172 protein-coding genes, 1 tRNA gene, 2 pseudogenes, 2 riboswitches and 5 other annotated features (1 of these 182 running past the window's edge) are annotated in these 186,078 nt (G+C 38.6%); of the genes and pseudogenes, 17 read left to right on the top strand and 158 right to left on the bottom strand.

Features of this window, described 5'->3' with window-relative positions; genetic code table 11:
• Window positions 1–680: IS3 family transposase (locus C1726_RS18160; protein WP_142385082.1), on the top strand; the 680-nt coding region annotated here is incomplete at its 5' end.
• Between the two features lie 124 nt (window positions 681–804).
• On the opposite strand, the gene dtd is transcribed toward C1726_RS18160, so the two are convergent.
• The 7 genes from dtd to C1726_RS18125 all read right to left on the bottom strand — a co-directional run bounded on the left by dtd (window position 805) and on the right by C1726_RS18125 (window position 10,538).
• A complete protein-coding gene (gene dtd / locus C1726_RS18155) occupies window positions 805–1,245 on the bottom strand; it encodes a D-aminoacyl-tRNA deacylase (protein WP_102274446.1) in 441 nt (146 codons plus the stop codon).
• Window positions 1,246–1,257: 12 nt separating this feature from the next.
• Complete coding sequence (locus tag C1726_RS18150; RefSeq protein ID WP_102274445.1) at window positions 1,258–3,459, bottom strand: RelA/SpoT family protein; 2,202 nt, start codon at window positions 3,457–3,459, stop codon at window positions 1,258–1,260.
• A gap of 233 nt (window positions 3,460–3,692) precedes the next feature.
• Window positions 3,693–4,205, bottom strand: a complete 513-nt coding sequence (locus C1726_RS18145; RefSeq protein ID WP_102274444.1) for an adenine phosphoribosyltransferase — start codon at window positions 4,203–4,205, stop codon at window positions 3,693–3,695.
• A complete protein-coding gene (gene recJ, locus C1726_RS18140; RefSeq protein WP_102274443.1) occupies window positions 4,196–6,562 on the bottom strand; it encodes a single-stranded-DNA-specific exonuclease RecJ in 2,367 nt (788 codons plus the stop codon). The genes C1726_RS18145 and recJ overlap by 10 nt, the downstream gene beginning before the upstream one ends.
• A 155-nt stretch (window positions 6,563–6,717) precedes the next feature.
• Window positions 6,718–7,641, bottom strand: coding sequence for a cation diffusion facilitator family transporter (locus C1726_RS18135; protein WP_102274442.1), 924 nt, complete (start codon window positions 7,639–7,641; stop codon window positions 6,718–6,720).
• Between the two features lie 120 nt (window positions 7,642–7,761).
• Window positions 7,762–10,023 carry a protein translocase subunit SecDF gene (gene secDF, locus C1726_RS18130; RefSeq protein ID WP_102274441.1) on the bottom strand — a complete coding sequence of 754 codons (2,262 nt, stop codon included), beginning with the start codon at window positions 10,021–10,023 and terminating at the stop codon, window positions 7,762–7,764.
• A 218-nt stretch (window positions 10,024–10,241) separates the two neighbouring features.
• Window positions 10,242–10,538, bottom strand: a complete 297-nt coding sequence (locus C1726_RS18125) for a post-transcriptional regulator (protein WP_102274440.1) — start codon at window positions 10,536–10,538, stop codon at window positions 10,242–10,244.
• Between the two features lie 166 nt (window positions 10,539–10,704).
• Between C1726_RS18125 and spoVB the strand changes: the two genes are divergently transcribed.
• Entirely contained in the window at window positions 10,705–12,267 is a 1,563-nt protein-coding gene (spoVB, locus tag C1726_RS18120; protein WP_102274439.1) for a stage V sporulation protein B, read from the top strand.
• 35 nt (window positions 12,268–12,302) lie between these two features.
• On the opposite strand, the gene C1726_RS18115 is transcribed toward spoVB, so the two are convergent.
• Both C1726_RS18115 and C1726_RS26620 read right to left on the bottom strand, forming a co-directional pair.
• Complete coding sequence (locus tag C1726_RS18115; protein WP_102274438.1) at window positions 12,303–12,953, bottom strand: DUF421 domain-containing protein; 651 nt, start codon at window positions 12,951–12,953, stop codon at window positions 12,303–12,305.
• A 175-nt stretch (window positions 12,954–13,128) separates the two neighbouring features.
• The gene (locus C1726_RS26620; RefSeq protein WP_235822798.1) at window positions 13,129–13,323 is read right to left on the bottom strand and encodes a hypothetical protein; all 195 of its coding nucleotides are present in this window, start codon (window positions 13,321–13,323) and stop codon (window positions 13,129–13,131) included.
• Here C1726_RS26620 and C1726_RS18110 point away from each other — a divergent pair.
• The gene (locus C1726_RS18110) at window positions 13,235–13,546 is read left to right on the top strand and encodes a TIGR04086 family membrane protein (RefSeq protein WP_235822871.1); all 312 of its coding nucleotides are present in this window, start codon (window positions 13,235–13,237) and stop codon (window positions 13,544–13,546) included. The two genes, C1726_RS26620 and C1726_RS18110, sit on opposite strands and share 89 nt — an antisense overlap.
• A 94-nt stretch (window positions 13,547–13,640) precedes the next feature.
• Here C1726_RS18110 and yajC read toward each other — a convergent pair whose 3' ends face one another.
• The 5 genes from yajC to ruvA form a co-directional block, all read right to left on the bottom strand.
• Entirely contained in the window at window positions 13,641–13,931 is a 291-nt protein-coding gene (gene yajC, locus C1726_RS18105) for a preprotein translocase subunit YajC (protein WP_102274436.1), read from the bottom strand.
• A 75-nt stretch (window positions 13,932–14,006) separates the two neighbouring features.
• Window positions 14,007–15,146 (bottom strand): tRNA guanosine(34) transglycosylase Tgt, encoded by a 1,140-nt coding sequence (gene tgt / locus C1726_RS18100; protein ID WP_102274435.1) that lies wholly within the window; start codon window positions 15,144–15,146, stop codon window positions 14,007–14,009.
• A 35-nt stretch (window positions 15,147–15,181) separates the two neighbouring features.
• The gene (gene queA / locus C1726_RS18095; RefSeq protein ID WP_102274434.1) at window positions 15,182–16,210 is read right to left on the bottom strand and encodes a tRNA preQ1(34) S-adenosylmethionine ribosyltransferase-isomerase QueA; all 1,029 of its coding nucleotides are present in this window, start codon (window positions 16,208–16,210) and stop codon (window positions 15,182–15,184) included.
• A gap of 18 nt (window positions 16,211–16,228) precedes the next feature.
• Window positions 16,229–17,233, bottom strand: coding sequence for a Holliday junction branch migration DNA helicase RuvB (ruvB, locus tag C1726_RS18090; protein WP_102274433.1), 1,005 nt, complete (start codon window positions 17,231–17,233; stop codon window positions 16,229–16,231).
• Between the two features lie 34 nt (window positions 17,234–17,267).
• Entirely contained in the window at window positions 17,268–17,879 is a 612-nt protein-coding gene (gene ruvA, locus C1726_RS18085; RefSeq protein ID WP_102275848.1) for a Holliday junction branch migration protein RuvA, read from the bottom strand.
• A gap of 138 nt (window positions 17,880–18,017) precedes the next feature.
• On the opposite strand from ruvA, the gene C1726_RS18080 reads away from it, so the two are divergent.
• A complete protein-coding gene (locus tag C1726_RS18080) occupies window positions 18,018–18,533 on the top strand; it encodes an endonuclease (RefSeq protein WP_102274432.1) in 516 nt (171 codons plus the stop codon).
• A 51-nt stretch (window positions 18,534–18,584) separates the two neighbouring features.
• On the opposite strand, the gene C1726_RS18075 is transcribed toward C1726_RS18080, so the two are convergent.
• From C1726_RS18075 to nadB, 7 genes are all read right to left on the bottom strand, one after another.
• The gene (locus C1726_RS18075) at window positions 18,585–19,130 is read right to left on the bottom strand and encodes an intercompartmental signaling factor BofC (RefSeq protein ID WP_102274431.1); all 546 of its coding nucleotides are present in this window, start codon (window positions 19,128–19,130) and stop codon (window positions 18,585–18,587) included.
• A gap of 143 nt (window positions 19,131–19,273) precedes the next feature.
• Window positions 19,274–19,978 (bottom strand): YhcN/YlaJ family sporulation lipoprotein, encoded by a 705-nt coding sequence (locus C1726_RS18070; protein WP_102274430.1) that lies wholly within the window; start codon window positions 19,976–19,978, stop codon window positions 19,274–19,276.
• 101 nt (window positions 19,979–20,079) lie between these two features.
• Window positions 20,080–21,033 (bottom strand): phosphotransferase, encoded by a 954-nt coding sequence (locus tag C1726_RS18065; RefSeq protein WP_235822797.1) that lies wholly within the window; start codon window positions 21,031–21,033, stop codon window positions 20,080–20,082.
• 16 nt (window positions 21,034–21,049) lie between these two features.
• Entirely contained in the window at window positions 21,050–22,537 is a 1,488-nt protein-coding gene (gene safA, locus C1726_RS26900; RefSeq protein WP_102274428.1) for a SafA/ExsA family spore coat assembly protein, read from the bottom strand.
• Between the two features lie 163 nt (window positions 22,538–22,700).
• Entirely contained in the window at window positions 22,701–23,807 is a 1,107-nt protein-coding gene (gene nadA, locus C1726_RS18055; protein ID WP_102274427.1) for a quinolinate synthase NadA, read from the bottom strand.
• Window positions 23,808–23,850: 43 nt separating this feature from the next.
• Window positions 23,851–24,690 (bottom strand): carboxylating nicotinate-nucleotide diphosphorylase, encoded by an 840-nt coding sequence (gene nadC, locus C1726_RS18050; RefSeq protein ID WP_102274426.1) that lies wholly within the window; start codon window positions 24,688–24,690, stop codon window positions 23,851–23,853.
• A complete protein-coding gene (gene nadB / locus C1726_RS18045) occupies window positions 24,659–26,248 on the bottom strand; it encodes an L-aspartate oxidase (RefSeq protein ID WP_102274425.1) in 1,590 nt (529 codons plus the stop codon). The genes nadC and nadB overlap by 32 nt, the downstream gene beginning before the upstream one ends.
• 125 nt (window positions 26,249–26,373) lie before the next feature.
• Between nadB and C1726_RS18040 the strand changes: the two genes are divergently transcribed.
• Together C1726_RS18040 and C1726_RS18035 are read left to right on the top strand one after the other, a co-directional pair.
• The gene (locus C1726_RS18040) at window positions 26,374–27,516 is read left to right on the top strand and encodes an IscS subfamily cysteine desulfurase (protein ID WP_102274424.1); all 1,143 of its coding nucleotides are present in this window, start codon (window positions 26,374–26,376) and stop codon (window positions 27,514–27,516) included.
• Window positions 27,517–27,583: 67 nt separating this feature from the next.
• Window positions 27,584–28,123 carry a transcription repressor NadR gene (locus tag C1726_RS18035; RefSeq protein WP_102274423.1) on the top strand — a complete coding sequence of 180 codons (540 nt, stop codon included), beginning with the start codon at window positions 27,584–27,586 and terminating at the stop codon, window positions 28,121–28,123.
• A gap of 43 nt (window positions 28,124–28,166) precedes the next feature.
• Here C1726_RS18035 and pheA read toward each other — a convergent pair whose 3' ends face one another.
• The 32 genes from pheA to C1726_RS17875 form a co-directional block, all read right to left on the bottom strand.
• Window positions 28,167–29,048, bottom strand: a complete 882-nt coding sequence (pheA, locus tag C1726_RS18030) for a prephenate dehydratase (protein ID WP_102274422.1) — start codon at window positions 29,046–29,048, stop codon at window positions 28,167–28,169.
• 115 nt (window positions 29,049–29,163) lie between these two features.
• Window positions 29,164–29,619, bottom strand: a complete 456-nt coding sequence (locus C1726_RS18025) for an ACT domain-containing protein (protein ID WP_102274421.1) — start codon at window positions 29,617–29,619, stop codon at window positions 29,164–29,166.
• Window positions 29,620–29,645: 26 nt separating this feature from the next.
• Window positions 29,646–30,935, bottom strand: coding sequence for a GTPase ObgE (gene obgE / locus C1726_RS18020; RefSeq protein ID WP_102274420.1), 1,290 nt, complete (start codon window positions 30,933–30,935; stop codon window positions 29,646–29,648).
• 57 nt (window positions 30,936–30,992) lie between these two features.
• On the bottom strand, window positions 30,993–31,526 hold the full coding sequence (locus tag C1726_RS18015; protein ID WP_102274419.1) for a sporulation initiation phosphotransferase B: 534 nt from the start codon (window positions 31,524–31,526) through the stop codon (window positions 30,993–30,995).
• Window positions 31,527–31,761: 235 nt separating this feature from the next.
• A complete protein-coding gene (gene rpmA, locus C1726_RS18010) occupies window positions 31,762–32,055 on the bottom strand; it encodes a 50S ribosomal protein L27 (protein WP_102274418.1) in 294 nt (97 codons plus the stop codon).
• Window positions 32,056–32,400, bottom strand: a complete 345-nt coding sequence (locus tag C1726_RS18005; protein ID WP_102274417.1) for a ribosomal-processing cysteine protease Prp — start codon at window positions 32,398–32,400, stop codon at window positions 32,056–32,058.
• 11 nt (window positions 32,401–32,411) lie between these two features.
• Window positions 32,412–32,720: a 50S ribosomal protein L21 gene (rplU, locus tag C1726_RS18000; protein WP_102274416.1), complete on the bottom strand. Its 309-nt coding sequence runs from the start codon at window positions 32,718–32,720 to the stop codon at window positions 32,412–32,414.
• 13 nt (window positions 32,721–32,733) lie between these two features.
• Window positions 32,734–32,829 (bottom strand) — a sequence feature (ribosomal protein L21 leader region).
• Between the two features lie 70 nt (window positions 32,830–32,899).
• Window positions 32,900–34,345 (bottom strand): Rne/Rng family ribonuclease, encoded by a 1,446-nt coding sequence (locus tag C1726_RS17995; protein ID WP_102274415.1) that lies wholly within the window; start codon window positions 34,343–34,345, stop codon window positions 32,900–32,902.
• 20 nt (window positions 34,346–34,365) lie between these two features.
• Window positions 34,366–35,232, bottom strand: coding sequence for a M50 family metallopeptidase (locus tag C1726_RS17990; protein ID WP_102274414.1), 867 nt, complete (start codon window positions 35,230–35,232; stop codon window positions 34,366–34,368).
• Complete coding sequence (locus tag C1726_RS17985) at window positions 35,225–36,007, bottom strand: M23 family metallopeptidase (RefSeq protein ID WP_102274413.1); 783 nt, start codon at window positions 36,005–36,007, stop codon at window positions 35,225–35,227. Before C1726_RS17985 ends, C1726_RS17990 begins: the two co-directional genes overlap by 8 nt.
• 282 nt (window positions 36,008–36,289) lie before the next feature.
• Window positions 36,290–37,093 (bottom strand): septum site-determining protein MinD, encoded by an 804-nt coding sequence (gene minD / locus C1726_RS17980; RefSeq protein WP_102274412.1) that lies wholly within the window; start codon window positions 37,091–37,093, stop codon window positions 36,290–36,292.
• Between the two features lies 1 nt (window position 37,094).
• The gene (gene minC / locus C1726_RS17975) at window positions 37,095–37,772 is read right to left on the bottom strand and encodes a septum site-determining protein MinC (RefSeq protein WP_102274411.1); all 678 of its coding nucleotides are present in this window, start codon (window positions 37,770–37,772) and stop codon (window positions 37,095–37,097) included.
• A gap of 308 nt (window positions 37,773–38,080) precedes the next feature.
• The gene (gene mreD, locus C1726_RS17970) at window positions 38,081–38,596 is read right to left on the bottom strand and encodes a rod shape-determining protein MreD (RefSeq protein WP_102274410.1); all 516 of its coding nucleotides are present in this window, start codon (window positions 38,594–38,596) and stop codon (window positions 38,081–38,083) included.
• A complete protein-coding gene (gene mreC, locus C1726_RS17965; protein ID WP_102274409.1) occupies window positions 38,593–39,477 on the bottom strand; it encodes a rod shape-determining protein MreC in 885 nt (294 codons plus the stop codon). Before mreC ends, mreD begins: the two co-directional genes overlap by 4 nt.
• Window positions 39,478–39,603: 126 nt before the next feature.
• A complete protein-coding gene (locus C1726_RS17960; protein ID WP_057761687.1) occupies window positions 39,604–40,620 on the bottom strand; it encodes a rod shape-determining protein in 1,017 nt (338 codons plus the stop codon).
• Between the two features lie 137 nt (window positions 40,621–40,757).
• Entirely contained in the window at window positions 40,758–41,447 is a 690-nt protein-coding gene (gene radC, locus C1726_RS17955) for a RadC family protein (RefSeq protein WP_102274408.1), read from the bottom strand.
• 55 nt (window positions 41,448–41,502) lie between these two features.
• Window positions 41,503–42,075, bottom strand: coding sequence for a Maf family protein (locus tag C1726_RS17950; RefSeq protein WP_102274407.1), 573 nt, complete (start codon window positions 42,073–42,075; stop codon window positions 41,503–41,505).
• A gap of 294 nt (window positions 42,076–42,369) precedes the next feature.
• Window positions 42,370–43,467, bottom strand: coding sequence for an SPOR domain-containing protein (locus C1726_RS17945; protein ID WP_102274406.1), 1,098 nt, complete (start codon window positions 43,465–43,467; stop codon window positions 42,370–42,372).
• Window positions 43,468–43,668: 201 nt separating this feature from the next.
• A complete protein-coding gene (locus C1726_RS17940) occupies window positions 43,669–44,883 on the bottom strand; it encodes a type II secretion system F family protein (RefSeq protein ID WP_102274405.1) in 1,215 nt (404 codons plus the stop codon).
• 26 nt (window positions 44,884–44,909) lie between these two features.
• Entirely contained in the window at window positions 44,910–45,965 is a 1,056-nt protein-coding gene (locus C1726_RS17935; RefSeq protein ID WP_102274404.1) for a type IV pilus twitching motility protein PilT, read from the bottom strand.
• Window positions 45,966–45,997: 32 nt separating this feature from the next.
• On the bottom strand, window positions 45,998–47,662 hold the full coding sequence (gene gspE / locus C1726_RS17930) for a type II secretion system ATPase GspE (protein WP_102274403.1): 1,665 nt from the start codon (window positions 47,660–47,662) through the stop codon (window positions 45,998–46,000).
• A gap of 37 nt (window positions 47,663–47,699) precedes the next feature.
• Window positions 47,700–49,253, bottom strand: a complete 1,554-nt coding sequence (locus C1726_RS17925; protein ID WP_102274402.1) for a hypothetical protein — start codon at window positions 49,251–49,253, stop codon at window positions 47,700–47,702.
• The gene (locus C1726_RS17920) at window positions 49,253–49,810 is read right to left on the bottom strand and encodes a hypothetical protein (protein ID WP_102274401.1); all 558 of its coding nucleotides are present in this window, start codon (window positions 49,808–49,810) and stop codon (window positions 49,253–49,255) included. Before C1726_RS17920 ends, C1726_RS17925 begins: the two co-directional genes overlap by 1 nt.
• Before the next feature lie 41 nt (window positions 49,811–49,851).
• Window positions 49,852–51,000, bottom strand: a complete 1,149-nt coding sequence (gene pilM / locus C1726_RS17915) for a type IV pilus biogenesis protein PilM (protein WP_102274400.1) — start codon at window positions 50,998–51,000, stop codon at window positions 49,852–49,854.
• A 26-nt stretch (window positions 51,001–51,026) separates the two neighbouring features.
• A complete protein-coding gene (locus C1726_RS17910; protein WP_102274399.1) occupies window positions 51,027–52,187 on the bottom strand; it encodes a hypothetical protein in 1,161 nt (386 codons plus the stop codon).
• A 49-nt stretch (window positions 52,188–52,236) separates the two neighbouring features.
• Entirely contained in the window at window positions 52,237–52,695 is a 459-nt protein-coding gene (locus C1726_RS17905) for a prepilin-type N-terminal cleavage/methylation domain-containing protein (protein WP_102274398.1), read from the bottom strand.
• Complete coding sequence (locus C1726_RS17900; RefSeq protein WP_102274397.1) at window positions 52,695–53,138, bottom strand: type IV pilus modification PilV family protein; 444 nt, start codon at window positions 53,136–53,138, stop codon at window positions 52,695–52,697. The genes C1726_RS17905 and C1726_RS17900 overlap by 1 nt, the downstream gene beginning before the upstream one ends.
• Window positions 53,139–53,150: 12 nt before the next feature.
• Window positions 53,151–53,900: a prepilin peptidase gene (locus tag C1726_RS17895; protein ID WP_102274396.1), complete on the bottom strand. Its 750-nt coding sequence runs from the start codon at window positions 53,898–53,900 to the stop codon at window positions 53,151–53,153.
• Window positions 53,901–53,987: 87 nt separating this feature from the next.
• The gene (locus C1726_RS26895) at window positions 53,988–54,380 is read right to left on the bottom strand and encodes a type II secretion system protein (RefSeq protein WP_322091004.1); all 393 of its coding nucleotides are present in this window, start codon (window positions 54,378–54,380) and stop codon (window positions 53,988–53,990) included.
• 110 nt (window positions 54,381–54,490) lie between these two features.
• Window positions 54,491–54,574, bottom strand: a riboswitch (cyclic di-GMP riboswitch).
• 429 nt (window positions 54,575–55,003) lie between these two features.
• Window positions 55,004–56,719: a sensor domain-containing diguanylate cyclase gene (locus C1726_RS17885; protein WP_102274395.1), complete on the bottom strand. Its 1,716-nt coding sequence runs from the start codon at window positions 56,717–56,719 to the stop codon at window positions 55,004–55,006.
• 94 nt (window positions 56,720–56,813) lie between these two features.
• Window positions 56,814–58,121 carry a bifunctional folylpolyglutamate synthase/dihydrofolate synthase gene (locus C1726_RS17880; RefSeq protein WP_102274394.1) on the bottom strand — a complete coding sequence of 436 codons (1,308 nt, stop codon included), beginning with the start codon at window positions 58,119–58,121 and terminating at the stop codon, window positions 56,814–56,816.
• Window positions 58,122–58,191: 70 nt separating this feature from the next.
• Window positions 58,192–60,837: a valine--tRNA ligase gene (locus C1726_RS17875; RefSeq protein WP_102274393.1), complete on the bottom strand. Its 2,646-nt coding sequence runs from the start codon at window positions 60,835–60,837 to the stop codon at window positions 58,192–58,194.
• Between the two features lie 102 nt (window positions 60,838–60,939).
• Window positions 60,940–61,212, bottom strand: a binding site (T-box leader).
• 196 nt (window positions 61,213–61,408) lie between these two features.
• Between C1726_RS17875 and C1726_RS17870 the strand changes: the two genes are divergently transcribed.
• Window positions 61,409–61,600, top strand: a complete 192-nt coding sequence (locus C1726_RS17870) for a hypothetical protein (RefSeq protein ID WP_082631697.1) — start codon at window positions 61,409–61,411, stop codon at window positions 61,598–61,600.
• A 17-nt stretch (window positions 61,601–61,617) separates the two neighbouring features.
• Here the strand turns inward: C1726_RS17870 and ysxE are convergent, their stop codons facing one another.
• The 8 genes from ysxE to hemA all read right to left on the bottom strand — a co-directional run bounded on the left by ysxE (window position 61,618) and on the right by hemA (window position 70,889).
• Entirely contained in the window at window positions 61,618–62,676 is a 1,059-nt protein-coding gene (gene ysxE, locus C1726_RS17865) for a spore coat protein YsxE (RefSeq protein ID WP_102274392.1), read from the bottom strand.
• 243 nt (window positions 62,677–62,919) lie between these two features.
• A complete protein-coding gene (spoVID, locus tag C1726_RS17860; RefSeq protein WP_102274391.1) occupies window positions 62,920–64,062 on the bottom strand; it encodes a stage VI sporulation protein D in 1,143 nt (380 codons plus the stop codon).
• 405 nt (window positions 64,063–64,467) lie between these two features.
• Complete coding sequence (gene hemL / locus C1726_RS17850) at window positions 64,468–65,757, bottom strand: glutamate-1-semialdehyde 2,1-aminomutase (RefSeq protein WP_102274389.1); 1,290 nt, start codon at window positions 65,755–65,757, stop codon at window positions 64,468–64,470.
• 215 nt (window positions 65,758–65,972) lie between these two features.
• Window positions 65,973–66,950, bottom strand: a complete 978-nt coding sequence (hemB, locus tag C1726_RS17845; RefSeq protein WP_102274388.1) for a porphobilinogen synthase — start codon at window positions 66,948–66,950, stop codon at window positions 65,973–65,975.
• A complete protein-coding gene (locus tag C1726_RS17840) occupies window positions 66,950–67,741 on the bottom strand; it encodes a uroporphyrinogen-III synthase (protein WP_102274387.1) in 792 nt (263 codons plus the stop codon). Before C1726_RS17840 ends, hemB begins: the two co-directional genes overlap by 1 nt.
• Complete coding sequence (gene hemC / locus C1726_RS17835; RefSeq protein WP_102274386.1) at window positions 67,738–68,673, bottom strand: hydroxymethylbilane synthase; 936 nt, start codon at window positions 68,671–68,673, stop codon at window positions 67,738–67,740. Before hemC ends, C1726_RS17840 begins: the two co-directional genes overlap by 4 nt.
• 24 nt (window positions 68,674–68,697) lie before the next feature.
• Window positions 68,698–69,531: a cytochrome C assembly family protein gene (locus C1726_RS17830; protein ID WP_102274385.1), complete on the bottom strand. Its 834-nt coding sequence runs from the start codon at window positions 69,529–69,531 to the stop codon at window positions 68,698–68,700.
• A 14-nt stretch (window positions 69,532–69,545) separates the two neighbouring features.
• Window positions 69,546–70,889, bottom strand: coding sequence for a glutamyl-tRNA reductase (gene hemA, locus C1726_RS17825; RefSeq protein WP_102274384.1), 1,344 nt, complete (start codon window positions 70,887–70,889; stop codon window positions 69,546–69,548).
• A gap of 245 nt (window positions 70,890–71,134) precedes the next feature.
• Between hemA and C1726_RS17820 the strand changes: the two genes are divergently transcribed.
• The gene (locus C1726_RS17820; RefSeq protein ID WP_102274383.1) at window positions 71,135–71,620 is read left to right on the top strand and encodes a LiaI-LiaF-like domain-containing protein; all 486 of its coding nucleotides are present in this window, start codon (window positions 71,135–71,137) and stop codon (window positions 71,618–71,620) included.
• A gap of 40 nt (window positions 71,621–71,660) precedes the next feature.
• On the opposite strand, the gene C1726_RS17815 is transcribed toward C1726_RS17820, so the two are convergent.
• The 24 genes and pseudogenes from C1726_RS17815 to C1726_RS26980 form a co-directional block, all read right to left on the bottom strand.
• A complete protein-coding gene (locus C1726_RS17815) occupies window positions 71,661–72,398 on the bottom strand; it encodes an amino acid ABC transporter ATP-binding protein (RefSeq protein ID WP_102274382.1) in 738 nt (245 codons plus the stop codon).
• A gap of 16 nt (window positions 72,399–72,414) precedes the next feature.
• Window positions 72,415–73,062, bottom strand: coding sequence for an amino acid ABC transporter permease (locus tag C1726_RS17810; protein ID WP_102274381.1), 648 nt, complete (start codon window positions 73,060–73,062; stop codon window positions 72,415–72,417).
• Window positions 73,063–73,142: 80 nt separating this feature from the next.
• Entirely contained in the window at window positions 73,143–73,919 is a 777-nt protein-coding gene (locus C1726_RS17805; RefSeq protein ID WP_235822796.1) for a transporter substrate-binding domain-containing protein, read from the bottom strand.
• A 290-nt stretch (window positions 73,920–74,209) separates the two neighbouring features.
• Window positions 74,210–74,791 carry a ribosome biogenesis GTP-binding protein YihA/YsxC gene (gene yihA / locus C1726_RS17800; protein ID WP_102274380.1) on the bottom strand — a complete coding sequence of 194 codons (582 nt, stop codon included), beginning with the start codon at window positions 74,789–74,791 and terminating at the stop codon, window positions 74,210–74,212.
• Window positions 74,788–77,115, bottom strand: a complete 2,328-nt coding sequence (lon, locus tag C1726_RS17795) for an endopeptidase La (protein ID WP_102274379.1) — start codon at window positions 77,113–77,115, stop codon at window positions 74,788–74,790. Before lon ends, yihA begins: the two co-directional genes overlap by 4 nt.
• A gap of 204 nt (window positions 77,116–77,319) precedes the next feature.
• Window positions 77,320–78,987 carry an ATP-dependent protease LonB gene (gene lonB, locus C1726_RS17790; RefSeq protein ID WP_102274378.1) on the bottom strand — a complete coding sequence of 556 codons (1,668 nt, stop codon included), beginning with the start codon at window positions 78,985–78,987 and terminating at the stop codon, window positions 77,320–77,322.
• A 199-nt stretch (window positions 78,988–79,186) separates the two neighbouring features.
• Window positions 79,187–80,452 (bottom strand): ATP-dependent protease ATP-binding subunit ClpX, encoded by a 1,266-nt coding sequence (gene clpX / locus C1726_RS17785; protein WP_102274377.1) that lies wholly within the window; start codon window positions 80,450–80,452, stop codon window positions 79,187–79,189.
• Window positions 80,453–80,889: 437 nt separating this feature from the next.
• Window positions 80,890–82,173 (bottom strand): trigger factor, encoded by a 1,284-nt coding sequence (gene tig / locus C1726_RS17780; RefSeq protein WP_102274376.1) that lies wholly within the window; start codon window positions 82,171–82,173, stop codon window positions 80,890–80,892.
• A 162-nt stretch (window positions 82,174–82,335) separates the two neighbouring features.
• Window positions 82,336–83,361, bottom strand: coding sequence for a tetratricopeptide repeat protein (locus tag C1726_RS17775; protein WP_102274375.1), 1,026 nt, complete (start codon window positions 83,359–83,361; stop codon window positions 82,336–82,338).
• 105 nt (window positions 83,362–83,466) lie between these two features.
• Window positions 83,467–84,057 carry a 3-isopropylmalate dehydratase small subunit gene (leuD, locus tag C1726_RS17770; protein WP_102274374.1) on the bottom strand — a complete coding sequence of 197 codons (591 nt, stop codon included), beginning with the start codon at window positions 84,055–84,057 and terminating at the stop codon, window positions 83,467–83,469.
• Between the two features lie 15 nt (window positions 84,058–84,072).
• On the bottom strand, window positions 84,073–85,491 hold the full coding sequence (gene leuC, locus C1726_RS17765; protein ID WP_102274373.1) for a 3-isopropylmalate dehydratase large subunit: 1,419 nt from the start codon (window positions 85,489–85,491) through the stop codon (window positions 84,073–84,075).
• A gap of 163 nt (window positions 85,492–85,654) precedes the next feature.
• Complete coding sequence (gene leuB, locus C1726_RS17760) at window positions 85,655–86,767, bottom strand: 3-isopropylmalate dehydrogenase (RefSeq protein WP_102274372.1); 1,113 nt, start codon at window positions 86,765–86,767, stop codon at window positions 85,655–85,657.
• A 72-nt stretch (window positions 86,768–86,839) separates the two neighbouring features.
• The gene (locus tag C1726_RS17755) at window positions 86,840–88,387 is read right to left on the bottom strand and encodes a 2-isopropylmalate synthase (protein WP_102274371.1); all 1,548 of its coding nucleotides are present in this window, start codon (window positions 88,385–88,387) and stop codon (window positions 86,840–86,842) included.
• Complete coding sequence (gene ilvC / locus C1726_RS17750; RefSeq protein WP_102274370.1) at window positions 88,374–89,396, bottom strand: ketol-acid reductoisomerase; 1,023 nt, start codon at window positions 89,394–89,396, stop codon at window positions 88,374–88,376. Before ilvC ends, C1726_RS17755 begins: the two co-directional genes overlap by 14 nt.
• Before the next feature lie 95 nt (window positions 89,397–89,491).
• Window positions 89,492–90,010: an acetolactate synthase small subunit gene (gene ilvN, locus C1726_RS17745; RefSeq protein WP_102274369.1), complete on the bottom strand. Its 519-nt coding sequence runs from the start codon at window positions 90,008–90,010 to the stop codon at window positions 89,492–89,494.
• Window positions 90,007–91,722, bottom strand: a complete 1,716-nt coding sequence (gene ilvB / locus C1726_RS17740) for an acetolactate synthase large subunit (RefSeq protein WP_102274368.1) — start codon at window positions 91,720–91,722, stop codon at window positions 90,007–90,009. Before ilvB ends, ilvN begins: the two co-directional genes overlap by 4 nt.
• Window positions 91,723–91,802: 80 nt before the next feature.
• Window positions 91,803–92,059: a binding site (T-box leader), on the bottom strand.
• A 439-nt stretch (window positions 92,060–92,498) separates the two neighbouring features.
• Complete coding sequence (locus C1726_RS17735; RefSeq protein ID WP_102274367.1) at window positions 92,499–93,209, bottom strand: DUF4274 domain-containing protein; 711 nt, start codon at window positions 93,207–93,209, stop codon at window positions 92,499–92,501.
• Between the two features lie 55 nt (window positions 93,210–93,264).
• Window positions 93,265–93,468, bottom strand: a pseudogene (locus C1726_RS26985) (DUF6678 family protein); the annotation flags it as partial.
• Window positions 93,469–93,699: 231 nt separating this feature from the next.
• Complete coding sequence (locus C1726_RS17725) at window positions 93,700–93,981, bottom strand: hypothetical protein (protein ID WP_102274365.1); 282 nt, start codon at window positions 93,979–93,981, stop codon at window positions 93,700–93,702.
• Window positions 93,982–94,260: 279 nt separating this feature from the next.
• A complete protein-coding gene (locus C1726_RS17720; RefSeq protein WP_102274364.1) occupies window positions 94,261–94,794 on the bottom strand; it encodes a hypothetical protein in 534 nt (177 codons plus the stop codon).
• 74 nt (window positions 94,795–94,868) lie between these two features.
• The gene (locus C1726_RS17715; protein ID WP_102274363.1) at window positions 94,869–95,435 is read right to left on the bottom strand and encodes a hypothetical protein; all 567 of its coding nucleotides are present in this window, start codon (window positions 95,433–95,435) and stop codon (window positions 94,869–94,871) included.
• A 247-nt stretch (window positions 95,436–95,682) separates the two neighbouring features.
• Window positions 95,683–97,332, bottom strand: coding sequence for a DUF6138 family protein (locus tag C1726_RS17710; RefSeq protein ID WP_102274362.1), 1,650 nt, complete (start codon window positions 97,330–97,332; stop codon window positions 95,683–95,685).
• 20 nt (window positions 97,333–97,352) lie between these two features.
• Window positions 97,353–98,153 (bottom strand): hypothetical protein, encoded by an 801-nt coding sequence (locus tag C1726_RS17705; RefSeq protein WP_102274361.1) that lies wholly within the window; start codon window positions 98,151–98,153, stop codon window positions 97,353–97,355.
• Between the two features lie 299 nt (window positions 98,154–98,452).
• Window positions 98,453–98,554 carry a hypothetical protein gene (locus tag C1726_RS26980; RefSeq protein WP_407642075.1) on the bottom strand — a complete coding sequence of 34 codons (102 nt, stop codon included), beginning with the start codon at window positions 98,552–98,554 and terminating at the stop codon, window positions 98,453–98,455.
• A 291-nt stretch (window positions 98,555–98,845) separates the two neighbouring features.
• Between C1726_RS26980 and C1726_RS17700 the strand changes: the two genes are divergently transcribed.
• Window positions 98,846–100,228, top strand: a complete 1,383-nt coding sequence (locus tag C1726_RS17700) for an SMI1/KNR4 family protein (protein ID WP_102274360.1) — start codon at window positions 98,846–98,848, stop codon at window positions 100,226–100,228.
• A 243-nt stretch (window positions 100,229–100,471) separates the two neighbouring features.
• Here C1726_RS17700 and C1726_RS17695 read toward each other — a convergent pair whose 3' ends face one another.
• The 21 genes and pseudogenes from C1726_RS17695 to C1726_RS17595 all read right to left on the bottom strand — a co-directional run bounded on the left by C1726_RS17695 (window position 100,472) and on the right by C1726_RS17595 (window position 119,427).
• On the bottom strand, window positions 100,472–101,146 hold the full coding sequence (locus C1726_RS17695; protein ID WP_102274359.1) for a hypothetical protein: 675 nt from the start codon (window positions 101,144–101,146) through the stop codon (window positions 100,472–100,474).
• Window positions 101,147–101,231: 85 nt separating this feature from the next.
• Entirely contained in the window at window positions 101,232–102,293 is a 1,062-nt protein-coding gene (locus C1726_RS17690; protein ID WP_102274358.1) for a suppressor of fused domain protein, read from the bottom strand.
• Window positions 102,294–102,482: 189 nt separating this feature from the next.
• A complete protein-coding gene (locus C1726_RS17685) occupies window positions 102,483–103,214 on the bottom strand; it encodes a YwqG family protein (protein WP_102274357.1) in 732 nt (243 codons plus the stop codon).
• A gap of 443 nt (window positions 103,215–103,657) precedes the next feature.
• Window positions 103,658–104,713, bottom strand: coding sequence for an ankyrin repeat domain-containing protein (locus tag C1726_RS17680; RefSeq protein ID WP_102274356.1), 1,056 nt, complete (start codon window positions 104,711–104,713; stop codon window positions 103,658–103,660).
• Window positions 104,714–105,094: 381 nt separating this feature from the next.
• A complete protein-coding gene (locus C1726_RS17675; protein ID WP_102274355.1) occupies window positions 105,095–105,412 on the bottom strand; it encodes a hypothetical protein in 318 nt (105 codons plus the stop codon).
• Window positions 105,413–105,510: 98 nt separating this feature from the next.
• A complete protein-coding gene (locus tag C1726_RS17670) occupies window positions 105,511–106,062 on the bottom strand; it encodes an NADAR family protein (RefSeq protein ID WP_102274354.1) in 552 nt (183 codons plus the stop codon).
• Entirely contained in the window at window positions 106,052–106,951 is a 900-nt protein-coding gene (locus C1726_RS17665) for an NUDIX domain-containing protein (RefSeq protein ID WP_102274353.1), read from the bottom strand. The genes C1726_RS17670 and C1726_RS17665 overlap by 11 nt, the downstream gene beginning before the upstream one ends.
• Window positions 106,952–107,051: 100 nt before the next feature.
• Window positions 107,052–107,285: pseudogene (locus C1726_RS17660) on the bottom strand (adenylyltransferase/cytidyltransferase family protein); the annotation flags it as partial.
• Between the two features lie 503 nt (window positions 107,286–107,788).
• Window positions 107,789–107,862 (bottom strand) — tRNA-Arg (locus C1726_RS17655).
• Window positions 107,863–107,988: 126 nt separating this feature from the next.
• Complete coding sequence (locus C1726_RS17650; protein WP_102274352.1) at window positions 107,989–108,510, bottom strand: metallophosphoesterase; 522 nt, start codon at window positions 108,508–108,510, stop codon at window positions 107,989–107,991.
• Entirely contained in the window at window positions 108,507–109,118 is a 612-nt protein-coding gene (locus C1726_RS17645) for an XTP/dITP diphosphatase (protein ID WP_102274351.1), read from the bottom strand. Before C1726_RS17645 ends, C1726_RS17650 begins: the two co-directional genes overlap by 4 nt.
• An 18-nt stretch (window positions 109,119–109,136) precedes the next feature.
• Window positions 109,137–109,892 (bottom strand): ribonuclease PH, encoded by a 756-nt coding sequence (rph, locus tag C1726_RS17640; RefSeq protein ID WP_102274350.1) that lies wholly within the window; start codon window positions 109,890–109,892, stop codon window positions 109,137–109,139.
• Between the two features lie 119 nt (window positions 109,893–110,011).
• Entirely contained in the window at window positions 110,012–111,091 is a 1,080-nt protein-coding gene (locus C1726_RS17635; RefSeq protein ID WP_102274349.1) for a GerMN domain-containing protein, read from the bottom strand.
• 227 nt (window positions 111,092–111,318) lie between these two features.
• Window positions 111,319–113,460 carry a DNA helicase RecQ gene (gene recQ / locus C1726_RS17630; protein ID WP_102274348.1) on the bottom strand — a complete coding sequence of 714 codons (2,142 nt, stop codon included), beginning with the start codon at window positions 113,458–113,460 and terminating at the stop codon, window positions 111,319–111,321.
• A gap of 76 nt (window positions 113,461–113,536) precedes the next feature.
• Window positions 113,537–114,331, bottom strand: coding sequence for a glutamate racemase (gene racE, locus C1726_RS17625; protein ID WP_102274347.1), 795 nt, complete (start codon window positions 114,329–114,331; stop codon window positions 113,537–113,539).
• Window positions 114,332–114,341: 10 nt separating this feature from the next.
• Window positions 114,342–114,800 carry a MarR family winged helix-turn-helix transcriptional regulator gene (locus C1726_RS17620; protein WP_102274346.1) on the bottom strand — a complete coding sequence of 153 codons (459 nt, stop codon included), beginning with the start codon at window positions 114,798–114,800 and terminating at the stop codon, window positions 114,342–114,344.
• 175 nt (window positions 114,801–114,975) lie between these two features.
• Window positions 114,976–115,200, bottom strand: a complete 225-nt coding sequence (locus C1726_RS17615; RefSeq protein ID WP_009333184.1) for a helix-turn-helix domain-containing protein — start codon at window positions 115,198–115,200, stop codon at window positions 114,976–114,978.
• Window positions 115,201–115,348: 148 nt separating this feature from the next.
• A complete protein-coding gene (locus tag C1726_RS17610; protein WP_102274345.1) occupies window positions 115,349–115,813 on the bottom strand; it encodes an acyl-CoA thioesterase in 465 nt (154 codons plus the stop codon).
• Window positions 115,814–116,208: 395 nt separating this feature from the next.
• Window positions 116,209–116,970, bottom strand: a complete 762-nt coding sequence (gene sdhB / locus C1726_RS17605) for a succinate dehydrogenase iron-sulfur subunit (protein ID WP_102274344.1) — start codon at window positions 116,968–116,970, stop codon at window positions 116,209–116,211.
• Window positions 116,971–116,988: 18 nt separating this feature from the next.
• A complete protein-coding gene (gene sdhA / locus C1726_RS17600) occupies window positions 116,989–118,740 on the bottom strand; it encodes a succinate dehydrogenase flavoprotein subunit (RefSeq protein WP_102274343.1) in 1,752 nt (583 codons plus the stop codon).
• Window positions 118,741–118,818: 78 nt separating this feature from the next.
• Complete coding sequence (locus tag C1726_RS17595) at window positions 118,819–119,427, bottom strand: succinate dehydrogenase cytochrome b558 subunit (RefSeq protein WP_102274342.1); 609 nt, start codon at window positions 119,425–119,427, stop codon at window positions 118,819–118,821.
• 388 nt (window positions 119,428–119,815) lie between these two features.
• Between C1726_RS17595 and C1726_RS17590 the strand changes: the two genes are divergently transcribed.
• Window positions 119,816–120,274, top strand: a complete 459-nt coding sequence (locus C1726_RS17590; RefSeq protein WP_102274341.1) for a YslB family protein — start codon at window positions 119,816–119,818, stop codon at window positions 120,272–120,274.
• 54 nt (window positions 120,275–120,328) lie between these two features.
• Here C1726_RS17590 and C1726_RS17585 read toward each other — a convergent pair whose 3' ends face one another.
• From C1726_RS17585 to zapA, 13 genes are all read right to left on the bottom strand, one after another.
• On the bottom strand, window positions 120,329–121,558 hold the full coding sequence (locus C1726_RS17585; RefSeq protein ID WP_102274340.1) for an aspartate kinase: 1,230 nt from the start codon (window positions 121,556–121,558) through the stop codon (window positions 120,329–120,331).
• Window positions 121,559–121,717: 159 nt separating this feature from the next.
• A riboswitch (Lysine riboswitch) is annotated at window positions 121,718–121,896 on the bottom strand.
• A 64-nt stretch (window positions 121,897–121,960) separates the two neighbouring features.
• Window positions 121,961–123,733 (bottom strand): excinuclease ABC subunit UvrC, encoded by a 1,773-nt coding sequence (uvrC, locus tag C1726_RS17580; RefSeq protein ID WP_102274339.1) that lies wholly within the window; start codon window positions 123,731–123,733, stop codon window positions 121,961–121,963.
• Between the two features lie 293 nt (window positions 123,734–124,026).
• Window positions 124,027–124,341, bottom strand: coding sequence for a thioredoxin (trxA, locus tag C1726_RS17575; RefSeq protein ID WP_102274338.1), 315 nt, complete (start codon window positions 124,339–124,341; stop codon window positions 124,027–124,029).
• A gap of 174 nt (window positions 124,342–124,515) precedes the next feature.
• A complete protein-coding gene (locus C1726_RS17570) occupies window positions 124,516–125,493 on the bottom strand; it encodes an electron transfer flavoprotein subunit alpha/FixB family protein (RefSeq protein WP_102274337.1) in 978 nt (325 codons plus the stop codon).
• 40 nt (window positions 125,494–125,533) lie between these two features.
• Window positions 125,534–126,307 (bottom strand): electron transfer flavoprotein subunit beta/FixA family protein, encoded by a 774-nt coding sequence (locus C1726_RS17565; protein WP_102274336.1) that lies wholly within the window; start codon window positions 126,305–126,307, stop codon window positions 125,534–125,536.
• 216 nt (window positions 126,308–126,523) lie between these two features.
• Window positions 126,524–127,297, bottom strand: a complete 774-nt coding sequence (locus tag C1726_RS17560; RefSeq protein ID WP_102274335.1) for an enoyl-CoA hydratase — start codon at window positions 127,295–127,297, stop codon at window positions 126,524–126,526.
• Between the two features lie 23 nt (window positions 127,298–127,320).
• On the bottom strand, window positions 127,321–127,905 hold the full coding sequence (locus C1726_RS17555) for a TetR/AcrR family transcriptional regulator (protein ID WP_053477230.1): 585 nt from the start codon (window positions 127,903–127,905) through the stop codon (window positions 127,321–127,323).
• Window positions 127,906–128,353: 448 nt separating this feature from the next.
• Window positions 128,354–130,057 (bottom strand): long-chain-fatty-acid--CoA ligase, encoded by a 1,704-nt coding sequence (locus C1726_RS17550; RefSeq protein WP_102274334.1) that lies wholly within the window; start codon window positions 130,055–130,057, stop codon window positions 128,354–128,356.
• Between the two features lie 280 nt (window positions 130,058–130,337).
• Window positions 130,338–130,745, bottom strand: a complete 408-nt coding sequence (locus tag C1726_RS17545) for a DUF350 domain-containing protein (RefSeq protein ID WP_102274333.1) — start codon at window positions 130,743–130,745, stop codon at window positions 130,338–130,340.
• Between the two features lie 19 nt (window positions 130,746–130,764).
• Window positions 130,765–133,119 carry an endonuclease MutS2 gene (locus C1726_RS17540; RefSeq protein ID WP_102274332.1) on the bottom strand — a complete coding sequence of 785 codons (2,355 nt, stop codon included), beginning with the start codon at window positions 133,117–133,119 and terminating at the stop codon, window positions 130,765–130,767.
• A gap of 23 nt (window positions 133,120–133,142) precedes the next feature.
• Window positions 133,143–134,861 carry a DNA polymerase/3'-5' exonuclease PolX gene (gene polX / locus C1726_RS17535; protein ID WP_102274331.1) on the bottom strand — a complete coding sequence of 573 codons (1,719 nt, stop codon included), beginning with the start codon at window positions 134,859–134,861 and terminating at the stop codon, window positions 133,143–133,145.
• Window positions 134,862–134,956: 95 nt separating this feature from the next.
• Window positions 134,957–135,496: a CvpA family protein gene (locus tag C1726_RS17530; protein WP_102274330.1), complete on the bottom strand. Its 540-nt coding sequence runs from the start codon at window positions 135,494–135,496 to the stop codon at window positions 134,957–134,959.
• 7 nt (window positions 135,497–135,503) lie between these two features.
• The gene (gene zapA, locus C1726_RS17525) at window positions 135,504–135,764 is read right to left on the bottom strand and encodes a cell division protein ZapA (protein ID WP_102275845.1); all 261 of its coding nucleotides are present in this window, start codon (window positions 135,762–135,764) and stop codon (window positions 135,504–135,506) included.
• A 131-nt stretch (window positions 135,765–135,895) separates the two neighbouring features.
• Here zapA and rnhC point away from each other — a divergent pair, with 131 nt between their 5' ends.
• Window positions 135,896–136,831: a ribonuclease HIII gene (rnhC, locus tag C1726_RS17520; protein WP_102274329.1), complete on the top strand. Its 936-nt coding sequence runs from the start codon at window positions 135,896–135,898 to the stop codon at window positions 136,829–136,831.
• 34 nt (window positions 136,832–136,865) lie between these two features.
• On the opposite strand, the gene pheT is transcribed toward rnhC, so the two are convergent.
• The 3 genes from pheT to C1726_RS17505 all read right to left on the bottom strand — a co-directional run bounded on the left by pheT (window position 136,866) and on the right by C1726_RS17505 (window position 141,609).
• Window positions 136,866–139,280 (bottom strand): phenylalanine--tRNA ligase subunit beta, encoded by a 2,415-nt coding sequence (gene pheT / locus C1726_RS17515; protein ID WP_102274328.1) that lies wholly within the window; start codon window positions 139,278–139,280, stop codon window positions 136,866–136,868.
• 23 nt (window positions 139,281–139,303) lie between these two features.
• A complete protein-coding gene (pheS, locus tag C1726_RS17510; RefSeq protein ID WP_102274327.1) occupies window positions 139,304–140,341 on the bottom strand; it encodes a phenylalanine--tRNA ligase subunit alpha in 1,038 nt (345 codons plus the stop codon).
• 509 nt (window positions 140,342–140,850) lie between these two features.
• Window positions 140,851–141,609, bottom strand: a complete 759-nt coding sequence (locus C1726_RS17505; RefSeq protein WP_102274326.1) for a TrmH family RNA methyltransferase — start codon at window positions 141,607–141,609, stop codon at window positions 140,851–140,853.
• A gap of 224 nt (window positions 141,610–141,833) precedes the next feature.
• Here C1726_RS17505 and sspI point away from each other — a divergent pair, with 224 nt between their 5' ends.
• Window positions 141,834–142,040, top strand: coding sequence for a small acid-soluble spore protein SspI (sspI, locus tag C1726_RS17500; RefSeq protein ID WP_102274325.1), 207 nt, complete (start codon window positions 141,834–141,836; stop codon window positions 142,038–142,040).
• Between the two features lie 69 nt (window positions 142,041–142,109).
• Here the strand turns inward: sspI and C1726_RS17495 are convergent, their stop codons facing one another.
• Window positions 142,110–143,195 carry a M42 family metallopeptidase gene (locus C1726_RS17495; protein WP_102274324.1) on the bottom strand — a complete coding sequence of 362 codons (1,086 nt, stop codon included), beginning with the start codon at window positions 143,193–143,195 and terminating at the stop codon, window positions 142,110–142,112.
• A gap of 198 nt (window positions 143,196–143,393) precedes the next feature.
• On the opposite strand from C1726_RS17495, the gene C1726_RS17490 reads away from it, so the two are divergent.
• The 3 genes from C1726_RS17490 (at window position 143,394) to C1726_RS17480 (ending at window position 146,268) form a co-directional block, all read left to right on the top strand.
• Window positions 143,394–143,963 (top strand): CotY/CotZ family spore coat protein, encoded by a 570-nt coding sequence (locus tag C1726_RS17490; protein ID WP_102274323.1) that lies wholly within the window; start codon window positions 143,394–143,396, stop codon window positions 143,961–143,963.
• 138 nt (window positions 143,964–144,101) lie between these two features.
• Entirely contained in the window at window positions 144,102–144,845 is a 744-nt protein-coding gene (locus tag C1726_RS17485; protein ID WP_102274322.1) for a CsxC family protein, read from the top strand.
• Between the two features lie 52 nt (window positions 144,846–144,897).
• Entirely contained in the window at window positions 144,898–146,268 is a 1,371-nt protein-coding gene (locus C1726_RS17480) for a hypothetical protein (protein WP_102274321.1), read from the top strand.
• A gap of 52 nt (window positions 146,269–146,320) precedes the next feature.
• Here C1726_RS17480 and C1726_RS17475 read toward each other — a convergent pair whose 3' ends face one another.
• The 6 genes from C1726_RS17475 to C1726_RS17450 form a co-directional block, all read right to left on the bottom strand.
• Window positions 146,321–147,160, bottom strand: a complete 840-nt coding sequence (locus C1726_RS17475; RefSeq protein WP_180968236.1) for a CsxC family protein — start codon at window positions 147,158–147,160, stop codon at window positions 146,321–146,323.
• Between the two features lie 1,036 nt (window positions 147,161–148,196).
• Window positions 148,197–149,111 (bottom strand): nuclease-related domain-containing protein, encoded by a 915-nt coding sequence (locus C1726_RS17470; RefSeq protein WP_102274320.1) that lies wholly within the window; start codon window positions 149,109–149,111, stop codon window positions 148,197–148,199.
• 122 nt (window positions 149,112–149,233) lie between these two features.
• Window positions 149,234–149,842, bottom strand: a complete 609-nt coding sequence (locus C1726_RS17465) for an ABC-2 transporter permease (RefSeq protein ID WP_102274319.1) — start codon at window positions 149,840–149,842, stop codon at window positions 149,234–149,236.
• Complete coding sequence (locus C1726_RS17460) at window positions 149,823–150,704, bottom strand: ABC transporter ATP-binding protein (RefSeq protein WP_102274318.1); 882 nt, start codon at window positions 150,702–150,704, stop codon at window positions 149,823–149,825. The genes C1726_RS17465 and C1726_RS17460 overlap by 20 nt, the downstream gene beginning before the upstream one ends.
• The gene (locus C1726_RS17455; RefSeq protein ID WP_102274317.1) at window positions 150,704–151,081 is read right to left on the bottom strand and encodes a GntR family transcriptional regulator; all 378 of its coding nucleotides are present in this window, start codon (window positions 151,079–151,081) and stop codon (window positions 150,704–150,706) included. Before C1726_RS17455 ends, C1726_RS17460 begins: the two co-directional genes overlap by 1 nt.
• Before the next feature lie 128 nt (window positions 151,082–151,209).
• Window positions 151,210–151,701, bottom strand: a complete 492-nt coding sequence (locus C1726_RS17450; RefSeq protein WP_102274316.1) for a dUTP diphosphatase — start codon at window positions 151,699–151,701, stop codon at window positions 151,210–151,212.
• A gap of 139 nt (window positions 151,702–151,840) precedes the next feature.
• Here C1726_RS17450 and C1726_RS17445 point away from each other — a divergent pair, with 139 nt between their 5' ends.
• The gene (locus C1726_RS17445) at window positions 151,841–152,257 is read left to right on the top strand and encodes a sigma-w pathway protein ysdB (RefSeq protein WP_102274315.1); all 417 of its coding nucleotides are present in this window, start codon (window positions 151,841–151,843) and stop codon (window positions 152,255–152,257) included.
• Window positions 152,258–152,348: 91 nt separating this feature from the next.
• Here C1726_RS17445 and C1726_RS17440 read toward each other — a convergent pair whose 3' ends face one another.
• The 24 genes from C1726_RS17440 to citZ form a co-directional block, all read right to left on the bottom strand.
• On the bottom strand, window positions 152,349–152,918 hold the full coding sequence (locus C1726_RS17440; RefSeq protein WP_102274314.1) for a TVP38/TMEM64 family protein: 570 nt from the start codon (window positions 152,916–152,918) through the stop codon (window positions 152,349–152,351).
• A 64-nt stretch (window positions 152,919–152,982) separates the two neighbouring features.
• On the bottom strand, window positions 152,983–153,255 hold the full coding sequence (locus tag C1726_RS17435; protein ID WP_102274313.1) for a DUF1294 domain-containing protein: 273 nt from the start codon (window positions 153,253–153,255) through the stop codon (window positions 152,983–152,985).
• A 77-nt stretch (window positions 153,256–153,332) separates the two neighbouring features.
• Window positions 153,333–153,692 carry a 50S ribosomal protein L20 gene (gene rplT / locus C1726_RS17430; RefSeq protein WP_102274312.1) on the bottom strand — a complete coding sequence of 120 codons (360 nt, stop codon included), beginning with the start codon at window positions 153,690–153,692 and terminating at the stop codon, window positions 153,333–153,335.
• A 25-nt stretch (window positions 153,693–153,717) separates the two neighbouring features.
• On the bottom strand, window positions 153,718–153,918 hold the full coding sequence (gene rpmI / locus C1726_RS17425; RefSeq protein ID WP_009333215.1) for a 50S ribosomal protein L35: 201 nt from the start codon (window positions 153,916–153,918) through the stop codon (window positions 153,718–153,720).
• Between the two features lie 15 nt (window positions 153,919–153,933).
• On the bottom strand, window positions 153,934–154,440 hold the full coding sequence (infC, locus tag C1726_RS17420; RefSeq protein WP_102274311.1) for a translation initiation factor IF-3: 507 nt from the start codon (window positions 154,438–154,440) through the stop codon (window positions 153,934–153,936).
• Between the two features lie 177 nt (window positions 154,441–154,617).
• Window positions 154,618–154,751, bottom strand: a sequence feature (ribosomal protein L20 leader region).
• A 195-nt stretch (window positions 154,752–154,946) separates the two neighbouring features.
• Window positions 154,947–156,878 carry a threonine--tRNA ligase gene (gene thrS / locus C1726_RS17415; protein ID WP_102274310.1) on the bottom strand — a complete coding sequence of 644 codons (1,932 nt, stop codon included), beginning with the start codon at window positions 156,876–156,878 and terminating at the stop codon, window positions 154,947–154,949.
• Between the two features lie 46 nt (window positions 156,879–156,924).
• Window positions 156,925–157,230 (bottom strand) — a binding site (T-box leader).
• A gap of 60 nt (window positions 157,231–157,290) precedes the next feature.
• Window positions 157,291–158,166, bottom strand: coding sequence for a putative sporulation protein YtxC (gene ytxC / locus C1726_RS17410; protein WP_102274309.1), 876 nt, complete (start codon window positions 158,164–158,166; stop codon window positions 157,291–157,293).
• 291 nt (window positions 158,167–158,457) lie between these two features.
• On the bottom strand, window positions 158,458–159,387 hold the full coding sequence (gene dnaI / locus C1726_RS17405; protein WP_102274308.1) for a primosomal protein DnaI: 930 nt from the start codon (window positions 159,385–159,387) through the stop codon (window positions 158,458–158,460).
• Window positions 159,387–160,808 (bottom strand): replication initiation and membrane attachment family protein, encoded by a 1,422-nt coding sequence (locus C1726_RS17400; protein ID WP_102274307.1) that lies wholly within the window; start codon window positions 160,806–160,808, stop codon window positions 159,387–159,389. Before C1726_RS17400 ends, dnaI begins: the two co-directional genes overlap by 1 nt.
• Before the next feature lie 79 nt (window positions 160,809–160,887).
• On the bottom strand, window positions 160,888–161,346 hold the full coding sequence (gene nrdR, locus C1726_RS17395) for a transcriptional regulator NrdR (protein WP_102274306.1): 459 nt from the start codon (window positions 161,344–161,346) through the stop codon (window positions 160,888–160,890).
• A 391-nt stretch (window positions 161,347–161,737) separates the two neighbouring features.
• Window positions 161,738–162,112, bottom strand: a complete 375-nt coding sequence (speD, locus tag C1726_RS17390) for an adenosylmethionine decarboxylase (RefSeq protein ID WP_053477268.1) — start codon at window positions 162,110–162,112, stop codon at window positions 161,738–161,740.
• A 321-nt stretch (window positions 162,113–162,433) separates the two neighbouring features.
• A complete protein-coding gene (locus C1726_RS17385) occupies window positions 162,434–163,468 on the bottom strand; it encodes a glyceraldehyde-3-phosphate dehydrogenase (protein ID WP_102274305.1) in 1,035 nt (344 codons plus the stop codon).
• 210 nt (window positions 163,469–163,678) lie between these two features.
• Window positions 163,679–164,278: a dephospho-CoA kinase gene (gene coaE, locus C1726_RS17375; RefSeq protein WP_102274303.1), complete on the bottom strand. Its 600-nt coding sequence runs from the start codon at window positions 164,276–164,278 to the stop codon at window positions 163,679–163,681.
• A 21-nt stretch (window positions 164,279–164,299) separates the two neighbouring features.
• The gene (gene ytaF, locus C1726_RS17370) at window positions 164,300–164,932 is read right to left on the bottom strand and encodes a sporulation membrane protein YtaF (RefSeq protein WP_102275844.1); all 633 of its coding nucleotides are present in this window, start codon (window positions 164,930–164,932) and stop codon (window positions 164,300–164,302) included.
• A 642-nt stretch (window positions 164,933–165,574) separates the two neighbouring features.
• Window positions 165,575–166,402: a DNA-formamidopyrimidine glycosylase gene (mutM, locus tag C1726_RS17365; RefSeq protein WP_102274302.1), complete on the bottom strand. Its 828-nt coding sequence runs from the start codon at window positions 166,400–166,402 to the stop codon at window positions 165,575–165,577.
• Between the two features lie 53 nt (window positions 166,403–166,455).
• A complete protein-coding gene (polA, locus tag C1726_RS17360; protein WP_102274301.1) occupies window positions 166,456–169,086 on the bottom strand; it encodes a DNA polymerase I in 2,631 nt (876 codons plus the stop codon).
• A gap of 97 nt (window positions 169,087–169,183) precedes the next feature.
• Window positions 169,184–170,119 (bottom strand): protease modulator HflC, encoded by a 936-nt coding sequence (gene hflC / locus C1726_RS17355; protein ID WP_102274300.1) that lies wholly within the window; start codon window positions 170,117–170,119, stop codon window positions 169,184–169,186.
• Window positions 170,112–171,077, bottom strand: coding sequence for an FtsH protease activity modulator HflK (hflK, locus tag C1726_RS17350; RefSeq protein ID WP_102274299.1), 966 nt, complete (start codon window positions 171,075–171,077; stop codon window positions 170,112–170,114). Before hflK ends, hflC begins: the two co-directional genes overlap by 8 nt.
• A 412-nt stretch (window positions 171,078–171,489) precedes the next feature.
• Complete coding sequence (pnpS, locus tag C1726_RS17345) at window positions 171,490–173,262, bottom strand: two-component system histidine kinase PnpS (protein ID WP_102274298.1); 1,773 nt, start codon at window positions 173,260–173,262, stop codon at window positions 171,490–171,492.
• A complete protein-coding gene (locus C1726_RS17340; protein ID WP_102274297.1) occupies window positions 173,259–173,975 on the bottom strand; it encodes a response regulator transcription factor in 717 nt (238 codons plus the stop codon). Before C1726_RS17340 ends, pnpS begins: the two co-directional genes overlap by 4 nt.
• Before the next feature lie 475 nt (window positions 173,976–174,450).
• Window positions 174,451–174,927 (bottom strand): MaoC/PaaZ C-terminal domain-containing protein, encoded by a 477-nt coding sequence (locus tag C1726_RS17335; protein WP_102274296.1) that lies wholly within the window; start codon window positions 174,925–174,927, stop codon window positions 174,451–174,453.
• Window positions 174,928–175,110: 183 nt separating this feature from the next.
• The gene (gene mdh / locus C1726_RS17330) at window positions 175,111–176,049 is read right to left on the bottom strand and encodes a malate dehydrogenase (protein WP_102274295.1); all 939 of its coding nucleotides are present in this window, start codon (window positions 176,047–176,049) and stop codon (window positions 175,111–175,113) included.
• Window positions 176,050–176,272: 223 nt separating this feature from the next.
• On the bottom strand, window positions 176,273–177,541 hold the full coding sequence (gene icd / locus C1726_RS17325; RefSeq protein WP_102274294.1) for an NADP-dependent isocitrate dehydrogenase: 1,269 nt from the start codon (window positions 177,539–177,541) through the stop codon (window positions 176,273–176,275).
• A 286-nt stretch (window positions 177,542–177,827) separates the two neighbouring features.
• Window positions 177,828–178,946, bottom strand: a complete 1,119-nt coding sequence (citZ, locus tag C1726_RS17320) for a citrate synthase (RefSeq protein ID WP_102274293.1) — start codon at window positions 178,944–178,946, stop codon at window positions 177,828–177,830.
• A gap of 666 nt (window positions 178,947–179,612) precedes the next feature.
• Here citZ and ytvI point away from each other — a divergent pair.
• Window positions 179,613–180,737 carry a sporulation integral membrane protein YtvI gene (gene ytvI / locus C1726_RS17315; RefSeq protein WP_102274292.1) on the top strand — a complete coding sequence of 375 codons (1,125 nt, stop codon included), beginning with the start codon at window positions 179,613–179,615 and terminating at the stop codon, window positions 180,735–180,737.
• 193 nt (window positions 180,738–180,930) lie between these two features.
• Here ytvI and C1726_RS17310 read toward each other — a convergent pair whose 3' ends face one another.
• From C1726_RS17310 to accD, 5 genes are all read right to left on the bottom strand, one after another.
• Complete coding sequence (locus tag C1726_RS17310; RefSeq protein WP_102274291.1) at window positions 180,931–181,317, bottom strand: FxsA family protein; 387 nt, start codon at window positions 181,315–181,317, stop codon at window positions 180,931–180,933.
• A gap of 83 nt (window positions 181,318–181,400) precedes the next feature.
• Entirely contained in the window at window positions 181,401–183,161 is a 1,761-nt protein-coding gene (gene pyk, locus C1726_RS17305; RefSeq protein WP_102274290.1) for a pyruvate kinase, read from the bottom strand.
• A gap of 88 nt (window positions 183,162–183,249) precedes the next feature.
• The gene (gene pfkA / locus C1726_RS17300; protein WP_102274289.1) at window positions 183,250–184,209 is read right to left on the bottom strand and encodes a 6-phosphofructokinase; all 960 of its coding nucleotides are present in this window, start codon (window positions 184,207–184,209) and stop codon (window positions 183,250–183,252) included.
• A 314-nt stretch (window positions 184,210–184,523) separates the two neighbouring features.
• Window positions 184,524–185,501, bottom strand: coding sequence for an acetyl-CoA carboxylase carboxyl transferase subunit alpha (accA, locus tag C1726_RS17295; protein WP_102274288.1), 978 nt, complete (start codon window positions 185,499–185,501; stop codon window positions 184,524–184,526).
• Window positions 185,495–186,078 carry the 3' portion of an acetyl-CoA carboxylase, carboxyltransferase subunit beta gene (accD, locus tag C1726_RS17290; RefSeq protein ID WP_216629085.1) on the bottom strand. 226 nt of this gene lie beyond the right edge of the window, so 584 of the gene's 810 nt are visible here — the last part of the coding sequence; its start codon lies beyond the right edge, outside the window; it ends in the stop codon at window positions 185,495–185,497. Before accD ends, accA begins: the two co-directional genes overlap by 7 nt.

Below are 186,078 nucleotides of genomic sequence, written 5' to 3'. Positions count from 1 at the left end.
GTTATGGTTACCGTCGGATTACATTAGAATTACGCAACAGAGGGTATGTAATCAATCATAAAACGATCCGACGTCTAATGAATGAGCTGGGATTAAAATGTCTCGTTCGAATGAAAAAATATCGGTCATACCGAGGACAAGTAGGCAAAACTACAGCTAATATATTAGAACGGGATTTTCATGCATCTAAGCCTAACAAGAAGTGGGTGACGGATGTGACAGAATTCCACCTGCATGGGGAAAAGCTATATTTATCGCCCATTCTCGACTTATATAATGGTGAGATAATAGCTTATAATATAGAGCAACGCCCTGTATATCCACTTGTTTCTAAAATGTTGGACAAGGCCATTGAGCGATTAAACGAGGGAGAAACCCCCATCCTCCATTCTGATCAAGGCTGGCATTATCAGATGAAGCAGTATCAATTTGCATTAAAAAAACATGGTATCATTCAAAGTATGTCCCGTAAGGGGAACTGCTTGGATAACGCAGTCATGGAGAACTTCTTTGGCTTATTAAAGTCTGAATTGCTTTATTTGAAGAAATTCGAGAGTGTGGAGCATTTTAAAATAGAGTTAGAAAAATACATTCACTATTATAACCACAAACGGATTAAGGCAAAGTTAAAAGGCATGAGTCCAGTGCAATACCGAACTCATGCCCAAGTAGCTGCCTAAACCCCATGTCTAACTTTTTGGGTTCAGTTCATGGATATCGCCCTTTTTTATTTGTCTAGCTGCAGAGCCTACCCCCGACGTACAGGACGTACTAGTGTCGACAATGCGACAGGATGTCGCTTTTCTATTTACTTTCCACAATTAATGTAACCGGTCCATCATTCGTTAATTGAACGTCCATCATTGCGCCGAAAATGCCGGTTGCTACGTTTATCCCTTTTTCCTCAAGGCAAGTATTTAAAGCCTCATAAATTTTCACCGCATGCTCAGGTTTTGCTGCATCCATGAAATTTGGTCTGCGTCCTTTGCGGCAATCTCCGTATAAAGTAAATTGTGAGACAGATAAAATCTCCCCGCCCTTGTCTAAAATGGAAAGATTCATTTTTCCAGCATCATCTTCAAAAACACGCAGATTAGCGATTTTCTCTGCTAAAAACTGCGCATCTTCTATTGTATCTTCATGTGTAACACCGACTAGCAATACAAACCCCTTTGCTATGCTACCAACGATTTCCCCTTCAACCGTTACACTTGCTTCCTTGCTTCGCTGTACAACAACACGCATAACAAATACTCCTTAATTCATAATTCTGCGAACAGCATATACATCCGGAATTTGTTTAATCCGATCGACAACTTTTTGTAAATGGCTGACATTGTGGATGGCAATTGTCATATTAATCGTTGCTGATTTATTGCGATCCGAACGGCCTGTTACTGCGGAAATATTCGTTTTTGTCTCATTTACTGCCTGAAGAACCTCGTTTAATAATCCTCGTCTATCATATCCGGTAATCTCAATTTCAACACTATATTCTTTACGATCATTTAAGGCCGTTTCCCATTCTACAGGAATCAACCTTGCTTTAGCATCCTCTGTGACAATATTCGTGCAATCAGCCCGATGGACAGAGACACCGCGCCCCTTCGTAATGAAACCAACAATTTCATCCCCTGGCACTGGATTACAGCAGCGCGACAAACGAATAAGTAAATTATCAATTCCTGCAACCCGGACGCCTGATTCTCGTTTTTTTGTAGATGGGAAAGCTTTTAATTCAGAAACAGCATTCGTAATAATGTCAGCAGTTTGCTCCATATCACGCTTTTTTCGCCACTTTTCCGTAAGCCTGTTCGCAACCTGCAGAGCTGTGACCCCATTGTAGCCAACAGCCGCATACATATCTTCTTCATTAGTAAAATTAAACTTTTCTATGACTCTTTTAACGTTCTCATTCGTTAAGATTTCTTTTAAATCAAAATCCATATTACGGATTTCTTTTTCAACTAATTCTTTGCCCTTTTCAATATTCTCATCACGTAATTGTTTCTTAAAAAATGCCCTAATTTTATTTTTTGCCTGTGAGGTTTGGGCAAGCTTAAGCCAGTCTTTACTTGGGCCATATGAGTGCTTGGACGTTAATATTTCAATAATATCGCCTGTTTTCAGCTTATAATCAAGCGTCACCATTTTCCCATTTACTTTTGAACCAATTGTTTTATTGCCGATTTCAGAATGAATCCGGTAGGCGAAATCAATTGGAACGGAACCTGAAGGAAGCTCGATTACATCTCCTTTAGGAGTAAAAACAAATACCATATCTGAGAAAAGGTCAATTTTCAGAGATTCCATAAATTCTTCCGCATTTACGGCATCATCCTGGAATTCTAATATTTCACGGAACCATGTCAGCTTATCTTCAATGGAAGGTGATCCTTCATTGACCTTTTTTCCTTCTTTATATGCCCAGTGGGCAGCAATCCCGAATTCAGCAATTCGATGCATTTCAAATGTGCGAATCTGCACTTCAAGAGGATCGCCTTTTGGACCAATAACAGTCGTATGAAGAGATTGATACATATTTTGCTTCGGCATGGCGATATAATCCTTAAAACGCCCTGGCATTGGCTTCCAGCACGTATGAATGATTCCTAGCACTGCGTAGCAATCTTTAATACTATTAACAACAATTCTTACAGCAAGCAAATCATATATTTCACTAAATTGCTTATTTTGCAAAGCCATTTTCCGATAAATGCTATAAATATGCTTCGGGCGGCCAGAAATCTCTGACTTAATCGATACATCTTCCATTCTCGACCGCATCACATCGATGACATCTTCAAGATATTGCTCCCGTTCAGCCCTCTTCTTTTTCATTAGGTTGACAATCCGGTAGTATTGCTGCGGATTTAAATATCTTAAAGCAGTATCTTCAAGCTCCCATTTGATTTTTGAAATTCCTAGCCGATGGGCAAGAGGTGCGAATATTTCAAGAGTTTCATTTGAAATTCTGCGCTGTTTTTCAGCTGGGAGATGCTTCAATGTGCGCATATTATGAAGTCTATCAGCTAATTTTATCAGTATGACCCGAATATCCTGCGCCATCGCTACGAACATCTTCCGATGGTTTTCGGCCTGCTGCTCTTCCTTCGATTTATATTTAATTTTTCCTAGCTTCGTCACGCCATCAACGAGCATTGCCACTTCCTCATTAAAGGCTTCTTTAATATCTGCAAGTGTGACATCAGTATCCTCTACAACATCATGAAGAAAACCGGCTGCAACTGTGGAAGGATCCATCTCCAAATCAGCTAATATTCCCGCAACTTGAATAGGGTGGATGATATAAGGCTCACCCGATTTTCGATATTGTTCACGATGTGCATGCCTTGCAAATTCATATGCCTTCTTCACTAGTGCCGCATGCTCATCATTTAAATATACTTTTGTCCTGTCGATGACTTGTTCAGCGGTCAGAACATGATCGTTCGCCATGGGATCACCTTTATCTAATAGTAGTTTTATCTAAATTTCCGTTTACATTTACTTTAAAAAATTATGATTGTTACTATTATCGAAAAAAAAAACGAAGATGTAAAGGGTTAGGAGGTTATTTTTAAAGGAAAAACAAAAAGTCTGTCGAATTTTGTCTGTTTGCAATATTATTTTCTCTCTTTTGGATAAAATCAAAATATAAAAAGAGCGCTTTTTTAGCGCTCTCATGAAAATTAAAATTCCATTAAAGTAAGTATATCATATTTTTCAAGCTTGTCGCGACCTTTTAAATATGATAATTCAATCAGGAAGGCAATTCCAGCTACAACTCCGCCAAGTTCTTCAACTAATTTAATCGTTGCCTCAATTGTTCCCCCTGTTGCCAGTAAATCATCGGTAATTAAGACACGCTGTCCAGGCTTGATTGCATCCTTATGGATCGTAAGAACATCCTTCCCATACTCAAGACCGTAATCAACCTTAATTGTTTCACGCGGAAGCTTGCCTTCCTTTCTTACAGGGGCAAAACCTACTCCAAGTGAATAAGCAACTGGACAACCGATAATAAAGCCGCGTGCCTCTGGACCAACAACAAGATCAATATGCTTTTCTCGTGCATATTCTACAATTTTGTCTGTTGCATAACGATAAGCATCGCCATTATCCATTAATGTTGTTATATCTTTAAATTGAATACCTGGTTTTGGCCAGTCTTGGACGATTGTAATATATTGTTTTAAGTCCATGCTTTCATTTCCTCCTCAATTTCACGTAAACCTTGGATCACTTCGTCAAACCATCCTTTTAATTGCTGATAGGAAGAATACACCAAATCCCTTTCAAGTGTATACTGTGCCAGCACCTTCTGATATGTTAATGAATCTGACAAATCACGTTTTTCAGTAGCTTTATTAACAGAAATGAATCCATTTTCTATTTTAACAAAATCGAGTTCAAAAAACACCTTTGACATGAAGTCAATTGTTTGTCTGCTCCAGCCTTTAAATTTTGCAATGTCATCCCCATACTTTCTAAGATCAAAAGGTCCCTTTTTTACTAATAGGGCATAGAACCATTTGAAATGATCTCTTGTAGGAATGGTACTAAAATATGCGTCATTTTCATTATAAAAATGTGCATACACTCTAGCTGGTTTTTTTCCAGCAAATACTGCAGACAATATTTCCTTAGAGGAAGGGAGATCTGTCAAAATCACATTTTCTTTCTCAATGTTCAGTGCTGATGCTTCCTCAACTGAATTTATTATTATTAAATTATCGTTTGTATATCCTTGAAATTTACTCACATTCTCTTGATTAAAAACAATCCATTTCGAACAATTATTCGGGACAAGCTCTGCTATACTTGCAATGCGCTTTACCCCTCTAATATCAAAAAGCTGCCATACATCAATAGCTATGTCTTGGAGAAACATTTGCGGTTTGCGAATATTATTCCATTCATTAATCGCTAATTCCCCGATAACCGATATTTGCGAACTTGGAGATATATGTTCGAATAATGAACCAAGTCCAAAACCGACCCCGTCTAATGTATGACCATTATTTTCAATCGTCATCTTTAGATGATTTTGATCCGAACCGATCTTTTTCATTGCAGATATATTAGCATTCTTAATCATAATTTTTGGTTTTGGATTATCCATTCCGTAGGGAGAAAGCATTTGCAGCTCTTCTAAAGAATTCAAATGAATATCATGTAATGCGATTTCCCCATCCAGTTGCGTGACAGGAACAAAATCCTCTTCTGATAATTGTTCTTTAGCAGCAGTGTTGAGTCTGTTCCGAAGTTCATTTACATCATCAAGCTTCAATGTCATCCCTGCTGCCATCGGATGTCCGCCAAAATGAGGCAAAATCTCTCTGCAATCTGACAGATTTTTAAAAAGGTCAAAACCTGCTATACTTCTTGCAGATCCTTTTGCAAGACCTTTTTCTAAATCATAGCTTAGAACAATCACAGGCCGATAGAATGTATCTACAAGCTTTGATGCAACAATGCCAATTACCCCAGCATTCCAGCCCTCTCTTCCAATAACAAGAACTGCATTTTCATTCACTGGGTATCTTTCTTCCACTTCACGAATGGCCTGCTCTGTAATTTCACTGACTAAAGTCTTGCGATCCTTATTTAATTGCTCAATTTCCTCAGCAATGGATTCCGCTTCAAGACTATCTTCTGTTAACAGCAGATCAACTGCAGGGTCAGCGCTTTCCAATCTTCCTGCTGCATTCAAGCGAGGAGCGATTAGAAAACCAACTGTTTCTTCATTTATTGAATTGGGTTCTACTTTATTTAATTTAAGCAATGCTTTTAAACCAACATTTGATGTAGACTGAAGTTTTTTAATCCCTCTTTTTGCAATTAAGCGATTTTCTCCTTTAAGTGAAACAAGATCAGCGATTGTTCCGATTGCAGCAACTTCCAGCAAATGTTCTGGAATTCTGCCTAACAGTGCATGAGCCAATTTAAATGCTACACCTACACCTGCTAAATCGCGAAAAGGATATTCACTATTATCAAGCTTCGGGTGAATGATTGCTAATGCTTCAGGCAACTCAGGACCTGGTTCATGATGATCAGTAATAATAAGATCGAGCCCTAGCTCTTTCGCAGCCTTTGCTTCATTTACAGCAGCTATACCTGTATCAACAGTAATAATCAGTTTAATACCTATTTCTGACGCATGCTGAAAAGCAGGTATATTTGGTCCATACCCTTCTGTAAAGCGGTTTGGTATGTAAAATTCTACATTCGCCCCAAGCTCTTGAAGTGTCTTCATCATAACGGTCGTACTTGTTACACCATCTGCGTCATAGTCACCAAATATTAATATTGCTTCTTGATTCTCGATTGCCTCTTTTATTCTTGATACCGCAGCATCCATACCTGTTAATAAAAAAGGATCGTGAAATTCTTGTTTTTGATCAAATAAAAAATGCCGTGCTTGTTCCGGCGTATCTAATCCCCGATTAACAAGGAGTGAAGCCACGAGAGGCGTTATATTTAATTCTTGGACAAGCAGATTTTCCTTTTCTTCATCTGAATTCTGAACCATCCATCGTGTTTTTGAATGTAACATTTGTTCACCCCTCAACTGCTTAATTATACAGGAGCGATTCTTGTGTTTCAATGAAAGAAAATAGGAAAAGCGCAAGTGCTGGAACTCAACGGTTCTTAAAGTCGAAAGATGCTATACTTACTCTGGAATAAAAAAACAGCGAATAACTCGCCGTTTCATAAGCTTTCTATATTCTCACCCTCATGCTTTCCATCATTATACGGATTAATATGAACAAAGACATTCTGAACATTTTCTATTTCTAATAGCCTTTTCTTTACTTTTTTTCCGACCCGGTGCCCTTCTTCTACCGTCATATACGGATCTACTGATATTTTTAAATCAATGATCACATAATGTCCATGCTCCCTTGCATGTAATTCATCGATTTGCTTCACTTCTTCAAATTCTTCAACTGCCCGCCTCAATTCAACTGTATCCTCTTCATGGAGGACATGATCAAGTGTATTATGTATCGATTCTTTCCCAAGAGACCAGGCCATTTTAAGAACCATCAGTGATACGATAATTCCTGCGACTGGATCAGCATACTCAAGCCACTCAATGCCTAGTTTCCCGCCGATAATGGCACTGCCAATCCCTGCTAATGCAGCAATAGATGAATAAACATCTGAACGGTGTTCATAAGCATTTACAATTAATGCATCACTATTTAATTCACGACCTAATTTATACTTATAGCGAAATAGGATTTCTTTTACAATAATTGATAGGACTACTGCGGCAATCGCAATGGTTTTAGGCGGCTCGATCGGCTGAAAAAATGCCTCGAAGGATGATTTTCCAATTTCAATACCAACTAATAATAAAAGGACTGCTACAATAATCGCTGCGATGGATTCTGCTTTTCCATGGCCATACGGATGATCTTCATCAGGCGGCTGCTTGGCAGCCTTCAAACCTAAATAAACGGCAAATGATCCAGCTACGTCTGAAGCGGAGTGAACTGCATCTGCTACTAAAGCGCGGCTTCCAGCATAAACTCCAATTCCCCATTTAACGATAGCAAGAACGATATTTACAATGATCCCAAGCATAGCAGCAAACTCGGCTTTTTTAAAGCGATCTTGATTACTCACTAGAAACTTCCTTCCTCCCCTAATCTTACTTTTAGTTTAACCCATTTGCCCCAATAATACCTTTAGTGAAAGGAAAAACCTCAGGAGATTCCTGAGGTTTTGTTTCTATTCTATGATCATTTATACTTGTGGCTCATCACTTGTTTTTCGCTTTTCTTTAACAGTTTTAATTACACCTTTTTTCTTAAGTTCCTTCCCTTTCCAATCATACCACCATTGGGCAGCTAGGAATATGGATGAATAAACCCCTACTATTGTACCGACTAATAAAGCAATAGAGAAATTACGAATGGACTCACTGCCAAAAATTAACAAGCCAAGAATAGCAATAATAACTGTTAAAACTGTATTAATTGACCTAGTCATTACTTGGCGTAATGCCTTATTTACAACATCAGCAATATCATCCATCGTTTTTAAACGCTTTTTCTTTTGCATATTTTCACGCATTCTATCGAACGTAACAATCGTATCGTTAATGGAATAACCAATAACCGTCAAGATCGCAGCGATAAAAGTAATATCAACCTCTAACCTCGTGATACTAAAGAAAACGACAATTAAGAATGCATCATGTATTAATGCTACTACTGCTGGAACTGCCATTTTCATTTCAAAACGGATCGATACATAAATAATGATCCCGATTGCAGCAATAATTAATGACTTTATCCCGTTTTTCGCCAACTCTTTTCCGACAGTCGGTGAAACCGTGCTAACTGTTGGGTCCGCGCCATATATTTTATGGAATTCAGTCTTTAAGGTTGCGATCTCTTCCTTCGTTAAAACACCTTTTAACCTTGCAACCCCAATATTTTTCTCGTCTCCAGAAATAACGATATTGTTAGTATCAATATCTAGCTTCGATAACTCTGATTTCACTTCTTCCTTCGTCAAGGCATGCGGCGATTGAATATCAATTCGCGTTCCGCTCGAGAAGTCAATTCCTAGATTTAAACCGAAGACAGACACTAAAACAATTCCTATAGCCATTAAAGCACCAGAAATAATATAATATATTTTCCTGGTTTTCACAAAATCTATTTTATCATATATGGTTGGCAGATCATGTGTATCTACATTCTCAGAAATATTTCTAATCTCGCTTTTTTTCACACCAAACCAGCCAGGTCTTTTATTAAATAGATTACTGTTTACCCATAGACCGAGTAATAGCCTTGAACCGTAAACAGCTGTTAAAAAGCTGACAAGAATACTAATGATTAGCATTGTTCCAAAGCCCTTTATCGAGCTATTACCATATACATATAAGACACCAGCTGCTAGAAGAGTTGTAATATTTGCATCAAAAATAGATGCAAACGAGTTTTGATTTCCCGCATTGAAGGCCGACTTAACTGTTCTTCCAACCTTCATTTCCTCTTTAATTCTTTCATAGGTAATAATGTTCGCATCAACTGCCATACCTACCCCAAGTACAAGTGCCGCAATAGCAGGCAGAGTTAATACGGCATTCATCCAATCAAATATGAGTAGAATGAGGAAAATATAAATTGATAATGTAACCGTCGCAATTAAACCTGGGAATCGGTAGAAGAAAATCATAAATAAATAAATGATTGCAATCCCAACAATTCCTCCAAAAACTGTCTTTTGCAATGCCTGCTCACCAAACTGAGCACCCACTGATGTTGAATATACTTCATCTAATTTTACAGGCAATGAACCTGCATTTAAAAGGTCAACTAAAGTATTTGCTTCTTCCATCGTAAAACGGCCTGTAATCGAAACAGAATCCTGGTTAAACACCTGACTCACTTGTGGAGCAGATAAATAAGCCGGATTTTCCTTTGCTGCTTCCGCTTTAAAGGAGTCCCCTTCTTCAAAGTCAAGCCAAATAACTAGTAAGTTATTTGGTGCACCCATATTAACAATTTTTTGTGTGACCTCTTTAAATTTACTTGCACTAGTCAGCTTAAGGGAAACACTTGGATTTCCATTTTCATCAAAGGTTTGTTTCGCGCCGCCTTCTGCAAGATCCGAACCATCCATGAGCTTCACATCATTTACATCTCTGAAGGATAGATTGGCTTGTGTTGCTAGCATTTCACGAGCTTTGTTTTGATCTGTAACACCCGCCAGCTGTACGCGAATTCTGTTTTCTCCTTCAATTTGAATGCTGGGCTCACTTACACCCATTACATTAACCCGCTTTTCCAGCGCCTTGGCTGTACTTGCTAAAGCAGTTTTATCAACCTTTTTATCGTCTAAGGTAGATACTTCATATAGGACCTCAAAGCCCCCTTGTAGATCCAGCCCAAGTTTAATGTTTTTTGTAATGCCATTAGTTGTTGTTCCTATTAAGCTTCCTATTAATAAAACAATCAGGAAGAAGGCAACAATGCGACCGCGCTTTACCATTATGTAATTGTCCTCCTTAAATACAAGCCCGAAAGGCTCCTTAGCGTAAACCGGCAGTGACATCCTTTTTGAACGCTGTGACAGCATACAACATATAAATGGATAAGTCGACCGGGAATTCCAATATTTTTATTATGAAACAGTTTATAAAAGCTGTCAATTATTGTAGAAGTCTAATGTCAGAAGTGTTAGCTGGATGATTGTCAGATTAAAATTTTCTATTTCAAAAGCTCCCGAAGCTCATCCTCATCATCAAAAGCAAACTCTGCTCCTTTAAAAGCTTCAATTGTTGCAAAACTAAAGAAGTCCCCCACTTTCACAGAGAGGATGTCATCAACAATCTCAGCAATTCGTTTATCCTCAGTTGTCTTACGCCATTTCTTAGTCGTTAAAAAATCCCAAAGCTGTTCTTCCTTCACATGACCGTACCCTAATAAAAAAAATTCTTCCAATTTACTTGCGATTGCGGGCTGAACTTGATAACGAAAAGAATCATATTTATGGCTTGCCTTCACGCTAGAACCCCCTTAGATTCACAGTTTACGAATGTAATGCATTATCCAATCTACTAAATAAATGACTGCTCTGAAAAATTAATGATTGCTTGTCATGCTTTGTCCTAGTTCATGCATATAGTTAATTGTATATGATAACACCTATTTTGAGAAGGCAGGGAAAGCAATGTCTAAGTTTTTAAGAGGTACGATGATCCTACTGGCAGCCGGACTTGTCACAAGGGTGCTTGGGTTTATAAACAGAATTGTTATTGCTCGATTCATTGGGGAAGAAGGCGTCGGGCTATATATGATGGCATTTCCAACATTAATGCTTGTCGTTACGATTACACAGCTAGGGCTGCCTGTTGCTATTTCCAAAAATGTAGCAGAAGCGGAAGCGCAAGGGGATGCAGCAAAGGTTAAGAAAATTTTAGTTGTTTCACTAGCAGTCACCATTTCACTTTCAGTCATTTTCACACCAGCTTTAATCTTGCTCGCCCCCATTCTATCTGAAACATTATTCACCGATCCGCGGACAAAACTTCCGCTGCTTGTTATTGCACCTATTGTACCTATTATTGCCATTTCTTCTGTCATCCGCGGCTATTTCCAAGGCAAGCAAAACATGAAACCAGCGGCTATTTCTCAAATGCTTGAGCAAGTAGTAAGAATCACCTTAATTGCCGCTTTAACCAAAGCATTTCTCCCATATGGGATTGAATATGCTGCTGCAGGAGCGATGATTGCTTCTGTTATAGGTGAATTAGCATCGCTAATCTATCTATTAGCAACCTTCAAGCTCAAAAAGAAATTTCGAGTAAGAAAACAATTTTTCAAATATGTTAAAACAGGAAAAAGAACATTTAGCGAGTTAATGAGTATTGCCTTACCAACAACAGGAAGCAGAATGATCGGTTCTCTGACATGGTTTTTTGAACCAATTGTCGTTTCACATAGTCTCGCAATTGCTGGAGTAGCTGCCATTGCAGCGACAAAACAATATGGGGCTCTCACCGGTTTTGCGATGCCATTACTCATGCTCCCTTCCTTTGTTACTCTTTCTCTTTCAACTGCTCTCGTCCCTGCAATCAGTGAGGCAAATTCAAAGAATAATAGCCGATTAATCGAGTATCGCCTGCAGCAGGCGCTTCGCTTCTGTCTTTTAAGCGGAGGGTTAGCCGTAGTCATTATCTATGTATTATCGGACGAATTAATGAGAGTGATGTATAACTCATCAAGCGGTACACAATTTATTAAGTTAATGGCGCCATTCTTTTTATTCCATTATTTCCAAGGTCCGCTTCAGGCAGCACTTCAAGCTTTGAATTTAGCAAGAGCCGCGATGATCAATAGCTTGATTGGAGCCGTTGTAAAAACAGCTGTCATTTATTTATTGGCTCGCCAGGCAGAGTTTGGAATAACTGGAGTAGCAATGGGGATTCTCGTTGGCTTTGTTCTTGTTACATTGCTGCATTTCGCAACGATTTTGAAAAAAATTTCTTTTACTTTTTATGTTCGTGATTATTTAAAAACTTTCCTTGTTATGGGGGTTTCAGGATATATTGGCTATTGGGCTCTGCAAAGCATGCGTGAAGACTTGCATCTCGCTACCCAGGTTTTACTTATCTCCATTCTTATTACTGTTAGTTATTCCATTCTTTCTTTACTGCTTGGATTAGTTAAACAGGATGAATTGAAACGGATTCCTTGGATTGGAGAGCATCTTTCAAAACTTGCTTTTAAATAGTATGAATAGTGTAGACACCCTAGAGCAGGTGTCTCTTATTTTTTTTCATCTTTCAAATCAATATAAAATTGCCCATTTTCAAAGCTGCAAAAAGAGATTTTGTTCATATCGTTATACCCTCTTTTCTTAAGCTGCTGCCGGAGCCAGAAGTTTGTTTCATTTATTACTTCTAAATTTTCCTCTTGAACGATCCCATCTAGAATAAGAGGAATCGTCATATTTCCCTTCTTCTTTTTTTCCTTTTTTAATACAGATAATTCCCCAGTTGTTTCGAGGATGGCAAACTCCACATCTGTAATATTACGAATATCTTTTCCTCTAAGCTGCAGCAGGAGGTCATCAAAATTATAGCGATGTTTCTTCATTGCCTCTTCATCAATTTTTCCTTTATTAATAATAATGGTTGGCTTTCCGTCCACTAAATCACGGAGCCGCTTGCTTTTAAGCGTTGCAAATGAAAAACTGATTTGGATGAGCATCAATATCAGCATTGGCAATATATTTGTAAACAATGGGCTCTGTGGCTTTTCAATCGCCAATACAGCCATTTCAGCAATCATGATCGAAACAACAAGGTCCACGGTACTTAGCTGACCAAGTTCCTTTTTTCCCATCATTCGAAATATAACCATGATAATGATGTACAAAAAAATCGTCCGTAAAATAATAATGGAATATTCCTCCATACATCATTCCTCCTTAAATGACATTCCTTTTTATTCTGAACAACGTAAGAGAAATTATGTTATAAACTTTTTCTTTTGCATTTCTTGTTTTAAGTTTTATATTCTATTTTTTCTTTATGTGAATATGCTTGTACTAAGGAATCAGGCAGTCTGGAAGGCTGTACTGATTAATCCTTTAAGTTAGAAAGGAGAGGAGCAAAATAGAAGATTCAAAAAATGTCGGCGGTGGAATTCTTATCGGTCTAATTGCAGTTTTTGTTCTTGCCATTATTTGCAGCTTAATCATTTCATTGTTATTAACATTTACATCTCTGCAGGAATCTTCCTTACAGTTTGTTGTTACGGCCATTTCTTTTGTTTCACTATTCATAGGGGGGTTCATATCTGGAGGAAAAGGCAAGCAGAAGGGATGGATGGTTGGAGGATTAACTGGGTTAAGCTATTCCATCATTATTTTTCTTTTTCAATATTTAGGTCAGGATAGCTTATTTAATTTGCAGCAGGTCATCTACCATGTATGTTACATCCTTACTGCTATGATGGGCGGGATCTTAGGCGTGAATATGTCTAATAATAAGTCTAGAGCAGCATAAGAAAAGCGCAAGCGCCTTGATTATAGCCGTATAAACTGTTATTATCCTGCCTTATAAAAAGAAGCGGAATCCTATGATTCCGCTTCTTTTTCTATTAAGATTTCGCTAGCATATCTCCGCCTGCAGATGCTTCTGTTACTTCACGAATCGCTGCGCGGTCGTATGTAAGACGGCTTCCATCTCCACACTTGATAACAACTTTCCCCTCATCGATCGCATCGACAAAGCCGTGTAGTCCTCCAATTGTTACGATTTTATCTCCCTTTTTCAAATCGTTCTGCATTTGCTGAACTGCCTTTTGGCGCTTCTGCTGCGGACGAATAAGCAAAAAGTAAAATAAAACAAACATTAACAGTAGTGGTCCTAATGTACTAATCATTTCCATATCATTTTCACCCCTTTCACCAAGTAACGAATGTTCAAAACTTATGGGCTTGTCCCATTTAAACATCCTTATTGTTTAGAAGTTTTTCGCATTTGGTTTATTAAACCCATATCTTTCGAAAAATTCTTCTCTAAAGTCCCCCAGACGATCCTCTCTGATCGCTTGTCTGACCTGTTCCATTAATTTTAACAGAAAATAGAGATTATGATAAGTTGTAAGTCTTATTCCGAATGTCTCATCACAGCGAATTAAATGGCGGATATACGCCCGGCTGTAATTGCGGCAAGTATAGCAGTCACAATGCTCATCAATCGGACCAAAATCTCTTGCAAACTTTGCATTTTTAACGACTAATCGGCCTTCGCTCGTCATCAATGTTCCATTACGGGCAATTCTAGTCGGAAGCACACAATCGAACATATCGATACCACGAATTGCGCCATCTATTAATGAGTCTGGTGATCCTACTCCCATTAAGTATCTTGGTTTATTTGAAGGAAGCAGCGGCGTTGTAAATTCAAGCACCCTGTTCATAATATCTTTTGGCTCACCTACTGATAATCCTCCCACAGCATACCCTGGAAAATCAAGCGATACTAAATCTTTAGCACTTTGCTTTCTTAATTCTTCATACTCACCGCCTTGAACAATGCCAAATAGGCCTTGATCATTTGGACGTTTATGTGCTTGTAAACAGCGCTCTGCCCAGCGTGAAGTCCGTTCTACCGATTTCTGCATATATTCATAAGTTGCTGGATACGGCGGACATTCATCAAATGCCATCATAATATCCGAGCCAAGCGAGTTTTGTATCTCCATCGCTTTCTCTGGTGATAAAAATAGCTTGTCCCCATTTAAATGATTACGGAAATGGACGCCCTCTTCCTCAATTTTACGGAATTCACTTAAACTAAACACTTGAAATCCGCCTGAATCCGTTAAAATCGCACGATCCCAATTCATAAACTTATGCAGGCCGCCTGCTTCCTCTACGATCTCCTGTCCAGGACGAAGCCACAGATGGTAGGTGTTGCTTAAAATAATGCCTGCCCCCATCTCCACAAGTTCTTCTGGGGACATTGTTTTCACAGTAGCTAGCGTTCCAACCGGCATAAATACAGGAGTTTCAAAAGAACCATGAGGCGTATGAACACGGCCGAGTCTTGCACCTGTTTGCTTACATGTTTTTATTAATTCATAACGAATAGCTGTCAATTGATTTGTTCTCCTTCCAACTTGTCACTTTCATCTTAAATTATAAGCATTGCATCTCCAAAGCTAAAGAATCGGTATTTCTCTTCAACAGCTTCACGATAGGCATTCAAAACATTTTCTCTGCCTGCTAATGCACTGACAAGCATAATAAGCGTTGACTTCGGCAGATGGAAATTTGTTATCATCCCATCAATAGCCTTGAATTCGTAGCCAGGATAAATAAAAATATCCGTCCAGCCGCTTGCCACATCAAAGCGCCCATTATTAGCTGAAGCAATCGTTTCTAGCGTCCTTGTCGATGTTGTTCCAACAGAAATAATCCTTCCGCCCGACTCACGCACTTCATTTAATAGCCTCGCAGTGCCCTCTGTCATTTGATAAAATTCAGCGTGCATTTCATGTTCACTTAAATCCTCAACATTCACAGGACGAAACGTGCCAAGTCCAACATGAAGCGTAATAAAAGCAATATGAACGCCTAATTCTTTAATTTCCTCAAGCAACTGTTCAGTAAAATGCAGACCTGCTGTCGGGGCAGCTGCCGAGCCGCGCTCACGGGCAAAAACGGTTTGATAACGATCCTGATCATCCAGCTGCTCTTTTATATATGGCGGGAGCGGCATTTCACCTAATTGTTCGAGTACTTCATAAAATATCCCATCATATTGAAATTCAAGTACTCTTCCGCCATGCTCGGATTCCTGTGTACATACAGCTGATAAATTCCCTTCGCCAAAATCAATTCGTGTACCTACTTTTACACGTTTAGCTGGTTTAATGAGCGTTTCCCAAGAATCGCCTTCCAGCTGTTTTAACAGAAGAACTTCTATTTTAGCACCTGTTCCTTCTTTTTCACCAAAAAGCCGAGCGGGAAGGACTTTTGTATCGTTTAGTACAAGACAGTCTCCTGCTTTCAGATGTTCTTTAATATGTTTAAAAATAGTATGCTGGGTTGTTCCCTTTTCCTTATCCAAAACCATTAATCTGCTGCTTGTTCTCTCAATGAGAGGAGTTTGGGCAATTAATTCTTCTGGCAAATGGAAATCAAATAAATCTACTTTCATGATGCACCAACTTTATTCTTATTCTGTTTTCGGTACCTCCATTTGGAAATGACGGTACACTAAGTCTGTTACAATCCTGCCCCTAGGCGTACGCTGAAGAAAACCAATCTGCAATAAATATGGTTCGTAAACATCTTCAATTGTATGTGCCTCTTCGCCAATTGTAGCTGCAATCGTTTCAAGACCTACTGGTCCTCCGCGGAATTTTTCAATGATCCCTCTTAATAATTTATGGTCAATATGATCCAGCCCTAAACGGTCTACTTGCAAAAGCTCTAACGCTTCTTTCGCAAGCTGCTCGTCTACTGCACCATTCCCTCTTACTTGGGCAAAGTCTCTAACTCTTCTTAAAAGCCGGTTGGCAATCCTTGGCGTTCCCCTTGACCTTCTTGCTATTTCTACAGCGGCAAGATCATCTATCTCCGTATCTAGAACATCTGCCGTTCTAATAACAATATCCGTTAATTGTGTTTCATTATAGTATTCCAGTCTGCTAAGCACACCAAACCGATCTCTGAGCGGTGCCGATAAAGAACCAGCTCTTGTCGTCGCTCCTACTAATGTAAATGGAGGGAGATCAAGCCGTACGGATCTGGCACTTGGACCTTTTCCAATGACAATATCAAGACAAAAGTCTTCCATTGCAGGATATAGGACTTCTTCAATTGTTCTTGGAAGCCGGTGAATTTCATCAATAAACAGGACATCTCCTGGCTCCAATGCAGTAAGAATAGCAGCTAAATCACCCGGTCTTTCAATGGCTGGTCCAGCAGTTGTCCGTATATTTACGCCCATTTCATTTGCTATAATTGCAGCAAGTGTCGTTTTTCCAAGACCTGGCGGACCATAAAGCAGTACGTGGTCAAGTGTTTCTTGACGAAGCTTAGCAGCTTGAATGAAAATTTCAAGGTTTTCCTTTACTTTATCCTGGCCAATATACTGTTTTAAGTTCTGTGGACGCAGGCTTTGCTCGAAGGATTGTTCTTGAATATCTGCTTCCCCAGAAATAATCCGCTCATCCATTTATTTATCACGCCTTTTATTCAAACGATTTATATTATTTTAATAGTCGCTGCAGCGCCTTTTTTATGTATTGGTCTGTTGTAAGCTGTTCTTTCTTTAGCTCAGGAGAAATCTTTTTAATTTCCTTTTCCGAATAACCAAGCGCTTGCAATGCAAGCATTGCTTCTTCGAATTCTGACGAATGGCCATTTTGCATAGGCTGTATTTTATCAACTGAAAATAAATCCGGAAAGAAATCAGGAACTATATTTTGCAGCTTCCCTTTTAAATCTAGGATAATTTGCCTTGCCGTTTTCTTCCCTACTCCCGGGAATTTAACAAGGAATGCTTCATCTTCATTCTCAATTGCGTGAACGACCTGCTCAGGTTCTCCAGAAGCAAGAATTGCTAATGCTCCCTTTGGACCGATTCCTGTTACATCTAAAAGCTTTATAAATAATGTTTTTTCCTCGCGAGAATGAAAGCCATATAGAGCCATGAAATCTTGCCTAACATGATGGTATGTAAATACTTTTACTTCCTGCCCATATTCTTGCTTAAAGCTAAACGGATTTGGTGTAGATATTTGAAAGCCTACCCCATTATTTTCAATTACGACAAACTCCGGTCCGATATATTCGACCCTTCCTTTAATGAATTCAAACAACATACTCGCTCCCCCGAGATTTTCTGTACCTCATTGTACCATACTTTAAATTAGGTTCGTAGAAAAAAAGGTTGCAAAAAGAGAATAAGAATTATTATAATTGTAAATGTTTTCAAAACACCATTGGGGGTCATATAAATGAAAAAACTATTAGCTATATTCGTAATTTTCGCACTCCTCTTTACAGCAGCAGGCTGTTCATCTTCATCAGAAGAGCCAGCTGAAAAAACGACGGAGAAAGAGACTGCTGGGCTCACTGATTCTCTTCAATCAAAAATATATAATTCAGTAAGAGTTGCAGAATTGAAGGTAAATGAAGTATTCCATAAAGAAGTCGCCGCTGACGAAACGACGCCTGTCATTAATGCTAATTTTGCAGACGAAGAAAAGTCAGTGGAATTTCTATCCAAATACTATAGCGAAGAATTAGCAAAAAATATTTATTCACATTATGCAACAGAAGAGAAGACCGCTGAAGGACAAATGATTCTAAATGCTGAACCTTACTTCAACCCTTCCTTCCTTGAAACAAAACAAGAAGCAGTAACAATTGAAGGGGACGAAAATAAAGCAACGGTCAAAACTGCAGAAAATGTTACATACCAATTGGAAATACAGAATGGACAATACGTAATCACTAGCATTGAAAAATAAAAAATCAAAAGCTCCGCCGCCTATTCTTTCTAGGTGCAGGAGCTTTTGATCTTATTTTGCTTGTTTATCGCCCTTTGAATACGTTTTAAAAGTTTCAAGCACTTCAACAAAGTTTTCTTTTGTCTTTATGGGAATTCCCTTTTTTAATTCCTCACATTTCTTGCTTTCAAGCCTTCCAAGATCAATTTGGAAAAAGGATTGAATAATATTTGTTTTCTGCGGTCTGCCGTTAAAAATGGTCAGTACCCCTTCTTCTGTAATCCCAAAATAACCATTTGCTTTTAATAAAGGTGATATATCATCCATCTGCATTTGAAACACAATTTTTCTGCCGTCCATATGAATAAGCTGCCATCCGCTATATTTAGCCCAAAACTCCTCCATATTTCCAATCGTTTCTTGTACTGTTTCCTGACTAACCTCACCATCCACATAAACTCTTTCCAGTATGACATCCCTTTGGATCGGATTCATTATCTCATTATTTGCATATACTATATTTTCTCCGGTCATTTTATATAAAAAACTATTCAGAAAAAAAACAGAAAAAAAGGCAGTTAAACAAAGGAGGCCAGGAGCCCACCAATTGGTTCTCATGTTCGGTCACCTCTTAAATAAATGGGACATTTAAGTTTAATATCAGTATTTAGTATGACCATTTTTTTCAAGCTTATCCGGATAAAATGAAACTTCTAGCATTAAAGGAAAAGACAGGACACATATGCCCTGTCTCTTTTCGCTTAATCAGTCATGTTTCGAAATAGATTTTTAACATCTAAATAAAGCTGGTCTCTTGGACCCCCATCTCGTAAATCATTATCAATTACTTTCAGGCGGTTCAATGTACTTTCATCTGTGACAACCCTGCTTGTTTTTCCATTTAAATAAGGCTGAACAGCCTGATTAATTTCTGCTATTGTCGCTTTTTTGCGTCCAGCATCGTTTAAGTCGGCTGCAATGATGACATAATCCCCATTCACGACCGATTGAACATCATTGACATTGTTTACGGCTGCTGCAGCCTGGTTTATTCTTTCAACCATCTCCCCATTATATGCCTCATAATAGGAGTTGCTTGCTCTTTTATTATAGCCTAAATGACCATGGAAATTAGCATCATCACGGCTAAAAAGATGTGGTTCCCTGTTATCACTTACCCTTTGAGGTGCTCGTTCTTTTGCATTCCCATTCTGGCGATTTCTATATTGCCCTTCCTCTCCAAGAGTGTGGTCCATCATCTCAGTCAGTGCACCATCATTGTCTGCCCCATCAAGAAATCGAACATTTCCACCCTTATTCTGATGGTTTTCATTCGAATAATACCCGATTGGCTGAGCGCGGTCGGCAGAACGCTGCTGACTTGCTGTTTCATCATTTGCTCCGCAGCCGGCTGTTCCAAATAACATGATCATTGAAAATGGAAGTGCTATTAGTTTCTTGTCCAAGCGAAAACCCTCCTTCGCTAATCAAACAAATGAGCATTATGCTCATCAGTAGGTTGCCAAAAAAGGAGGATATTCATTCTTAAAATGATTGCCAGCTTGCTCTACTTAACGTGCAAGAAACGTTGCAACTCTTTAATAAAGCTGTGTCTTTGCTGAAATTGTCCGACGGTCATTTCTAATAATTGCTGGATTTTTGTTGACTGTAAGTAAGTTTGTTCTCGAATCGCTCGATTCCACTCCCTGAAAATATCCGTAGGAAATGCAAGGGCGTAAATAAATCCTTTTTCATTCAAATAGGCTGCAATTTCTTTATAGTTTCCTAATTCCTGGAATGACCAATGGATAAATGGGAGAATGCGGTTGGCATATTGCAGGCAGTCAGAACGAGGGGTACCAATACTTATTAAATCAAAGTCAATTAAATATATGTCTTTATTCTTCGATCGTAAAAAATTATGGTGAGCTACATCTCCATGTAGAATAACCTTCTTGCCGTTTTCGAATACATTTAATTCTTTTTCTAGTCCTTTCAAAGACCAATCAGCCCAAATAAGCATATCATTTATTATTTCTTTTTGGACAAAATAGCGGATAACTGGGAGATTATTCAAAAAAGACATGGTTCTTTCCTGCCATTTTCCTAATTGATTAAAGCTTGGTATATTCCCTGTATATTGTTTAACTAGTTTTTCATTCACATCATGAAAATGTGAGAGAAGCTTTAAGCCATTTAAACGATCACTCTGCTTATAAAAGGTAAATTCATTCTTAGATGTTTCGATGAATTCAAGGCATCCATAATACGTTTGTTCAAATAATAGAGGGGGATTTTTCTCTAATGGATAAAACGAATAGGTTTTTTGGAATCCTTCCCGTTTTAGCCATGTTAAAAAGTCCTTCTGTAAAACAAGCTGATGATAAGAGGAAAAGCCTTTTAGGATAAAATCTATCCCTTCTGCATTTACTTTATATACTTGCTTCCTTATTTGCAAAATTTCCTTAATTGGGATATTGAGCTGTTTCTGTAAATAGGAGAAGAGACGATTTTGAAACAAATCGTCTCCTTCACCTTTAAACGTCAAATTCACTGCTTTCATCAAAGTTTCGCGGCATTCCAAACGCTTGCCCGCCCATTGGTCCATGCCCGTAAGGATTCATAGGGAATGGTTGCGCGTATCCCATTTGCTGTCCATATGGAGACCCGTACGGCTGTACACCAGGAGCAAATCCTTGACCGAATCCATATGGAGCCATTTGTGGCGCACCTCCGCCACATCCACAATCTGCTTCTGCACCCTTCACATTTTCAGTTGGCATTAAAGGCATTTGACTTTGTGAAGGCATCAATGGCATTTGTGCCATATTAGGCATTTCCTCCATTACACCTTGAACTTGTGGAGACATTTGTGGCATCGCATATGGCATTTGACCATATGGAACGGTACCACAAAAGCCAGATCCAGGCATAACTGGAGACACTGGAATTAAATGAGCTGGGTATGGCGGACAAGGATTTGGTGGGCATGGAAAGCCATAATTTGGCTGCATGGCCGGAGCTGTGTATGTTGGCTGAAGCGGCAATTGCTGCTGTCCCATATCCTGGGCACCCATAACAGGTGCAGGATTCTGTGCCTGAGTTGGCATAGTATATTCATGATTCATATGCGGCATTTGATGCATCGGCATGAATGGTGAGGATTCCTCATAAAACCCGTGGCTTTCTACTCCAGCTAGCCCAAAATTTTGGTGAGGCATTTGTGGCATTTGATGCATTGGCATTGCTGCTCCTTGAACTTGTGGAAAGCCCATTTGCTGAGGATATCCTCCTTGAAAACCAGATCCAGGCATAACTGGTGAAACAGGAAAAAGATGATTAGGATAATATGGATACATTGGCTGTTCGAAACCTCCTTGTTGTGTTTCAGCAAATAACTCGCTTTCTACTGCCTTTGGCTTTGGCGTTTTTTCAACTGGTTTTACTGGTTTTACCGATTTTATCGGTTTTACCGGTTTTGTTTCTATTGGTTTTGTTTCTATCGGCTTTACTTCCGGAAGAATATTAACTGGTTTCGGAGGCAATTGCGGCGCCGGCTGCTGAACAGATAAATTAGCCATGTTCATCATGTAGTAATTATTTATATCGATTTCCGGCATAATTGGTTTCGGCATTTTCGGAATAAATGGTTTCTTTGGGACTTCTTTTGGTATCTCCACTTGTGGTGCAGTTACTTTTGGTGCTTCCTTTTTAGGTGCAACTGGCACTTCTTTAGGCGCTTCTACAACAGGCATTGTTTTCGGCTTTTCTTTTGCAAAAGGGTGTTCTGCTTTTGGCATTTCTTTTTTAGCACCCATGTTAATTTTTGTATCCGGCATGCCTCCAATAGGAGCTTCCTTCTTTACAGACCCTCCTGCTCCAGGAACTTTTATTTTCATACCGGGCATAATCATATCAGGGTTGCTGAGCTGTGTATTCATTTTTTTCAGCTCTTCAAAATTCACGCCGTACTTTTTGGCGATCTTCCAAAGAGTATCCCCTTTTTGTACGATATGGATCTTCACTCTGATCCCTCCTACTAGTCATAAGTCCATATAGTGTATGACAAAATGGGCAAATTGCTAATACTTTACATAAAAACTTATGCTTTAATTTTGAAAAATATGTTTTAGTAACTAGTTGCAAAGTTTTTTTTGAAGAAAAAAAAACCTCCGGAAAAAAGAGGTTTTAGACATGTGCAAGCATTCTTTCCAATGCTAGCTTTGCATATTTTGCATCATTTTCTGCTACATTAATTTTGTTCATGTTACTTCCTTGTTCAATTGATTCCAGGCACCAAGCAAGGTGAGGAAGATCAATTCGATTCATTGTTAAACAAGGACACATATGCGGATTTAAAGACATAATATGTTTATCCGGATGCTGTTTAATCATTCGTTTAACGAGGTTCATTTCCGTTCCAATCGCCCATGATGACCCGATTTCAGCATTTCTAATTGCCTCAATAATATAATTCGTAGATCCCGCCATATCAGAAAGTTCAACTACTTCTCTTTTACATTCTGGATGAACAATGATTTTCATCGTTGGATAATTCATACGGATATCTGCCACATTTTGAGCTGTAAAATTTTCATGAACGGAGCAATGCCCCTTCCATAAAATTACCTTTACTTTTTCAGCTGCTCCATCAAACTCCAATTCATCAGTAATTGGATTCCAAACAGCCATCTCGTCTAGTCCAACCCCTAAATGAAAGGCAGTATTTCTCCCTAAATGCTGATCAGGTAAAAATAAAATTCTTTGCTTTTGATTAAACGCCCATTTCAACATTTTTGCGGCATTTGATGAAGTAACTGTTGCACCACCATGCTGCCCAACAAAAGATTTAATTGCTGCTGTTGAATTGACATATGTTAATGGTAGGATCGTCTCTCCAAAAAGTTCAACCAGCTTTGTCCATGCCCTTTCTGTCTGAAACATATCTGCCATATCAGCCATGGAGCATCCAGCCCGCATATCTGGTAAATAAACGTTTTGATTTTTTGCCGTCAATATTTCCGCTGTTTCCGCCATGAAATGGACACCGCAAAAGACGATATGCTCAGCTTCTCGATTTTCTTCTGACAGCTGTGCCAGTTTTAACGAATCACCAGTTGCATCTGCAAACTGGACCACCTCATCCTTTTGATAATGATGGCATGGAATAAATAATTTGCTGCCTAGTTTATTTTTTATTGCTTTTACTCTATCTTCCAGCTCATCTACTGCCATATTCCGATATTTTTCCGGAAGAACATTTGATTGCCGCTCTACAGTTTGAAAGATATTCATATATTTATCCCCTTGTTGTGAAAATTTGTTTTAATCTCGCATTTTAGTCTTCAACGGTTACTTTTACACTAATATCCAAGGCTTGAACCGAATGAGTTAAGAAACCGAGAGAAATGTAGTCGACTCCTGTTTCCCTAAACTCTGGCAGAGTTTCAAGCGTGATTCCCCCTGATGCTTCTGTAATAACCCGTTCAGGAACAGATGCAATCCATTCTTTAATTTCACTCGGAAGTCTATTGTCAAACATAATCACATCTGCCTTTGCTGCAATCGCTTCCATTAATTGTTCCTCTGATTCGATCTCTACCTCGATTTTCACCATATGGCCAATTGTTTCACGGACAGCTTTAACAGCCTTTGTAATTGAACCTGAAAAGGAAATATGATTGTCTTTTATCATTACACCATCATAAAGGCCAAAACGATGATTGTGCCCTCCCCCACATCGAACTGCATACTTCTCCAACATTCTTAATCCGGGAGTTGTTTTTCTTGTATCACAAATTTTGGTGTATTTACTATTTAAAACAGTTACTGCTTCCCTCGTTTTTGTAGCAATCCCGCTCATTCGTTGAATGAGATTTAAAATAACACGCTCTCCTTTTAATAAATGAGAAACACTCCCCTTCACAGTAGCAAGTATTTGCCCATTCTCAATTGGATCTCCGTCCTTCACTCTTAGCTCTGTCTTGATCTCATGATCAAGGAGTGCAAACCCCGTCCGAATGACTTCTTCCCCACAAAAGATTCCATTTGCTTTTGCTAAAAAAACAATTTTCCCTCTCTGTTCCTCGCCAAAAATTTGTTCACTAGTTACATCTCTATCCCCAATATCCTCTAAAAAAAATTGCTCAAGTTGCAAGCGCAGCTTTAATTTGTTCATGCTTTTCATCCTTTATCATTTTTTTACATTGAATAATTTGTTTTCTTAGCCATTTGTGATCATTTTCACTTGGGTAATCCTGACGAAAATGTCCTCCCCGACTTTCTGTTCGTTCTAGGGCAGAGTTTGTGATTAGCCATGAAGTTATCATCATAAAAACTTGAACTATTTCTTCAGTTGTTAAATGATCAAGTTTCTTTTCTGCCCAATTTTCTATATCAAAGCTTTCCAGCCATGCTTTCTGCTTCATCAACCCTTTCTTCGTACGAACAATTCCTGCATTCTCCATCATTGATGCCTGAATCTCCTTAATCGATGGCAAGGGACGGGAAATGTTCATATAACATTCAATATTTTCAGAGAAGGTAGAATCAACTGGCTGGGTTATTGTTTGAGCATTCACTATTTCAGCCAGCCTTTTCCCGAAAAATAATCCCTCAAGCAAAGAATTACTTGCAAGCCGATTAGCGCCATGAACCCCTGTACAAGCCGCCTCTCCAATTGCATATAACCCTTTCACGCTGCTCCTTCCATCTAAATCTGTTTTGATGCCCCCCATTAAAAAATGACTTCCAGGCACAACTGGGATAAGACCTTTCTTTAGATCAATTCCATTTCGTTCGCACAAGTTTGTAATTGTCGGAAATCGATTTTCAAAATGATCTACTTCTGAAATATCGAGGAAGATTTGCTTTCCTTTTTCTATAAAGCTGTATATGGTTTGTGATACGATATGCCTTGGAGCCAGATCACGAAGAAGATGTACCCCATCCATTATTGGGATTCCTTCCTTTGTAATTAAACGGGCTCCTTCACCTCTTACTGCTTCTGACACTAATCCAACCGCTTTCTTTCCTGTAAAAAGAAGGGTAGGGTGAAACTGAATAAATTCCATATCGGTTATTTCAGCTCCTGCCTGATAGGCTAGTGCAATTCCATCTCCTGCAACAGTTTCTGCATTTGAAGTGTAGCTGTATAGCTGTCCGCAGCCACCCGTAGCAATAACAATATGTTCGGCAAAATAATAATCTATTTGTCCATTAGAATATTTGCCTTTAGCTCCAATACAGCGGTTACTGCTTTCATCCATCAGTAATTCATAAACAAAAAAGTTTTCAATGATTTCGATATTCGGATTCATATTGGAAGTCATAAATTGAATAATCGTTCTTCCAGTGGCATCCCCGCCACCATGTACTATTCTATATTCAGAATGAGCCCCTTCCATCCCAAGCAGCAGTTCCCCATTTTCATTCTTATCAAAAGGGCAGCCTTGTTTATTTAATTCTTGTATCAGGAATGGAGCTTCATTTGTTAGTTCAAGAACAGCTTCTGGATCATTATGATGGCTTCCTGCTACAAGCGTATCCATATAATGTTTATCGGGATGATCCCTTTTTCCAATCGCTGCTGCAATTCCGCCTTGAGCTAGATTAGAATTGCTCTTATAAACATTTGACTTTGTGAGAACAATCACATTCAAATCATCTCGAAGGCTCCTTGCTAATTGCAATGATGCAATCCCACTGCCAATAATGATCACATTCGTCTTTCTCATTTCAACCTCCTGATCATTACACTTGTCTTGACACTTATATTTACATAGTTTTAAACTTATGACAAGTATTTTTAAAGAATTGCTTAATTTTTTATTAAACTATTTTTTAAGGCTGGGTGATTTAATTGAAATATTTTGATTTTGCTGCTACATGCCCGCTTGATCATGAGGCAGCTGAAGTATATTTGAAAGCAGCTACTGCCTATTACGGCAATACAAGCAGTCTACATGACACTGGCAGTCAAGCAAATGACCTATTGGAAAACTGCCGCAATGAAATGGCACAATTACTAGGTGTGCAGAAAGAAGGGATTTATTTTACTAGCGGGGGCTCCGAAAGTAATTTTCTTGCAATTCAATCTCTATTATCCTCAAGTTTAAAAGCAGGAAAACACATTATTACCAGCATGGCAGAACATTCATCCATCTCAAACACACTGATAAAATTAATAGAGGAGCAGCAATATGAGGCAACAGTTATCCCTCTTAATTCAGCAGGTCATATTGACTTGGAGCAAGTAAAAAATGCAGTAAGAAAGGATACAGTATTAATCAGTATCCAGCATGGAAATTCTGAAATTGGTACTTTACAGCCAATTGAAGATATAGGCAGACTTTGTGCAGAAAATCAAATTTTAATCCACAGTGATTGTGTTCACACATTTGGAAAGACAGATATAAAGCAAGTTGCACAAGCGGTTGACAGCCTATCTATTTCTGGGCATAAATTCTATGGACCAAAAGGAGCTGGGGCTGTTTATATTCATCCGCGCTTAAATTGGAAGGGATATTACCCAGGAGCAGCACATGAGAAAGGATTTAGACCAGGTACAGTAAATGTACCTGCAATTGCAGCAATGACAGTTGCTGCACAAAAGGCATACAAGTATCTCAATGAGCATCATTCACTTTATTTATGTCAAAGAGAGGCATTTCTTCAAGCACTAGAACCAATAAAGAAGAATTGTATTGTATATGGTTCCGATGCAATTGCACAGCTCCCTTCTACAATAGGCATGAGAATAAAGGGAATAGAGGGACAATTGATCATGCTTGAATGTAATCGCTATGGATTTGCAATTTCCACGGGAAGTGCTTGCCAGACAGGAATGCAATTTTCTTCAAAAACAATGAAGGCACTCGGAATTACTGGAAAAAGTGCAAAAGAATTCATTCGTATTTCTTTTGGTTGGGAAACGACAGTAAATGATGCACAACTGCTAGCTCAATCAATTGTAAAAATTGTTCAAGATATACTCCAAAGCTAATTGAGTTAAATTCAGCCTGTAATTATGATAAAATTATTTATTATTGGGATAAAAGGGAGTTCATACAATGAAGAATCAACGAAAGGTGCTCGGTGAAGAAAGAAGAGACATGCTGCTTCAGCTTTTAAAGGATAAAAGAGCACCAATAACAGGCAGTGAGCTTGCATCCATAACAAATGTAAGCAGACAGGTGATCGTCGGCGATATAACCCTTTTAAAAGCAAAAGGTGAACCAATTATTGCCACAAGCCAGGGCTATATGTATTTAATCCAAAATGGCAGCCATCCCCCTATGGTAGAGCGCATCATTGCCAGCAGCCATTCTCCTGAACGAACAGAAGAAGAACTTAATTTACTTGTCGATTATGGAGTCACTGTAAAGGATGTCCGCATTGAGCATCCTGTCTATGGAGATTTAACAGCTTCTGTTATGGTTTCTAATCGAAAAGAAGTCAGTCAATTTATGAAAAAAATAAAATCAACGAATGCCTCTTACTTATCTGAGCTTACAGGCGGCATCCACCTTCATACGATTGCTGCAGCAACAAACGAAAAACTCGATGAGGCCCAAAAAGCGTTAAAGCAAGCAAATTTTTTAGTTGAATAAGAAAGACTAAAAAAGGAGCACAAATGAAGTGCTCCTTTTCCTATTACAAGTAAGTACTCTGTTTAGAAGTCTCTAACCCCAGCTGATAATAAGGATAGCTTCCTAATATCTTTACTTTACAATCAAGTGCCTCTAATTCTGCGACAACACCTGGAATTAATACATCATCCTGTTTCATATCAATATCAATGATAAAAAAATAATTACCAAGGCCTGTTTTCATCGGTCTTGATTCGATTTTAGAAAGATTTAATTTTCTCCAGGCAAACGCAGATAGAACCTGATGGAGTGCGCCAGCACGATCAGAGGGCAACGTGATCATCACTGTTGTTTTATATCCTCTAAAAGCTGAACATTCCTCGCTTAGCGGCATTTTATTTTTTGAAAGAACAATAAATCGAGTATGGTTATAATGGACATCATGCACATCTTTACGAACGATGGAAAGTCCATATTCTTTAGCAGCAAGCTCATTAGCAATCGCTCCTGCCTTCACATCCGGATGTTCCTTAATAAATTGTGCTGCCGCTGCTGTTGAGGTTGTGTTCGTATACGGAATTCCTTTCAATTCTTTGTGTAAAAACTTGTGGCATTGTGCAATCGCATGGGAGTGGCTATAAATCCTTTCAGTTTCTTTCCAGCTATCCATATTGTCAGGGTGCACCATAAAATGCTGGCGAATTGGAGAAGTAAGCTCTGCGATAATTGGCAAATCCACTTCGTGCACTAAATAATCAAGTGTAATATTTACGGATCCTTCAAGAGCATTCTCTAAAGGCACAACAGCTAATTCAATTTCATCCTCAATTAACGCGTCAAAGCAGTCTGGAATCGTTGCATATGGCACAGATTCTTCTTTAGGGAACATTTCCCTAACAGCAATATCTGTAAAAGTTGCTTTCGGACCTAAGAAACCTATTCTCACAGTAATTTCTCTCCCTTAAAATGCACGTTATGTATCATTGATTACTAACACTCTACCACTTTACACAACATATGTAAAAATAAAAAAAGATGAAAGGAACAGGGCACGATATCAATCATGCACCTGAACCAAGCACCTCTACTTTTTCAACAAACTCTAATTTTCTTAGTCTAATCAATAACTCTTCAATTTCAATTTGCATTCCTGCTGTATTTAAAGAGAGCGTAACGTTTGCCCTTCCCATGAGCGGAATCGTTTGATGAATCGTCAACACATTGCAGCCTGACGATGCTACTTCCCCTAATAAATGAGATAAAGTGCCTGACCGATCTTCTAAATAAAAAAATAATGTGATTAACCGCTCTTTTACGACCGTATGAAAAGGAAAAACAGTGTCTCTATATTTATAAAAAGCACTGCGGCTTAAATCTACCTTTTGAGCTGCATCCCAAACAGATTCTGCTTTTCCTCTTTCAATCATTTCTTTTGCTTCTAATGTTTTTTTCATTGCTTCAGGCAAAACATCTTCTCGGACTAAGAAAAATTTTTTATCCAGTTTCTCATGTCTCATTTCTCCACTCCACCTGCCTCTAGTGGCTACTCAATAAACTCGAATTCATAATCAAGCAGCTTGACGATATCGCCGTCTTTTGCTCCTTTTTGACGGAGGGCATCATCCACACCCATTCCGCGAAGCTGTCTTGCAAAACGTCTGACCGATTCATCTCTTGAGAAATCTGTCATTTTAAAGAGCTTTTCAATCGCATCTCCTGAAACAATAAAGTCACCAGCTGAATCTCTTGTGATAACAAATTCTGTCTGCTCTGCTTCATGTTTATAAAGGACACGATGTACACCTGTATCTTCATCCTCTTGGATGAGCGGGAATTCAGGAGTTTCTTCAATTTTATTAGCAATCGCAAATAATAAATCCCTTAATCCTTGACGTGTAACTGCGGAAATAGGGAAAATCGGATAATCATCCTCCATCTGCTCTTTAAATTTCTCGAGATTCTCTTCAGCCCCTGGCATTTCCATTTTATTCGCAACAATTACTTGCGGTCTTTCCGTTAGCCGTAAGTTATACTCTTTTAATTCTTTATTAATCGTTAAATAATCCTCGTACGGATCTCTGCCTTCCATTGCTGCCATATCAATCACATGAACAATGACCCTTGTACGTTCAATATGCCTTAAAAATTGATGACCCAGCCCTACCCCTGAATGGGCACCTTCAATTAATCCTGGCAAGTCTGCTAAAACAAAGCTCCGTCCATCCTCTGTTTCAACCATACCTAAGTTAGGTGCAATCGTTGTAAAATGATATTCAGCAATTTTCGGTCTTGCTGAAGAGACAACCGATAAAAGTGTTGATTTTCCAACACTAGGGAATCCAACTAGCCCGGCATCAGCCAATAGCTTCAGCTCAAGAATAACTTCTCTTTCAATCCCTGGCTCCCCATGCTCAGACAATTCCGGTGCAGGGTTTGCTGGAGTGGCAAATCTTGTGTTTCCTCTGCCTCCACGGCCGCCATTAGCAATGACCGCCCGCTGTCCATGCTCAACAAGATCAGCTATCACTTCACCTGTTTCTGCATCCGTGACCACTGTACCAGGCGGAACCTTTACAATCATATCCTTAGAATTTCTGCCATGCATATTTTTGGACATTCCATGCTCTCCACGAGGTGCCTTAAAATGACGCTGATAGCGGAAGTCCATTAAGGTTCTCAAGCCCTCATTCACTTCAAAAACAACATCTGCTCCTTTTCCGCCATCCCCACCTGCAGGACCGCCATTTGGAACATATTTTTCACGGCGGAAGGCAACCATTCCATTGCCCCCATCTCCGCCTTTTATATAAATTTTGACCTGATCGACAAACATATTATTCCTCCTGTCTTGGCTGTCTTTTTCCTAAAAGACAGCAAGAACTGATTGTTTTCACTTATGTAGAAAAAATTCAAGCGAGAGTTCTTGATTTGTAAAAAGATGAAAATGAATTTTTGGAGCAGTAGCCGTTCTTTCAAAGAAACGTTCAATCTGTTCCTTATTTGTTATTATTCCTCTAAAATCGAAAAAGAAACGAGTACCTTCTATTTGAGGCTCAATTGTCACAGATAAATGGTTGTCATAATACTGCTTAATGGATGAATTTAAACAATCAAAAAACGATCCTGTCCAGCTAACAAGCCACTCGTCATCCAAATAATCACATTGCGAACCATCCAACACATCGTATTCCAATTGAAACATATGATTTTCCCAATTATATGTAAGAATCAGCGAGGCGAATTGAGGAATTTTCAAATTAGAAAGCTTTGCTTCCTGTTGGGCTTCAGCAACAATCTCATCGATAATTTCTTTTGCCCGATCAATTTTATTAAGTGCAAGATTACCTTTTATTAATTGGATTTTATTTAGCCAATCGTGGCGCGCATAGCGCAGCACCTCGATCATATTCCAGTCCTTGTTCATACATGCACTCCTACACGGTTATTTTGTGAAGACTGCCTGCTGTAAGTATACCAAAAAGATGAGAAAGCGTAAGCATTTATTGTTAAACAATTTTTTTGGTGCACATAATCGCCTTTGTTAATACCCATTCTCTAAGTTATTCATTCGAATAAAACTCGCTCACGTGTATATCAAAACGTATTTAATCCAAAAAGAAAACTCTAACCATAATGGCTAGAGTTTTCCCATCAATTGCTTATGCTTCTTGAGCTGCAGGGTATACGCTCACTTGCTTACGGTCACGGCCAAGACGTTCAAATTTAACAACGCCGTCAACTTTTGCGAAAAGTGTATCGTCGCCGCCTCTACCTACGTTTACTCCAGGGTAGATTTTTGTTCCACGCTGACGGTAAAGGATAGAACCGCCAGTTACAAATTGTCCGTCTGCACGCTTAGCGCCAAGACGCTTTGCGATTGAATCACGACCGTTCTTTGTAGAACCTACTCCTTTTTTAGAAGCAAATAACTGAAGATCTAATTTTAGTAACATTTATTCCACCTCCTGCTTTTTGAAGGTAATTTTTATATGCTGTCCGTATTCTTCTTCAATTGTCCTCAATGAGACAACCATTCCTTCAAGAAGAAGCTGAATCTTCTCATTTGTTTCTTCCGAAAGTTTGTCCGGAATTTCACAGCTGAGAAATCCCTCATCCTTCTGTTCAATCAAAGGGGTCACTCCTGTTAAGGCATGCACCGCATTAATTGCACCAACCGATACAGCAGAAACGCCTGCACAGACGATATCCTTGCCTCGATTGGCAAAAAAGGCATGGCCGCTAATCACAAATGATTGAATCATACCGGATTTATTACGAATAACCGTAACATCAATCATTGAGCATCGCCTTAAGCGTTGATTTTTTCAATCACAACTTTAGTGTATGGCTGACGATGACCTTGCTTTTTGTGATAGTTTTTCTTCGCTTTATACTTGAAAACAATGATCTTCTTTTGACGACCTTGCTTTTCAACTTTAGCTGTAACAGTAGCACCTGCAACAACAGGATTTCCTACTTTCACACTATCTCCGCCAACGAAAAGAACTTTATCAAAAGTAACTGTTTCGCCTGCTTCTGCGTTTAGCTTTTCAATGTAGATTGCTTGACCTTCTTCTACCTTTACTTGCTTACCACCAGTTTCAATAATCGCGTACATGAACTGCACCTCCTCTTAGACTAAGACTCGCCATCCTCAGGCGCTTTGCTCAAATGCAATAAGCCTTGAACAAAATCTTATTACCTGTTCTGAGCGGTTGTAGCACGGGTGCGCTACAAACATAACATGAAAATACTAACATAAATTATTCACCTATGTCAATATACTTTTCCTCTTTGCTACTGCTTTTCCCCAAACTGACGAATTTCATAAAAAGGTTTATCTTTATTAATCACGGTAAAAATTATTTTCATCCCGAGCTGTTCCTCTATCCGTTTTTTATGTATCCCGTGATCTCCGGAAAAGATCCTCTCTACCTCTTCAGTCACGTCGATATAGACAGCCTCATAATCGGTCCCACGATGCTCCCAAAGCTCTCTTTCTAAGCGAAAAGCAATGGTTTCTGAACTTAAAACCCTTCCCGTTCCTTCACAAGAAGCACATTTCACCGTCATTGCCTCAGAGATGGCTGGCTTCGTTTTCTTTCTTGTCATTTGGAGAATGCCAAGCGGTGAAAAACCAATCAGATTTGTTCTGCGTTCGTCTTTCTTCAGTGCTGCTTCCATAATAGTCAGGATAGATTTTCTATCACGTTCCTCTTTCATATCAATAAAATCTATCAAAACCATCCCTCCGATATCACGGAGACGAATTTGCCTCGCCACTTCCTCGGCTGCAGCTTTGTTTGTCTTTAATATCGTTTCACGCAGGTCCGTCTTTCCAGCAAATTTCCCTGTGTTCACATCGATAACTGTCAATGCCTCTGCTTCATCAAAGATCAAGTAAGCCCCATTTTCAAGCCAAACAATTCGTTTCATAGCTTTTTCTATTTCATGTTCAATCCGATAGGCCGAAAAAATATTTTCTTTCCCGGTATAATGTTTAACGGGAAGTTGGCTGTTTTTTTGAATGAGCCTCTTCATTTCTAGATCATCTACAATCACTTCACCTGTTTCAAGTCTTTTTACCTCTTCTATAATCTCTTCCGCAAAAGAATTGCGTTCAAGTACCCGACCCGCTTTCTTAAGCTGTCCAGCATTTGTTAGCAGTTCTTTGTATGCCAGTCGCAAATTTATCAGTTCTTCTAACAATTCTTCCTGTGTTTGATTTTCACAGGATGTCCGAAAAACGATTCCTTCTGCAGCGTCTTTCATTTGTTGGCCGAATCTGCGCCATTCTTCTCTTATTTGATCATTTTTGAACTTTTTCGATACAGCCACGTAGCGTCCATGTGGCATATAGATAAGGTGAGTCCCAGGTAGTTCAATGATGCCTGTCAATCTCGGTCCCTTCGTTCCAGCAGCATCCTTTTCCACTTGAACAAGAAATTTCTCTCCTTGATGGACATAGGAGGAAATGCTGCGTGCAGCTTTTACAGACATTTCATCATCTGATTGTATAAAGGAAGCCAGCTTATCTCTATGTAAATATCCGCTTTTTTCTTCCCCAATAGATACAAATGCTGCATTCATTCCTGGAAGCACCTTTTCTACTATTCCTAAGTAAATATTTCCTACTGAAGAATGCTGTTTTGGCTGATCAATGATAAGCTTTTCAACTTTATGATCGTTCAAAACAGCATAACGCTTTTCACGATGAATCTGGTTAATAATTAAGGTCTTCAATGTACTTCCTCACTTTTTAATTAATACACATATAGCAAATCCCCAACTCGTGCAGTCACAATTTTCTCAGCAAAATAAGCATGCAATAGCTCATTTTCATCTAAAGATCCTTTTTCTTGTCCGTCTTTTTCAATAATAATTGGATGTTTATACCCTCTCTGAAACTTCTCGAGCACATGAATCACCATCTCCTCCTCTTTTACAATAAGCGGCTTTAATGTACGGAAGGCTCGATTCTTCCCATAGTACCGTTCGAGGAGAAAGCGTATAAACACATATCTTCCCTGTTTCCATTCATGATAAAGAGCAAACAGCAAAAATGAAACAACCACCCATATATTTAAATTAAAGGGAGAAATGAATAAAGTAATCATGATAAAAACAACTATGCTCCCGACTGATAACAGTAAACATTTCCTATGTGCATCTGGAAATGGATAATAAAGCGAGAATAAAAGGAAAATGAGTTTCCCCCCATCAAGCGGCCAAATCGGAAGAAGATTAAATAGGAAAACCATTAAGTTGAATTGAATAAAATGCTGAAAAATTACTTCAGGCATCAAGGAAAACTGAAATAGACTATAGGCCACACCCATCATCCAAAGATGCTGAATAGGCCCTGCCAAAATGACAATCAGCTCTTCTTTTAAAGGGCGATTCCCATGCTCCTCCATTTCTGCAACCCCGCCAAATGGCAAAAGAGCAATTCTTTTAATCCTCCACGAAAAAAAAGACGCTGCACCTGCATGTCCCAGTTCATGTACAAGGATAATAAATAGAAATAGTGATAGCTCAATAAAGTGTGCAGTCATAATCGCTAGACCAATCACTGCCCACAAAAGCGGATGAATATGAATATATTTTATCAATCCTGCCAATTTAATCAAATGGGATCACCTGTATCGGGTCGATGAAATCATCCCCTTGCTTGATCGCGAAATAAAAAGATCCTTTGTTGCCGTCCTCTGTTGCAGCTGGCAACCCTACTTCCGTTCCACTTTCGATATATTCCATAAATTCCACACGAATTTCTTCTAAATTTCCATACCATGATTCACTATTATCCGCATGCTTAATGATCACCGTTTTTCCAAAGCCATCCTTTTTCCCTGCAAAACTGACAAGCCCTTCACTCATCGCTTTAACAGCAGCGTCTTTTCCAGTTTCAATTGTTATTCTTTGCCCATTCACACTAAATTCCTCAAGAATTTTAGCAGACGCTGGCAAGGCATATTCTGTATTTGAAGCGGTGCTCTTCTTGCCTTCCTCGTTTTTTTGATCTTTAAAAGGCAATAAAGCCAATGGCTTACCAAATTGCTCCTCATACCAATTGGAAACCGCGACAAACTGAAAGTCCTTTTCCATCGACGTCTTAACAAACTCTCTTGCAGAATCAAAGGTCGCCGCATTATTTTTAAACATGATCGCTACGATCAGAAATAAACAGGCTGACGCAAGCAGCTTGAATAAAAACCACTCCTTTCGAAATAAAGGATGATTCCCCTCTTCGCTGCTTCCATCATAGGAAGACAATTTATCAAAGCCATAACGCTCTTCATCTTCTGCCCAAAGAACACGATTATGAATATTTTTTGTCATTCTCTCACGTTCTCGTTTTCTCCGTGCCACCCGTTTCCGAATATCTTCCGCTCTATTGCTCATCTCTCACCATTCCCCTGCTATCTTTTGTACAAGTCTATGACCCGTCCGAATAGAGTATGACAACAAAGAAAAGCGGAGGCGACTGTACAGCCCCGACAAGCATAAGACAGGCTGGATGGAAGGTTGGTTTTTAACCTTCTAGCCAGACTGGCTTATGACCTCGAGGGGCTAGGAGCCGCAGCTAGACAACTTGAAATGCGGAAGCGGATTGCCCAGTGGCGACAAGCTTAAGACAAGCCAGAACATGAAAAAAGTCAGGGAGTCCCTGACTTTTTGACCTTATTATTTAACACCAAAAAACTTTTTCAGTTTCGAAAAGACACCTGGGTTATCCTCTTCCAGCGGCTGAAGAGGAATTGACTCACCTAAAATTCGGCGGGCTATATTTCGGTAAGCAATGGATGCCTTGCTGTTCGGATTTAACGCAATTGGCTCTCCATGATTAGAAGCTCTAATCACTTCATCATCATCAGCCACAATACCAATTAAATCAATTGATAGATGAGTAGCAATTTCATCTACATCAAGCATGTCCCCATTTTTCATCATTTGATTGCGGATTCGGTTAATTATGAGCCTAGGTGACTCTACATTTTCCTCTTTTTCAAGCAAACCGATAATGCGGTCCGCATCTCGAACAGCTGAAACTTCCGGGGTCGTCACAACTATTGCTTTATCCGCACCAGCCACTGCATTTCTGTATCCATGTTCAATTCCTGCAGGGCAATCGATGATGACATAATCATAATCCTGCTTCAATTCTTCGATTAATACCTTCATTTGCTCTGGTGTTACAGCTGTTTTATCACTTGTTTGTGCGGCAGGCAATAAGTATAAAAGATCTTCAAATCGCTTATCTTTTACAAGTGCCTGGTGAATTTTACATCTGCCTTCCACGACGTCAACAAGATCATAAATAATCCGATTTTCAAGTCCCATGACAACATCTAAATTACGAAGGCCGATATCTGTATCTACAAGGCAAACTTTTTTCCCTTGCAAAGCTAGGGCTGTTCCTACATTCGCACTTGTCGTCGTTTTACCGACCCCTCCCTTACCGGATGTAATCACAATGGCTTCTCCCATTCTAGAATCCCCCTTCCAATCTAGTAATATTTGGTCTGATATGCATTAAAACTTGTAATCTATCAACAGTTATTTGATCTAAATCATTTATGTAAGCACATTCCATTTCTCTTTTTTCATCATCCTGATAATGGTCAGGGGCTCTAGTAATACAATCACTAATTCGGATTTGCGAAGGCTTCATAATGGATGCTGTAACAATCGCTTTCTTATCTCCGCTAAAACCTGCATGAGCAATTCCTTTTAATGCCCCCATTATATAAATGTTTCCGCCAGCAATAACGGTACCTCCTGGATTTACATCTCCAATGAGAAGCAAATCACCAGGCACTTGAAGGACCTGTCCCGATCGAATAATTCTAGCAACAGGAACAATTTCATTTTCTTTCTTTATCTTCTCTGCTTCATCTTTAGTCATCACATTGGAGCTAATCGAATCTACGACAAGGTTTTTCTTTTGTCGAACTAAACCTTTTAATTCCTCTTCCTGTTCAGCAGTTAAATACCTATTGCCAACTTGAACATGGACAGAGATTAAACGGTCTTCACGAGACTGAGAGCTTTCTGAAAGCTTTCGATCTAATTCTTCCTTTAAATCAGCAAAGGAACAGGCATCATCAAGATGAAGAGTCAACCCATCCTTCGTCCCTTTAATCGTTACATTTTGGAATTTCTTCATAACAAGATGTTCACCTCATAAGAAAAGCGCAAGCGACTTGCAACCCTATTAAAAGGAAGGAAGCGCTTTAGCTAAACACTAAGAAAAAACGCATTGCGTTTTTTCGAAAAGCAGGAAGCTAAAGGCAATGGCAATTGTAAACAGCAAAAATCAGCCATTTCTACATTAACCTAGCTCCTAAACTTTATTTTACTACAATTCGACATGGACTTAAAAAAATCCTTTTTTGCTCCGAATAATTTGGCCAATCGTAAATAAAATCAATGAATCTTATGCAAGTTTACTCTTTTACATTGTTAATATTTATTTTATGCATCCAAGCTCATAGCTAATTTCTCAAAATGCTTTTTAAACGGATAGACAGTAAGAATAATAAAAATAAAATTGAGGATAAGTGTTGGTATTAAACGATCCGCACTATATGAACCAAAGGTCATATCTGTTCGATTGATTAATACATTCATTTCATATGCGCCCAGCTCTAATAGAGCTACGCCAACAATCGAAATGAATATCACAATCACAATATTCGTTTGTAAAACTTTCATTAATTTGTAACATATGTATGCCACTAATGGATACAAACATAAGTAAATTCCCATAATTTCTGTATAGACAATATCGAACAGCAAGCCAAAAAGAAAACCATAGAGAATGCCATAGTTTTTCGGTCCATATACTGTAAGGAGGATGATCGCAATTATTAAAAAATGAGGAACAAGAATATACTCATTTCCAAATACCTTGGGAGGCATTAACTCAACAAATAGACTTTCGATAATGAAAAAAAGCATTAATAGAAGAGGAAGAAGGAATTTTCTCACAGTTCCTCCTCCTTATCATCAATCATATCTTCTAGATCAGGCCGTATCGAACCTCTTTTTGCTATCATAACATGCTCGATATCATCGAAATTTGCACCTGGTTCAATGTACGCTGTTTGTGTGAGACCATACTCCGCAGGAGCAACCTCCACTACTTTCCCAATAAGAAGACCTTTAGGGAAGACGCCTCCTTTACCAGAACTAATTACCGTCTGACCCTTCTTAACCTTTGCATCTGATGGAATTCGTTTCATCATAAGAAGGCCTTTTTCATCGTCATAGCCCTCAATAAAACCAAATATACTTTCCCCATCCGCTTGGATTTCTGCAGATATCCGGTTCGTAGGGTCCATTGAACTAAGAAGCTGAACTGTAGAAGTAAAGGACTCGCTATTTTTCACCTTACCAATTAAGCCTTTTGCCGTAATAACTGCCATATTTTGCTCTATTCCATCCCTTGAACCTTTATTAATAATTAGCAATTCTGTCCATTTATCTGGATTTCGTCCTATAACTGTTGCCTGTTTTGGCTCAAAAGCACTTAATGAATCCTTTTTATCCAGAATTCCACGAAGCTCAGTGTTATCTTTCTTTAACAATTGAACCTCTGATTCTAGCCGAGCTAGCTCATCTAACCTTGATTTCAATTCTTTATTTTCCGTATATGTATTTTGCAAGTCTTGCAGATTTTCAAAAAAATTCGCAACATAATGAGTTGGGCGTGAAACGGCTGTTTGAACCCAGCCAGTTGTATCTTTAATAAATTGTTCAGGCCAGCTTAATTTTGAACGCCCACTTAAAGAAAACCCAATCAATGCCACTAGAATAATGATACTGACAAGCAAAATAATCAGGCGTTTATTCAAAAAGAACTGTGGCATTCCCTACACCTCGATATATTTTTTCTATCTTAAGTATATCTGTTCACAAGAATGGAGGGCTCGCCACAAATTCTTCGTGAACGAGCGCATATCATTACTTGTTTATTCATATTCACATGATTCTAATTAGCGTGAATCCTTCGCTTTGTTTTTAAATAAATCGATATGATCTAGTGCCTTTCCTGTACCGATCGCCACGCAATCTAACGGATTTTCTGCAATTAGAACAGGCATACTAGTTTCTTCGCTGATCACTCGATCTAAATTACGCAGCAATGCCCCCCCGCCAGTAAGTACAATTCCTCGATCCATAATATCGGCCGCTAATTCTGGCGGTGTTTTTTCAAGTGTAACTTTAACCGCTTCAACAATGGAGTACACCGTGTCATGCAAGGCTCGGGAGATTTCCTCCGCAGTGATTTCAATCGTTTTTGGAAGTCCGGTTAAAAGATCACGGCCGCGGATTTCGATATTATCAATTCCTTCTGGCTCACCAGCAGAACCAATCTCCATTTTAATGATTTCTGCTGTCCGATCCCCAATTAAAAGGTTATAATGCTTTCTAATATAATTAATAATTGCATCATCCATTTCATTTCCTGCAACCCGGACAGATTGACTTGTTACAATTCCTCCTAATGAAATGATGGCAACCTCTGTCGTTCCTCCGCCAATATCAACGACCATGCTGCCAGTTGGCTCCCAAACAGGCAGATTCGCTCCAATTGCTGCAGCAAATGGCTCTTCGATCGGATAAGCATCTCTTGCTCCAGCTTGGCGTGTTGCATCAATTACTGCACGCTGTTCAACAGCTGTAATTCCTGAAGGAACACAAACCATTACATATGGCTTTCCAGAGAAGAGTCCTTTATTTTTTATCGCTTGATTAATATAATATTTCATCATTACTGCTGTAGTCTCATAATCAGCGATAACACCATCTTTCATCGGGCGAAGTGCGACAATATTGCCCGGCGTTCTGCCGATCATATTTTTAGCGTCATTCCCAACAGCTACAATATTTTTCGTATCCGTCTGTAAAGCAACTACTGATGGCTCCCTTACTACGATGCCTTTTCCTTTAATATAAACGAGTGTATTAGCAGTCCCCAAATCGATTCCTAGGTCCTTTGTTCCAAACATAAGTGTATCTCCCTTTCTGATACGAAATGCAATTAAGATAAAATGTATTTTTTTAAGCTAAAAACGCTAATTTTATTTAATTAGACGTAAAAAAGCATAGATAATATTATAGCTTATCAGCAGACAAAACTAAAGTGTTATAAATACCCTTTTTCCTTCAGGCTCACAAATTTATTATCCCCGATAATTAGATGATCGAGCACTTCAATCCCAATAATTTTCCCACACTCAGCAAGACGTTTCGTCACTTCTATATCCTCTCTGCTTGGCGATGGGTCTCCACTCGGGTGATTATGAAGGCAAATAATTGATGCTGCGGAGCGCCTAAATGCCTCTTTGAATACCTCCCTTGGGTGTACAATGGATGCATTGAGGCTGCCGATAAAGATTGTCTGTTTATGCAGGACTTGGTTTTTCGTATTTAAATATAGGCAAACGAAATGCTCCTGAGAAAGAAATCTCATATCATTCATGACATATTTCGCCCCATCCTCCGGTGAGCGAATGACATATCGGTCATCAAAAGAAAGATTCGAGATTCTTCTGCCAATTTCAACTGCAGCAAGAAGCTGAATAGCCTTTGCCTTCCCAATTCCTTTAATGGAAGTTATTTCATCTAAAGATGCATCCTTTAATAACCTAAGACCTTCAAAATGATTAATGAGCCTGTTAGATAATTGCAGCACAGATTCATCTTTTGTCCCTGTCCTAAGCAGAATAGCCACAAGTTCATGCGTAGATAAACTTTGCGGACCATTTTGGATAAAGCGCTCCCGCGGACGCTCATCCTGTGGAAAATCCTTAATCATTAAGGATTCGGTTTGCATGAATTTTATTCCCCCCTATTACATTACGGGCGTAAGGGACCTGATGACAAAAAGATCAGATAGGAATCTCAAACCCTAAATTCCTTAATTCTCGAACTGTTTTTGAAACAGGCAGACCGACAACTGAAAAGTAATCACCAGCTATTTCTTTAACGAGTACACAGCCTTCGCCCTGAATGCCATATGCACCTGCTTTGTCAAACGGTTCACCGGTGTTAACATAAGCGTTGATTTCATCATCTGTAAGCTCCCAAAACACCACATCCGTTTTCACGTAGAAATTATTTTCTTTTTCAGGAGCAATAATTGACACCCCTGTGTAGACAGCATGTGTTCTTCCCTCTAAAGCCTTCAGCATTGAGAATGCTTCTGCTTTATCTTGCGGCTTGCCTAATATCGTCCCATCTAAAACTACAACGGTATCGGCTCCAATTACATATGAGCCTGGATGTTTCTTGCTCACCGCTTTTGCTTTTCTACTGCTGAGCTCCATGACAATTTCTCCCGGTGCTAATTCGGGATCAAAGCTTTCATCAACATCACTGCTGGAAACTTCAAATGTTAAATGAAGGTTTTCAAGAAGTTCTTTTCGTCGTGGAGAAGAAGAGGCTAAAATGAGGTTTTGCATTTTATCACCTTACCTTAATTTTTGTATCAATTTGGGAGATACATCATCATCGTACCAAAATTCAGCAGGACAAACAATTTTTAAACCGACAAATAGCGAAAAAGTTCATTATATAATGCCAAAAAATAATCGCAATCGCTAGCTGCTCTTTAGGAAGCCTGATTTCATCTACTAGTGTTTTCCCCAATCGAAAAGAAGCCTGTCGAAGATGCTCGAACAGACTCCAATAACATGTGTTATTTCCCAGAAAATATTCGAAAGGTGCAAGAATTTGTCCTATTTAAATCAAAAAATCTACAGAGAATGATAAGCAGCAAGAAAACCGAGCAAATGCTGCTGAAGCTTTGTTTGGATAGAAGGATCTGGCGACTTGTTATACGCTCTAAGCTGCTCAATTGCTTGATTAAGTTCTGTTTTAATCGCAATAACCCCTTCATGTTTAAGCTTGTCCTCATCAATCCCCTTCAGGATTGATGCTTGTTTTTCTGCTTTTTCAAGTGTTGGCGGAGATACAGTTTGACTTGCGGCAGCTTCTGAAGCCCCAGCAGCAATTGATTGATAAATGGCTCCAGCAGCCTCCATTATCTTTCTCTCTTCCCCTTGAAGGTCTTTCATTGCCTTACTGTCAAAAGTAATTGGCTTTGCAAATACTTCAATTCCTCTGCTTTTTAGCTGTGCACCGATATCCTTGGCAAGTTCAATGCTGTCTGCAACACTTAAGTATAAAATAGCCTGTCCGTTCATTTCTACTAATTGAGCGGGAGCTCCCAATTGAGCAACCCCATCCTTCATCTGTTCAGCTGCTTCTTTATTTGAGAACACCCCTCCTTGAACAACAAATGTAGATAACGGCTCAAGAGTCATTGACTCTGTGCCTCCTGCAGGTGTATCCTCCGTTTTTTCCGGGATTGGTTCGGCAATCACTGGCTGATCAGCCGCTATTTCATTTTCAGTAATCACTAGCTTAAGCAAAAGCAATCCAAAGCTTGTCCCCAAGAGAATAGCAAAAAACACCGTCAAAAACACAGAAGAAAGCATGCCATTGCGATTATTCTTCTTAAAGTTTTTACTAATCGCCCCTATGCCCATTTGATTTTGCTTTTTTGGCTGTTTAGCCATTTTGTATTCCTGCACATCCATATCGAAATCCGATGATTCATCCGGCAATATCCAGTCAAAGTTTTCTTCATCCGCTGCTTCTTTTGAAGCAGCCGCTTCAATCGCAGAGGAATAGTCGTACTTATTGTTATGGTCAGTCTCTTCTATCAAAAGATCTCTATGATTTTCCACTTTCATTCTTTCATTCTCATGTCTCACAATTTCATTGAACGTATGATTTTTGCCATTAATTTTAATTGTAATCGTTTTTCCCTTCTCCTCTCTGTCCACCATTTCCTCCTCCTCTCTTCCTATCAATTGCTAATTTTGTTCAATCCTATCATAATGGCAAAAAAAAATAACAAGACTTTTGTCGTCTTGTTACTTGGGATTTTCGTCAAATTTTTTATGAATCAGTTATATGTTTTCAGCTGGATAATTTTGTGTATAAAAAATATCTTGAAGAAGTAATATGAATAATAGTCTTTAGCATTCTTAATTAAAGTTCTCATATATTGAAAACATTGGCAGCATTGCAGCCAATACAATTAATCCAACAATTCCACCTAAAATTGCAATCATTAAAGGCTCAAGAATCGCACTTAATCGTGATGCCATTTGCTCAACTTCCTCTTCATAAAAATCTGCAATTTTCTCAAGCATTGTATCTAGCTGCCCAGTTTCTTCACCAATCGCAACCATATGACTGACTAACTTGGGAAATACCCAGCTTTGTGCAAGTGGCATTGATAGACTAGACCCTCCACGAAGTGACTCGAGTGACTGTTCTAGTACTTTAGCAAAAACTAAATTATTTGCAACCTCAGCACTCATTTTTAATGTTTGCAAAACTGGAACTGAACTGGAAAATTGCGATGCCATCGTCCTAGTGATTCTAGCAATAATTTGCTTTTGATTTAAGACACCGAATACTGGCATTTTTAACTTTATTAAATCCAGCATATATTGTCCCTTAGGATTACGCTTAATTGCTATATAAACAAGGGTTAATAACACTACAATCAATAAGCAGATATACCATTTTTCTATTAAGAAGTCTGAAATTGCCATTACTATTTTTGTAGGCAAAGGTATCTCTCCACCAACTGACAATAAGTTATTTAGTAAACTTGGCAATACTTTAGTAAGTAAAATAATTACAACGGTAATTGCAACAATTGTCACTGCAATTGGATACATCATAGCTGATTTTACTTTTTCTTTTACTTTATGTTCCTTTTCATAGAAGATTGCTAGACGGTTCATTACCCTTTCAAGATCGCCACTAGCCTCACCAGCGATTGCCATATTAATAAAGATTTTATCAAAAATTTTCGGGAATTTTTTACAAGCTTCTGAAAATGCAATTCCTGATCGAATATCTTGATAAATATTGAGAAGTGCTTTTTTAAAAACCTTTGATGAAACTTGATCAGTAAGCAACCGAATTGAGTCTACAATTGGTGTACCTGCATTTAACAAGGTAGCAAGCTGACGGCAAAAAACGACAAAGTCTTGATTTTTAACTGGCTTACCTATTATGATGTTTAAGTCTTTATTCAAGATTGACTCTTTTTTCTCAACTATTTCAATAATATAAAAGCCTTTTCTTTTTAACTCTTCTGTGGCTTCTGCTTTTGAAGAAGTATTCAGTTTTCCTTTTACTTCTTTGCCAGTTCTTGAATCAATTCCTTTATACTGATAAACCACTACCTTGCCCCCTTTCTAAGAGAAGTCTATTCATGTTTGTCCCAATTAGGTACATATTCATCCGCAATTGCACGAGTAATCATTCCTTGTTGTACAAGGTCTGAAACTGCTCTATTTATCGTCTGCATACCTATGTTTCTGCTAGTTTCTAATACGGTTTGTATTTGGTGGATTTTGTTTGATCGAATTAAGTTTGCAACCGCATGATTCGATACTAATATTTCTAGTGCTGCTATTCGCCCTTTGCTATCAACCGTAGGTATTAGACGCTGAGAGATAACTCCAATTAAAGTGCTTGCAAGTTGAGTCCGAATCTGCTGTTGATTTTCTGCAGGAAAAACATCAATAATACGGTCAACAGTTTGAGCAGCTCCCGTAGTATGAAGTGTTGCCAATACTAAATGTCCTGTTTCAGCTGCAGTTATAGCCGTTTGTATCGTGTCGAGATCTCGCATTTCTCCAACAAGAATTACATCAGGGTCTTGTCGTAAGGCTGCACGCAGTGCATTTGAAAATGATTTACTATCTTGACCAATCTCACGTTGATTGATAATACTACTTTTGTGACTATGCAAATATTCAATAGGGTCTTCCAAAGTTAATATATGCTTACTTGATGTCTCATTAATATAATCAATGATTGCCGCCAAGGTTGTTGACTTCCCACTGCCAGTAGGTCCAGTGACAAGCAGTATACCTTGTGTATGCTTTGCAAATTCTTTTGTAATTTTTGGCAGGTTTAATGACTCCAATGTTGGAATTTTGCTATTAATTACGCGACAAACAATTCCTATGGAACCTCTTTGCCTATATATATTCACACGAAATCTGCAAATCTCTGGCAGTGAATATGAAAAATCAAGCTCCCCTTCTTTTTCGAAACGCTCTAACTGCTCGTTCGTAATAATTTCTTTAGCCAACCGCAACGTATCATCTGGTGTAAAAATTTCAGTGCCGACTTTTTTTAGCTTGCCATTAATACGAACAATCGGGGTGACTCCTGTTGTTATATGCAAATCGGATGCATGATTTCTAAAAGCAAAATGCAGTAGTTTTTCCATATTCAACTCATTCGTAGTCATAATTACCTAGATCTTCCCCTTTATCTAATCTATCATACTGTGACTCGATAGATTTCCTCTATTGTCGTTTTTCCTTGTGAGACTTTTAATAATCCATCATATAACATTGCTTTAAATCCTTTTTCTTCCACATACTTGCGATAGACGGAATCTGCTTGTTTCTTTGTAATCATTTCTCGTAATTCATCATCAATCAAGACAATTTCGTGGATAGCCAGCCGTCCTTTATATCCAGTACTATTACAGTTGGAGCAGCCCATTCCTTTCAAAATTCCACTCGTTGGTAGTCCTCTTGATTCAAAAAGTTCTCTTTCTTCATTTGTAAGGTTATAGGTACTTGCACAATACGGGCAGACTTTTCGGACAAGCCGCTGTGCTAAAACACCCACTAAAGATGAAGCAACAAGAAATGGCTCAACCCCCATATCAATTAATCGGCTTATCGCACTTACTGAGTCATTCGTATGAAGTGTACTTAACACTAGATGACCAGTCATTGCAGATCGTAAAGCAATCTCTGCAGTTTCTGAATCACGGATTTCTCCAACCATGATAATATCAGGATCTTGACGTAAAATAGAACGTAATCCAGCAGCAAATGTCATTCCTATATTTGACTTTACTTGTACCTGATTGATTCCTTTTATTTGATACTCAACAGGATCTTCAACCGTAATAATATTTACTGTATCTGTATTCAACTCTTGAAGTGCTGTATAAAGTGTTGTAGATTTTCCCGAACCAGTTGGACCTGTTACAAGTATAATTCCATAAGCGTGATTTATCATTTTTTGAAAACTAGCTTCATTTTGTTCAGCAAACCCCAATTTCTCTATACCTAAAGTAACACTACCAGTATCAAGCAAGCGCATAACTACCTTTTCACCATACACAGTTGGTAAAATAGAAATCCGAAGATCAATCGTTTTTAATTCTAATTCCATTTTAAAACGGCCATCCTGTGGTAATCTTTTTTCAGCAATATTTAATTTAGACATAATTTTAATTCTTGAAACTAATACATTATTCATTTTCGTCGGTAATGTTCTTTCAGTCCGAAGAATTCCATCTACCCTAAATCTAATAAGTGTTTCTGTTTCATGTGGATCTATATGGATATCGCTTGCTCCAAGCTGAACAGCTTGGCTTATAAGTTGGTTAACCATTTTTGCAACTGCTGAGTCATCTGATTGCTGAGCCTCAAGGAAAGCCTGATCATCCTCACTAGTTGGCATTTCTTGTATCATTTGGTCAATGGACTTTTGCATCCCATAATAACGATTAATTGCTAAACGCAGTTCATCTTTTTTTGCAATTGCCGGATCAATTTCAAATCCAGTACTTAAACGCAGATCATCAAGTGCAAAGTAATCGAGTGGATCATACATTGCGACCATCAAACGGTTATTTGTTTTTCTGAGTGGCAATATTTGGTGCTTACGGGCCAATTCCTCACTTATTACATTGACCAATTTTCTGTCTATTTTCTGTTTATATAAATCAACATGCGGAATGCCTAATTGAAATTCCAACACTTCAATAATTTGCTGCTCACTAACTAGATTCATTGCGATTAACTGATCCCCTAGTCTGCGCCCAGTATCCTTTTGCTCCTGTAATGCATTCATTAGCTGTTCTTCTGTAATGACGGAAGTCTCTACTAATAAATCTCCTAATCTCTTTCGTTTTTGAATCATTAAATATCCCTCATTTTCATAAAACTAATAGATTAAATTACTTTATATTAACAGGAACATAACTATTAAAAATCAGCATGTAATCAAGTATTAATCCTTCTATTTCCCACAAGGATTCCAGTTGACCATCTGTTACACCATTTTGGAATATCTGTTCTATTTGACTTAAAATTGATATTGTTTCCAATAGCTCTTGCTTACGTCCTTCATTAACGCCTTTTTCCAACATTTGATGAATCTTTGTTTCATAAGAATTTCTTTTCAACTGAATTATATTTAATTGTTCTTCGGTAATTGAAATTTTCCCATCAATTATTCCATCTGTTAATAGTTTAGTAATGGAGGCTACTACTTCTTCCGCTTCAGGCAGAAGGTTCACTGTTTCATCTTCAGTAAGTCGATAAGGCAATGTTTTCACATATGATTCGAAACCTTGTTTTCTTAAGACGTCTACAATTTTTTGAGCGGATGCAACACTATTGTCTGTTGCAGTATAAATATAGCTCATTTCATCTCCAATAATTCTTGGATGTATTCCATTTTTCACTAGGTTTTCAATGGCTAAATTTAGATATTTCGTCGATGTGTATACACCTGTTTGAACAACATGGAATACAGGATCCCCATTCTTAATCCCATCAGTTTTACTATCTGGCCTCTGATAGATTCCAAAGTCTGCATTAACTCCAACTAAAGGTGCTTCTTCAAGTTCATCACCATTTATTTCTGTTTCCATATCTGTCATTGTTAAACTGTTATCTTCATTAGTTTGACTAGGCTTAGACGCCTCTAGATCTATATAACGCTTAATTTTTCTAGGATCGAATTCATAATCAAGCTCAAATTTTGTATCATCATCAATAAAGTTAGCAAAGTCTTGAGAATAAAATGCACGAATAGTAACAATTCCTTCCAAACGATTCTCCTTTTCTTCATTTATTGAATACTCATAAGTTTGGATATGAGTGGTCCTTTTCAAGTTTTCAAGCCCACTCACAAATCGATTAACATCTTCTACTTCACCGTTGACATCTATCATCATTTCAATATATGAGATATCAAGGTTATATAAATCCGGATACTTTTCCTTAAGGATTGCTAATAACTCAGCAGGCAATAGTTGGTCCCAATCATTACCTTCCAGATTCTGAATTGTGCCATTCACTTGTTCTTCATTAATATTTTGACTTTCTTCAGCAGGGGTTTCTGCATCCATTTCACTATTTTGCCGATTTTCTAAACCAGATGGATTTCCTGAATTAAGATTAAACGTAACACTATCTATAACCGCCCCAGTTTCTAATTCCGTTCTCTCTATATCTTTGATTAATTCCTCAACGTTCGGTCTAACAGGAATACTTGCAAGTAATTGCTGTTTTTCCTCATCAGTAAATACTTGTGACTCTAATTTGTTAATTGCTTGTTCATAAAATGAAGCATCTTCATTTATTCTATTCAATTCCTGCAATTGATTCTTTTCCTCAGCAGCTAGCGGACGAAGCATAAAAAAATAAAAGACAAATAATAATAGAAATAAAAACAGGATAGCAATTAATACAGTATTTTTATTTTTTTCAAGCCATTTAGTCATCATTGCTCACCCACTAACGTGTTAAGCTTAATTTGAAATAGAGTTTCATAAGCTATTTCTTCCTCATCAGCGATGATACTATCTACCTGTGCATGTTCAACAAAATTAGCATTAAGTAATCGATGGAGGAAAATAGCTGAATCACCTTTTGAGTTAAAAGTTACAGTCACTGTAAGTTCACCAGTATTCAGATACGTATACGCATTTACTTTTGCTTGATCAGGCAGTAATTGATTTATTCTGTCTTGTAAGGTAATCGGATTTTCATAGATATTATTTAAATACTGATCTAATAATCTATATCTCTCAGTATAATTATATTCCGTTACTCCAGTAGTATAAGATTGATATTCCTTTTGAAAGTCATTACGTGTATCTGTTTGTGTTGCTATGCTTTCTTTCAACGATTGGACAGCATTCTTAGTTTCAAAATAATTATAGGCAAAAAAAGAGGTTGAAGCTGCAAATGCTACAATGCCTAAAACTGGAATGAAATAGACTGATCTTTTTTCTTTACGGCTATTCGTTTGAGGTAATAAATTTATGCTAAATTCCACAATAGGCCTCCATTCTGACAAACGCTTTGAAAGTTCCTCTTTTATCTTTTTTTATTTTTTTCATTCGCTCTTATTGCAAGTCCGATAGCAACACTGCTTGCATCTAAAAGATCATGTTTCATAAAGTTATTTGCAAGAATTGAACTGTAGTCGATCCTGACAATCCCTTCTGTTTCCATACGTTCCTTTAGCGGCTCAAATATCTCGTTCGCTTTTTCCCCCGTAACAATAATTCTTTTAAATTCACTATCTCGTTCATTTAATGAATAACGGAAAAAGTTTTGTGCTCGCTCTATCTCAAGAATGATTTCGTTCACATAGGTCTCTTCAACCAAGTTTTTAGGCTCCTCTTTTGTAACTGCAACTTCCAGGTAGGAATCTATATGGGATAATTCTTCCTCTAGCAGCAGCACTTCATCATCGTGATTATCTTGAGGACTTGAGTAGTAATCATTGCGATTAATAGACATCATTCTCGAGAATACAATGATATTTTCTTTAAAAATATGAATATCAACTGATTCCTCTGATGCATCAACAATCATTTCAGTTTCTTTTAGCCAGCGTGGATGTGCATAAAAAAGTAATCGCTGAAGCGCTAAGCCGCGAATTTCAGCTGATAGTGGTTTAAGACCAGCAGATATACATAAATCGGCTAAATCCTGTGCTAATAATTGAGATGTAGCAAAAAGCAATAACTCACTTTTTGGTCCATCCATATTTTCTTCGATGCCTTTTGCAAGTTCATCTAGGGACAGCTCATCTTCTTCCTGATCCTCAGCATTTTCAAACTTGTCCAATTTATCCGATGCAAGCGAACCTATTTTCACAAAGTCATAGATTGGATTTTCAAATGGTAAATGAATGCTCTCGCCTATTTGAAACTGTAACAACTTTGCCAATTCATTTTCTCCAATATCAGGCAAAGAGGTAATCTTACGAACGAGAATATTTTGGGTTGGGATTGCTAGGTGGGCATATTTGGATATACTACCGTTTTTTAATAGATCTTTTAATTCTAGTAAAAGTAGGTCTTTATTTGTAGTACGACCCCCAACAATAATTTCCTGATGTATTTCTTTTTTGCCTATATTCTGTAGCACAGGCATGCCTCTTTCCATCTTTATGGTAGCATAGGAGATGGAAGTGTCGTGGAAGTCTATTCCAGAAAATTTGTTGTTGCGAAGCATTATATTCACCCCCATGTATTCTTCTGTTATTGCCTTAAGGTTTCATAATTAGTTACCTGCATACTTGATTCCCATAAACGATTTTCAGGATTAGATGTATCATTATCTGTTCTTATACATTTATCATCAGTTAACCCCAATAGTGAACAATCTATTCCTTTCGCTTCACCGCTGAAATTGTTTTTTCCATTAGTGGTAAAATTTTTCGCAATTATCCCTGAATTGATAATCATTGAATCATCGTTACCCCCACCACTTTTACTAAATTGATTAGTTACTATTAAGGCTCCATTTACCACTACAGTAGAATTACCACTCATATTAAAACTGTCTACTACAAGAACACCATCTATTTGAATTGTAACTTTTGTTTTTCCAGAACCGCTTATATTAACACTCTGGGCAAACACTGTTGAATCTTTTGGAATAATCATTGTATCCCCATTCCCTGAGTAAGTAATTTGAATAGGATTATGAATACCTGGTTTAAAACTGTATGAGTTATAAATAACCCAAGAATTATTATAAGTTACTGGATAGCCAATATTTTTTAAAATAGTATTATAAGTTTGATCTGATATTTCCTCATTATTATTTTTTATATCTATGTTATCGTGCTGCGAAGAACCACTATATGAAAAACTTTTATTGTAATAAACTGGTTTATTTAACGCCCCAGTCTCCGCCACAATAAAAGGATCTCTCTTTTCTACTTCTAACTCTACATATCTAGATATATTTGTACCATTAGCAGAAATACTGGCTAAATAAGTATCTGGATCAATAATCTTTTTATCAATTGTAATTGTTATTGGTGATTTATCCCCAATTGTTTTCTTAACTGTCAAAGGACTTTTATCCTTTAAGTAAAAATAAGGTCCCATTTGTTTAACCAAGACTGTTATTGGCTTACCATTTTTATCAGTTATTATTTTTCCCTGTTTATCCCGCAATTCAACTGGTACAGTTTTTCCTTCGTAAGAATTCATCTCTTCTAAAATTAAATCAACTGCACCCTCCACAGTATAAAAAGCGCCTTGATTTTTTTTATTCTTCTCATTGGATTTTAGACTATAAGTCGTTGATGCTAGGAGAGCAGCGCTAATAATTGATATAAATAAAACCACAAATAATACTAGCATAAGTGCAGCACCGGATTGAGAATTAACGTTTTTCCAAATTTTCATGTCACCACCACCGATATTCTTTCGGAATAAGGAAAGCATTTTTTAAAAATTAATATTTAAACCTTTGGTCACGGATTATCTCACTTTTTAATTCGAATTCGAATCCAGACTTTTCAATAATTAATTTTACCTTTACTGGATTTTCATTTTCACTCACAGTAAATTCCTTTATATTTTCTGATAATACTATACCGTCTTTTTTTATAATTCCTTTATTTCCCTCATGTTTCTCATACTCTATCAATACATCTTTATTTGATCCATCAATCAATTTCTTTGATCCTGAATCATTATTAAGTGGATACCAAGTAATATCATAATCTCTCATCTTTTCCGTTACATATTCCATAATTAAACGTGCTTCACGCTGAACATCATTTTTAATTGATACTTCTTTTTCTGTTTTTAAAGAAATAATAACTAAATTTGAAATTGGAACAAGGATTATTCCCATAACTAAGACAACTACAAGCAGCTCTAATAAAGTTACGCCTTTTTCGTTTTTCATTATTTTTTCACCACAGTAACTAGTTCAATTTCTCTACTTCTATCTTCTATTTTGCCACCGGAGCCATTTACAACTTTAATAGGAGTTTTTACAATTAATTTAACTTCATCGAAATTAGGATTTTCAGGAGATGTCTTAACCTCTGTTGAAATATATACGTGTAGATTTGTGTTTACATTAATTTCATTTAAAGGCCCTTTACAACTATTATCAATGTAATCTACATTGGTCCAACAACCATCTGACAGCAAAGATGGAGTATTTTTAAGTCTAATCTTCTCCATTACCTCCTGGGCAATATAAGCCATTTCTGATTCTTTTTCTTGACTTATTGTTCTTGTAAAAGTGCCTGTCATGATTGTTAACAAAGGGACAATTACGATTCCAGCAATAACAACCGCTGCTAAAAGCTCTACTAATGTTATACCTTTCTCATTCTTCATGAACATCCACCCCTACCAAAAGCTTATATACCATTTCCAAATTTCTTCACCGTATGTATAGGCGATGATGGTCCCAATTAATATAGATGGACCAAAGGCAACAGGCTGCCCTCTTTTGACTTTTCCTATCATCATTAGAAAAAGACCTCCAATTGCTCCAACAAAGGACGCAAGGACGAGACTCATGGCTGTTAGAGATGGTCCTAAAGTTATACCTATTGCTGCGTATAATTTAATATCTCCTCCGCCCATGCCTCCTTTACTGACAATTGCAATGAGGAATAATAAAGAAAAGCCGGCTATTCCGCCAAGTAAATAATACCAGAAAGGTTCAGATCCGATAAATAGCCGAGTAATAGCTAATAACCCAAGCATTGGCAATGTCACTTTATCTAGGATCAAATGTTCACGAATATCTGTTAAAACAGATATTATCAATAAAATAGTTAATATCAAAGCAGGGATAAGTTCTAGTGATACACCAATAGATTTGTAAATATAGAAAAAAGAGACTGCTGTTAGCAATTCTCCAAATGGATATAATGGGGAGATTACAGTTTTACAATATCGGCACTTTCCTTTTAAAAACAAATAACTTAGAACAGGAAATAAATCAAAAATACTTAATTTATGATTACAATGTGGACATTGGGATGGTGGGAAGATAACTGATTCTTTTTTTAGGAAACGAATAGCAACAACATTGAAAAAGCTACCTAATATCAAGGCATAGATGATCACAAAAATATCAACGAAAACCAATTAATCTCTTCCCTTCTATGTTGTATTTGTAACTTTTGTTTATAAAAAAAGCTGTCGCCGCCAAAAATGACGCGACAGCTTCTCGAACTATTTTACACAGGCAGGTGTTGTTGCAGAAACCTTGCCAGTTGCTGCATCATAAGCGAATGCTGTATCTGAACAACCTTTAAAATTTGAAGGTACAGGAACAGCTTCTATAAATGGACCACCTTTAGCAGATTTATCAGTTAAATTTGTTAAAGCAGCTGGATAAGCATCATTCATAGTGTAATATCTATTAACTGCATCTTGTAAAACAGAAACATTTTGAGCATTTGTATTTTTACCAGCTGTTTCCTTATTCCCCATCACCATTGGTATCGCAATCGCCGCAATAATCCCCAAGATTACAATAACTACTAGCAGCTCAATCAGCGTTAAACCTTTTTGGTTTTTCAAAAACAAAAACTTCATTTTTTTGTTCAAAAGTTTTTTGATCATTTGAACGAATTCCTCCCTTTTTATTAATATAATAAATGCATATTTTATGAGTTAATTAACCCTTAAAATATATAAAAATAGCCCTTACAAGCATGTACAAATAATACATAGTCTGTAAAGGCCGGTTGCACCAGTAGCTCTGTATGACTTAGGTGCCCAGTTACAAGTCATACTTCAACGCATCCTCTTATACTCTTTATTGCCTGTATTATATCTAGGATTACAAAATAAGTAAATAGATTTTTGTGACTTTTTGACTATTTAAGATTCATTTCATGTGGAAATGATCCATTTCTATAGTTATTTTATCATGTGATATACGAGGAAAAAAACATATTTCTATTAATAGTTTTTTAGTAATTTTAGTCTATTTTAGCAGTATTATGATTTTATAAAAACTTGTCTAAAACTTATAGTCCTATAATTCTGTTGTTATCTCTTTTTATACCTCTCTTCTAACTAAGACAAACTTATTTCTGATATTTTCTTTAGGAATATAGTTTCAAAAAAAATATTACTTATTCGAAGGGAATTATAGTGAATTTTTTTAAACGCAATAAGTTATTTTATATCGATAAGAATTATTTGGCAATAAAAACAAAAACCCCAACGACATTGGGGTCTCACCTCACATACTCCGCCACCCGATTCCGTCCAGCCCTTTTCGCGCCAACATACAGCGCCCTGTCGGCATGTCTGATTAACCCAAGTGAATCTTCTGCATCGGATGGGGCAGCTGCAACTCCAATTGAAGCTGTAATGTTAACACCAAGTGGAGTACGATCCCGCTCCATATGCTGCGTCAGGATGAATGTATGTAAAGCAATGGTTTGCCTGATGGTTTCAGCTGCTATAAGCGCTTCTTCTTTAGTCACATCTGGAAGAAGGATAACAAATTCCTCCCCCCCATACCGGGCAACGGTTCCTCTAACTCCTATCAGCTTTTGCAGTTCGTTGGCAAGCTGACAAAGGATTTCATTGCCGCTTTGATGACCGTATGTATCATTTATTTTTTTAAAGTGATCAACATCGAGAATGAGCAGTGATAGTTGTTCTCTTTCAAAAGTTTCAAGTCGGTCAAATTCTTTAGTTAATAGGTTTTCAAAATAACGGTAATTATACAGCTTCGTTAAGGCGCAACGCTCGCTTTGTGCCTTAGTTTCTTCATAATGCCTAGCATTCTCGATCGCAACAGCAAAGTGTGAGCAGAGAATATCAACAATCATAAGCTGGGATTTTTCATATGCTCTTTTCTGGGTTGAAGCAAGTAAAAGTACACCCATTACCTTGTTATTGCGTACAATCGGTACACAAATAACACTTTCAACTGTCTCAGGCATATACCCTTTAACAATATGCTTCCACTCTTTTTTCGTGTGAAAAAGCATCGCTTCCCCTTTATCCCAAACAAGGCCGCTAATTCCTTCATTTTTCTTTAGCGGGCGAATATTAGCCGATTTTTCTTTCCCGTTCTCAATACATCGCAGCAGCTGTAACTCATTCTCATCGACAACATCTAGAATGTAAGCGTAATCAACTGTAAGCATTTTTGTAATCTTTTCAATAAATAAATTGATTACCTCATTCACAACAAGTTTTTCTGCAAGCTGATGACCAATTTCTGTTGCTTTTTGCAAGTATGTATTAATTTTGTCACTTGAATAATAAAGATTTAATATGATTGATAGGCTTGCGAATGGAACACCCACAAATAGTAATGCGATGAGACCTACCTCTGTATACAATATATAAAGGACAAAACCAATTGGAAAGGTAATGAGAGTCGTTACCGTCTCCCAGATGAAGTCCTTGCCAAAAATCTTCTTTTTATTATTGTAGACTGCAAAATTAATAATAATGATGATGAAGTGATTGAGAAAATAGTAGAGTACAGGATAAGTAACAACTAGCCAAAAGGTCATTTTAACTTCGCTTAAGCTTACTCCCGTATTTCCTCCTAAGGAATAATAAAAAACACCGCTTAGTAATGAAACGAGGAAAAACATCAGCGAATTCAATGGAAGCCGAAAAAAAGCATTCCGCGGAAGTTTAACTCTGATAAATAATACAATCAATGCTATTTGTGCCATGACTAGCTCAACAAATAATCCAAATGTTAAAAAAGCAGCCCATGATATCCACTGAATTAAAAATACCGGACTTCCATTTATGACCATTGGTGTAGCTGCAACAACTATAGCCAACAGTAAATAAATAAAAACATCTATTTCCTGTCCAGAAATATATGGAGGATATGTTTGGAAAGTAAACCATAAGCCTAATGGAAAAATGACCAGCCAAAGCAACCATATAATCCATTTCTTTGCTCCACTTACCATATATATCCCCCTCTCACATTTATAGGTAATAAGTCATATAACATGAACATCGTATCAAATTTTCAATCAATTGTCACATGAATCCTTCATAAAATTACCTATTTACAACTTCTAACAAATACGGCTTTGCCTCAGACAGAAAGTAAAGTGACCCTGTAATAATGAGGATTTCATCTTTTTGAAGGGTGCGGATCTCCTCATCAACTGCTGCTTTCCAATCATTTGTGCAATATTTATTGTCATTTTGACTTATGTTGAATAACGCTTCTGCATTTGCTGCTCTCGGAAAATCAAAGCTTACAAAGGTGATTTTATCTGCAGCCGTGTCTAAATTTAGGATCATCTTATCCAATTTTTTATCAGATAGAGCTGTAAAGATGATTCTGATTTTTTTATCCGAATAGCGCTTGTTCAATTCATTTACTAACGCTGTGATTCCTTCTTCATTATGAGCCCCATCAATAATAATTAATGGATCCATCGAAATCGTTTCAAAACGGCCTGGCCAGTATGCCTTTTTTAAACCTGAATAAATATGCTCGTCCTCTATTAAGAAAGAATAATATTTATTTAATAGCTCCACCGCCATTATCGCTAAAGAGGCATTTTCTGTTTGGTGGTTTCCTGCCATAGAGATCTCTAAATTACTCCATTTACGAAAAGGTGTTTCTTGCGAAAATAGTTCCCCAGTTGCTGTTGAGTGATGATCTTCAATAGAAAACTGGCTGCCAAGAGAATACAATGGTGCCTTCATTTCAAGTGCCTTATTTTCAATCACTTTCTTAGCTTCTTCTTGCTTTACTGCCGTAATGATGTTCGTTCCCGGTTTAATAATACCTGCTTTTTCAAAAGCGATTTCTGCATGTGTAGATCCAAGTATGCCTGTATGATCTAAGCCGATATTTGTAATAATGGATAGGATCGGAAAGATGATATTAGTGGAATCGAATCTTCCGCCTAACCCAACCTCAAATAAAACAATATCAACCGGCTGTACATGTCCAAAATACTGCATCGCCATCGCTGTGATGATTTCAAATTCTGTTGGACCTCCAAGATCAGTCGCTTCCAGTTCAACGGAAAGCGGGTAAATATCATTTGCAAGCCGTACAATATCCTCGTCTTTAATCGGAACCCCATTCCATGCAATTCTTTCATTAAACTGCTCGAAATATGGTGAGGTAAAAGTCCCTACGGAACAGCCAGATTCCTGAAGAATATGGCGAAGATATGTTAATGTTGAACCCTTTCCATTTGTTCCACCAATATGGATCGACTTCATTCGTCTTTCAGGATGCCCCAGCTTCTCCATCATCCATTCCATTCTTTTCAATCCTGGTTTCACACCAAGTCTTAAGCGAGAGTGTATCCAATTAACTGCTTCCTCATATGTATTAAACATGTTAGCCCCTCCTAACTACACATAGGAAGACGAATCCAATCTAGTTTGGATTCGCCTTCAAATACTTTTGCTATTCGCCTTTTAATTCTTTTATTCGCGCTTCAACAGCCGCTCGCTTCTCACTATAGTCGAGCTCTTTCGCTTTTTCTTCTTCAATAACTTTTTCAGGTGCCTTTTTAACAAAGCCCTCATTACTCAATTTCTTTTGAACACGCTCTACTTCTTTGTTCAGTTTATCCCATTCTTTTTCTAGGCGGGCAATTTCTTCTTCAATATTGATTAAGCCCTCAAGTGGGAGAATAATTTCTGCACCAGTTACAACCGCTGTCATCGCTTTTTCAGGGGTTTCAACATCCGTTGCTAGGATTAATTCCTCTGGATTGCAGAAACGCTCAATATAGCCGCGATTGCTTTCTAATGTGCTCAGAATCGCTTCATCTTTTGCTTTTAAAATCATCTTAATCTTTTTACTCATTGGTGTGTTCACTTCCGCACGGCTATTGCGAACGGAGCGGATGATTTCAACTAATAGCTTCATTTCATCAGCAGCCTTCTCATCCGTGAATTCAGGATTCACATTTGGCCATGCAGCTGTTGTAATCGATTTGCCTAAGTGAGGAAGGTTTTGCCAAATTTCCTCGGTAATGAAAGGCATGAACGGATGCAGCAATCTCATTGTATTATCTAGTACATAAGCCAAAATAGAACGAGTTGTTTTCTTTGCTGCTTCGTCTTCTCCGTATAGAGGAAGCTTAGCCATTTCAATATACCAGTCACAGAAATCGTCCCAAATGAAGTTATAAAGAATACGGCCAACTTCACCGAATTCATAGCGGTCTGATAGTCTTGTTACGGTTTCAATCGTTTCATTCAAACGAGTTAAGATCCATTTATCAGCCACTGATTTTTCTCCGCTTAGATCAATTTCTTCATAGGTTAAGCCGTTCATATTCATTAATGCAAAACGGGATGCATTCCAAATTTTATTCGCAAAGTTCCAAGTCGCTTCAACCTTCTCCATGCTGAATCGTAAATCCTGACCTGGTGAGCTTCCTGTTGATAAGAAGTAGCGAAGTGAATCCGCACCGTATTTATCAATGACATCCATTGGATCAACACCATTGCCAAGTGACTTACTCATCTTGCGGCCTTCAGCATCACGAACGAGCCCATGAATAAGTACATCATTAAATGGACGTTCACCTGTAAATTCAAGCCCTTGGAAAATCATTCTTGATACCCAGAAGAAGATAATATCATATCCTGTAACAAGAGCTGCCGTTGGATAATAGCGCTTATAATCAGCAGACTCTGTATCTGGCCAGCCCATTGTCGAGAATGGCCATAGAGCAGAACTGAACCAAGTGTCTAAAACATCCTTATCCTGCTCCCAGTTTTCGATATCTGCTGGTGCTTCATGGCCAACGAAAACCTCACCTGTTTCCTTATGGTACCAAGCTGGAATACGGTGTCCCCACCAAAGCTGACGTGAGATACACCAGTCACGGATATTCTCCATCCAGCGGAGATACGTATTTTCAAAACGGTTTGGAACAAAGTTTACTTTATTTTCTTTCGCCTGAAGGGCAATGGCTTCATCGGCTAATGGCTGCATTTTTACAAACCATTGAGTGGATAGATATGGTTCAACTACCGCACCGCTTCGTTCAGAGTGGCCAACCGAATGCATATGCTCTTCAATTTTAAATAGTACACCTTGCTCCTGCAGATCTTTAACAATCTGCTTGCGGCATTCGAAACGATCCATCCCTTGGTACTTATCAGCCTTTGCATTCATCGTTCCATCTTCATTCATAACAAGAACACGTTCAAGATTGTGGCGGTTTCCGATTTCGAAGTCATTCGGGTCATGTGCAGGAGTAATTTTCACTGCACCTGAACCAAACTCCATATCAACATAATCATCAGCAACAATTGGAATTTCGCGTCCCACAATTGGCAGCTTTACTGTTTTGCCAATTAAATGCTTATAACGCTCATCTTCAGGGTGAACAGCTACAGCTGTATCGCCAAGCATTGTCTCAGGACGAGTAGTTGCAATCTCAATATGTCCTGACCCGTCTGCAAGCGGGTATCTCATATGATAGAATGCACCCTGTACATCTTTATGGATAACCTCAATGTCAGAGAGAGCAGTTTTCGTTGACGGGTCCCAGTTAATGATATATTCACCGCGGTAGATTAGCCCTTTATTATAAAGGGAAACAAATACTTCACGAACAGCCTTGGATAGCCCTTCATCAAGCGTAAAACGCTCACGGCTGTAATCAAGCCCTAGACCAAGCTTCGACCATTGTTGGCGGATATGGCTAGCATATTCCTCTTTCCATTTCCATGTTTCTTCAACAAATTTTTCACGGCCTAAGTCATAGCGGCTCTTTCCTTCATTACGAAGCTTTTCCTCTACTTTAGCTTGTGTGGCAATACCAGCATGGTCCATGCCTGGCAGCCACAATACATCATAGCCTTGCATCCGCTTCATACGTGTTAGAATATCTTGAAGGGTCGTATCCCATGCATGCCCAAGATGCAATCTTCCAGTTACGTTAGGCGGTGGAATAACAATCGTATATGGCTCCTTCTTTTCGTCATCCTTCGCCTCAAAATATTTTCCCTTTAGCCACCAATCATAGCGTCCTTGCTCTATTGCCTGTGGATCATATTTCGTCGGCATCGTCAGTTCCTTCGTTTCCATTTTGATCATCCTTTCATTCATAAATCGCAGCAGTTTAAAAAATGGTTCTGTTAAATAATATTGTTGGTGCAAAACCAGAAAATAAAAAAACTCCATTCGCCTTAAAAGGACGAATGGAGTTTGCTTCGCGGTACCACCTTTTTTTCAATCATATAAGAATAACAGAAGCACTAGGGCACTGACATTCCTTAAAGAAATGATTGACTCTTAAATAGATAACGGATTTCCCGTCTTTCACTACTTGGACGAAAGTCCTTTCGCGAAAGAAGCTCGAGGGCGACCTTCCAATAGTTATCGCTTAGAAACCTTTCAGCTGATGGTTTTCCTCTCTAAAAAGCAAATGGCTATTGTACTCTTCCCTGTCAACGCTTGTGATTTAATTTATAAATATACTACCGAAAAATGATGGCTATAGTCAATATTAATTGCCTATTTATTTATAATTTATTCATTTTTATTTTTTTCTTACATGTTTTTATAAAAAAGGCTCTTACAAATTATAGGCACTAACCATGAAAACCGTACATAGAATAAATATGAGAAAGGATTGTATAGAAAGGGGGCATGCCGATTGAAAAGAAGATATAATCCGTATATTCTCCCGCCGTGGTTAAGAAAAATTAGAGGAGTTTGCGCACAATTTATCATTCCTATTTGTGTTTTTCAAGGAATTCGAACGATCCTTTTTCCTTTTACGCTCGATGTATTACTGCTAACCGTGTTAATATTATTAGCTATTGCCTTCCACTTTGAATTGCTATAGGAGCCCAAAATTTTTATTCAATTCTGGGCTCCTCCTTGCCCTTCTGCCTCAGCCATTGCTTTTGCCTGCTTCTTTTGTGCCTCAATTTCTTCAATTCTCATCAAAATATACTCTGTGTTTTTCAGTTGCCAGTACTGTCTTTGGAAGTGCAGGACTGATTTTCTTTCCCCTTTGCGATCTGCGTCTTTAAAATAGTTTTCAGCTGATCGGATGACTGCACCTGGATGGGCAAAATAGCTCTGAAAAAGCAATAACTCATCCTCTTTAAATGGGAAATACTTCAAATACGTATATATCCACTCTATGCATTCCTCCGAACGTTTCGGGTACGTTTTTAATGTTCTTGATAAGAACGGCAGTAAATCATGAAGAGGAGAGCCTAGTCTGGACTTTTCAAAATTGGAGAAGTATCCGTGTCCTTTATCATCAAATAAGAAATGCTCGGTAGATACCTTTCCGTGTATAATCACTGTACGGGCTTTTTCACTTTCCTCCGTTTTTTCATACCATGTTTTAAATCTTTTGATGGAAAATTGCAATGCTTGGCTAATGTCGTGGTAGGATAAAGTAAACAATAGCTCGAAGGGAGACAAATATTCTCTTCTTTCACATGATTCAATAAAACCTATTAAAAATTCATTTTCTTTCTCCCATTCAAGCAATGTTTTTTCATAATGCTCCGCTCGATCCTCCTTGCTTATTGTTACTTCCCTAACGGATAAAGTATGAAGTCTTGCAAGTTCGCGAAACAGCTGCTGATTCCGTTCAAATCGATTTTCCGTTACTTCATTTGCCAACCAAGGCATTAAGTAATATAATTCATTCTCATGTAAAACCGCATACCTTCCATCAACGGCAGGAAAAATAGGAACAATTCTGTTGTACCCTTTTTGAAAAAGGGATTGGACATGACGGATGAAATCACCGCCATGCTTTGGATCAATTTTCTTTAAGGCAAAGACCCCTTTATTCGTATAAATTTTCCGTACACGGCCACGCTCCTCAACAAAATGCGGCTCAAGAGCATAGTTCCTTAATATCGGTGCAACCTTTAATAAACGATTCTCCTTTTCCATAAGAATCCACTCTCTTTCATAAGAAAAGCGTAAGCGCCTTGATCATCGCCGTACTAACTGGAGGGGCTTCGACTGAGATAAAGGAAACACGGTGAGCGCAAGCGAACCGATGTTGACTTATCGTAGGGAGAAGACCTGAAGTTTGATAGGCGATAGGCGCTGTAGCTAGACAGGTCCCAAATTAAAAAAGAAAACAGCCTAAGCAGGTGTCCGCTAACCCGCCCAGCCTGTTTTTGCATTTTTCTAACGGGCTACAACAGCTGGAATATAAAGCACTTGCCCTTCATATATATCTTGACTAATTTCTAAATGATTGACACTTAGCAGCTGGTGAACACCGATTGAATACCTTTCAGCAATTTGATCGATTGTATCTCCGCTCTGAACAATACACACTTTTAATTTTGCCACATGATCCGCATCTTCCTTACGGGCAAAAAATTCGGTTAAGGTCATGCTCTTCTTTTTCGACTTTTTCTTTTTCTTATCTGTTTTCTCAGGACTTTCATCTTTTATTTCTGGAGATTCCAGTTTTGCATCATGTTCAGGGCTTTCAACATCAACCATGTCCACATCCTGTACTGGACTTTCATCTGCAGGAATTTCAAAAATGTCTTCAGCAGATGGGGGTGACTCTTCATTTCTTTTTGCAGAATAAAAAGTGATTTCGGGCTCATCTCCCCTTACTTCTTCTTTCACCTCTGGCTCTGATTCAGGCTCTTTCCTAGCCTCTGCTTCAAAAGGGATATAGACTTTCTCTATAAACTCTTCCTGCTTTTCATTTTTGTCTGCTGAACTAACAAAAATTTCTGTACGATCTTCTTCCTGTTCATTTTCTTCTGCAAAGGCTTTTTCTAATGGACTCACATCTACTTCGTCTTCTGCAACAGATGATCGATCTAATAGGAGTTCTAATTCTTCTTCCTCCTGTGTGTCTGCTTCGAAAGCTGGCTGTTGCTCACCATATAAGCCAGTGATCATTAAATTAGCTGATAGCTTCATGCAGCTTCTTTCTGGAAATATATAATCAAAGGATTCTACTTGTACATCAATATCATTTAAGTTTTGAATTCTATTGATAGGTATCGTTATATCCACTGGGAAGTAATGTTTAAATTCACAAACTCCTTCTTCTCTTTCTTCGACCACTTGAATGAATTTTGGAGCGGCAAAAGTTTCTTCATCATCCACCGTCTCGGTTTCATTGCGTTTATATTCACCTGATAGCTCGAGCGCTCCTTGAATCGTAACATATTGATCATCTTCCTGAATAAAAATATCAGGGTCTAGCGAGATTGAAATCAAATCTAATACTTCCTGTCCTTTTTGAAACCAGACGGACTCTTCTAAAGAAAATCGTAAACACGATTGGCTCCCCTGAGACAAAGCGACTCCTCCTTTCATTACACAACACGCTTTATCACTATGTCATTTACACTTTATGAGAAAGTTTATTTTTTTATGACCGGAAAAAGGTTCGTGTGAAAGAAAAGCATACATAATAGGGAAGGAGCTATTAATTGGGAGGTTGCAAAAAAGTCTTGAATTTTTGCAAATATATTCAGAAATTCGCAAAAATACTTTGGGGGTTGCAAATATATTCGGGATTTCGAAAATATACTTATGGTTTGCAAATATATTTAGTTTTTCGCAAATATCTCTTGAGGTTTGCAAATATACTCGCTATTTCGCAAATATCCTTTAGAGTTTGCAAATATTTTCAGAAATTCGCAATTATCCTTTCTTTCACCAAAATAAAAGACACTCATCCTGAAGATGAGTGCCAAATTGTTATGCTTTAAGTTTTGAAAAAGCTATGTCGATCGCTTGTAATGTCTTTTCTATATCTTCATCACTGTGTGCAGTTGATAAGAACAAGCCTTCAAATTGAGATGGAGGAAGGAAGACACCTTGATTTGCCATTTCACGGTAATATGCTGCAAAATAGTCTAAGTTTGAAGCTTTTGCTTTATCATAATTAATAACATTTTCATTCGTAAAGAAGAAGCCGATCATTGAGCCTGCACGATTGACAGTATTCGGAATATCATACTTTTCAGCAGCCGCTTTAATACCAGCTTCAAGCATATCTCCTTTACGGGTAAATTCCGTATATGCCTCTGGTGTCAGTTGACTTAATGTTTCATATCCAGCTGTCATAGCTAGCGGGTTTCCAGATAATGTTCCAGCTTGATAGATTGGTCCGCTCGGTGCAATTTGTTCCATGATTTCAGCCTTGCCGCCGTATGCACCTACAGGAAGTCCTCCACCGATAACTTTTCCTAAACAAGTGATATCCGGTGTAACTTTGAAGTAGCCTTGTGCACAGTTATAGCCGACACGGAAGCCGGTCATTACTTCATCAAAAATCAGCAGTGCCCCGTATTGTGTTGTAATTTCTCTAAGTCCTTCTAAAAATCCTGGCAGCGGCGGTACAACGCCCATATTACCCGCAACAGGCTCTACAATAATCCCTGCAATATCTTCGCCAAATTGCTCGAAAGCATACTTTACGCTCTCTAAATCATTATAAGGAACAGTAATCGTATTCTTCGCAATACCTTCAGGTACCCCCGGGCTATCTGGAAGACCAAGTGTTGCCACCCCAGAACCAGCTTTAATCAATAAGGAATCGCCATGACCATGGTAGCAGCCTTCAAACTTTAAAATTTTGTTACGTCCTGTATAGCCTCGTGCCAGTCTTAGCGCACTCATTGTTGCTTCTGTTCCTGAAGAAACCATGCGAATGATTTCAATAGACGGGACTCTTTCAATAACTAGCTTAGCAAGCTCATTTTCAGTAACTGTTGGTGCACCAAAGCTTGTCCCTAACTCCGCAACCTTTTTAAGAGCCTCAACGACACGATCATTTGTATGTCCTAAAATGAGCGGACCCCATGACAATACGTAATCAATATATTCATTGCCATCGATATCATAGATTTTTGACCCTTTACCTCTTTCCATAAAAATTGGATCCATGTTTACCGATTTAAATGCACGAACAGGAGAGTTAACTCCGCCCGGCATTAATTTTTTCGCTTCCTTAAAAGCCTGAATGGATTTATCATAAGAGCGCATCTAATCCCTCTTTTCACTTTTTTATTGTTGAAAATAATACAGTTTTAGCAAAGGTTGATTTCCGCTACAGGATGCTCGCTTTCCGCGGGGCGGGCGCTGAGCCTCCTCGTCGCTTACTCTCCAATCAACCTAACTTTATTCCAACACATTCATCTATATTGCCGTACAAATACCCTTGCTTAGTACCTAAATCTATTAACTAAGTGTAAAAAATATTATTGTTCTTTCAGCCATCTTGCTGCATCTTTTGCATGGTATGTAATGATAAGGTCACATCCAGCACGTTTCATCCCAGTAAGCATTTCCATGACGATTCTTTTTTCATCAATCCAGCCGTTTTGAGCTGCTGCTTTAACCATGGAATATTCACCGCTCACATTATAAATAACGAGTGGAAGATTGAAATTATTTTTCACATCACGAACAATATCAAGATATGGCAAACCAGGTTTCACAATTAGGAAATCGGCGCCCTCCATTAAATCAGACTCCGCCTCACGCAATGCTTCCATCCGATTTGCAGGATCCATTTGATAAGCCTTTCGGTCGCCAAATTGCGGAGTACTGTCAGCCGCGTCACGGAATGGGCCATAGAAGGCAGAGGCATACTTCACCGCATAAGACATAATTGGCACATTTTCAAAACCAGCCTCATCTAAACCTGCACGAATGGCAACAACAAAACCGTCCATCATATTAGAGGGTGCAATAATATCCGCCCCTGCTTTTGCTTGGCTTACAGCAGTTTGAACGAGCAATTCAAGTGAGGCATCATTTAACACTTGGTCTCCTTCTATCAAACCGCAATGACCATGGCTAGTGTATTCACAAAGGCAAGTGTCAGCAATAACGATTACCTCTGGGAACTTCGATTTAATTAAACGAGTTGCTTCTTGGACAATTCCATGATCATGGTAAGCTTGTCCGCCGCATTCGTCCTTCTCTAAAGGAATACCAAATAATAAAACTGATTTAATGCCTAAAGCGACAACCTCATTCATTTCATCTTCAAGATGGTCCAATGATAAATTATAAACGCCAGGCATTGATGTAATTTCCTTCTTAATATCCTTTCCCTCTGCTACAAAAATAGGATAAATGAAATCATCAATTGTTAAATGATTTTCGCGTACGAGTGCACGCATATTTGCACTTTGGCGTAAGCGTCTATGACGTGTGAATTGTAAATCCATTATAATGCCCTCCGATATTCATTTTCTAAATAATCAATTGTACTTTTTATCATATGATGAACGGTGTAAACATCTGGTGCAATATGAACCTTAAGTCCGTATGCCTCAATTCTTTCCTTCGTAACTGGACCGATACAGCCAATGATACAAGCTTCTACCTTATCGTAAAGATTATTCTCTTTAACGACAGCCATCAGATGGTCAATTGTAGACGGACTAGTAAAGGTTAAGATATCTAATTGGCTGCAAGAAAGCTTGTCTTTAATGAGTTCTCTGCTATCTTCAGGGAAATATGTTTCATATATGACTGCTTCATCAACGACTGCACCATGCTTGGTTAAATGAGCAGCAATATAATTGCGGGCCAAATTCCCCTTTGGAATAAGTACTTTCATACCCATTTTTACATATGGTTTAAATTCTTCGACAAACCCCTCCGCAACAAATTCTTGCGGCGTAAAATCAACTTGCAGACCTTTAGCTAGTAAATAGCTTTCTGTCTTCTTTCCAATCGCGGCAATTTTTGGCATATGGTTTCTATCAGATGGATGAAGAAAGGAAAGAAACGTTTCAACCGTTATACTGCTCGTAAAAATAAGCCAATCATATGTATGCAGCTGATTGATAATTGCATGATTTTCTGCAGAACTAGCAGGCCTAAAGGCAAGCAGAGGGATTTCAACAGGATTCCCGCCGTATTTCTCTACTAAGTCTGAAAAGGATTGTGCCTGTCCCTTACTTCTAGGAACAAGTATATTTTTTCCTTTTAAAGGAAGGGATGAGGCTGTCATTTGCCTTCCATCTCCGCTTTAACCTGATCAATTAATTCTTTTCCCCCAAGCTTAATTAAGCTATTTGCGGCAGCAATTCCAACCTCTTCTGGATTTGAGCCAGTAATCTGCTCTTTATAAATAATTTTTCCATCTGGTGAACCGACAAGTGCGGTTAATACCACTTCTTCCTTGTCATTAAGCTCTGCGAATCCTGCAATCGGAACTTGACAGCCGCCTTCCATTTTATGAAGGAAAGCACGTTCCGCTCGAACTGTAGCATCTGTATTTTCACATGTGAATTTCTTTAATAATCCAAGCAGTTCTTCATCATCACCACGGCACTCTATAGATAATGCACCTTGTCCGATAGCAGGGAGACAAATATCAGGATCTAGAAACTCAGTTACCACATCTGATGCCCATCCTAGTCTTGAAAGACCTGCAGCTGCTAAAATAATCGCATCATATTCTTCGGATTCTAATTTTTCTAACCTTGTGTCGATATTTCCGCGAATCCATTTAATTTCAATGTCAGGACGGCGGGCTAAAAGCTGGGCAGCTCTCCTTAAGCTGCTAGTTCCAACAATAGCTCCCGGCTTTAGATCATCAAATCGGATATGATTTTTAGAAATAAGCGCATCGCGATGATCTTCTCTTTCTGGTATACAGCCAATTACGAGGCCATCTGGAAGAATGGCAGGCATATCCTTCATGCTATGTACGGCCATATCAATTTCTTTATCAAGCATTGCCTGCTCAATTTCTTTCACAAACAGTCCTTTACCGCCTACTTTTGATAAGGTCACATCAAGAATTCGGTCCCCTTTTGTGACGATCTCCTTTACTTCAAAATCGAAAGACGGGTCCAGTGCCTTTAATTGATTAATAACCCAATTCGTCTGTGTTAATGCAAGTTTACTTCTGCGTGAACCAACAATAATTTTTCTCATGATAGCCTCCTAATTTTAAAGCGATTATGAATACCAGAAATGGAAAGATGAAAGTTTTCCAAATAAGAAGAAATTAATTAGAACGACGAGAAAGGATGCAAGATTCCATAAAGCAAGCTTATTTCCTGTCAGTCCTTTGCCAACCTTTAAATATAAATAAATGCTGTAGATCACGAGTACGATGAACGAGCCAATTACCTTAGAATCGTACCAAATCATATCAGGAACCTTTATGTATGCCCAAGTTGTGCCAAGAATTAGACTTATAATCAGCATCGGAACCCCAATAAGATTTAACACGAAAGACATTTTATCAAGCTTTGAGAGGTCCGCAAGCCGTTTAAGACGGGTCCCCCACTTTTTCCTTTTTAAAAGGTCATACTGAATCAAATATAACACTGAAAACACAAATGAAATCGAAAAGGCCCCATAAGAAAGAATGGCCACAGTAATATGTATTAGCAGCAATTCAGAAATCAGCTGCTGTGCCATTACATGGGATTCATATTGTATGGGTGCGAATGTATGGATGGCCATGATCATAAACCCAAGCACATTTGTAAAAAAAACGATAAAATCCACTCGCAGCAAGCGATTAATGACCAAGGATAAGGTGATCAGCACCCAAGCATAAAAATAAAGCCCTTCAAATATCGTTAAGACAGGAAATCTCCCCGTCTTCAACATATACAAAATAAGGAATATCGTTTGTAAACCCCATACAAATGCAAGTAACCAGAAGGCAATTCGGTTTGCCTTCCGGTTAGACGTCAGAAAATCAACAAAATATAATAAGACACATAAGGCATAAAGAACGACTGTAAACTCATGCAGCCGTGTCATATAAATATCAAGCATGGACAGTACTCCTTTTATGATTGAAAGGAAGCCTGTGGCGATTGAGCAGCCGAGTGCTGCAGGTCAGCACTTACTTCCTGCCGCTCATTAACAAGTTCTCCTATATTAAAAATTTTCACGAATAGATCCAATGCCTTGTCTGCATCTTTTTGGCCGGCCATTTCTTTAGCCTGTAAAATTGGATCTTTCAATAATTGATTAATAATACTCTTCGTATGTTTATTTAACACCTTTTTATCTCGATCAGTTAAATTCGGCATTTTTCTTTCAATGCTTGTCATCGTTTCAGCTTGAATTGCCAGTGCTTTTTCACGTAAAGCAGATATAACAGGAACGACTCCAAGCAAATTCAGCCATTGTTTAAACTCAATAATTTCTGCTTCAATCATAAGCTGAATCTTTTCGGCTTCTTTCTTGCGTTCTTGCAGATTCGCTTCTACGATTCCCTCAAGGTCATCAATATCATATAGAAACACGCTATCCAATTCAGCAAGCTTAGGATCTAAATCACGTGGAACAGCAATATCAACCATGAATAACGGTTTGCCTTTCCGCAGTTTTTCAACCTGAAGCATCATGCATTTCGAAACAACAAAATCTTTTGCACCTGTCGAGCTAATAAGAATATCAGCCTCTAGTAATGCGCATTGAAGCTCTTTCAATGTTTTTGCTTGTCCTTCATAGCGGTTTGCTAGGTCCTGCGCCTTTTCAAATGTGCGATTGATAACCGTAACCTTGCTTGCACCGTTTGCATGAAGGTTTTGAATTGCGAGCTCACCCATTTTACCTGCACCTAAAATGAGGACATGCTTATTTTCTAAAGAACCGAAAATTTTCTTCGCTAACTCAACTGCTGCATAACTTACAGAAACAGCATTTGCACCGATTTCCGTTTCAGAATGGGCCCGTTTTGCAAGCGTGATGGCTTGCTTAAACAGATGATTGAACACGGTTCCAGTCGTATTCTCTTCCTGTGCTTGCAAGAAGCTTGAACGAACCTGTCCTAAAATTTGGGTTTCCCCAAGAATCATGGAATTTAACCCGCAGGAAACACTGAATAAATGCTCCATTGCACCGTCCTGCTCATATATAAATAAATATGGTGAAAACTCTTCCTTCTCTATTTCAAACCACTCTGACAAAAATTCTTTAATATAATATCGGCCTGTATGAAGCTGATCAACAACTGCATAGATCTCAGTCCGATTACATGTTGACAAAATAACGTTCTCTAAGATGCTCTTCTTGTTCTTTAATTTGTTCATAGCATCTGCAAGCTGAGACGGGTTAAATGTCAAACGCTCACGAATTTCGACAGGGGCTGTTTTATAATTTATACCGACAACTAAAATATGCATGTTTCAATTGACCCCCCCAATTAAATTGCACAAAAATACTACTATAATTGTAACATTTCTATCCTTTTATCTAATGGTAAAATGTGAACAGATAGTGAATTCATATGGTAAAATAAAATAAGAGTGCATGATGAAGAGAATCCAGTACTCTATCCACTTTCTATCATTCGACAAAATCCTCCCATATGTACAGTAACAAAAAAACATAGCAGATTCAAGTGAACCTTATTGGAAGCGGTGTAACGATGAAAAATCAGCGTTTTTTTCCTGGAATAATACTAATTGGCTTTGGTGCCTACTTTTATCTTGAGCAATCCAATATACCTGTTTTGCAGCCTTATTTCACATGGCCTTCCTTATTAATTATTATTGGTGTCGCTTTTTTGTTTCAAGGCTATGGTGCAAAAGAATACTATGCGATCCTTCCTGGAGTTATTCTTACTGGGTTTGGTTTGCATTTTCATGTGGTCAATCGGCTGGAATTATGGCCGGATCATATTGGCGTCTTTATTTTAATCCTGGCTCTTGGATTATTGCTGCAGCAACAAAAGACTGGATCAGGATTATTTCAAGGGCTTCTCTTCTTATTATTATCTATTTTGCTTCTCTTTTATGATCGTGTCATTGTCTGGCTAGGCTTATTAGAAAACGGAGTATCAAACGTTTGGAAATTTTGGCCTGTCATCCTTATTCTTATTGGCGGCTATTTCCTCTTTATCAAGAAGAAATAGAAAAGAGACAGGGATATATATTTTTCCCTGTCTTTATCAGTTACAATACAGAATCTAAAAAGTTTTTTGTTCGTTCTTCCTTTGGGCTTGAAAATAGTTCATTTGGGTGTCCGACCTCAACAATACGCCCCTCATGCATATATACAGCCCAGTCTGCCACTTCTCTGGCAAAGCCCATTTCATGAGTAACGACAACCATTGTCATTCCCTCCTCGGCTAATTCCTTCATTGTTGCAAGGACTTCTCCTACTAATTCTGGATCAAGCGCAGAGGTTGGTTCATCAAATAGCATAATTTCCGGTTTCATGGCAAGGGCCCTCGCTATTGCTACACGCTGCTTTTGTCCCCCGGAAAGTTTTGAAGGATATACACTCTCTTTATCCGAAAGACCAACTTTCCTTAATAATGCCTTTGCCTCCTCTTTCACTTCCTCCTTCTGACGCTTTTTCACATAAATAGGTGCCTCCATCACATTTTCCAGTACAGTTTTATGCGGAAATAAATTAAAGTGCTGAAATACCATCCCAACTTTTGCTCTAACTTCATTAAGATCATGGGTTTCCTTTTCAATTTTTTCTCCGCCAATCATCACAAGCCCGCTATCTTTTATTTCTAAAAAATTGATGCAGCGGAGAAGTGTGCTTTTTCCAGATCCGCTTGCACCAATTAAGCAAACAACTTCACTTTGCTTAACCGTCATATCGATATCCTTTAAAACGTGCAAATCACCAAAGGATTTATTTAGCTTCTCTATATTGATCATAATGGATTTAATCATACTCATTCTTCCTCCTTTAATCGCTGCTAGACATTTTTTTCTCAATCATTCTTACGATAATGGAGAAGAATAGAACGAGAACTAGATAGTAGACAGCAACAATAAGCAAGTAGCTCATATAGTCATATTTAAGAGACCCATGTGTAGTTGCAACATTAAAGAGTTCGTACATCCCTATAAACGAGGCGAGCGAGGAGTCCTTTAAGGCAATAATGAATTGATTTCCTAGTGGCGGAAGTGCTCTGCGGCTTGCTTGCGGCAAAATAATTCTTCTCATCGTTAAGCCCATTGTCATTCCAAGTGAACGGCCTGCCTCCATTTGGCCATGATCAATCGATTGAATAGCCCCACGGAAAATCTCCGCAATATAGGCCCCATTATGAAAGGCTAGTCCTAGAACAACAGCCAGAAAATCGGAAATATTAAAAGCGGTTAATCCAAAGTAGAAGATAAAGATCTGGACAACAAGCGGGGTCCCACGAACTAAGAAGATGTATAAATCAGCAATCCATTCTAGTATTTTTATATTAGATATTTTTAAAAAGGCAAAGAACAAACCGATAAAAATGGCAATAAAAATAGAGACGATTGTTAATTCAAAGGTGAGAAGCATCCCTTTTAAAAAGACAGGGTATGTGTCGATGAATTTTGTTAATAAGTCCACAGGTTTCCTCCTTTAAATTAGGTTATAGTTATGAAAAAAGACGAATGTATTTCTGCTACATTCGCCATGCATGTTTATTGCTACTCTGGAACGACAGTGATATCCTCACCAATATATTTTTTGCTAATTTCTGTTAGCGTTCCATTCTCATGGAGCTTTTCAAGCGCTTTATTTATTTTTTCAAGAAGCTCAGTATTTTCTTTTGCAACAGCAATTGCCTGTTCACTTCGGCCAAGCAATTCTTTACCGACAATATTCATGCCAGCGCCGATAGCCTCCTTGCCTGTGATAAAGTCAGTAATAACCGCATCATGCTTCCCTTTGCTTAATGCCTCAAGCGCTACTACATCGCTATCATAGAATTTTATATTATCAGTTGCTTTTTCTGCATCTGCTGCGTATGTTGTGCCTTTTGCTACAGCAACTTCCAGCCCTTTTAAATCATCAAGTGTTTCCACTGTACTATCCGGTCGAACATAGATTTGCGGACCAGAGAAATAATAAGGAATTGAAAAATTAACAGCTTCCAATCGTTCTTCTGTAATCGTATGACTTGCAACCGCAGCATCAAAACGGCCCGATTTTACTCCTTCAACAATTCCGCCAAACTTAAATTTATGCTGAACTGGTTCCAGTCCCAATTCCTTTGCAACAGCTTCACCAACTTCAATATCGAAACCGCTCATTGTTCCATCTTTATTCGTCACACTGAATGGATTAAACTCACCTGAAGATGCATAAGTAAACTTTCCATTATCTACTAGTTTCATGCCCTTATTTGAGACTTCTTTTGATCCGCATGCAGCTAGTACTACTATTAGCAATAGCAAGAATGCGCCTTTCCAAAAATGCTTCACTAGTATAAATACCCCCTCTATTTCTCTTTCAATTTAAATTCTCTCCTACCTTATCATATGTACACAATATTCCCAAAATTCATATTTTATGATAATTCCTAGTATCCTATCATATTCTTACTTCTCATTTACTGTCCTCCAAGATGCTTTCTATTCTGTCCTTATCCTGCTATCTCCTTTATATTCCTTCTTTTCCGACAAGAATAGCGGTTTCATTCATAGAAACAAAAATATTTTCATCTCATATCAAAAAAAAATCCCATCGCATATTTGCAATGGAATTCTTTTTCTTACATATAAGTTTGTAATAATGCCCAAGCCTGATCTTTACCTTGACCTGTCTCCGAAGAAAAAAGAATAATGTGGTCATTTGGGTCTAGCTCTAATGTTTCTTTAGCGATTTTCAAATGCTTCTGCCATTTTGATTTTGGAATCTTATCTGCCTTTGTTGCGATAATGATGCACGGAATTTCATAGTGTTTTAAAAATTGATACATCATTACATCATCCTTTGATGGCGGGTGGCGAAGATCTACGATTTGAACAACAGCCTTGAGCTGCTCCCTGCCTGTTAAATACGTTTCGATCATTTTCCCCCAAGCTTCTCTTTCCTTCTTGGAGACCTTCGCGTAGCCATAGCCAGGTACATCGACAAAATGCAGGATTTCATTTATCAGATAAAAATTTAATGTCTGTGTTTTTCCTGGTTTCGATGATGTCCTTGCTAAGTTTTTCCGATTAAGCATTTTATTAATAAATGAAGACTTCCCAACATTCGATCTGCCTGCTAATGCAAACTCTGGTAAAGCTTCAACAGGGTATTGGTCTGGTTTTACCGCACTAATTACGATTTCTGCCGAATTTACTTTCATCCTTGTTCACCGCCATTCAATGCATGTTTTAGAACGTCATCCACATGAGAAACAAGGACAAAATTAAGATCTTCTCGGACACTTTCAGGGATATCATCAATATCCTTCTCATTATCCTTAGGAATGATAATCTTTGTTAGCCCCGCCCGGTGTGCACTCAATGATTTTTCTTTCAAGCCGCCAATTGGAAGAACCCGGCCTCTTAAAGTAATTTCTCCAGTCATTCCTACCTCTTTTCGGATCGGTTTTCCGGAAAGTGCAGATACAAGTGCCGTCGTAATCGTAATCCCGGCAGAAGGACCATCTTTCGGTACTGCTCCTTCAGGGACATGGATATGAATATCATATTTTTCATGAAAGTCTTCTTCAATTCCTAATTCTTTAGCCTTTGATCGGACATAACTAAACGCTGCTTGTGCCGATTCTTTCATTACATCGCCAAGCTTCCCTGTTAAAACAAGCTTGCCTTTTCCTGGTGCAAGTGAAACTTCAATTTGAAGTGTATCTCCGCCAACCGTTGTATAAGCAAGGCCAGTCGCAACTCCAACTTGGTCTTCCAATTCTGCCTGCCCATAACGGAATTTTGTTTTCCCTAGGAACTCTTCAATGTTTTTCTCTGTTATCACTACTTTTTTCTTCTCACCAGATACTAAGATTTTTGCCGTTTTCCTGCAGACAGTAGCTAGTTGCCGTTCTAAACTGCGCACACCAGCTTCTCTCGTATAATATCGAACGATTTTTTGAATCCCGTCTTCTCTGATCTGAAGCTGCGATTTTGAAAGACCGTGCTCCTTAATTTGTTTCGGTAAAAGATGGTCTTTAGCAATATGAATCTTTTCGAGCTCTGTATAGCCGGCTATTGTAATAATTTCCATTCGATCACGAAGAGGACCTGGAATGGTTCCTAAATCATTTGCCGTTGCAATAAACATCACCTTTGAAAGATCATATGGCTCTTCAATATAATGATCACTAAAATTATGATTCTGTTCAGGATCTAACACTTCTAACATAGCTGAAGAAGGGTCGCCACGGAAATCATTTGACATTTTGTCAATTTCATCCAAGAGGAATACCGGGTTAATTGTACCCGCTTTTTTCATCCCTTGAATAATACGGCCTGGCATTGCTCCCACATAAGTCCTTCTATGGCCGCGGATTTCAGATTCATCACGAACTCCTCCTAAAGATATTCGGACAAATTTCCGATTTAGAGAAGCTGCGATTGAACGAGCTAGACTTGTCTTCCCAACACCTGGAGGTCCAGCAAGACAAAGGATAGGCCCTTTCAGCGAATTTGTTAGCTTCTGAACAGCCAAATATTCAAGAACACGCTCCTTCACCTTTTCAAGTCCATAATGATCCTCGTTTAAAATCCGTTCTGCTTTATGAATATTTAAATCGTCTTCAGTTGCATGACTCCATGGCAAAGCAACAAGCCATTCAATATAGTTGCGGATAACCGCACTTTCGGCTGAACTGGAAGGGATCTTTTCATAACGATCCAATTCCTTTAATGCTGTTAGTTGAATATGCTCGGGCATGCCAGCCTTTTCGATTTTTTCTGTAAGGTTAGCAATTTCACCCGTTTTTCCTTCTTTGTCACCTAGTTCTTTTTGAATCGCCTTCATCTGTTCACGCAAATAATATTCCTTTTGCGTCCGTTCCATTGACTTTTTAACCCGCTGGCCAATTTTCTTTTCTAAATGGAGAACTTCTTTCTCATTATGAATAATTTCAATTACTTGATTCATTCGCTCTTTTATATTGGTTGTCTCTAAAATTTCTTGCTTATCCTTTAATTTTAAAGGCAGATGGGAAGCGATAATATCAGCCATTCTTCCTGGCTCTTCAATATCTGCAACCGCTGAATATGTTTCAGCAGAAATTTTCTTAGAAACCTTTATGTATTGCTCAAAATATTCAAGCATCGTTCTCATTAATGCCTGATCCTCAACATCCTTTGTAGCTGGTTCTTCAAACACTTCCACACTGACAGCATAATGACTTGTTTCATCATAAAACTCAATAATTTCAGCTCTTTGAAGCCCTTCTACCAACACTCGAATTGTTCCGTTTGGAAGTTTAAGCATTTGTTTGACACGTGTTAATGTGCCTCTTCTATACAAATCTTCTTCTGCTGGTTCATCTATCGAGATTTCTTTTTGTGTAGTTAGGAAAATTAAATGGTCATCTACCATCGCTTTTTCAAGTGCCTGTACCGATTTTTCACGGCCAACATCTAAATGAAGAACCATTGTTGGATAAACAAGCAAACCCCGAAGCGGCAGGAGGGGGACGATGATTTCTTTCTTTTTCGCCAAACTAAAGCACCTCCAAATGCAAATCTTTATAGCATAAAATTGCTTATAATTTCTTTGTACAATTCTATCGTATTTACAAGATAGTGTCTAATTTGAAATGCGGAGGCGACTGATTAGCCCCGACAAGCAAAAGACAAATCCAAGAACGGCATAAATAAAACTTCGGCTTTTCGCATCCATTGCAAGCCGAAGTTTTTTCACCATCTAAATACTTTCTTTATTGGCCAGTTCGACTGAAGCCGTTATCGATTGCTCCAAATAAATATTCTTTAGAAGGGCTAAATCAAAAACTTCATTCAAATGGGTTACAGGAACAATCTTTATCCCTGTTATTTCTTTTAAAATGGATTGCATGTTTTCTTTAGGAATAATGACTGTTTTTGCACCAGCCTTTTTAGCTGCTTTTACCTTTGGATATACGCCGCCAATCGGTTTTACATGCCCATGAATACTTATTTCTCCTGTCATTGCTACTGTATGGTCAATTGGCTGATTATAAATGGCAGAGTAAATACCGGTTGCCATTGCAATTCCAGCTGAGGGTCCATCAATTGGAACACCTCCAGGAAAATTCACATGAATATCATAGTCATTTGCAGGAACGCCCATGGAACGAAGGACAGTAATTACATTTTCAATCGAACCTCTTGCCATGCTTTTTCTCCGTATCGATTTCCCCTGTCCGCCAATGCTTTCTTCTTCGACGATTCCAGTAATATTTATGCTGCCTTTCTCAGCAGCTGGAATAACAGTCACTTCAATTTCAAGAAGTGCCCCCGTATTTGGTCCGTATACTGCAAGACCATTAACAAGACCTACCGCTGATTTCTCATTAATTTTCCTTTCCATTCTAGGGGTAAGCTGACTTGATTGAATTACCCACTCAATATCTTCATCCTTTATGTAATCTCTATCTTCCGTTATTGCTAATCCAGCTGAAATCTGGATAAGATTAACTGCTTCACGTCCATTCCTTGCATACGAAGCTAGTATTGTTAATGCATTTTCACTAATTGTGAGATTGACCTTTTTAGCAGCTTTTCTTCCAATCTCTATAATTTCATCTTCTAATAACTCCCTAAAAAAAACTTCCATACATCTTGAACGAATGGCTGGAGGAATTTCACTGGGAGTCCTCGTTGTTGCACCAATCAATCTGAAATCAGCTGGAAGGCCATTCTTAAAAATATCATGTATATGGTTAGGAATCTGTGTGTTTTCTTCATTATAATAGGCACTTTCAAAAAACACTTTCCTATCTTCTAAAACCTTCAATAATTTATTCATTTGAATCGGGTGAAGCTCCCCTATTTCATCAATAAAGAGCACCCCTCCATGAGCATTTGTTACAGCTCCTTGTTTTGGCTGAGGGATACCTGCCTGACCCATTGCACCTGCTCCTTGATAAATAGGATCATGGACAGAACCAATAAGAGGATCAGCAATCCCCCGCTCATCAAAGCGAGCAGTTGTAGCATCTAATTCAATAAAAACAGAAGACGGTTTAAATGGTGACTTCGCTGTTTTCTTCGCTTCTTCTAATACTAGCCTAGCAGCTGCTGTTTTCCCTACGCCTGGTGGTCCGTAAATAATTACATGCTGCGGGTTCGGACTGCATAATGCGGCTTTTAATGATTTGATCCCATCTTCCTGACCAACAATATCCGTAAAACTAGATGGTCGTACCCTTTCAGCCAAAGGCTCTGTTAAAGAAATGGCTCTCATCTTTTTTAATTGATCCATTTCTTTTTTTGATTCCCGATCAATTGAAACCTTTTGAGTTCGCTGGTTTTTTAACAAGTTCCAAAAATAAAGCCCAATAACGATTCCAAAAAACAATTGTATAAATAAGGCGATCCCCGTCCAACTCATACTATTCCCTCCTGCATTAAAAGTTCTCGCTGATAATGCTAGTATCTCCTTCACAGAGTTGGAATAAACAAGAATCTGTTGTAAAAAATTGGTCTGTAAGAAAGGAACTGGAGCTGAACATCTCCAATGTTTTATATTCAGATTCAAGCAGCAAAAAGCCAAACCTTTATGGTTTGGCTTTTCTAACGTACTTTTTTATTTATGCAGAAGTTTTTCGTTCCTCGTCAATAATTGTACCATCTTCAAGAATCAGCTTTGGAGATGCATTATCAGTGATCGCTTCTTTCGTAATGATGCACTTCTTAATATCCTCACGTGAAGGAAGCTCAAACATAACATCAAGCATAATTCCTTCAATGATAGAGCGCAGACCGCGAGCACCTGTTTTACGCTCAATAGCCTTTTTAGCTATTTCAGTAAGTGCTTCTTCCTCAAATTCAAGCTCAACATCATCAAGTTCCAGCATTTTTTGGTATTGTTTAACAAGTGCATTTTTTGGTTTTGTTAAAATTTCAATTAATGCTTCTTCATCTAGCGGTGTAAGACTGGAAATAACCGGAAGACGACCAATGAATTCAGGAATTAGCCCAAATCTTAATAAATCTTCAGGCAGAACTTTTGAAAGCAGGCTCTTTTGATCAAGCTCATTTTGTTTCGTATCAGATCCAAAACCAATGACCTTCTGACCTAATCGGCGTTTAATAATTTGCTCGATCCCATCAAAGGCTCCACCACAAATAAACAAGATATTTGTTGTATCAATTTGGATAAATTCTTGATGAGGATGTTTTCTGCCGCCTTGAGGGGGTACACTTGCAACCGTTCCCTCTAATATTTTTAATAAGGCTTGCTGCACACCTTCCCCAGATACATCTCTTGTAATGGATGGATTTTCAGATTTTCTTGCAACTTTATCAATTTCATCAATATAAATAATTCCCTTTTCCGCTTTTTCAACATCATAATCTGCCGATTGGATGAGCTTTAAAAGAATGTTTTCAACATCCTCTCCTACATACCCTGCTTCTGTTAAAGAAGTCGCATCAGCAATAGCAAAAGGGACATTTAAAATTCGTGCTAACGTCTGAGCAAGTAATGTTTTCCCGCTACCAGTCGGTCCAATCATAGCAATATTACTTTTTGAAAGTTCCACATCATCAATTTTGCTGTTAGAGTTAATACGCTTGTAATGGTTATATACTGCAACCGATAATGATTTCTTTGCCTGGTCTTGACCAATGACATATTCGTCAAGAATATCTCTGATTTCTGACGGCTTTGGCACATCCTTGAATTCTACTTCTTCTTCCGTGCCTAGCTCTTCTTCTACAATTTCTGTGCAGAGTTCTATACACTCATCACATATATAAACACCTGGTCCGGCAACAAGCTTTCGTACTTGATCCTGTGTTTTGCCACAGAAAGAACACTTTAATTGCCCTTTTTCATCATTAAATTTAAACAAATCCTTCACCCCTTGAAAACTTCAAATCATTATATTAAGCTTGTGCGAATCATATGCAAACAAATATATTCAGCCGTTTGTAACTAAATGGATGCTAACGCGTAACCAAGTGCCCATCCTATTTAATTTTACTTCTCTTACAACAATTGTTATGTATTGCATTGTAACACATTTCCACTTTGGACAGGAAATGAAAACTCTTAATAATTGGATTAGATTATGTATGGATTGTTTGCATAGCGGATTCGCTTTAAGTCAGCTGAAAAAAAAGATATTCTAAATAAGCTTAACCAATTATGGTCAAGTTAAGTCAATAGATTTTATCCAAAAACTTCATATGTATGTGTATGTATAATTATTTCTTTTCTATTGTACAAAACAAGGCACGATTACTCGCGCCTTGTTCATTATGTTTTATCTAGCTTTAATAATATTTATTAAACAGTTTTGCTGTTTTCTACAATGAAATCAACTGCTTTTTTAACTTGAAGATCTGCTTTTAAGCCTTCAAGGCTGCCTAAAGCTTTTTGGATATTTTCAACTGTCATGTTGTACATTTCAGCCATTTTATTAAGCTCTGCAGTTACTTCTTCATCAGTTACTTCGATGTTTTCTGCTTTTGCAATTGCTTCAAGCGTTAAGTTCATGCGAACACGCTTTTCAGCATCTTCCTTCATTTGCTCACGTAATGCACTTTCTTCTTGACCGGAGAATTGGAAGTAAAGCTCAAGATTCATTCCTTGCATTTGCAGGCGTTGTTCAAATTCGTTCATCATACGGTCAATTTCAGTATCAACCATTACTGATGGAAGATCAATTTCTGCATTTGCAGAAGCTTTTTCCACTACAGTATCTTGAACAAAGTGTTCAGCTTCATGCTTCTTGCTTTCTTCAAGACGTGTTTTTAGTTTTTCTTTAAGAGCAGCCAAAGTTTCAACTTCTTCATCTGCGTCTTTTGCAAATTCATCATTTAATTCAGGAAGTTCTTTTGTTTTAATTTCATGAACAGTCACTTTGAATACTGCAGGCTTTCCTGCTAATTCAGCAGCATGGTATTCTTCTGGGAAGGTAACTTCAACATCTTTTGATTCTCCAGAAGCAACACCAACTAACTTTTCTTCAAATCCTGGAATAAATTGACCTGAACCAAGTTCAAGAGAATAATTTTCAGCTTTTCCGCCTTCAAATGCTTCTCCATCAACAAAACCTTCAAAGTCCATAACAACTGTATCGCCGTTTTCAGCTTTGCCTTCTTCTTTTACAACAAGCTCAGCAAGTCTTTCTTGCATAGACTTTAATTCATTTTCAACATCTTCATCTGTTACTTCAGTATCGAACTTTTCTACTTCTAGCCCTTTGTAGTCGCCTAATTTAACCTCTGGCTTTACAGTTACAGTTGCTTTGAAGATTAAGCTCTTGCCTTTTTCAATTTGCTCTACATCGATTTCAGGACGATCAACTGGCTCAATACCAGTTTCTTCGATTGCATTTGCATATGCTTCTGGAAGAAGAATATCAACTGCATCTTGGTAAAGTGATTCAATACCGAAACGCTTTTCGAACATTCCACGAGGCATTTTTCCTTTACGGAAACCTGGTACATTTACTTGTTTAACTACTTTTTTAAATGCAGCGTCTAAACCTTCGTTTACCTTTTCTGCATCTACTTCAATTGTAAGAACTCCTTGGTTCCCTTCTAGCTTTTCGAATTTTGCAGACATAAAATTAATTCCCTCCAACAATCTATTATCATTTCATACGTAACAAATGGATATGGATAAAGCTTGTTTTACAAGCATTATACATTTTTAACATAAAAAATACCATCTACATATACAACCATTATATTATACCACACGTTCCTTTTCTTTCAACAAGGAAGACTAAAAATCGGAAGATGAAATTTCTTCAAGCTGTCTTAATTCTAGCAGTGCGGCTTTCAGTTCTTCGATTTCCACTTGATACCGCATGAGCAGATCTTCATCCATAGCTGAACCTAAATATTCAGCTACGAGAGTATGATACGCGGCTGCCCAAACATTTTCTTTATACGTTTCTAGCTGAAATGGGTAAAGAATGAAAGAATGGCGGTTAATCAAGCTTTTAATATTTTCAAACAGAATTGGATCTTCATGTTCAATTTGACTGCTGAGAACATTAAGAAGTAATTCAGTCTCTGGCTGCTTATGAATAGGAGGGAGCTGAAAGGGTATGACTGAAAGTTTTCTTCCAAGTTTCTCAACGGTGACCTCTTTATCATAATCATGCTCAATTAAAACATTAAGGAGCATCGTTTTGAAGAAAGGTGACCCTTCCTTCGATTGGAGATATGTGTTTATTTCGCCAACATACGATCGAATATTTCTCTCTGCTAACTTGGCAGCCATATTCACTTGCTCTTGTTGAGTCTTGAGAGCAAACAAGTCTAGGTCTTTATCCAATTCTACTAAAGCCGCTTCTTCTTTAGCTTCCTTTTCAGGTTTTTCCTCTGCCATTCTCCTGCTGAATTCTAACATTCGAGTAAAGTTTTCGTATTTTTCCGTTGGAATCTCTTTTTCTTCTAATAGAATCTCTATCGTCGTTACAATTTCCTCATATTGATGAAGCTGGACAAGAATCATTAAGTATAGGTCAATAATTTGGATGTATTCCCCAATTCCTTTTTGCAGCATACTCGCTGCTATTTCCTTTGCCTTTTGCAATGAGCCCCATTCAAAATATGCGAGTACTAATCCGATATGAATATCGCTATTTTCAGGATCTAATCGTATTGCTTCTTCTAAGTGCTCGGTTGCTTCCCGAAATCTTTTCTGTTGCATTTTTTCAAGCCCTTTTTCAAGAAGCCTTTTTTCCAGATCGGGAAAAAGGATTACTTTATCATTTAATTTTTTCCGATCCCGTTTCTTCATGCAGTTCCCGCCCTACTTAATTTTGAAGTAAGTTTAGCATGAAAACTTTAAAAAAACAAAAAAGATCCACAGCCTTCTCCTTTGCTGTGAACCTTAAAGCAACGATCATCCGATATATTTAGAACTCTCGTATTGCACTATTTCATCTTCCAATTGAAGGGTAATTTCAATCTCATCCCAGCCATTTAACAGCATCTTCTTCCAATAAGCAGTAATTGGAAAGGAAGCTAAAAAGCCGTTGTCATCTGTTACCGTTTCCCTTTCGAGGTTTATTGTTAAGTGGCAAGGATGATTTTGAGATTTATCTAATAAATACGCTACTTCTGCCGCTTGCAGCTTTACTGGAAGCAGCCCATTTTTCAGACAATTTTGATGAAAAATATCTGCAAACGATGGAGCAATCACAACTTTAAAGCCGTAATCCGACAGTGCCCAAGGCGCATGCTCTCTAGAGGATCCACATCCAAAATTTTCATTGGCAATTAAGATTGAAGCACCCTGATTTTCAGGCTGGTTTAATTCAAACATAGGATTCTCCTTTCCTTCCTTTGTATACCGCCAGTCATAAAATAAATATTGACCAAACCCTGTTTTCTCAATTCGTTTTAAAAATTGTTTTGGTATGATTTGATCTGTATCTACATTCGCACGATTCATTGCAACTGCTTTTCCTTCTATCTTTCTCAACCCACTCATTTCTCCACTTCCTCCCTATCCTATATGACTTTTAGCAGATACCTTTTCACTGACATCAACAAACCGTCCATATAATGCGGCAGCAGCAGCCATTACCGGGCTGACTAAATGAGTTCTAGCCCCTGTTCCTTGTCTGCCTTCAAAGTTACGGTTCGAAGTGGATGCGCAGTGCTCTCCGCTTGGAACGATATCGTTATTCATGCTCAAACACATGCTGCAGCCTGATTCCCGCCATTCGAAGCCTGCCTTTTGGAAGATCAAATCTAACCCTTCCGACTCAGCTTGCTTCTTAACTTGCTGAGAACCCGGTACAACTAATGCTCTCACAGTTGGATGAATATTTTTCCCTTTTACAATTTCAGCAGCTTGACGCAAGTCTTCTAATCGTGAATTTGTGCACGAGCCGATAAAAACATGTTGTATTTCAATGTCAGCAATTTTCTGGCCTTCTTTTAGACCCATATAATCAATTGCTCTTTCTAGCGATTTTTGTTCCAGTTCATTTTTACAATCTTTTAAATATGGAATAGCTTCATTAATACTCGATGTCATAGAGGGATTTGTTCCCCAGCTTACCATTGGTGTAATTACATTTCCGTCAATCGTTATCGTTTTATTAAATACGGCATCCTCGTCAGAAGCAAGTTCTCTCCACTGCATGACAGCCATTTTAAACTCTTCTCCTTTTGGTGCGTGCTTCCTTCCTTCTAAATAGGAAAATGTCGTATCATCAGGGCTGATTAAACCAGCTCTTGCTCCTCCTTCAATTGACATATTACAAATAGTCATCCGCTCTTCCATGGACATTCTTTCGATAACCTCACCACAGTATTCAATAACATGCCCTTGCCCAAAATTGACACCATATTTGGATAGAATATAAAGGATGACATCTTTAGACGTAACCCCTTTTTGAAGCTCTCCATTTATTTCGATTTTTAATGTTTTCGGTTTTGTTTGCCAAAGCGTTTGTGTCGCTAACACATGTTCCACTTCGCTTGTACCAATTCCAAAGGCAATTGCGCCAAATGCCCCGTGTGTAGACGTATGACTGTCACCGCAAACAATCGTCATTCCAGGCTGTGTTAGTCCAAGCTCAGGACCTATCACATGAACGATTCCCTGATCCGGACTGTCCATCCCAGCAAGTGGGATGCCGAATTCCAAACAGTTTTTTTCCAAAGTCGTCATTTGATTTAAAGCAACTGGGTCATCAATCTTATACCGATTCACAGTCGGCACGTTATGATCCATCGTCGCAAACGTTCTCTCTGGTTTTCTAACTTTACGGTTTTTCATTCTTAACCCAGAAAATGCCTGTGGTGAGGTTACCTCATGTACTAAGTGAAGATCTATATAGATTAAATCAGGCTTTCCTTCCTCTTGATAGACAACATGCTTTTCCCATATCTTATCAATAATTGTTTTCCCCATTTTTTCCTCCTGCTTTCTTTTTTGAAAAGAAACACGACCATATTTGGTCGTGTTTTCTATTTAATAGCTTTCATTTCAGGTATGGCTGCAAATCTTTTTATCTATCCCCAATAGGACCAACAAATCGCTCAACTGTCGGGGCTAAACAGCCGCCTCCGCTTTTCTATGCGTACGCACTCATGATATGCATAATCGCTTCATTATCCATTAGAGTTGCTTTCACTTCTTCGGCCATTTCTTTTGTTGTTACAGCCTTCTTGCCGAATGACATAATGTCTTTTGTTCTGTATCCAGCATCAAGCACTTGATTTACTGCTTGCTCAACCGCTTCAGCCTCCTTCTTCATGCCAAATGATAGGCGAAGCATCATGGCAGCTGATAGAATCATCGCAATTGGGTTTGCCGTGTTTTTCCCTTCAATATCAGGCGCTGAGCCATGAATCGGTTCATATAGATATGGTCCATCTTCAGATAGACTGGCAGAAGGAAGCATTCCTAACGATCCAGTTAAAACCGACGCCTCATCACTCAAAATATCACCGAACATATTCTCAGTTACAATGACATCAAACCGTTTTGGATGTTTAATCATTTGCATGGCTGCATTGTCCACAAGCATGTGTTCTAGCTCAACATCTGGATATTGTTTAGAAACTGATTCAGCAACTTCTCTCCACATTCGGCTGGATTCTAACACATTCGCTTTATCGACTGATGTTACCTTCCCTTTTCTATCTTTAGCTAGCTGGAATGCTAGTTTAATCACTCTTTCCATTTCTGCCCTTTTGTAATACAGCGTATCTACTACTTCATCTTCTCCGTTTTTTCGTGTACGCTCACTCGGTTTGCCGAAATATAAACCGCCTGCTAATTCCCTTACCATGACCATATCGACACCTTCAATTACTTCTTTACGAAGGGGTGAGGAGTCTGCAAGACTTGAATAATAGCTCGTTGGCCTAAGGTTCGCATATAGATTAAGTTCTTTCCGGATTTTTAACAGTCCACGTTCTGGACGAAGGTGTGCTGGCTGACGTTCCCATTTTGGACCGCCAACTGCTCCTAGTAAAACCGCATCGCTTTGTTTGCACAGCTCGATTGTTTCATTCGGAAGTGGCGAACCAACCGCATCGATTGCTTCTCCACCGATTAATCCGTATTGAAAATAGAACTGGTGTCCGAAACGCTCTCCAACAGCTTGCAAAATTTCAATTGCTCCCTTTGCCACTTCTTTGCCGATTCCATCTCCTGGTAGTACTGCGATACGTTTTTTCATTGTTATCCCTCCGTCTTATGATTATGAATGAATTTATATTTGATAACTGTAGATTAAAATCGGTCTTTCTTATTATGGGGTAATGCTTACTGCCGGTTCAGGCCCCTTATCCTTCATGTAAATGACTCTGTTAATCGCGTTTAAGTAAGCTTTTGCCGAGGCCTCCAGCACATCTTGTGCAAGTCCCCGCCCACTTGTTTCAATATCCAGATAAGTGAGTTTCACATATACTTGGGCAAGTGCATCTCTGCCTCCTCCAACAGACTGAATTCGGTAATCTAAGAGATTGATTGATCCTTCCACACATTTTTCCAATGTATTATAGAGGGCTTCGATACTTCCTGCTCCCGTTCCAGCCTCTTGGATGACCTCTTTATCTGCCCCTGATAAAGTAACAGTTGCAGTTGGTATTTGATTTGTCCCATATTGGATCTGCAAATGAATTAATTCATAGAATCGCTCTTCCTTTGACAGCTCTTCCTCAAGAACAAGGGCAACCAAGTCTTCATCAGTCATTTCTTTTTTTCGGTCCGCCAAATCCTTGAATGCGCTAAATAGCGGCTTAATATTTTCCTCTGGAACGTTTAGTCCTAATTCATCTAGCCGGTTTTTAAAGGCATGTCTGCCTGAATGCTTTCCTAAAACTAATGAATTAGACTGGAATCCTACTAAGTCAGGAGAAATAATTTCATAGGTTGTTTTTTCCTTGAGTACGCCATCCTGATGAATCCCAGATTCATGCGCATAAGCATTTTTGCCGACTACCGCCTTATTAGCAGGAACAATCATTCCCGTAAGCCTGCTGACAAGACTGCTTGTGCGGCTGATCTCATGAAGGTTCAGACGGGTTGATGCCTGATAATAATCCTTTCTAATATGCAGGGCTACCGCAAACTCCTCAAGTGCAGCATTTCCTGCTCTTTCTCCTATTCCATTTATAGTCCCTTCCACTTGTGTTGCGCCATTTTCTGCCGCTGCAAGTGAATTAGCAATCGCCATTCCTAAATCATCATGACAATGTGTTGACAAGGAAACTTTATTAATAGAAGGAACATTTTCTTTCAGGTATTTAAAAATAGCTCCATATTCTTGAGGTGTTCCGTATCCAACAGTATCTGGAATATTGATTACTTTCGCTCCAGCCTGAATAACCTTTTCGATAATTTCTGCCAGGAAAGGCAGCTCCGTTCTCGATGCATCTTCTGCAGACCATTGAATAATTGGAAATTTCTTAGCAGCGTATTTCACTGTTTCTACTGCTGTATGGATGACTTCTTCTTTCGACATTTTCAGTTTGTATTCCCGATGAATCGGTGATGTTGCAAGAAAGGTATGGAGCCTTGGTTCTGCACCGTGCTTCAGCGCTTCCCATGCTGCATCAATATCTGAGATAACCGCACGTGCAAGTCCCGTGACAGAACAATTTTTTATCGTTTGGGCAATTTTTTGTACGGATAAGAAATCACCTTTTGACGCGGCAGGAAAACCAGCTTCCATAATATCTACATTTAATCTTTCCAGCTGCTTAGCAATTTCTAACTTTTCCGAAAAATTCAGATTCACACCGGCTGACTGTTCTCCATCCCTTAAGGTAGTATCAAAAATTTTAATGGTTTGCACTAGCAACAGCTTCCTTCTTTTTCCCGCTATTAACAAACGGCATCATTTTTCTAAGTTCTCTTCCCACCTGCTCAATTTGATGCTGCTTTTCTCTTTCATTTACTGCATTAAATACAGGGCGGTTTGCTTGATTTTCTAAGATCCAGCCTTTAGCAAACTTTCCGTCCTGGATATCTTTAAGAACAGCTTTCATTTCTTCCTTCACTCTTCCATCAACTACACGTGGCCCGCTTACGAAATCTCCCCATTGTGCTGTATCTGAAATTGAATAACGCATTCCTTCTAATCCGCCTTCATACATTAAGTCAACAATCAGCTTCAATTCATGCAAGCATTCAAAGTAAGCTAATTCTGGCTGGTACCCTGCTTCGACTAACGTTTCGAAGCCTGCCTTAACAAGTGATGTCAGCCCTCCACAAAGAACAGCCTGTTCTCCAAATAGATCTGTTTCCGTTTCCTCTTTAAAGGTCGTTTCTAATGCACCAGCACGTAAGGCACCGATGGCCCTTGCATAGGCTAGAGCAAGTTCCTGTGCTTCACCTGATACATCCTGGTAGATTGCGAAAAGGGCCGGAACACCTGCATCCTGTTCATATGTCCTCCTAACAAGATGACCAGGACCTTTTGGTGCAACGAGGAGCACATCGCTTTCTTTCGGCGGGACAATTTGATTGAAATGAATATTAAAACCGTGAGCAAACATGAGTGCTTGATTTGTTAAATTTGGCTCAATTTCCTCTTTATATACTTTCGGCTGGAGCTCATCTGGCAATAGAATCATAACTACATCTGCCTGTGCTGTTGCTTCTCCAACAGAATAAACTTGAAAGCCATCTTCTGCTGCTTTATCCCAGGATTTCCCTTTGCGGAGCCCAATAACAACTTCAACCCCGCTGTCTCTCATATTTAAAGCATGGGCATGACCTTGTGATCCATAGCCAATCACTGCTACCTTCTTCCCATTTAAATAAGCTGGATTTGCATCTCCGTTATAGTACATTTTCGCCATTGTTATCTTCCTTTCTTTTTTTAAATTAAAGACTATTCTTATAAAAATTATTACTAATTAATATTTAATTTGTAGAGGTTGATTTCAGCTTTTAATTAAACGATTGAGTAAGTTTTTTGCGTATTGACTGGTTTTTGTGTTCCTCTTGGGAATGCCGTCGTTCCTGTGCGAGCAAGCTCCTTAATTCCATAAGGCTTAATCAGTTCAATAAATGCTTCAATCTTTTCTGATTCCCCTGTGATCTGTATAACAAGGCTATCTTTGCTTACATCAATAACCGCTGCTCGAAATGGCTCGATTAATGCATAAAGTTCATTCCTAGTTTGCGGGGTGGAGAGCACCTTAATTAATGCCAGTTCTCTGGCAACAATTGCCTGATCACTAATATCTGTTACTTTTAAAATATCAATCTGTTTATTCAGCTGTTTCGTAATTTGTTCGGCTTCCCGATCACTTTCTACATGAATGATACATGTAATCCTTGAAATTCCTTCCTGTTCTGTCAATCCTACAGATATGCTTTCAATATTGTAGTTCCTCTTAGAAAAAAGGTTGGTAATTCGATTAAGAACGCCAGGGCGATTCATGACTGTCATACTAATGATTTTTTTCAAGGCTTTGCACCTACCATTTCATGCAGCCCTTTCCCTGGGGCAATCATCGGATAGACATTTTCATCAGGATCAATACGAATATCTAGCAGAACGGGCTCACGATTATTCAGCACTTCTTCTAAAATGACTTCAGCTTCTTCTGCTGTATTTATTTCATATGCTTTTATTCCATAAGCATCTGCTAGCTTCACAAAGGAAGGCTGAATAGGGATTTTACTATGGGCATATCGTTTGTCATAAAAAATTTCCTGCCATTGCCGTACCATGCCTAGAGCTAGATTATTGAATACTGCGATTTTAATAGGCAGATTTAGTTCTTTAATAACTGTTAGCTCTTGTGTAGACATTTGAAATCCGCCATCCCCAAGAACTGCAATGACACATCGATCTGGATCAGCAAGCTGAGCGCCGATGCTTGCTGGCAAACCAAACCCCATTGTTCCTAGTCCGCCCGAGGTTACCCATCGATTGGCTTGATTAAATTGATAATATTGTGCTGCCCACATTTGGTGCTGCCCTACATCCGTAACGACAATTGCATCACCAGTTGTCTTTTCGTAAAGCATCTCCATCACTTTTTGCGGCTTTAGAGCGGCTGACTCTCCGTAATAGTAAGGATATTCTTCTTGCCATTTATGAATTTGTTCCAGCCATTCCGTATGAACCGGAGGCTTTCCATTTTGTTTGATTAGTTCTTTCAATGCTTCTTTCGCATCTGCAACAACCGGTATGGCTGTTGGAACATTCTTCCCAATTTCAGCTGGATCAATATCAATGTGTGCAACCGTTGCATGAGGGGCAAAGAATTGTAAATTTCCTGTTAGCCTGTCATCAAATCGTGCACCGATATTAATTAATAAATCACATTCACTCAAACCCATATTCGATGCATAGCACCCATGCATGCCTGCCATCCCAACAAATAAGTTATGGTCTGCCGGAAATCCTCCTAATCCAAGCAATGTATGAATGACTGGAAGGTGCTGCTGCTCTGCATATTCTTTTAATTCCTTCGATGCCTTTGCAAGCAGAACACCAGCTCCAGCGAGGATGACTGGTTTCTTTGCTCGACTAACTGCCTCAGATAATTTTTTAATTTGCAGATAGTTGGGCTGAACGGTTGGCTGATAGCCAGGCAGCTTTATTTCTTGTTCTTCTGGAGGTTTTGATACCGATGCTGCAATGTCTTTTGGAATGTCTATCAAGACTGGACCCGGTCTTCCGCTTGAGGCAATATAGAATGCCTCTTTTACAATTCGAGGGATGTCTTCAATGTTTCGCACCTGGTAATTGTATTTTGTAATGGGTGTTGTAATTCCAAGTACATCCGCTTCTTGGAAAGCATCAGAGCCAATTACATTTGTTGGAACTTGACCGGTGAATACAACGAGCGGGAGAGAATCCATCATTGCGTCTGTGAGACCCGTAACAATGTTAGTTGCTCCTGGACCAGACGTGGCTATAACCACTCCAGGCTTTCCTGAAATTCTCGCGTACCCTTCGGCTGCATGAATTCCTCCTTGCTCATGCCTTGGCAGAACGTGAAGAATTTTTGAATCATAAAGCTTGTCATAGATCGGAAGCACAGCTCCCCCAGGATATCCAAAAATCACTTCCACCTTTTCCTTTTCCAAGGCCTCTAATAACAGATCAGCACCAGTAACCATTTCGGCATTGGTATTTGATTCTGTTAAGGCAGCTTGCTGCAACATTCGTATAAAACCTCCTCTTTTATCCTTTTATTCAAATATAAAAAGCCTTTCCACCCCTTAAAAACCTACTATTCCTAGGTATAAGGGGTGGAAAGGCTTTAAATCCCATTCCACGGTACCACCCTAAATTCATGCGATCTGCATGCACTTATGGACATCTGCTTTCTGTCCGTTTTGATAACGAGTGATAGACACCCGACCAACTCTACTCAATTGCCTCTTTCAAGCTGGTGCTCAGAGGTGAGTTCATCTTATGGTGGAATTACCGGTTCACAGCAGCTCCGGCTCTCTGTAAATTCCAATTCATAAAACTACTTATCCTCTTCTTCGCTTTTTTATTATTCATTTTTGATATTTTAATACTTTAAATCGGTAAATTTTCAGGTTAAAAAAAACTATGTATGGACGTTTTATCAGCCTAAAAATTCACCGGTTTATATTTCTTGAATTTTCTAATTTCTTATATTGAGGACTATCTTACGCCCATTTCATCAAACCGTCAACACCCTTTTTGAAAATTATTTGATAATTTAAATTAATCTGAATTGTTGTATCCGCTTACATCGTTGTGGTATACACAGTCTGCCAATTAAAAAATTTTTTATCTTTCCTTTAAAAATCATTGATTTAATAAAATACAAAACTCACTTTTAAGAAGTGAGTTTAAATAGTAAGATATGTAGTCTAACTGGTTAATTCATCACACTTAAAGAGAACCTAATAATAAAGCTAAGCGGAATATCTTCTTGTGATCTCCTTTGGGCCTTCATCAGTCATTATTCAACGGCGGTTCCCTTTAATCTTTCATTCAATGCAACAGCAAGTTCTTTAAAGCGTTTCTCCTCTTCCGTGTTCAGCAGATCATCCGAATTACTCTTCTCCATCCAATAATCTCCATCTAACAATTCATACATGTCGAGTAGTGTAATTTCTGGAGTGACTGGATTATGAAAAACGGACAGCATCGGTTCCGGGCCATCATCCCAGTTATATTCGTTCACAATGGCATGTAATAGTTCCGGCGAATTTATTCGTTCTATCTTATCGCACATCTTTTTCTGAGACTCCTCATACAAAACCTCTTCAACACCCCTTTGCTCTTCCTGTGTCAGAGAAAGGCGAACGGCTCCTTTTGTTTCGAGCAGAAGATCAGCGAACTTTTTATCTGCACGGGCCGCATTCCAAGCTGTAGCTAATATGCCTAGTGGCGAGTCCAGTTTGGCCCCAGCTTCGATGAGTGTTAACAGGGCTTCAATTTGCTTGAACTTTACAGCTTTTTTAAGTGGTGTATCCCCAAGTTTATCCTGTGCCTCAAGTTCTGCTCCATGCTTGATCAATATCTCTATCGCCTGAACAGGCATTCGATTGGTCAAAAATAGCATCAGCGGTGTTCTCCCCCGCTCGTCCCGTTCATTTACATCCAGTTCTGCTGCTGCCTTCTGTACCTGAGAAAGATCTTTTGTTTTGCTAACTTCCTTCCAATTCAAGAGTACTCCCCCTTTATTACGGTCCAATATACAGCTTATAGTTAACTCTATCTCTTTAATAGGTTTTATGTCGTACCCACTCAGCACTGTAAAATGGTACAATGGCCTCTTTCCAATCTCCCCAATACCAAACATCCGTTTCAAATTCTTCTGGGTGTAATTTATCTTCTAACAAAAACTTGCTTTGATATGGTGGCGGAAATAACAAAGTATTTATTACTGCATCTTGGAGTTCTCGCCACTTTGTATCATTCATGACAGAAACTAAATTTCATTCAGCAAGGGTCTCAATTACTCTCATTTTGTTTTGATTTTGCACCATATTGAAACCTAAGTTCGATAAGTGATTTGTTTGTGTAATGGTTGCGAAGATCTCGAATTGTGTATCAACCGCAACATTTCACCCCTTCCAGAACCTCTAATGACAGGAATAAATACTAAAGATTCCCTTATTCCATCTATACCACCAATAATTATTATTTTTTTACGGCTACATATCACGAAGCAGCGAATAATCCAACTCCTCTTTCCCCAAATAACCGCTACAGATGACAGGGCGGTTTATGATTTCATACATTTTTTTAAGATCCGATATATACTCTTGGGTCCAAGTTTCAAACGAATCGAATTCCTCCTTAGAAATTTGATGGTACTCCGGAGAGTCAGTTACCCCGGTTAGAACCTCATATGCATAAATATTATCGCCAAACTTTCCTACAGATTGGTATCTACCTGTTTTCAAACGGACATATTCGGTGTATCTCAAGGTCATCACTCATCCTTTCATTGATTTCCACGTGTTTATGGCAGCTCGCTACATGTGTGAAATGAAGTAAGCTTCCGCAATCCCCGGTTTCTCGGCTGAATGCTGCATGCCAAGGTGTCGAGCCCTTTCGCTCTTGGTATAGCCAGAACGCATCACACGCTCCGGTCAACACATTCTCTTGTAATAAACGGTCGAGAGATATTTCGAACAGTTGCTAATCCCCTTCGTGGTCTCCATTGGCGTTCCCAATATTTAATTGTTTCATTAAAATTCAGTCTTCGTATATTAATCAACTTCCGCTTCTTCATACTGACTTCCCAAAACTTTAGCACGAGTAAGAAGTACCCACTGATTAACTTCATCGTATCCAGATACTTCTGCGCACACTCGATAGCGTGGGTACATCCATTCAGCAGGGGTTTCAGATTTCAAAGCAGATGTGTCCGTAATACCTACGGTCTGAGGTTCCAATAATAAGTTAATCAAAGTACCTTGTGGAAAAAAAACTTCTATATACCCTTCCACTTGAGTCCCAACAGGGAACAGACTTTGGGTTCGATGCCAGTCTTCCAAACCGAGTTGAAGCTGCTCGTACCAGAGTTCCTCGAACTCCGCCTGACTAATTTCTTTATAATAGGATTCCTGTGCATCTAGTGGATGTTCTGCCAGCATAAAATGATAGAAATCATGCTGGCGATTCGATGTAATACAAGTGCCGTCATCATGATAAACCATCTGTCTGTATGCCACACCGTCGTTATCAATTTCAAAATACCAGGTCCCCATCCCCGGCTCCTGTATATCTTTTAAATATTTCAAAACAGTCACTCCAATCAGAAGAGAAGTTACTTCTTGATGTCCTATTCGTCTATATCAGCTTGCAAAATTCTATTTTAGTAGGCGGAACTTTCAATCTTAAAATCTGTAATAATATCAAATTCCGCAGGTCCCTTCCTCTCTGTCTTTCGCAAAACAAACTCAAATGTTGGTTCATAATCTGAATCTTGCAAAGTTTCTCCACCCAATATCTCTATGCTGTACCAGCCGTTTTCAATTTCAATCATTGGCCTTTTGTATTGCCGGTAATGATTAAGTAAAGCGCTGACTCTTTCGTTAGTGAATTGTTCTAATATTCGCCAAGTAAACAGCATAAGTATGTTGTTTTCAACTTTAAGCGAATAGCCAGCACGTCTGAATTGTAATTGGCTATCTGGTTTTAACAATTCCGGTGTATCACCAGAAAGATTAAATATGATGGTATAGGGATAGTTTTCAATCCCTGCCATTGGAAGTATGATACCATCAAGCACAGCCTTATCGCCGCTCTCGTTTGTTGTAAACTCCATTGCTAAATTATCTGAATGATTATTAGACTGTTTCCAGCTTTCCAGCAGCAAAATATCTCCGAGAATGAAATAGTTTATAAGATCATTCAGCACTTCGGTAAATTTGTATTTCACGTTAGACCCCTCTTTTCAGCCTTTAATCCCTAAGCTAACTTAAATTATCCCCATGTCTTATCCCGAAATCGCCATAGCTCTATCCCTTACCCCAAGCTTTTCCAGAAAACCACTCAAGGCTAAGACTTACTATTTCTGAGATGTCTCCTGCTGTCTTACTGTTCTAGGTTACTTCGTTAATTGACCAATAATCAGAATCGGAACATGCAGACATCATGTATACGTAAAGTGAGTGACCCAGTAACAATCAACTTACAAGAGCCAGCAGCTCCGCATAAATAGCCTTAAGCTCAAGCTCCGTTTGCTCTGATTTTGCGGCCTTTTTCAGCTTTTCAAGGCTTCCGAATATCCGGTATAGAACCAGCTCTCGTTCATATATTTCTTTAGATAACAGCTCTTGAAGAAGCGCTTTTGCTAGCTCGATCCGATCGATGACGAAGTTTTTCACAGGCCTTGCTTCCTCATTCCCTGCAAGCAAAATGTCTATCAGAACCGGCATAAGCTCAGGCTCCACGCCATGCGCATCAATAAAGACTTGCGCATAGTCATCCTGTATCATCTGGTGCTCCGTATCTACCATCTCCATATAACGAGTGACGAGTGAAAAATAGTCCCTGCTGTACAATCCTAATCCGAGTACCGCATAGGTGCCAGGCATGACTGACTTTTCACAGGGTTCTGTATCCTTATACCATGCATAGGGTTCCATAACGATGTTCGCATACGCATCCAATTTTGGAAAAAGGGCAGGATAGGTAAGTGCCCCTGCAAAAAAACGGTGCAGTCCCGATTTAGCCATCTTTTTTAAAGGAAGATAGTTCTTTTGTTTGCTCTTCAGCTTCAGGTTATATTCCTTCGGAAATCCTTTTTGCAGCAATTCGGTCATGTGATCCAGCACTTCTCCATAAGCTGCTTCCTCCTCGGCCAAAATCCGGACTTCAATGGTCTGGGTTACATCATTATTATGAATTTCTGCATAGTTCCCTTTATATACTGGAGCGAATTTCCCGCTCCCATGCCGGATATAATCTGCAGCCTGTTTTGACCCAATCTGGACTGCAAGTTTCAAATATTGCTCACGAGTACCCGGTCTTTTCCTTCCTATTTGCAGAGCAGTATACACAAAAAATGAAAGTTGATCTGCATTCGGATTTATAAGAGCCATATCCTCTTTGGGTATCCATTCTATCGCATAGCTGTCTGCACGATTAAAATAGCGAGGAAGATAATCATTCTGTATCCAATCATCCATAGCCGAAGTATATTGGCCAATCCATTCGTTCAAGCGTTCTTTGTTGCTGCTGAGCTTGTCGGATAAACGGCCGATTAAAGGGTCAACTGTATCTTCTTTTTGCTTGATTAGTTCAGGATTTATCAGATGACGAGAAAAGAAAAACTGGTCATCCACACTTGGCAATACGGGAAGATTAGATATGATTTTGGATGTTATAAACTTCTGTAATGATTGGCGGAGCTGGTTCAGCTTCTCATTATTTACGAACTGATCGCAAATCTTTATGTCTTCGTCTTCCATTTCAACGGAAAGTACAATCTGGAATCGATAATCAAAAAAATGAGGTCCAAGTTTATCCGATAAAAAGAGCTCCTCCACTTCCTTGCGAAATGCCGGATAAAGCTCAGTTCTAATTCGTTCTTCCGTGAGCTCAGCAACATAAGGACCTGCTTCGATTTTATAAGAGCTATCAGTCCAATCAAGCGGTTCTTCAATATCAATATGTATTTTCCCGTCATGCCAAGCGACCTGTAAATAATCCATTACTCCTGCCTGGAGCGGACGATGGGATACGAATTCATTTATTCTTTTGCTCTCTTTGTTGTATATAGTCATCAGCTTGTTCCACACATCATCTAAAAACCTCTGTACGGCTGTGTCCATTATTGCTCCTCCTCATTATGCTAAAGATACGTTCCGAATAGATATTCCATCCTTTCACGAGAATAACCATCTTCCCCGCGCCAGGTTGCTACAGACATAAAATCTGTGCCTCGTCCCCTCTCTTTACGAAAATCACTCCCAGCAACAAGCAGTCCGGCATATCCCCAAATTTCAAGCACCGAATCTCTTTCATGCTTATTCGATGGGAATACGTCTTTCCAGCGTTTCTCGAGGCCGCGTGCTGCATCCTGCTTATCGCACTTATCTATGGCTTCTATCATTTCTTTCAGAATGTTCACGTCATCTTTTGTCACTACAAGCTCGGGTTCCTTGCTTACCAATTCCAGATCCATTAAGCAATAGATGAGATGGTTGTGTCGAACGCCTCCCCATTTCACCCTCTCGAATTGAAGCACATTCAGATCATAATCGATGTATTGTTCATCAGACATTAGACGATTGTCGTTGCAATAAGCACATGAACTATACATCGGTTCCTCTGCTTGTTTGTCACTGTATGCATGCAGGCAGAGTTCACGGGTCAACGCCCAGCTTGACAAAGCGCTCCGTAAATAGACCTTCCGAGTTGTTAGACTATGCAGAAAAGCTCCAACCACTTTCTCCCGGTTCATTTCAACTTCGTGAATCTGCCGCAATCTGCTGATACATTCATCGTGTGTGACGGTCAGAGGATCAAACATCAGTCCTTTATTCTTCGCGTACTCAAAATCTTCTGCGCTGCAGTTTGCCAGCCCACCTTGTTTCCAGCCGCTGGCTGACCAAAAAGTGCTTGTTAATATCTTCTTTGCTTTAGAATCCATCATAACTCCCTCCCTATCTCCGAATTCAGCCTTAAATATTCCTTGAAATTGTCACCATGGTAAATGCTGTCTGTTTGATAGACTCTCTGCTCCTCAACACATATATTTACATTATTATACCAATTCTCTTATAAACTGACATGCCCGTAAGCTTAATAGGTTTCCTTAGGTAAATTATGGAGGAATACTTAAGAACTTGTACTGATAAACAAAATAGCCGCGAATTAAGTAACTAGTATGGGGCGATATCCTCTTTTAATTCAATTGATACATAACCTATTTCTTGCCTTTTTATCTTCTTAATCACCAGATTCTTGATAAGTGTTAGCGTAAGTATTTGAATCTTTAATAAGACCATCGCAGAAAGCCGCTGCGTCACTTCCTGTTACTTCAGTGGGGATTTTCCCTACGTTGCGCTCTCTTCAAAAAGATCGATTATCTCTGTGAGTAACCCAATTCCCTTGTTTAGCTCAACCTGGTCTACTCTAATGAAGTATTTTTTACACTCTGAACTAAATTTTTTGTCTGTATTGTTATCTATATCTAAAATCCTATATTTAGAATACTTGTCATTCCTTGGTTCCTAATTATAGAAGAATTATAGTATCCTCTATTATAGCTATTACTATTTTAAGGTAGAGACTGCCTAACACAATGAAGCTAGTATCTTAATAAACATTTTGGAGGTAGAAATGAATCAAATACTATTTGAACAACTGAACAAGTGGCATGAAGAAGACGAACATCAGAAAATTGTGGATTTGCTAATAGCTATTCCCGATGGAGAACAAAACTATGAATCAATCAGCCGTTTGGCAAGAGCCTACAACAATTTGGGACTGTATGAAAAAGCACTTTACCAACTTGAGAACATTGCCGAGGCTGGCAAACAGGATTCTCTATGGCATTATCGAATAGGTTACACGTTTTATCATTTGAGCCGATTTGAGGATGCTGCTCAAGCTTTCCGCAGATCTTGTCAATTAGAACCCGATGATCAAAGTACGGAGTATTTTTTAAGACGGAGTATTCAAAAAGCTGAGAAGCAGAAAAAAGAAGAACTCCGGCTTGCCAAGAAGAAAGCTTCCATGGAACGTGGCGGTTCAGTAAAGGAGAAGGTTCTTTTTTCTGATACGTTTTTAGCTGATTTTTGGGAGGACAGCCAGTATGCAAGAGAATCTTATCAATCTGAGCCACCTACGGATGAACTAATTGAATCAATCGAGAAAGAGCTTGGTTACAAGCTTCCATCCTCTTATATACATCTGATGAAGCACCAGAATGGCGGCGTGCCGAGGAACACTTGCTTTCCAACAGAGGAACCAACTTCCTCGGCAGAGGATCATATCGCTATTACAGGGATTATGGGAATTGGCCGCGAGAAAAGCTATTCCTTGTGCGGGGATCTGGGTAGTCCATTTATGATTGAGGAATGGGGATATCCTGATATTGGCGTGGTGATCTGTGATTGTCCTTCAGCCGGGCATGATGTCGTCATGTTAGACTACCGGGCATGCGGTAAAGATGGTGAACCTGAAGTCGTTCACGTAGATCAGGAAGATGATTATGAGATTACCTTTCTAGCCAATAATTTTGAAGAGTTTATAAAAGGATTAGTGAGCGAAGAACAATATGATACTTCTGAAGAAGACAAAGAAGAAGCCCTTGATAAAGTTGCGCACGGTAAATTTTCTCCTCTGCTGGGGGAGCTATGCTCTCGGGTAACCGAAGTGGAACAGGTCGAACAGAAAATCCGCAGGATATGTACACGAATTGTTGAAGAAAAAGGTCATTTTTCTTTTCATGCAGATGAATTATCGTATGTTATGTATGATGTACAGTTTTGGTTATATACGAAGTCATATTCAGATACAAGTCGCGATCAATATTTGGCAGACTATGAGAAAATAATTGCTTTTGGCGGGGAATTCGGCCAAGGCGGATACGGCCCTTCTTTTATTACTGATTGGCTTAATCACCGCATCAAGGAAGAACGGATCGTACAGGATCACGGGTTTATTCGTGTTGCCAATTCATATGCAGAGGAAGTAATTACTAAGTTAAAAGAAGCCTAATCGCAGATCAAGTTCATGCCTAACAACGAAGAAGAGCTCGCTGCCAAAGCAGGCTCTTCTTATTCAGATCTGCTCCAATGCTGAATCGATTGAATAGTTATACTTTTTGCTAGCCAACAGATGAAAAGATGCTTCATATTCGCATCTCCGAATTGTGTTAATGGTGATTCTGCTTATCTCTAGAAAAAGCACATGATGCACATCATTTGAATCACATACTCTTCATCATTCTATGGTCTGTAATTATGAACCAATATACAGTTTATTTTCTGAGAAGATCGCTGAGTATCCACGTCTGTACAGCTCAAAATATGCTGCGAACGGATCACCATTCAATCTATAACGGTGCCATTGAAGATAATATGAAATCCAGTAATCACAGGCAATTGAGTAATACGCCTCGTCCAAAACTTCAATCGGTTCATCGTACTCTTTCTGTTCGCTAATGATATCAAAAATTGTCTCATATATTTCTGGATCGTATTGCTGACGAATTCCATCTATTGATCCAGGAGGCAAAATTTTAATTTCTTCGATTCCAAGCAGGTAATCCGCTGACTCTATCGTAACCGCCTTCTCAGAAGATTCCAATATTAAATCCTTTAAGCCTTGAATAAACTGTCTGCCATAATCTATTAATATCTCATTGGGGACATTACTAGCTTTACTAGTAAAATATCCTGGCACTGCAGGTCCGCTAAAATCCTCAGGTTTTAGCATTTCATAGATTTGTAATATCCTCTGCAAATAAGCATGCCCATCTTCAAGAGGTTCAAAAGTAGCCTCTACGCCTATTCCATCTGGCATATACATTTGGAAATATCCATAGAACTGAGCTTCATCAATAGATGATTCATCGGAACCCATCTCTTCTTCCATAAATTGAAGCAAATACCTTGCGTAAGACTGTTTATCCATATGTACTTCTCCTCTTTCGCTTATCGGCGGCGTGTTGAATCATTTTCATCACCGTTCACCGATGCAATATTCAAATCCGAAATGTCTATCCGATAGCAGATACCATATTTCCATCTTGATCCTTGATGTATGTTTTAACGACTTGAAGTTTTAAATTTTTATAAGAAGACAAATGAATTTCTCCTTCTTTGGGCAGAAGTTTGTGCATGAGCTCGTTAACAACCGCTTCATCCAGTTTCAAATGGACGTTATGCTCATCTATTTCGATTCCAGTCGTTGAAGCGAGTTCCAATGTTACTCTTAGCTCATTGCTCATTAAAATCAAATCTTTTCCCTTGAGCAGTCGGCCACGCAGCAGCATTCCAACCGTACCCGCTTGCTTAGCTCCTAGTGTAAGCACAGACGGCTTTTTACTGAACACGCCATTCTTACCGGGTTCCCAGGCCAATTGATCCACAAATAAAAATCCGGTGCTCGATCCGTCACGATCTATTCCTATTTGCACACTTTCCTGCACAGCAGGGACTTGCAGAATTGAATTCCGGGATAAGTCCGTAATATAACCCGGCAGTTCTGCTTTTCCAGCTTCAAGTAAACCTCTTGTATTCCATGTTTTCATAGCATCCAGCTCATCCTCAGTAATTCCTACCATTTGAAGAAATTCAACACGTCCATTAGGCGTATGCAGCGTATCCAGTTCTGGATCTGGAATAAAAGCAAGAGCGGTCAGTAGTGTATCAGCTCCCAAGCAGATTGGTCCATTGGCATCCAAATAATCACCTGAAGCGAATATATTGCCGCTGTTAAACACATATCGTCCCATGTTTTGGAGTAGATTTAATGCCCATGCCGGAGGCTCCTCCTCATCCTTGCTACGAGCCACCCGGAAAGTAAGTTCAAACCCATAGCCACTATAATCAAGATTTTCTGATTCTTTCTCATAAAGCTCCGAGAAACCAAAAGTTACAATATGCCAGTGCGGAAAAGGCGACTCCGCTTTATAAGCGCTAAGACCATCTAATGGATCTTGCCCACCAAGCATATAAGGAATGGCGGTACCATAATGCTTCGGTTCCTGTTCCCCGTACAGCTTCGTTACTTCCTCTTCAATTGCATTCCATCCTGTCGTATTTACTTCTTCGGTCATTTTTTCTCCTCCAACTTGTAAATTTTGCAGTTACTTGCAATTATATTGAAAATAGAAACGCCTCAAAAGTGCCTTATTGCGAAGCCCTTACCACATTCTTCTGCTAATGCCACTTTTTCTTGCCCAAATACTCACACATTACTTGGAACTTTTCTAAAAGCTTCAAAACAGATCATCGTACGTATATCACTAACAGCATTGCCAATCATACACTACTTTTGAGAAATCCCTATTTTTCAAAGCATCCTTTGGAATAGAGAAAACACAATTCCCAGAATCCCCAAACATTATGCCGCATTCATCATCGATATCCAGTTGCAATAATAGAAAATCGCCATCATCAAAACTGATATAGTCATTCTGAACAAAATAGGGATAGCCGCCAATTCTGCTATCGCTGCTATAGCAATCATCACTCAGTTTCTCATATTCTACTTCTGATAGCTTATTCATAAAGATTTCCCGGAATAGATCTAATGATGAAGACATAGGCATTGCCCTTGTTTTAAAATACATTTTACCGCTGTGTGAAAAAGGAAGATTCTCCTTATATTCTTCATTTTCATAAGGATGTTCCATTACTAAATGTTCTTCATAATCTTCAATGTATTTTACTAGAATCGGGTCTTCCAAACCATACATATCATCGTTAGCAACATAGAATTGCAGTAATCCCTTTTCTGGTAATTCAACTAGATTTTCAAGGTCTGCCAGATTGATTTGTGCTAAAAACAACATAGGTACCCCAACTTCATCGGTTGGATAATCTTCCATATTTTTCATATAGGGACATCCACCTAATTTACTATCCCAGGGTTTTGTTTCTTCACGTTTAAAAGTTATCTCATTACTATACCTAAAAGTTTCTTTAATTAGTTTTTCATGCTCTTTCAAAAGTTCAGGAATATCGTATTTTATCAATATAAGTCCCCCATTCTGATAAACGACTCTTTACTTAACCGATTTAAACTATAACATTATTTGGTAATTTCCGTCATCCTACCCTAAATACCTAATTTTTCCAGCTAAAGATGTAAGGTTTCTCTTTAGATCTAGACAAGAACTCACATCTTTCATACAAAAAATAAGTGACTTCTTTCCCGTCTTCCTAAAATTCTTAAACTTCTCGTTTCTCACTTAGACTATAAATAATTCTTTTATAATCCGAGTCTCTTGAATCCATATCGCCCAAATCCTTCAAATATGTTTATGTTAATTCAACAACAGTGTTCTGCCATTCCTTAAATGTCCTTATATCGAATTAAAATAATATCCCCTCTTCTTAGCTAGTAAGTGCTTAGAAAAGGGGAAAATATAGAGCATTAGTAAAGCTTATTGTATACACTGAATAAGTCGTACATAAATTATCTTTTATAATCGGGCTGTTCCAAAGTAATAGGATTCGGATTATTGAGTACCCAATGCACTGCCAGTTCGCATAGTCTCGCAGGTTCATCATTGCCATGACCGTTGTGAAGTACCTTTACTAAAGTTTCTGCCTCCTGAAGTGCAGCAGGATGTAAAGGTGTACCCAAGCTAAAGTAATGGTTCAAACGATTGAGCATCTGACGAAATTGGTTATCCCAGTTGATACCGCCATTATCTAAAACTTCGTATGACACTTTGCCAGTAATACGGATCAGTTCACCCTGTACGGTGTTCGCATGTCCTTGTGAGGGAATTAATAAACTCCAGAGTTCATGATGCTGCGTCTGCCATCCCTTTGTTGATACTACTATTGGAGAGGTGCCGTCATGAATCTTTCGTTTCCCTACTGGGGGAACATCAAATAGCTCATATAGTTTGGAAAGTGCGTCATCCGTTTGATTCAAATATTCTTTATTAAAGCCTTCTCTGTGAAATTCAAAGTCGTTTCCGATTCGCTTAATCAAGTCTTTCATTTCTGGCGTTACAGTTGCTCCAGCGTTAAGCAAAATATCGGCAACTTCCGCCATATTGACGATATCTATGTTTCTACACATAGCCAAAGCTTTTTCTAAAGGAGTCTGTTTCATCATATTTTCTGCGCTGAGATTTGCGCCTTTAGCAGCCAACTTGTGAACCGCCTTTGGCTTAAATGAACCTGCGGCAGCAAATAAAGGTGTCTCGTTTTGATAATCCATAGCTTCTAGATCTGCCCCCAGCTCAAGCAGCAATTCAGTATTACCGCACCAACTTATTGCATGTTTATGTAGAGCCGTTCTTCCGTAACTGTCTCTAGCATTTATATCAGCACCTTGTTCCACGAGCCAGCGAACCAATTCATTCGGTATATTGAAGAAGCTCAAGGCTGTTGATTTGCTGTAACCGCCTCGGGCATCTAATTCGCATTGCATAAATACCTCTTTTAATGCTGTTATATTACCTGCCTCAATTAGTTCATCGAAATTTTTCGGTAAGTTTTTTTTCTTCCTCCCCATCTGTGCTTCTCTCCTTACGTCAGAGTTTATTAATGCTCTTCATTCCCATCATACTGGAAAAGGTTTAAGAATATTGGCGTGTTCTGATGTCTCCGTAATTTTTGATTTTGATTCAGCCAACTCTTCCAATCAAATACAAAGAGAAATCCTGTATTATCTAATTCATTATAGAACTCTCAAACTTCTTCACATTCAAGCAATACCTTTTTTCCTATTCACTAATCATTGCATCTGGCCTTTGGAAAAAAGCAAGAAATTTAAGTAGCTTATTAATCTCTTAATATTTTATTTCTGAAATATGTGACTTCATATTCACCTTAATTAATATCTATTTATACTAACTTTTGTGTTTTGCGCTGATTTTCTATCACTTTTCCTAAATTATTCTTCATATTCTTTATTGTCTATTAGCATTACTTCATTTATCCAGTTATCAAAAGAGTTAAATTCTCGTGTTTTAGGCCACCTTGAGTCAATTTCTTTACCCATCTTCCATGTTAGGTGTACTTGTACATACTTATGTGGATTCGTTTTGTATTGGTATAATACTTCATCTTTATCTTCTCTTCGAGCAATGACATCTAGATCAGCCCCATAAAGAATATGGTTTTCAGATATTTCTTTATGCAGTTCTTCAAGAAAAATCATTGAAGTTTCAGGTATCCACGGTTCTAAAAATTTCTTCTGTGGTCGGAGCATTAATATCCCCCCATCTCGTGTGAGAATGTTATTGAGGTTCTGCATTTATTTTGGAAGTAGGGGTCAAGCCCCCCATTCAGCTCGTCATTATAAAATGTCTAACTCCGCAGCAACTCGTCTCGCGCTTCCGTCAGCGCGAACCCCAGCAAATTTTCCCCCCGCCATTTCACAGGATTCTCCACATCTGGATTGGACTGGCCCATGCCGATCCCCCAAATACGGTCCCGCGGGCTAGCTTCAACGAGGATGCGGTTCTTCGTCGTGTTGAGATAGTCTGCAAGCTTCGGATTCTGCGAAAATTTGGCTAAGCTGGCTCTTTTCACAATACCGTAGCATTCCTTATCCCAAATATCTTTGTCAAAGTTTCGGACCGCACGTCCAAAAGCCTTCATCTCCTTTGGATGCTTAGCTTTAAGGATTGACTCCAGCATTTCGTCATCACCGAACAACCTTGCCTTCTCAGCCATCATAAACTGCTCGGCGCAGGAGTACTGCGTTCCCTCTACCGTGAACGGGCACATCCACCATTGGCTGAAGCAGCTTTTGTCGACGCTCCCGTCCTTAGGCGGCGTATGTCCCCAAAAAAATACAAATTTGAACTTTTTTCCCTCGTTATATGCTTTTTTTAACTCATCGATATTATAAATCATCGTTAATCCTCCAATTTCTCCGATACAAGCGGGATGGTCTATGTCCGGCATTTTCGGTGTAAAGATCGGTTTCCGCCACAAGATCGCCCACTTTACGCCGGAAGGCTGCCTTCAACAGCTCTTTATCCATAACTACCTCATAAACCTGCTGCAGTTCCGTTAAGGTAAAAAACTTCGGCATCAAATTCAGTGCAATATCGGTATAATTCACTTTTCCTCGCAGACGCTCAATAGCGCATGCTATGATCTTCGCATGGTCGAAGGCCAATCCGTCATTCGATATGATCTCATAATCCGTGCCAGCCGATGTATTCTCCGATGTCATAATCCTCGCCACGACCGCCGAAAGTTCTTTCTCTTCACTGCTTAGTTTGAGTTCGTACTCCAGCGTCTTGATGTATCCGTCCTCAATCAGCTCGTTTTGCTCCCGCAGCGGCCGATAGGATACCTTGAACCAGGCAGCATCTGCTGCATCATCTCCCGCCTTAAGCTCCAGCTTGTCACTGTTGATCAGAGCCATATAGCTGCAGCTTATCACCCAGGTTCGCGGGTCTCGCCCGATATCACTGAACGTATACAGCTGCTCCAAATAAACATCTTCCACGCCGGTTTCCTCGCTTAGTTCCCTTACTGCTGCCTGCTCAGTCGTCTCATTCGACCGGACAAAGCCGCCTGGCAGCGCCCATTTACCCAGGAAGGGGTGCCCCCCCCGGCGAATAAGCAGGACGCGCAGCTCTTTTTCCGGCAGTTTGCGATAACTGTCAGCCTCCTCTTCCGTCACAGTGAAAATAACCATATCCGTCGTCATCGAAGGCCGCTCGTAATCACCTGCCCTGTACTGCTCCAAAAATTCGCATTCCGTAAGTCCATCCTTATCTAACAAATCCAATTGGGATCGCCTCCTTTATTTATGATTTAACCATTCAACTCTCCGAAATAGTTTCCGTAAGATTCGAACTTCGCCAGCACCTCGTCAACCTTGCGCGTATATGCTCCCTATTATCCGAATACCCGTCCGGGCCATCCCAAGCTTCGATGACCCGGACTTCCGGGTAGAGCCTGCGAATCCAATTTGCCCGGACATGATGCGGGATTGGGGTGACCTTCGTCTCATAAATGACCACGATCAATTCATCAACCTCCTGCAGCGCCGTTTCGATCATGAACTGATGACCTTTATGCAGCGGGGCAAACTTCCCCAGTGTTAGTCCAAGCGTTTTCATACCGACCTTTTTCATCTTGCATCCCACCGCTTTTTCCACCCATTCATAGGACGAAAAACATAGCCACTTCTTAGTATCACTTTGTTACTAACATATTATTACTATCAAAATTAACAGAAAATCCTGAGAAGTTCAAGTAAATTTTTCCAATTTTCAAAAGCTGTTTCTTATTTATTGGTGGTGTTTCGTTGTGGAGTGGAACATAAATCTGACGAGACACAGATTTTATGTCTGTAGCAACATGGCACGAGGAAGATGGTTATAAACATAGCCGTGTTTGAAGAAGACCAGAAATTGAAAATAAGGTACCTTAGAGTTCGATTCGAAACAAGCAAGCAGCGTATTCATGCTACTTTTGTTTGTGTAAAAAATGTGTAGAAACATTCCGTTTTTTATCCTTTTCTATCGCATTCTCAAAAAAAAAAAAGCACCCAAACCCTTAATTCTAAAAGATTTGAAGTGCTTTTCAGTTGGTTCAAACTTATTCTATTTGAACATTGATACGTCCCAGGAGAGATTCGAACTCCCGACCGTACGCTTAGAAGGCGTATGCTCTATCCAGCTGAGCTACTGGGACAAAATAATATTTAAAAGTATTTCAAAGACAAGTTTTATTATATAAGGCAAATAATTAAAAGTCAACACAAAAAATAATATTTTTTGTTAGGGAAGCCTTTTTAGCTTCCCTAACAGTATATGCTGTTCAATCACTTTTTGGAAGTGTAAATACTTGTGTTAACTTATCTAGTTTCCCATGTGTAAGGTCATGAACATAAAGTTTCATTTCATTCTGGCTTACTTCAAGAATAACAAATGTCTTTTCTATTCTTCCCCTTGGCAGCCTAATACTCCCAGGGTTGATATACAGTATATTATCGATCATTTCTGCCCCAAGGAAATGAGAATGCCCGAAACAGACAATTTTCGCGGCCATTTCTTGCGCACGTAAGGAAAGATTTAATAATGTGGATTTAACTCCATACCGATGGCCATGTGTAACAAAAATGCGATGACCGCCAACATCTTTAACTATATCTTCAGGAAATGTTCCAATAAAGTCACAATTTCCCTGAACAACTACGAAGTTTTCAAGCGCTTCTTCATCAGCCTGCAGCTCTGAATCTCCACAATGGATCATCATCTGTACTTCATGTTTATAGCGAGCCTTTATTTCCTGCAGCTCTTCCGTTAGTCCATGACTATCACTGACTATTAATATTTTCACTTTTTTTCAGCTCCAGCTAAAAGAGAAGGCAGCTCGCTTTCTAATTTACAAAGAGCATGTGCACGGTGACTAATTTGTGCCTTTTCTTCTGGTTCCAGCTCTGCCATTGCTTTTCCTTTCTCGACTGCAAAGAATATCGGATCATAGCCAAATCCGTAGGATCCCCTTTTTTCTCGTAAGATTCTTCCTTCACAAGTCCCTAAGACAGTAAACGTTTCCTTTCCTGGAGAAGCAACTGCAAGGGCACAGTAAAATCTTGCATGCCGTTCGTTTTCAGGAACATTTTCAAGCTCTTTTAGGACTTTTTGCATATTGGCTTCATCGCTTTTTTCTTCTCCTGCATATCGAGCAGAAAAAATTCCAGGTCTCCCATCCAATGCATCAATTGCTAGCCCTGAATCATCGGCAATCACCATTCTGCCAAGAACTTTAGAAATCGTTTCTGCCTTTAATATCGCATTTTCCTCAAAGGTTGTTCCTGTCTCTTCTACATCCTGTATATCTGGAAAATCCAGCAGCGTCTTTACTTCAAAGCCGAGCGGCTGGAACATTCGTGCAAATTCCTTTGCTTTTCCTTGATTCTTTGTTGCAATAATCACTTCTGACATTCTTTTATGCACCTTCCCTTATTTCTCTTTTCTTGAGTTAATTTTACTAGTAATTTCTTCTCCGAGCGCTTCTTTCTGAATTTCAAATAATTGGACAATTCCATCCTGTCCAGCTTTTAGCAATTCTTGAAGCTCACTGTAAGAAAAAGTCGCTTCTTCGCCTGTTCCTTGCAATTCTACAAATTCTCCATTTCCCGTCATAACAATATTCATGTCAACATGTGCTTTTGAATCCTCAAGATAATTTAAATCGACAACGACTTGCTTATTTTCTAAAATCCCGACACTTGTTGCCGCTAAGAAATCTTTAATTGGATATTTTGCAAGTTTTTTTGTTTTGCTAACTTTTTCTAAAGCGAGTGCCATGGCTACGAATGCACCTGTAATCGATGCTGTTCTTGTGCCTCCATCTGCCTGAATGACATCACAATCTAGCCAGATCGTTCGTTCTCCAAGTGCCTCAAGATCAACAACTGCACGAAGAGCTCGTCCAATTAAACGCTGGATTTCCATCGTTCGTCCGGTAATTTTTCCCTTAGCTGATTCTCTAATGTTCCTTGTTTCTGTTGCCCTAGGGAGCATGGAGTATTCAGCCGTTATCCATCCTTTTCCTTCCCCTCTCATAAAAGGCGGCACGCGGTCATCAATACTTGCCGTACAAATTACTTTTGTATTTCCAACACTGATTAAAACAGAGCCTTCAGGATGCATTAAATAATTCGTTTCAATATGTATAGGTCTTAATTGTAGCTGTTCACGTCCATCTGCACGCATGGGATGATTCCTCCTAAATAGAAATGCTGAAGCTAGTCAGCCTCTAACACAATAAAGAAGAGGTGGCAGAAAATGCCTCCTCTTTTACTTATTCCTATAGTATATCAAAAATCAAATGATTAATAACTACCTGTGTTTACTTTTTCAGGACGAGTCACAGGTTCTGTCAGTTTTTCACCATCTTCATTCACTAGCTCTGCTTTTCCATCAACCGTTATTGCAACACTTTCAATGTCTTTTTGCTCAGTTAATGACAGGACTAATGCTGTCAATAAATGTTCAGAAATTATTTTTTCCTCACTGCTGTATACAGCTTCGTTAAAGTTCAAAGTAATTTTTCCATTTTCAATTTTCGGGTCATCTAATAGCTTTACTTCCGGTAAGAACACACTGTCAAGATTCGACACATAGCTTGGTCCCTTAATAAGTTCGTTAACGACAGCCTTGTAATTATTCTTCTCATTATTGGAGACACGTTTTGTGACGGGAACATAATAATAGGAGCCTTCACTTCCACCGATATAATAAACCGTAACAGGTCTTGTATTGTTCATATCAAGTACATCTTTTGTATCTAGATTAATTCCATTTTCTCTGCTATATGATTCCCCAATAGGTGTTCCGCCAACAGGCATTTCTTTTAGGTCATTTCCATTCAATTGAAATTTAACTTTATCAACAGAATCAAATTGAGTTAAAGTCCATGTAACAGCCTGAAGAATCTTCGTTTCTTCCTCCACTTGATAATCTTTAAATTCCTTGGAGAAATCTACCGTTGCAACTTTATCTTTAATATTAACCGATAGCTTTGTGTCAGCTGGCAGTACCGCCATGAAATCATTTGGAAGCATTTCTGTTACAGGTCCGCCCTTTACAAGATATTCAAGTGCTTGTGTAGCAACTGATTCTTTTTTGGGCAATTCCAATGTTTGCGGCACAACTAAGCCTTCCTTATTGATCAAGTAGAGCTCCGTTTGAATCGTACCTGTTACAGCTTCATCATTTCCTGCAGTGTCCGTCCCAATCTCTGTATTGGTTGTTTCCCCAGATAAGGCTGATTCATCATCCGTATATGTTACCGACGATTGGGGCGGATCGATTTTTTCTTTTCCACCGCTCCCAAACAACCCGCATCCAGACAGCAAAACGGATGAGACTATGACTGCAGACACGATTGTTGATTTTTTATTTATGGACATATTTAATCCCTCCAAAGACAGTTTGTACTAACATGTATACGAGCCTATTTGTAAATTAGACCGTCTTCGGAGAAAAAAATTTGATTTTTCAAAGCCCACTTTTTCTATATAAATATAAATTGTCGATCTGATTATTGAACAAACCTTTATGTGCGAAGTAATAATCAGCGCAGTGAAATTAGACCGACATTTACAAACTGGAAGTGAGCAGATGATCATGCATGTTTTTATAGACCATTCTTTACTAGAACTGCTTTAATTGAAAAATAGTCAATTTCTTCAGGCAGTTCTTCTTTAATCGGTTTAAGCTTTTCTGTCCCCACTTTTTGGACTGCATCTAATATTAGAGCTTCTGTTTGGTCATCAAATATTTCTTGCCAATTAATTTCCTGCCCCTCCCGAAAGGCTCTCAGGATATGTTCTTGAATCGTAATTGGAGAAAAATTACGCGCTTTCGCAATTTCATTAATTGACATTCCATCCATATAAAATTGGTATGATTGCAGATAGCTTGGCACATCTGATTTGTCCTGATTCTTCAAAGGAGTTCCCTGTTCTTCCTCTGGAATTCTCTTTTCCATTTCGATTTTATTCTCAGCCATATAATTTTTGATTTCTTCTATGAAAAATACTCCATATTTTTCATATTTCATTTGGCCAACACCTTTAATTCTCAGCATTTCATCTTTCGCTGTGGGATAATACTGGCTCATTTCTCTTAAAGCTGTATCTGCAAAGACAACGTATGGCGGGACCTTTTCCTGATCCGCCAGCTTCTTGCGAAGTGCACGAAGAGTAGCAAATAAATCGCTATTTTCTTCATTTGCAGTGACAGATGCATGAATCGTTGTTTTCATATAAAGCTTTTCCTGTTGCTTTAATACTGGCAGCGATTTCTCACTAAGCTTGATAACCGGATACTGACTGTCAGTCAATAGCAAATAGCCTTCAGCAAGCAAATAGTTAATGATATCACTTATTTCTTTTTCCTTATAATGTTTTAGCAGCCCATATGTTGATAATTCATTAAATCTCAGATCTTTAATTCGTTTATTTTGCGAGCCTTTTAAAACTTGAGCAGTAAGCGTAACACCAAATCGCTCACCCATCCTTTTAATGCATGAAAAGATCATCAAGGCTTCTTTCGTAATATCTGCTTGTTCACGTTTATCCTTGCAATTGCTGCATTTCCCGCAAGCCTCCATTTGACTATTGTCATCAAAATACTCAATAATATAGGATTGCAAGCATTTTTCTGTATGGCAGTAGTTCACCATTTGCTTTAATTTATTGTACTCCTGTTCCCTCTTCTGAAAATCTAGATTGGATTCTTCAATTAGAAACTTTTGGAGCTGAATATCTTGTGGGGAAAAAAGCAAATAGCATGCACTTTCCTCTCCATCTCTGCCAGCACGTCCTGCCTCCTGATAATAAGCTTCAATGTTACGCGGAATGTTATAATGAATGACAAACCGAACATTTGACTTATCTATTCCCATGCCAAATGCATTTGTCGCAATCATTATATCTGCTTCATCATAAACAAACTCATTTTGTGCCTGTTTACGAGCTTCTTCTCCCAGCCCAGCATGATATTTTGCAACAGGATGATTCAATGCCTTTAAATGATTGTATAGCTGATCTGTCTCTTTACGGCTAGATGTATAAATAATTCCTGATTCATTTGGATGTTTTTTTATAAACTGACTGATAAAATCTCTTTTATTCATACCTTTCATAATATGAAAAGCTAAATTATCTCTTGCGAAGCCGGTGATAAAACTATCTGTCTCTGTTATATTTAATAGATTTCGAATATCATCTGCTACATCCTTTGTTGCAGTAGCTGTTAAGGCAGCAATTACTGGTTTTTTATTTAATTTGCTTAAATTCATAACAACTGAACGGTAGCTTGGTCTAAAATCATGTCCCCACTGTGAGATACAATGTGCTTCATCAAATACAATCATTGAAATATCTATTGAATTAAGCATCTCTAAAAAGCTCTCAGATTCAAATCTCTCAGGTGCAGCATAAACGAGCTTGAAATGACCTTGGCGTATCCCATTCATTCTTTCCTGATATTCCTGGCTTGTAAGTGAACTATTAATAAATGTGGCATCTATATTTGCCGCTAATAATGCATCAACTTGATCTTTCATGAGAGAGATTAATGGAGAAATAACAACAGCAAGACCTGGGAGCATAAGTGCAGGGATTTGGAAGCAAAGGGATTTTCCGCCTCCGGTTGGAAGGATACCAAGCGTATTGGTCTGTGCCAATAAATTGCGGATAATCTCACCTTGGCCTGGACGAAAGGAGGAATAACCAAAATATTGCTTTAAATAATGTTCAGCTTCATTCAACAAATCTATCACCTTATTCTTATTCATTTTCTCTATTCTATCATGAATCTATAACAAAAAAACCTTCAGCATGAAGGTTTTAAAGCGTAATTTTCTTCACATTTATTGCAGGCAGCTGGAGCCATTCAGAAGCAATCTTTTTAAAAATTGTTCTTGAGCCTGTCGTAAAAAAATGATGCTCTGCTTCATTCTCGCTTGAATTTAGCATCCCATAATGAGAGAGAATGGCACTAGCTTCTCTTGCGGTCTCCTCACCAGAGCTAATTACTTTTACACGATCCCCCATCACATGCTGAATCGGCTGTTCCAGCAGCGGGTAGTGCGTGCATCCTAAAATTAAGGTATCTAACCCATTATTCAAAAGTGGCTGAAGCGTCTCAGTTACAACTTTTTTAGCTAAAGGACCCCCATACTCTCCACTTTCAACAAGCGGAACAAATTTAGGGCATGCAAGGCTATGCACGACTGTCTTTCTGTTAATTTGCTTTAACGCTTCTTCATATGCACCGCTTTTAACTGTACCAACCGTTCCAATTACGCCAATTCTATGATTTTCTGTCTTTTTAATAGCCGCTCTCGCTCCGGGAGAAATTACGCCAATGACAGGAATGGAAAGCTCATTGCGAATTTCATCGAGCACAACAGCTGTTGCTGTGTTACAAGCTATTATGAGCATTTTAATTTTTTTCGTTAATAGAAATTGAGTCAATTCCCATGTAAACGCTTTTACTTCCTCACCAGGTCTTGGTCCATATGGACAGCGAGCTGTATCGCCTAGGTAAACAATATTTTCATTCGGCAGCTGACGCATTACTTCTTTCGCTACAGTCAGCCCTCCGACACCTGAATCAATGATGCCAATTGGTTGTTTCAAACTTACCGCCTCATTCTCCGCGCATATCTTGGTGTAATTTCATTAAGTTAGTTTTTAGGAGCTGAACTTCTTCATTTGAAAAATTAACCAGTACCTCTTTTAAGTATAGCTGCCTTTTTCTTATCACTTCATCGATAATCCGCTCTCCCTCTTCAAGAAGATGGATGCGCACGACTCTGCGATCATTTGGGTCTTTCACCCGTTTTACAAGCGTATTCTTTTCCATCCGATCAACTAAATCGGTTGTTGTACTAAATGCAAGATACATTTTATTAGAAAGCTCGCCAATTGTCATATCTCCATCTTCAAAAAGCCATTGCAGAGCAACAAATTGGGGTGGAGTAATTTTATAATTACTTAAAATTTCGCGGCCTTTTTGCTTAATAATTCCTGATATGTATCGCAGTTCTTTTTCAATTACTGCCACAAAATCTACTTCTTCATTAATGATCACATCATCCAGCTCCATTAGAAACAACTCCCATAATTGCTTTACTAATCATCTATATCATAAAAAAAATACTTCTCTTTTTCATTTATTTTCGCCTTTTTTCGAGCAAATTTCAAGGAGAAATACATTCAAAAATAATTCCAGCCAAAAATAATTTTAACCGGCATCCAATAAAATGGATTGCCGGTCTAAATTAAAGTTCTAGCTCTCCCATTCGAAGGAGCTCTACAACAGCTTGTGATCGCCCCTTAACACCAAGCTTTTGCATGGCATTCGATATGTGGTTCCGAACTGTTTTTTCGCTAATAAACAATTCACCAGCGATTTCTCTTGTTGTTTTATCTTGTACTAACAGTTCGAATACTTCTCTTTCTCGTTTGGTGAGTAACGGCTTGTGAGTATATTCGTTCTCCTTCAAGTATTGTAACCCTCCTTGCCTTTCGCCAGCTATGAACCGCGGGGTGGGTATATATTTAGTCACCATATCATATGTCAAGCACGGACCCGAAGTGACTGCAATTCCTCCAAGGAGAACGTTTTATTTTTAAAATGTGTGTTTCATGTAATTAAGCTTTTATTTTCTCGTGATTTTCTAGCAATTTTCGCTGGTCTTCAGTCCAAGGTACACCTTTTCCTGCTTTTTTCGACATTTGCACCATCGCTCCTCTGCCTGTAAAGCAAATCGTACCATCTTCCTTTTTGCCCATATAGTGAATATCAACTGAAGATTTACCAATCGAATTTGCCTTCACATATACCTTCAGATTTTCATCAAAAAAGACTTGCTGCAGAAAATCGCATTGGAGATCCGCAACAACAGGGATGGTTTCGTTCATTGGTTTTACCCACTCCTGCATAAACCCTTTAAACTTGAAAAACTCTATTCTTGCCATCTCAAAATATGTGAAAGGGACTGTATTGTTTAGGTGACCAAACATATCTGTTTCTGAAAATCTGACTTTAATTTCATAATAAAATTCAAAATCCTTCTCCCACTCTGCCATATCAGGAATATAATTTATTTTTGACATTTTTCTACCTCCACTTTAAAATGAATGACCATTCATTATTTCTATTATAGATTAATTCGAATTATTTGAAAAGTAGAGCCGGATACATTCTTTCTACAATGCTATTCTTTTTCATATTAAAGGCTATATTTGCTAATACCTCCATATTTGCGCAAAGAAGCGTTGGCTTACAAATATAAATGGGATTTTGCAAATAAAAGCCTAGTTTTGCAATTATAAATGGGGTTTGCAAATATAATCTCAGATTTGCAAATATAAATAAGGTTTGGCAAATAAAAGCTTAGTTTTGCAATTATAAATAGGTTTTTGCAAATAATAGTCCAGATTTGCAAATAAAGTTTCCTTTTCCCATAAAAAAATACCCCGCTCCAATTATGAGCGGGGTATTCCTCTTATTATACCTGATCGCTTCCGAAGAAGTTCTTAAATGATTGAAACGTTGCATCACGGTTTACAGCCGCGATGGAAGTTGTAATTGGAATTCCTTTTGGACACGATTGAACACAGTTTTGTGAGTTACCGCAGCCTTGCATTCCCCCGTCTTCCATAAATGCATTTAAGCGTTCTGCCTTATTCATAGCACCTGTTGGATGTGCATTGAACAAACGCACTTGGTTGAAAGCAGCTGGTCCAATAAAGTCAGATTTGCTATTTACATTCGGACATGCTTCTAAACATACGCCACATGTCATACATTTTGATAATTCATATGCCCATTGACGCTTTGGTTCAGGCATACGCGGTCCTGGACCAAGGTCATAGGTTCCGTCAATAGGAATCCAAGCCTTTACCTTTTTCAAGGAATCGAACATGCGGCTTCTATCAACCTGTAAGTCACGGACAACAGGGAAGGTACGCATTGGTTCTAAGCGGATTGGCTGTTCAAGCTGGTCTACAAGTGCTGTACATGATTGACGTGGCTTGCCATTGATTACCATTGAGCAGGCACCGCAAACTTCCTCTAGACAGTTCATATCCCAAGAAACAGGAGCTGTTTGATTTCCTTTCACATCTACCGGGTTACGTCTGATTTCCATTAACGCTGAGATGACGTTCATATTCGGACGATAATCAAGTTCGAACTCTTGTTGGTAAGGGGCAGAATCTGGATTATCTTGACGAGTTATTATAAAGCGAACTGTTTTTTTGTCACTCATCATTACTCTCCCTTTCTATTAATGTTTTTTTGTATAGTCACGTTCACGTGGTTTGATCATGCCAGTATCGACCTCTTCATAGTGGAAGGCCGGAGCAGAGTTAGCATCAACGAACTTTGCCATCGTTGTTTTTAAGAACTCTTCATCGTTACGTTTAGGGAATTCTGGCTTGTAATGAGCCCCGCGGCTTTCATTACGGTTATAAGCACCAATTGTAATAACACGTGCCAATTGAAGCATATTTTGCAGCTGACGCGTAAAGAATGCACCTTGGTTGCTCCATTTTGATGTATCATTAATGTTAATATTCTGGTAACGTTCCAACAGCTCAACAATTTTTTCATCTGTTTTAAGAAGTCTATCATTATGGCGTACAACTGTTACATTGTCAGTCATCCATTCGCCAAGCTCTTTATGAAGAACGTACGCATTTTCTGTTCCGTTCATTGACATAATCTTATTCCATTTATCTTCTTCCTGCTTAACAAAACCGTCAAATACAGAAGAAGAAATATCTTCAGCACGCTTATTAAGTCCCGCCATGTATTCCAATGCCTTTGGACCTGCAACCATTCCTCCGAAAATAGCTGAAAGCAATGAGTTTGCACCAAGGCGGTTTGCACCGTGCTGAGAATAATCACATTCCCCAGCAGCAAATAATCCTGGAATATTTGTCATTTGATCATAATCTACCCACAGTCCGCCCATTGAATAGTGAACAGCAGGGAATATTTTCATTGGAAGCTTACGTGGGTCATCGCCAGTAAACTTTTCATAAATTTCAATAATGCCACCAAGTTTAACATCAAGTTCGTGTGGATCTTTATGTGAGAGATCAAGGTAAACCATGTTTTCCCCATTGATTCCTAACTTCTGACTCACACAAACATCGAAGATTTCACGTGTTGCAATATCACGAGGAACAAGGTTTCCGTAAGCAGGATACTTCTCTTCTAAGAAATACCATGGTTTACCGTCCTTATAAGTCCAGATACGACCACCTTCCCCACGGGCTGATTCACTCATTAAACGAAGCTTGTCATCCCCAGGAATCGCTGTCGGGTGAATTTGAATAAACTCACCATTCGCATAATAGACACCTTGCTGATAAACGATTGATGCAGCCGAACCAGTATTAATTACAGAGTTCGTTGATTTTCCAAAGATAATTCCAGGACCACCTGTTGCCATAATCACCGCATCGCCCGCAAATGATTTAATTTCCATCGAAGTTAAGTTTTGAGCAACAACTCCGCGGCAAATGCCTTCATCATCAACAACCGCACCTAGAAATTCCCAACCCTCATACTTTGTTACTAATCCAGCAACTTCATGACGGCGCACCTGCTCGTCCAACGCATAAAGCAATTGCTGGCCAGTTGTTGCCCCTGCAAATGCCGTACGGTGATGCTGTGTTCCTCCAAAACGGCGGAAGTCAAGTAATCCTTCAGGCGTACGGTTAAACATTACACCCATACGATCCAATAAGTGAATAATTCCTGGTGCCGCTTCTGCCATCGCTTTAACAGGAGGCTGATTTGCTAAGAAGTCTCCGCCATAGATTGTATCGTCAAAATGAATCCACGGAGAATCCCCTTCTCCTTTTGTGTTTACCGCTCCGTTAATACCGCCTTGGGCACAAACAGAGTGAGATCGTTTGACCGGCACTAAAGAAAATAGTTCAACCGGAGTCCCTGTTTCCGCAACTTTAATTGTTGCCATTAAGCCAGCTAGACCACCGCCGACAACGATAACCTTACCTTTACCCATTGTGACTCACTCCCTAATACTTAGTAAATCCAAACTTTATCAAAGACCGAACCGAGTTTGATAGTTTTTAATTTTCTATTAAACAAATGCAAAGATCGCACGAATACCCACAATTGAAAGGGCTACAAAAATACCCATCGTTACATAAGTCGAAATTAACTGAGAGCGTGGAGAAATTGTAATCCCCCAGCTTACACAGAAAGACCAAAGTCCATTTGCAAAGTGGAAAATTGCTGACACGACACAAATAATGTAGAACCATAGCATAAATGGATTAGACAAGATATTCTCCATCATTTGAAAGTTTACTTCTGCTCCAAAGGCTGCCTGCACACGAGTCTGCCAAACATGCCAAACAATAAATATAAGAGTTATAACACCAGTTACACGCTGCAGCAGAAACATCCAGTTACGGAAGAAACCAAATCTGCTCGCATTATTTTTTGCGGTAAAAGCAATATAAAGACCGTAAATTGCATGAAATAATATCGGAATGAAAATAATAAACGTCTCTAAAATGATTCGGAACGGAAGATGTTCCATGAAACCAGCCGCCTTGTTAAACGACTCTTCTCCTCCTGTTGCAAAATGGTTCACTACAAGATGCTGAATTAAGAACACACCAATCGGAATAACACCAAGTAATGAATGCAATCTGCGATTAAAAAACTCTCGATTTCCCGCCATGTTTTACCCCCCTAGTTTTTAAAGATGTTAAGGTATCATTTTTCATTTTTAGAAAAATATGTATAAGATTATTCCACCTAAACATCACCATAAAAATGTTACTGCATTTTCTTACAATTATGTGACATGTCCATTTTACTCCCAACACCATAGAGCGTCAAGGAAACGATTACATAAAATGTTCATAAAAAATAAAATTATTAAAATATATTGGTATTGCAAAATTAAAATAAAAAACCTTATTTTTCAATAAGTCGCTATTCATCCTATTTATATTAAAATAGCAATAATTTCCTTGTGCAAAAATAACCTTTTTTCCCTGAATAAATGTCTAATTTTCATCTGTTTTGTATATAATAGAAGAATACTAGAAAGAGGGGAATCAAGTTTGAGCGAATCAGCATCTGAAATCATTACACTTGAAAATACAACTGAAACCGTTCCCGTATTCGGCTATGAACTCATCCGGGAACTTCTTTTGCATGAACTATTAGGAGATGATGCACCTGAGATATTATACTGGGCAGGAAAAAGACTTGCACGTAAATATCCAATGGATACTTTTGATGAAATTTCAACGTTTTTTCAAAAAGCTGCTTGGGGCAGCTTAACCATCATCAAAGAGTCAAAAAATGAAATGGAGCTGGAATTATTCAGCCCTTTAATTAAACAGCGCTGCAGCGAAAATAAACATTCTACTTTTCAGCTCGAGGCAGGATTTCTTGCGCAGCAGATTGAAAACCAAAAGGAAGTAATCTGTGAAGCTTTTGAACATCCTAATAAAAAGAAAAAGGGAAAAATTCACTTTACTGTTAAATGGGATAAAAAAGATACTATTCAGCCTTAATCAGTATTTCATACAAAAAGCTTTCAAGCATTCGATTGCTTGAAAGCTTTTTTTCTATGAAATAACTGGCGACCCCGAAAGCTGAAAGGCATTATGCAATACTTCAACTGCAAGAATCATTTCTTCATGATCTACAACTGTTGATACCTTGATTTCAGAGGTACTGACCATTTTAACAGCAATATTATTCTCCGCCAATACTTCAAACATTTCAGCCGCAACCCCTGGATTTGATACCATTCCAGAACCCACAATCGATACTTTGGCAAGCCCAGCCTCAGATTCTATCCGTTCATAATTTAATTTCTTCTTGCTGTTTTCTAATACGCGAATGGTTTCAGCCAAATCTTCATTTTTTATTGAGAAGGATAGGTTGGTTAATTGTTCTGCCAGTGTGCTCTGAATAATAATATCTACATTTATATGGTTTTTGGCTAATTCAGTAAAAATAACAGATAGCCCTGTTAAGGAATTTGGCATACCAATAACAGTTACCCTCGTAATATTGTCTTCAAAAGCTACTCCCCGTACTACTAAGTTTTGTTCCATTGCCGCTTCCTCCTCAATAATCGTACCAGCTTCTTTTTCTGTACTTGACCTGACTTCTAGCTGTATATGATAGTTTTTGGCAAACTCAACTGCTCTTGGATGCAAAACACCTGCACCTAAATGGGCAAGCTCCAGCATTTCATCATAGGATACCGCCAAAAGCTTCCTTGCATCTTTTACATAGCGGGGATCTGTTGTAAAAACACCTGTCACATCCGTATATATCTCGCATTTATCTGCTTTCAGCGCTGCAGCCAAAGCAACCGCTGTCGTGTCCGATCCGCCTCTGCCTAAAGTTGAAATTGCCCCATCCTCTGTTATTCCTTGAAAGCCTGCTACAACAACGATTGTACCCTTAGCTAGTTCTTTTTCTACTCTTTCTGTATTTATATCTATGATTCTTGCATTGCCATGAACAGGCTCTGTCTTAATTCCTGCCTGCCAGCCAGTAAGCGATATAGCAGGATACCCTCTTTCTGTTAATGCCATCGCTAATAATGAAATGGTGATCTGCTCCCCAGTTGTTAAAAGCATGTCCATTTCTCTTCTGCTCGGCTGTGCAGAAATTCCTTTTGCGAGATCAACGAGATGATCAGTAGATTTCCCCATTGCTGATACGACAACGACCACATTGTTTCCTCTTTCTTTTTCCGTAATTACCCTACTTGCTACATCTTGAATTTTCTTCGCATCTCCAACTGAAGTTCCACCAAATTTCTGCACGATTACTCTCACTTTATTCCCTCTCTCTGCCTTTTCATGTGGCTGATTTCTTCTTACTATTATTCACCCACTAATAACTATCTAGGACGAATGAATTTTTGGCATAGAAAAAAGCAATGAGAATCTATCCCATTGCTGTGAGTCACCCGTATAAAAAGACTTACGTGCACACAGTGAGATAGCCCTCCAAGACATTGAATCTTGACAATCTTGCATTTGTTCAATACAAAACCAGCAAAGAAAGCGATGAGACCTTCTTCACTTCGGCAAACATTCCCTTTCAAAGCTTTTCATTGAAGCTCATTCTTCTCCAAGCTTTTACTTATGAAGTTTGCACCTCTACCTTCACTTTAACGTTATAAAGTGATATTAAATTTTCAGTAATTATAGCATATTCATTTTTTTCGAACAATACTATTCCTGTAATTTTTTCATTAACTCCTCAGCTGCATTTACTGGAATGCCAATTTTCGTAAACTCCTCAATTGTCGCTTCCTTCATTTTCTTTACAGATCCAAACGTTTTTAACAGCTGTTTTTTTCGTTTTTCACCAATTCCAGGGATATCATCAAGCATCGATTGAAATGCACTTTTTCCACGGAGCTGTCTATGAAAGGTGATTGCAAAGCGGTGCACTTCATCTTGAATTCTTTGCAGCAAATAAAATTCCTGGCTATTTCGTGCCAATGGAATAATTTCGAGCGGATTTCCGTATAGAAGCTGAGATGTCCGATGCTTTTCATCCTTAATAAGTCCTGAAATAGGAATATCAAGATTCAGTTCGTTTTCAAGTATATCTCTTACTGCTTCTACATGCCCTTTGCCTCCATCAATAATAATTAAATCCGGGAGGGCCAAACCTTCTTTCAACACTCGCGTATAACGCCTGCGAACAACTTCCCTCATAGATTCATAATCATCAGGACCTTGGACAGACTTTATCTTGTATTTTCGATATTCCCTTTTTTCTGGTTTGCCGTCAATAAAAACAATCATTGCGGAAACTGGATCTGTTCCTTGTATATTTGAATTATCAAATGCCTCAATTCGGTGCGGAGTATAAATACCAAGCTGCTGACCTAGGCTTTCTACTGCTTTTATCGTTCTGTCCTCATCACGCTCTATTAAAGAGAACTTTTCTTTTAATGCTATTTTCGCATTTTTATATGCAAGTTTTACCAATTCCTTTTTCGGTCCGCGCTGAGGGGTTAAAACTTTAACCTCCAAAAACTCTGCCGCCATTTCAGCATTTATGGAATCTGGAACCAAAATTTCCCTCGGCTTAAAATGGTTGGCTTTTGAGTAAAATTGACCAAGAAAGGTCAGCATTTCCTCTTCTGGCTCATTATGAATCGGAAACATCGATACATCCCGCTCGATTAATTTCCCCTGTCTGACAAAGAAGACTTGTACACACATCCATCCTTTGTCGACCGCATAGCCAAACACATCCCGGTCAGTCATATCTGTAGAAGTAATCTTTTGCTTTTCCATTGTCGCATCAATATGAGCAATCTTATCTCGAAATTCCTTCGCCCTTTCAAAATCCAGTTCTTCAGCAGCTGCTGTCATCTTCTCTGTTAAATCTTTTTTAATATCCTTATAGCCTCCGTTAAGAAACTTTGTGATCTCATCAACCATCTGTTTATATTCCTGTTCGCTTACTTCGTTCACACATGGTGCGAGACATTGACCTAAATGGTAATATAGACAAACTCGATCTGGCAAGGTTGTACATTTCCTTAAAGGATAAATTCGGTCTAACAGCTTCTTCGTTTCATTTGCTGCTTGTACATTTGGATACGGCCCAAAATATTTCCCTTTATCTTTTTTTACTTTTCTTGTTGTAATTAGACGCGGATGCCTCTCTGCTGTTAGTTTAATAAAAGGATAGCTTTTATCATCCTTTAGCATGACATTGTATTTCGGGTCATATTTTTTAATTAAATTCAATTCAAGAATGAGTGCTTCCATATTAGAAGAGGTTACAATATATTCAAGGTCTTCGATTTCATTTACTAGTCTTAATGTCTTCCCATCATGTGATCCTGTAAAATAAGAGCGGACTCGATTTTTTAATACTTTTGCTTTCCCTACATAAATGATCGTCCCTTGCCGGTCTTTCATTAAATAACAGCCAGGCTGATCAGGCAAAAACATTAATTTATTTTTTAATATTTCATTCATCCGATGTCACCTCCCGAGGTTATTCCTAATTTGATCATACAAAAATCCCCGGCTTAAATAAAGCCGGGGATTTTAATTATTTTTTATTTATACTCTTTTCCCATAGATTGTTGTTTTTGTTAATGAATTTAGCCCGTTGATTTCCGCTACGGGCACTTGCTTTCCGCGGGGAGGAACGGGAGCCTCCTCGACGCTTTGCGTCTGCGAGGTCTCCCGCTCCCTCTCCTCCCGCAGGAGTCAAGTGCCCTCCGCTCCAATCAACTCTGCAAATTTATAAAAACAGCCTTATTTATTTATGCATGTTTGCTAAGAAGTTCAACTAGTGCTTCTTTCGGCTGGAAGCCAACAACCTTATCCACAACTTCTCCGTCTTTAAGAACTAGTAAAGTTGGAATGCTCATTACTCCGAATTTAGCTGCTGTTTCCTGATTTTCATCCACATCAAGCTTAACAATTTTTACTTTATCTCCAATTTCAGCATCAACTTCTTCTAATACTGGAGCGATCATTTTACATGGTCCGCACCATGGAGCCCAGAAATCTACAAGCACTGCGCCTGAACCCGTTTCGTTAGCAAAAGTTTGATCTGTAACATTTGTAATTGCCATATTTAGTTCCTCCTAAAAATTCTACTCAAATTCTAACGACAGTATATCATCGTTTATGTAATGATGCTATCAATTTGCTCAAATTGTAATTTCCCCTTAATCCCACTTTAATATGCAGATGACTTGCGCCAGACTTAACAAGAAAACGAGCGGCACAGGCCGCCCGTATTGTAATTAAGCATTTACTAAAATTTTTCTAAACTCTTCTGTTAGAAGCGGCACTACTTCAAATAAATCGCCAACAATTCCATAATCAGCTACTTTAAAGATATTTGCTTCTGGATCCTTATTAATTGCCACGATTACTTTAGAGTTAGACATTCCTGCAAGATGCTGAATGGCTCCTGAAATACCACATGCAATATAAAGGTCAGGAGTAACTACTTTACCTGTTTGACCAATTTGTAGGGAGTAGTCGCAATAATCCGCATCACAAGCACCACGAGAAGCACCAACGGCACCATTTAACACTTTTGCAAGCTCTTTTAATGGTTCGAACCCTTCCTCGCTCTTCACTCCACGCCCGCCAGCAATAATCACTTTTGCTTCGGATAAATCTACACCCTCACTCGCTTTGCGCACAACCTCTTTAATAATTGTGCGAAGGTCTTTAATTTCAGCAGATAGAGAAGATGCCTCTCCAGTTCTAGATTCGTCCTTTTCTAAAGGGCTAATATTATTTGGACGAATGGTTGCAAAAACTAAACCATCTGTAACGATTTTCTTCTCAAATGCTTTACCAGAGTAAATTGGTCTAGTAAAAACTAAATTACCGCCAGCCACTTCTAAACCAGTTACATCAGAAATTAAACCTGAATTTAGTTTCGCTGCTACTTTAGGAGCAAGATCCTTTCCTAAAGATGTATGACCGAGTATTAGACCTTCTGGGCTTTCAGCATCGATAACTGCCATTAATGCTTGTGAATACCCGTCGGGTGTATACTGCTTTAATTTTTCATCTTCAACTGTAATCACACGATCCGCACCATAGTGGATTAACTCTCCGGATAAAGCGGTTACAGAATCGCCAATTAAAACACCGACAACTTCTCCGCCTTCAGATGCTGTTTTTGCTGCTGCTATTGCTTCAAAAGAAACATTACGCAATGATCCATCACGGACCTCACCTAATACGATTATTTTTCTAGCCATTCGAGTTTTACCCCCTGCGTTCATATTCTTGAATATTCGTTCAGACTACTTTCGCTTCTGTATGAAGAAGATTAACAAGTTCTTTTACTTGATCTGCAAGCTCGCCTTCAAGCACTTTCCCTGCCTCTTTCTTTGGCGGCAAATAAATTTCAATCGTTTTTGTTTTTGCTTCTACATCGTCTTCTTCAAGATCAAGATCATCAAGCTCAAGTTCATCTAACGGCTTTTTCTTCGCTTTCATAATACCTGGCAATGACGGATAACGAGGTTCGTTTAAGCCTTGTTGTGCCGTAACTAAAAGCGGGAGCGTCGTTTCAATAACTTCAGAGTCGCCCTCTACATCGCGTACAACTGTCGCGTTGCTTCCAGATATATCTAGCTTCGTAATAGTCGTTACATAAGGAATGTTCAAAAGCTCTGCTACACGTGGTCCAACTTGTCCAGAACCGCCATCAATTGCAACATTGCCCGCAATAATTAAGTCAGCATCCTTATCCTTTAAATATTCAGAAAGAATTTTCGCAGTCGTAAATTGGTCCCCATAATCTAAATCATCTTCTGTATTAATCAAAACAGCTTTATCTGCTCCCATCGCTAATGCAGTTCGCAGCTGCTTTTCGGTTTCTTCATTCCCTACAGAAACAACAGTAACTTCTCCGCCTTGCGCATCACGCACCTGGATCGCTTCTTCGATTGCATATTCATCATACGGATTAATAATAAACTCCGCACCATCTTCGTTTATTTGCCCACCTGAAATCGTGATTTTTTCCTCTGTATCAAAGGTTCTTTTCATTAAAACATAGATGTTCATGATTTCCCTCCTAATAATAAAAAGTGGAAGCTCTTCGACCGAGGCTGTAAATAGATAGAGACCTCTAGGTTTTAGAAGCTAGTAAGTGACAAATAGAAACATTTCACCACTTCGAAAGATTATGATAATTTATTGCATAAAAAGAGAAATAATTCTCCCTTTACAAACTATTATAATAGATAACTAGTTCTTTGAAAACGAATATTCATGCAATTTCTATTTGCCTGTAAAATTCGGCTCTCTTTTTTCAATAAAAGCAGAGATTCCTTCTTTTCCATCACTGGAAACGAACACTTCCCCAAAAAGCTCAGCTTCTTTTTTAACACCGTCTTGAAACTTATCTGTTTTGGAGTAATTTAATAGTTCGATTGCTGCTTTAATAGAGACGGGGCTTTTCTTGGCAATCTTTTTCGCCATTTTATAAGCATTTTCTAAAAGCTCGCTTTCCGGATAAGCATGATTAGCTAATCCATATTGAACAGCCTCTAGTCCAGTGATCGGCTCACTCGTAAACAGCATTTCAGCAGCTCTTGCGGTACCAACGTAGCGAGGCAGACGCTGAGTTCCTGCAAATCCAGGAATTAATCCTAGCTGCAGCTCTGGCAATCCTAGCTTTGCATTATCCGCAACTAATCTAAAATGGCACCCCATTGCAAGCTCTAAACCTCCGCCAAGAGCTGCCCCATGAATGGCTGCAATGATAGGCTTAGGAAATCTTTCCATTCGTTCAAAAAGGTCTTGCCCATATGTAGATAATTTAGCGAATGCATCGCCCGTTTCAATTGTTGTGAATTCTTTAATATCTGCACCTGCAGAAAAGAACCGTCCCTCGCCATGAATCAAGACTACACGAATTTCGTCATTTGATTCAACTTCGTCTAATACAGAAGATAATTCCTTTAACACTCCAGAAGAAAGAGCGTTTGCTGGCGGCCTGTTAATCGTAATCTCAGCAACCATATCTTGATAAGACCAATTTAAAAATTCCATTTCCATCCCCCTTTTTGACTATGCTAGCTCCTCATGAACCCATTAAGAAGTAACTTGTGGACCGGGTCTGCTAAAGCCGTGATGTCATACTTTTGATCATTCATCACCCATGTCGTAGCTGTCTCATCCATCGTACCAAAAATCATCTGCCTAGCCAACCGTATATCAAGAGTGGAAGAAAACTCGCCGCTTTCTTTTCCATTCATTAAAATTTGTTCGATTAAAGCAAGATACCCTTTTAGCACTTCGTTTATTTTATGGCGGAGATCGATGTTCGATTGTCTAAGCTCCAATTGAGTGACAATTGCCAGATGCCTGTCATCTGAAAGAATTTGAAAATGCGTTTCAACGATCATTCGCAATTTTTCTGCAGCAGATTCTGTTCCTACAATTTTTTCTTCAGCCATTTCTACAAAATTACCCATTTTTTCTTGAAAGAGAGAGATTAATATATCTTCTTTATTCTTGAAATATAAGTAAATGGTTCCATCAGCTACACCAGCCTGTTTAGCAATTTTTGAAACCTGAGCCTGATGATAGCCATTTTCTGCAATAACAATAACTGCCGCATCAATGATTTGGCGATATTTCGGTTTATTTTTTTTCAAACTTTCCCTCCTCCAAGAAATGCGGAAGCGCTTTGAACATCGCCGTTCAAACTGGAAGGACCGGTTCTTTCGATATAGGAGACACAATGAGCGATAGCAAATTGATGTCGACTTATCGTATGGAGGGGACCTGGAGTTTGATCGGCGATAGGCGCTGTAGCTGGACGCCAGCTTGTTATAAAGTTATCCAATCGTTAGATTATGAAATTTCATAAACTAGGAAAAAACAAAAACGATTTCAAGCTATTTCTTTGATGTACAATATAAAGAGCATTTTTAATAATGAATGAATCATCATTCATATTTTTATAATAGTGCCACTATTCATTTCTGTCAAGAAATTACGGGATAAATAATATTATAACCAATTTCATTTAGAATAACTACTGAATCTGATGGGACAAGCACATATATTCAAAAATAAAGAGCCGATAAATCGGTCTCTGAATTAAGCCCGCTTTTCCTGATCAGATTGAATCTTCTTTTTATCTTCATCCACTAATGCTCTTCTCAAAATTTTGCCAACCGCTGTTTTCGGAAGCTCATCACGGAATTCATAAATTCTAGGTGCCTTAAACGCGGCTAAATGCTTTCTAGCAAATTTATTTAGCTCTTCCTCAGTAACAGCCGCTCCATCTTTCAAAACAATATAAGCTTTAACTGTTTCTCCGCGATATGGGTCTGGTACGCCAGCTGCAACAACTTCCTGTACTGCTGGATGTTCATAAAGAACCTCTTCAATTTCGCGCGGATAGATATTATAGCCTCCAGCAATAATCATATCCTTCTTCCGATCAACAACATAGAAATATCCGTTTTCGTCCATATAACCAAGATCACCTGTTAGGAGCCACCCATCCCTTAATGTATCTGCAGTATCCTCAGGACGATTCCAATATCCTTTCATCACCTGCGGGCCTTTAACAGCTATTTCTCCTACTTCACCTGGCTGCAAGGGCTCCCCTGTTTCCATTGAAAAAATGGCAGCATCCGTATCTGGCCATGGCACGCCAATGCTTCCTTTCACACGAGGGCGATCCCATAGGAAGTTTGCATGTGTAACAGGAGAGGATTCAGTTAATCCGTACCCTTCTACTAGTTTTCCCCCAGTTACCTCTTCAAATTTTTGCTGGACTTCAACTGGCAGTGCAGCCGAGCCGCTAATACATGAATCAATTGAAGATAGGTCATACTTTTTCAAATCGGGATGGTTTAATAAGCCAATATAGATGGTTGGTGCACCTGGAAATAGTGTTGGCCGCTGTTTCTGAATCGTTTTTAGTGTCGTCTCTGCATCGAATTTTGGGAGCAATACCATTTTATTGGCATCCATTACGGATAAAATTAAAACAGTAGTCATCCCATAAACATGGAAGAACGGTAATATTCCCAAAACAACTTCTTGACCTGGTTTTGTTTTGTACAACCACGCACGGCACATGGCAGCATTTGAAACAAGATTCCGATGTGTAAGCATAACACCTTTTGGGAAACCTGTTGTTCCGCCAGTATATTGTAATAAAGCTAAATCCTCTTCAAAATCAAAGTCATGCTCCTTCAGCTTTCGGTTTGGCTGTTTTAATATTTCAGATAATAAATGATGATTGCCTTCATGCTTAACGTTCACAACCATTCCATACTGCTTTTTTTGGATAAATGGATAGATCAAGTTCTTTGGAAAAGGGAGGAAATCTTTGATAGCGGTTACAATTACATGCTGCAAATCCGTCTCGGCCATCACTTTTGTTACGCGCGGAAATAATATATCCATTGTGACTATTGCCTTCGCACCTGAATCCTTCATTTGGTATTCAAGCTCGCGTTCCATATAAAGCGGATTTGTTTGAACAACCACTCCTCCAGCCATTAATATTCCGTAATAGCTAATCACTGAGGCTGGCATATTCGGAAGCATAATCGCTACCCGGTCGCCTTTTTCAATTCCAATTCCTTGCAGGTAGCCAGCGAATTTAAATGCAGATTCATAGATTTCATTAAAGGTGAATTCCTTGCCCATAAAGTGAATAGCAATTTTATTCGGATGGTCTTCTGCAGCCTTTTTTAAATAATCCTGGACTGACTGCTTTATATAATTCAAAGTTGAGGGGATTTCATCCGGATAATTTTTAAGCCACGGCTTTTGTTCTAACATATTAGTCCCTCCTTTATACTAAATAAATTTTTCGAACATTCAAACTGTTCGCCCCTATTATAATATAATGAAGATTGCATGACAATTAGAATAAGCCTAAATGCATATATGAAAATTATTCACATATAAAAAAAATCGCCATATGAAAATGACGATTTTCTTATAAATAGTATATCTAAAATTAGGCTTTAAAAAACATATAATAAGCACCTAGAAGAATGAAAATACCACATAATACAAATAATATTTTTGCCAATTTTTCCACGTTAATGATCGCTCCTTAAGAAATTCCAGCCCCAATAATATAGGACAGGCCGATTGAAATAATCATTGAAATTAAGCCAACAGCCTTGTTATTGTTTTCGATTTCCTTGTCTATATTGAATTTTGGCGTTAAAAATTCAAATATAAAATATCCAACAAGCAATAGGAAAAATCCAAAGACTCCCCAGCTGATCATCATTAGCAAATTATCATTATGCATAATGGAATGCCGAAAAACATTAGCGATTCCAAAGATTTTCCCCCCGGTAGCCATAGCAACTGCCACGTTTCCGTTTTTTATTTCTTCCCAATTCTTATACTTTGTGACCAGTTCAAAAATTGCCAGAAAAACAATCATACAGAGGATTACAACACTGAAATACCCTGCCGTTTGCACAAACTCATTTTCCCAAAATTGGTTCATACCCATTCTCCCCGCCCAATTATTTAAATTCTACTACGGTGACACCAGAACCGCCTTCACCTGCTTCACCAAAGCGAATATTCTTAACTGCACGATGATTGCGTAAATATTCCTGAACTCCTTGTCTTAACGCACCTGTTCCTTTTCCATGGATAATGGAAACGCGAGGGTAAGCAGCTAAGAGTGCATCATCAATGTATTTCTCAACACGCATCAAGGCATTTTCATATCGTTCTCCTCTTAAGTCTAACTCAAGACTGACATGAAAATCTCTTCCCTTTACAATCGCCATTGGTTTTGTTTCAACTGGTTTTGGACTCTTAATAAATTCTAAGTCCTTCTCTGCTACTTTCATCTTCAGAATCCCTATTTGCACTTGCCACTCTTTTTCAGAAGTCTTTTCAATGAGATGTCCCTTTTGATCAAAGCTTAATACCTTTACTTCATCCCCTTTAGTAAAGGTATGTTTTTCCTTCCCTTTTACAGGTTTTTTCGTTTTATTTATTTTTGGTGCTGCTTCTTCCAAGCGTTTTTTTGCATCAATTAGTTCATGTTCTTTTATTTCAGCAGCTTTTTCAATGCGCATTTTCCTTAAGTCACTAATAATTTTCTCTGCTTCCGCCTTTGCTTGCTCAATAATTGCAGCAGCTTTTTCGGCAGCTTTTTCATGGAGAGTATCCTTCTGATCATAAAACTCAATCATCTGCTTCTGCAAATCTTTATGAAGCCGTTCGGCATCCTTCAGGAAGTCATTTGCTTCTTCACGCTCTGCCTCGGCAATTCTCTTGCTCTCTTCTAATGAGGCAATCATATTCTCAACCTGGTTGCTGTCTGCGCTTATATAGGAACGCGCAATACGAATGACCTCATCATTTAAACCTAATCGTTTGGAAATTTCAAACGCATTGCTTCGTCCTGGTACGCCAATTAACAGCTTATATGTCGGACTCAACGTCTCAATATCAAATTCTACACTCGCGTTTATGACTCCTTCACGATTATAGCCATATGCCTTCAATTCAGGATAATGGGTTGTTGCTATTACCCTTGCCCCCCGTTTATAGACTTCATCAAGAATGGAGATGGCAAGCGCAGCTCCTTCTTGCGGGTCTGTACCTGCTCCTAATTCGTCAAAAAGAACAAGGCTGTTATCATCGACTTTATTTAGGATATCAACAATATTCACCATATGAGATGAGAAGGTGCTTAGGCTTTGCTCGATGGATTGCTCATCTCCGATATCCGCATATACAGCCCCGAATACAGCTGTTTCAGACCCATCCAGTGCAGGTATCTGCAAGCCCGCTTGTGCCATTAACGTACATAAGCCTACCGTTTTTAATGTGACTGTTTTCCCGCCCGTATTTGGACCTGTAATAACAATGGTCGTAAAGTCTTTCCCTAATGTTACATCATTAGCCACTACCTCATCAGCCGGAATAAGCGGATGACGAGCTTTAAATAAAGAAATTCTGCCTTCGTTATTTACATGAGGCTTTGATCCCTTCATTCGTTTACTATAACGAGCCTTTGCAAACATGAAATCAATTTCCGAAAGGACGTCAACAATGATTTCAAGCTCTGCACTTTCTTCAGACACTTTGCCCGAAAGTTCAATCAAAATTCGTTCAACTTCCTGCTGTTCCTTCACACGTATTTCTTGAAGCTCATTATTTAATTGGACAATCGATTGAGGTTCAATAAATAATGTTTGCCCAGAGGAACTTTGGTCATGAACAATCCCGCCGTAATGTCCCTTATATTCCTGCTTAACCGGAATAACGAAGCGGTCATTTCGAATCGTAATTATTGCGTCAGAGAGCATCTTCTGAGCATTTGAAGAACGAATCATACTTTCCAGCCGCTCACGTACACGTGATTCTTTTGTACGTAATTGATTGCGAAGGGATCGAAGTTCATCACTCGCACTATCAAGCACTTCTCCATTATCATCAATCGCGTTTCTAATTGTTGTTTCTAAATTAGCTAGAATATTGTATCTGCTCACATAGTCTAACAATATTGGAAGGCTGCTTCTTTCATCCACAAATTCTTCAATGAATCTTTTGATTTGTCTGCTTGCATGGATCGTGCTCGCAACTTGAGTCAGTTCTTGCGGGCTAAGCATCCCGCCTATTACAGATCTTTTCACATGCGGACGGATATCAAAGATTCCACCGAGAGGCACATTCCCTTTTATTCGCAGTACTTTAACTGCCTCATCTGTTTCCTCTTGCCATTGTACTATTTCCTCAAAGTCAATGGACGGCATTAAACTTTCCGCTTTTCTTTTCCCTAATGAAGACGATACATGCTCAAGCAGCTGATCCTTTACCTTATGAAATTCGAGTACTTTTAAAATACGTTCCTGCATGAGGATTCTACCTCCTATTCCATTCATTCTTGCCTTTTGGACAAAAATGATAATAATTCTTCTGTATCCATGGCATTAAGAACAGTGTTTTTCTTTATCCACCCTTTTTTGGCTGTGGAAACCCCAATGCTCATATGGTTTAATGTTTCTATTTTATGTGCGTCTGTATTAATAACAATTTTCACTCCAGCATCCTGTGCCTTTTGAATAGACAAAGGTGCGAGGTCTAAACGATTAGGATTTGCATTTAGTTCAAGTACTGTACCTGTTTCTTTTGCCAATTCTATTAGCATATCAATATCCACTTCGTAACCATCTCTAATGCCAATCTTCCGGCCTGTAGGATGGGCGATGATGTCAACATGGGGATTCCTCATGGCATTTTTTAAGCGTTCCATTATTTTTTCCTTTGATTGTGAAAATGCAGAGTGGATGGATGCAATGACAAGATCCATCTCGGCAAGTAATTCATCATCATAATCAAGAGACCCATCAGGCAAAATATCCATTTCAACACCTGATAAAATAGTAATCTCCTCATACTGTTCGTTCAAACGTCTAATTTCTTCCTTTTGCATTCTTAATCTTTCTGGGGTGAGTCCGTTCGCAACCTTTAAATATTGGGAATGGTCCGTAATTGCCATATATTTATAGCCTTTTTGGATACAGGCCTTCACCATTTCCTCAATGGACACAGCCCCATCACTCCAGGTTGAGTGCATATGCAAATCTCCCTTTATATCAGCAAAAGAAATTATACCATATGCCTCAGAATACTCATCAACTTCTTTTCCATCTTCTCTGATCTCAGGAGGAATGAGCGGGAGTCCGAAATGGCGGTAAAATGCTTCTTCTGATGAAAAAGTTAACATCTTACCTGATTCAATATTCTCTACCCCATATTCACTAATTTTTTCACCGCGTTCCTTCGCTAACTGCCTCATGCGCACATTATGCTCTTTTGAGCCTGTAAAATGGTGAAGAGTTGTAATAAATTCATGCGGCTTAACTATACGGAAATCTACAGATATATCATAGCTGTATTCAAAAATAACAGAAACTTTTGTATCACCAGCAGCAATTATTTCTTTTATTTTTGCGAACTTTAATAGCTTGTCCCTCACAACTGAAGGATTTTCTGTTGCAATAATAAAATCTAAGTCCTTTATTGTTTCTCTCAATCTTCGTAAGCTGCCAGCCCGAGAAAACTTTTCAATTTCGTTAATATTCTGCAGCTGTTCTTCAATTGCTTCAGCAATTGGCAGCATATAAGCGATTGGAAGTCTATCCGGTCTTGTTCCTGCATTCCGAAGGGCAGCAAGTATCTTTTCTTCTGACTTCTTTCCGAACCCCGCAAGTGCTTGTACCTGTCCTTTAAGACATGCTTCCTCTAAATCTGCAGCATTCTCAATGCCTAGTTCTTTATTTAACTTTGCAATTTTCTTGCCGCCTAATCCAGGAAGCTGCAGGAGCGGAATCAGCCCCTTTGGAACCGCTTCCTTCAGATCTGTCAAGACAGTAGATTTCCCTTCACTCATATACTCGATAATCACTGCAGATGTGCCCTTTCCAATCCCGGGCAGCTTCGTAAAGTCAATTATTTCATTTAAGCTTTCATCATTAGCTTCAAGTGCGGCAGCAGCTTTTCGGAATGCTGCTGTTTTAAATGTATTTTCTCCTTTTAGCTCCATGTAAACAGCTATAGTTTCCAATAGCCTAATAACATCTTTTTTATCTACCACGTAAAAGCACCTGCCTTATTGACGAATTCTTTTTTAGTATTGTTTTCTCTATCTTATCTTATAAAAAGAAAACTTCTCTATTTCAGAGAAGTTACTCAACCTATATATTCGATCCACATCTCTTTAATTTGCTGTGAAAATATTGGCGTATGTTTAATGATTCCTTTAGCCATAAATGAATCATTTAAATGCGTTTGTATGATTTCTACTGGTACGAGTGCAGCTATGTATAATAGAATAAACATGATAAGATATACTTCTATAAATCCTAAAATGCCTCCTGCCCAAACATTTAACTGTTTTAAAACAGGCAGATTTGATACAAAATCAAGCATACTGCCAATAATTTGGAGAACAATTTTCACAGCAATGAAAATGGCTACATAAGCGATGGCACGATAGTATGCATCTTCAAGATTGGCTTGATCAAATAACATTTGAAAGGCAGATTGATCTCCAAAGCTTGGATAAGGAATCCATAATGTTAGCTTAGGAGCGAGTTTCTCATAATACATATTCGCTACGATAAATGCAAGGATGAACCCTATTAAATGGATAACTTGTAGGATAAAGCCCCTTTTCAAACCGATAAAAAACCCTAAAACTAAAATAATTATGATTGCGAGATCCAGCATGACTTATTCAGTCCTTTACTCTTTTTAATTCATTTTCAAGCAGCTCTATACGATCCTTCGCCTTAATATAATCATTAACTATATTGACAGCTGTTAATACGGCGAGTTTACTGGTGTCGAGAGAGGGATTCTTCGAGCTGATTTCACGCATTTTCTCATCAACCATCGAAGACACGAGGCGAATATGACCGGGGCTTTCAGTACCTATAATGATATACTGCGTTCCATATATATCAACACTTGTACGGTTTTTTTGTACATCTGACAACATTTATGCCCCCATTCTTAAGAATCCTACACAATATCATAACACGAACATAAAAACGTGGGAAGTAGAAGCTTGTCATAACTTAATAGAATCTGTCTTTTATTCATCTATTAATGAAAAAGGAGAAAGCTATGGGAAATACAGTTTTAGTAAAAAAAATGAATGAAATTAATGAAATGAAACGATACTATCAATCCTATCTTATCGATAAACTTCCTCCTGGAAGTGTATTTGCTGCGAAAACACCAACATGTTCCATTACAGCTTATAAATCGGGCAAGGTATTGTTTCAAGGCGGTGGCTGTGAAGTCGAAGCAGCCAAATGGGGGGAATTATCGGCAGCAAACACTGAGAAAAAAAAGAGAAATGCAGGTATTTATTTGCCAGATCAATTTGAAACCCTTTCTGTTATTGGCTCTGATGAAGTAGGTACCGGTGATTTCTTTGGACCAATGACAGTTGTTGCAGCCTATGTAAAAAAAGAACAGATTCCATTATTAAAAGAGCTGGGTGTAAAAGATTCGAAAAACTTAAAGGATGACCAAATTATAAGCATTGCTAAACAAATTAAAAATATCGTTCCATATAGCCTGCTAACCTTACATAATGAAAAATACAATATGCTGCAGAAATCAGGCATGTCTCAAGGAAAAATAAAAGCACTGCTTCATAACCAAGCGATCGGACATGTCCTTGGCAAGATTGCACCCGAACAGCCCGATGCCATTTTAATTGACCAATTTGCAAAAGAAGAGATTTATTATCAATACCTAAAAAATGAAAAAGTCATCCAGAGAAACAATGTTTTTTTCAGTACAAAAGCGGAAAGCGTACATCTTGCGGTTGCTGCCGCATCCATTTTAGCAAGATATGCTTTTGTCAGGCATTTTGAAAATCTCAGCAAGGAAGCCGGTTTTACACTGACAAAAGGGGCAGGGTCAAAAGTGGATGAAGCGGCTGCCAAATTGATACATGAAAAAGGAATTGACGCATTGCCGGCATTTGTTAAACTTCATTTTGCAAATACGGAGAAGGCAATGAGCATATATAGAAAAAAATACAGATAAAAAAGGCAGCCATGACGGCCGCCTTTTTTATCTTCTATCCTCTCAACACAGCACCAGCTTTTTCTTTCACTGCATGTAATACTTTTTCATGCGCTTTTACAACCTCTTCATCTGTTAACGTGCGTTCAGGATCAAAATATTTTAATGAGAAGGCAATTGATTTCTTGCCCTGCTCCATTCGTTCTCCTTCATACAAGTCAAACACATGGACTTCCTTCAGTAAAGCACCGCCCGCTTCCTTAATAATGGCATCTAATTCGCCTGCAGCCTTTTCCTTATCAACTACAAGAGCAATATCACGTGTAATAGATGGGAAGCGCGGGATTGTTACATAATGCAGTGGTGAAACTTCCGCTTCTAAAATCGCCTTAAGCGATAATTCAAACACATACGTTTCTTTTAAATCATACTCTTTTTCCACTGTTGGATGTGTTTGGCCGACAAAACCAACAGATTTTCCTGACAAATAGATTTCTGCCGTTCTTCCAGGATGCAGACCATCCTTTTCAGATTGACGGAATTCTACTTCGCCTGCTAATCCAAGCTTATCAAAAAGCCCTTCAAGGATTCCTTTGACAACAAAGAAGTCAACCGGCTTCTTCTCTCCCTGCCATGGATGAATCTGCCATAAGCCAGTTACCGCACCAGCAAGATGCTCTCTTTCTTCAGGCAACTCATCTGATCCATTCGCTAAAAATACAGCGCCTGTTTCATATACCGCCAGGCTGTCATGCTGACGTGCCGCGTTATATTTTAACACTTCTAGCAGCTGCGGAATGATGCTTAGACGAAGAATACTTCGGTCTTCACTCATTGGCATCGCCAATTTTACAGGCTCACGGTTTTCGAGTGCATATTGTGCTGCTTTCGCTTCGTTTGTTAAAGAGTACGTAACAGCTTGGTAAAGCCCCGCTCCTTCAAGGTAGCGGCGAACTAATCTTCGTTTGTTTTGGTATGGTGAAAGGTGCCCTGGTGTTGCAGAACCGATTGGAAGTGTTGATAACAGATTATCATAGCCATATAATCGTCCAACCTCTTCAATTAAATCCTCTTCAATTGTAATATCCCCGCGTCGTGTTGGCACAGTTACAATGATCGTTCCATTGTCAATCGCTGTTTCAAATTGAAGGCGAGCGAAAATATCCTCTACATTCTTCAGTGTTAACTCCGTTCCTAGTACACGGTTAATTTTCTCTAAAGTAACAGACACAACTGCTGGCTCGACTGTTAGTGAATCCGCTTCAACAGAACCTTTCAGCACTTCACCACCGGCATATTCTGCAAGAAGCTGTGCCGCTCTTTCTGCAGCTGCTCTAACACGATTAGGATCGACACCCTTTTCATAGCGCGCACTTGCTTCACTTCTTAATCCGTGATCCTTTGATGCTTTTCGAACAGGTGCTCCAATGAAATAAGCGGATTCTAATAGAACATTTGTTGTATCAGCCTGAACCTCAGAATTTGCCCCACCCATTACACCAGCAAGGGCAACGGGCTTTTCGCCATTAGTAATAACTAAATGATCCGCAGTTAACTTACGTTTTGTGTCATCAAGAGTAACAATTTCCTCTCCATCCTTCGCTCTGCGCACAAGGATTTCTTTTGAACCAAGACGGTCATAATCAAATGCATGCAGCGGCTGCCCATATTCAAGCAGGATATAGTTTGTAATATCGACAACGTTATTATGTGGACGAATCCCAGCTGCCGTTAGTCTCGCTTGCATCCATAGTGGAGAAGGACCAATTTTTACATTTTTAATCACTTTTGCCACATATAAAGGGTTATCTTCTTTCGCATCGACATTCACTTGAATATAATCTGCTGCTTTTTCTGAAGAAGTCTCAACTTCTGTAACAGGAAGCTTCACTTCTCTTCCTAAAATGGCTGCTACCTCATAAGCAACTCCAAGCATGCTTAAGCAATCTGCACGGTTCGGTGTTAAGCCAAGCTCTAACACTTCGTCATCACGATGCAATTGCTCGATTGCATTTAATCCTACCTCCACATCTTGTGGGAAGTTATAAATGCCTTCTGCAAATTCCTTTGCAACAAGCTTGCTTTCAAAGCCTAATTCTTGCAGGGAACAAATCATTCCGTTTGATTCTTCTCCGCGCAGCTTTGCCTTTTTAATTTTGAAGTTGCCTGGAAGCACTGCTCCAACTGTAGCTACTGCTACTTTTTGCCCTTTATCAACATTGGGAGCCCCGCAAATGATTTGAACTGGTTCTTCTGCACCGATATCAACTAAGCATTTATTTAATTTATCTGCATTTGGATGCTGCTCTCTTTCAAGAACATGACCAACGACAACGCCGCTGATTCCCTCATTCAGCGCCTCTACACCTTCTACTTCAATTCCGCTCTTCGTAATTTTTTCTGCCAGTTCCTCAGGAGTAACGCCGGATAAATCGACGTATTCCTGCAGCCATTTATATGAAACGTACATGTAAATTCCTCCTCTACCTTGTCTTATTCATGAATTGAAAATTGCTTTAAGAAACGAACATCATTTGTATAAAAATGACGAATATCATCTACCCCATATTTCAGCATGGCAATTCGTTCAACACCCATACCAAATGCAAAGCCTGAGTATTTTTTAGAATCAAAACCTGACATTTCAAGTACATTCGGATGAACCATTCCCGAACCCAATATTTCAATCCACCCAGTCTTTTTACAAATGTTACAGCCTTTCCCTCCACACTTAAAACATGACACATCAACCTCTACCGAAGGCTCTGTGAATGGGAAGAAGCTAGGACGCAAACGAATTTCACGATCTTCACCAAATAATTTCTTCGCAAAAACTTCTAACGTTCCTTTTAAATCAGTCATGCGGATATTTTCACCAACAACAAGACCTTCAATTTGCATAAACTGATGGGAATGTGTGGCATCATCATTATCACGACGGAATACCTTTCCTGGACAAATAATTTTCACAGGACCTTTTCCATCATGCTTCTCCATCGTTCTTGCCTGTACTGGAGAAGTTTGTGTACGAAGAAGCGTTTCTTCAGTTATATAGAAGGAATCTTGCATATCACGAGCTGGATGGTCCTTTGGTAAATTAAGTGCTTCAAAATTATAATAATCTTTTTCCACTTCAGGTCCTTCAGCTACCGTATAGCCCATTCCAATGAATAAATCTTCAATTTCTTCAATAATGCGTGTTAACGGGTGATGGTTCCCAGTTTTAACCGGACGGCCTGGCAGTGTAACGTCAATTTTCTCAAGCGCAAGCTTCTCCTGTACTGCCGCTTCTTCTAAATGCTTCTGCTTTTCTTCTATACCGGCTGCGATTGCATCCCTTACTTCGTTTGCAAGAGCCCCCATTTTTGGCCGCTCTTCAGCAGATAATTTCCCCATTCCTTTAAGGACTTCCGTAATTGGACCCTTTTTTCCTAAATAAGAGACACGAATATCATTCAGTTCTTTTAAATCTGATGCCTGGTTAATACTTTCCAGCGCTTCCGTTTGCAATTCCTTTAAACGTTCTTGCATCTTACTTCCTCCTTTAAATTTCTGTTTTTTGGCAAAATAAAAAACCTCTCCCAATAAAGGGACGAGGTTTTGGATTCGCGGTACCACCCTTTTTAACACAAAAGCAAAAAAACAGCTTATGTATTCGCTTCATTTCGATAACGGCGACAAGCCGGTACATCTTTACATTGAAATGCGGAAACGGCTCTTTCAGCCCTGACAAGCATAAGACAAATCGTACGGAAAGGTGTACTTTACCTTTCTGGGAGATTTGGCTTAGACCCAAGAGGGGCTAGCCGCTGGAGCTAGACAGTTATCTAACTCTCACCGATTTTTCAATGGTCCCGATGTCAACTCTGGAGGTGAATGTTCCTTTGCAATCCCTTAAGAATGCTTTCAGTCTAGGCATTCTCTCCCTGAAAAGTTCTTTCGCAAGCTACTTTTCTCCGTCATTGTTTTATAAATATAATTTGCTGTTTATTATAGTATATTCTTTGCATACTTTCAAACAGTTTCCGGTAAAATAATGCCTAATTTTTATTTCGTAGAGAATAAAGCAGAATTCCAGTTGCAACAGCGACATTTAATGATTCGCTTTTTCCCAAAATCGGAATATAAAGATTAGCAGTCGTTGCAGCCAATAGCTCTTTATTTACACCGCTGCCTTCATTGCCGACGATTAAAGCAAACTTTTCGCTTTGATGTATATCTGTGTACTCTTTCGCATTTTCCAAAGCTGTACCGTATATAGGGATTGCTGCCTCATTCAACTTCTTTACCCAATCAAAAAGATTGCCTCTAATGACTGGCAGATGAAAATGGCTTCCTTGGGCAGAACGCAGGACTTTCGGGTTATAAATATCTACACTGCCCTCCCCAACGATAACAGCATCAATTCCCGCTGCATCAGCAGTTCTAATCATTGTGCCCATGTTGCCTGGATCCTGAACGGCATCAATTAATAAAAGTTTTTTCCCATTAATCGATTCAATATTTATTTCCTGTGAACGGCAAATCGCTACAATCCCTTGTGGCGCTTCTGTATCAGAAAGCTGCATAATAATTTCATCGGTTACAACCGTTACAGAAATGGAACCATAATCCCAGCTTGGGGGAAGGTCCTTATTTTCACTTATAATAATTTCAATAATTTGATCCCCTAAAAGTGCTTCTTCTACAAGGTGAAAACCTTCCACTAAAAAAGTGCCGGATTTATCCCGTTCCTTTTTCGTTAATAGCTTTTTCCATTGTTTAATTTGAGGATTTTTTGCTGAGTGGATATGCTTCATCACTCTTCCTCCTTTATTAGTTTCTTTGTCTAGTTATGGCTGGCTAGACTCTCTTTCCTATAAGCCAATCTGGCTAGAAGGTTAAAGAGCAACCTTCCATCCAGCTCGTCTTATGCTTGTCGGAGCTAAACAGTCGCCTCCACTTTTCTTATTATATCTTACATAATAAATCCGAAAATAGAAAACATATTATTGAAATGATTATTTGGAGGGAGTATGAGCAGATGAACTTAAACTTGCGCAATGCAATTATACACAATGTTACAGGCAATTCTCAGGATGAGTTAAAAGAAACCATAGTTGATGCTATCCAAAATGGAGAAGAGAAAATGCTTCCTGGATTAGGTGTTTTATTTGAAGTCATTTGGAAAAATTCCTCTGATCAGGATAAGCAAGAGATGCTTCAAACGCTTGAAAGTGGTTTGAAATAGTTTAAGACTGGCGCCTGATTGCCGTTTTTTTAAAAAAATACCCCGGAATCCCCGGGGTATTAATATTTTTTATTCAAATGTAATCTTGTTAACCGTTTCTCTATCAAGGCGTTTGATTACTTCAGCAATAAGCTTAACAGCATTCTCATAATCATCACGGTGAAGCATAGCTGCATGTGAATGGATATATCGAGTTGCAATAGTAATGGAAAGGGCTGGTACTCCGTTATGTGTTAAATGGATCGCACCAGAATCTGTGCCACCTCCAGGAACGGAATCAAATTGGTAAGGAATATTCAATTCGTCAGCTGTATCTGTTACAAGGTCACGCAATCCTTTATGAGAAACCATGGATGCATCATAAAGGATAATTTGCGGCCCTTTCCCCATTTTGCTGAGGGCTTCTTTTTCAGTAACTCCTGGCGTATCCCCTGCAATCCCTACATCAACGCCGAAAGCAATGTCCGGCTCAATTTTTTGTGCAGATGTACGTGCACCGCGGAGACCTACTTCTTCCTGAACGGTTCCCACTCCATAAACAACATTTGGATGATCTACATCTTTCAGCTCTTTTAACACATCAATAGCAATCGCACAGCCGATGCGGTTGTCCCAAGCTTTTGCTAAAAGCATTTTCTCGTTATTCATCACAGTAAACTCGAAATAAGGGACAACCATATCTCCTGGCTTTACTCCCCATCCAGCTGCTTCTTCACGGCTAGATGCACCGATATCTATAAACATATCTTTAATATCTACCGGCTTTTTGCGTGCTTCTGGAGACAGAATATGCGGTGGCTTTGAACCGATTACTCCTGTTATCTCTCCCTTGCTCGTTACAATAGTTACACGCTGTGCGAGCATGACTTGAGACCACCAGCCGCCTACTGTCTGGAAGCGAAGAAATCCTTTGTCGTCAATGTTCGTGATCATGAAGCCCACTTCATCCAAGTGACCTGCTACCATAATCTTTGGACCATCTTCTTTTCCTGTCTTTTTCGCAATTAAGCTGCCAAGTCCATCCGTTGTTACCTCATCTGCATATTGGCTTATGTATTTCTTCATGACCTCGCGCGGCTCGCGCTCATTGCCTGGAATCCCTTTTGCATCTGTTAAATCCTTTAGCATTGTTAACGTTGCATCTAATTTCGTCATTTGTTTCGCCTCCCTTAATATGTATTCTTTATCATTATACAAAACCGAAGACTTACTGTGCAAAGATTCAATCAATATTGTGTACTTGTCATTCATAATAACTATCTAAATTATCTACTCATTATGGACAAGAACTCAATCATTTTGGCATGTTTAGCCGTATGCTACTTATGAACATGTTATTAAGGGGTGAAAGGTATGGATATGTGTAAAAAGTGCAAAAGTTCATATGAAAGAGACAGTTATGAATATCTTTGGGATCATGATGAAGTTGACCACGAAGAGTATAACAAAAAGGCATATAAAGATCATCATAAGGACAAAGAAACCTGTGTGGAAGAAATATTACATGCGATACTCATAGCACAGAGAAAAGCTGGAGATGACCATCATGGTAAACATTCATATGATGTATATGAGGAAGAAAAAAAACGAAAGAAAAACACGATCCCTTTTATACTTTACTGCGGCAACTGCAAACCTTTTAAAGCCACTGGAGCCACAACGTATACACCCTATTCAAAACAGAAAAAGTTTGCATGCATTTCTTCGTTCATTTTTAAAATTAAAGATCTTGATGACAAGTGTGCAACGCTTGAATTATTAATCATTAAATCTGATCAAAAATGTGATGATACTGAACCAAAATCGCCATGTAGCCAAATTGACGGCAAAAAGGTAGATGATTTAGTTAAAACAGGAATATATATTAATGTTGACCTCTCATGCTTCTGTTCGATCACATGCTTGCCAGCAGTATATTTATAGATTTGTTGATTAGGCCAGGCCCAATATTTGTATTGGGCCTTCGTTCTTTTATTGATCCCTAAAAACCCAGGTTCTTAATCGAAACATAAACTAATATCCTGCATAGGATGAATTAGTATAGATTGAGGAGGAGCCCAAATGTCTGAAGAAAATAATATGAATGACTATCATTTAACCTATAATAATCCTGATTGCGACTGTCATGATCAACCTTTAATACTTACAAAAATACCGGTCGTATTAGCTGAGGTTGACGTACAAATACATGTAGATGCCTTAATAAAGTTTCCAGCACCCGTATTAGAAATTAAAGATATTAAAAAAAATGTAAAATTAACTGAATGCAGACTTCTATTGCCAACAAACAAATTATTTTTAAAAGGATTTGTCCGTAAAAATATACAATATGCAAGCCCATGCAAAAATAACATAGATTACAGGAAAAAGAACATTGCATCCGATCTACTTTCACTCACTGTTGATGTTCCTTTTCAATGTGTAACAGAAATAAAAGACTTTTTATCAAAGCCCGACATGCCAGAGGTGAACATGCGGAATGAAGTTGACTTTCTCGTATCTAGGCATCTGCCTAATGGATGTCTAAAAAACAAAGAACTGCAAACGAATGATCTTTCCCAGTTTCATCAAGAAAGTACTCAATTTTATAATGAGCTGCCATACTGTGAACTAATCTCTAGCCATATTATTGAATGGGATCAAGCGATCGATCGGTGCCCTTTGCCATATCACCTCGGGGAAGGTACTTTCACAAAAATAGAAGAAAAAATGGTTATAGATATCATTATTAAAGTCCTGCAAAAGCAACAAGTACAAGTTTATCATATGAAAGCACATAAAGATGAGCATAATTGTGATTATTAAAGACATATACAGCAGAGAAAAGTGAGGAGGGCATTGGAGAGGATGCTCATATATGCATCACCTTCCAGAAGTGATGAAAAAAATAAACAATATCAGTACTCATCGTAAATCTAATGTTCATTCATATGGTTCAATCTACAGTAAAAATAATCAGCAAATTACCTCAAATCCCTTAATATATCCTCCTCCGATTATGACTAAAAATCAAATGGAGCAAGCAAATGCCGATTTTGAATTCAAACAAGAGGATCTATTAAATAATGAGGAGGAAAGCAGAGAGGAATTAAATAATACTTCTGTTCAAAGAAAGGAGAAAAAATCTTCGCTGCTGACTCCAACTTCGCCTATGAACAGAGAATCACATTTGATATACAAAGAGGCTGCAAGAAGTAAAGAAGATGCAATACAAGAGAAGGATATTGACCGTATAATCGATGAGGCTTTGTTCCAGGAATCTTCAGATATCAGCGATGAGGAACCTTTAAACGAATTGATTTTTGAAAAACAGGATGAATCTTTTTCCATACAAAATAATGACTCTTCTACTATTAAAGAAGATTCCCCTTTTCATACATCAATACTAGAAGAAGCTAGTCCAGATGATGAATTTTTCATCCTGGATGAATCATTTTCCAATCTAGATCAGCTGTTAGAACCTCCAACAGAGCAAAAAGATCTTCCGACAATTCTTGAAAGAATTTCCTCCATGCTAAGGGATGTTCATGCAGCAAAGGAGCAATTTCCTATCTTAGAAGAAGAACGTTTCTCTGAACAGGATAAACCTTATCTTTCATTAGAGGAATCTTCCATCATTAGTGATGACACAAATATACCTAGCCATTTTACACAGTACAAGAACACTCCAACCATGAACGCACAAAAAAAAATAGTAAAGTTCCCAATTTTGCTTGCTAAAGTAGACATAAATACTGAAATTTGGGAATCCTTCGATTTACTAAAGCCAACAGTCAATGTAACAAAAATTGAATGGTCCAGTCCATCTTTCGATTGTCATATCCTTTTCCCTTCAGATACTTTAGTATTGAACGGAACATTAATAGCTAATATTGAATATGTAAAGGATGATCCTTCTCGCGATATTTGTAACCTTAAGATTCCTATTTCATGGAAAAAATTCGCAAACATTCATTGGATCTCTCCGCCTATTTTGCCTATAAGCAACCAAAGGGAATTTTTGTTTTCATCTCCACTTGAAAATGAAATCAGCGTCCACCAAACATGTGAACAAGTTTTTGCTGATGACATAGAGTTTGAGCTGCGCAGCACGAGCATTACTTGGCATAAGGAGATTAGCTCAGAGAAAAAAACATCCTTTCTCCATATTAAAGGCAGCATCCAATTATCAATTGATCTCTTGCAGAAACAATATATAGACGTTCATTCACTTGAACCTTTCCTGTAAAAATTAGTGAAAGGGGTGCATTCAATTACAGCACCCCTTCATTCATTGATCATTATTGACCTGTAATGTTTTTAAACTTTTCCCAAACATTTAGTGGTGTTGCTTCCGTTTGAATTGTATCCAATGTCTTTAAATCAGTTACTTCCGGTTCACAAAGATCTCCAGCAGCTCCAGGAGCCCCTGCTCCATCGGCTACAATTTGTTGTCTTTGAGTCAATTTTAAAATTAGAATAACTTCCATTTTTTCTGTGATTTTATTGAAGCGTCCCCATTGATCGAAATTGTGCAGGATATCCCATTGATTCACAGCTGATGCAAGCAATTTGCAATTAATTGGTTCATTATTCACTTCAAATGTTAAGGAACCAAAATTGCAGCGATCAGCACCCATTCCATCCTTAGCAAGCTGTCTTCTTTCAAGAATATTGCTTTTTACGCTAAATTCACCGAAAGGAAAAGCAACAGGGTTAGCCAACTCTACTTGTTGAAAGCACTTAAATGGAACATTTACATTAAAGTCTCTTACAAATCCGCTGCAGCTATCGACAAATTGAATATTTTTGTGTACATAGCCTTCCACAAATAGCTTAACTAAAAGTGGGTTACCAACAACTGGAAGGGCTTTACATTGCGTTAATTTTACATTTTTTCGGATTTGTTTAATATCTCTTGCGGGAACAGGAAGGTGTACATCTGCTTCGGATAATGTTTGAATTAATACATCTGCAAGAACAACTGTTTCTTCTATTGTGTCTGCCACTGCAAACTGATCAGCTTCACAAAATAAGGTCTTTGATTTAGCCTCTTGACATGCAGGCAGTGGTGGGCAAACTTCATGCTTACTATTCTGTACCACACCTTGCCCACAACATCCATTATTAGTTCTTCTCATTCATTCCACTCCTTATTGGATATTGATATTGCTTTTTTGATTCTCTATAACTTATGTCAATAAATAAAATTGGAGTGGACAAGTAACCTCCTACCTTATATTTTTTAAAAAAATTTTTCATAAAGACCAAATCGGGCTAATGATTATACTCAAAGTTTCTGAAAAATAAAAATTAAAACCTCTTATTAGAAATAATGTGCTTATTAATAGCTCAAATGATTATTAAATTTGTTTAATGAATCTTGGGATTGTTCATTTAATGGATCTTTGGGAGTTAAGAATGATATATGGCTACCGATTTATACTGGGGATTCTAATTTCGGGCGGCATGATCGCTTCATGACTCCCAATTTATTCTGGGGATTCTAATTTCGGGCGGCATGAACGCTTCATGGCTCCCTATTTATTCTGGGGATCCTATTTTCGGGCGGCATGATCGCTTCATGGCTCCCTATTTATTCTGGGGTTCCTATTTTCGGGCGGCATGATCGCTTCATGGCTACCAATTTATTCTGGGGATCCTATTTTCGGGCGGCATGAACGTTTCATGGCTCCCTATTTATTCTGGGATCCTTTTTTCGGGCGGCATGAACGTTTCATGGCTCCCTATTTATTCTGGGGATCCTATTTTCGGGTGGCATGATCGCTTCATGACTCCCTATTTATTCTCGGGATTCTATTTTCGGGCGGCATGAACGCTTCATGGCTCCCTATTTATTCTGGGATCCTTTTTTCGGGCGGCATGAACGTTTCATGGCTCCCTATTTATTCTGGGGATCCTTTTTTCGGGCGGCATGATCGCTTCATGACTCCCTATTTATTCTGGGGATTCTATTTTCGGGCGGCATGAACGCTTCATGGCTACCTATTTATTCTGGGATCCTTTTTTCGGGCGGCATGAACGTTTCATGGCTCCCTATTTATTCTAGGGTTCCTAATTTCGGGCGACATGAACGCTTCATGGCTACCAATTTTTCATAAGCACCTTGGTTTGAGCTTTATGATCATGTTCTTATAGCAAGCTGTCAAATTTGCTTTACTTCTCCACATAATAGGTATACTTCCCATACCCTATTTTTTTGAAGTTCTTTGAAAGTACCCTTTGTATCGTCTTCTTAGATTGAATGATTTCACACCATTCTTGGATAGAATTAGTTGTAACTTTACAATTTGGAAAAAGAAATTTATATTCTTCTACACTGCGCATAACAGCTAAATAGGCAGCTTCTTTACAGCCACAAGATTCACAAATTAATGTTTCTAAAGTCAGAGCAGCCATAAAGGAATGGCAGGCTGCACAAGGAATTCCCTTGACCAACTGGTTATAACTATAATCAGGCAGTCTGATATATGGTGATTCTTTTAAATGGAGAGCGACTAATTTTTCAGCTAGTTTTAGCTGTCTGTCTTTAATTTCAAAAGTCTTCATATTTAATTTGTTTGCGAATCGATTTAGCTGAGAGGAAAAAATAATTGGAGTCTTAAGAGGAACTTGATATAAGTAAAAGGCAGGGTTAATAAAAATAATCTTCGCTTCAGTTAAAGTTTTGTATCCTAGATCTTGCAGCAAACGCCTGAATAAAGGTTCGTTTCGACTCAACTGGTGTATAGGATTCTTAATTTCAGCATTTGATATGGCATACCATCTTTCCCCATCAATATAAAAATCACCTTCATAATTTTTCACTTCAAAAAGGTAAATCAACTCTGGGGATATGATCAAAGTATCAATTTGAAATACGGTATGATTGTATTCCAGCAACAAATCATGTAATACTAGCCAACCCTTTGACAAGTTCGTCTGTATCCATTCATCAAACTTCTTCTCACCCAAAAAACCTTTTTCCATATTCAAATAGTAATTCATTTCTTTCTCTGATAAAATCTTTCTTCTATTTAAATATCTAAGAAGCTTTAATTCTGCTGGTTCACAGCGAGTTTTTACTAACACCTTCAACACCCTCCATTTTAAAATATAACAACGAGGAAGTAAGAGCCTCCCTTTAATTTTAAGACTATTCATGAAAAAAACAAGCATTTCAAAATAAAAAGAGGAGCCGTTCCTAAACTCCTCTAAAATACCTTTCTACTATATATACGGATCGAAAGCATCCATGAAAAACTGTAGAAAATCACTACCGATAAGAACAGCAATAAATACTGCTGAGAAGTACTAAAGGATAAGAATGTTTGAACTGCTTCTCTTATTCTATCATTTATATCAGGTATAAATTTATTAGCAATAATCATATAAATAACAAACGAAACGCCCATTGCTATCATTAAATACTGGCTCTTCAATAAGTAAGAAAATGGAAAGGACAGAGAAACAAATATCGCAACAATACTAATTATTAAAAACATTTGTTTCCACTGGATTATTTCTCTATGAATAATCCAATTTCCAAAAAAAATAGTCAAAAGAACTAGAATAATAAAAACGATAGCGCCAATGTATTTGGAACTGACAATTTCCTTTCGCGTATACGGCAAAGAATTTAATAAGAGATTGATTGAGGATTTTTCATCAATTGCAAAAGCATTCATAATAATAGCAATGCAAAATATAATAGCTACATAGCTAGGAGAAGAACCTGTAAATAAATAGAAGAATAATATTGGCAACAGAATCATTAAGGTTTTTTTCTGTAATAGAATATCCTTAAAAATTAGATTTAACATAGTTTTCTCTTCCTTTCTTTGTATACAGCATGATATCTTCAAGTGTCGGTTTCTCCATAATGACCGCCTCCCCAAAAATAGCTTCTGTTCTTTTTTTGTTCGTCGTTAATGCCTCAAATCCATGATTGGATTTTCGAATCGCGATAAATTCTTTCTCTGTATCACGATCTAATAGATTCGTTTCACCTTTCACAATTGCATATTCTTCTTCGATTTTATAATACTCTTTTGTAAAAATATGCTGTCCGTTATGGATAAATGTGATGTAATCTGCGATTCTGTCTAAATCTGTCGTAATATGCGTTGAAAAGAAGATGGTTCTTTCCCCATTCTGCATGAGGTCATGAAGAATATCTAACAGTTCTCTCCGAAATATTGGGTCTAAACCAGATGTTGGCTCATCCATAATAATCAATTCAGCATGGTGTGATAATGCCATTGTTAAAGATGTCTTCATCATCATGCCTTTTGAAAAGTCTTTTATATTTTTTGTTAATGGCAATTCAAACATGTCTACATACTGTTTAAACACTGCATCGTCCCAGTGTTTATAAGCTGGTTTTATCATTCGTTTCATTTCGGCCAATGTAATATTTTCATAAAAGACATTATCATCAAACACAAAGCCAATTCGTTGTTTTATTTCTTTTTCGTGCTTTTTATAATCCAATCCAAATATTGAAATCGTTCCGCTATCCGGCTGTAATAAATTCATAATCATCTTAATGGCTGTAGACTTCCCTACTCCATTCCCACCAATAAACCCTGTAACAAAGCCTTTCTTAACTGAAATCGATAAATCTTTCATTTGGAATCCGTTAAAAGCCTTATTTACATGCTTTAGTTCAATTACATTCTCCATCACACTTCCTCCTTATATAACATCGTGAGCAGTTCCTTTAATTCTGTTAAATCTATCCCTATTTCTTTACTATTTTGAACCGCAGCCATTAACTGCTCTTCTATTACTTTCATTTTTCGCTCCCGGATCAACTCATTATTTTGTTCAGACACAAACGAACCTTTTCCAACCACAGAAAAGATAAAACCGTTTTTTTCAAGCTCTTCATATGCTCGTTTTGTTGTTATAACACTCACATCTAAATCCTTAGCTAACTGGCGCATGGAAGGTAAAGACTGTCCAGCTTGTAATTCATTGGTCAAAATATGCTTCTTGATTTGGGCATAAATCTGTTCATAAATAGGTTCTTTTGAATGATTAGAAATGATGATTTGCATGCAAAACCCTCTTCTAGCAATATTGTATATATACTTTATATACAATATACACAAAATTTAAGCTGTTTACAATATATTTCCACAAAAAAAATAAAAGCTACCACAATACCTGTGGTAGCCAAACTTTCTCAATATCCTTCCTGCTGTCTCTGATAATTCACTTCATTTTTATCCAAATAGGCCTGTTCAGTCTCTTCCGAATGAAACCCTAATAGTTCACCTAAATGCAAATAGGCTTGGAATAAAATTTTATACTCCTGCAAAGACTTGCCAGCTCTAAATTTACTGATCAGTTCGTAAATCAATAAAAATTGATCATTTACTGATTCCGCTTTATGTATATTTGCCTTGTAATCTTTCTCCGTCTCGAATCCACATTCGAGCCCGAGGGACAATATAAAATGGATTCCATCCACATACTCCTCCAAGATTACTTTTCTTTCTGAAGGCTGTTTGAGGCTCCAAAACTTGAAGCATCTTGTTTCATTTGCCAATTCACCTAACTCTACTAACAAAGCAAGTGTTTTACGATCAAACAAATCTTCGTTCTCCAACTGATGCTGGCTTTCAATATGCTGATCAAGCCCCTTTTGCATAGCAAATAACTTTTGATAATTCATGAGTCACCATCCTGATTTTTCAACCTATCCGTTTACATATTACTTTATGAGGATATAAAAATTATAACAAATAAAAAAAAAGATGAAACTTTTTTATTGTCTATCCGTATTTAAAGGAAAATGCATTGGAGGGCTTGTTATGATGTGGCTGTTACGCTTTCTTTTATTTGCTCTTATTATCTTTCTAATATATACAACAGTAAGATATTTACTAAATCCAAAGCGCAAGCTGGAACTTGCCCATGAGCAGAAACGCTATTATTTTTTGGATGACCAAAACAATGTCAGGAAAAACTTTCTAATTACTTATAAAGGTGTATTATTTGAAGGAGAAAAGTATTTAGGCACGACTGATAATGCTTTTGAGGTCATATCCATCTTCGTTTGGCCTCACAGTACATCAGCCCTTAAAGGAATGGTCCGGGAGGATTTTCATTTCATTGAAAGAAAAATTATCGAGCAATACCCAAATGCAAGAGTAGATTGGAAAAGTCCTATAAAGGAATTTATGGAAAAGAGCCATTCTTCCTCTACTCCATTTGGCGACCTTATCTAAAAAACGTTCGGTTTTCAACTGCCCCCCAATGTTATTGTCTAACAATTGGGGGGCAGTTGAATTTTCCGAACGTTTATAGCTTCCGCATTTCTTATACCGTTTTAAAAAATTCCCGCCACTTTATGATCGTTACTTTTTCTCTTAAGATAAATACAAGAATGGCCAGCGAGAACAGGATTAACAGGATCATTGAAGGAGTAAATCTGCTTATAAACTCGCCAAATACAGTGTAAAAAACCGCCAATGGCAAGTTTGTAATCCACGAATGCTTCAAGTAATCTTGAAAACTTTTATTTCTCTCAATGAGGCAAAAATTTAATAGATGATAATGAATAAACGGAATTAACCGCAGTACTGCAACTTGGCCTACCGTTAAATTCCGGTATTCTCCAAACCAGCGCTTTTTTAATTTGGTTAGCTTTTTATGCGTTTTCGGCATTTTGTTAATAAGAACGTAAAAGAAAATACTGCTGAGCATTAATCCGATCATTGAAAATACACTGCCAAAGAAGCTCCCGAACAATATTCCACCCGTTAAGCAAACAAGCGGAACAGGAATAAATAAAAACTGCCGGAGAATATGAAATAAAATAAAGGCAATTGGAGCTAATATACCAGCTGTTTCAACCATCACAAACAGCATTGTTAGTTGATCATCCACCTTCACTCACCTCTTTAAGCTGTATTCTACTAGTCTTTTACAGCTTATTGAAGGGGCAAGCCGGTTATGACAAAAGAATAAGGAGGTACAGGCAAAGAGCGATTTCGATCAAAGCGAGAACAGGCAATCCTAATTTAAATTGGAGATGCTTTGTTTTATGTCTAAATGCTTTCATTCCAAAAGTCATTCCCGTTGCCCCAAGGAACAGTGCAACAAGCCATAATGTTTTTTCACTTATGCGATACTCGTTCTTTCTTGCCTTTGTCTTATCTGCCTTCATTATGTAAAAGCCAGCAAGATTAATAATAATAAAATAGATCATCAATATATAGAGCATTTCTTCTCTCCTTTAGGACGTCTTTATAGACAAAAAGCCATCCTCTTTCGAGAATGGCTTTTCTATATCAAACTAAATTATTTATTAAGGTTTTGCTTAGCAACTGATGCTAATTCAGCAAAAGCTTTTTCGTCAGCGATTGCTAATTCAGCAAGCATTTTGCGGTTTACTTCGATGCCAGCAAGCTTTAAACCATGCATTAAACGGCTGTAAGAAAGACCGTTCATACGAGCTGCTGCGTTGATACGAGTAACCCATAATTTGCGGAAGTCGCGCTTTTTCTGACGACGATCGCGATATGAATACATTAAAGATTTCATTACTTGTTGGTTAGCAACTTTATATAATGTATGTTTGGAACCGAAATAACCTTTAGCTAATTTAAGAACTTTTTTACGACGTTTGCGAGTAACTGTACCGCCTTTTACACGTGGCATATGATTTCCCTCCTAATTTCGAGCTTTACTTAAGATTTACTAGTAAGTTACGGATGCGTTTGTAATCGCCTGAAGAAACAAGTGTTCCTTTGCGAAGCTTACGCTTTTGTTTTTGAGATTTGTTAGCAAACATATGGCTTCTGTAAGCGTGTGAACGCTTAAGTTTACCAGATCCTGTTCTTTTGAAACGCTTAGCAGCGCCGCGGTGAGTTTTCATTTTTGGCATTTGGAATTCCTCCTCTTACTTGTCATTGTTTTTAGGTGCTAAGACCATAAACATGCTTCGGCCGTCCATTTTTGGATGTGATTCCACAACCCCAACTTCATTACACGCTTGTGCAAATCGGATTAAAACGCGCTGGCCAATTTCCTTATGAGTAATCGCACGTCCTTTGAAACGGATGGATGCTTTTACTTTATCGCCTTTTTCAAGGAATTTAATCGCATTGCGAAGCTTTGTATTAAAATCATGTTCCTCAATTGTTGGACTCAGACGAACTTCTTTAATACTAATGATCTTTTGATTTTTACGAGCTTCTTTCTCTTTCTTCTGCTGCTCGAATTTGAACTTTCCATAGTCCATGATACGGCCTACAGGAGGCTTTGCATTCGGTGCAACTAGAACAAGATCCAGATTTACACGAGCAGCAATTTCAAGTGCTTCGTTTTTTGTTTTAATACCTAATTGCTCGCCATTCTGATCAATGAGACGAATTTCGCGGGCGCGAATGCCCTCGTTTAACAACATATCTTTGCTAATAGTTAGACACCTCCAAGGTTTAATGCGAACACAATGTTTGGGTCAAGAATGACACGAAAAGCGCGGGGCGCTTTACTTTTATAAGAAGCTGCCAGCTGCACTAGACCAAAACTAAAGTCGCAAGTAATACATTTCATTCCGGCTCAGGTAGAGCAGATTGTTTTAAGCAAATAAAAAAAGTGTGGATGAAAACACCCACACTTTACGGACAAATTTAAACTTAAAATGTTCACGTAAAACCTGCTAACAGCTGACATAAGCGTCAATCAGGTGAGAAGCGGGTGCTTCTTCTTTTCCTCAAACTGTATTCAATTACCTTAGATACTATATCACAAAGCAGTATGTCATGTCAAACGTATCATTTTTATAACAACGAATTGAATTATAACAACAGAAAGGAAATCATGCAAGTAGTTTTTATGATTTAGAAATGTACTAAATTGTGGAATAGCCTTTTTTCACAAACAAAAGAGAGGCTTTAGCCTCTCTTAAAATTAATGTTTTACTTCCGCTTTAAGACCTGAAACAAAGTTCTCAAATGAAACTGTTTCTGAATTCTGTTCCCCGTATTTGCGGACATTGACAGCTTTTTCTGCCACTTCATTGTCGCCAACTACAAGCATATAAGGGATTTTCTGCATTTGTGCTTCGCGGATTTTGTAGCCAATTTTCTCATTGCGGTTATCAAGCTCGACACGGAAGCCTTCTGCCTGCAATTGCTCCTGAACTTGTTTTGCATAATCGAAATGAACGTCTGGAGAAACTGGAATAACCTGCACTTGTACAGGAGCAAGCCATGTTGGGAATGCCCCTTTGTATTCTTCAATTAAGAAGGCAACAAAGCGTTCCATCGTTGAAACGACACCACGGTGGATAACAACCGGACGATGCTGTTTGCCATCTTCGCCAACATATGTTAAATCGAAACGTTCTGGCTGTAAGAAGTCAAGCTGAACTGTTGAAAGAGTTTCCTCTTTTCCAATAGCAGTTTTCACTTGAACATCTAACTTCGGACCATAGAATGCCGCTTCTCCTTCTGCTTCATAATAATCAAGCCCTAATTCATCCATTGCTTCTTTTAACATGGATTGTGCCTTTTCCCACATCTCATCATCATCATAATACTTTTCTGTATCCGCAGGATCACGGTAAGAGAGACGGAAAGAATACTTAGTTAAATCAAAATCTTTATACACATCAAGAATTAAATGAACGACACGCTTGAACTCATCCTTAATTTGGTCAGGACGAACGAAGATGTGGGCATCATTTAAAGTCATTCCGCGCACACGCTGAAGTCCTGATAATGCGCCTGACATTTCATAACGGTGCATTGTGCCAAGCTCTGCGATTCGAATTGGAAGCTCACGATAGCTGTGGATGCTATTTTTGTATACCATCATATGATGCGGACAGTTCATTGGGCGAAGAACAAGCTGTTCATTATCCATATCCATGATAGGAAACATCCCGTCCTGATAATGCCCCCAGTGACCAGAAGTTTTGTATAATTCCACACTTCCTAAAACTGGTGTATATACATGGTTATAGCCAAGACGTTCCTCTTTATCAACAATATATCTTTCTATAATGCGTCGGATTGTAGCACCTTTTGGCAGCCATAACGGAAGCCCTTGGCCGACCAATTGGGAGTTTGTGAATAAGCTTAATTCTTTCCCGATTTTACGGTGGTCACGCTCTTTTGCTTCTTCAAGCAAGCGCAAATGTTCAGCTAAATCTTCCTTCTTGAAGAAAGCTGTTCCATAAATACGCTGAAGCATTTTATTGTCGCTGTTTCCGCGCCAGTATGCACCAGCAATACTCAATAGTTTAAATTCCTTTAGCTTCCCTGTTGAAGGAACATGAACGCCACGGCAAAGATCAATAAACTCTCCTTGCTCATAAAGTGTAACCGTTTCATCTGCTGGAATTGCTTCAATTAGCTCAAGCTTGTATTCATCACCGATTTCCTTAAAAAGCTGAACAGCATCTTCACGGCTTACTTCTTTACGGACAATCTCAATATTTTCATTAATAATTTTCTTCATTTCTTTTTCAATTAACGGCAGATCTTCTGGTGTGATCGATTCTTCAAGATCGATATCATAGTAAAACCCGCCTTCAATGACAGGACCGACGCCAAGCTTAACATTTTTATATAAACGCTTAATCGCCTGTGCCATTAAATGGGCAGAACTATGGCGAAGAATTTCTAAAGCTTCTTCACTATCTTGAGTAATAATTTCAATTGACCCATCTTCTAGAATGGGACGGCGAAGATCATACATTTGCCCGTCGAATTTGCCTGCAAGCGATTTTTTCTTCAGTCCTGGACTGATCGATGCAGCAATTTCTTCAGTTGTCGTCCCTTTAGGGAACTCTTTCACTGCACCATCTGGGAACGATACTTTTACAACTTCTGACATTTTTATTCCTCCATTTTCCATAATAAATAAAAAAACTCCTCCCTAAAAAAGGGACGAGTTTGTATACACGTGGTTCCACCCTACTTCTCATTTAACGAAAAATACGATAAATGACTTGTAGCAAGATAACGGCTTGTTCCGTCAACCTATACTATTTTGACAAATGATAAGCGGCGAATCCCTTCGTCAAAAAACAGGTCTAGCTGAAACGATCCGCATTATATTCAATCAAAAATTCAAAGTTGAAGTTCAAAGGCGGTAAGCATTTCAATCGTGTTAGGAAGGTTTCAGCCATGCCTTCCCTCTCTATAAACCGTTTTTTGAATGCCCTTGTCCTCATCATTACAATTACTGATTATCTTAATATGTACTGTATTATAGTTTGTTATTATCGGAAATGCAAGGGCTGACATTATATTTTTTCATCTGCAATAAAAGAGAACTGCCTTTTACTTTCAAAAAACTTTGCAATCGGAACAAAAATTAGCCTTTCTTCAAAAATATTATGAATGGTTCTGACAAGCGGCTGTTCCATATCGTCTGCGTAAAGATAAATAGTCGTCGGCGCGATTGAGAGCAAAGGAGCGATTGTAACAGAATCAACATATACTGGATGGTTAAATAAAAGCTTGCGGTCAATCATTCTTGTAAGGTCTGATCGCTTAATTTCATAAAATTGATCATTAAAAAAGTGAATCCCATCATCAATAAGTAAATGAATTTGGGTGAGCTTTGCTTCCCTGACAGACAGAAAGTCCCTTAATGTTTGAATGAACATCTGGTATTCCTGCTCCATCTTATATTCATCAATCGATATTTCCACATACTTTGCCAGTTGATCCATTAACGGACGCATCCTGAATTTCACAAAAGAATCAAAGGAAAAGGCGATATTTTCTTGAAAAATTTGGCTGATTGCTTCCTTCAAATTCTTTTCAACATCAAGCTCACTAACAAATACAGCAAGTTCCGCCCTGCTTCCTTCAAGGATGGAGTGGATGATCTCAAGTATTTGCAGCTGTTCTTCCTCGTCTTCATAATAGTAATGCTCTGCCAAAATTCTGCGGAACCAATGATCCTGTTTGCTTTTTATAATAAATTGGTAAAACGCTTCCTTTATAATTTCTATATACTGGGTGCCGTTTGACCCAATATTTATCTTAACTATATGTTGATCTTCAAAATGAAGAATATGATTAGATAATGCAGAAGATGCTAGGTAAAACTGCTGCAGATATTGGTAAAAATCCTTTGCATCTTCCTTCTTTCGGAAAATGATTTCGATCAACCAAATCCCCCCTTTTTTAAAATCTCTGTTTTAAATGTATATGGGGGACTTGGACAAAATAGAAGTATCCATAAGAAAGTCTTAAAAACAAATGCGGAAGCGCCTTGATCATCGCTGTACAAACTGGAAGGACCCCGACTGAGATAAAGGAGACACAATGAGACGAGCGAATTGATGTCGACTTACCGCAGGGAGGGGACCTGAAGTTTGATAGGCGATAGGACGCTTGCGCTAGACAGTTCTCAAATTAGAAAATGTTATACTTTCTTATTCTGTAAAATAAGAATTTGATTATACCCTCCGATTAGGTCCTTCTACTAATACCGGTTCAGCTAAGTATTTAATACGCTCCATAATCCGTCTTGCTTTCATTTTTTCTTCTTCGCCACGCTGACTGTATGATAAATGATGCTCCAGCTCATGAAAATCAAAGTTGGATGTAAAGAATGTCGGCAAGCTTTCAAGCATTCTAAACTGAAGAATCGGTCCGAGCACCTCATCTCTTGTCCAGCTCGACATAGTCTCTGCTCCAATATCATCAAACATCAAGACTGGAACCTTTTTAATGGCAGCAATTTTGTCATTTAATGTAGAATCAGCAATCGAGCTTTTCATTTCCCGTAAAAATTCAGGAACATAAACGATCATCGAAGATACATTCTTTTTCGCTAGTTCATTGGCAATGGCACCCAATAAAAACGATTTACCTACACCAAACATTCCATAAAAGTAAATCCCTTTTTGTTTTGAGTCAGGTTTGTAGCTCATCAGAAAGGATGCCGCTTTCTGGACAGCATCAATCCGGTCATCATCCTCGTAAATAGAATCAAAGGACGCATGGAGAATATCGCTAGGGACATACAAACTTTGAATCAGCTTTTCATTTTTGCGTTTTTCATCTTCCATCACTTTACGTGGACATTTATCATAATGAAGGTCAATGCTTCCCCTTTGAATGACAAGATGAGGGTGATATCCTTTCATTACATTATTACATCCCTCAAGGCTCGGACATTGGTTGCATTCCTTGCTCTGCTGTGCGTAATCAAAAAGTTTTATTAAGCCTTTATTTACCATATCAGCTGTTATTTCATCCTTATGGCTTTTCAAGAACGCTTGCACATCAGGGTTATTTAAAGTTTCTCTGCGTTGCATTTCATATCTTTTTTGAAAGTCTGCCTGTCCAGCAAGACGTTTTAATGTATCATTAATTTTCTCCATCACTTAGTTCCCTCCCCTGAACGCAATTTCTTCAAAGTTTCTTCCAGTTCCCTTTTTTTCAATTTCAGTTCTTCGTCATCTTTCTTCTTGCCAGCTGGCTTTTGCTTCTCTTGATCATCAAACCAATCAGGCAGCATTTCGGTACGGATCGTCTTCTTTTTTCCAGAAGATTTAGTTGTCTTTGGCGATTTCTTTCCTTCCGCCCACTCAGTATATTGTTTATGTTCATTTTTTGCTAAAAGCATGGCTTCTTTTGCGGTGATAATTTTCTTTCTAGCCCAATGACTCGCAATTTTCTCTACGTACGCTTTGGTTAATTTCATATCTGACTTTAGCATAACATATTGTATCAGAACATTAACGACTCCAGGCAGGAGCTTTTGCTGGAACATCACGTCTTCAATAATTTGCAGGTCCGCTTTTGAAGGCTCTGCACCGCCCGATATATCTTTTAATAATTGCCTTGGTGAAGTCATCTCTAGATAACGAAGCAACTCCTCTTCCTTCGTCTTCGGCTCATTTTTTTGTGTTTGGTGCAGAACAGGCTGAATTCGATCAACAAGTGATGGCAGCTGATCATAATTTGTAAGCTGATACCAGTCTCTTGCAGATTTTCTTAGCTCTTCAATGTTAATTTCATTATTTTCTGTCAGGGCACTAATGACTATATTTTTCATTTGAATTGGATCGATCCCATACAAAAAGGCAAGATTACTTATCGCACTTCTTACTCTATTCGTTAAAGCCTTCTTCGGAACGAGAGACTCATTTAAGCCAGCCGCCAGCAGATCAAAATTAAACAGTGCTTGGCTAACTTGAATGCCCTCCGGTTCATTTCTGCCAATAAATTGCAGTCCATCAGGCAGAAGCATCGATTGTTCTGCATCTGCAGTAAGGGAGATTGATTCCTGATGTCCTGACATGTACACATCCTGAAAAGATTTAGTTACGTCTTGATACTCTTGCTTCGAATGGATATTTTCCTCAGAAAAAAATCGCTTCAATCTGGAATATTGATTTTTGCCCACTTTTCTATACAAATAAATATTGAGCATACCATCTAAAAAGAATTCCTCAGGCGTTAATGGGGGAATAAGCTCATATATAAATGAACGGGATTCCTCATCTTTTCGTTCATATACTTTTAGAAGACCGATTCCTTCTAGCTTTACACGTGCCTGATAGATCCTCTCCAGATTCATATCCATAAAGTTCATTAAACTATGATGGGTATTAGAACTGGACCATAATCGATTTTCTGCAAGCTCCGCCCACAGTGTCATATACAAACTAAAGCAGGTTGACCCAATTAAAGGCTGATACAAAAAGGTTAGCACTTTCCGGTCAAATTCATGCAACAAACCGTTAGCTGCAACCGCATATCTATCTACAGGGAGCATTTCTTGCCAATGCTGAGCCATCATCCATCAACCTTTCACATTATTCATTCAGCATCAAAGTAAAAAAAGAGCTAAAAAGAGTCTTTTAGCTCAGGTGCAATTACTGTTCTTTCTTTATCAATTCCTTCAACTCTTCAATAAATACATTAATATCTTTAAATTGCCTATAAACAGAGGCAAATCTTACATATGCTACGTCATCAATCTTGGCTAGCCTGTCCATAACCATTTCGCCTACAGCTTCACTCTTAATTTCTGAAACCCCATTGCTGCGTAATTCCTTCTCAACTCCAGAAGTAATTTCCTCTAATTCCTTTAGAGCAACTGGTCTTTTTTCACAAGCTTTAATTAATCCTCGTAAAATCTTATCACGGCTAAACTCTTCTCTTGTTCCCTCTTTTTTGACAACAATAAGCGGAATTTCCTCCACCTTTTCAAAGGTTGTAAAACGGTATCCGCATGCCTCGCATTCCCTTCTGCGCCGGATCGATCGGTAATCATCGACTGGACGGGAATCAAGAACACGGGTATTGTTACTTTGACATGAAGGACATTTCATACTATCAGCTCCGAATCCTAATCGTTCATATATGATACTCTTATTGTACTATTTTTTATGAAAAACCCCAACAGTATAATCTAGACAAAATGAAAAGCGAAGGCGACTGTTCAGCCCCGACAAGCATAAGATGAGCTGGATGGAAGGTTGTCCTTTAACCTTCTAGCCAGCTCATCTTATGACCTCGAGGGGCTAGGAGCCGCAGCTAGACTGATGAAAAGCGAAGGCGGCTTGGTCACCCCCGACAAGCACAAGACGAGCCGACAGGAAGGTTGTTCTTTAACCTTCTTGGCGGATTGGCTTGTGACCTCGAGGGGGTAGCCGCCGCAGCTAGACAAAATAAAAAGAGGTGCATAAAATACACCTCTTGAGTTTCACATCTCAATAATCATTATAAAATGTTAGATTGCTTAACTTGAACTGGACCCATACCGCGAGGAATCTCAATATTCTCACATGTCTCGGCTCCTAAAGCCTCCGCAATGAAATTCGCAGCAATGCTAGGATCAAGATCACCGCATGTATATACATCAATGCTTGCATATCCATGTTCTGGGAAGCTATGAATCGTTAAATGTGATTCGGAAATGATCACCACTCCGCTAACACCTTGTGGTGCAAATTTATGAAAGGCAACCTCGCGAATTTCAGCACCAGACTTTAATGCTGCACCTACAAACGTTCTTTCAATAAAATCCATATCATTTAACTTTTCAAAATCGCATCCCCATAATTCTGAGATAACATGACGACCCATTGTTTCCATATTCAAATTTCCCCCTTTAACAATAATAATGAATTTCTAAGTTTCCAATGGTTCACAACTACCACGGGGGAAAGTTAGTCCAGAGAGGTCCTAACCCTTTAAGTAGCCATTATAACCAAAATTTAAGAAGTTCACGAGGACTAGTATACTTTGTTTGATTTCTTTTTGCAATATATGCTTTTAAAAAAATTGTTAAGGGGTCTTCTTCTTGTCCTCCTTTATCCCTTTTCCTAAAAGACTGGGACTATACGAATATAGAAAATAATGCCAATTAAAAATAGACCTGCCGTTGAACGGCAAGCCTTAATTATTTTACAGTATTTAGTTTCCTACTTTTACAATTGAAGAATTGAATAATTCCTGAGCTACATACTTTGTTAAGTCAACAACACGGCAAGAATATCCCCACTCGTTATCATACCATGCTAGAACTTTTACTTTATTCGAACCAATTACCATTGTTGATAATCCGTCGATAATAGCTGAATGTTCATTTGTATTAAAATCAATGGATACTAATGGCTCATCAGTAATATCTAATACACCATTTAAAGAACCTTTAGAAGCGGCTTCAAATGCCTCATTGATCTGATCAATCGTAACATCCGATTTAAGGTCTACAACTAAATCAACTAGTGAAACATTTGGTGTTGGTACTCGTAAAGCCATTCCATGCAGCTTTCCTTTAAGATGCGGAAGTACTAATGACAATGCCTTAGCCGCGCCTGTTGATGTTGGAATGATTGACTGGCCGCATGCACGTGCACGGCGTAAATCCTTATGCGGATTATCAATATTTTTCTGATCATTTGTATACGCATGAACCGTTGTCATTAGTCCATTTTCGATTCCAAATTGTTCATCAAGAACCTTCGCAACAGGTGCCAAGCAGTTTGTCGTACAAGAAGCATTAGAGATAATATCATGCTCATTAATGTTTAATGCGCTTTCATTTACCCCCATAACAATTGTCACATCTTCATTCTTTCCCGGTGCTGTTAAGATAACTTTCTTTGCACCAGCTTCTAAATGAAGCGCAGCTTTATCTCGCGAATTAAATTTTCCTGTTGCTTCAATGACGATATCAATATTTAACTGCTGCCAAGGAAGTTCTTCTGGATTACGGTTGCTTAATAATTGAACTCTTTTTCCGTTTACAATAATAGCTCCCTCTTCAGCAATAACTTCCCCTTCAAATTTCCCGTGGTTTGTATCATATTTTATTAAGTGTGCCAAAGTCTCTGCAGGATAGCTTGCATTGATGGCAACCACATTAAGTTTGTCGTCAAGAATGGCCTTTCTAAACACCATTCGTCCAATTCTTCCAAAACCATTAATTGCAATATTCGCCTTCATATTACGGCCCCTTCCACATTAATGTTATACTTTTAATGTTCGTTGTTGTAATTAGTATAACATATTGGTGGACATTTGTGATCATTAAAATGCGGAATTTAAATGTTTTATTATTCTGGTAATTCATAAAGAATAATATAAAAAAAGAGCCCTTTGGCTCTTTTATAAGGTTTGCTTTATTTCTGCTTACAAGTAAACTAATTACGCTATTCACATGGCATGCCATTCATTTAGAATATCTAATAGCTGTTTCTTTGTTTCTCCCATTGTTCCATTATTATTAATCACCGCATCTGCCAATTGAATCTTTTCTTTTAAAGGCATTTGTGAATGGATTCTCGCAACAGCGTCCTCTATTGATAGCTGATTTCGATCCATTAGGCGTTCTAATTGAACTGCTTCATCTACATACACTAACAGTGTTTTATCCACTAAGGATGTAAGTTTACTTTCGAAGAGCAGCGGGATATCCATAATAATTAATTTTTCGCCATTAGCAATGGCCTTTTCTTTTTTCATGATCATTCTTTTACGAACAGCTGGATGTACAATATTATTGAGTAAGAGACGCTTTTCTTTATCATGAAATATTATTGCACCTAATTTTCCCCGATCTATTGATCCATCTGCAAACAAGACCGCGTCTCCAAAATGGCGGACAATTTCATAATAAGCTTCCTCACCCTTCTCCACGGCTATACGAGCTTCAATATCTGCATCAATGACTGTGATTCCTTTTTCGATTAAGATGGAAGAAACGGTACTTTTCCCGCTTGCAATTCCACCTGTTAAGCCGACAACAATTGACATTCCCTAATTCACCCTAAACCTTTAAATTTTCCAAATTCCCAGCAGAATTAAAAGAATGCCGGGAATGAATGAACATTTTTGTACCCAACTGCTTTTAGAAAAAAGCGTGCCGACCTTCATCCCCATAAAAACAAATAAAGAACTCATAATCGCCACAGTTAATGCTAAATAATAAGGAGAATAGCCAAGCATAGCTGCACCAATTCCCGCACCAAAAGCATCAAGTGATAAAGCAACCCCGAGCATCAATGCTTCAATTCCAGTAATTGTCCCTGATTTATCAAAATCTGCAGACATCGGTTTTTGTAAAATATTAATCACTAGCCCTAGTGATTTTATTTCAAAATTGACAATCGTTTTTTCATGAGGAAGAACATCCTTTGCTTTTTCAGTCCGGAAGAATTGATACAAAACCCATGCACCAAGACTGATAAGTATGATTCCTCCTAAACTTTCCGCAAATGCAGGAGACAAAAATTGAGCTGAAACACGGCCAATCATCATTGCAATCATTAATGCAATAGCAGAACAACAGGCGATTATGCCGATTGATTTAAATGGAATATTCATTTTTCTTATGCCATAAGTTAATCCAACACTAAAGCTATCAAGACTTACAGCAAACGCTAATAACAAAAGTGTGACCCCTTGCATCATATGAATAGGACTCCTCCCTGACAATCGCTAAGATAGTATATGGAAGAAGCCTATCCAGTGTTAACACGAAAAGCGGAGGCGCCTTGTTCATCGCCGTACAAACTGGAAGGTCCTCGACTGAGATATAGGAGACACAATGAGCGATAGCGAATTGATGTCGACTTATCGTAGGGAGGGGACCTGAAGTTTGATAGGCGATAGGCGCTGCAGCTAGACATCTCGAAATGCGGAAGCACCTTGCTCAGCCCCGACAAGCATAAGACTAGCTGGATGGAAGGTTGTTCTTTAACCTTCTAGCCAGATTTGCTTATGACCTCGAGGGGCTAGGAGCCGCAGCTTGACATCTCGAAATGCGGAGGCGGCACGATCAGGGGCGACAAGCATAAGACGAATCGGCGAGAAGGCTGTTCTTTAGCCTTCTTGACGAGTTGGCTTATGACCTCGAGCCCCTAGCCGCCGCAGCTAGACATCATGAAATGCGGAGGCGGCACGATCAGGGGCGACAAGCATAAGACGAATCGGCGAGAAGGCTGTTCTTTAGCCTTCTTGACGAGTTGGCTTATGACCTCGAGCCCCTAGCCGCCGCAGCTGGACATCATGACATGCGGAGGCGGCTTGGTTTAGCCCCTTTTTAGGAACTTATTTAACCTGGCACTTTGGACAAAAGACAGTTCCGCGTCCACCTGAAACAATTCTTTCAAGTGTGCTTCCGCATGCCTTGCAGTCTTCACCTTTTCTGCCATAGACAAATAGCTCAAGCTGAAACATGCCAATTTGCCCTTGAGAGTTTACGTACGATCGAATCGTACTCCCCCCTTTTTGTACTGCTTCTGATAAGGTATCTGAAATTTCCTGATGAAGTCTTTCCATCTCTTCTCTTGTTAAATCATCTGCAGCTCTTTCTGGATGAATTCCTGATCGGAATAATGCTTCATCCACATAAATATTCCCAAGACCTACTACAACTTTTTGATCAAGGAGAACAGCCTTTATATTTCTTTTTGTTTTCGCGAGCTTAGAAGCCAATGCTTCAACCGTAAAGTCTGCAGAAAATGGCTCCGGTCCTAATTGTGATAGCGGGAGTGTGCTGAATTCCTGCCCTTTCATATAAAGGTGCATGGTTCCAAATTTCCGTACATCCTTATAACGCAACTCAGTTCCATCGGTAAAATGGAAGATTACATGGGTATGCTTATCTACGGGCTCTATTTTTTGAAATACGCCGTATTTCCCTTCCATTCTCAAATGAGAAACAAGGGCGTAGTCATCCGTGTAAAGAATTAAAAATTTCCCTCTTCTTCCAATATCCTGTACAGTCTGTCCAACTAATGCATCCTGAAATTGAGCTATTTCTTCCGGATGTTTAATAATTTTGGGCCAAAAAACCGAAACATGTTCAATTTCTTTATTACTTACTAATTCCAATAATGTCCTGCGGACGGTTTCTACCTCTGGTAATTCAGGCATTGCTATATCACTTCCTGTAGAATCTTTAAGGCAATATGCCCATCAATCATTTCTTATTTAGCATCAAACCATGTTGGTCCAAAAGCGTAATCAACTTTAAGCGGAACCTCAAGCTCCACTGCGTTTTCCATTACCTCTGGGACAATTTTCTTCAAAACCTCGATTTCATCCTTTGGTGCTTCAAAGATCAATTCATCATGCACTTGTAGTAGTAAACGCGTTTTTAAGTTCTCACTTTTCAAACGTGCTGCCATATCTATCATTGCTTTTTTGATAATATCTGCTGCGCTTCCTTGAATAGGGGTATTCATCGCTGTCCGTTCTGCAAAGCTGCGCAGATTAAAATTACGGCTCGTGATTTCAGGAAGATATCTTCTGCGATGAAGAAGGGTTGAGACATACCCTTTTTGCTTGGCATCGGCAACAATATCTTCCATATATGCTTTGACCCCTGGATAGCTTTCTAAATAACGCTCTATAAATTGACCTGCTTCTTTTCGTGTAATCCCAAGGCTTTGGGATAAACCATAATCACTAATTCCATATACAATCCCAAAGTTAACTGCTTTGGCATGACGGCGCATGTTGGAAGTAACATCCTCTTCACTAACATGAAATACTTCCATCGCTGTTTTTGTATGGATATCCATATCGTGATTAAAGGCATCGATCAGCTTATCATCCTTAGCAATATGCGCAAGTACCCGAAGCTCAATCTGCGAATAATCAGCAGCAAAGATAACCCAGTCTTTTTCAGAAGGGATAAATGCCTGCCTAATTTTTCTTCCCTCTTCTAGACGGATAGGGATATTCTGGAGGTTCGGATCGGTTGAACTTAACCTTCCTGTTTGTGTTAAAGCCTGATTAAATCTTGTATGCACTTTTTCATTGTCCTTGTTGACAATTTTAAGCAAGCCCTCGATATACGTGGACTGAAGTTTTCCAAGCTGACGATAATTGAGGATTTCTCTAACGATTTCATGCTTCGTTTCAAGCTTCTCTAGAACATCCGCTGAGGTTGAATAACCCGTTTTTGTTTTTTTATAAACAGGAAGCCCTAGCTTTTCGAAAAGAATGACCCCAAGCTGTTTGGGCGAGTTGATATTAAACTTTTCTCCTGCTAATTCATGTATTCGGCTCTCAATTCCAACTAATTTTGAATGAATCTCTTCTCCCATGGCTTTTAATCGTTCAAGATCCATTTTTACCCCACAGGATTCCATATCAGCAAGAATTAATGATAAAGGCATTTCTAATTCATAGAATAACTCTGCTTGCTGATTCTCCTTCAATTCCTTATCAAGCTTATCTTTCAGAGCCTCTAATGCAGCAGCTTTTCTTGCCAGGTTTATTGCTAACATGCCTTCTTCTGGCACCCTTCGTTTGGCCCCTTTTCCATAGAACACTTCATCTGATTGAATGGCTTCATAGCCATGGCTTTTTGCAACAGAGGCAACATCCTCTATCGTTGCAGATGGATTAATGAGGTAGGATGCCATCAAGAGATCAAAGCTCACTCCTGCTAAATGAATGCCATGATGGCGAAGGGAAACCTCAGACCTTTTCGCATCATAAACAATTTTTTCTTTGCTAGCATCCTCTGCCCATTGTTTAAAAGCTTGTGAAGCTAACGCTATCTCTGTGGAAATAAAAAAGATTCCTTTATCATTAGCAATTGAAAAGCCAATAATATCAGCATAATGATAATTATCCTCCAGCACTTCTATATAAAAAGCGTTCTCATCTGAAAAAATATCCTCTGTTATCTCATTAATAACTTCATATTCAATATCATCAAGCTCAACTTCTTCTGATCCTGTTTCTCCGCTTAGCTTGTCCAATAATGAATTGAAGCCTAGTTCTTTATAAATGCTGACTACCTTGTCTCTTTCATACCCTTCGTATTCGACTTCACTTAGCTCGATATCTATAGGCGCTTCTCTTGTAATTGTTGCTAATTCCTTACTCATTAATGCCTGTTCTTTAAATTCCTCTAGCTTTTCCTTCAGCTTATTCCCGCCAACTTTATCAACTGAAGATAGTATAGTCTCAAGTGATCCAAATTCCTTAAGCAATTTAAGTGCTGTCTTTTCACCAACGCCTGGCACACCAGGGATATTATCTGAAGCATCCCCCATTAATCCTTTCATATCAATAATTCGATCGGGTGTAATTCCATACTTTTCTTGTATATAGGCAGGAGTATAATTTTCAATTTCTGTAATCCCTTTGCGAGTAATTAAAACAGTTGTTTTTTCTGAACTTAATTGTGTTAAATCCTTATCACCAGAAATAACTTTCACTTCAAAGTCATCATTTTCAGCATGAAGGGAGAGCGTACCGATAATATCATCTGCTTCGTAATTTTCTAATTCATAACGTGATATTCCATAAGCATCTAACAGCTCACGAATGAAGGGAAACTGTTCAGATAGCTCTGGCGGCGTCTTTTGTCTCCCTCCTTTATACTCGCTAAATGTCTTATGTCGGAATGTGGTCTTTCCTGCATCAAATGCAACTAATAGATGAGTAGGTTTTTCATCCTCAAGAATTCGATTTAGCATCATCGTAAATCCATAAACGGCGTTCGTATGAATCCCTTTATCATTGTTCAGAAGAGGCAAGGCAAAAAAAGCACGGTAAGCAATGCTATTGCCGTCAATTAAAACAAGCTTCTTTTTCAAAACAATTCTCCTTCCTTTGCCTAAAGCAAAAAACCGTTATTTTCCTCCATTTTATCATGAGTAGATAAAGAATGAAAAATAACGGTTTATAAAGTGTTTAGTTTGTATTCCCCATTAATAAGCGGGCATATGGCGAATCAGATGGCAAGACAATAACTGTTTCCCCATTGATTGTCTTTTTATAGGATTCTAATGTACGGTACAAGGAATAGAAGCTAGGATCTTTTGAGAAAGCTTCATTATATACTTTAGCAGCTCCGCCTTCCCCTTCAGCCCGAATTTCTTCAGCGTCCGCTTGAGCCTTTGATAATATTTCTTTTACCTCTTTATCAGTTTTTGCGATGATGACATTCTTATCCGCATCCCCTTTTGATAAATATTCCTGGGCTTTCGATTGACGTTCAGAAATCATTCTCGTATAGACAGACTGCTCATTTTCTTCTGGCAAATCCGTTCGTTTCATTCGTACATCCGTGACAACAATTCCGTAATTATCCTTGTTAAGCAGCTCATTCACTTTTTCCGTAATCCGGTCATTTAATGAACCTCTGGAAGACTTCCCTTCATTAATGATCGCTTCATAATTAAGCTGACCTAGCTCTGTACGTGTGACGGAGTAAATGAATTCTTCCATTCTCGATTCAGCACTTTCCAATGTTCTCGCGTTAGCAATCATCTTCTTAGGATCCTCTATTCGCCAAACTGCGTAGTTATCAATGATAATCCGCTTTTTATCCTTTGTGTTGATCTCTGCTTCAGATACATCATAAGTCATTTGATATTTAGGCAAGGTAGAAACACTTTGGATAAAAGGAATTTTATAAGTCAGACCAGGTTCACTCTCTATTCTAACTACTTCCCCAAACTGCCTGATTACCTTATATTCCCCCTCCTTTACAACAAAAAGATTGCTAATAAGGATGCCAATTAAGACAAAAAGGATGACAAAGAAAATACCAAGCTTAATATACTTTCTCCATTGAAGATTGTTTCCACCACGCTCATTCATATTAACGACATTTTGATCACTCATTATTTTCACTTCCTTCTGCTTTCGGCTTAGGCTCCTCTTTTTCTAAAGGACGAATCGGGAAGTATTTCATTGTATTTCCGTCATCATTCATAATATAAATTTCTGCATTTGGAAGCACTTGCTCAAGGGTTTCAATCACAAGGCGCTCTCTCGTAATATCCGGATTATTCTTGTATTCTGCATATAACTTATTGAAGACTGCTACATCTCCACGGGCTCTTTCTAATCGAGCGGCTTTTTCCCCTTCTGCCCTCGAAATAAGCGCATCTTTCTCACCTTTTGCTTCATTTAATTTTTGATTTCTGTATTTTTGGGCTTCATTCTTTTTTGTATTCGCAGTTTCTCGCGCATCAGTTACATCTGTGAATGCCTTTCGCACTTCATCATTAGGTAGCTCTACATCCTGAAGCTTAACCGCCAAGACAGATATCCCAATATCATATTTTTGTATTAGTGATGTTAGCAGCTCCCTTACGTCTGACTCAATATCAGCTTTTCCAGATGTCAAAGCATCATCAATATTTGAGCTTCCGATAATACTCCTTAAGGATGCAGACGTAGCATCATGAAGAATCTCTTTCGGATTTGATGAATTATATAAATATTTCTCCGGATTAGTAATCTTCCATTGAACAACAAGATCGGCCATGACAATATTCTCATCCCCAGTAATCATCTTTGTTTCTTCAGGAAAATCTTTAGATTTCTTACCCTTATCTTCATAACCAAATTGAAGGCTAAATGTTTCCTTTGAAAGCTTTTCTACACTTTGAATAGGCCATGGCAGTTTAAAATGAAGACCTGGCTCTGTTATTCCTTCTTCAACTTTTCCAAAGGTTAAAATAACCGCTTGATCAGACTCATCGACTGTGTACCATGTCGTAAAGGCAGTAATGCCTAATATAATGATTAAAAATACTAGTCCTGTTAATGTATAAATTCTCTTTAGACTGACCATTGTCTCTCCCCCTTCAAAACATTTCGCTAACTTTTTATACGATTTCATCATAAAAAGGTTTCAATTATATGACAAAACAATTACAAATGCGCAAGCGCCTTGATCACCCCCGACAAGCACAAGACGAACCTCACCAAAAAGGTGTTCTTTACCTTTTTGGGAGGATTGGCTTGTGACCTCGAGGGGGTAGGCGCTGGAGCTGGATGCAGACAACCTATTACAAAGTTATCCACAACATTAATTTTATTATATCCTAGAAGATATATGAAAAAGGAGAAAGCAGGGGTTGCTTTCTCCTTTTTCTAACTCCTTGGATGAAGGGGTTTTTCAATTATTATTGTAACTGGCAGATATTAAGAGATTATAAAGCGGCTGTAAAAAACATGTAAATTTATTAAAAGCTTGCTATCCATCATTCGTCATGAAACCGTTTATTAAGCTCAATTAAAAATGTCGTTCCTTTCCCTACTTCACTGGTGACACTGATGTTCCCTTTATGTGCCTCTACAATATGTTTCACAATGGCAAGTCCAAGACCTGTTCCCCCGGAATTTCGGCTGCGGGCTTTGTCCACACGATAAAATCTTTCAAATATCCTTGGAACTTCGCTCTCTTCCATTCCAATACCAGTATCCTTCACTTCAACAAATATTTTGGCTGCTGATTCACTTATACGCAGAAAAACCTGTCCGCCATTTGGTGTATAAGAGATGGCATTTGAAACAAGATTTAGAAAGACTTGTTTCAGACGATCTGCGTCCCCTTCAATTAAAATGGATTCTCTATCCGCTTCAAACTGAAGCTTAATCTCTTTTTCATCAGCCTTCTTATTCAAAATAGCTAATACTTCTTCTAGTGTTGTTTTTAAATTGTATTGTTGAATAGAAAGGTGAAAACCTAGCTGTTCCATCTTGGATAGATCTAAAAGATCTTGTATAAGCGATTGCAATCGATCACTTTCCTGCAAAATGATGTTCAAAAAAGCTTCTAGCGCTTCCTTATCCTCCATTGCCCCGTCTAAAAGCGTCTCAGAAAATCCTTTTATTGAAGTAATAGGTGTTTTTAATTCATGAGAAACATTTGCTACGAAGTCTTTTCTTACTTGTTCAAGCTTTTTCAATTCAGAAATATCATGAAATACGAGTAAAATCCCTTTCCAAACATCATTTGTTCCAATGATAGGTACGCCGTATATTTCAAAATGCTGTCTCCCGTGACTTAGTGGGATAAAAATTTGTTTCCTTACCTTTTGTTCCGTCATAAAAAGCTCTTCGATTATGGAAGTGACTTCCTGATGCTGAATCACTTCATAATAAAGTTTATTCGTATACTCAGCATCATGAACACGAAATAGCTCTTTATAAGGTCGATTGATTAAGCTGATATAGCCCTTCTTATCAATTAATATTAAGCCGCTTCCCATATTTTCGATAAGTGCTGCAAGTCGATCCTGATGCATTTCCTGTGACTTCCGCATTTCTTGAAGATTCCTTGCAAGGATATTGATTGAAGCACTAAGCATGCCAGTCTCATCAATCTGATCTTCATATGTACGAGCACGATAGTTTCCTTTAGCTAGTTCAATTGCTGTGTTTGTTGCAGCTTCAATAGGCTTTGTATAACGGTTCATAATTCTAGTTCCTAATAGAAGGATAACAATGAAGGCAAAGCCTAGACTAATGATTAAGATCCACCAAATCTGCTGATAGGCTTTATTAATTTCTGTCATTTTTGTACTTAAAAGAACAAAACCCTCATCTGCCCCTGATTGATCAATCGGTCTCCAGTAATAATGAAGGTCATATCCGTCTTCCGCCTCAATTAAATGATGACCGGCCGCATCCTTTTTGATCATACTTCTTATAACCGATTGATGTTCATCATAGCTGCTAGCGTCCTTTAACGGTTTACTATCATAAATAATGACTCCTGATATATCAACAATTGTCACACGAGCATTTAATACTTTGCTAAATGTATGGATCGTTCCACTTTTTAGGGCTAGTATGCCGCCCTCGTCCTCAATATAACTTGAAATCATTCCAGTCTCTTTTTTTAAACGTTCATCGAAAGCATTTAAATAATAACTTTTATAAAGCTGCCCCAGCAAAAGTCCTAATCCAATGAGGACAGCGAATATTAATGTAATTAATGCGAAAAGAAGCCTGGTTCGAAATTTTATCATTCTCCTTTCGGCTCCTCCAGCTTATAGCCTAATCCGCGAATGGTTTTTATATATACAGGCTTTTTTGTATTTTGCTCAATCTTCTCTCTTAAATGGCTAATATGTACGTCAACAATTCGAGTATCCCCTGCGAAGTCATAGTTCCATACTGCACTAAGAAGCTGATCCCTTGTCAGTACCCGTCCTTTATTTTTTGCTAAATATAACAGAAGCTCGAATTCTTTTGGTGTTAACTCTAATAGCTCATTTTCAATATAGGCTTCATAATGATCCGGAATAATTTTTAAACCAGCAATACGAACATGACCTGACTCTTCCTCTGTCATGACTGGTGTTTCCATCTGTATTTGTGTTCTCCGCAAAATAGCCTTTACCCTTGCAACCACTTCTCTTGGACTAAACGGCTTTGTCATATAGTCATCTGCACCCAACTCCAGCCCAAGCACTTTATCAAACTCATCATCTTTTGCAGTTAACATTAATATAGGTATGAACACCTTCTGTTGACGGAGCTGTTTGCATACCTCAATCCCATCAAGTTTAGGAAGCATAAGATCTAACACGATTAAATCCGGGAGATGGGATAAGGCTTGGTTAATTCCCTCCTCCCCATCCATCGCTGTAATCACTTTGAAGCCTGCATGCTGCAGATTATACTCCAATAAGGTTAGGATTGATTGTTCATCATCAACAACAAGAATTGTCTTCTCCATATTTGCCTCCAAGTTGATATATTCCCCTATTAATCATCCAAGATTATAAGAAAAGCGCAAGCTCCCTGTTCAGCGGCGTATGACCTGGAGCACACCGGCTGAGATAAAGGAAACACGGTGAACGATAGTGAACCGATGTTAACTTGACGCAGGGAGGTGGGCGAAGAACATTAGCCGCTAGGGCGCTTGCGCTAGACAGCACCCTGCTTTCTTATCACTTAAAAATGTTAAATTTAATCTCTTCCCTTCTAATATAAACTGTGTATCTATTTGGAACAAGGGTAACACTAAACAAATAAAAACTTTCATGAGAATCTGCTCACAACAAATTATGTAAATGTCGGTCTGCCTAATTTCACGGCGCCGGTTATTACTTCGTACATAAAGGCTTGTTCAATTAATCAGACCGACAATTTCTTTTTTACAAAGAAAAAAGAGACATGCAACTGCACATCCCTTCTTAAAACAGATTAAGTTAAAAATTATCAAGCGCTTCGCCTTCCATTTTATTCAGGCGATGAGGAGGGCATACAAGTAATTTCCCTTTGATCACTGTTTCCTCATCCTCGTTTGTGCCAATTACCTCTATTTGAACCGTATGGCTGCTATTGCTAACCTCTGTAACTTCAAATAGAAATTGTACTGTTCCATAGTGATAAACAGGTTTTAAAAATTCAATTTCTTGCTTTAAAATATGGCTTCCTGGTCCAGGGAGATATTTCGAAATAGCAGAATTAATAATCCCATTCAGCATGATACTTGGAACAATTGGCTTTTTGTATGGTGTTTGTGATGCATAATCATGTTGAATATAAAGTGGATTTGCATCATTCGTTAAACCTAAATATAATAGTAAATCCTTATCTTCTATTTTTTCAGTTAAAGTTAATTTCTCCCCAGCAGAGATCTCTTCAATCTTTCTACCTAATTTTCTTTTTTTCCCAAGTAACATTTTTCTGCACCTCCAAAGTTATGTAAACGATTTCAATGATACTTAAAAAAATAGCTAATAATTATTAAAATTATCAGTCTATTTATTCTATTATATCACTATTATATTATCCAAAAAAGGAATTAAATAAAAAAATTCGGGAATTTCCCGAATTTTTTTATTTATCTTACTATCGCGCAAAAATTATGCTAGAACAGCCATTACATTTCTTACAGCTTCAGCCGATTTATCTAATGCTGCTTTTTCATCTGCTGTTAATTCAAGTTCTATTACTTTTTCAATGCCATTTGCCCCAAGGATCGTCGGAACACCTAAATAAATGCCATCATATCCATATTCCCCTTCAAGATAAGCTATGGAAGGAAGAACTCGGCGCTGATCTTTAAGGATCGCTTCGCACATTTCAACTAATGATGCAGCTGGAGCATAATAAGCACTGCCATTGCCTAGTAAGTTAACAATTTCTCCGCCACCTTTTCGCGTGCGTTCCACAATTGCTTCAAGACGCTCTTTTGAAATTAGTGTTTCTAAAGGGATCCCGCCTGCATAGGAGTAGCGTACTAACGGAACCATATCATCTCCATGCCCGCCTAGAACGAAGCCCGTAATATCTTTAACTGACAGATTTAATTCTTGAGCAATAAACGTTCGGAAACGAGCCGTATCAAGAACACCCGATTGACCAATTACACGGTTTTTAGGGAAGCCAGACTCTTTAAAAATAGTATATGTCATTGCATCAACTGGATTTGTTAAAACAACGATGAAACAATTAGGAGAATGCTTTGCAATCTCTTGTGCAACACTTTTCATTATTTTTTGGTTTGTTTGCACTAAATCATCACGGCTCATGCCAGGCTTACGCGCAATTCCAGCCGTTACAACTACGATATCTGAATCAGCTGTATCTTCATAGCTGGAAGTGCCGGTAATGTTAGCATCAAATCCTTGAACAGGGCTTGCTTCAAGCATATCTAGAGCTTTTCCCTTTGTTGGGTTTTCCATTTGTGGAATGTCTACCAAAACAACATCCCCTAATTCCTTTTGTGCTAGCAGGAATGCAGTAGTTGCACCAGTAAAGCCTCCACCAATAACGGAAATCTTTTTACGTTTCAATGACATGACTCGTTCCTCCTCGAAAATTATGATATATGCAAGGAGGGCTGTTCTTGATCCAAGAACAGCCTCCTAATAACATATATAAAGTATACCACTTTTGAGCGGACAACTGTCTAGCTCCAGCGCCTAGCTCCGTAAGTCTAAGCCAAATCACTCCAGAAATCAGGATTTCCTGCGTGCTTTGTCTTATGATTGTCGGGGCTGATCGAGGCGCTTCCGCATTTCATTACTCCATATTTTTGATTAATTCATCACCAAACTCAGAGCATTTCACTTCTGTTGCACCATCCATTAGACGAGCAAAGTCGTAAGTGACAACTTTAGAAGCAATTGATTTTTCCATTGATTTTACAATCATATCTGCAGCTTCGTTCCAGCCTAAATGTTCAAGCATTAATACACCTGAAAGGATAACAGATGAAGGATTTACTTTATCTAATCCCGCATATTTCGGAGCTGTTCCATGAGTTGCTTCAAAAATGGCATGACCTGTTTCATAGTTGATGTTTGCTCCTGGAGCAATACCAATTCCGCCAACCTGTGCAGCAAGTGCATCAGAGATATAATCCCCGTTTAGGTTCATCGTTGCAACAACGTCAAATTCTTTTGGACGAGTAAGGATTTGCTGTAAGAAAATATCTGCAATCGCATCTTTGACGATAATTTTGCCTGCCGCTTCAGCATCTGCTTGAGCTTTATTTGCAGCTTCAGCACCTTGCTCATCTTTAATGCGGTCATACTGTGCCCAAGTGAATACCTTATCCCCGTATTCTCTCTCTGCAAGCTCATAGCCCCAGTTTTTAAAAGCGCCTTCAGTGAATTTCATGATATTTCCTTTATGCACTAAAGTTAGGGATTTACGACCTTCTTTAATAGCATAGTCAATTGCTGCACGCACTAGACGGCTTGTTCCTTCTTCTGAAACTGGCTTAATTCCGATACCAGAGGTTTCAGGGAAACGAATTTTATTCACACCCATTTCATCTTGAAGGAAAGCAATTAGCTTCTTCACTTCATCTGAACCTTTTGCATATTCAATTCCCGCGTAGATATCCTCAGTATTTTCGCGGAAAATAACCATGTCTGTATCTTGAGGACGCTTAACAGGTGAAGGCACACCTTCAAACCAGCGTACAGGACGTAAACATACGAATAGATCTAATTCTTGACGAAGAGCAACGTTTAATGAACGAATCCCGCCACCGATTGGTGTTGTTAAAGGACCTTTAATCGCGATTAAATATTCATTGATTACGTCTAACGTTTCTGAAGGCAGCCATTCTCCCGTTTGATTGAATGCTTTTTCTCCCGCCAATACTTCTTTCCAGACTATTTTGCGTTCACCTTTATATGCCTTTTCTACTGCTGCATCTAATACTCTTGATGCTGAAGCCCAAATATCAGGACCTGTTCCGTCTCCTTCAATAAATGGAACGATTGGATTGTTTGGTACGTTTAATACTCCATTGCTAACCGTGATTTTTTCACCTTGCATTGTTTATTCCCTCCATTTTTAAAAAGCAGCGGCAGTTTTTAAGCCTTTGGCTTTTATATGTATATAAAACTGCCTTGCATCTATCAGAATCAAAGGTTAGAAGGCCACTGCCCCTAACCCTCCTTCTTCTCTTTATTACAGCAACTTTTGAAATAAAAGTAAATGCTGTTTCTGAAAATATTAAGTTTTCTAATCAGCGCCTATGCTTGTCGCCCCTGGGCTAGCCGCTTGCGCTTTTCTTTGTCCAGTTCCAGCGGCTAGGGCCTAGCCGCTTGCTCTTTTCTATTTAGCCTCTCAGACCTACAGGAACATATTCTTGCATGCCAGGACCTGTATAATCTGCACGCGGGCGGATTAAACGGTTGTTTTCATATTGCTCAAGAATATGGGCCAGCCAGCCAGATACACGGCTTACAGCAAAGATTGGTGTAAATAAGTCATGATCGATTCCTAAGCTGTGATAGACAGAAGCAGAATAGAAATCAACATTTGGCGGCAGATTTTTCTCGCCAGTTACAATTTCCTCTATTTGAGTAGACATTTGATACCAATGTGGTTCACCAGTAAGTTCAGTTAGTTTCTTTGACATTTCTCTTAAGTGTTTTGCACGTGGATCCCCTTTACGGTATACACGATGACCAAAACCCATGATTTTTTCTTTCTTTTCTAGTTTCCCACGAATATATGAATCTACATTTTCAAGTGTGCCAATATCAGTCAGCATTTTCATTACTGCTTCATTAGCTCCCCCATGCAATGGTCCCTTTAGGGCACCGATGGCCGCTGTAATTCCAGAATAAACGTCTGATAAAGTTGCCACACATACACGTGCAGTGAAAGTAGAAGCATTTAATTCATGGTCAGCATGCAGAACTAAAGCTTTATCAATTGCTTCAACTGCGATAGGCTCTGGTTCTTTGCCTGATAACATATATAAGAAATTCGCTGCAAAACCAAGGTCTTTTCTAGGAGCAATCGGCTCTAAACCTTTTCTTACTCGAGCAAATGCTGCTACAATTGAAGGCATTTTTGCTTGCAAGCGAATTGCTTTATTATAATTTGCTTCTGTTTCCATTAAATCCGCGTCATCATCATACAATCCTAAAAGAGAAACAGCTGAACGAAGAGCAGCCATAGGGTGCACTTGATCGATCGGATACATCTTGAAATGGTCTAATACTTCCTTAGGCAGCCCTGCATTGTCAGCTAACTGATTTTTTAATTCCGTAAGCTCCGCTTGAGTTGGAAGCTTTCTATGCCATAAAAGATAAATTACTTCTTCAAAACTTGCATTTACAGCCAAATCATCAATATTATAACCAACATAAGTTAAAGTATCATCAATGATAGAGCTTATAGATGATGTAGTAGCTACTACCCCTTCGAGTCCGCGTGTTGCTGTCATACTGAATCTCTCCTTTACATAATAAATTTCCCCATACCCTTTGTCTGTAATACTTTTGAAGTTAAATCCCATCATTTAACCTTTGAAAAAATATTCTGATATTTAAAGGCGTAATTTCAGCCTTTTAAATCCGACTAATACGCCGGACTACAGACCAAACATAAAAAAACAAACTATCATCAACAATGAGCGACTGCTCGACATAATGAAAAGAAAATGCTTACATTTTTACACAAAAAAATTAGATAAAAATACTAGAATAATAGGATGAAATAAAATTTTCAAGAGCCCTATGAAAATGGTTGTACACTTAAGTCCTATTATAAACAATTATCTGACTTTTGTGAATGAAAAGTGGCGAAAATGTGAAAAAATTATTATTTTTCAAGAAAAGTTATTTACATTCCTTTGCTAAATAAGAATTTGAAAAAGCATTGAATGATGCCTAAACAGTTTTCTACAACTTTTCTACTATTAAGCTATTCTAACATAACTTTATAAATATTAAAAATATATTGCTTTTTATTCTGTCATCTTATAAAAGATAGATTAACAATATTTCCTTATTATCCAGGGTAAATTTGAATCCTTTTGCATTTATAACTCGTATTGGAATGGTGTATGATGAAAGATAATTAACATTCCTAAAAAATAGGAGGTATTTTTTTGAATCCTGTATATTTACATAGGACATTAAGATTTCTTTTTGTGATCGGCTTCGTTGTGCTCCTGCTCTTAAGCTGTTTTTATTTATCTAAAGTAACATATCCTTTCATTATCGGATTCGCCATCGCATTTCTAATTAATCCACTTGTAAACTTCCTAGAAAAAAGAGGCAGAATGCCACGCTCACTAGCTGTTCTTGTAAGCATCATCATCATCATCGGGGTCTTTGCTGGACTGATTACTTTACTAATTGCAGAAATTGTTTCTGGTGCAGACTATCTTTCGAATGTCGTACCAAAGCATTTAGATACGCTGATTAATTATATAGAGGAATTCTTTGCAGCTCAGATCATTCCACTTTATAATCAGCTGACTAGCCTATTCAAGGATTTAGATACAGGACAACAGGATACAATCGTAGAAAATATTAAAAATGTTGGAAGTCATATCGGCACAACAGTCGGTGCTTTCATCCAAAACTTTTTTGGGAAAATCCCTAATATTATTTCCTGGTTTCCTAATGCTGCAACTGTGCTGATTTTCTCTTTGCTAGGAACATTTTTCATTAGTAAGGATTGGTATCGCCTCTCAACACTTGGCAGCAAGCTTATTCCTAGCCGTGCAAGAGCAAGCGGTAAAACAGTATTTGCCGATTTAAAAAAGGCGTTATTTGGATTTGTGAAGGCTCAGGCTACATTAATTTCGATTACGACCGTCATTATTCTAATTGGATTACTAATCCTTCGAGTAGATTATGCAATCACAATTGCTTTAATTACAGGAATTGTTGATGTCATTCCATACTTGGGAACGGGTTTAATTTTCGTTCCGTGGATCATATATGAAGCGATAGCCGGAGAAATGAGCATGGCAATCGGGTTAGGAGTTTTATATGTGATTGTTCTTGTGCAGCGGCAAGTAATGGAGCCTAAAATATTATCGTCTAATATCGGAATGGACCCGCTTGCTACATTGGTTGCACTATTTGTTGGATTTAAGCTCATTGGCTTTCTTGGTTTGATTGTCGGACCAGTCACCCTTGTTATTTTAACTACCTTGCATCGAGCAAACGTATTCCGTGATATTTGGGCATTTATCATAGGAAAAAATGAAAACAAAGCCTAGATGAAAAACATGACATATCTCAATCCGCTGTAATATTCACTGTCCACGGAATTATATTGGACAAAAATAAGATATATTCGCCGTCCACCGCATTTTATTGGACAAATATAAGATATATTCGCCGTTACATCAATAATATTCGCCAAACCACAAAAAAAAGGTCACTCTCCAGGAGTGACCTTTTTCTCTTTCATTATCGTATAATCGTAACCGTATTTCTATCCATCCATCTTCTAAAACCTTTTAAAATCAGCTTTTTAAATAAGGATTGTGTTGGTGGAGCCAGCAGCAAAAGACCTGTAATATCAGTAATAAATCCTGGGGTAAGCAAGAAAATTCCGCCTGCTAAAATACAAATGCCTTCTAAAATTGCCTCACCTGGCAATTGCCCATAACGAAGCTGGTCCTGCGCTTTTCTTATCGTTTCTAGTCCCTGCTTTTTTGCAAGATAAGCACCTAGAACGCCTGTAAAAAGAATGACTCCTAACGTAGGCCATACACCAATCAAATTGCCTGACAGCAGCAAAACACCAATTTCCGCAGCAGGTACAATGATAATTAGTAAGAGTAAGTAGCGCATGATGCCACCTCTTTTATAATGGATTAATCTCCATTCCATTATAGCAGAAATTCAATTGTTTATATAATTTGAGCTCTAGTCATTTATAGAACACTTGCATGGCCGTTGTAGATCACACCACGATTGGAATCAACGGTAATTTCCTGCCCGTCTTTTAGTATGGTTGTAGCATTTTCTGCGCCAACAATAACTGGAATCCCTACATTTAAACCAACGACGGCAGCATGGCTTGTCAGCCCGCCCTCTTCAGTTATTAGTGCACTGCATTTTTCAATTGCTGGCACCATCTCACGATCAGAGCCAATTGTTACTAATATCGATCCTTCCGTAACTTTAGCTAAAGCTTCAGCAGCATTACGGGCAATGACAACCTTTCCAAACGCAGACTTACGGCCAATCCCCTGTGCTTTCGCAAGAATATCGCCTACTACATGAATTTTCATAAGATTCGTTGTTCCAGCCTCACCTACTGGTACACCTGCTGTAATGACAACTAAATCACCAGATGATACAATTCCGCTATTTAAGCTTTCTTCCACAGCTGTATCTAGCATATCATCTGTAGTTGTAGCTTTTTTGCCAATACACGGGTAAACGCCCCAAGCTAAAGCAAGGCGACGTGATACATGGTCATTGGATGTAACAGCTACGATAGGCGCCTTTGGACGATATTTAGAAATCATTCTCGCTGTATGACCACTTTCAGTCGGAGTTATAATCGCGTTTACATCTAAATTTAATGCCGTATGTGCAACCGATTGGCCAATCGCATCAGTAATATTATGTTCGTTATCCTTACTGCGATTAGATAAAATTTCTTTATGAGCTAATGCTGATTCAGCCCGTGAAGCAATATTATGCATCGTTTGAACAGCCTCAACCGGGTAAGTTCCAGCAGCTGTCTCACCTGAAAGCATGATCGCATCTGTCCCATCAAATATAGCATTAGCAACATCGCTAGCTTCCGCGCGGGTCGGGCGTGGATTTCGCTGCATAGAATCGAGCATTTGAGTAGCCGTAATAACTGGTTTTCCTTGAGCATTACATTTTTTGATTAATTCCTTTTGAACTAATGGAACTTCTTCAGCTGGAATTTCGACCCCTAGATCTCCCCTTGCAACCATTAAACCATCTGAAACCTCAAGGATTTCATCGATTTTATCGACGCCCTCCTGATTTTCAATTTTTGGAATGATATTTATATAGGAGGCATTATTCTCTTCTAAAAGCTGCCTAATTTCTAAAACATCTGAAGCTCTGCGAACAAAGGAGGCTGCGATAAAATCAATTCCTTGTTCAATTCCAAAAAGGATGTCTTTCGCATCTTTTTCAGTGATACCTGGCAAGTTGACAGAAACACCTGGTATGTTAACACCCTTTTTATTTTTTAATGTGCCAGTATTTAATATTTTCGTATAGATTTCTTTCGCTTCCTGGTCAATTTTTGTCACTTCAAGGCCAATTAATCCATCATCTAGCAAAATCTTTGAACCTGTATGAATATCATCAATTAAACCAGGATATGTAACAGAAAATTTCTCCGTTGTACCTTCTACTTCAATCATAGATACAATAATATCATTTCCAGCAACTAATTCAATCGCATCATTTTTCATATTATGTGTGCGAATTTCTGGTCCTTTTGTATCTAAAAGAATGGCAATTGTTTTTCCTGTTCGTTTTGCTGCTTCACGAATATTTTGAATTCGCATGCCATGTTCTTCAAAATTGCCATGTGAAAAATTCAAACGTGCAACATTCATACCCGATTCAATAAGCTGAATTAATTTTTCAACACTCTCACTTGCTGGTCCAATCGTACATACAATCTTTGTTTTGCGCATACTATAACTCCTCCTCAATGAAAAGCGAAAAACGTCTATTATCTTAAGACTAGACAGTCATCTAATTGTACTCTTGCTTTCCATAAAATTAAATAGAAAGCTCTTTTGATAATTTATATAAATCCATATCAATTACGTGCTCTTTGTCGAGAATATCAATAATATCATGATCAACCACCTGATTATTTACAATCCCTACAGCACGTCCTCCCTTGCCCTCCAGCAAAAGTTCTACCGCTCGTGCACCTAAACGACTTGCCAGGACACGATCAAAAGCAGTAGGTGAACCGCCGCGCTGCATATGGCCTAGAACAGAAACCCTTGTATCAAAATTAGTTGCTTCTTCCAGCTCTTTCGCAAATTCCATGCCGCTTGATACACCCTCAGCAACGATAATAATACTATGTTTCTTGCCGCGTTCATGGCCCTTCATTAATCTGGAAGCAATTTCATCCATATTATAATTTTCTTCTGGAATCAAAATCGTTTCCGCACCACCTGCAAGTCCTGACCAAAGTGCGATATCACCAGCATTTCTTCCCATTACCTCAATGATAAATGTTCGTTCGTGAGAGGTTGCGGTATCACGAATTTTGTCAATTGCATCGATAACAGTATTTAATGCTGTATCAAAGCCAATAGTAAACTGTGTTCCTTCAATATCATTATCAATTGTCCCAGGTACACCTGAACATGGAAATCCTTGTTCAGTCAACGCTTTTGCCCCCCGGTACGAACCATCCCCGCCGATAACAACAAGACCTTCAATCCCATGCTTTTTTAATTGCTCAATCCCTTTTTGCTGACCTTCCTTCGTTCTAAATTCTTCGCATCTCGCTGAATAAAGAATCGTACCGCCCCGATGGATGATGTCTCCAACAGAACCTAGTTCAAGTTTCTTAATATTCCCGTTTATTAATCCTGAATAGCCGCCATATATTCCGTAAATTTCAACATTATGATAGATTGCCTTTCGAACTACTGCCCGAACAGCCGCATTCATACCGGGAGAATCTCCCCCGCTTGTCAGTACGCCAATTCTTTTCAAATGGATCACCTCGAAAAATTTCCAATAACTGAATGTTGATCTTTCCCATATCAATCTGATTCATTAATCATTCGTACCATCTTATTATAAGCAAAACAAGCAGTTTTATTTTTCTGCAAAAAATATGCATGCCATTCATTAGTGAATAGGCATATTTTGCTTCTACCTATTAAAATACCATGAAGAAACGGCTATCACAACTTAATGAAAACAATCTATAAAAAAGGTGTAATAGTTAGCGAACAAAAGACATTTGAAAAGTACAAACAATTCCAACTCTTTACAACAAAGAAAAGCGTGCATGAAGCACGCTCTTACTTGACACCGATAAACTCCTTTATGAAGGAGTGCTCACCAATTGATTTGTATTTATTGTATCGATGGGACACTAACTGTTCCTCACTTAATCCCCGAAGTTCTTTAAGCGATTTAAGCAAAATCGCATCAATTTCTTCTGCCTGAGCCTTTACATCTTTATGAGCCCCGCCTTTTACTTCCGGAATAATTTCATCAATAACCCCTAATTCCTTCAAGTCAGGTGCAGTAATTTTCATGCTTTCGGCTGCCTTCTTAGCTTGTCCAGCATCTTTCCATAAAATCGCCGCTGCACCCTCAGGGGAGATAACAGAGTATGTGGAGTTTTCTAGCATATGAATATGGTTGCCAACTCCTAATGCTAATGCTCCGCCACTTCCTCCTTCTCCAATTACAATACAGATAACAGGTACTTTTAAACTGGCCATTTCAAATAGATTGCGTGCGATTGCTTCACTCTGCCCTCGCTCCTCTGCCGCTTTTCCAGGGTAAGCTCCCTTCGTATCAATAAAGCAAATGATTGGCCTTCTGAATTTATCCGCCTGTTTCATGAGCCTTAACGCTTTTCGATACCCTTCTGGATGTGGCATCCCAAAGTTTCTGCGGATATTTTCCTTCGTATCCTTCCCTCTCTGATGACCAATTACCGTTACAGGCAAGCCTCTATATTTTGCAATTCCCCCAACGATTGCCTCATCATCGCCATAAGTTCGATCCCCGTGGCATTCAAAGAAATCTGTAAAAAGAAGGGAGATATAATCTAAAGTAGTCGGGCGTCCAGGGTGACGAGCAATTTGTACCCGATCCCAAGGCTTCATATGATCATAAATATCTGCTTCTAATTTTTCTAATCGAGCTTCCAGCTTCTCTATTTCTGAGGATAGATCAACATCCGCATTCATCGTAAAATCCTTAAGCTCGGCTATTTTTTTTCTAAGTTCGACTACCGGTTTTTCAAATTCAAGCTCTCCTACCATTCGATGTCACCACCTTGTTGATGTATAGATAAAATTGCAGCAATTTTTTCTTTCAGCTCAAGCCTTGAAATTACTGCATCCAATTGTCCATGCTTCAAAAGAAACTCGGAAGTCTGAAAATCCTCAGGCAATTCTTCTCTAATCGTTTGCTCTATAATTCTTCTGCCAGCAAAGCCAATTAATGCACCCGGTTCTGCTAAGTTATAGTCACCAAGAGAAGCAAAGCTTGCAGATACGCCACCAGTAGTCGGATGAGTCATAATGGAGATAATTAATCCGCCATTATCACTAAATCTTTTTAACGCAACACTTGTTTTGGCCATTTGCATTAGGCTCAGGACACCTTCTTGCATTCTTGCACCGCCAGACGCAGTAAAAATGACAAAAGGAACAGATAACTCATCTGCTTTTTCAATTGCCAGTGTGATTTTTTCTCCTACAACAGATCCCATGCTTCCCATTCGGAAGGTTGAATCCATTACTGCAACAACGATCGAATGACCATCAACTGTGCCTTGTCCTGTTACAACAGCTTCATTAATTTCCGTTTTCTTTCTGTCCTTTTCGAGCTTTTCAA

It is taken from the genome of Cytobacillus massiliigabonensis, from assembly GCF_900199725.1.
GTDB lineage: Bacteria > Bacillota > Bacilli > Bacillales > Cytobacillaceae > Cytobacillus > Cytobacillus massiliigabonensis.
This window is presented reverse-complemented; position numbering and strand designations above follow the sequence as displayed.

Excerpts from the sequence above, each read along its gene's own strand:
- dtd (WP_102274446.1), bottom strand. The coding sequence starts at position 1,245 with ATGCGTGTTGTTGTACAGCGAAGCAAGGAAGCAAGTGTAACGGTTGAA.
- C1726_RS18150 (WP_102274445.1), bottom strand. The coding sequence starts at position 3,459 with ATGGCGAACGATCATGTTCTGACCGCTGAACAAGTCATCGACAGGACA.
- C1726_RS18145 (WP_102274444.1), bottom strand. The coding sequence starts at position 4,205 with ATGGACTTAAAACAATATATTACAATCGTCCAAGACTGGCCAAAACCA.
- recJ (WP_102274443.1), bottom strand. The coding sequence starts at position 6,562 with ATGTTACATTCAAAAACACGATGGATGGTTCAGAATTCAGATGAAGAA.
- secDF (WP_102274441.1), bottom strand. The coding sequence starts at position 10,023 with ATGGTAAAGCGCGGTCGCATTGTTGCCTTCTTCCTGATTGTTTTATTA.
- spoVB (WP_102274439.1), top strand. The coding sequence starts at position 10,705 with ATGTCTAAGTTTTTAAGAGGTACGATGATCCTACTGGCAGCCGGACTT.
- C1726_RS18115 (WP_102274438.1), bottom strand. The coding sequence starts at position 12,953 with ATGGAGGAATATTCCATTATTATTTTACGGACGATTTTTTTGTACATC.
- C1726_RS26620 (WP_235822798.1), bottom strand. The coding sequence starts at position 13,323 with ATGAATAGTGAAACAAAAGAAATGGCCGTAACAACAAACTGTAAGGAA.
- yajC (WP_102274436.1), bottom strand. The coding sequence starts at position 13,931 with ATGGAAATGATTAGTACATTAGGACCACTACTGTTAATGTTTGTTTTA.
- queA (WP_102274434.1), bottom strand. The coding sequence starts at position 16,210 with ATGAAAGTAGATTTATTTGATTTCCATTTGCCAGAAGAATTAATTGCC.
- ruvB (WP_102274433.1), bottom strand. The coding sequence starts at position 17,233 with ATGGATGAGCGGATTATTTCTGGGGAAGCAGATATTCAAGAACAATCC.
- C1726_RS18080 (WP_102274432.1), top strand. The coding sequence starts at position 18,018 with ATGAAAAAACTATTAGCTATATTCGTAATTTTCGCACTCCTCTTTACA.
- C1726_RS18075 (WP_102274431.1), bottom strand. The coding sequence starts at position 19,130 with ATGAGAACCAATTGGTGGGCTCCTGGCCTCCTTTGTTTAACTGCCTTT.
- nadA (WP_102274427.1), bottom strand. The coding sequence starts at position 23,807 with ATGAATATCTTTCAAACTGTAGAGCGGCAATCAAATGTTCTTCCGGAA.
- nadC (WP_102274426.1), bottom strand. The coding sequence starts at position 24,690 with ATGAACAAATTAAAGCTGCGCTTGCAACTTGAGCAATTTTTTTTAGAG.
- nadB (WP_102274425.1), bottom strand. The coding sequence starts at position 26,248 with ATGAGAAAGACGAATGTGATCATTATTGGCAGTGGGATTGCATCATTG.
- C1726_RS18035 (WP_102274423.1), top strand. The coding sequence starts at position 27,584 with ATGAAGAATCAACGAAAGGTGCTCGGTGAAGAAAGAAGAGACATGCTG.
- C1726_RS18025 (WP_102274421.1), bottom strand. The coding sequence starts at position 29,619 with ATGAGACATGAGAAACTGGATAAAAAATTTTTCTTAGTCCGAGAAGAT.
- obgE (WP_102274420.1), bottom strand. The coding sequence starts at position 30,935 with ATGTTTGTCGATCAGGTCAAAATTTATATAAAAGGCGGAGATGGGGGC.
- C1726_RS18015 (WP_102274419.1), bottom strand. The coding sequence starts at position 31,526 with ATGAACAAGGACTGGAATATGATCGAGGTGCTGCGCTATGCGCGCCAC.
- rpmA (WP_102274418.1), bottom strand. The coding sequence starts at position 32,055 with ATGTTACTAAAATTAGATCTTCAGTTATTTGCTTCTAAAAAAGGAGTA.
- C1726_RS18005 (WP_102274417.1), bottom strand. The coding sequence starts at position 32,400 with ATGATTGATGTTACGGTTATTCGTAATAAATCCGGTATGATTCAATCA.
- rplU (WP_102274416.1), bottom strand. The coding sequence starts at position 32,720 with ATGTACGCGATTATTGAAACTGGTGGTAAGCAAGTAAAGGTAGAAGAA.
- C1726_RS17985 (WP_102274413.1), bottom strand. The coding sequence starts at position 36,007 with ATGAGCAATAGAGCGGAAGATATTCGGAAACGGGTGGCACGGAGAAAA.
- minD (WP_102274412.1), bottom strand. The coding sequence starts at position 37,093 with ATGGGAGAAGCCATTGTGATTACATCCGGTAAGGGAGGGGTCGGTAAA.
- minC (WP_102274411.1), bottom strand. The coding sequence starts at position 37,772 with ATGAAGAAATTCCAAAATGTAACGATTAAAGGGACGAAGGATGGGTTG.
- mreC (WP_102274409.1), bottom strand. The coding sequence starts at position 39,477 with ATGCCACAGTTCTTTTTGAATAAACGCCTGATTATTTTGCTTGTCAGT.
- C1726_RS17960 (WP_057761687.1), bottom strand. The coding sequence starts at position 40,620 with ATGTTTGGAACAAAGGACCTAGGAATCGATTTGGGGACTGCTAATACA.
- radC (WP_102274408.1), bottom strand. The coding sequence starts at position 41,447 with ATGCAAACCGAATCCTTAATGATTAAGGATTTTCCACAGGATGAGCGT.
- C1726_RS17950 (WP_102274407.1), bottom strand. The coding sequence starts at position 42,075 with ATGCAAAACCTCATTTTAGCCTCTTCTTCTCCACGACGAAAAGAACTT.
- C1726_RS17945 (WP_102274406.1), bottom strand. The coding sequence starts at position 43,467 with ATGGTGGACAGAGAGGAGAAGGGAAAAACGATTACAATTAAAATTAAT.
- C1726_RS17935 (WP_102274404.1), bottom strand. The coding sequence starts at position 45,965 with ATGACTACGAATGAGTTGAATATGGAAAAACTACTGCATTTTGCTTTT.
- gspE (WP_102274403.1), bottom strand. The coding sequence starts at position 47,662 with ATGATTCAAAAACGAAAGAGATTAGGAGATTTATTAGTAGAGACTTCC.
- C1726_RS17925 (WP_102274402.1), bottom strand. The coding sequence starts at position 49,253 with ATGACTAAATGGCTTGAAAAAAATAAAAATACTGTATTAATTGCTATC.
- pilM (WP_102274400.1), bottom strand. The coding sequence starts at position 51,000 with ATGCTTCGCAACAACAAATTTTCTGGAATAGACTTCCACGACACTTCC.
- C1726_RS17910 (WP_102274399.1), bottom strand. The coding sequence starts at position 52,187 with ATGAAAATTTGGAAAAACGTTAATTCTCAATCCGGTGCTGCACTTATG.
- C1726_RS17905 (WP_102274398.1), bottom strand. The coding sequence starts at position 52,695 with ATGAAAAACGAAAAAGGCGTAACTTTATTAGAGCTGCTTGTAGTTGTC.
- C1726_RS17900 (WP_102274397.1), bottom strand. The coding sequence starts at position 53,138 with ATGAAGAATGAGAAAGGTATAACATTAGTAGAGCTTTTAGCAGCGGTT.
- C1726_RS26895 (WP_322091004.1), bottom strand. The coding sequence starts at position 54,380 with ATGATCAAAAAACTTTTGAACAAAAAAATGAAGTTTTTGTTTTTGAAA.
- C1726_RS17885 (WP_102274395.1), bottom strand. The coding sequence starts at position 56,719 with ATGGTAAGTGGAGCAAAGAAATGGATTATATGGTTGCTTTGGCTGGTC.
- C1726_RS17880 (WP_102274394.1), bottom strand. The coding sequence starts at position 58,121 with ATGTTTAATACATATGAGGAAGCAGTTAATTGGATACACTCTCGCTTA.
- C1726_RS17875 (WP_102274393.1), bottom strand. The coding sequence starts at position 60,837 with ATGGAAACGAAGGAACTGACGATGCCGACGAAATATGATCCACAGGCA.
- ysxE (WP_102274392.1), bottom strand. The coding sequence starts at position 62,676 with ATGGAAAAGGAGAATCGTTTATTAAAGGTTGCACCGATATTAAGGAAC.
- hemL (WP_102274389.1), bottom strand. The coding sequence starts at position 65,757 with ATGCGCTCTTATGATAAATCCATTCAGGCTTTTAAGGAAGCGAAAAAA.
- hemB (WP_102274388.1), bottom strand. The coding sequence starts at position 66,950 with ATGGATTTACAATTCACACGTCATAGACGCTTACGCCAAAGTGCAAAT.
- C1726_RS17840 (WP_102274387.1), bottom strand. The coding sequence starts at position 67,741 with ATGACAGCCTCATCCCTTCCTTTAAAAGGAAAAAATATACTTGTTCCT.
- hemC (WP_102274386.1), bottom strand. The coding sequence starts at position 68,673 with ATGAGAAAAATTATTGTTGGTTCACGCAGAAGTAAACTTGCATTAACA.
- C1726_RS17830 (WP_102274385.1), bottom strand. The coding sequence starts at position 69,531 with ATGCTTGATATTTATATGACACGGCTGCATGAGTTTACAGTCGTTCTT.
- hemA (WP_102274384.1), bottom strand. The coding sequence starts at position 70,889 with ATGCATATTTTAGTTGTCGGTATAAATTATAAAACAGCCCCTGTCGAA.
- C1726_RS17820 (WP_102274383.1), top strand. The coding sequence starts at position 71,135 with ATGAAAAATCAGCGTTTTTTTCCTGGAATAATACTAATTGGCTTTGGT.
- C1726_RS17815 (WP_102274382.1), bottom strand. The coding sequence starts at position 72,398 with ATGATTAAATCCATTATGATCAATATAGAGAAGCTAAATAAATCCTTT.
- yihA (WP_102274380.1), bottom strand. The coding sequence starts at position 74,791 with ATGAAAGTAAATTCGGCAGAAATCGTAATTAGTGCGGTAAAACCAGAC.
- lonB (WP_102274378.1), bottom strand. The coding sequence starts at position 78,987 with ATGAGTTGGACGGGGATCGCCTTATTTATACAATTGTTTTTTGGAATC.
- tig (WP_102274376.1), bottom strand. The coding sequence starts at position 82,173 with ATGTCTGCAAAATTCGAAAAGCTAGAAGGGAACCAAGGAGTTCTTACA.
- C1726_RS17775 (WP_102274375.1), bottom strand. The coding sequence starts at position 83,361 with ATGAAGAAACGGGATCGGAAAAAATTAAATGATAAAGTAATCCTTTTT.
- leuD (WP_102274374.1), bottom strand. The coding sequence starts at position 84,057 with ATGAGTGGGTTGAGAAAGATAGAAGGAAAAGCAGTTGCAATGAATCGT.
- leuC (WP_102274373.1), bottom strand. The coding sequence starts at position 85,491 with ATGGGGAAAACAATTATTGATAAGATATGGGAAAAGCATGTTGTCTAT.
- leuB (WP_102274372.1), bottom strand. The coding sequence starts at position 86,767 with ATGAAAAAACGTATCGCAGTACTACCAGGAGATGGAATCGGCAAAGAA.
- ilvC (WP_102274370.1), bottom strand. The coding sequence starts at position 89,396 with ATGGCGAAAATGTACTATAACGGAGATGCAAATCCAGCTTATTTAAAT.
- ilvB (WP_102274368.1), bottom strand. The coding sequence starts at position 91,722 with ATGTTGCAGCAAGCTGCCTTAACAGAATCAAATACCAATGCCGAAATG.
- C1726_RS17725 (WP_102274365.1), bottom strand. The coding sequence starts at position 93,981 with ATGACCTTGAGATACACCGAATATGTCCGTTTGAAAACAGGTAGATAC.
- C1726_RS17710 (WP_102274362.1), bottom strand. The coding sequence starts at position 97,332 with ATGGACACAGCCGTACAGAGGTTTTTAGATGATGTGTGGAACAAGCTG.
- C1726_RS17705 (WP_102274361.1), bottom strand. The coding sequence starts at position 98,153 with ATGGATTCTAAAGCAAAGAAGATATTAACAAGCACTTTTTGGTCAGCC.
- C1726_RS17700 (WP_102274360.1), top strand. The coding sequence starts at position 98,846 with ATGAATCAAATACTATTTGAACAACTGAACAAGTGGCATGAAGAAGAC.
- C1726_RS17695 (WP_102274359.1), bottom strand. The coding sequence starts at position 101,146 with ATGGATAAACAGTCTTACGCAAGGTATTTGCTTCAATTTATGGAAGAA.
- C1726_RS17690 (WP_102274358.1), bottom strand. The coding sequence starts at position 102,293 with ATGACCGAAGAAGTAAATACGACAGGATGGAATGCAATTGAAGAGGAA.
- C1726_RS17680 (WP_102274356.1), bottom strand. The coding sequence starts at position 104,713 with ATGGGGAGGAAGAAAAAAAACTTACCGAAAAATTTCGATGAACTAATT.
- C1726_RS17675 (WP_102274355.1), bottom strand. The coding sequence starts at position 105,412 with ATGCTCCGACCACAGAAGAAATTTTTAGAACCGTGGATACCTGAAACT.
- C1726_RS17670 (WP_102274354.1), bottom strand. The coding sequence starts at position 106,062 with ATGATTTATAATATCGATGAGTTAAAAAAAGCATATAACGAGGGAAAA.
- C1726_RS17645 (WP_102274351.1), bottom strand. The coding sequence starts at position 109,118 with ATGTCAGAAGTGATTATTGCAACAAAGAATCAAGGAAAAGCAAAGGAA.
- rph (WP_102274350.1), bottom strand. The coding sequence starts at position 109,892 with ATGCGTGCAGATGGACGTGAACAGCTACAATTAAGACCTATACATATT.
- C1726_RS17635 (WP_102274349.1), bottom strand. The coding sequence starts at position 111,091 with ATGTCCATAAATAAAAAATCAACAATCGTGTCTGCAGTCATAGTCTCA.
- C1726_RS17620 (WP_102274346.1), bottom strand. The coding sequence starts at position 114,800 with ATGGAGCTGGATGATGTGATCATTAATGAAGAAGTAGATTTTGTGGCA.
- C1726_RS17610 (WP_102274345.1), bottom strand. The coding sequence starts at position 115,813 with ATGTCAAAAATAAATTATATTCCTGATATGGCAGAGTGGGAGAAGGAT.
- sdhB (WP_102274344.1), bottom strand. The coding sequence starts at position 116,970 with ATGAGTGACAAAAAAACAGTTCGCTTTATAATAACTCGTCAAGATAAT.
- sdhA (WP_102274343.1), bottom strand. The coding sequence starts at position 118,740 with ATGGGTAAAGGTAAGGTTATCGTTGTCGGCGGTGGTCTAGCTGGCTTA.
- C1726_RS17595 (WP_102274342.1), bottom strand. The coding sequence starts at position 119,427 with ATGGCGGGAAATCGAGAGTTTTTTAATCGCAGATTGCATTCATTACTT.
- uvrC (WP_102274339.1), bottom strand. The coding sequence starts at position 123,733 with ATGAATGAAATATTAAAAAATAAATTAATGTTTTTGCCTGATCAGCCT.
- trxA (WP_102274338.1), bottom strand. The coding sequence starts at position 124,341 with ATGGCAATTACAAATGTTACAGATCAAACTTTTGCTAACGAAACGGGT.
- C1726_RS17570 (WP_102274337.1), bottom strand. The coding sequence starts at position 125,493 with ATGGCTAGAAAAATAATCGTATTAGGTGAGGTCCGTGATGGATCATTG.
- C1726_RS17565 (WP_102274336.1), bottom strand. The coding sequence starts at position 126,307 with ATGAACATCTATGTTTTAATGAAAAGAACCTTTGATACAGAGGAAAAA.
- C1726_RS17560 (WP_102274335.1), bottom strand. The coding sequence starts at position 127,297 with ATGGAATTTTTAAATTGGTCTTATCAAGATATGGTTGCTGAGATTACG.
- C1726_RS17550 (WP_102274334.1), bottom strand. The coding sequence starts at position 130,057 with ATGTTAGAACAAAAGCCGTGGCTTAAAAATTATCCGGATGAAATCCCC.
- C1726_RS17545 (WP_102274333.1), bottom strand. The coding sequence starts at position 130,745 with ATGAACCAATTTTGGGAAAATGAGTTTGTGCAAACGGCAGGGTATTTC.
- C1726_RS17540 (WP_102274332.1), bottom strand. The coding sequence starts at position 133,119 with ATGCAGGAACGTATTTTAAAAGTACTCGAATTTCATAAGGTAAAGGAT.
- C1726_RS17530 (WP_102274330.1), bottom strand. The coding sequence starts at position 135,496 with ATGCTGGATCTCGCAATCATAATTATTTTAGTTTTAGGGTTTTTTATC.
- rnhC (WP_102274329.1), top strand. The coding sequence starts at position 135,896 with ATGGGAAATACAGTTTTAGTAAAAAAAATGAATGAAATTAATGAAATG.
- pheT (WP_102274328.1), bottom strand. The coding sequence starts at position 139,280 with ATGTACGTTTCATATAAATGGCTGCAGGAATACGTCGATTTATCCGGC.
- pheS (WP_102274327.1), bottom strand. The coding sequence starts at position 140,341 with ATGCAAGAACGTTTAAAGGAATTGCAAACGGAAGCGCTGGAAAGTATT.
- C1726_RS17505 (WP_102274326.1), bottom strand. The coding sequence starts at position 141,609 with ATGAAGCATATCCACTCAGCAAAAAATCCTCAAATTAAACAATGGAAA.
- sspI (WP_102274325.1), top strand. The coding sequence starts at position 141,834 with ATGAACTTAAACTTGCGCAATGCAATTATACACAATGTTACAGGCAAT.
- C1726_RS17495 (WP_102274324.1), bottom strand. The coding sequence starts at position 143,195 with ATGACGAAATTAGATGCAACGTTAACAATGCTAAAGGATTTAACAGAT.
- C1726_RS17490 (WP_102274323.1), top strand. The coding sequence starts at position 143,394 with ATGGATATGTGTAAAAAGTGCAAAAGTTCATATGAAAGAGACAGTTAT.
- C1726_RS17485 (WP_102274322.1), top strand. The coding sequence starts at position 144,102 with ATGTCTGAAGAAAATAATATGAATGACTATCATTTAACCTATAATAAT.
- C1726_RS17480 (WP_102274321.1), top strand. The coding sequence starts at position 144,898 with ATGCATCACCTTCCAGAAGTGATGAAAAAAATAAACAATATCAGTACT.
- C1726_RS17475 (WP_180968236.1), bottom strand. The coding sequence starts at position 147,160 with ATGAGAAGAACTAATAATGGATGTTGTGGGCAAGGTGTGGTACAGAAT.
- C1726_RS17465 (WP_102274319.1), bottom strand. The coding sequence starts at position 149,842 with ATGTTAAATCTAATTTTTAAGGATATTCTATTACAGAAAAAAACCTTA.
- C1726_RS17460 (WP_102274318.1), bottom strand. The coding sequence starts at position 150,704 with ATGGAGAATGTAATTGAACTAAAGCATGTAAATAAGGCTTTTAACGGA.
- C1726_RS17455 (WP_102274317.1), bottom strand. The coding sequence starts at position 151,081 with ATGCAAATCATCATTTCTAATCATTCAAAAGAACCTATTTATGAACAG.
- C1726_RS17450 (WP_102274316.1), bottom strand. The coding sequence starts at position 151,701 with ATGAATTATCAAAAGTTATTTGCTATGCAAAAGGGGCTTGATCAGCAT.
- C1726_RS17445 (WP_102274315.1), top strand. The coding sequence starts at position 151,841 with ATGATGTGGCTGTTACGCTTTCTTTTATTTGCTCTTATTATCTTTCTA.
- C1726_RS17435 (WP_102274313.1), bottom strand. The coding sequence starts at position 153,255 with ATGCTCTATATATTGATGATCTATTTTATTATTATTAATCTTGCTGGC.
- rplT (WP_102274312.1), bottom strand. The coding sequence starts at position 153,692 with ATGCCACGTGTAAAAGGCGGTACAGTTACTCGCAAACGTCGTAAAAAA.
- rpmI (WP_009333215.1), bottom strand. The coding sequence starts at position 153,918 with ATGCCAAAAATGAAAACTCACCGCGGCGCTGCTAAGCGTTTCAAAAGA.
- infC (WP_102274311.1), bottom strand. The coding sequence starts at position 154,440 with ATGTTGTTAAACGAGGGCATTCGCGCCCGCGAAATTCGTCTCATTGAT.
- thrS (WP_102274310.1), bottom strand. The coding sequence starts at position 156,878 with ATGTCAGAAGTTGTAAAAGTATCGTTCCCAGATGGTGCAGTGAAAGAG.
- dnaI (WP_102274308.1), bottom strand. The coding sequence starts at position 159,387 with ATGGAGAAAATTAATGATACATTAAAACGTCTTGCTGGACAGGCAGAC.
- C1726_RS17400 (WP_102274307.1), bottom strand. The coding sequence starts at position 160,808 with ATGGCTCAGCATTGGCAAGAAATGCTCCCTGTAGATAGATATGCGGTT.
- nrdR (WP_102274306.1), bottom strand. The coding sequence starts at position 161,346 with ATGAAATGTCCTTCATGTCAAAGTAACAATACCCGTGTTCTTGATTCC.
- speD (WP_053477268.1), bottom strand. The coding sequence starts at position 162,112 with ATGGAAACAATGGGTCGTCATGTTATCTCAGAATTATGGGGATGCGAT.
- C1726_RS17385 (WP_102274305.1), bottom strand. The coding sequence starts at position 163,468 with ATGAAGGCGAATATTGCAATTAATGGTTTTGGAAGAATTGGACGAATG.
- coaE (WP_102274303.1), bottom strand. The coding sequence starts at position 164,278 with ATGTCAATTGTTGTCGGCTTAACAGGTGGAATTGCAAGCGGGAAAAGT.
- ytaF (WP_102275844.1), bottom strand. The coding sequence starts at position 164,932 with ATGCAAGGGGTCACACTTTTGTTATTAGCGTTTGCTGTAAGTCTTGAT.
- mutM (WP_102274302.1), bottom strand. The coding sequence starts at position 166,402 with ATGCCTGAATTACCAGAGGTAGAAACCGTCCGCAGGACATTATTGGAA.
- hflC (WP_102274300.1), bottom strand. The coding sequence starts at position 170,119 with ATGAGTGATCAAAATGTCGTTAATATGAATGAGCGTGGTGGAAACAAT.
- hflK (WP_102274299.1), bottom strand. The coding sequence starts at position 171,077 with ATGGTCAGTCTAAAGAGAATTTATACATTAACAGGACTAGTATTTTTA.
- pnpS (WP_102274298.1), bottom strand. The coding sequence starts at position 173,262 with ATGATAAAATTTCGAACCAGGCTTCTTTTCGCATTAATTACATTAATA.
- C1726_RS17340 (WP_102274297.1), bottom strand. The coding sequence starts at position 173,975 with ATGGAGAAGACAATTCTTGTTGTTGATGATGAACAATCAATCCTAACC.
- C1726_RS17335 (WP_102274296.1), bottom strand. The coding sequence starts at position 174,927 with ATGTTACTTGGGAAAAAAAGAAAATTAGGTAGAAAGATTGAAGAGATC.
- mdh (WP_102274295.1), bottom strand. The coding sequence starts at position 176,049 with ATGTCATTGAAACGTAAAAAGATTTCCGTTATTGGTGGAGGCTTTACT.
- icd (WP_102274294.1), bottom strand. The coding sequence starts at position 177,541 with ATGCAAGGTGAAAAAATCACGGTTAGCAATGGAGTATTAAACGTACCA.
- citZ (WP_102274293.1), bottom strand. The coding sequence starts at position 178,946 with ATGACAGCAACACGCGGACTCGAAGGGGTAGTAGCTACTACATCATCT.
- C1726_RS17310 (WP_102274291.1), bottom strand. The coding sequence starts at position 181,317 with ATGCGCTACTTACTCTTACTAATTATCATTGTACCTGCTGCGGAAATT.
- pyk (WP_102274290.1), bottom strand. The coding sequence starts at position 183,161 with ATGCGCAAAACAAAGATTGTATGTACGATTGGACCAGCAAGTGAGAGT.
- accA (WP_102274288.1), bottom strand. The coding sequence starts at position 185,501 with ATGGTAGGAGAGCTTGAATTTGAAAAACCGGTAGTCGAACTTAGAAAA.